This window comes from Acinetobacter sp. YH12058, assembly GCF_013419805.1.
Lineage (GTDB): Bacteria > Pseudomonadota > Gammaproteobacteria > Pseudomonadales > Moraxellaceae > Acinetobacter > Acinetobacter towneri.
In genome coordinates, this window is sequence record NZ_VOZL01000003.1 from 57,672 (window position 1) to 238,747 (window position 181,076).

The 181,076-nt window shown below is 41.7% G+C and carries 181 protein-coding genes, 4 tRNA genes and 2 pseudogenes (1 of these 187 only partly in view); 105 read left to right on the top strand and 82 right to left on the bottom strand.

The genetic code is table 11. The annotated features are described in order from the left end of the window. The 6 genes from FTU09_RS02885 to FTU09_RS02910 all read right to left on the bottom strand — a co-directional run. A protein-coding gene (locus tag FTU09_RS02885; protein ID WP_180079504.1) for a methyltransferase domain-containing protein crosses the window boundary here: on the bottom strand, nt 1-486 show its 5' portion. The gene continues 399 nt to the left of window position 1, outside the view; 486 of the gene's 885 nt are visible here — the first part of the coding sequence; it begins with the start codon at nt 484-486; the stop codon falls past the left edge of the window. A gap of 36 nt (nt 487-522) precedes the next feature. Continuing rightward, entirely contained in the window at nt 523-2,226 is a 1,704-nt protein-coding gene (locus FTU09_RS02890; RefSeq protein ID WP_180079505.1) for an ABC transporter ATP-binding protein, read from the bottom strand. A gap of 5 nt (nt 2,227-2,231) precedes the next feature. Next, the gene (locus tag FTU09_RS02895) at nt 2,232-3,083 is read right to left on the bottom strand and encodes a glycosyltransferase family 2 protein (protein ID WP_180079506.1); all 852 of its coding nucleotides are present in this window, start codon (nt 3,081-3,083) and stop codon (nt 2,232-2,234) included. Beyond that, nucleotides 3,073-5,034 carry a hypothetical protein gene (locus FTU09_RS02900; RefSeq protein WP_180079507.1) on the bottom strand — a complete coding sequence of 654 codons (1,962 nt, stop codon included), beginning with the start codon at nt 5,032-5,034 and terminating at the stop codon, nt 3,073-3,075. Before FTU09_RS02900 ends, FTU09_RS02895 begins: the two co-directional genes overlap by 11 nt. Nucleotides 5,035-5,095: 61 nt before the next feature. Continuing rightward, nucleotides 5,096-5,509 (bottom strand): pilin, encoded by a 414-nt coding sequence (locus tag FTU09_RS02905; protein ID WP_257226848.1) that lies wholly within the window; start codon nt 5,507-5,509, stop codon nt 5,096-5,098. A 387-nt stretch (nt 5,510-5,896) separates the two neighbouring features. Further along, nucleotides 5,897-7,798, bottom strand: a complete 1,902-nt coding sequence (locus FTU09_RS02910; RefSeq protein ID WP_180079511.1) for an acyltransferase family protein — start codon at nt 7,796-7,798, stop codon at nt 5,897-5,899. A gap of 143 nt (nt 7,799-7,941) precedes the next feature. Here FTU09_RS02910 and FTU09_RS02915 point away from each other — a divergent pair, with 143 nt between their 5' ends. The 3 genes from FTU09_RS02915 to FTU09_RS02925 all read left to right on the top strand — a co-directional run bounded on the left by FTU09_RS02915 (nt 7,942) and on the right by FTU09_RS02925 (nt 10,320). Then, nucleotides 7,942-9,573 (top strand): PglL family O-oligosaccharyltransferase, encoded by a 1,632-nt coding sequence (locus FTU09_RS02915; RefSeq protein WP_180079513.1) that lies wholly within the window; start codon nt 7,942-7,944, stop codon nt 9,571-9,573. A gap of 218 nt (nt 9,574-9,791) precedes the next feature. Continuing rightward, on the top strand, nt 9,792-10,034 hold the full coding sequence (locus FTU09_RS02920) for a type II toxin-antitoxin system ParD family antitoxin (protein ID WP_019836164.1): 243 nt from the start codon (nt 9,792-9,794) through the stop codon (nt 10,032-10,034). After that, nucleotides 10,027-10,320 carry a type II toxin-antitoxin system RelE/ParE family toxin gene (locus FTU09_RS02925; RefSeq protein ID WP_070153485.1) on the top strand — a complete coding sequence of 98 codons (294 nt, stop codon included), beginning with the start codon at nt 10,027-10,029 and terminating at the stop codon, nt 10,318-10,320. Before FTU09_RS02920 ends, FTU09_RS02925 begins: the two co-directional genes overlap by 8 nt. A 165-nt stretch (nt 10,321-10,485) precedes the next feature. Here FTU09_RS02925 and bfr read toward each other — a convergent pair whose 3' ends face one another. The 6 genes from bfr to gmk form a co-directional block, all read right to left on the bottom strand. Next, a complete protein-coding gene (gene bfr, locus FTU09_RS02930) occupies nt 10,486-10,950 on the bottom strand; it encodes a bacterioferritin (RefSeq protein ID WP_180079515.1) in 465 nt (154 codons plus the stop codon). A gap of 251 nt (nt 10,951-11,201) precedes the next feature. Further along, on the bottom strand, nt 11,202-11,396 hold the full coding sequence (locus tag FTU09_RS02935; protein WP_131260630.1) for a bacterioferritin-associated ferredoxin: 195 nt from the start codon (nt 11,394-11,396) through the stop codon (nt 11,202-11,204). Between the two features lie 171 nt (nt 11,397-11,567). Beyond that, complete coding sequence (locus FTU09_RS02940; protein ID WP_004809961.1) at nt 11,568-11,951, bottom strand: RidA family protein; 384 nt, start codon at nt 11,949-11,951, stop codon at nt 11,568-11,570. 122 nt (nt 11,952-12,073) lie between these two features. After that, nucleotides 12,074-14,176 carry a bifunctional (p)ppGpp synthetase/guanosine-3',5'-bis(diphosphate) 3'-pyrophosphohydrolase gene (locus FTU09_RS02945; protein ID WP_180051808.1) on the bottom strand — a complete coding sequence of 701 codons (2,103 nt, stop codon included), beginning with the start codon at nt 14,174-14,176 and terminating at the stop codon, nt 12,074-12,076. A gap of 502 nt (nt 14,177-14,678) precedes the next feature. After that, nucleotides 14,679-14,960, bottom strand: a complete 282-nt coding sequence (gene rpoZ, locus FTU09_RS02950) for a DNA-directed RNA polymerase subunit omega (protein WP_004809957.1) — start codon at nt 14,958-14,960, stop codon at nt 14,679-14,681. Nucleotides 14,961-15,036: 76 nt separating this feature from the next. Further along, on the bottom strand, nt 15,037-15,660 hold the full coding sequence (gmk, locus tag FTU09_RS02955) for a guanylate kinase (protein ID WP_004974513.1): 624 nt from the start codon (nt 15,658-15,660) through the stop codon (nt 15,037-15,039). A 134-nt stretch (nt 15,661-15,794) separates the two neighbouring features. On the opposite strand from gmk, the gene ispH reads away from it, so the two are divergent. The 12 genes from ispH to rplS all read left to right on the top strand — a co-directional run bounded on the left by ispH (nt 15,795) and on the right by rplS (nt 26,485). Further along, nucleotides 15,795-16,745 carry a 4-hydroxy-3-methylbut-2-enyl diphosphate reductase gene (gene ispH / locus FTU09_RS02960; RefSeq protein ID WP_004974515.1) on the top strand — a complete coding sequence of 317 codons (951 nt, stop codon included), beginning with the start codon at nt 15,795-15,797 and terminating at the stop codon, nt 16,743-16,745. A gap of 163 nt (nt 16,746-16,908) precedes the next feature. Next, complete coding sequence (locus FTU09_RS02965; protein WP_168526220.1) at nt 16,909-17,460, top strand: prepilin-type N-terminal cleavage/methylation domain-containing protein; 552 nt, start codon at nt 16,909-16,911, stop codon at nt 17,458-17,460. After that, a complete protein-coding gene (pilV, locus tag FTU09_RS02970; RefSeq protein WP_168526218.1) occupies nt 17,457-17,981 on the top strand; it encodes a type IV pilus modification protein PilV in 525 nt (174 codons plus the stop codon). The genes FTU09_RS02965 and pilV overlap by 4 nt, the downstream gene beginning before the upstream one ends. Beyond that, on the top strand, nt 17,978-18,892 hold the full coding sequence (locus FTU09_RS02975; RefSeq protein WP_168526216.1) for a PilW family protein: 915 nt from the start codon (nt 17,978-17,980) through the stop codon (nt 18,890-18,892). The genes pilV and FTU09_RS02975 overlap by 4 nt, the downstream gene beginning before the upstream one ends. Nucleotides 18,893-18,895: 3 nt before the next feature. Continuing rightward, entirely contained in the window at nt 18,896-19,636 is a 741-nt protein-coding gene (locus FTU09_RS02980) for a hypothetical protein (protein ID WP_168526214.1), read from the top strand. 15 nt (nt 19,637-19,651) lie between these two features. Further along, nucleotides 19,652-23,242 carry a hypothetical protein gene (locus FTU09_RS02985; RefSeq protein WP_168526212.1) on the top strand — a complete coding sequence of 1,197 codons (3,591 nt, stop codon included), beginning with the start codon at nt 19,652-19,654 and terminating at the stop codon, nt 23,240-23,242. Next, nucleotides 23,242-23,745, top strand: a complete 504-nt coding sequence (locus tag FTU09_RS02990) for a type IV pilin protein (protein ID WP_180079517.1) — start codon at nt 23,242-23,244, stop codon at nt 23,743-23,745. The genes FTU09_RS02985 and FTU09_RS02990 overlap by 1 nt, the downstream gene beginning before the upstream one ends. Next, nucleotides 23,739-24,176: a type IV pilin protein gene (locus tag FTU09_RS02995; RefSeq protein ID WP_168526208.1), complete on the top strand. Its 438-nt coding sequence runs from the start codon at nt 23,739-23,741 to the stop codon at nt 24,174-24,176. Before FTU09_RS02990 ends, FTU09_RS02995 begins: the two co-directional genes overlap by 7 nt. Before the next feature lie 138 nt (nt 24,177-24,314). Beyond that, nucleotides 24,315-24,572, top strand: a complete 258-nt coding sequence (rpsP, locus tag FTU09_RS03000; RefSeq protein ID WP_004974526.1) for a 30S ribosomal protein S16 — start codon at nt 24,315-24,317, stop codon at nt 24,570-24,572. Between the two features lie 28 nt (nt 24,573-24,600). After that, nucleotides 24,601-25,149, top strand: coding sequence for a ribosome maturation factor RimM (gene rimM / locus FTU09_RS03005; RefSeq protein WP_180079519.1), 549 nt, complete (start codon nt 24,601-24,603; stop codon nt 25,147-25,149). Nucleotides 25,150-25,191: 42 nt separating this feature from the next. Then, nucleotides 25,192-25,932, top strand: coding sequence for a tRNA (guanosine(37)-N1)-methyltransferase TrmD (gene trmD / locus FTU09_RS03010; protein WP_180079521.1), 741 nt, complete (start codon nt 25,192-25,194; stop codon nt 25,930-25,932). A 181-nt stretch (nt 25,933-26,113) separates the two neighbouring features. Continuing rightward, nucleotides 26,114-26,485, top strand: coding sequence for a 50S ribosomal protein L19 (gene rplS / locus FTU09_RS03015; RefSeq protein ID WP_004974529.1), 372 nt, complete (start codon nt 26,114-26,116; stop codon nt 26,483-26,485). A gap of 66 nt (nt 26,486-26,551) precedes the next feature. On the opposite strand, the gene FTU09_RS03020 is transcribed toward rplS, so the two are convergent. From FTU09_RS03020 to FTU09_RS03030, 3 genes are all read right to left on the bottom strand, one after another. Then, nucleotides 26,552-27,520 (bottom strand): triacylglycerol lipase, encoded by a 969-nt coding sequence (locus FTU09_RS03020; RefSeq protein ID WP_180079523.1) that lies wholly within the window; start codon nt 27,518-27,520, stop codon nt 26,552-26,554. Nucleotides 27,521-27,696: 176 nt separating this feature from the next. Next, complete coding sequence (locus FTU09_RS03025) at nt 27,697-28,614, bottom strand: triacylglycerol lipase (RefSeq protein ID WP_257226849.1); 918 nt, start codon at nt 28,612-28,614, stop codon at nt 27,697-27,699. Between the two features lie 414 nt (nt 28,615-29,028). Then, nucleotides 29,029-30,057 (bottom strand): lipase secretion chaperone, encoded by a 1,029-nt coding sequence (locus FTU09_RS03030; RefSeq protein WP_180079527.1) that lies wholly within the window; start codon nt 30,055-30,057, stop codon nt 29,029-29,031. 144 nt (nt 30,058-30,201) lie between these two features. On the opposite strand from FTU09_RS03030, the gene truB reads away from it, so the two are divergent. Then, a complete protein-coding gene (truB, locus tag FTU09_RS03035; RefSeq protein ID WP_131260614.1) occupies nt 30,202-31,107 on the top strand; it encodes a tRNA pseudouridine(55) synthase TruB in 906 nt (301 codons plus the stop codon). 208 nt (nt 31,108-31,315) lie between these two features. Continuing rightward, complete coding sequence (locus tag FTU09_RS03040) at nt 31,316-31,774, top strand: hemerythrin domain-containing protein (RefSeq protein ID WP_180079529.1); 459 nt, start codon at nt 31,316-31,318, stop codon at nt 31,772-31,774. On the opposite strand, the gene FTU09_RS03045 is transcribed toward FTU09_RS03040, so the two are convergent. Continuing rightward, a complete protein-coding gene (locus tag FTU09_RS03045; protein ID WP_180079531.1) occupies nt 31,771-32,649 on the bottom strand; it encodes a DMT family transporter in 879 nt (292 codons plus the stop codon). The two genes, FTU09_RS03040 and FTU09_RS03045, sit on opposite strands and share 4 nt — an antisense overlap. A 159-nt stretch (nt 32,650-32,808) precedes the next feature. Next, a complete protein-coding gene (gene serA / locus FTU09_RS03050; protein ID WP_104852617.1) occupies nt 32,809-34,041 on the bottom strand; it encodes a phosphoglycerate dehydrogenase in 1,233 nt (410 codons plus the stop codon). 347 nt (nt 34,042-34,388) lie between these two features. Here serA and FTU09_RS03055 point away from each other — a divergent pair, with 347 nt between their 5' ends. From FTU09_RS03055 to FTU09_RS03070, 4 genes and pseudogenes are all read left to right on the top strand, one after another. Then, nucleotides 34,389-35,798, top strand: coding sequence for an FAD-binding oxidoreductase (locus tag FTU09_RS03055; protein WP_004974544.1), 1,410 nt, complete (start codon nt 34,389-34,391; stop codon nt 35,796-35,798). 198 nt (nt 35,799-35,996) lie between these two features. Continuing rightward, nucleotides 35,997-36,368, top strand: a complete 372-nt coding sequence (locus FTU09_RS03060) for a hypothetical protein (protein ID WP_004974545.1) — start codon at nt 35,997-35,999, stop codon at nt 36,366-36,368. 138 nt (nt 36,369-36,506) lie between these two features. After that, nucleotides 36,507-36,617: pseudogene (locus FTU09_RS03065) on the top strand (pirin family protein); the annotation flags it as partial. A 181-nt stretch (nt 36,618-36,798) separates the two neighbouring features. After that, nucleotides 36,799-38,028, top strand: coding sequence for an MFS transporter (locus FTU09_RS03070; RefSeq protein ID WP_178319399.1), 1,230 nt, complete (start codon nt 36,799-36,801; stop codon nt 38,026-38,028). A 123-nt stretch (nt 38,029-38,151) separates the two neighbouring features. Here the strand turns inward: FTU09_RS03070 and FTU09_RS03075 are convergent, their stop codons facing one another. From FTU09_RS03075 to FTU09_RS03090, 4 genes are all read right to left on the bottom strand, one after another. After that, on the bottom strand, nt 38,152-38,448 hold the full coding sequence (locus FTU09_RS03075) for a DUF3817 domain-containing protein (RefSeq protein WP_004974548.1): 297 nt from the start codon (nt 38,446-38,448) through the stop codon (nt 38,152-38,154). 340 nt (nt 38,449-38,788) lie between these two features. Next, on the bottom strand, nt 38,789-39,277 hold the full coding sequence (gene sodC / locus FTU09_RS03080) for a superoxide dismutase [Cu-Zn] SodC (protein ID WP_253104903.1): 489 nt from the start codon (nt 39,275-39,277) through the stop codon (nt 38,789-38,791). 217 nt (nt 39,278-39,494) lie between these two features. Then, entirely contained in the window at nt 39,495-40,634 is a 1,140-nt protein-coding gene (locus tag FTU09_RS03085; RefSeq protein ID WP_131260611.1) for an AI-2E family transporter, read from the bottom strand. A gap of 108 nt (nt 40,635-40,742) precedes the next feature. Then, nucleotides 40,743-41,387 (bottom strand): ParA family protein, encoded by a 645-nt coding sequence (locus FTU09_RS03090; RefSeq protein WP_004974554.1) that lies wholly within the window; start codon nt 41,385-41,387, stop codon nt 40,743-40,745. Nucleotides 41,388-41,502: 115 nt separating this feature from the next. On the opposite strand from FTU09_RS03090, the gene FTU09_RS03095 reads away from it, so the two are divergent. Then, nucleotides 41,503-41,976 (top strand): Holliday junction resolvase-like protein, encoded by a 474-nt coding sequence (locus tag FTU09_RS03095; protein ID WP_004974557.1) that lies wholly within the window; start codon nt 41,503-41,505, stop codon nt 41,974-41,976. Here the strand turns inward: FTU09_RS03095 and FTU09_RS03100 are convergent. After that, a complete protein-coding gene (locus FTU09_RS03100) occupies nt 41,973-42,599 on the bottom strand; it encodes a class I SAM-dependent methyltransferase (RefSeq protein WP_179991507.1) in 627 nt (208 codons plus the stop codon). The genes FTU09_RS03095 and FTU09_RS03100 overlap by 4 nt on opposite strands. A gap of 171 nt (nt 42,600-42,770) precedes the next feature. On the opposite strand from FTU09_RS03100, the gene FTU09_RS03105 reads away from it, so the two are divergent. Further along, nucleotides 42,771-43,337: a hypothetical protein gene (locus FTU09_RS03105; RefSeq protein ID WP_179991508.1), complete on the top strand. Its 567-nt coding sequence runs from the start codon at nt 42,771-42,773 to the stop codon at nt 43,335-43,337. Between the two features lie 165 nt (nt 43,338-43,502). Here the strand turns inward: FTU09_RS03105 and FTU09_RS03110 are convergent, their stop codons facing one another. Next, nucleotides 43,503-43,835, bottom strand: a complete 333-nt coding sequence (locus FTU09_RS03110; protein WP_179989056.1) for a HopJ type III effector protein — start codon at nt 43,833-43,835, stop codon at nt 43,503-43,505. A 181-nt stretch (nt 43,836-44,016) separates the two neighbouring features. Between FTU09_RS03110 and crcB the strand changes: the two genes are divergently transcribed. After that, the gene (gene crcB / locus FTU09_RS03115) at nt 44,017-44,394 is read left to right on the top strand and encodes a fluoride efflux transporter CrcB (RefSeq protein WP_131260607.1); all 378 of its coding nucleotides are present in this window, start codon (nt 44,017-44,019) and stop codon (nt 44,392-44,394) included. Nucleotides 44,395-44,607: 213 nt separating this feature from the next. Here the strand turns inward: crcB and FTU09_RS03120 are convergent, their stop codons facing one another. Beyond that, complete coding sequence (locus FTU09_RS03120; RefSeq protein WP_004974599.1) at nt 44,608-44,856, bottom strand: type B 50S ribosomal protein L31; 249 nt, start codon at nt 44,854-44,856, stop codon at nt 44,608-44,610. Nucleotides 44,857-45,133: 277 nt separating this feature from the next. On the opposite strand from FTU09_RS03120, the gene FTU09_RS03125 reads away from it, so the two are divergent. Further along, entirely contained in the window at nt 45,134-45,415 is a 282-nt protein-coding gene (locus FTU09_RS03125; protein ID WP_136144463.1) for a type II toxin-antitoxin system RelB/DinJ family antitoxin, read from the top strand. Next, complete coding sequence (locus tag FTU09_RS03130; RefSeq protein WP_131260605.1) at nt 45,415-45,735, top strand: type II toxin-antitoxin system PemK/MazF family toxin; 321 nt, start codon at nt 45,415-45,417, stop codon at nt 45,733-45,735. The genes FTU09_RS03125 and FTU09_RS03130 overlap by 1 nt, the downstream gene beginning before the upstream one ends. 158 nt (nt 45,736-45,893) lie before the next feature. Here FTU09_RS03130 and FTU09_RS03135 read toward each other — a convergent pair whose 3' ends face one another. The 3 genes from FTU09_RS03135 to FTU09_RS03145 form a co-directional block, all read right to left on the bottom strand. Continuing rightward, nucleotides 45,894-47,192 (bottom strand): AarF/ABC1/UbiB kinase family protein, encoded by a 1,299-nt coding sequence (locus FTU09_RS03135; protein ID WP_004974602.1) that lies wholly within the window; start codon nt 47,190-47,192, stop codon nt 45,894-45,896. A gap of 145 nt (nt 47,193-47,337) precedes the next feature. Then, nucleotides 47,338-48,702, bottom strand: coding sequence for an MATE family efflux transporter (locus tag FTU09_RS03140; RefSeq protein ID WP_004974603.1), 1,365 nt, complete (start codon nt 48,700-48,702; stop codon nt 47,338-47,340). 38 nt (nt 48,703-48,740) lie between these two features. Then, nucleotides 48,741-49,202, bottom strand: a complete 462-nt coding sequence (locus tag FTU09_RS03145) for a DMT family transporter (RefSeq protein WP_131260603.1) — start codon at nt 49,200-49,202, stop codon at nt 48,741-48,743. A gap of 121 nt (nt 49,203-49,323) precedes the next feature. Here FTU09_RS03145 and hemW point away from each other — a divergent pair, with 121 nt between their 5' ends. The 4 genes from hemW (at nt 49,324) to FTU09_RS03165 (ending at nt 52,739) form a co-directional block, all read left to right on the top strand. Continuing rightward, the gene (gene hemW / locus FTU09_RS03150; RefSeq protein WP_131260602.1) at nt 49,324-50,478 is read left to right on the top strand and encodes a radical SAM family heme chaperone HemW; all 1,155 of its coding nucleotides are present in this window, start codon (nt 49,324-49,326) and stop codon (nt 50,476-50,478) included. Nucleotides 50,479-50,619: 141 nt separating this feature from the next. Next, nucleotides 50,620-51,729, top strand: a complete 1,110-nt coding sequence (locus FTU09_RS03155) for a DNA cytosine methyltransferase (protein ID WP_004974609.1) — start codon at nt 50,620-50,622, stop codon at nt 51,727-51,729. A gap of 11 nt (nt 51,730-51,740) precedes the next feature. Continuing rightward, nucleotides 51,741-52,139: an HpaII family restriction endonuclease gene (locus FTU09_RS03160; protein ID WP_368856239.1), complete on the top strand. Its 399-nt coding sequence runs from the start codon at nt 51,741-51,743 to the stop codon at nt 52,137-52,139. An 81-nt stretch (nt 52,140-52,220) separates the two neighbouring features. Then, on the top strand, nt 52,221-52,739 hold the full coding sequence (locus FTU09_RS03165) for a DinB family protein (RefSeq protein WP_179997389.1): 519 nt from the start codon (nt 52,221-52,223) through the stop codon (nt 52,737-52,739). Between the two features lie 194 nt (nt 52,740-52,933). Here the strand turns inward: FTU09_RS03165 and FTU09_RS03170 are convergent, their stop codons facing one another. Then, nucleotides 52,934-54,757: an acyl-CoA dehydrogenase C-terminal domain-containing protein gene (locus FTU09_RS03170; protein ID WP_154320290.1), complete on the bottom strand. Its 1,824-nt coding sequence runs from the start codon at nt 54,755-54,757 to the stop codon at nt 52,934-52,936. Nucleotides 54,758-54,982: 225 nt separating this feature from the next. Between FTU09_RS03170 and FTU09_RS03175 the strand changes: the two genes are divergently transcribed. Then, complete coding sequence (locus FTU09_RS03175) at nt 54,983-57,373, top strand: hypothetical protein (protein ID WP_180079533.1); 2,391 nt, start codon at nt 54,983-54,985, stop codon at nt 57,371-57,373. 101 nt (nt 57,374-57,474) lie between these two features. On the opposite strand, the gene aroE is transcribed toward FTU09_RS03175, so the two are convergent. The 3 genes from aroE to hemF form a co-directional block, all read right to left on the bottom strand. Beyond that, nucleotides 57,475-58,263, bottom strand: coding sequence for a shikimate dehydrogenase (gene aroE / locus FTU09_RS03180; protein WP_167846346.1), 789 nt, complete (start codon nt 58,261-58,263; stop codon nt 57,475-57,477). A 96-nt stretch (nt 58,264-58,359) separates the two neighbouring features. Then, nucleotides 58,360-58,566: a hypothetical protein gene (locus tag FTU09_RS03185; protein ID WP_004974627.1), complete on the bottom strand. Its 207-nt coding sequence runs from the start codon at nt 58,564-58,566 to the stop codon at nt 58,360-58,362. 317 nt (nt 58,567-58,883) lie between these two features. After that, nucleotides 58,884-59,828 (bottom strand): oxygen-dependent coproporphyrinogen oxidase, encoded by a 945-nt coding sequence (gene hemF, locus FTU09_RS03190; RefSeq protein ID WP_131260599.1) that lies wholly within the window; start codon nt 59,826-59,828, stop codon nt 58,884-58,886. A 231-nt stretch (nt 59,829-60,059) separates the two neighbouring features. On the opposite strand from hemF, the gene hemN reads away from it, so the two are divergent. Then, nucleotides 60,060-61,433 carry an oxygen-independent coproporphyrinogen III oxidase gene (hemN, locus tag FTU09_RS03195; protein WP_096901232.1) on the top strand — a complete coding sequence of 458 codons (1,374 nt, stop codon included), beginning with the start codon at nt 60,060-60,062 and terminating at the stop codon, nt 61,431-61,433. A gap of 44 nt (nt 61,434-61,477) precedes the next feature. Here the strand turns inward: hemN and ribA are convergent, their stop codons facing one another. After that, the gene (ribA, locus tag FTU09_RS03200) at nt 61,478-62,080 is read right to left on the bottom strand and encodes a GTP cyclohydrolase II (RefSeq protein WP_004974633.1); all 603 of its coding nucleotides are present in this window, start codon (nt 62,078-62,080) and stop codon (nt 61,478-61,480) included. 308 nt (nt 62,081-62,388) lie between these two features. On the opposite strand from ribA, the gene dxs reads away from it, so the two are divergent. The 8 genes from dxs (at nt 62,389) to FTU09_RS03240 (ending at nt 71,181) form a co-directional block, all read left to right on the top strand. Then, nucleotides 62,389-64,299 carry a 1-deoxy-D-xylulose-5-phosphate synthase gene (gene dxs / locus FTU09_RS03205; protein WP_180079535.1) on the top strand — a complete coding sequence of 637 codons (1,911 nt, stop codon included), beginning with the start codon at nt 62,389-62,391 and terminating at the stop codon, nt 64,297-64,299. 104 nt (nt 64,300-64,403) lie between these two features. Then, the gene (locus tag FTU09_RS03210) at nt 64,404-65,234 is read left to right on the top strand and encodes an inositol monophosphatase family protein (RefSeq protein WP_019836885.1); all 831 of its coding nucleotides are present in this window, start codon (nt 64,404-64,406) and stop codon (nt 65,232-65,234) included. A 484-nt stretch (nt 65,235-65,718) separates the two neighbouring features. Then, the gene (locus FTU09_RS03215; RefSeq protein WP_070153378.1) at nt 65,719-67,569 is read left to right on the top strand and encodes a DEAD/DEAH box helicase; all 1,851 of its coding nucleotides are present in this window, start codon (nt 65,719-65,721) and stop codon (nt 67,567-67,569) included. Nucleotides 67,570-67,958: 389 nt separating this feature from the next. Further along, nucleotides 67,959-68,777 (top strand): ABC transporter ATP-binding protein, encoded by an 819-nt coding sequence (locus FTU09_RS03220; protein WP_004974642.1) that lies wholly within the window; start codon nt 67,959-67,961, stop codon nt 68,775-68,777. Next, nucleotides 68,774-69,553, top strand: coding sequence for a lipid asymmetry maintenance ABC transporter permease subunit MlaE (gene mlaE, locus FTU09_RS03225; RefSeq protein WP_004974646.1), 780 nt, complete (start codon nt 68,774-68,776; stop codon nt 69,551-69,553). Before FTU09_RS03220 ends, mlaE begins: the two co-directional genes overlap by 4 nt. Continuing rightward, complete coding sequence (locus FTU09_RS03230) at nt 69,553-70,230, top strand: outer membrane lipid asymmetry maintenance protein MlaD (protein ID WP_004974648.1); 678 nt, start codon at nt 69,553-69,555, stop codon at nt 70,228-70,230. The genes mlaE and FTU09_RS03230 overlap by 1 nt, the downstream gene beginning before the upstream one ends. A 15-nt stretch (nt 70,231-70,245) precedes the next feature. Next, nucleotides 70,246-70,881: a phospholipid-binding protein MlaC gene (locus FTU09_RS03235; protein WP_004974651.1), complete on the top strand. Its 636-nt coding sequence runs from the start codon at nt 70,246-70,248 to the stop codon at nt 70,879-70,881. Between the two features lie 12 nt (nt 70,882-70,893). After that, nucleotides 70,894-71,181, top strand: a complete 288-nt coding sequence (locus FTU09_RS03240; protein ID WP_154320296.1) for a lipid asymmetry maintenance protein MlaB — start codon at nt 70,894-70,896, stop codon at nt 71,179-71,181. A 131-nt stretch (nt 71,182-71,312) separates the two neighbouring features. Here the strand turns inward: FTU09_RS03240 and FTU09_RS03245 are convergent, their stop codons facing one another. After that, nucleotides 71,313-72,326, bottom strand: coding sequence for a CorA family divalent cation transporter (locus FTU09_RS03245; RefSeq protein ID WP_096901036.1), 1,014 nt, complete (start codon nt 72,324-72,326; stop codon nt 71,313-71,315). Between the two features lie 154 nt (nt 72,327-72,480). On the opposite strand from FTU09_RS03245, the gene FTU09_RS03250 reads away from it, so the two are divergent. Beyond that, nucleotides 72,481-73,083, top strand: coding sequence for a TIGR00730 family Rossman fold protein (locus FTU09_RS03250; protein WP_096901050.1), 603 nt, complete (start codon nt 72,481-72,483; stop codon nt 73,081-73,083). A gap of 1 nt (nt 73,084) precedes the next feature. After that, nucleotides 73,085-73,498 (top strand): NUDIX domain-containing protein, encoded by a 414-nt coding sequence (locus FTU09_RS03255; RefSeq protein WP_179995921.1) that lies wholly within the window; start codon nt 73,085-73,087, stop codon nt 73,496-73,498. A 78-nt stretch (nt 73,499-73,576) separates the two neighbouring features. On the opposite strand, the gene FTU09_RS03260 is transcribed toward FTU09_RS03255, so the two are convergent. Further along, nucleotides 73,577-74,212 (bottom strand): ComF family protein, encoded by a 636-nt coding sequence (locus FTU09_RS03260; protein WP_180079537.1) that lies wholly within the window; start codon nt 74,210-74,212, stop codon nt 73,577-73,579. A gap of 18 nt (nt 74,213-74,230) precedes the next feature. Next, complete coding sequence (recG, locus tag FTU09_RS03265) at nt 74,231-76,276, bottom strand: ATP-dependent DNA helicase RecG (RefSeq protein ID WP_167846341.1); 2,046 nt, start codon at nt 76,274-76,276, stop codon at nt 74,231-74,233. 36 nt (nt 76,277-76,312) lie between these two features. Here recG and FTU09_RS03270 point away from each other — a divergent pair, with 36 nt between their 5' ends. Further along, a complete protein-coding gene (locus FTU09_RS03270; protein WP_180079539.1) occupies nt 76,313-77,146 on the top strand; it encodes an NAD-dependent epimerase/dehydratase family protein in 834 nt (277 codons plus the stop codon). A 127-nt stretch (nt 77,147-77,273) separates the two neighbouring features. Here the strand turns inward: FTU09_RS03270 and plsB are convergent, their stop codons facing one another. Then, nucleotides 77,274-79,838, bottom strand: a complete 2,565-nt coding sequence (gene plsB / locus FTU09_RS03275) for a glycerol-3-phosphate 1-O-acyltransferase PlsB (RefSeq protein ID WP_004974675.1) — start codon at nt 79,836-79,838, stop codon at nt 77,274-77,276. A 304-nt stretch (nt 79,839-80,142) separates the two neighbouring features. Here plsB and FTU09_RS03280 point away from each other — a divergent pair, with 304 nt between their 5' ends. Both FTU09_RS03280 and FTU09_RS03285 read left to right on the top strand, forming a co-directional pair. Further along, a complete protein-coding gene (locus FTU09_RS03280) occupies nt 80,143-81,015 on the top strand; it encodes an acyl-CoA thioesterase II (protein WP_180079541.1) in 873 nt (290 codons plus the stop codon). 165 nt (nt 81,016-81,180) lie between these two features. Next, entirely contained in the window at nt 81,181-82,422 is a 1,242-nt protein-coding gene (locus FTU09_RS03285) for a dicarboxylate/amino acid:cation symporter (protein WP_179989913.1), read from the top strand. 78 nt (nt 82,423-82,500) lie between these two features. Here the strand turns inward: FTU09_RS03285 and FTU09_RS03290 are convergent, their stop codons facing one another. From FTU09_RS03290 to FTU09_RS03315, 6 genes are all read right to left on the bottom strand, one after another. Further along, nucleotides 82,501-82,914 carry a VOC family protein gene (locus FTU09_RS03290; RefSeq protein ID WP_019836869.1) on the bottom strand — a complete coding sequence of 138 codons (414 nt, stop codon included), beginning with the start codon at nt 82,912-82,914 and terminating at the stop codon, nt 82,501-82,503. A 216-nt stretch (nt 82,915-83,130) separates the two neighbouring features. Further along, complete coding sequence (gene yihA, locus FTU09_RS03295) at nt 83,131-83,979, bottom strand: ribosome biogenesis GTP-binding protein YihA/YsxC (protein WP_180079543.1); 849 nt, start codon at nt 83,977-83,979, stop codon at nt 83,131-83,133. A gap of 130 nt (nt 83,980-84,109) precedes the next feature. Further along, nucleotides 84,110-84,553 carry an Rrf2 family transcriptional regulator gene (locus tag FTU09_RS03300; RefSeq protein ID WP_004974689.1) on the bottom strand — a complete coding sequence of 148 codons (444 nt, stop codon included), beginning with the start codon at nt 84,551-84,553 and terminating at the stop codon, nt 84,110-84,112. A gap of 92 nt (nt 84,554-84,645) precedes the next feature. After that, a complete protein-coding gene (gene hmpA, locus FTU09_RS03305) occupies nt 84,646-85,857 on the bottom strand; it encodes an NO-inducible flavohemoprotein (protein WP_004974691.1) in 1,212 nt (403 codons plus the stop codon). A 239-nt stretch (nt 85,858-86,096) separates the two neighbouring features. Beyond that, nucleotides 86,097-87,680, bottom strand: a complete 1,584-nt coding sequence (locus FTU09_RS03310) for a helicase HerA-like domain-containing protein (RefSeq protein WP_096901360.1) — start codon at nt 87,678-87,680, stop codon at nt 86,097-86,099. 51 nt (nt 87,681-87,731) lie between these two features. Beyond that, complete coding sequence (locus tag FTU09_RS03315; protein WP_180079545.1) at nt 87,732-88,922, bottom strand: PLP-dependent transferase; 1,191 nt, start codon at nt 88,920-88,922, stop codon at nt 87,732-87,734. 158 nt (nt 88,923-89,080) lie between these two features. Between FTU09_RS03315 and FTU09_RS03320 the strand changes: the two genes are divergently transcribed. From FTU09_RS03320 to FTU09_RS03465, 30 genes are all read left to right on the top strand, one after another. Further along, nucleotides 89,081-89,824 carry a type 1 glutamine amidotransferase gene (locus tag FTU09_RS03320; RefSeq protein ID WP_180051895.1) on the top strand — a complete coding sequence of 248 codons (744 nt, stop codon included), beginning with the start codon at nt 89,081-89,083 and terminating at the stop codon, nt 89,822-89,824. 426 nt (nt 89,825-90,250) lie between these two features. Further along, nucleotides 90,251-90,562 carry a 30S ribosomal protein S10 gene (gene rpsJ / locus FTU09_RS03325; protein WP_000070912.1) on the top strand — a complete coding sequence of 104 codons (312 nt, stop codon included), beginning with the start codon at nt 90,251-90,253 and terminating at the stop codon, nt 90,560-90,562. A 59-nt stretch (nt 90,563-90,621) separates the two neighbouring features. Continuing rightward, nucleotides 90,622-91,260, top strand: coding sequence for a 50S ribosomal protein L3 (gene rplC / locus FTU09_RS03330; protein WP_026438075.1), 639 nt, complete (start codon nt 90,622-90,624; stop codon nt 91,258-91,260). 11 nt (nt 91,261-91,271) lie between these two features. After that, complete coding sequence (gene rplD, locus FTU09_RS03335; protein ID WP_004974702.1) at nt 91,272-91,874, top strand: 50S ribosomal protein L4; 603 nt, start codon at nt 91,272-91,274, stop codon at nt 91,872-91,874. Continuing rightward, the gene (gene rplW / locus FTU09_RS03340; protein WP_004974703.1) at nt 91,871-92,191 is read left to right on the top strand and encodes a 50S ribosomal protein L23; all 321 of its coding nucleotides are present in this window, start codon (nt 91,871-91,873) and stop codon (nt 92,189-92,191) included. The genes rplD and rplW overlap by 4 nt, the downstream gene beginning before the upstream one ends. An 11-nt stretch (nt 92,192-92,202) precedes the next feature. After that, nucleotides 92,203-93,027 (top strand): 50S ribosomal protein L2, encoded by an 825-nt coding sequence (gene rplB, locus FTU09_RS03345; protein ID WP_004974706.1) that lies wholly within the window; start codon nt 92,203-92,205, stop codon nt 93,025-93,027. Nucleotides 93,028-93,046: 19 nt separating this feature from the next. Further along, nucleotides 93,047-93,322: a 30S ribosomal protein S19 gene (rpsS, locus tag FTU09_RS03350; RefSeq protein ID WP_004673001.1), complete on the top strand. Its 276-nt coding sequence runs from the start codon at nt 93,047-93,049 to the stop codon at nt 93,320-93,322. 11 nt (nt 93,323-93,333) lie between these two features. Then, entirely contained in the window at nt 93,334-93,663 is a 330-nt protein-coding gene (gene rplV / locus FTU09_RS03355; protein ID WP_001982638.1) for a 50S ribosomal protein L22, read from the top strand. Nucleotide 93,664: 1 nt separating this feature from the next. Next, a complete protein-coding gene (gene rpsC / locus FTU09_RS03360; protein ID WP_004974711.1) occupies nt 93,665-94,417 on the top strand; it encodes a 30S ribosomal protein S3 in 753 nt (250 codons plus the stop codon). Nucleotides 94,418-94,420: 3 nt separating this feature from the next. Then, nucleotides 94,421-94,834 (top strand): 50S ribosomal protein L16, encoded by a 414-nt coding sequence (gene rplP, locus FTU09_RS03365; protein ID WP_004691317.1) that lies wholly within the window; start codon nt 94,421-94,423, stop codon nt 94,832-94,834. After that, the gene (gene rpmC / locus FTU09_RS03370; protein ID WP_004650482.1) at nt 94,834-95,031 is read left to right on the top strand and encodes a 50S ribosomal protein L29; all 198 of its coding nucleotides are present in this window, start codon (nt 94,834-94,836) and stop codon (nt 95,029-95,031) included. Before rplP ends, rpmC begins: the two co-directional genes overlap by 1 nt. Continuing rightward, nucleotides 95,028-95,285 carry a 30S ribosomal protein S17 gene (gene rpsQ / locus FTU09_RS03375; protein WP_004974714.1) on the top strand — a complete coding sequence of 86 codons (258 nt, stop codon included), beginning with the start codon at nt 95,028-95,030 and terminating at the stop codon, nt 95,283-95,285. The genes rpmC and rpsQ overlap by 4 nt, the downstream gene beginning before the upstream one ends. A gap of 91 nt (nt 95,286-95,376) precedes the next feature. Continuing rightward, nucleotides 95,377-95,745, top strand: coding sequence for a 50S ribosomal protein L14 (rplN, locus tag FTU09_RS03380; RefSeq protein WP_001982634.1), 369 nt, complete (start codon nt 95,377-95,379; stop codon nt 95,743-95,745). Between the two features lie 9 nt (nt 95,746-95,754). After that, nucleotides 95,755-96,072: a 50S ribosomal protein L24 gene (gene rplX, locus FTU09_RS03385; protein ID WP_004974717.1), complete on the top strand. Its 318-nt coding sequence runs from the start codon at nt 95,755-95,757 to the stop codon at nt 96,070-96,072. Between the two features lie 16 nt (nt 96,073-96,088). Then, on the top strand, nt 96,089-96,625 hold the full coding sequence (gene rplE / locus FTU09_RS03390) for a 50S ribosomal protein L5 (RefSeq protein ID WP_004974719.1): 537 nt from the start codon (nt 96,089-96,091) through the stop codon (nt 96,623-96,625). Between the two features lie 9 nt (nt 96,626-96,634). Continuing rightward, nucleotides 96,635-96,940, top strand: a complete 306-nt coding sequence (gene rpsN / locus FTU09_RS03395) for a 30S ribosomal protein S14 (RefSeq protein WP_004825185.1) — start codon at nt 96,635-96,637, stop codon at nt 96,938-96,940. A 12-nt stretch (nt 96,941-96,952) separates the two neighbouring features. Next, nucleotides 96,953-97,348, top strand: a complete 396-nt coding sequence (gene rpsH, locus FTU09_RS03400; RefSeq protein ID WP_004974720.1) for a 30S ribosomal protein S8 — start codon at nt 96,953-96,955, stop codon at nt 97,346-97,348. A 16-nt stretch (nt 97,349-97,364) separates the two neighbouring features. Then, entirely contained in the window at nt 97,365-97,898 is a 534-nt protein-coding gene (gene rplF / locus FTU09_RS03405) for a 50S ribosomal protein L6 (RefSeq protein WP_004974722.1), read from the top strand. Between the two features lie 14 nt (nt 97,899-97,912). Then, nucleotides 97,913-98,263, top strand: coding sequence for a 50S ribosomal protein L18 (gene rplR, locus FTU09_RS03410; protein ID WP_004281497.1), 351 nt, complete (start codon nt 97,913-97,915; stop codon nt 98,261-98,263). Nucleotides 98,264-98,265: 2 nt separating this feature from the next. Continuing rightward, nucleotides 98,266-98,763 (top strand): 30S ribosomal protein S5, encoded by a 498-nt coding sequence (gene rpsE / locus FTU09_RS03415; protein WP_004974725.1) that lies wholly within the window; start codon nt 98,266-98,268, stop codon nt 98,761-98,763. A 6-nt stretch (nt 98,764-98,769) separates the two neighbouring features. Further along, a complete protein-coding gene (gene rpmD, locus FTU09_RS03420) occupies nt 98,770-98,946 on the top strand; it encodes a 50S ribosomal protein L30 (protein WP_004786899.1) in 177 nt (58 codons plus the stop codon). A 3-nt stretch (nt 98,947-98,949) separates the two neighbouring features. After that, nucleotides 98,950-99,390, top strand: coding sequence for a 50S ribosomal protein L15 (gene rplO / locus FTU09_RS03425; RefSeq protein ID WP_004974728.1), 441 nt, complete (start codon nt 98,950-98,952; stop codon nt 99,388-99,390). Nucleotides 99,391-99,435: 45 nt separating this feature from the next. Next, nucleotides 99,436-100,755, top strand: coding sequence for a preprotein translocase subunit SecY (gene secY / locus FTU09_RS03430; RefSeq protein ID WP_171257418.1), 1,320 nt, complete (start codon nt 99,436-99,438; stop codon nt 100,753-100,755). A gap of 20 nt (nt 100,756-100,775) precedes the next feature. Then, on the top strand, nt 100,776-100,892 hold the full coding sequence (gene rpmJ / locus FTU09_RS03435) for a 50S ribosomal protein L36 (protein ID WP_000867907.1): 117 nt from the start codon (nt 100,776-100,778) through the stop codon (nt 100,890-100,892). A gap of 107 nt (nt 100,893-100,999) precedes the next feature. Next, entirely contained in the window at nt 101,000-101,356 is a 357-nt protein-coding gene (rpsM, locus tag FTU09_RS03440) for a 30S ribosomal protein S13 (RefSeq protein WP_004974734.1), read from the top strand. Between the two features lie 19 nt (nt 101,357-101,375). After that, entirely contained in the window at nt 101,376-101,762 is a 387-nt protein-coding gene (gene rpsK / locus FTU09_RS03445; RefSeq protein WP_001040166.1) for a 30S ribosomal protein S11, read from the top strand. A 12-nt stretch (nt 101,763-101,774) separates the two neighbouring features. Then, nucleotides 101,775-102,401, top strand: a complete 627-nt coding sequence (gene rpsD, locus FTU09_RS03450; protein ID WP_004974744.1) for a 30S ribosomal protein S4 — start codon at nt 101,775-101,777, stop codon at nt 102,399-102,401. 17 nt (nt 102,402-102,418) lie between these two features. Continuing rightward, nucleotides 102,419-103,426: a DNA-directed RNA polymerase subunit alpha gene (locus tag FTU09_RS03455; protein ID WP_004974745.1), complete on the top strand. Its 1,008-nt coding sequence runs from the start codon at nt 102,419-102,421 to the stop codon at nt 103,424-103,426. Nucleotides 103,427-103,444: 18 nt separating this feature from the next. Beyond that, nucleotides 103,445-103,810, top strand: coding sequence for a 50S ribosomal protein L17 (rplQ, locus tag FTU09_RS03460; protein ID WP_004974746.1), 366 nt, complete (start codon nt 103,445-103,447; stop codon nt 103,808-103,810). Nucleotides 103,811-104,009: 199 nt separating this feature from the next. Further along, nucleotides 104,010-105,500, top strand: a complete 1,491-nt coding sequence (locus FTU09_RS03465) for an NAD(P)/FAD-dependent oxidoreductase (protein ID WP_180079547.1) — start codon at nt 104,010-104,012, stop codon at nt 105,498-105,500. A gap of 75 nt (nt 105,501-105,575) precedes the next feature. Here the strand turns inward: FTU09_RS03465 and FTU09_RS03470 are convergent, their stop codons facing one another. Beyond that, nucleotides 105,576-106,748, bottom strand: coding sequence for an acyl-CoA dehydrogenase family protein (locus tag FTU09_RS03470; RefSeq protein WP_180079549.1), 1,173 nt, complete (start codon nt 106,746-106,748; stop codon nt 105,576-105,578). A gap of 185 nt (nt 106,749-106,933) precedes the next feature. Between FTU09_RS03470 and FTU09_RS03475 the strand changes: the two genes are divergently transcribed. From FTU09_RS03475 to FTU09_RS13935, 5 genes are all read left to right on the top strand, one after another. Next, nucleotides 106,934-107,191, top strand: coding sequence for a succinate dehydrogenase assembly factor 2 (locus tag FTU09_RS03475; protein WP_004974752.1), 258 nt, complete (start codon nt 106,934-106,936; stop codon nt 107,189-107,191). Then, nucleotides 107,184-107,606, top strand: coding sequence for a protein YgfX (locus FTU09_RS03480; RefSeq protein ID WP_096901367.1), 423 nt, complete (start codon nt 107,184-107,186; stop codon nt 107,604-107,606). Before FTU09_RS03475 ends, FTU09_RS03480 begins: the two co-directional genes overlap by 8 nt. 445 nt (nt 107,607-108,051) lie before the next feature. Then, nucleotides 108,052-109,098 (top strand): hypothetical protein, encoded by a 1,047-nt coding sequence (locus FTU09_RS03485; protein ID WP_180079551.1) that lies wholly within the window; start codon nt 108,052-108,054, stop codon nt 109,096-109,098. Nucleotides 109,099-109,201: 103 nt separating this feature from the next. Next, entirely contained in the window at nt 109,202-109,783 is a 582-nt protein-coding gene (gene rrtA / locus FTU09_RS03490; protein WP_180062326.1) for a rhombosortase, read from the top strand. A 1,054-nt stretch (nt 109,784-110,837) separates the two neighbouring features. After that, complete coding sequence (locus FTU09_RS13935; protein WP_373682943.1) at nt 110,838-112,211, top strand: TRAP transporter large permease subunit; 1,374 nt, start codon at nt 110,838-110,840, stop codon at nt 112,209-112,211. Between the two features lie 105 nt (nt 112,212-112,316). On the opposite strand, the gene FTU09_RS03500 is transcribed toward FTU09_RS13935, so the two are convergent. The 6 genes from FTU09_RS03500 to rnr all read right to left on the bottom strand — a co-directional run bounded on the left by FTU09_RS03500 (nt 112,317) and on the right by rnr (nt 119,195). Beyond that, nucleotides 112,317-113,210 carry a DMT family transporter gene (locus FTU09_RS03500; RefSeq protein ID WP_004974770.1) on the bottom strand — a complete coding sequence of 298 codons (894 nt, stop codon included), beginning with the start codon at nt 113,208-113,210 and terminating at the stop codon, nt 112,317-112,319. A gap of 101 nt (nt 113,211-113,311) precedes the next feature. Then, on the bottom strand, nt 113,312-113,722 hold the full coding sequence (locus tag FTU09_RS03505; protein WP_180079555.1) for a hypothetical protein: 411 nt from the start codon (nt 113,720-113,722) through the stop codon (nt 113,312-113,314). A gap of 21 nt (nt 113,723-113,743) precedes the next feature. Next, nucleotides 113,744-113,953: a YheV family putative zinc ribbon protein gene (locus FTU09_RS03510; protein ID WP_171324836.1), complete on the bottom strand. Its 210-nt coding sequence runs from the start codon at nt 113,951-113,953 to the stop codon at nt 113,744-113,746. A 40-nt stretch (nt 113,954-113,993) separates the two neighbouring features. Continuing rightward, nucleotides 113,994-116,033 (bottom strand): M3 family metallopeptidase, encoded by a 2,040-nt coding sequence (locus tag FTU09_RS03515; protein WP_131260579.1) that lies wholly within the window; start codon nt 116,031-116,033, stop codon nt 113,994-113,996. A gap of 74 nt (nt 116,034-116,107) precedes the next feature. Next, on the bottom strand, nt 116,108-116,692 hold the full coding sequence (locus FTU09_RS03520) for a hypothetical protein (RefSeq protein WP_111885424.1): 585 nt from the start codon (nt 116,690-116,692) through the stop codon (nt 116,108-116,110). A gap of 79 nt (nt 116,693-116,771) precedes the next feature. Further along, nucleotides 116,772-119,195, bottom strand: a complete 2,424-nt coding sequence (rnr, locus tag FTU09_RS03525) for a ribonuclease R (protein WP_180079557.1) — start codon at nt 119,193-119,195, stop codon at nt 116,772-116,774. A 264-nt stretch (nt 119,196-119,459) separates the two neighbouring features. Here rnr and FTU09_RS03530 point away from each other — a divergent pair. The 6 genes from FTU09_RS03530 to FTU09_RS03555 all read left to right on the top strand — a co-directional run bounded on the left by FTU09_RS03530 (nt 119,460) and on the right by FTU09_RS03555 (nt 121,426). After that, nucleotides 119,460-119,549 (top strand) — tRNA-Ser (locus FTU09_RS03530). 15 nt (nt 119,550-119,564) lie between these two features. Continuing rightward, a tRNA-Arg gene (locus tag FTU09_RS03535) sits at nt 119,565-119,641 on the top strand. 49 nt (nt 119,642-119,690) lie between these two features. Continuing rightward, a tRNA-Arg gene (locus tag FTU09_RS03540) sits at nt 119,691-119,767 on the top strand. 212 nt (nt 119,768-119,979) lie between these two features. Then, a tRNA-Arg gene (locus tag FTU09_RS03545) sits at nt 119,980-120,056 on the top strand. Between the two features lie 193 nt (nt 120,057-120,249). Beyond that, nucleotides 120,250-120,747, top strand: a complete 498-nt coding sequence (locus FTU09_RS03550; protein WP_096901373.1) for a YcxB family protein — start codon at nt 120,250-120,252, stop codon at nt 120,745-120,747. A 40-nt stretch (nt 120,748-120,787) separates the two neighbouring features. Further along, nucleotides 120,788-121,426 (top strand): fumarylacetoacetate hydrolase family protein, encoded by a 639-nt coding sequence (locus tag FTU09_RS03555; RefSeq protein ID WP_096901374.1) that lies wholly within the window; start codon nt 120,788-120,790, stop codon nt 121,424-121,426. 71 nt (nt 121,427-121,497) lie between these two features. Here the strand turns inward: FTU09_RS03555 and msrA are convergent, their stop codons facing one another. The 7 genes from msrA to lgt all read right to left on the bottom strand — a co-directional run bounded on the left by msrA (nt 121,498) and on the right by lgt (nt 126,678). Beyond that, nucleotides 121,498-122,019 (bottom strand): peptide-methionine (S)-S-oxide reductase MsrA, encoded by a 522-nt coding sequence (gene msrA, locus FTU09_RS03560; protein ID WP_004974785.1) that lies wholly within the window; start codon nt 122,017-122,019, stop codon nt 121,498-121,500. Nucleotides 122,020-122,081: 62 nt separating this feature from the next. Next, nucleotides 122,082-122,549 (bottom strand): META domain-containing protein, encoded by a 468-nt coding sequence (locus FTU09_RS03565; protein WP_004974787.1) that lies wholly within the window; start codon nt 122,547-122,549, stop codon nt 122,082-122,084. A gap of 153 nt (nt 122,550-122,702) precedes the next feature. Beyond that, the gene (locus tag FTU09_RS03570; RefSeq protein WP_180044017.1) at nt 122,703-123,758 is read right to left on the bottom strand and encodes a DUF4105 domain-containing protein; all 1,056 of its coding nucleotides are present in this window, start codon (nt 123,756-123,758) and stop codon (nt 122,703-122,705) included. Nucleotides 123,759-123,828: 70 nt separating this feature from the next. Then, the gene (locus tag FTU09_RS03575) at nt 123,829-124,341 is read right to left on the bottom strand and encodes a dihydrofolate reductase (RefSeq protein WP_004974792.1); all 513 of its coding nucleotides are present in this window, start codon (nt 124,339-124,341) and stop codon (nt 123,829-123,831) included. Nucleotides 124,342-124,432: 91 nt separating this feature from the next. Continuing rightward, entirely contained in the window at nt 124,433-125,275 is an 843-nt protein-coding gene (gene thyA / locus FTU09_RS03580; RefSeq protein ID WP_004974795.1) for a thymidylate synthase, read from the bottom strand. A 98-nt stretch (nt 125,276-125,373) separates the two neighbouring features. Further along, on the bottom strand, nt 125,374-125,757 hold the full coding sequence (locus FTU09_RS03585; RefSeq protein WP_004974797.1) for an AzlD domain-containing protein: 384 nt from the start codon (nt 125,755-125,757) through the stop codon (nt 125,374-125,376). A gap of 111 nt (nt 125,758-125,868) precedes the next feature. Beyond that, on the bottom strand, nt 125,869-126,678 hold the full coding sequence (lgt, locus tag FTU09_RS03590; RefSeq protein ID WP_096901379.1) for a prolipoprotein diacylglyceryl transferase: 810 nt from the start codon (nt 126,676-126,678) through the stop codon (nt 125,869-125,871). A gap of 93 nt (nt 126,679-126,771) precedes the next feature. Here lgt and FTU09_RS03595 point away from each other — a divergent pair, with 93 nt between their 5' ends. Continuing rightward, nucleotides 126,772-127,554, top strand: a complete 783-nt coding sequence (locus FTU09_RS03595; protein WP_004974805.1) for an NRDE family protein — start codon at nt 126,772-126,774, stop codon at nt 127,552-127,554. 40 nt (nt 127,555-127,594) lie between these two features. Here FTU09_RS03595 and FTU09_RS03600 read toward each other — a convergent pair whose 3' ends face one another. From FTU09_RS03600 to rdgB, 5 genes are all read right to left on the bottom strand, one after another. After that, nucleotides 127,595-129,910, bottom strand: a complete 2,316-nt coding sequence (locus tag FTU09_RS03600; protein WP_131260576.1) for a PhoX family phosphatase — start codon at nt 129,908-129,910, stop codon at nt 127,595-127,597. Nucleotides 129,911-130,082: 172 nt separating this feature from the next. Beyond that, on the bottom strand, nt 130,083-130,868 hold the full coding sequence (gene tatC, locus FTU09_RS03605) for a twin-arginine translocase subunit TatC (protein WP_180064559.1): 786 nt from the start codon (nt 130,866-130,868) through the stop codon (nt 130,083-130,085). Then, nucleotides 130,865-131,335 (bottom strand): Sec-independent protein translocase protein TatB, encoded by a 471-nt coding sequence (gene tatB, locus FTU09_RS03610; RefSeq protein ID WP_019836836.1) that lies wholly within the window; start codon nt 131,333-131,335, stop codon nt 130,865-130,867. Before tatB ends, tatC begins: the two co-directional genes overlap by 4 nt. Before the next feature lie 18 nt (nt 131,336-131,353). Beyond that, nucleotides 131,354-131,578 (bottom strand): Sec-independent protein translocase subunit TatA, encoded by a 225-nt coding sequence (gene tatA, locus FTU09_RS03615; protein WP_004974820.1) that lies wholly within the window; start codon nt 131,576-131,578, stop codon nt 131,354-131,356. Nucleotides 131,579-131,747: 169 nt separating this feature from the next. Next, nucleotides 131,748-132,374 carry an RdgB/HAM1 family non-canonical purine NTP pyrophosphatase gene (gene rdgB, locus FTU09_RS03620; protein ID WP_154320316.1) on the bottom strand — a complete coding sequence of 209 codons (627 nt, stop codon included), beginning with the start codon at nt 132,372-132,374 and terminating at the stop codon, nt 131,748-131,750. 130 nt (nt 132,375-132,504) lie between these two features. Between rdgB and FTU09_RS03625 the strand changes: the two genes are divergently transcribed. After that, complete coding sequence (locus FTU09_RS03625; RefSeq protein ID WP_242769824.1) at nt 132,505-132,750, top strand: cytoplasmic protein; 246 nt, start codon at nt 132,505-132,507, stop codon at nt 132,748-132,750. Between the two features lie 50 nt (nt 132,751-132,800). Here the strand turns inward: FTU09_RS03625 and FTU09_RS03630 are convergent, their stop codons facing one another. From FTU09_RS03630 to FTU09_RS03665, 8 genes are all read right to left on the bottom strand, one after another. After that, nucleotides 132,801-133,391 carry a tetratricopeptide repeat protein gene (locus FTU09_RS03630; protein ID WP_070153255.1) on the bottom strand — a complete coding sequence of 197 codons (591 nt, stop codon included), beginning with the start codon at nt 133,389-133,391 and terminating at the stop codon, nt 132,801-132,803. Then, entirely contained in the window at nt 133,388-133,981 is a 594-nt protein-coding gene (metW, locus tag FTU09_RS03635) for a methionine biosynthesis protein MetW (RefSeq protein WP_004974832.1), read from the bottom strand. Before metW ends, FTU09_RS03630 begins: the two co-directional genes overlap by 4 nt. Beyond that, the gene (locus tag FTU09_RS03640) at nt 133,981-135,141 is read right to left on the bottom strand and encodes a homoserine O-acetyltransferase (RefSeq protein WP_004974835.1); all 1,161 of its coding nucleotides are present in this window, start codon (nt 135,139-135,141) and stop codon (nt 133,981-133,983) included. Before FTU09_RS03640 ends, metW begins: the two co-directional genes overlap by 1 nt. 93 nt (nt 135,142-135,234) lie before the next feature. After that, nucleotides 135,235-136,932: a 2-isopropylmalate synthase gene (gene leuA, locus FTU09_RS03645; RefSeq protein ID WP_131260575.1), complete on the bottom strand. Its 1,698-nt coding sequence runs from the start codon at nt 136,930-136,932 to the stop codon at nt 135,235-135,237. A gap of 227 nt (nt 136,933-137,159) precedes the next feature. Then, a complete protein-coding gene (locus FTU09_RS03650) occupies nt 137,160-138,266 on the bottom strand; it encodes an alpha-hydroxy acid oxidase (protein WP_180079559.1) in 1,107 nt (368 codons plus the stop codon). Then, nucleotides 138,263-138,946 carry a Fe2+-dependent dioxygenase gene (locus FTU09_RS03655; protein ID WP_180079561.1) on the bottom strand — a complete coding sequence of 228 codons (684 nt, stop codon included), beginning with the start codon at nt 138,944-138,946 and terminating at the stop codon, nt 138,263-138,265. Before FTU09_RS03655 ends, FTU09_RS03650 begins: the two co-directional genes overlap by 4 nt. Before the next feature lie 159 nt (nt 138,947-139,105). After that, entirely contained in the window at nt 139,106-141,340 is a 2,235-nt protein-coding gene (locus FTU09_RS03660; protein WP_180079563.1) for a catecholate siderophore receptor Fiu, read from the bottom strand. Between the two features lie 292 nt (nt 141,341-141,632). Next, nucleotides 141,633-143,801 carry a TonB-dependent receptor domain-containing protein gene (locus tag FTU09_RS03665; protein ID WP_180008664.1) on the bottom strand — a complete coding sequence of 723 codons (2,169 nt, stop codon included), beginning with the start codon at nt 143,799-143,801 and terminating at the stop codon, nt 141,633-141,635. Nucleotides 143,802-144,066: 265 nt separating this feature from the next. Here FTU09_RS03665 and tig point away from each other — a divergent pair, with 265 nt between their 5' ends. The 4 genes from tig (at nt 144,067) to FTU09_RS03685 (ending at nt 148,443) form a co-directional block, all read left to right on the top strand. Then, complete coding sequence (gene tig, locus FTU09_RS03670; RefSeq protein WP_179995942.1) at nt 144,067-145,398, top strand: trigger factor; 1,332 nt, start codon at nt 144,067-144,069, stop codon at nt 145,396-145,398. 190 nt (nt 145,399-145,588) lie between these two features. Further along, nucleotides 145,589-146,194 carry an ATP-dependent Clp endopeptidase proteolytic subunit ClpP gene (gene clpP, locus FTU09_RS03675; protein ID WP_004974855.1) on the top strand — a complete coding sequence of 202 codons (606 nt, stop codon included), beginning with the start codon at nt 145,589-145,591 and terminating at the stop codon, nt 146,192-146,194. Between the two features lie 29 nt (nt 146,195-146,223). After that, nucleotides 146,224-147,534: an ATP-dependent protease ATP-binding subunit ClpX gene (clpX, locus tag FTU09_RS03680; protein WP_004974856.1), complete on the top strand. Its 1,311-nt coding sequence runs from the start codon at nt 146,224-146,226 to the stop codon at nt 147,532-147,534. Nucleotides 147,535-147,726: 192 nt separating this feature from the next. After that, nucleotides 147,727-148,443, top strand: a complete 717-nt coding sequence (locus tag FTU09_RS03685) for a DUF2846 domain-containing protein (protein WP_070153234.1) — start codon at nt 147,727-147,729, stop codon at nt 148,441-148,443. 102 nt (nt 148,444-148,545) lie between these two features. On the opposite strand, the gene FTU09_RS03690 is transcribed toward FTU09_RS03685, so the two are convergent. The 8 genes from FTU09_RS03690 to FTU09_RS03725 form a co-directional block, all read right to left on the bottom strand. Then, on the bottom strand, nt 148,546-150,072 hold the full coding sequence (locus FTU09_RS03690; protein WP_004974861.1) for a fumarate hydratase: 1,527 nt from the start codon (nt 150,070-150,072) through the stop codon (nt 148,546-148,548). A gap of 489 nt (nt 150,073-150,561) precedes the next feature. Next, nucleotides 150,562-150,939: a surface-adhesin E family protein gene (locus FTU09_RS03695; protein ID WP_067763650.1), complete on the bottom strand. Its 378-nt coding sequence runs from the start codon at nt 150,937-150,939 to the stop codon at nt 150,562-150,564. 13 nt (nt 150,940-150,952) lie between these two features. Then, nucleotides 150,953-151,819 (bottom strand): hypothetical protein, encoded by an 867-nt coding sequence (locus FTU09_RS03700; protein ID WP_067763647.1) that lies wholly within the window; start codon nt 151,817-151,819, stop codon nt 150,953-150,955. Between the two features lie 5 nt (nt 151,820-151,824). Continuing rightward, nucleotides 151,825-152,298 (bottom strand): hypothetical protein, encoded by a 474-nt coding sequence (locus FTU09_RS03705; protein ID WP_067763644.1) that lies wholly within the window; start codon nt 152,296-152,298, stop codon nt 151,825-151,827. Nucleotides 152,299-152,495: 197 nt separating this feature from the next. Continuing rightward, complete coding sequence (pta, locus tag FTU09_RS03710) at nt 152,496-154,634, bottom strand: phosphate acetyltransferase (protein ID WP_180079565.1); 2,139 nt, start codon at nt 154,632-154,634, stop codon at nt 152,496-152,498. A 55-nt stretch (nt 154,635-154,689) separates the two neighbouring features. Next, nucleotides 154,690-155,907 (bottom strand): acetate/propionate family kinase, encoded by a 1,218-nt coding sequence (locus FTU09_RS03715; RefSeq protein ID WP_096901391.1) that lies wholly within the window; start codon nt 155,905-155,907, stop codon nt 154,690-154,692. A 340-nt stretch (nt 155,908-156,247) separates the two neighbouring features. Beyond that, entirely contained in the window at nt 156,248-156,658 is a 411-nt protein-coding gene (locus FTU09_RS03720; RefSeq protein ID WP_026438428.1) for a hypothetical protein, read from the bottom strand. Between the two features lie 186 nt (nt 156,659-156,844). Beyond that, nucleotides 156,845-158,110 (bottom strand): glutamate-5-semialdehyde dehydrogenase, encoded by a 1,266-nt coding sequence (locus FTU09_RS03725; protein WP_096901406.1) that lies wholly within the window; start codon nt 158,108-158,110, stop codon nt 156,845-156,847. A 341-nt stretch (nt 158,111-158,451) separates the two neighbouring features. Between FTU09_RS03725 and FTU09_RS03730 the strand changes: the two genes are divergently transcribed. Then, nucleotides 158,452-159,786, top strand: a complete 1,335-nt coding sequence (locus FTU09_RS03730) for an alpha/beta fold hydrolase (protein WP_004974874.1) — start codon at nt 158,452-158,454, stop codon at nt 159,784-159,786. A gap of 59 nt (nt 159,787-159,845) precedes the next feature. Here the strand turns inward: FTU09_RS03730 and FTU09_RS03735 are convergent, their stop codons facing one another. Both FTU09_RS03735 and nagZ read right to left on the bottom strand, forming a co-directional pair. Further along, entirely contained in the window at nt 159,846-160,736 is an 891-nt protein-coding gene (locus tag FTU09_RS03735) for a class I SAM-dependent methyltransferase (protein ID WP_004974878.1), read from the bottom strand. A gap of 543 nt (nt 160,737-161,279) precedes the next feature. After that, a complete protein-coding gene (gene nagZ / locus FTU09_RS03740) occupies nt 161,280-162,383 on the bottom strand; it encodes a beta-N-acetylhexosaminidase (RefSeq protein ID WP_180079567.1) in 1,104 nt (367 codons plus the stop codon). A gap of 194 nt (nt 162,384-162,577) precedes the next feature. Between nagZ and FTU09_RS03745 the strand changes: the two genes are divergently transcribed. The 8 genes and pseudogenes from FTU09_RS03745 (at nt 162,578) to FTU09_RS03780 (ending at nt 172,858) form a co-directional block, all read left to right on the top strand. Further along, nucleotides 162,578-164,782 carry a carboxy terminal-processing peptidase gene (locus tag FTU09_RS03745; protein WP_096901393.1) on the top strand — a complete coding sequence of 735 codons (2,205 nt, stop codon included), beginning with the start codon at nt 162,578-162,580 and terminating at the stop codon, nt 164,780-164,782. A 323-nt stretch (nt 164,783-165,105) separates the two neighbouring features. Beyond that, the gene (locus tag FTU09_RS03750) at nt 165,106-167,172 is read left to right on the top strand and encodes a bifunctional diguanylate cyclase/phosphodiesterase (RefSeq protein WP_180079569.1); all 2,067 of its coding nucleotides are present in this window, start codon (nt 165,106-165,108) and stop codon (nt 167,170-167,172) included. Between the two features lie 3 nt (nt 167,173-167,175). Next, nucleotides 167,176-167,412, top strand: a pseudogene (locus FTU09_RS03755) (Fic family protein); the annotation flags it as partial. Nucleotides 167,413-167,548: 136 nt separating this feature from the next. Beyond that, a complete protein-coding gene (locus FTU09_RS03760; RefSeq protein ID WP_004974887.1) occupies nt 167,549-169,141 on the top strand; it encodes a peptide chain release factor 3 in 1,593 nt (530 codons plus the stop codon). A gap of 167 nt (nt 169,142-169,308) precedes the next feature. After that, nucleotides 169,309-170,124 (top strand): hypothetical protein, encoded by an 816-nt coding sequence (locus FTU09_RS03765; RefSeq protein WP_004974888.1) that lies wholly within the window; start codon nt 169,309-169,311, stop codon nt 170,122-170,124. A 49-nt stretch (nt 170,125-170,173) separates the two neighbouring features. After that, nucleotides 170,174-171,190 (top strand): RsiV family protein, encoded by a 1,017-nt coding sequence (locus FTU09_RS03770; RefSeq protein ID WP_096901396.1) that lies wholly within the window; start codon nt 170,174-170,176, stop codon nt 171,188-171,190. 1 nt (nt 171,191) lies between these two features. Continuing rightward, entirely contained in the window at nt 171,192-172,016 is an 825-nt protein-coding gene (locus tag FTU09_RS03775) for a TatD family hydrolase (protein ID WP_096901397.1), read from the top strand. Between the two features lie 68 nt (nt 172,017-172,084). Then, nucleotides 172,085-172,858 (top strand): ThiF family adenylyltransferase, encoded by a 774-nt coding sequence (locus tag FTU09_RS03780; protein ID WP_096901398.1) that lies wholly within the window; start codon nt 172,085-172,087, stop codon nt 172,856-172,858. A gap of 63 nt (nt 172,859-172,921) precedes the next feature. On the opposite strand, the gene dusA is transcribed toward FTU09_RS03780, so the two are convergent. Further along, on the bottom strand, nt 172,922-173,944 hold the full coding sequence (gene dusA, locus FTU09_RS03785; protein WP_004974902.1) for a tRNA dihydrouridine(20/20a) synthase DusA: 1,023 nt from the start codon (nt 173,942-173,944) through the stop codon (nt 172,922-172,924). Between the two features lie 230 nt (nt 173,945-174,174). On the opposite strand from dusA, the gene FTU09_RS03790 reads away from it, so the two are divergent. Further along, complete coding sequence (locus FTU09_RS03790) at nt 174,175-174,819, top strand: hypothetical protein (protein WP_004974903.1); 645 nt, start codon at nt 174,175-174,177, stop codon at nt 174,817-174,819. A gap of 28 nt (nt 174,820-174,847) precedes the next feature. On the opposite strand, the gene FTU09_RS03795 is transcribed toward FTU09_RS03790, so the two are convergent. Together FTU09_RS03795 and FTU09_RS03800 are read right to left on the bottom strand one after the other, a co-directional pair. Beyond that, complete coding sequence (locus FTU09_RS03795; RefSeq protein ID WP_096901400.1) at nt 174,848-176,038, bottom strand: MFS transporter; 1,191 nt, start codon at nt 176,036-176,038, stop codon at nt 174,848-174,850. A 94-nt stretch (nt 176,039-176,132) separates the two neighbouring features. Beyond that, the gene (locus FTU09_RS03800; protein WP_096901401.1) at nt 176,133-177,056 is read right to left on the bottom strand and encodes a DMT family transporter; all 924 of its coding nucleotides are present in this window, start codon (nt 177,054-177,056) and stop codon (nt 176,133-176,135) included. 882 nt (nt 177,057-177,938) lie between these two features. Here FTU09_RS03800 and FTU09_RS03805 point away from each other — a divergent pair. The 3 genes from FTU09_RS03805 to FTU09_RS03815 are packed head-to-tail and all read left to right on the top strand — an operon-like array spanning nt 177,939 to nt 180,850. Beyond that, nucleotides 177,939-179,066, top strand: coding sequence for a Re/Si-specific NAD(P)(+) transhydrogenase subunit alpha (locus tag FTU09_RS03805; protein ID WP_180079571.1), 1,128 nt, complete (start codon nt 177,939-177,941; stop codon nt 179,064-179,066). 11 nt (nt 179,067-179,077) lie between these two features. Further along, nucleotides 179,078-179,401 carry a proton-translocating transhydrogenase family protein gene (locus tag FTU09_RS03810; protein ID WP_004974924.1) on the top strand — a complete coding sequence of 108 codons (324 nt, stop codon included), beginning with the start codon at nt 179,078-179,080 and terminating at the stop codon, nt 179,399-179,401. A 3-nt stretch (nt 179,402-179,404) separates the two neighbouring features. Next, nucleotides 179,405-180,850, top strand: coding sequence for an NAD(P)(+) transhydrogenase (Re/Si-specific) subunit beta (locus FTU09_RS03815; RefSeq protein ID WP_004974925.1), 1,446 nt, complete (start codon nt 179,405-179,407; stop codon nt 180,848-180,850). The last annotated feature ends 226 nt before the right edge of the window (nt 180,851-181,076 follow it).

Below are 181,076 nucleotides of genomic sequence, written 5' to 3' on the forward strand. Positions count from 1 at the left end.
TTTTGGGGTTAAAAAATGCTCGATAACTTCGCAGGCAATGACAACATCAAATTTTGATGCTGAGGTTATATCAATAAAGTTTTCATGTTGTTGAAAGTTCTTTAAGTCAGTGATTTTTACATCAATTTCACTATATTCTTTTTTAAGGTGTTTATGATCCATTGATTGACCAGCACCAAAAATAAGAATATTTTTGCAACTCATGCCAGCCTCAAACATTGCTTCTATCGCTAAGCACCCCATGTAATACTCTCGACCAGGAATTCTCTCATCACCGACCCTATTGATTTTACTATAAGAGACGCCAGATTCACTAAAATATTCTGTTGTAGCATAATCGTGAAAATTTTGTGGTATAGATGCATGCCCACATGATTCACAGAAATCATAGACTATCTTGTCATTTAAAAAATCACTCCATACACTACATTTTGCTTGTCGCGTAACTACGGGCATTTCACAAGATTTACATTTATTATCAATCATAAAATTTAATATCCTTAAATATGCTATATAAGCAAGTCACAGCTTGATTGTTTTATTACAATATTTTAACGATTGCTCTCGATGTGCTATTACGATAATAGTTTTCTGTCCTGATAATTGCTGTACAGACTCATTTAGTGCAGCTTCAGTTTCAGTATCAAGTGCACTAGTCGCTTCATCCATAAATAATACGGCAGGGTCATGATAAAGCGCGCGGGCAATGCCAATACGTTGTCTCTGACCACCAGAAAGGCGAATGCCACGTTCGCCAAGTATCGTTTGGTAGCCTTGCTCTAAGTTATTCTCGATAAAATGATGAATTTGTGCAGCTTTGGCAGCTTTTTCTAGGGCGACTTGGTTGATATGTTCTTTAGGGATACCAAAGGCAATATTTTCAGCTACAGTGGCATCTGCCAAGAAAATATGTTGAGGTACATAACCGATTAACTTTTGCCATGCTTGTACGTTGCTTTGATTTACTTCAACGTCATCTACATAGAGTTTTCCTTGTTGGCCTTGAAGTAGGCCAAGCAAAATATCCATTAAGGTGCTTTTACCTGTACCGCTAGTGCCTTTAATGCCAAGACTGGTATTTATTTTAATGGTTAAATTCAAGCCGTTAAACACTTTTTTATTGGGCGTACTTGGATAAGCATAATGAATGTTCTCTAAACGGATTTCATGTTTTAGCGGTAGCGGTTTTATCTCCTCTTTTGGGGTTTGACTAAGTAGAGATAAACCTTGGTAAAGAACATCTAAACTAGCAGAAGAGAATTTTAGTTGAGCCAAGCCACGGTACATAATTTGAGCAGATGGCAACAGTCGAAATGCAGCAAACCCATACAGGCCTAAAGCTGGTAAAACATGAGCAATATCATTACTAGTAATCATTAAAATCAAGGCAAGAATAATTAACCCTGTGTAGCCTACAGCTTCAACAATATATAATGGTGACTGAGACAAAGTTTCGGCGGTAGCCTGATGGCGAGCAAAATTTCGAGAAGAAGATGAAAATTTCTCTAAATACATATCACCAGTTTGAGTGATTTTTACATCCTTAATACCGCTGAGCACCTCATTGCAAGCCTGAAAACGTTTCCCGTTGCTAAACTGGCGTTCGTGTCCTATACGGTTTAATCGTTTTCGCACTAACAGATAAATTGCACCATATAAGGTACTCACTGAAAGAACAATAAATACTGCGATAACAGGGTTATAAATGAATAAAAGCACCAGCATTGCAATGACTACAGCACCTTGAGCAATAAGCTGGGAAATAGGTTTTATTAAACCATTTAATAACTCATCAATTTCAGACAACACATTTCGGCTAAGCAACGATGAATTATGTATTAAGAAAAACTCATAAGGTTGCTGCAAATATCGCTCTAACAGTCGTACACTCAAATGGTGGCGTAGGAAAAATACGAATCTGTTTACAATGTGCAGTGTTACGGTTTTAAAAAGTGAAGAACCAACAACCATAGCAATAGAAAGCACGCCTAATGCTTGCATGAAATCATTGCTACTCGTGAAATTAAATGTTGTGTAAGCCCAATTTAGCCACGAATTCTCAAATATAACATCCGTACGTGCCAATACGGCTAGAAAAGGCATAATAGAAATAACGCCACAAGTTTCCGCCATTGCCATTACTGTGATAAAGGCCAACATTATGATGGATTTACGTCGCTCCTGTGGAGTAAGAACTCCCCAAAGCTTTTGTAGATCTATTAACATTTATTTTAATCACTATCCTTATACATCAAAGCCGTTACTTGCTCTGAAATAAGCCCCATTAAGAAGATCATAATGCTACCTGTATAAAGTAGAGCACTCATATTGGTAAAACGACCTGCATCCCACAAAGTATAGCCATACCAGCCCGTTCCAATCATAAATAGGAGAATCGCGATTGGAAGAAACATCTTTAAAGGTGAAAATAACGTGGCAATTTTAAAGATAATTAAAAAGAAGCGTACTCCATCTTTCAGCGGCTGAATATGACTTTTGCCTATGCGTTTTGCTGCATGTATTGGAACATAAGTCACGGAGTAACCTGCACGGAAAAAAGCCATGGTGCTGGTGGTTGGGTATGAAAATCCATTTGGCAACAAATATAGGAATTCACGGAATTTGTCTGCTCTAACTGCACGAAAACCAGAGGTGAGGTCTTCTACTTTTTGCTCAGTCATATACGTTGCAAGGTTGTTATAGAGTGCATTGGCAATACCACGGCCAATACTTGCTTGTGAACCTTTTTGCCTAGCGCCAACGACTAAATCATAGCCTTGTTCAATTTTCTCAATCAAGCGAGGGATATCTTGCGGATCATGCTGCCCATCTGCATCCATAAATACAATGATGTCACCTGTTGCAGTACGTGCCCCTGTTTTAATCGCTGCACCATTACCTTTGGAGTAGGGATGAGTAACTACTTTAGCACCAGCGGTTTCTGCGACTTGTTTGGTTTGGTCTGTAGAACCATCATTCACCACAATAATTTCATGAGCAAGCTGTAATTGTTGAATCTGTGCAAGGGTTTGACCAATTGCAGCAGATTCATTTTTGGCGGGAAGGACGATACTAATTTTCATGGTTTGCTCTTTTTTTAGTAAGCATAGCATTATCTATATTACGCTGTTCAATCTCAATCTCTTTGATCCAAGCATTCTTAGTATCGAGTTGCTTTGCTCGTTGCAATTGTTGTTGAGCTTGGATCAACTTATCTTGTAGACGATATACTTGAGTGAAAATTAAATGCCCATTAACATCCTCATGTAACGTGATCGCATGTTGCATAAACTCTTCACCTTTTTCAAAATCAGAAATAACACCCACAAAATATTGTGTTAATAATTTATAAATTTCTGATTTTAATCGATTGTCTATTCCTTGATTATTTAGTCCAGCAGCAATAATCAATACAGCTTGCTCATGAGGTACTTTGCAAAAGTCATTAATTTGACAATTTGAAAAGGCACTCAAAAAACTGACATTACTATTTTGGAAGGGTTTATATTCCAAACGCCAGATTAATTCATTAATGGTTTGCTGTGAAATAGGGTTTCCGAGATAAGATGCTAAGTGTAACTCAGCAAACCAAGCACCATTCGCAGGTATATAGCTATTTTTCGCTTTATTTAAGGCGTGTTGAGCAAGCTGTGCATAATGCATTTTTTGTTGTGAATGGGGCTCGTTTTGCATTAGTTTCATATAAATACGAGCCAATTGATAATTAGCACGATCTGACTGTGGGTGCATCGCTGCTTCATATACTGCATGATCTACAAGATTTGACCAAATTTCGGAACGCTGCCATGTTGTCCATGCTAAATTTGCAATATAGATAGCACTTAATACATAAATAAAAGGTTGAATTTTTTTATTATTAATTTGAGCAATATAATAGACTGCTGCAACTATAAAACCAATGATGCCAAAGTAATTACGATGTTCATGGACTAATTCAAGACTAATAAAAGTTGATTCGAGTAATTGACTAATGACATACCAACCCCAAGCAAAAAGTAACATAGGGTGTTTTTTAAACAAGAATATACAGGCTAGGCTAATTCCAAGCAGTCCAGCTAAAGAGTATAGTGTTGTTATTGGCTGAGTGATTGATTTGGAAATGGTAAAATCATCATGATATAAACTGAGATCCGAAAGTAATGGATAAAAGGTCATTTTTAGATAATAAAAAATCACTCGTGATTCGGTAAGTAGTCGCTCATCTAAAGTAAAATCACGTCTTGCGAAATTTACAGGGTTAAGATAGGGTGGCAATAAATATAAAAATATTAATCCAGCAGCAATTACTCCACCCCAAAGCATATGAATTAATTTAATTTTTTTGATATAAATTGGTTGAAATTGTAGGTTTTTAGCTTGGAAAATAGTCAATTCAACCCAGTAAATTAAGGGAATAAATAAAATTCCAGATTCTTTACTTAGTATAGAGGCTAATAGGCTTAAAGCTACACCGCATAACGCAAATATAGTATTTAACCCCGTGATTGCTCGAGTACGCCAGAAACAATAAATAGCAAGTGCGAATAATCCAAATAATGTGGATAGGCTAGTCATGCGTTGTACAACGTACAATACGCTGGTTAGATTTAAAGGGTGAATGAGCCATATTAAACTGACTAAACAAGCAAGATATACGGCAGATTGAAGCGAAATTCTTTGGTATTGGTGGCTTAGCCATTGAAATAATTTTAGGCTAATAATAAAAACCAATAAACCATTGATTAAGTGAATAAATAGATTTGTAAATTTAAAATAAAAAGGCTCAAAACCTGTAAAATAATGATTGAGTGCAAAGGACAACATGCTGATGGGGCGACCTAGCGGACCTGCATCACCTGAATACCACGCAGTTTTTAAACTATTCAAGTCTAAAGATGTAATCGCGATTTTTTGATTGTCTAAAATATTTACAGGGTCGTCAAAAACGTAGTCACCAAATAAACCAGACCAATACAAATAAATGGTAAAAGCTAATATTACTATAATAAGGCTACAATTATATAATTTGCGCACAAAAAAACTATTCCTTTATAAAAAAGCACCCTATGTAGGGTGCTTTTTTAAACCTTAATTATTAACGGCAGTTAGCTGGACGATATTTAGAATCCAAGTTACCACCTGCGGTAGCAGTACAATCCCATTGTACTGCTCCATCCTTATCAGTACCTTTTAATACAAGAGTAGCACTAGGTGCAACTTTTGTATTATAAGTTACTGTGATTACACCAGAACCAGTTACAACCACACTGTTAACAGCATTACCCTTAATTGTAGTGGAAATACCTGCTTCTGCGTTAGAAGTAGGCCAAACACCTTTTGATGAGTAATATTCAGTTACAGCTGTTTTTGCACCACCAGCAAGACTTAAACCTTCAGATACGTGTGAACGCTTCGTGTAGTTTTGATAAGCAGGAATCGCGATTGCAGCCAAAATACCAATAATAGCAACCACAATCATAAGCTCGATGAGCGTGAAGCCCTTCTGCATTGTATTCATAACATTCTCCACAAATGTTGTTAATTTAATTATAAGCTATGTAAGCTATTTTAATGTTAGCACTAAACGTGCCAACTTTTATTATAGACAATTTATACAGAAAAACAGCATCTTATACATAAAAAAATTCACACTATAAATTTCACTGTATATTTTTGTTAAAAAGTGACAAATTTTGTCAGGTTGAATTTTGTGCTTTTGGACAAATATTGTCATTGTGTGATGTGTATCACGTTTTTAAGCTAAGCAGTGGAAGTATAACGAGACTCACTTAAGTTGCTTGTCCATTTGTATGCAGTAAACTTGTGTAATAATTCGCAACTATGCGGATCAACGTAATATGCTATTTGAAATAGTAGTTAAGTTTTGTCATCTTGGCTATTGAAAAGGATTTGTGTGCTGTTTTAAGTACTCGATACCAATTTGCTTAGAACCAGCGTAAGTTAGATGTTGATTATCTCTATATAAAGCAACATTATTAAGTGAAGAAAAACAAGAATTCTTATTACAAATTATATTGTTAAAATCTATAACCACAATATTTTTATGTTCTTTTTTAATTGTGTTTAATATTTCATGCCATTCCATAAAGTCTTCTTCATATTTTTTTCTTTCAAAACTGCAATCTGAAAAAGAAGATCTCACATGACAGTTGACATCCACGTCTGTAAGAATTGGATTGTCATTCATTAAAACAGGTATAGCACCTGAATTTTCAATCAGAGTTATAGAATTCTTCAATCCTTCTATAAAGAATGCTTTAGAGGAAGAGGTGGAAGGAGTTGTATTTGTAGAGTAAAGATTGCGCTTCCAGTTATGAGGGAAGTAACCACCCATAACGACATACTTGAATTTATTTGCATGTATGAGATCAGCAACTGTTGTGTTATGGGGGTAATAATCTGATATTAAATGAATCTCCTTGCTTTTTGGATTTTGTACAGATCTGTGCAGTCCGTATAAAAAGGCTGAGGAAGACTTTGTGAGTTCATAACCTTGTAAATTGGCATCTAATAAAAGGTGATTGATGAAGCCTGATTGTGCATTAGCATGACTATCTCCAATCAATAATACAGAAATTTTTTCAGCATTTTTATTACCCATTAAACAATCGTTAATGGGGTGTTGATTTTGGTCAATACATTTTATGATTGGTGTATCCAGTGTATTATTATTTTCTTCTTTTTGGTGAAATAGTGAGCTACTTGTACTGAGAAAAATAATAAATAAGGATGGAAGGATAAATAATTTTTTTATGGGCATAGTTGCTGTTTTTGAAGTTTTTTTAATTTTTTTCTCAATTTTTTCATAAGTTAAGACAGAAAATACAATCGTAAAAACTAAAATTAAAATTTTTCCAATTAAATTTAAACTAATAGAAAGTATTGTTAAATAAACGATAATAGGCCAATGCCACAAATACATAGGATATGAAATTTTTCCAATATACTCTATCCATTTGGTTGAAAGTCCAGTGGAGTACTTTCCAAAGTAGATAAAACCTGCAGCAGAAAGACAAGGGAGTAAGGCTGTAAAAGAAGGAAACAGAGATCGGCTATCAATAAAAGAACTTGATGCAACAATGATAAAAATAAAAAGAATGCTTAATAATATTGATGTATTTTTATCAAGATTTGAAGAAGGTAAAAATACTAAAGCAGCACCGATTGTAAATTCAAATATTCGAGAAGGAAGCAAATAGTAGGCAGCAATTGGATTACTTTGAATTAGTAGGTGAGAGGTAATCAATGAAAGTATAGTAATAAAAAATAATGAAAAAATTTTAAAATTTCTTGATAGTTGAATGATCCCTAAAAGTAATAACGGCCAAATTAAATAAAATTGCTCTTCTAGGCTTAAAGACCAAATATGTAAGAGAGGTGTTGATTTCCCTGAAATACTAAAATAATCGTTTAATAAAGTGGTGTAATAAATATTGGATGTGAGAGTGACAGTTGCTGCTGCTGTTTTTAAATACTGAAACCATTCTTCAGGGGTAAGAATGAAGTAAAAAGCAATAGAGCAAATTGATAATACAGTAAAAAAAGCTGGCGCTAGACGTAGCACTCTTCTTTGATAGAAGTGTTTGAAAGAAAATGATCCTGATCTATTTTTTTCCAACAGAATATTTTTTGTAATGAGATATCCTGAAATAACAAAAAATACATCTACGCCTATAAATCCACCTGAAAAAAAAGAAAAATCTAAATGATTCAGTATTACTAGTATTACTGCAAGTGCACGTAAAATATCGATATGTGATTGATATTCGGACTTCATAGGATGCTAAGTCTTTTTTTATAAATAAAAATTAAGGGAATGTAGCAGAAGAATTGCGATTTGAGAATGGGCGAATTCAACATGAGGTGCGACAGTTTCCTTTTTTTATTATCATAGCTCATCTTTTTTTCAACTGTTACAGCATGAAATTTTTCCTCTTGCTTCTGACCAGTATCTTTATCTCCCTTGCATGGCTATTGCCCATTCACTACCGTCCGTGGGTTACTTATACAGGCGAACTTTACGCATTTTTTGCCTTGTTTGCTCTCGCAGCCAGCCTTTTTAAAGCAAAATTACAGATACCTAAAATTAGCCTGCCTTTACTGGCACTGAGCAGTGTCCCACTCATTCAGTGGGGCTTTGGCTTAGTCTACTTTTTTGACAAAGCTTTGCTCAGCAGTGTGTATATCTTTAGTTTTTGGCTGGCAATCATTTTGGGCTATAACCTCACTCAAAATAGTATTGAACGTGAACGCATCTTCGCAGGCTTTAGTTATGTGCTACTCGGCGTGGGAAGTATTACCGCATTCATGGCAATTTGCCAGTGGCTGACACTCGATCAATACCTGCCAATGATGGTGGATATAAAAATCGGGCAACGTCCTTATGCCAATTTCGCCCAACCGAATAATATGGCGACTTTTTTGGTGATGTCACTCATGGCATGCCTATATTTATATGAAAAACAAAAACTTAAAACCGTATGGATTGTGATTGCAGCTGCCATGATTTTGGTCGGTGTGGTACTGAGTCAATCGCGAACGTCATGGTTGGCGTCGCTGTGTCTCTTGATCTATTTGAGCTATCAACAATACCGTGGCGTGATGCGGATTAAATGGCGCTATAGCTTACTGTGGTTTGCCGCATTTATCGGGCTGATTTTTATTGCACCTGCTTTCAGTCAATTACTCTCGCAAAGTGCTGAACTTTCGGTGCAATCTCGCGATGTGGTACAACGCGCCACAGGTGATATGTCACGTTTGGCGATTTGGCAACAAATGCTCGCTGCGATTGAACATCAACCCTGGTGGGGCTATGGTTGGCATCAAACCAGCGTGGCGTATGTCACGATTAGTGAATTTGTGCAAGGCCCTGTGTGGATTCGCAGCGCACACAATTTCATTTTGGACTTTTTACTTTGGAATGGTGTGATACTCGGCGTGCCATTTTTGGCGTATTTGGGTTATTGGGCTTACCAGCTGCATAAATATACCCAGTCGGTGGAATCGGTTGTGGGGATTTTAATGCTCGGTGCATTTAGCGTACATGCCATGCTGGAATTTCCACAAAACTATGCCTACTTCTTGCTGCCTGTAGGTTTTATTATCGGCATGGTTCAATCACAACGTGTGTTCAAAAGCTTCACTTTATCTCCAATTTATTTACGCACGACTTTTGTGATTGGTGCATTGTTATTGATGCTGATTTATCGTGATTATGAAGTGATGGTGCCTAAATTGAATCAGTCGGTACGCTACGAACACACACCTGAAAGAATCACCAATCAAGAGCGTATTTTTGTACTAGAAGAATTTAACCGCCGCATTGCGTGGATTCGTTTAAATCCGTATAGCCAGCAAACGCCTGAACAATTACAGGATATTCATGAAATTGTGTTGAATTATCCAACCCGCTACGATTTATTGAAATATGCACGCGTATTAGCATTTAACGGTTATGAAGCAGAAGCCAAAAAGCAATTATGGTTGTTAAGCACTTTGTGGCAGGTTAATGTGGATTATGCGACTTTATTGGATGAGGCAAAGCCGCGCTGATTTGTGTAGCGCAAGGAGGGGGATTTGAAAATAGTGAGCCAAATATGGTGAAAATTTTCAATGTTGAAAATCTCTCCCAACTTCTCTTTAAAAAGAGAGGGGGTATTCATTATAAAATTGATTTCATGTGCGAAAATTTAAAGAGATGCTGAAATTTTGTTCAGATAAAGGGAGTTGTGTTAGAATTGTATGATCTATTCACACAATAAGGCATGCTGATGGCGAGAACTACAAGTGTAACAATTGGCCCACAACTCGATGACTTCGTGAGCAAACTGATTGAATCTGGACGTTATGGTTCAACCAGTGAAGTGATGCGATCTGCACTAAGATTATTGGAGCAGCAAGAAAATCAAACTGCAGCTTTAAAGCAAGCGATTGAAGCAGGTGAGAACAGTGGAGAAAGTACACTTAGCCTAAAAGATATTGCGGCTCAAGTGAAGCAGAAGCATCGTGTATAAGCTATCAAATTTAGCTGTCGATGACTTCACTGCTATTTATGAATACACCTTACTTAATTTTGGTGTAGCTCAAGCTGACCAATACACACAACATTTGGAAAATACCTTTCATTTGTTAGTGAGTTCACCGCTGATTGGTTATGCATGTGTAGATATTGGCGAGGGAATACGCCGTCACGATCATCATCAACATGCTATTTTTTATAAAAAACAGGATTATGGAATTTTTATTATTCGGATATTGCATCAACAGATGCAACCCATGAAACATTTTTTTGCGTTATAAATACTTTTTTATAAATCCAAGAATTTAAAATGCGCATAAGTAAAATATATTGATATTGAGAGCTTCTTCATTAGAGATAGGCAAGATACTGAATTTTAGGTAAAGTGCCCCAAAAAACAAAAGACTGGAAAACCAGTCTTTTGAGTTATCTAAACCAGATGAATCTTAGAGTTGGCTTTGAATATAGTTTTCAATACCCACAGTTTCAACCAAATCAAGCTGTGTCGTTGCCCAATCTAAATATTCTTCTTCTTTCTCTAAAATTTCCTGAACCAAATCACGGGTTACATAGTCCAATTGTTGCTCTGCTAAAACTACCGCTTTTTGAATCGCTTCAATATTTTCTTGGACTTTACGAACATCGCAATTCAGCACTTCAACTGTATGCTGACCGATATACAATTTGCCCAAGTGTTGTAAGTTTGGTAGCCCTTCTAAAAATAAAATACGTTCAATAACTTTGTCAGCATGTTTCATTTGACGAATCGACTCTTTATATTCAGCCGAGCCGAGTTGTTCAATGCCCCAATCATTAAACATACGTGAATGTAAAAAATATTGATTAATTGCAGTCAGGTGATGATACAAAACTTGGTTGAGTTGATTAATCACATCACGATTGCCTTTCATTGCAGCACTCCATCAACAATTTCTGCCTTAAACCGCTTAAGGCAATCTATATTTCTATCTTAAACAAGACTGGGCAAAATGGCGAGTGATTTATAGAACGGCAAATGAAAATCGCAATCAAAAACAATTAGCTAGGTGGTGTGAAGAAATGTAAGACAAGAAAAACCCGCTGTAGTCGGAAGCGGGGGAGGAAAAACACGGTAAAAATTTAAATAACTAAATGTGGGGAAATGTATTAGAAAATATGAGATTTATGCAGCAATGGCGAGACGAGACGCAATTTGAGCAATTTCATCACTGATGATGGCACGAGTTTCAGGTGCACAGCGACCACAGCAAGTGCCTAAGTCAAACATATCGCGAATTTCACGATAGCTGTCTGCACCATTGGCAACGGCTTCTTTAATGTCTTGATCTGTAATACCACGGCATAAGCAAACGTACATGAATGCAACCACAATAATGAAATAAGATAAGAGTTATTATTGATAATTATTATCGTTTGTCAATAAAAATCATTTGAAAAGCCATTTAATGTAATTGGGTTTTTGAATTAAAAAATGCCACTTAATAGGTGGCATCGTTTATTTGTTTTTAAGTATTTGAATGATAATGACTTATGAGTTGATAATCACCACGCCATCCATTTCAACTAAAGCGCCTTTAGGTAAGCTGGCCACACCTAAGGCTGCACGCGCAGGGTAAGGTTGTGCAAAGTATTCACCCATAATTTGATTGACCAATTGGAAGTGTGATAAATCGGTCAGGAAAATATTGAGCTTGGCAATATCGGCCAAAGAGCCACCCGCCGCTTCGCAAACGGCCTTTAAGTTATCAAATACGCGGCGAATTTGCGCTTCAATGCCTTCTACCAATTCCATGCTGTACGGGTCTAAACCAATTTGACCTGATAAATAAACCGTATTGCCCACTAAAATGGCTTGAGAGTAAGTACCAATTGCTGCAGGTGCATTTTCAGTATGGATGACTTGGCGAGACATTGATTTCTCCTAAAATAATTTATAAACATCATAGACCATCAGACTGCATCACAGTAGTCTTATTGGTAACTAATGCGAAAAGTAGTGTCTGTACTGTGTAGGCAAATTGCCTTGCCAAGCCCTTAACAGGCTTTGGCTTCTTCGGCAATGCTAATTGGACGTGCTAAACGGCTAATCCGTGGGAAGCCATAATGCATACGCAAATCACGAATGATTTTTGCAATTTGCTTACGGTTATTCACCACAATATTCACATGAGTCTTGCCATCGTGGCTGCGTACCATTTCCACACCCGTTTTGGCCTTACGACATTGATAGATCAAATCGGAAATTTGTTCGTCATTCATATCCATATCAATGCTGAGGTAAGCGGTAAAACTCACGTCATCGACATCTTCAGAAGTCCATTGTAGTGGCATGATGTTTTCAGGATGTTGATGTTGCTCATGCAGTAAGTTATTGCAACGCGCACGATGCACAATCAAACCGCGACGTGACAAGTTGCCCTGAATCGGGTCGCCCAGCACCGGGTTGCAACAGTGCGCATATTTCACATCAATGCCTTCTGTGCCTTGAATCAGACGGTCAGAATGTTCGTTGCTGTCCTGATCGAGTGCGTAAATGTGATTTGCCACCAACTGCGGCAATAAATCACCCACTGCAATTTGCTCAAATAAACGGTCTTTGGAGTCGATATGACGCCATTGCAACACATTTAACCAATCGGCTTCGGTCAGGTCTTGAATCGAGTGATTAAATAATTTTAGTGCACGGTTCAGGGCTTGCTGACCCACCAAACGCTGTTCTTCAATATCCTGATCGCGCAGAATGTTTTGTAAGGCACGACGGGCTTTTTGGGTATTAATAAAACTCAGCCAGTCTGGGTTTGGTGTGGCTAAAACATCGGTGATGATTTCGACCACTTGCCCGCTGATGAGTGGCGTCGAAAGTGGTTTGCTTTCACCATTAATTTTTGTACCGACTGCGTGGTTACCTAAGAACAAACTGGCTGCATAGGCAAAATCAACAGCGGTGGCACCTTGCGGCAATTCATGTAAATGTCCGTGCGGGGTATAAACATGAATTTTCTCTTGGTGCAGATAATCCAGTAAATCGCTAAATGTAGTTTTGGCACATTCACCATCAATCAACACATTCAAGCTTTTCATAGAGGCTTGAATGGCAGAACGGCAGGCTTGCGGTGCGTTTTCACCCAAGACTACGCCAAAACGTGCGGCTTTACGCATCAATTCAGTTTGAATGGTGAGTGATAAGGTGGTTTGTTCACCTTTTAGACGCATCATGAGTGATTGGTTACCGCCTGGCAGAGGGCGACGGATATGATCTTCATAATGCAAGACCTGAAAGCTGTCACGTAAAATATCGGCCAAACGGTCACAGTCGGCAATGCTTTGTAAAATAATTTCAAAGGCGTGGCTGTGGGTCAGTTCTTGTAGATCAATATCGTTTTTAACAAAGTGGCGCAGTAATTCAATATTGTTATTTTTCTTTTTAATCCGACCGGTAATTTGATTGTCTTGCAGTAGGTCGGCAAGGTTTTGTTCCCATTTGGACTGGTATTCACAGCGTTTTGGCTTGGTGTGCAAAAGGGCGGCTTGCACATCGTTATACATATCTAAATCAAGATTTTGATAACACAGATGTTCGAGGTTATCTGCCATTTCATTCATACCCACGATACGTGCCATGGGTACAAATACATCAAAGGTTTCTTGGGCGATACGTGCGCGTTTGTCTGGTCGCAGCGCATCTAAAGTGGTCATGTTGTGATAGCGGTCTGCCAGTTTCACAATAATGACACGTGGATCCTGTAAGGTCGCTTGCAGAATTTTACGGAACGATGCGGCTTTGTTGTATTCCTTGTCGCTGGAATGGCTAAGTTTGGTCACACCATCGACCAGTTCGGCAACGGTGCGTCCAAATTTTTCTGTGATGTCATCTTTGCTGTAGTCAGTATCTTCAATGACGTCATGCAATAGGGCAGCAATGAGCGTGTCGGCATCCAAACGCATGTGCGCCAAAATACAACTGACCGCAATCGGGTGTAACACATACGGTTCACCACTTTTACGGGTAACGCCATCATGCGCATGCTCGGCATAATCGCAAGCCGTAAGCACCTGTTCGACTTCACTTACGCTAAGGTAAGGTTCGATCATGGCTTGAAGCTGTTGTTTGGCTTGGCTGACCATCGTGCCTGGCATATAACACCCTTTAAAATACAAGTGATAACGAATCTACAGTTAGACCTTATAATGAAAAGCATATTGCATGACTTGTCAATTTTTTTCATGCCAAAATAGTGATAAATTTGGCACTAAATTAGGGTCTGTTGACACTTCGTCTATGTTTGCGACGTGAGAGATATATCTCGCAAGGTTTTTTAGCTGATATAAGGCATGAGACAGGAAATTTAGTCATTCTAAATGACTGACTCATAACGCAATAGCAGCAAAAAATATGCTCGTTCCGAAGGACTGTGGCTAAAACTTTCTCAGATTGCGTTATGAAACTTGGCAATAGTCTCGCTATTCCCTTCGTTTCATGCCTGATCTGCTCAGTTTTAGCCTACAGCGCAAACCATTTATGAAATGTCAACAGACCCTGTGGTCTTAATCCTTATGTTATAACGGTTTTTAGCGCAAGATTAAAGTTCAGACAACAAAAAAGCCTAGTAAAAAACTAGGCTTTTTTAGAAAGTTGTTCTTATTGGAAAGAAAAACCATCTAAATTCAAATTATTTGCAGAAAGTGCAAGGTCAAGACTCGAAGTTTGATAGTCTTGATCACGTTGTTTCAAAATGTCTTTAGAAACGTGACCTTCTGCAATTTCACGTAAAGCAACAACGGTAGGTTTGTCGTTGTCCCACTCAACGGTAGGTTCTATGCCTTGACGTGCCAATTGACGCGCGCGCTTGCTTGCCACTAGTACAAGCTCAAAGCGGTTGTCTACATGGTCTAAACAATCTTCAACGGTAACGCGTGCCATAAGAATTCTCGTTCGAATAATAAATTTAAACAGACTGTGCAGTATAAGGTGCTTTGCTTATAGACTCAAGTTTTAATCACGCGCTTGGCGGGCTAATTAACTTTTGAATCAAGGCTTGATGACGATGTGCCTGCTGCGCCATCACCAAACGATTAGCCGTAATCACCGATTCTAAATCGTGCAGAGCCTTATTAAAGTCATCATTAATAATCACATAGTCAAAATTGACATATTGTTGCATGTCTTCAACTGCGCAGCCTAGACGATGTTCAATTACATCGACTGCATCGGTGCCACGGTTAGACAAACGCTCGCGTAAATCAAACTGACTTGGTGGAAGAATAAAAATTTGCTTCGATTCAGGAAAAAGATTGCGTACTTGCTGAGCGCCTTGCCAGTCAATTTCAAGTAACACATCGTGACCTTTGGCTAACTGCTCTTTAACCGTCGCTTGCGCGGTGCCGTAATAATTGCCAAACACCTCTGCATACTCAATAAAACCGCCTTGTTCTACCAAGTCGATAAAATCTTGTTTTTGCGTGAAGTGATAATGCACACCATCGAGTTCGCCGGGACGTTGACCACGTGTTGTGTGAGAAACTGAAACGTGTAAATTATTCACACGCTCAAGCAGGGCTTTAACGAGGGATGTTTTGCCTGTTCCTGAAGCGGCAGAAACGACAAACAATAGACCCGACATGATATTTTTCCTGATATGATAAAATATCTTCTCTATTTTAGAGTAGACGCCCCTTAAACAAAATAGCCAAGATGGCTTTTGTTGGCATAAATTTTAAAACATCCCACCTATTTAACTTCAACATAGAGGGTTCTATGGAAATTGTATTGGCGAATCCACGTGGTTTTTGTGCAGGTGTAGACCGAGCAATTGCGATTGTAAATCGTGCCCTTGAGTGTTTTAACCCACCTATTTATGTGCGTCACGAAGTGGTTCACAACAAATTTGTGGTAGATGACTTGCGTCAGCGCGGTGCGATTTTTGTCGATGAGCTGGATGAAGTACCAGATGACAATATCGTGATTTTTAGTGCACATGGCGTATCTAAAGCAGTGCAGCAAGAAGCGGAGCGTCGTGGCTTAAAAGTGTTTGATGCCACTTGTCCGTTGGTCACCAAAGTACATATTGAAGTCACCAAATATGCGCGTGAAGGCACAGAGGCGATTTTAATTGGTCACGAAGGACATCCCGAAGTTGAAGGGACGATGGGTCAGTACGATAAGAAAAATGGCGGCGAAATTTATTTGGTAGAAGATGAAGATGATGTGGCTGCACTTGTGGTTCAGCATCCAGATAAAGTGGCTTTTGTGACGCAAACTACTTTGTCGATTGATGATACTGCCAAAGTAATTGATGCCTTGCGCCAAAAATATCCGAATATTCAAGGACCACGTAAAGACGATATTTGTTATGCTACTCAAAACCGTCAGGACGCAGTGCGCGACTTAGCCAATCAATGTGATGTGGTGTTGGTGGTGGGTTCGCCAAATTCATCTAACTCTAACCGTTTACGTGAGTTGGCTGAACGTATGGGGAAACAAGCCTACTTGGTGGATAATGCCGATGAATTAAACCAAGCATGGTTTAAAGCAAATACAAAAATTGGTGTGACTGCGGGCGCATCTGCACCTGAAATTTTAATTAAACAGGTGATTCAACGCTTGCAGGATTGGGGCGCAACAGCACCTGAAGAGTTGGCTGGACGTGAAGAAAATATTACCTTTAGTTTGCCCAAAGAGTTACGTATTCCTGTAACACAGGCTTAAACTGCGAAGCATATAACACTTTAAAAAACTGATTAAAAATAGGCAGATAACCGTTGAATGACGGTTATCTGCTTTTTTATGCCTTTTATCCTGAAGTGTGAGGGTTTTGTAAAGTTGTTGGTTACTATTTTTAATAGGGCAAAGTCTGTGTCTTGGGGGGAGTATGCGAAAAAAAGAAAACGGGTTCACCTTAATTGAGTTGATGGTGACGATTGCGGTGATGGCAATTATCGTGATGATGGCGGCTCCGAGTCTTATGCCTTTAGTGTATAAAAAACAACTAGATACAAGTGCAAGAGAGTTAGCTCAAACGATGGCTAAAGTACGTGGAACGGCGATTGCTTTGCGAAAAGAAGTTTCACTTGAATTTAAAGATACAACAAACACAGACCATCAGTTTTACTGGTTGCCTGGTAATGATCAAATCCATGTTCTTGCAAAAGCAACTCCTGAAGGTATTACTTTTTCACCTGTAGGTTTAGCAAATAAAAGAACAACTTCACTTAAAAGATATGTAAGGAATCCTAATTACGATCCAAATTTGGATGAAGACCCATTAACTAATCCAAAGTTAATTATCGAATGGCAGGATACGGAAGATTTGGTGTTTGAATTATGTCATGAGAAGGTGAGAGAGATTAAGTCAATAAAAATATTCAAAAGTGGCTTGATTAGTAACATTGAAACAAAAGAAAAAGTGGGGAGTTGCACATGAATACTAAATATCAGCTAGGTGTTGGAATGATAGAGGTATTGGTGTCTTTGGTCTTACTTTCCATTGCTGTATTAGGTTTTTCTGCATTGCAGTTTAGGGCGCTAGATGCGATGCAGGAGGCGAGTGATAGAACTGTAGCAATGTCTTTGGCAAGAGATCTTGCTGAAAGAATAAGAGTAAATAGAACACAATTGGTTGAATATAAAACAAAAATTAATGGTTCTTCTTCTGGAGAGCCTAAGGCTTGTAAGGTAGCTGATTCCAGTGCGACAACAATTAGCACAACACCGATGTGTAATCGTGCTGAGATGGTGTCTTACGATGTGAGTCAGGTGCTTGGAGCTGCTAGACAAGCTGGGATGAAACTTGTAATAGATAGATGTCAGGGAGGGGATCGTGAGTGTGTGTATATCGCTTGGGGAAATACAATAATTAGTGCAACGAATGTATCTGCCTGTATGAGTGATGGGGTTTATGTAGCTGGAGCGACTTGTTTGGTGATGGAGGCATACGGAACATGAATACAGTACGTGGTTTTACATTACTTGAGCTTATGATTGCATTGACTTTAGGTTTGTTGATTAGTGCTGCAGCAATTCAGGTATTTGTTACAGCAAATCAGGGAATAAACTTTCAGCAAGGTGCGGCAAATATACAAAATAGTGGGATATTTGGTCTAGATTATATTGTTAAAGATATTCGTCGTTCTAATATCGATTCTAATCAGGCAGCCATGACTGTAGATACTCAGCATGGTGGTATCGTTCTAAAAGCTGAAAACCTTACATCTGTTGCATCCACTTTGTCCGATGATGTTAGAACTCAGTTAGAAAGTTTTTTGACAACTTCAGCAGTGGGGCCTAGTAATTTAAAAGATCTTAAGAGTGATCAGTTGGTCATTCAATATAAAAATACTATTGGTAGTCAATACAATTGTGAAGGAAAGCGGGTGCTTCCTAATCAATTTGTTGTGCAGCGCTATTTTGTAAAAGAGGAAAATGCATCTGGTGTTAAGTCATTTTCATTACGGTGTAAAGCTTATGAGTATTCAGGAGATAATGAAACTGTATTTAATTTGTCGGGTGATGGCGAAATGCTAATACCTAATGTTGAACACTTTAGAGTGCTATTTGGTATTGCTAAAGACACGGGAGTTTCTCCAGATGGGGTGATGGACCAGTTTGCATATGTTTCACCTTCCGAATATAAAAAACTTGCAGATAAGCCTCAGATTGTTTCTATACAAATGGGGATTTTATTGCGATCACCTGAAGCAGTTTCTAAGGGTACAGACAAAACAAGCTTTACTGTATTGGATTTGGTGAACAAAGAACTCATTTCCCACAATAGTAATTCTAAATATATAAGACAAGTTATTACTCAAACAATTGCTTTGCGTAATGGTTTTGGTGTGAAAAATCAAGCGGAGTAAGCCATGAGAACAAAACATACAGGCAATACCTTAATTGTGGTCTTGGTTTTATTGTTGCTGATAATGATTGTGGGGACTTGGGCAATTAGGGGGGCGATTACCTCATTGAATATTACTACTAATGCTCAAGCACAGTCTTTATTGGTACAGAACTCTGATGCTATTTTCTTTCAACTGGAAGCATATACCGATGATGCATTGAAGATTGCTGAATTACAGCTTGATAATGGCATGATTGGATTTGCGAATAAGAATGAAAACAAGGGTAAAGAACTTGTTTATTGTGTGCGTAAGAATGAGTCAACAGATAAATATAATTTAGGAAAAGCAAGTATCGTTTATTGGCAAGGTTCAACAATTAAAAAAAATGATTTAGGTCAGGATGGGTATTGTAAGAGCAATAAAAGTAATGACTATGTGTCTAATAGAAATGCAGTGATGACTCGAGTAGGGGTTCGGTCTGCTACAGAGAATCGTAAGGATTGGACGCACAAATATGAGGGTTCTGACTCTGATACTTATGGTGGTAAAGATATTGGTACAATAATGGTGAGCGCAATTTCATATTTACCAAATCTTTCAAGTGCAAAAAGAGAAGAAATTGACAAGTGTGTGATGAACTTTCCTAGTTTTAATGTTGTAGTTGCAGGAAATACATTGAATAGCGTTACAGATTGTTTAGCAGAGTTGAATGTTCCATATAGTAGTCAAGAAATGGAATATCAACTTAGACAAGTCAATTAAGGTAGGAGATATAAAATGAAATCAAGTAAAATTTTGAATCGTACTGCCTTACATAAGGCGAAATTCAGCGTGTTGGCAGCATCTATTACAACGCTTATGTGTAGTGGTGTGAATGCAAGTGATATTGAAATTTATAGAGCCCCTTCAGCTTCTGCTGGTGCGACCACCGTTCTATTGATGTTAGATAAATCTGGCAGTATGGATTTCATTGATTATGAGGGCATGACAATGGATCCAGAAGCCAGCTATTCTTCACCAGATTGTCCAGGAGGGTATACTAAAAGAAATGTGACTGAAGAGGTAGGTGTAATAGATAAGCAAATACTCTCATATTATCAATGTGAAAAAGCAGGGGTAGATCCTGTTATGCGCAGAATATACTCATTAAAAAAGGGTTTGTTGCAGACGTTGTTAGGTGATGCTGAAGATTCCGAATTGAAACCATTAGGTGATGAGCTGTATATAGGGCTAGCTACTTTTTCTGGAAGTAAGGGTGGTATTAATGCTGAAGCTAAGCGTTTAGATGAGGTATACACGATTAATTATGGAAATTGGCCTTTCTCTGATAGGGTAACTCAGAGCCATAGAAAACATCTTGCTAGGATGATTGTTGGTTTGAATGCAAGTGGGGGAACTCCAACACCTTATGCTTATGCTGAAGCAGCAGCTTATTTATTAGGAACTCAAACAGGGGGGGGGACGCACAGTAGCTCAAATTCAAATTATATTCCGCCCGTTTCTATTTCCTCTCAGACTGCAGAAAGTAAGCAGTGTAGTGCACAAGGTATCTATTTCTTAACTGACGGACGTCCAGAGCCAAGTGGGTCCACCAATACGGCGCGTAACCTGATGAGAAATGCTCTTGATAATACAAGTTTTGATTGCTCTGATAGTCCAATGGGAAATGATGGACCTTACCATGATGAACGTAATGGTTGGGCATGTATAGGTAAGCTTAATGAGCATTTATTGCTTAAAAATGAAAAAACAAATCCAAAAAATTTAAAAATTTTAACGGCTGTGGTTGGTTTTGGTAAAGATTTTAATGGCGATGGGGGATCAAATGATGTGTTGGAGGCTAAACGTTGGGGTGAACAGGGTGAGGGGGGGTGGTACTCTGGCCAACACGCAAGTGATATCGTAAAAAGTTTTACACAATTCTTGAAAACTGTTAAGACTGAGATTCCAGGGGTAAGCACTGGGACAGCAACTGTACCTGTAGATGCCTTAAATAGCTCTGCTATACAACCTTATGGTTATTTCCCACAATTTGTACCCAAGGTAGCCACATGGCAAAAACAGCAAACATGGTACGGTAATTTAAAAAAATATTTTGCGGTCAATGGTTCTTTATATGGCACGAAAAGTGGTGCCGAGCCTGTAATGCAAAAAGATGAAATTAAAAATGTTATCGGAGAGTGGAATAACTCACAATTTGATAATAGCTCGCCTGAAATTGCGTTTCGTTATGGTGCTTTAAGCCAGTTAATGCGAGGCTACAATGCTGACTTAAACCCTAAAGAACGCATAATTTTCACTGACTTTATATATAAAGATTCTCAAATTGGACAAAATCTACTGTTGAGCTCATTTGATCCAGACACAAATCAAATTGAACGTCAGGCAATTTCGACTTCATATAATTTAGATGCAACAGCACCATATCGTGAAGAATTAATGAACTTGTTAGGCTATGAAAATGCAACGGGTGGGCAAGACTTACAGAGTTTAGCAGCTACTAGTATTTCTGACCGTGTAGCACAAATAGGCGCTATTTTGCATTCAAATCCTATTTTAATCACCCAGTCTGGAAAGCCATTTGTTAATAAAGTAACTAAGGCGGTAGATACTACAAATCGTGAAGATTATGTTCTGTTCGGCTCAACACAAGGCTTGTTACATGTATTGGATGCAGAAACAGGCAAAGAAAAATTTACATTTTTACCTAAAGAAATAATAGAAAATCAAAGTGAAGCATTTAAATATGATAGTGGTAACACTTCAGGTGGGAAAGAAAAATTATATTATGGTATTGATGGGGAGTGGACTGCACATACAGTTTATGTAAGTAAAACTGATGGGACGTTAACTGTGAATGGTGGTTCTCGCACAATTATTAATGATTTTGGTAATGAGCAGAAAATTAACATAGAAGGGAAACAATGGGTATATGGTGGTATGCGTATGGGGGGGCGAAGCTATTATGCGTTAGATCTTACTAATATTGATAGACCTCAGGTTAAGTTTCATATCGACCCAAATAATCGAAAAATTCATTATTTACATGGTTCAACAACTAAGTATCATGACATTTCTGAACTACAATACATGGGACAAAGTTGGTCTAAACCCACACTTGCATATGTAAATTGGTTCGGCACTAGAAAGTTGGTGATGCTTGTTGGTGGTGGTTATGATGCTGGTGGTACAGACGGAGATGGTTTATACACAACTAAACTTGTTGGTGGGGTTTGGGTTAAAGATAAAAGAAATGGTTATGAAGGATATGAAAAGCCTAACTATGATCAAACAAATAAAATCGGTGCTGGTGTTTATATGTTTGATGCAGATAATGGTGATTTGCTATGGTCTGTAAGTGGTAATTATACGAACACAACAACTGGCAGCCGAAATATTAAATTAAAAGGTAGCGGTGTTGGTATGGATTATAGTGTTGTAAGTTCAATCAAAACCGTAGATCGTAATAATGATGGATTGGTGGATCATTTATATTTTGCTGACCTAAAAGGTCAAGCTTTCCGTGTAGACTTTAACCCAACAAGTGGCGAATTTAATTCCCAAGTGAATAAAATTTTAGATATATCTTCGACAAAGCAGCGTTTTTATACCGAACCTACATTTACAATTCATTCTCAAGGTGTGGCTGTTGTAAGTTTTGCATCAGGGAATAGAAGTAGCCCACTGTATGGAAAAAATATAAGTGTGACAACAGCGGATGATTACGATGGAGTATTTGTTGTATATGACTATGATAACTATTCGACTAAATATCCAACGGCGACTTTTGGTACTCGCACCTTAGGAAATACATCAAATGGTGGGGTGACTAAATTACGTCTATTAGACACACGAATTACTGATGATATATCGAGTGATAACAGTAAACGACCAGTAATTAATAAAGTAAACGGAGATGGTGGTTGGTATTATTTGTTTAACAAGGAGGAAAATCTGACAAATACGGTAACTAAAGGTAAGCAAATACTTAAGAGTTTTGCTTCATTGGTTGCTGTAGAAGGAGATCTTTATGTGCCTGTTTTTGATGCATCTAAGGATGGAACTACAGGGAGCTGTAGCGCAGGTGTTGCTGGTGAGACAAGTTTACAGCGCTTTTGTTTACCTTATGGTCATTGTAAAGATAATATTTTCATTACCTTAGGTGCAGGTATCGGAGAACCGATTATGGGTGGAGGTCGAGATGGAGATAATAATAAGCGTTCTCTCTTGATCTTAAATGAAGATAAAAAAAATGGAACTGGATCAACAGGAGGCACTACGACTGTAACTCAGATTAAAGACTATGGTAGTGGTTTAAAATTCATACCTAATCGTTGGTATGAGCAGTATGCTCAGGGTGGTGGTTAATGGGATCTAGAATTAAAGGGTTTACTTTAATAGAGCTTATGATTGTTGTGGTTATTGTAGCTATTTTAGCTGCAATAGCCTTACCAAGTTATCAAGAGTACATGCGTAAAAAAGATATGGCTTTAGCTCAACAGGAGTTGCTGAAATTAGCAGATCAATTGGAAAGACATAAATCGAAAAATTTTTCATATAAAAATTTTAATCCTCAATATTTATATGAAGGGGTAACTAGCCCATTAAGTGTTATTTATGTGCCAAATGTTACTTTAGATGCAGCAAGATCAAAATATAAAATTGAAATTAAAGACATAAGTTCAACCACGGTCACAAATTTACTTACTACAGATTTAGGTGCAGCATGGTCTATGAAAGCATCCCCTGTAAACAATGATGCTAGGTTGTATACTTTTTTAATCACAAGCCATGGTTTAAAGTGTAAAACACGTGAAAAAAGCAATGTATCTTTTACTGCTTGTACAGGGCAAGGAGTTGAAGAATGGTAGTAAACAAAGGACTTACTTTAATCGAGTTAATGATCGTGGTTGCAATAATCGCAATTTTAGCTGCTATTGCTTACCCTTCATATCAGGAATATGTGCAAAGAACGAAGAGGGTCGAGGCACAAGTTGAGCTAATGGAAATTGCGAACAAATTGGCTAGTTATAAATTAGCGAATGGTTCATTTTATGGAGCGAATTTAACAAAGGTGTATGGCAGTAGTAGTATTTCTAAATCTGGTTCTGCAACATACAGCTTAGAATTATCAAGTACAGAAATAGATCCCACCCATAACTGGGTATTGACTGCTAAACCTATTGGTTCCCAAGCTAAGACTGGCGCTATGACGATAGATTCTACAGGGCGCCAATGCTGGTTTAAAGGTAAGGATTCACCAGTAACAACAGATACTTGTTCCGCTTGGTCCGATAAATAAATTCTAACTGCTGATAACCTAAAATTTGATCTTTCATTCAGGGCGAAATTCACGTAAAATACTGCCCTCTATGAAAGGGGTTTGAAATGTATCGATGGTCGATGCAGGGATAATCCGTAAAAACTATAAGGTTGTATCATGGTAGTTATTCGTCTTACTCGTGGTGGTGCTAAAAAGCGTCCATTCTATCAAATCGTTGTAACTGACAGCCGCAATGCGCGTGACGGTCGTTTCATCGAACGTATCGGTTTCTTTAACCCAACAGCGCAAGGTAAAGCAGAAAAACTTCGTTTAGATGCTGACCGTTTTGCACACTGGGTTGCTCAAGGTGCTCAACCGTCTGAACGTGTTGCTTCTTTAGCTGCTCAAGCTAAAAAAGCTGCAGCTGCTGCATAATTTTTACAAATTAAGTAGTAGGTAGCCCATGACACCAACACAGAATGTGCCCGAAGATCGTATTCAGATTGGACAGCTACGTTCAGCTTATGGATTAAATGGGTGGCTCTGGGTTTATTCCAATACAGAACCCATGAGCAACATATTTGACTACCTGCCTTGGTACATTGAAACCAAAGCAGGTTGGCAAATGGTCGATGTAAAACGTTGGAAACCACATGGCAAAGGCTTGGTGGTCAGCTTAAAAGGTGTGAGTGATCGTACCGCAGCAGACAACTTGGTTGGCGCAAATATCTGGATTTCAAAAGCGCAACTGCCTCAAGCAGGTGTGGACGAGTATTATTGGTCTGATTTAAAAGGTCTAACAGTGTTAGGTCTGGACGATGACGAACAAGAAGTGAACCTCGGTCAAATCCATGAACTGTTTGAAACAGGTGCCAATGACGTGATGGTGGTTCGCGCAACTGCCGATAGCGTCGATGGCGAAGAGCGTATGATTCCATGGCATAAAGATGTGGTACAACGCGTTGATCTCGAAGCGGGTCGCATCTACGTGAATTGGGGCGTAGATTATTAATCCTTTCAGGATTCGCAGAGCAGGAAAATAGAGGAGTCTGCGGTGTTTTTTGCAGTCATTACGCTTTTTCCTGAAATGTTTGAAGCGATTACAGCTTACGGTATTAGCGGACGTGCAGCAAAACGTGAATTGATGCAAATTCATTGCATTAATCCACGTGATTATGCACAGGGCAACTACAAAAGGGTGGATGAACGTCCATTTGGTGGTGGTCCAGGTATGGTGATGATGGCAGAGCCTTTGGCGCAAGCAATCCAGCATGCCAAACAGCTTGCACAGCAAGCAGGAGCAGTTCATGTACCTGTGGTGTATATGTCGCCACAAGGTAAAACCTTAAACGAAACTGCAGTACAACAATTCGTTGAATATGATGGATTAATTGTATTGTGTGGTCGTTATGAAGGGGTCGATGAGCGTTTAATCCAAAACTATGTTGATCAGGAATGGTCAATTGGAGATTACGTTTTATCGGGTGGGGAGCTACCTGCAATGGTGTTGTTGGACAGTATTATTCGGAGACTTCCGGGTGCAATGTCTGATGAACAATCTCATGTGCAAGACTCATTTGTGGATGGTCTTTTAGATTGCCCACAATATACCAAGCCAGACCATTTTGAAGGTTTGGATGTCCCTGAAGTACTAAAGTCGGGACACCATGCCAATATTGAAAAATGGCGGTTTTTGCAGCGTTATCAACGGACTTTAGAGCGTCGACCTGAGTTGATTGAAAAAGTTGAGTTGAGCAAGCAGCAAAAAAAATGGCTAAAAGATTCGCAAGGGTAGACCAAATAATTGGTTTATCTAAGCACCATGGCTACAGGCAGTTGGTTTGTAGTCTTAAATAGGCTCTTTATGCATTGAAGCGGTCAGGCATAAAGGGAAAGTCAATCGGGCCTATGCGCTTTAGCCTCTAGACCTAGTGGAAATCAGACCTCTTCTGACCCACACATACTGGAGATACCCCATGAGTGGTAAGCATCCTTTAGTACAAGCTGTTGAAAATGCACAGCTTAAGCAAGACATCCCAGCTTTTGCACCAGGCGATACAGTTATCGTTCAAGTAAAAGTAAAAGAAGGTGATCGTGAGCGTCTTCAAGCATTTGAAGGTGTGGTAATTGCGAAGAAAAACCGTGGTTTGAACTCTGCGTTCACAGTACGTAAAATTTCTAGCGGTGTTGGTGTTGAGCGTGTTTTCCAAACTCACTCTCCAATCGTTGCTAAAATTGAAGTGAAACGTCGTGGTGACGTTCGTCGTGCTAAACTTTACTACCTACGTGAACTTTCTGGTAAAGCTGCACGTATTCGTGAAAAGTTGCCAGCGCGTAAACAAGGTTAATTTTAACTTTGCTTTACTGCAAAAAAATGCGCCCTTGAGGCGCATTTTTTTGTCTGATCGTTGAGTTTATAAACCTTGTAATTTTAAACGGTTGGCATGTTGACGATAGACATCGACAGGGTCTGGGGCAAAAATACTTTTTAAACCCAGCAGTTGGTTTACTTCATCTAAATGATTCCAATAGTAATTGTCACGAATGGTTTTACCAAATTTGGCACTACAGCGTGAAACCAGACCATCGTTATCACGACCCGCATCAATCAATAAACTGGTTGCCAGCATGGCTGAGTCTGGATCTAATAAGTTGGTGACTGCGGTATTGCCTGTAAATGAATAGAATTGAATGCCTTTTTCTTGATAAGCTCCCTCACCACAACTTGTCGTTGGCATACCCATCGGGAATTTGCGGTTAAATTGTGCAGAACCCGCCAAACTTAAACTATTTGCGCCTGCCAGTGAGTCATGCGGATAGCTATTGGGGTCTAAACCTTGCGCCCAAGTAATGGTTTTAGAAACCAAATTAACCATATCGATTAATGGTTTTTCTAAGGCCGAACCTTGGACTTTTAGAATAAAGTCGGCCACAGGTGAGCCTTTATTTGGTGAACCTACAGCAGTTAAAGAGGCGACTTGAGCAGGCATGACGCCTGCAACATAACGAATGGTTGGACCGCCGTGTGAGTGACCCACTAAGTTGACTTTGCTTGCGCCTGTAATGGCTAAAATTTCATCGACTTGTTGTGCCAATTGTTCGCCACGAATTTCCGATGAATTAAAAGGGGATACGCGGGTTGCCCAAGTGTTGGCGCCGTTACGTGCTAAGTCGGGTAAAATTTGATACCAATAATCGACACCGAGTTGATCGCCACCAATATTGATAAAACCTGCCATACCGTGAGTAAACACAATCGGATATTTGGTTTTGGCATAACTGGAGATCACGAAGTTAGATTTGACCTGTTCTGCATTGGATGCGTGCGCGGTACTGAAGGTACTAGCCGTAATTAAGCCTGCAATGAATAATCCATATTTCATATAACATCCTCTATTTTATTGTGCTTTCCTAGCATGACAATATCTATTGTCAAACATCATTATTCAGGAAATTTGCTAGATTGCAAGTTCTGAATGATTCATGGTTATTGAACTTCTTGCACTTGAGTTTCAAGCACAGGAAGATGGTTTTGCCAAGATTGAAATGAGCTTTACTATTACAAACCTTGTAATTTCAATCGGTTGGCATGTTGTCGATACAGTGCAACTGGGTCAGGTGCAAACAAGCCCGTTAAGCCAAACATCATGTTGGCAAGGTCGGTATGATTTAGTCGGTAGTTGTCACGAATGACGTGTCCAATGTGGGTACTACAACGTGCGACCATGCCATCGTTGTCTAAATTGCCATAAGACAGTGGGCCGAGTTGCATTAAAACAGTGTCAATATCCAGTAAATTGGTGGCTTGAGCGACACCTGTCCATGAATAGTAATGAATTCCGCGATCTACTTTGGCACCGCTGCTGCTGCAATTTGCGGCCAAGGCTGTGGTTGGAAAACGACGGTTAAAATCTGCAGACGCTGTTTCGGTTAAAGAAGCCATCGATGCATCAAAATCGACAGGCATGTCTGGCTGTTGCTGCGCCCAAGTAATGAGTGGAGCCACCATGTAGTCGCCTAAAATATTAAACGCGGTGCGTGATAAACGATTATTTTGAATATCATCGGCAACTTTGGAGCCACGGAATGTTCCTGCAACACCGGTAATTGATGCCACATATTCAGGTTTGGTGGCAGCCACATAACGTACTGTTGGACCACCATGCGAGTGACCAATTAAATTGACTTTGGATTTGCCCGTGATTGCTATGACTTCTTCGACTTGGGCAATTAGTTGCTCACCTCGAAATTCAGTACGATGTGCAGGGGAGAGTTGTGCGGCAAATACGGTTGCGCCATTACGTGCCATATCTGGCAAAATTTGATACCAATAATCCATATTAAAGGTTTCATTGCCAATGCGTGACCATCCGAGCCAGCCGTGTACCATGAGCAATGGATATTTGGTTTTGGCATAGTCAGATTTGGCCTGTTCCTGAATAGGCAACACGCTTGGAGCAGCTTGAGCGACACCCATTGAACCGAGCAAGCAGCCAGTGACAGCCAATGTAATTGCCCGTATGTTAGAGATGATGGTCATAAAACAATCCTGTGTTCTTTATTTTTATTACAAGTGAAGTGGTGGCTTCGCTTCCCTCCTGAAAGCTCAGATATGCAAATTGCCGTTGCTTACGGCACATTATTGTGAGTCATTCTCGACTATTTTTTGTACGCTCAGGTATTTTTTCATGCGTAATTTAGAAAAAACATATCATTTGGGGACAGTTATTGCGTATTGTCCCAGAGATTTGTAAATCTACATGCATCTTGATATCTATTTAATATTTATAGACATTTGTATATTAAATCGTTGTGGTGAGTTTGTACTAAAACAGCTTTTCAGGCATAAAAATAGGGCATGTTGAATGCCCCAGTTGTTCTATGCAATATGTTAGTCAGCAAAAGGTAATTTTCCACCTTGATCATGTACCTGTTCAAAGGTTTCTAAACGCAATTGCTCTTGTGGATTTTGAAAATGCTGTCCGCGTAATTGTTTCACGGCTTGTTGCTTGGCTTGATCATGCATTCCACTTTGCATGATTTGATCACGCGTACTTAAATAATCCTCTACTCGTGATTTCCACTGACTGCGTTGCCCATCTAATTGTTCTAAACGCTGAGTTGCTTCAGGACCAACCAGATTTAAACGCATTTGGCGGATTTCAGCAGCAGAACCACCACGTGCTTTAATTGCTGCGGTTAAACTGCGCAAATCCTGTAAAGTATTTAACTGTTCTAAATTCTCCTGCCAATCTTGCGGGAGTTGTTTAAATAATTCTTGTAATTTCTGCGCTTTTTCAGCTTCAGATAATTTTTTATCATCCATGACTGCCATGCGCTTTAGGGTATATTCGTGATAGGCATCTTCCGTACCAAATAAACCTTCAATTTCATAATCAGAAAAATATTGTTTACGCAGATTTTGCATGCTGCTAAAAATGCTGCGGTAATATTGCGGATCTTCCTGATTTAAATTCGGTGCTTGCAGTTGTCCAAGCGCATTGCGATAGTCCAAATAACGCTGCCATAAATCTAAAATTTGCGATAAGGCAGGCTCTTTATGTCCTTGTTGAATATACCTTTTAAAATCACCACGAATTTGTTCAATGCTTTTTTCGCCATATTGGGTAATAAAATATTCAAAACAGTTACGGGTTTGCTCATTCACAATCAGACGATTACTTGCATCCAGTTTAAGCTGACAATTGACTTCGGTGTCCTGCTGACTTGGGCTTAAAAAATTTGCAGCAGGGTTATTTTGCATGGCTTGCTGCAGGTTCAACGCTTGAGATGTTTCATCATTTGAGCTTTGCTGGGGTGATGTATCGGGGGAGTTTGATTGTGGCATCAGCCAATACACCAAAGCCGCAATCAGCAGTATCACTACGCCTAAAACAATCCATATTTTATGTTTCTGCATTTCAATGCACCTGTTTATCCATTTTATTTTTTTAATCCTAAGCGCTCAAATATGCCATAAAAGTAAGTCGCTGTTCTAGAAATGTTGTCATTTATCGCGGCAGATTGTTACCATGACGCAGTTTTGCTTTGACCTATGTGTGCTATGAAATCATCTGCGGCTAAAATCCAGCGTCGTGCCATTAGTGGTGTATTTTTATTGAATAAACCTTTGGGCATCAGTTCCAATGCAGCATTGCAAAAAGTGCGTTGGCTATATCGGGCGCAAAAAGCAGGGCATACAGGAGCATTAGATCCATTGGCTTCGGGTTTACTGCCGATTTGTTTGGGTGAAGCGACCAAGTTTTCGCACTACTTGCTCGATTCGGTGAAACGCTACCAAACTACCATTCAATTGGGACACAGCACCACCACAGGAGATGTCGAGGGTGAAGTGCTGTTGCAGCAGGCTGTACCTGCATTGAGCCAAGAGCGCATTGAACAGGTATTGGCACAATTTCAGGGCGATATTATGCAAGTTCCGCCCATGTATTCTGCCTTAAAAAAAGAAGGGCGTCCGTTATATGAATTAGCGCGACAAGGCATTGAAATTGAACGTGAAGCGCGTCCAGTCACAATTTATGCCATTGAGTTACTGTCTTTTACTGAACAGAGCATCACTTTGGATGTAACTTGTTCTAAAGGCACGTATATTCGTGTTTTAGGTGAAGACATTGCCAAAGCCTTGGGTACTTATGGACATTTGACCTATTTGCATCGGATTAAAACGGGACATTTTGACCTGATTCCAAGTTATAGCATTGAATATTTGGAAAGTTTAAGTGAAGCAGAACGTGAGGCTTTATTGCTGCCTGCGTATGCACCTGTGCAGCATTTTCTACACATTCAAGTCCCTGAAGGACGCGCTGAATATTTTAGTCGTGGCATGGAAAGTAATATTGACCATCCTGCAGCAGCGCAAGTGTTGGTCTTTGATGGTGAAAAGTGTTTAGGTTTGGCTGAAATTACAGATAAAAAGCGCTTGGTACCGAAACGGGTTTTAAATCTCTAAATTTTGCTCAGATACATAACTTGAATAAAGTGGGTAAGTGAATTAAAGCTTTCTATACAAATAGTTGCAGGAATTCGGATTGATCCTCTATACAGTACTTAGAGGATTAAAACGAAATTAAAAAACTGACTCCAAAACCGATGTGGATGTGCGAGTAGATTTTTATCAATCTGTTCGCCGCGCATTGGTAAAAAACAGAGGTCTGCACATGAATATTTTTGAAGCTTTACGCCAAAGTCACGACATTCAACGAAATTTAGCCCACCAACTGACGCAAACTTCAGGTGATAGCCCTGAACGTAGAGCGATATTTGAACAACTTAAAAATGAATTATTTGCGCATGCAGTGGCAGAAGATCGCTATTTTTATATTCCCTTAATGATGACTGACGCAGGTTTAAATATCACTCGCCATGCTTTGGCAGAGCATCATCAAATGGATGAATTACTCGAACAATTAACCGAAACTGAAATGAGCAACACAGGTTGGTTGGCCATTGCAAAGCAACTGTCAGATAAAGTGCATCATCATTTAAAAGAAGAAGAACATGGCTTTTTTCAGCAGGCAGGCAAAATTTTATCTGAATCGCAAAAACAAAGTTTGGCCAAACAATACTTGGCAGAGTATGAAAAATATAAACAAATGTCTAAAGACAGTTTGGTTTAAACATTCTGCGGCTGTTTGGATTTTTTTACTGCTCTAAAAGTAACGCCCACCGAAGCTAACATAATGCAGCATAACGCGAGCCATTGCAGTGAAGTAATTTTCTCACCCAACAATACCAAGCCTGTCAGTGCAGCCAAAGCAGGCGATAAACTGGAAAGTGTGCCATAACTCATTTTGCTGAGTTGTTTTAAGGCCTGTAAATCCAGCGCATAAGGAATGGCCGTGGCAAGCACTGCAATGGCAAGCGCCTTGCCCCAATACTGGGTTTCAAACAGTGCGGGGGCATTGTTATACAGTCCGAATGGAATCAAAGCCAAAGCCGAAATACTGATGGCGATGGTCAGCGCGTGCATGCCAATATTTTGTTGCACCACTTTTTGCCCAAAATAAATATAAAAAGCCCAGCACAATCCTGCACCTAGGGCACACGCTGCACCAAACAGACTAAAATGATCTCCCTGCGCTTGTCCCCAAGGCACCATAAGAATAATGCCTAAAATGGCCAAGAACACCCAGATATAATCTTTACGGTTTTGAATGGACAATAACGCTAAACCCAAAGGCCCGACAAATTCCAAACCCACTGCAATGCCTTGTGGTAATTTGCCCAAAGACAGATAAAACAAAATATTCATGCAGCCCAAGGCTGCGCTATAACACAATAAATCACGCCATTTTAAATACGACAGCCGCGAAAGAATTTGCCATGAGCGAAACATAATTGCCACAATCACGCTGGCAAAGCACAGCCGTAAAATTGTCACGCTAAGCGGGTCGAGTACCTGAAAGAGTTGTTTGGCAAATGAGGCACTGATTTGATAGGAGATCATGGACAGAACCATGAACAACACCGCAGTGAGTTGGGCGTTTGGCATGAGGCAGGAAAATACTCTAAAGCGTCAGAATAGGAATACGGGGGAGATTATAGCAAGTTTAAAATACTAGCGGGTTGCAGCACGATGCTGTGTAGATGCAGCAGACATAAAAAACCACAGTACGCAGACTGTGGTTTTTTGTAGCATGCGCTGGTGGTATTAGAACAATACACGTACGCGAATTGTGCCTTCAACTTCGTGTAAAGTATCTAGTGCTTCTTTAGATGCAGTCGCATCAACATCCATCACTAAATAACCGACATCACCTTTGGTCATAAGTGACTGACCAGAGATGTTGATGCCGTGTTCAGCAAACAAGTTGTTGATTTTAGACAATACACCTGGAATGTTTTGGTGAATATGCAATAAACGGTGCTTGCCTTCAGTCAATGGCAGTGCAATTTCAGGGAAGTTCACTGCAGACAAAGTCATACCTTTATCTGAATATGCAACAAATTTCTCTGCCACTTCTAAACCAATGTTCGCTTGCGCTTCCATGGTCGAACCACCCACGTGCGGTGTTAAAATCACGTTTGGTAGGTTACGTAGTGGGGAAACAAATTCTTCACCATTGGCTTTTGGTTCTTTCGGGAATACGTCAACTGCAGCACCTGCAATATGACCAGACTTGATGGCATCTGCCAAATCTTCAATCACCACACAAGTACCACGTGCCGCGTTAATGAAAATTGCGCCTTCTTTCATTTGTGCAAATTGTTCTTTTGCCATGAAATTGCGGGTAGAGGGTACATCTGGAACGTGTAAAGAAACCACGTCAGCATTTGCCAATAATTCGCCCATAGAGCCAACTTGACGTGCATTACCTAACGGTAACTTGGTTACAGCATCATAATAAATGACCTGCATACCCAAGCTTTCAGCCAATACTGAAAGTTGAGAACCGATTGAACCGTAACCCACGATACCTAAAGTTTTACCACGTGTTTCAAATGAACCGACTGCAGACTTGTTCCAGCCACCTGCATGTGTATCGGTTGATTTTTCAGGTACGCGACGTAGCAATAAAATTGCTTCAGCCAATACCAATTCTGCAACCGAACGGGTGTTTGAATAAGGGGCATTGAAAACTGGAATACCACGTTCCATTGCTGCAGTTAAGTTCACTTGGTTTGTACCAATACAGAAACAACCTACCGCAATTAGTTTGTTCGCAGCTTCAAAAACTTCTTCAGTTAGCTGTGTACGTGAACGAATTCCAATGAAATGCGCATCTTTAATCGCTTCTTTTAACGCATCGCCCTCAAGCGCCGTTTTACGATAATCGATGTTGGTATAACCCGCTGCATTTAACACGTCGATTGCGTTCTGGTGTACGCCTTCTAACAACAAGAAACGAATTTTATCTTTAGGTAGTGAAAGATGTTGGCTCATTACGGCTCCGCTACAAAGGCCAAATTTAGTGGCGGTATGATAACATAGGAGATGGGTCGATATACATTTCCTTTATGACCAAGAGTGCAGGTATTTTTTGTCAGATATAATCTCTTTCAGAAATATTGCCCAAAATTGCCCTGTTCTTACCACGTTATATTATCGGAATTGCCAATATTCACAGGTTTTTCAAAAAAATCGCTTATAATAAGCGGCGCACATGAAAGCCAACCCACGCTGTTGCTTTGATGCACATATTTAGTCTGCAGTATCTTCATCTTCAAATAGATCAAGATGTGCAGACAGTCGCTTTTCTTCCTGTTTAATTCTTGCTAGGTCTGCAAACGATGAATGCTCCAGTCGCTTTAACCCCTGAGTTATTGACCCAATTAACGGCAATAGTCGGTGAAAACCGTATTAAAACGGATGCTGATAGCCTCCAAAACTGGGGTCGTGACCATACAAAGCATTTTGATCCGAACCCATCGGTCATCGTTTTTCCATCAAGCACAGAGCAAGTACAAGCCATTGTAAAACTGGCGAATCAGTTTAATGTGGCCATTACTCCATCGGGCGGACGCACAGGTTTATCTGCAGGTGCAGTGGCAGCCAATGGTGAAATTGTCGTCAGCATGGACAAGATGAACCAAATCTTGGAATTTTTCCCTGCAGACCGTATGGTTCGCGTGCAAGCGGGTGTGGTGACTGAGCAACTACAAAACTATGCCGAAGAACAAGGCATGTATTATCCAGTCGATTTTGCATCTTCAGGTTCTTCACAAATTGGCGGTAATATTGGTACCAATGCGGGCGGTATTAAAGTCATTAAATACGGCATGACCCGTAACTGGGTGTTGGGTCTGACTGTGGTAACAGGCAAAGGAGATATCCTGCGTCTGAACAAAGGCATGATCAAAAACGCAACAGGTTATGCGCTGCAACATTTATTTATTGGCGGTGAAGGCACACTTGGCTTAGTGACCGAAGCTGAAATTAAGCTAGAACGCCAACCGCAAGATTTGCAAGTGATGGTGTTGGGCGTACCTGATTTTAATTCGGTGATGCCTGTATTACATGCTTTCCAAGCTAAAATTGATCTGACTGCATTTGAATTCTTTGGTGAATTGGCGATGCAAAAAGTCTTGGATCATGGTCATGTGCAACGTCCATTTGAAACCCAATGTCCATTCTACGTGTTACTTGAATTTGAAGCGCCATTTGAGCCAATTATGGACAAGGCGATGGAAATTTTTGAACACTGTATGGAACAAGGCTGGGTGATGGATGGCGTATTGAGCCAAAGCCTAGACCAAGTTGAAAGTTTATGGCGTTTGCGTGAAGACATTTCTGAGTCGATTGCACCGTTTATTCCATATAAAAACGATATTTCAGTATTGATTACTCATGTTCCTGCATTTATTCAGGAAATTGATGCAATTGTGGCAGAAAACTATCCTGACTTTGAAATTTGCTGGTTCGGCCATATTGGTGATGGTAACTTGCACCTGAACATTCTTAAACCTGCCGATTTAAGCAAAGACGAATTCTTTGCCAAATGTCAGGTGGTAAATAAGTATGTATTTGATACTGTGAAGAAATATGATGGTTCTATTTCTGCAGAACACGGTGTAGGCATGACCAAAAAACCATATTTGGAATATTCACGTTCGGCTGAAGAAATTGAATATATGAAAGCGCTGAAAAAAGTGTTTGATCCTCAAGGCATTATGAATCCAGGCAAATTATTTGATTTGTAATTCATTGCGCCTTTCATTTATTCGCGTGGTCAGATTTTCGTGAATGAGATGTAGCAAATTAATTGTAGTGAATTGAAAAACGCATCCTTGAGATGCGTTTTTTATGCTTTCGTTTTAATTTTACATTTCTATGCTAGCGTTTTTGCGCTAACAGGGCATCATAGAAGCATAAATAATAATCAACATTTTGGAGGAGTTATGTTGCGTTTAATCACGGTTTCCGCATTGGGTGTTGCGTTATTGTCAGGCTGTGCGACTACACAGAATATTATTTCACAAGTTACGCCTGCAGAAACACCTTTGGCGCAGGTACTCAAACAACGTCCAGATTTGCGTAAAGAATTGGCTACCGTTGAAATTCGTCAATACTTTAACCGTGTCGAAGCACCAACTGCGGCAGAAGTAAAAATTACCGAAACAGGCTTAATGGATGATTCGGTACGTTCAATTCGTAGTATTTATCACTTTAAAAATATTAATGGACAATGGCAGCAGGGTGATGTGCAAACCGCTTACTTATGCGCACGTGGTAAAAATACCAAGACTTTCCAAAGCAAAAAATGTCCTTAAATTGCTGTAGGGCTTAGGTAAATCTTGCATGATGTTCTAAAAATGCAACAAAGCGTCTGTGGATAATACTCGTGTTATCCACAGCTTTTATTTAGGATGACTTCATTCGATTCAAAAACGTGTGAGCGCAGCATGTCCATCAAAACTCTAGTATTTCTACACCGCAATGATAGCCGTTTTGCCGTGGGTGATTTTTATCCTGTGCTTTCGGTATTTTCACATTATGAATTGGGCAATACCGTATCGCCTTAACCCGCTGAAGGAGGTGATGCCTAACTTGGTCTGATGTCACATCAAGTGCCACAATTTATTTAACGGACTTAAAAAATGCGCCATAAATTTGCCATTCAACTCTGTTAAACTGCAGCTCAATTTTCTATTTTTATGGGCTAAACGCGGCTGAGTTGCATCGTTTTGTCCTTTATAACTCATGCCACAGCAGCAAAAAAATACCATTCAACGTGCCACACTCATGTTTCCCTTGGCTTTGGTCTTGTTTGAGTTCGCGGTTTATATTGGCAATGACTTAGTTCAACCCGCAATGTTGGCCATCACACAAGATTTTGGTGTCAGTAGTGCATGGGCAGCTTCGTCCATGTCATTTTATTTGCTTGGCGGTGCTTGTGTGGCGTGGTTATTGGGGCCACTCTCTGACCGTTTGGGACGCAAAAAAGTATTATTGGGCGGCGTGGCATTTTTTACCCTGACTTGCTTATTGATCTTATTGACTCAGAATATTGAAAGCTTCCTTGTCCTTCGTTTTTTTCAAGGGTTTGGTTTGTCAGTCATTAGTGCAGTCGGTTATGCGGCTATTCAGGAAAACTTTGCAGAACGTGATGCAATTAAAGTCATGGCGCTTATGGCAAACGTTTCTTTACTTGCTCCCTTGCTCGGCCCAGTCTTAGGTGCATTTATGATTGAGCATGTTTCTTGGCATTGGGGTTTTATCGGCATAGCACTGTTGGCATTTTTGAGTTGGTTTGGACTGAAAGCCAAAATGCCTGAAAATCAGCAGCGTATTCCCAAACCTCCATTTCGAGATGTATGGGATGATTTTAAACAAGTTTTTCAAAATACCAGATTCTTAGGTTTGACATTGGCGCTGCCCTTATTGAGCATGCCTTTAATGTTGTGGATTGCGTTATCTCCTGTGATGTTGGTGGAAGAGTTAGGCTTTAGTAGTCTGCAATACGGTTTGGCGCAGTTTCCTGTTTTGGGTGGTTTGATTTTAGGCAATCTGGTACTGATGAAAGTCATTGACCGTTTACCTTTAGGAAAAACAGTCTTGATTGGTTTACCTTTAATGTTGTTGGGTAGTGTGCTGATCGTATTGGGGGCAATTTGGCAAAGCTATTTTGTTTGGTGTTTGGTGATTGGTATGAGCTTGATTAGTTTTGGTGAGGGAATGAGCTTCTCAGTCTTATACCGTTTCGCCTTAATGTCATCGGAAGTGTCTAAAGGTACTGTTGCTGCTAGTGTTTCAATGATATTGATGCTGTGCTTTTTTATTGTGATTGAACTGGTGCGTGTTTTATATATGCGGTTTGATATTTGGGCGTATAGTTTGGCTTGTTTGGTGCTGATAACGCTCTGGTTTAGTTTGCCACGCATGATGCTTAAACAGGTGATGCAGGAGCGAGTTGCTGCAGGGCAGTTTTAAGGGGTTAAATTTTTCAGCTGCATCATAAAACAAGGTGATGTGGCATCACCTTGCAAACATTTGATTTATAAATTAAAGTTGAGAAAATGTGTAATATGATGAAAGCTGAAAAGGACTTGCAGATTAAGCTTGTACTGGTTGTTCCATCTTTTTCAATTTAGCATCAAAAACAAATGGGCCAAAAGGTAAAATTGAAGCAATTAAGCCCAAAATAAACATTTTAAGAGACCATTTTTGTTTTTCACAAACCACAAAAAGCACCACTAAAAATGCGATAAACAATACGCCGTGTCCCATACCTACATATTTCACTAAAATTGGGTTATCGAACATATATTTCATGGGCATAGCAATAAATAACAACAATAAGAATGAAATACCTTCTAGGAACCCAACCCAACGTAATGTTTTAATGTTCATGCCCAAATCTTTTTCATGTCGATAAAACAGCAGTGTAGCGCAAATAGTGACAATCGCAAAGACGAGCTGTTGGGAGCTCTGCACATTGATGAGCTAGATACGATGGCTGCAAAATTGAGCTAATTTTTTGCAAATTAGTAGCAAGTTATTCAAAAACGAGTAAGTGTGGTTATGAAAGACGACCGATATAAAGCAAGAAGACCTGCATTGAGCGTCGTTTGAGAATAATCCTCAAAAAGATAAATTTTACTTTTTGCGGATAAGTCGAAAGGCATGTGTATAACCCTTAACTTATCCACAATTGGTAATAAATGTTTTATTGAAAATGCATCATGCTAGCTTAAATAATCCCACAGGCAATTCGCTCACCGCCGCCGCCCAATGGTTTTGGATGGTCGGCATAGTTATCACCGCCTGCATGAATCATCAAGGCCAATCCTTCAACTTGTGCCAATGTTAAACGGGGTGCAATCACGGTCACTTTGGCTGTTCCGTCGTTTGCAACACTTAAAGCCGGTAAGTCCCCTAAATGTCCTGTCAGCGGTGTACCATGATTCGGGATATTTTGGGGATTAAAATGTCCGCCCGCTGCCAAAGCAGCAACCATTTTTCCATCTTTTTCTGCTGCTGCACATGAACCTTTTTCATGGATATGAAAACCTCGTTCCCCTGCAGGGAGTTGTTGGAGTTGGGTGTGAATGACTAAGCCTGCTGCACTGTCACGCAGTTCAACCGTACCTAATTCCTTGCCAATCCCTTGTGCTGAAACAGCATGCATTTTTAAGATTTTAGATTTTTGTTGTGTGGTCGCGGTGGTGCTGCAACCCATGAGTACTAGGCCACTAAAAGCAGCAAGACTGGCAAATTTGAGTATTGAGCGCATAAAAGACATCCTATTTGTTGTGCATAATATTTAGGGATGTCTTGATTGAAGCAAAGTTAGCTCCGTTACAATACAACGTTTGCGTAGTAGTATGTATGTACTGTGTTGAGCTGATTTATTCAGATCAACACAGCCATGTGAGCAATATGATCAGTAAAACAGCTTAATCAAGCTTTGAATTGGATGATGAATCGTCTTCAGGGAGATCATGCGCAAGCGTGGCTTTGGGCAACATTAAAGCTTCGGGCTGGTTGTTTTCATGCAACCATTCACGCCAAATGGCCAGTAACACGGCCAAAATCACAGGGCCAATAAATAGACCAATTAGACCAAAACTGGCAATTCCACCTAAAACTCCAAACATGATTAACAGGAATGGAATTTGAGTTGCACCTGAAATCACCAAAGGACGAATCACGTTATCGGCAGTGCTGACCACACATACGCCCCATGCCATCACGCCAATCGCTTCCATCGTATGCCCTTGGCTAAATAACCACAGCGAAACCGAACCATAAGCTAAAGGTGGGCCAAACGGAATTAAGGCAAATAAGAAAGTCACAATGGTTAGCACCATTGGGTTAGGTACCCCAGCGACAAAATAGCTCACGCCTGCGAGTAAAGCCTGCGCAATTGCAGTGAGTCCAACGCCATAAACCACAGCACGTGTGGTTTCAGAAATAGTATCTAAATAGTGATGAATACGTGGCCCAATCACCATTTCTAGCGCTTTGCTGACTTGATGCAAGATGGTGTGACCATCGCGGTAGAAAAAGAATAATGACAGCAGGGCAAAACCCAGTTTGATCAGGTTTTTGCTGACTTCATTAATCACCACTTTACCGTAATTCAAATGCCCTTGAATCCATAAGGAAATGGATTGCACAATGCTGTTCGGATCGTGATTAATTTCTTTAAGGGTGCGGGTGACTTCTTTACCAATAATAGGTAAATTGCGAATGAAATCAGGGACATTTAAGTGTCCGGAAAAGACCTGTTTTTGTAATTCGTAATATAAGTTGCGACCTTCATGTTGCAGGATAAAAATGGCAAAAGTGAGTGGAATGCCGACCACCAACGTGACCATCAGCATCATTAAGGCTGCGCTAAGCGTAGGACGATGACCGCATAAACGTAGCACCGACTGATATAGTGGCCAGCTCATATAGGCAATGATTGCTGCCCAAACAACAGGAACAATAAAATATTTGAGTATGTGAAAACCCAAAAAGATCAGGACAAAAAACAGTCCAAACAATAAAATTTTTTGTAATGTTGGCGCGTACTGTTGCACTGAATTCACTGAAACATTCCTAAGGTCATGTGCCATATTAACTGAAAAAAAAGCTCCCGAAAACGAGAGCTTGGTAAGTTCTGGTGAATAAGTTCTAAACGGTGGCGATTCTAGGCTTTAAAACCATTGAGCAGGGTCATCTACAATGGCATTCAGTACAGGCTGCCATTGATCTTGCATTTGCAGATAAGTTTTTTGGGTTTTATCAAAAATACTTAAACCTTGCATTGCCAATTGTCCATAGGCTGCACGTTCTGAAATCCATGCCACAGGCTGTTGCTCGATTTTCTGGAAAAAATCCTGAATATCTTTAGAGCTGGCAGAGTTGGGTTTGACCCGATTGGCCAACAGCAAAATTTGGACTTTGCCTTTACGAATCCGCTTAATGTCTTGTAAGTGTTTTAAGAAGCGACGGGTGGAGTCAATGTCAAAAAATGAAGGCTGTAGAGGTGTGATAATGGCATGTGCTTCGCTAATCAGCTGCTCGGCATGCTCACCCGATAACGCACCAGGTGCATCAATAATTAAATATTCAATGTTTTTGGGTGCATCGCCAATCGACTTTTCATGACGCCAATCTAAACTTTGAATTGGAGCGGCTGTTTCTGGTCGTTGTTTTAACCATTGCAGCGCAGATTTTTGATTGTCGGCATCCGCCAAAGCAACTTTATAGCCTTTTTGTGCAAGCGCAGATGCTAAACTAATAGCCGTAATGGTTTTTCCACAGCCACCTTTTTGGTTGGCAATTAATATAGTTTTCATGACCCTCGAATCGATTTTAATCTGCTCATCCCTAGCATATCATTGTTTTGTGCTCGGAATATGACAGTTGACAAAAGTCGTATCGAGTTCTGCAAAAAAGGTTTAGGAAGGTTTTATGTCAATCTGGATGGCGATGCTGATTGGTGCCTGTATAGGCGTGGTGCTGACCACCTTAATTTTAAGCAATAGCCGCAATGGACGGATTAAAGCCGAGTATGAACAATATATTGCAGAAATTGAACTGTCACATCAGCAGGCATTATTGCAGGCACAAAAGCGCAGTGTAAATACCAGTCGTGCGGTACTGAAAGGCAAAATGGCAGAGCAATTAGCACCGATTATGCCCGAATTTCAGTATTTACCGAGTGATGCCAAATTTTTAGGTGATCCTGTTGATTATATCGTGTTTGATGGCTATACCGATTATCGGGATGGCAATGGGCATGCCGAAGATATTGCAATCGTCCTAATTGATATTAAAAGTGGTGGCGCACGTTTGACCAAAGGTCAGCAAGCAATTGCGCAGGCCATTCAGCAGGGCAGACTGCGTTTTGAAACCATTCGGATTGATTTTGAGGATTGTGATTAAAGAGGTTTATGTACTCGCGCCAATAACATGCGCTGTGCAAGACTTGGAATGCCTGCAATATCAATATATTGGACTTCACCCAATTCAAAACCAGTTTCGAGTAGGGCAATTTCAATGTCACGGTTTAAGTGACAGCCATCTGCAACTTTCTTTTGAATTGGTGTGAGCAGATGTTGCAAACGCTGAATATTTAAGTTTTGTCGATTTAAAACGTGTTCTACGAGGTGCAAAGTGCCGCCCGGTTGTAAGACACGATAAATCTCTCGCAAGCTTTGTTCTAGGTCTGGAATACTGCACAACGTCCAAGTGGATACCACATGCTGTAATTGATTATTTGCAAAAGGCAGTTGTTCTGCACTTGCGGTGATCTGCTCAACCACGAACGGTGCTGCATCAATTCGTTCCTGCGCCAATTGGAAAATTGCTGCATTGGATTCTAAGGCATACACGGTATCTACACCTTGATAAAAAGGTAAATTTAAACCCGTACCAAAGCCAATTTCCAAAACCTCGCCCGATACGCCCAATAAAAGCTCACGTCGTAAATCCATTAAGGATGGAGTTTGCATGACCTGATTCAGCAAGTGCGGGAAAATATGTTTTTGATAAAATTTATAGAGCATGTGCAGATCTAATTATTGATTTTTATGCCGATAAGCTTAGCTGAAATTACAGGGTTTTTGCCATGTCAGAATGAGCCAATGACTGCATTTTGTTACCAATTTCAACTATTGTATTCATGATCTGTGATTAAGATAAATATAGATAGATGAATTTAATAGGCAGATTTTAAGATGAACACGCATATTTCGCTAAAACTCACGGCATTGTTACTGACTCTGGCTTTGCCATGTTCCGTCTATGCTGCGGTCGAGCGTAATATTGCCAAAGGCTTGCCTCCTGTCGTGAAAGGTCAGTCGATTGAAGTGTTGCAACCTTTTAAGGGTGATTTTCGAATTTTGGGTTCAAAAACCTATCAGGATGATGCCCAAGCCAAATTTTCTCCGATTGATTATGCGGTGAGTTGGGGTTTATTTGCTGAGCCTGAAATTGCCCGTCATATTACCGTCAATCAATATGACCGCTATTTAAACTGGAAAATAGACCGTTTACCTGTGCCTGCAGAACAAGCCATGCAAATGGTGTCTAATATGCATATCATTCCTGCCAACCCAAAAATTGCCAAAGACATTCAAAAAGTAAAACGTGGTGATTTGGTGCGTTTAAAAGGTGAGTTGGTTGAGGTGAAAGATCAGGACTTGGTTTGGACATCATCTCTCACACCAACCGATACGGGGGATGGTGCTTGTGAAGTATTTCGCGTTAGTTCGATTCAGTGGATTGAAAAAGTCAAAAGCTGAGTGTGATGTTTAGTTTAGAGTTTGAATTGTAGATACTTGCCGAAACTGTATCTCATACACGGTAAATAGCTTCAGTATTGCTCCACGTGAAACATATACATCCATAAGAAAAAACCGCATGATGGGTTTAACTTTCATGCGGTTTTTGCTTGGTTAAAGTTGTTTTTATTTGGCGCTGAGGGCTAGCGTTTCAAACTGAACGCCATCCCAACCGTGCTGCATAAACTGGCGGATATTTTGATGATCAGTTCCATCAGGTGTTGCAAGTACTGAAGCATAATGTTCTGCAAATAGGCTGAGGGTTTGCGCCTGATCTAAGCCATTGAGTTTCGCAAATGAAAATATTTTGGCACTGCCCTGATTTTCATTGGCGGCGTTGAGCTGTTGCCCATTTTTGAAAGCAGTTGGCGTGTAGGTGTAACGTGCTTCAATAAATGAGAGCACATCGGTAAATATTGCAGTGCCTGCTTCAAGTTGCGCCAATAATTCCTGAGCCATCCTGTCCTCCATTGCGCCTAAAAATAACATGCAGACTAGCGCAATTTTTATGGCAAAGTCTATGTGTTTTTTGAGTGTACATTCGCATTTAAAATCATGATTCTTGTATAGTGTGATCAGGTTTTAATTGTGCGGTGATGGTTCATTCATCTCACTTTTTTTCATTAGGATTCAAAACACAATGAATTGGCTTTTGGTAGCAATGGGCGGTGCAATTGGCGCAAGTTTACGTTATGCCGCAAGCCTGTATTTATTTAAATCGGCACAGCATTTTCCATGGGCAACGTGGTCGGTCAATCTGTTTGGCTGCTTTTTGGCAGGTGTATTTTTTGCATTGAGTCAGAAATATCCTGTGTTGCAGCAGGAAGCCCGCTTATTACTGATGGTAGGTATTTTAGGTGGCTTTACCACTTTTTCCAGTTTTAGTTTGGAAACTTGGCAACTCTTAAGACATGGACAGCAAGGTATGGCGTTTAGTTATGCGCTTTCCAGTGTGGTTTTGGGAGTGATGTTGCTGGGATTGGGTTTTTATGTGATTCAACAGTTTTTAAAACATTAGATTAGGGTCTGTACCAAATCAATCGTTGAGTAGAAAAATCCATTAGATAAAAATTATAAATAAAAAGAAGCCCAAGCTGGAGGAGAGTGCTTGGGCTTTGAAGATAGAGGATATCCCATCGTTTCGATGAGCAATCTTGCTATGTTTAAAATATAAAACAGAAAACTTAACTGAATATGAAGTGATTGTGAGATTTTGCAATAAAACTCAAGCTTAGCGTTTGAAACGTGCAAAGCGTTTGTTGAAGCTTGCCACACGTCCTTCATTGCTGGTTTGACGTTGTTCGCCTGTGTAGAACGGATGCGATGCGCTTGAAATATCCAAAGTCACATAAGGATATACTTTGCCTTCATATTCTTTACTTTGGCTGCTTTGTAAGGTGCTGCCAATCACAAAATAGGCATTGGCGTTGGTGTCGTGAAATAAAACTTCACGATATTCTGGGTGGATATTCGGACGCATGAGATTTCTCCAAACTAAGTGTATATTTAAGTAAATGTTATAACATAACATTTGATTTGGCAAATAAAACCCACATGCATTCTTTCTAGTGAGTTTTACATAAAAATTATCCAATCTTTTTCTAAACCCGTTGTATAAGGGCTTTCATTGAGGGAATAGTGTCTGCACAGATTAAATAATTTTTTCTATTTGAAGTGAAAAGGCATCGTAAGAACAAGTTTGACACGTGCCATTTTAAGGCATAAAATGGCATTTAGTGGTGTAAATGGAGCATATGATGACAACATTGGTAAAAAAACGGGTTCAATACACGGTTGATCAGGCAATTATGGAATCAGCAGAATACATTATGACAAAAGTTGGTCTGACGCCTGCCACTGTAATGAGCATGGTTTATGCTGAAATTGCACGAACTGGCAAAATACCTGTCACGACTCAGGTGAGTGACGAGGATTTGAATACAGCAAGATTAATCGCGATGAGCCATAATGTTCCTAGTGTAAAAGTGTCTAGCGCTGCGGATACTGCTGCTTTTTTAGAAGATGATGGCGGCTACTAATGACCCAACAACTCTATTGGGCTTATGTTGGCTTTACAGATATTGCCGAGGGTAAGACCAGACCTGTGTTGTATATTCGCCAAACGGACACCGACTATGTTGTATTTCGTTTAAGTAGTCAGTACGAAAATAAGTCTGCTTTTATTAAAAGCAAATATGTGGAAATTAAAAACTGGCAACAGGCTGGTTTAAAAAAGCCATCGTGGATTGATACAGTACAAACATATCAGCTGCCTATCCAAAAAACACAACTCACTTATATTGGACAACTGTCTGCCGATGATCTGGAATGCTTAATCAAACACCTTGAAATTCAATAATTTGAATTTCATCGTTTCAACTTGAATGAATCGGTTTAGATAACAAAAAATCCTCCTACATTTGGGAGGATTTTTTGTCTGGATTATAATTTTAGTTACGGAGCATAAAACAGATTGGGCTTTATTTTCAGCATCCTTTGCTGAGTCCAAAGTTGAGTCTAAGCTCGCGGTGGAACCAACTCCTCAAAAATATCATTTAAATTATCATGTACTTTTAAATGAATTAAATTCCAATAATGCCCTGAAACAGTTCGATTCACCATTAAGGTATCGGGAGAAGGCTTAAACACATCCCAATATTTCAATGAACTTTTGACCAACTCAACGCCATCATGATGGGCAGAATTTTCAGCAAAATCATAATGTGTGGTTAGCGGACGCATCAGCACTTCTAACCATTGCAAATATAAATCTTCAGGGAATTTACCCAATGCAGAAATTGCCTGCAGTGCATCTAGATGCTGTTCAATTTCGGCAATATCTTGCGCACGCGCAGCATGAATCAGTTGTCGAAAATGATGCACTACATCATTCGATAGAGTTTTGACGCCGCCGTAATCATAAATCACCACAGAACCATCTTGGCGGAACGCAAAGTTGCCCGGATGCGGGTCGCAATGAAAGCGTTTTAAATAAAAGATTTCTTGACCCATGGCACGCAATAAACGTCGTCCCAAAGTGTTGCGGGTACGCTGTGACCATGTGCTTGCCGTTTCTATATTTTCACCTTGTTCCAAACTTAAGGTGAGAATATGCCGCGAAGAATAGTCTTTAAACACTTGTGGGATAATAATTTTATCATCCAAAGCCGCGTGAAAGGTACGCGCTACTTCTAGGTTTTGTGCCTCAATCTGGTAGTTCAGCTCATTGTCTAAACTTTCCTGAATTTCCTGAAATAGACGGTCTTGTAATTTACGGTCTATTTTAAGTACACCCATTAAACGCAGTGCCAAACGGACTTGTTTCAGGTCACTTTCGCAGGCTTCATCGACCCCAGGATATTGCACTTTGACCACCACTTGCTCGCCATTGGGTAAAATGGCTTTATGCACTTGCCCAATAGATGCGGCTGCAAACGGAGTTTCATCAAAGTGTTTAAAAATTTTGTCGAGCGGTTTACCGAGTTCTTTTTCAACTTGTGCCTTAATTTCAGCAAAAGGCATGGCAGGTGCTTGGCGCTGTAATTTACTGATGGCTTTGGCAACTTCAGGCGGAAAAATATCTTTATATTGCGAGGCAATTTGCCCGACTTTCATCACCGCACCTTTCATTTCGCCTAAGGTATCAGCAATTTGGATACCAATATCCTGAAACAATTGGCTGCGTGCCGCATTTTTTTGTTCTTCATCTGCGGTGAGGTTTTTAATCGAGTTCGATACCGTTTTGGTTGCAATACTTGCTGTCATGCTCGCAAGTTTCATAAAGCGACGACCAGGTGTACGCGCCGTTTTTGCCATGCGATGTTCCTCAAGATCATCTTTACTATCTTTTGATCATAAGTGTTCGTGAGCAAAATGCCTACTTTTAATTGTTAAAGTATTTTTTGATCACAAGACCCACGTGCCAAAACGTATTTTGGCATGTAGGTGAGTAGGCTGAGGTTTATGCTGTAAATTGGCGTTCCAGTCGTTGATTGTTGAAATATAAACGGGTCAGAAGTAACACACAGGCAATGCTTAAACCGACAATCAGCCCGACCCAAACCCCTGCAGCGCCCATACTGCTGTAACGAGTTAAATACACGCCAATGGGGAAAGCCACAACCCAATAAGCAAGCATGGTAATCCACATTGGGCCCTGAGTGTCTTGCATGCCACGCAAACAACCTGCTGCGCTAATTTGCCATGCATCCATGAGTTGATAGGCAATCGCAAATAATAATAGAGACATCGTCACTTGCGCCACTTGCGGGTCGCGGGTGTAAATTGAAATGATTTCAGGACGGAAAAACCACATCAGCGTCATTGTAGAAAAGGCAAATACAGTTGCAGTTGCAAAGCCTAAGCCTTGTACTTTACGCATGGCGTGAATATTTTGTTCGCCATAATATGTGCCAATACGAATGGTCAGGGCAATTGCCAAAGACATGGGAATCATAAATAACTGAGATGTGACTGACATGGCAATTTGATGGGCTGCCAGTTTGGTTTCTCCCAAAGGACTGATCACAATGGCGGCAGTACTAAAAATACTCACCTCAAAGAAAATGGCTAAACCAATGGGCAGTCCTAATAGCAAAATGCGTTTAATCCAGACCGCATCAATCGCTTCCCATTGGCTAAATACCTGTGTGCTTTGATAGGCGCGACTTTTAAAAATATAAAATGCCAAAGTTATAAACATTAACCATTGCAAAATAGCAGTGGCAAAACCACAACCCGCACTGCCCAGTTCAGGCAGAGGCCCCCAACCATACATAAACATAAAGTTCAGTGGAACCAATAAAGCCAATGCCAACAGACTAATTACGGTCACAGGGCGTGGATAGCCCAGTGCTTCTGAATAACCGCGCAAAGCGGCATACATGGTCACGGCAGGCATCCCAAAACCGATGGCATGTAAAAATAAGCCTGCTTTGGGCTGTAAATTTTCAGGCACACCAAATAATGGCAATAGTGCAGGCATGAGCTGTAAAATCAGTCCTGCAATCACGCCTAAAATAAATGCAATCCATAAAGATTGACGGGCGATGGTGGCAATTTTTTCTGGGGTACGTGCGCCTTTGGCTTCGGCGACTAAGGGTGTGGTGGCAATCATAATGCCACTGAACAGCAGCATAATGGGCATCCATAAACCAACCCCAACGGCAATAGCAGCTAAGTCGGTGGCAGACATGTGACCTGCCATAATGGTATCAATCAGACCTAAACCTGCTTGCGCAAATTGTGTGACCAAAATTGGAATCATCAGTTGAAAAAGCTGTTTTAATTCAAAACGGGTCGTGGTCACAGAATGTATATTTGACACAAAAAATCTCAATGCCTGAGGTGCTTAGCGTTTGGGTATTAGCGTTGTAAAGTGAGAAGCACACCAATAAAAATCACCACGCTACCTAAAAGACGTTGCCAATTGATACTGACTTTTTCAGTGCCCAAGAACCCAAAATGATCAATCAGCATTGATGTGACCATTTGTCCAAAAATAATCACCCCAGATAAAGTGAGTAAACTTAGTTTTGGAGCACTATAAATACTCATGCTGATGGCATAAACCCCTAGACATCCGCCAATCCATAAATACCATGGGATGTTGAGCAAGGTGCTGAGGTTGGGTTTTTCGACTTGCTGAAAAAATACCAGTATGGCTAAAACTATTGTACCAACCAAAAAAGAGAAAAGGGCAGCTTGTAACGGAGAATATAAATATTCACGCAATTGGCTGTTGATTGCAGTTTGAAAGGCCATTGCAATCCCGATGCCCATCGCCAGTGGCAAAATTAAGAGTAATTGGCTGGATATCTTCATCATTTGCACATTTTTCTTATTTCATAGACTCTAGTCTAAAGCAAATTCTAGGGAATACATCAGTGTCCTGCTGTAGTCATGTTAAAATCTGTATCACTGTTTTGATTTTGCATTGAGTCTGTCTTTGAATCCACTTCAACCCATTGATATTCCTTTATCTTTATATATTCACATGCCGTGGTGCGTGCGTAAGTGTCCGTATTGTGATTTTAATTCACATGCTGTGCCTGACGGTAAGTTGAGTTTAGATTTAGAACAGGAATATCTACAGGCTTTGCTGGAAGATTTTAAAACTCAGACTCAGTTTGCGCAGGGTCGAAAAATCCACAGTGTTTTTATTGGCGGTGGCACACCTTCGCTAATTTCAGCACAGGGTTATCAATGGTTATTTACACAGCTGAAAGCCGTGCTTGCTTTTGAAGATGACTGCGAAATTACGCTGGAAGCCAATCCAGGTACAGTGGAGCATGATCCCTTTGCAGATTATTTGGCTGCAGGCATTAACCGTTTGTCGATTGGCGTGCAGAGTTTTAATACTGAGCATTTAAAAAAATTAGGGCGTATTCATTCTAATGATGATGCGATTGCCGCAATTGGCTTGGCGCGTGAAGCGGGCTTTCAGCGAATTAATGTCGATTTAATGCATGGCTTGCCTGAACAGACTTTGCAGCAAGCACTGCAGGATTTAAAACTGGCAGTGGAACATGGTGCAACGCATATTTCATGGTATCAATTGACTATTGAGCCTAATACTGTTTTTTTCCGCACTCAGCCAATTTTACCTGTAGATGATGTCTTGGAAGAAATTCAAGCGCAGGGTGAAGCCTATTTAACTGCGCAAGGTTTTGTGAATTATGAAGTGTCTGCATGGCGTAAAGAGTTGCCGTCTGCACATAATTTAAATTATTGGCAGTTTGGCGATTATTTGGCGATAGGTGCGGGGGCGCATGGCAAAGTGACTTTGCATGATGGTGTGTATCGCTTCCAAAAAACCCGTTTGCCGAAAGATTACTTAGCCAAAGTACCTGCGGAAAACTTGCAGTTTAAAGCAATTGCAGCCGATGAGTTGCCATTTGAATTTATGATGAATGCACTGCGCCTGAATGATGGGGTTGAGGCAAACTTGTATACTGCCCGCACAGGTTTAAACTTGGATGATTTGCAGGATATTTTAAATACATTGCGTCAGCGGCAATTGTTGCAGGATGATCCGAAGCGATTGGCATGTACTGCGCAAGGGCATGTGTTTTTAAATTCGGTGTTGGAAGCGTTTTTATGATTTGAGTTCAGCTCAGGCATCTGTCCTAACGCTTATCGAATATTGTGCTAGAGCGACAGCTTGTGTCTTGCACTGCATGCTATTTAAGGTAAATTTTGTTATTGTAATGGCTTTGTTATTGTATCGCCTTGAAGGTTTGAGATGAACTCTACTAGTCCAAAAGTTTTAAAGGCTCATGGTGAATTAGTGGTAAACAAAGAGGAAAACCTTTCCCTCTTTGAATCAATCCCTTTTTATCCAGAATACCCAAGTAAATTTAAATTTATTGACCTATTCGCAGGAATTGGTGGATTTCGGCTAGCGTTACAAAATCTTGGTGGCGAGTGCGTATTTTCATCAGAAATAGACCTATATGCCCAAAAAACATATTCCGTCAATTTTGGTGAAACGCCTTATGGTGATATCACTTTAGAGTCTACTAAAAATGCGATACCTGATCATTTCGATATTTTATGTGGAGGCTTCCCTTGTCAGGCTTTTTCAATTGCAGGTAAAAGATCTGGATTTGAAGATACACGCGGTACGCTATTTTTTGACGTTGCGGATATTATAAAACGGAAACAACCTAAAGCTTTCTTTTTAGAAAATGTTAAAGGCTTAATTAGTCATGATAAGGGAAATACACTTAAAACTATTTTAAAAACATTAAGAGATGATTTAGGTTACTACGTTGCTGAGCCTCAAATTATAAATGCTAAAGATTTTGGTGTTCCCCAAAATAGAGAGCGAATTTTTATTGTAGGCTTCCATAAAGATACTGGAATTCAAAATTTCTCTTATCCACAACCATTAAATAAAAAAACCTGTTTTGCCGATATAAAGGAAACTCAGGTTGTACCTACTAAATATTACTTATCTACACAGTATTTAGATACCTTGGAAAAGCATAAAGCTCGACATGAAAATAAAGGAAATGGTTTTGGTTACGCTATTATTCCAGATCACGCAATTGCCAATGCCATAGTTGTAGGTGGAATGGGGAGAGAGCGTAATTTAGTTATAGATCATAGAATTACAGACTTTACTCCAACTACTAGAATTAAAGGAGAGGTAAATCGGAAAGGTATTCGGAAAATGACGCCAAGAGAATGGGCACGGTTGCAGGGGTTTCCAGATCATTTCAAAATCGTGGTTTCAGATGCCTCAGCCTATAAACAATTTGGAAATTCTGTTGCTATTCCAGCGATACAGGCAACTGCAAAAGAAATATTAAAAGCATTGAAGATTGGTGAGTATGATTACAGCAAATAAGGGGGAATGGAGTGAACTCTATATTTAAATATTACACATCAACTCTTAATTCAGTTAAAGATATTTTTAATGAAATTTCTTATGAAAATCCAATGAAATATTCTTTTGAACATCAGCATCCTTTTTATCAGTTTAAAATTAAAAAATTATTGTGTGAAATAGCAATTGGAATGATGCCTGGTACAGTTTGGACAGGTAACGAAATTGATTCTACAGGTGGATATTTAGTAATTAAAGAAGATGGCGAGATCATTTGCTATCATCTGTATCATCGCCATGAATTTGAAGAGTATTTATACAATAATACAAAGTTTGAGATGGCAAGTAAAACCAAGCATGATTTTGGTCAATTATTTCTAAAGGACAATAAATTGTATCTGTCTTTAAATCTACAAATTCGCTTTAAATGATTAAAAATATATCTTTTATCTTAATATAGTTTGAACTTTTGATTCAATTTTCATAATAAAACTCAAATAGGATAATTTTAAATGGATTTAAAAACGTTTGAGTTACTTGCCCGCTATAATCTTTGGGCAACTCAAAAACTAAATCAGACTTTGCTATTGGTTTCAGATGATGATTTTTTTTTGGATCAGGGCTTATATTTTAAAAGTATTTTTGGCACTCTGAATCATTTGTTGGTTGGAGAGCATCATTTGTGGTTTCCACGTTTTGCTTTGCACCACTCACCAATTTTGCCATTAGATAGTACTGTGGAAACCAACAGAACACAGCTTGTTGAGCAACTTGAAAAGAAGGCTGAAAACTGGATTTATTTTTTAAATCAGGTGGATGAGAATGTTTTTCATCAAGAGCTGCACTATAAAACATCAACTGGCGTGGAGATGCACTTACCCTATGCTGCAACCCTAATGCATGTGTTCAATCATGCAACTCATCATCGTGGGCAAATTACCGCGGCTTTAACCGCAATGGGATATGTCTGTCCTGAGCTTGATTTAATTTATATGTTGCTAGAAGACAAGGCTAAGAAGCGAATTGAATGAAACGACTAGAAATTTTATGTCTAGTGATTTTAATTTTTCTGATTTTATATCTGATTCAGTGGGTATTTCATGGTTTTCCAACAGCACATTAAAAGTAATTTTAATTGATGTGTAGATTCGAGTACTGACTTTCTGAAGTAAACACCAAAAGAGCGCATTACGCGCTCTTTTGATTTACATCTGCTTAGAATATTTTAGTAGTCAAAACTAAAATGTTCTGGTGCTAATGCAGTCATGGTTTTAGATGGATTGACCATTGCTTCTGCATGACCTTGGGTACGTGGCAATAAACGCTCAAAGTAGAAATCTGCAACTTTGATTTTGGCTTTATAGAACTCAGGTGTTTCCTGACCATTGCCTTCAGCCAATTTGGTCGAAGCCACAGCCGCTTGTTGCGCCCAGAAATAAGCCATCATCACATAACCAGAGAACATCAAGAAGTCTACTGAAGCACTGGATACGATGTCACGGTCTTTACGTGCTGCCAACATAATGCGCACGGTTAATGCGTTCCATTGAGCACATAGCTTGGTTAAGTCCCATGCAAAACGACGCATGTATTTGTTACGTGCATGCTGACCACAGAATTTCAAAATTTCAGCGGTGTAGTCACGAATCACTTTACCTTTAGAGCTTAACAACACTTTACGACCAATCAAGTCGAGCGCCTGAACGCCAGTTGTACCTTCATATAAGGTAGAAATACGTGAATCACGTACAATTTGCTCCATGCCCCATTCTTTAATATAGCCGTGACCGCCGTACACTTGCATGCCGTGGTTGGCAGCTTCATAACCCATTTCAGTTAAGAAACCTTTTAAGATTGGCGTATAGAAACCTAAATGGTCATCATGCGCTTCAAAAGCAGCAGTATCACCACGCATTAAAGCGTCGTTCATTTTATCTGCCAATTGTGCAGCATGATAAATCATGGCACGACCACCTTCTGCTACGGCTTTTTGCGTTAAGAGCATACGACGTACATCGGCGTGGTGAATGATTGCATCAGCTACTTTTTCAGGGTCTTTTTTACCTGAAAGCGCACGCATTGACATACGTTCTTTGGCATACGGCAATGCACCTTGGAATGCCAATTCTGCATGGCAAATCCCCTGAATTGCTGTACCAATACGCGCAGTATTCATAAAGGTAAACATGGCATGTAAGCCTTTGTGTGGTTCACCAATCAAATAACCCACGGCATTGTCAAAGTTTAGGACTGCAGTTGCAGACGCGCGAATCCCCATTTTGTGTTCAATTGAGCCACAAGTGACAGGATTGCGTTCACCCACCGTACCTTCTGCTGTTGGCAAGAATTTCGGTACGATAAATAATGAAATACCTTTCGTGCCTGCAGGTGCATCTGGGAGGCGCGCTAACACAATATGAATGATGTTTTCAGTCAGGTCATGTTCGCCTGCAGAAATAAAGATTTTGGTGCCTGAAATTGCATAAGTACCATCAGCCTGCGGTTCTGCTTTAGTTTTTACCTGACCTAAGTCGGTACCGCATTGTGGTTCAGTTAAACACATGGTGCCTGACCAAGTACCTGCAACCAAGTGCGGTAAATAGGTATCTTTTTGCGCGTCTGTACCAAATTGCATAATGGTGTTGATACAACCCACGCTTAAACCTGGATACATTTGGAATGACCAGTTTGCTGTACCCATCATTTCAGATTTGATGAGGTTTAGCGACATTGGCAGGTTTTGACCGCCGTATTGTTCAGGGTAAGACAGACCTTGCCAGCCACCTTGCACAAATTGGTCATAGGCTTCTTTAAAGCCTTTCGGTGTGGTCACATTGCCATTTTCAAAATGACAGCCTTCTTCATCGCCTGATTGATTAAGAGGAGAAAGTACATTTTCACAGAAATCTGCTGCACCTTCCAAAATCATATCGACTGTATCTGCGTCCGCAAGTTCACCGTTAGAAAGATTTTTGTAGTGGGTCGGGTAATCAAGCACTTCGTTCATTAAGAAACGAATATCGTGTAATGGGGCTTTATATGCTGGCATAGTCTTAATCCTAATTTAGAAATAGTTTTGGATTATCTGTATCGATATGTTGATTATTCACACTCATGATCAAAAAACATTGATAAGAATAGCGAATAAAAATGTCAGAAATGCGAATAGTGAAAATTATTCACCTTACAAAAACGAATGAAGTGTTATGTTACAATGTATCATAATCTATATGTTTGAACAGACCAATCTATAATGAATATAAGGTGTTTAGCAATGAAGATACAATTAAAATATTTATCTTTATGTCTTTTTAGTTTAGCTGCTACAGGTTGTTCGCAGCATGTCATTAAGACCAATTCCAATCAGACGGCAAGTATAGAACAAAAGGCAATTACAGGGTTAAATGCCATCTTTGAAACGCCAAGTTATGACTTTCAGGGCAAATTACGGGTACAGAGCAATTTAGTTGAAGCAATACCAAAAGTAGCGGATGCTGCTCCTGCTACACTCGATCCTGTACTTAAAAAGCAATTAGATCAGTATTTAAAACAGCAAAAAGTCCGTTTAAGTACACAAGAAAAACAAAACTTATATACGGCAATGGCTAAGGAACAAAACTCTGCTTCCTATGCTGCAGGGGCAATCGAAAAATCGAGTCCTTTTAATTTTGTGTTGAATGTATTGAATGACACTCAGTTTAGCTACGATGGCTCGGTGCATTATCGGCAAAAAATTGCTGCTTTGAATGTGGCAGCACGTTATGAAAAACCGACACTTTTGGTGCAAATGAAAGTACCGATGGTGGTCGATTTTAATGAATATAAGTTCTATACCAATTATTTTTCTTTGTTGCCTTATTTGGTAAATAAAGATAGTCAAAATGACTTTGCCTATATCGACTTTTCTAAATACAAAGCCGATTTTGAGCGGATTAAAGTGGCACAATTTGCCGAATACTTAAAAGCCATGAATGCGGTGCCGTATGTATTGGCAGATTCTAAACATATTCAAAAGTTATCTTTAACTGCACAAGACCGTCAGCAAAAAATTAGTGAAAAAATTCGTTTGAACAGTAGTTTGGAAGATATGTTGCTGCAGCTTGCCATGTTTGATCAGGTCAATGCACCGTATTTGCAACAGACCGTATTGGGGCAGGCGACCACAACTGAAGATGCTACTGAGCAAGTTGAAACTACACAAGATACATCAGCCAAAGAAAGTGCTGAAGACTACTTAAAACACAATGAAACTGCTGAAGATTATGGTATGAGCCAAGAGGCTTTTGTGGCTTATCAAGCCACCCTTGCTTTGCGTGATTTGGTCAGTCAGAAGTTTTATGCAACTGAAACGACAGCGAATAACGCAGCAGATTATTCAGCAGATACTCGTGAAGATGCCACGCTTGCGGCTGAACAAGCCGTTCAGGCAGCGGCTGAGCAGGCTGAAGATTCAGCAACCACCGCAAGTATGCTAAGCGAACAAGACTGTCAGCGTTTGATCGAAACAGCAAAAACAGCCAAAGTCGGGGATTTAACCTACTGTGCTTATGCCTATGAATTAGAAGCATTTAGTCCAAATCGTGCTGAGCAGGCACAATCGGTATTGGATGAGCACTTTGCTTCACCGCAAGAAAAGCTAGCTAAAGTTTTTGAACCATATCGTTCGGAACAATTGGTCGATGCCGCTGCTTTCGCAGCTTTGTGGCAAAAACATCAGGCTGAAATTCAACAGATTATGAATGCTACACCTAAAGATAAAAAAACACCGATGCAAATTGATGTGGCTTTAGATGATCAGGGGCGTGCTGCAAAAATTGATTATGCACTGCAATTTAAACGCGAAAATTACGGCACAATTCATGTGTATAACGATGTCAGCATTGCGAATTATGGGCAAGCCAGCAAAATTGACCGTAGTGCGCTGCGTCAAGCCAAATCCATTCAAGAAGTTAGTAAAGACTCAATTTTAGAAAAATGGGTGACAAATTTAGGGCGTACCTTGGAGCAGGAAACTGCAGAAAATAAAGATAAGACCACTGCAAAACCCGCCTTAAGTTATGATGAAGAATTAGCGCAGTTGGCACAAAAAACCTATCAACAAACAGAATCTTTTAGTCAGACTTATCAGACTTTATTTTTAGTGCACATGGCAGCAGAGCAAAGTGCGTGGGTAAAAAATCTTAGTCCACAAACCTTGCAGGAAATGGCAGAAGTGTATGCCTATTGGTTTAGTGATGAGCGCTACTATGACCCGAAAGGTACGGCGCTAAAACGGATTGAAGCCTTACAAGCCAAGCATCATTTAGAAGAAGATGAGCAATTTAATAATGCAATTGGTCGTCGTATCAATAATTTGACTGAAGATGCAGTCGATGAAAATAAAGTCGCACTTGAATGGCGTAAGCTGAAACAGCAATACAAGCAACCACAACAGATATTTGCTCAGCAATATTTAAAAGCCTATGAAGCAGCTTATGATTGGGATGTGCCTGACTTGGAGAATTTAAAGAAAACGGCACACATTTTGGGGCAGACGTATGTTGATCGTCAGCAGGGCAAATTGAGCCAAAATTCAATTCGCACTTTAACTGAAGATCAGGCTGAACAGATTGATTATGAGTTATATATGGATGTGTATGAAGATATGCAGAAATTTGTAAAATAAACCGTGGGTGAAAATGGGCAATCAGCGTTCAACAAGATTGCCCAGTTTAAATAAAAAAATAGCCCTTTGCTGCTCAAGGGCTATTTTTATTTGGTGATGATTTAGAGGAAATCTTTTAATTCAGGTTTCACGCCATTCCAAATATAAAAAGATTCAATCGCCTGTCCGACCAGCATGCCAAAACCTTCCGATGTCGGTACGCCACGCGCTTTGGCTTGTTCTAAAAAGCTCGAAGGTTTGCCATAAGCCATTTCATAAGCAAAATTAAACTGCAAACACTCAGGCAAGGTGAGGGCATCTCCCGTTAAGCTGGCAGACGTCGCATTAATGGCTAAATCAAATTGACCTATTAAATCGGTAAGTGCCATGGCTTGTAATTCTGCTTGCGGTACGGCAGCTTGTAGGTCAGCAACCAGTTGTTCAGCACGGGCAAGGGTGCGGTTGGCAATCACAATTTTTTTTGCGCCTGCTTGTACCAACGGATAAATTACCCCGCGGGTTGCACCACCAGCGCCAATAATCAAAATATCACTGTGCTCTAAATTCCAGCCCAAAGCACGAATGGCATCAACCAAACCCTGACCATCGGTATTGTCGCCATGCAAAACACCATCTTGCATCCACAAGGTATTGACTGCTTTGGCAATTTTGGCACGTTCGGTTAATACGCCACATTGGGCAAATGCTTGCTCTTTAAAAGGCACGGTTACATTCATGCCTACACCGCCCTGATTAAAAAAGTCTGCAACACTGTCTCTAAAACCATCAAGAGGGGCAAGGCGTTTGCTGTATTGCAGGTCAATGCCTGTTTTTTCTGCAAAGGCATGATGCAGTTCAGGAGAACGTGATTGTTCAATTGGGTTGCCAATCACGGCAAATTGTTTGCGCATTTGCCAAAATCCATGTGCTGAAATGTGCATCAATATACGTCAAATTCAGCGCGGACTAAAGCCTATGGTGGTATAAAACGGTGGGAGTCTTTGGACTTAAGGATTACAAATCTCTAAAACGGTTTCTAATACCAAAATAGTGGCAATCACGAACATGGCAATGCCCGCTAAAATGCTGCTACTAATGGCTAAGCCATCTGAAAGATGACTTTCAAAAATAAAGGTCATGCAAATTGAGCCAAGTAACATGGCAAAGGTTGCCCAAAATAAAAAGATTTTGTGTTTGAACAGCGGGCTAAACATGCGGATCTCCTGACAGATGTGGCGCAGTGTAACATAAGGCTTTGACAGTTTGATGAATTCGCCTTTGACTCATGGTTTGATGTATGGATAGTTAAATCCTATTTGTGCATGGTCGAATAGGGTGCGCGGTCACATCATCTATTAAAATCCATCCGCACTATCATGACAGTTAATTCATGCTGTGCATATTTATTGATTTGAAAATAAGCAATAAAGTTTGTAAGTAAAAAAGCGATTCGTGGAAGAATCGCTTTTTTGAACCTTGAATGTGATCTTTTTTACACTGCGATGTAGCAAGGTTTCACCAGTCGCGAGCTTTAACTCGTCTTGAGATTTAACCAATCGCGTGGTTTTAAGTAATAGTCGGTGAGTTTTTTCTCTGCGGAATCTTCTGCCCATTCAGGACGGTACGACCATCCCGCCAAGTTCGGTAAGCTGACTAAAATGGACTCAATCCGTCCACCTGTCTGCAAGCCAAATAAAGTGCCACGGTCATAGACCAGATTGTATTCCACATAACGTCCACGACGGTAAAGCTGGAACTCACGTTGTGCTTCGGTATAGGCTTTGTCACGATTACGCTCAAAAATAGGCAGAATTGCAGCCAAATAACCGTTACCCACCGCCTGAATATAGTTGAAACAGGTGTCAAAGTCCCATTGATTCAGATCATCAAAAAATAAACCACCCACGCCACGCTGTTCATCACGGTGCTTTAAATAAAAATAGTCATCACACCATTGTTTATGTTCTGCATAGACTTGATCGCCAAAAGGCGCACATAAGTCATGTGCTGTTTGGTGCCATGCCAACACATCTTCATCATTTGGATAAAATGGTGTCAGGTCAAAACCACCACCAAACCACCAAATTGGCGGTTGTCCTTCAGGTTCAGCGACAAATAAACGCACATTGGCGTGCGAGGTGGGTACATGCGGGTTTTTCGGGTGAATTACCAATGATACACCCATCGCTTGCGCAGGTGCGCCTGCAATATTGGGATGACGCTCAGTTGCAGAAGCAGGCAGTTTGGAAATATTGATATGCGAAAACATCACCCCGCCTTTTTCAATGACTGTACCGTTTTGTAAGACACGGGAACGACCACCGCCACCTTCAGGACGTTGCCAGTCATCAATTTCAAACTGTGCGCTTCCGCCACCTGCCTGTTCTTGTTGTTCTAAAGCCGCACAAATTCGCGCCTGCAAATCGAGAAGAAATTCACGTACACGTTGAATATCCGCGTGAGTAGGATGCGACATGGCCACCTCAGCATAAAAATAAAATGGCTTACATCAAAACATAAAACTGTCTAAAAATTAAGGGGTTTATCCAGTTTGCTGCAAATCGCTCAGGCAATTGCGCAAGGTGCTTTGTATTTCAGCATGTATTCCGAGCAAAAGACTAGGTTGATTTCCATGCCTAAGCTCAGCACAATAGTTTTTACAATCTAAATTTTAGTCAGCAGCAATTAACTGAATGGGGCAGAGTGGATGACACAGCAGGCAAATTCTTTAATTCAAAAATACAATGTGCCTGGACCACGTTATACCAGTTATCCAACCGTACCTTATTGGGATGATGCTACTTTTTCAGCCGAGGCATGGCAGCAGACGCTGAAGCGTTCTTTTGATGAATCTAATGCCAGCGAAGGCATTAGTCTGTATATTCATTTGCCATTTTGCGAAAGTCTATGCACTTTTTGTGGCTGTCATAAACGTGTCACCAAACGCCATGAAGTTGAACAGCCATACATTCAGGCGTTATTAAAAGAGTGGGACTTATATTGCCAATTGCTCGAAAGCACTCCCATCATTAAAGAAATTCACTTGGGCGGTGGCACACCAACTTTCTTTTCTGTCGAACATTTGACGCAGCTCATTCAAGGCATTCTGGCAAAAGCCAAAGTGGCAGAACAGCACGAATTTAGTTTTGAAGGTCATCCCAATAACACCACCCGCGAACATTTACAGGCCTTATATGACTTGGGTTTTCGTCGGGTCAGTTATGGCGTGCAGGATTATAATGAAAAAGTGCAGCGCGCCATTCATCGGATGCAGCCTTTTGAGCATGTGCAACGTGTGACCGAGTGGGCGCGTGAAATTGGCTATGATTCTATTTCACATGATTTGGTTTTTGGTTTGCCCTTTCAAAATCTAGACGATGTACTGAATACCATTGAGCAGACCCAACGTTTAATGCCAGACCGTTTGGCATTTTACAGTTATGCGCATGTGCCATGGATTAAAGGCAATGGGCAGCGTGGTTTTAAAGATGAAGATGTACCTAAAGATGAATTAAAACGTCAGTGCTATGAAGAAGGCAAACAGCGTCTTTTGGCCTATGGTTATCATGAAATTGGGATGGATCACTTTGCCTTAGAACGTGATGGTATGTATCAGTCGTTTAAAAATGGTACCTTGCACCGTAATTTTATGGGCTATACCGCATCTAAAACGCAGCTTATGATTGGCTTGGGTGTTTCATCTATTAGCGACAGTTGGTATAGCTTTGCGCAAAATGAAAAAAGCATTGAAGATTATTATGCCCGTTTAGCCTGCAATGAAATTCCTGTGTTTAAAGGGCATGTGCTGGATCGGGAAGATTTGGTAATACGTCAGCATATTTTAAATTTAATGTGCAGCTTTGAAACGTCGTGGGCCAGTCCAGAATTGGCATTTCCTGAAATTGAGCAAGTGCTGCAACAGTTACAGGAAATGCAGGAAGATGAATTACTGCTCATTCAAGATCAGCACATTCAGATTTTGGAAAAAGGTAAACCTTTTGTGCGCAATATTTGTATGGCCTTTGATTTGCGTTTAAAACGCCGTATGCCGAATAATCGTATTTTTTCGATGACGATTTAAGTAAGTTGAGTAGAAATTATTTAATTCAAAAATTAAAAGGTGACTCAGAAGTCACCTTTATCATACATGTGCGCCATGCGTTCGTGTTTGGTTTGCAAATATTCTTCATTGAATGGATTTAGACCCACAGTTAAAGGCACACGGTCTACCACCGTAATCCCTTGTTCCTGTAATGCTTGAATTTTCAAAGGGTTGTTGGTGATTAAGCGCACAGCTTTAACCTGCAAATGATCTAGCATAATGCTGCACATATCATAGCGACGTGCATCGGCAGGTAAATTCAGCATTAAATTGGCATCCACCGTGTCATGTCCTTGATCTTGCAGGGCATAAGCACGAATTTTATTGGTCAAGCCAATCCCGCGACCTTCTTGGCGTAAATATAAAATCACACCTTGTCCTGCGTCATTAATCAGACGTTGAGTGGCTTGAAGCTGTGGGCCACAGTCGCATTTTAAAGACGCGAAAGCATCGCCAGTTAAACATTCTGAGTGAATCCGTACCAGAACGGGCTGGGTTGGCGCAGTGTCCAAACCTTTGGATAATGCCACGTGTTCTTCGCCAGTTTCAGGATCTTGAAATACCGTAATGTTGAATTCACCAAATGCGGTCGGTAATCGTGAGGTTGCGACAAACTTAATCGGCACTGTTTAACTCGTGAAATAGTCGATAAATTGTTTAAAGTATAGCGTAATGCTCAGACATTAGTAGAATAGCGAACACGAATTTATACAGAAGATTTTCTTTTTTGTATAAAGCGCACGATAATGGTTGATAAATAGTTAGATTATTCAGGATAATCTACCCACCCAACGTGTGCCCAACTGAAATCACTGCTCAAAACTACATCGCTAGAAATGTGGCTGATTGAAGGTAATACCATTCGGTTATATGATCGAGTAATTCCCATTGACCTCGCTTAGGATTTGCCAGGCTTTAGAAGGCTTTGCCACATATGCTGTATACAGAAATTCCAACTCAACGCCCTGTAACACCATTGCTCGATGAGATTGACCATCCGCAGCAATTACGTTTACTCGCGCAAAGCCAGCTTCCACAGGTGGCAGATGAGTTACGTCAATTCATTTTGTATGCCGCAGGTCAAAGTGGAGGACACTTTGGCGCAAACTTAGGCGTGATCGAACTGACCGTTGCGCTGCATTATTGCTTTAATACCCCACACGATCGCTTAATTTGGGATGTCGGTCATCAGGCTTATCCGCATAAAGCCCTAACAGGACGCCGCGAGCAACTCACCACCATTCGCGCCAAAGATGGTTTGGCTGCATTCCCTGCGCGTGAAGAATCTATTTTTGATACCTTTGGCGTTGGTCACTCCTCAACAGCAATTTCTGCAGGATTGGGGATGGCGTTGGCACGACGTTATCAACAAAACCCGTGTGAAGTTGTTGCCATTATTGGCGATGGTGCTATGACAGCAGGTATGGCTTTTGAAGCCATGAATGATGCAGTGGCTCACCAAGCCGATATGATGGTGGTGCTGAATGACAACGATATGTCAATTTCATGTAGCACAGGCGGCTTTGCTAAACATCTTGCTGCCATTTGGGAACGTGGTGAATCGGTTTATGTCAGTGAAACTGGCGAAGCTTACGTGCAGCCACATCCGAAATGGACGTATAACTCGCGTTTACACTGTGCTGCCACTGAAGCTGCAGACAATTTATTTAAAGCGATTGGGTTTGATTATTTCGGCCCTTTCGATGGACATGATGTTGAACAACTCACACACGTATTCAATGCGCTGAAAAAACGTAAAGGCCCACGTTTAATTCACGTTTATACCAAAAAAGGCAAAGGCTTTGCGCCTGCAGAAGCCGATCAAATTAAATATCACGCCATTGGTAAAATTCATGCCAAAGCTGCACCAGTTACCGCACCTAAATATTCTGATGTATTTGGGCAGTGGTTATGTGATCAGGCAGAACAAGATTCGCGTTTATTGGCAATTACGCCAGCCATGTGCGAAGGTTCGGGCATGGTGCAATTTGCCAAACAATTTCCTGAACGCTATTTTGACGTCGCGATTGCCGAACAGCACGCCGTGACTTTGGCTGCGGGCATGGCCTGCGAAGGTTTAAAGCCTGTGGTGGCGATTTACTCTACCTTCTTGCAGCGTGGTTATGACCAACTGATTCATGATGTCGCTTTGCAAAATCTGGATGTTACTTTTGGTATCGACCGTGCAGGTTTGGTGGGTGAAGATGGCCCGACCCATGCAGGTGCTTACGACTATGCCTATATGCGTACCGTACCGAATATCGTCATTATGGCACCAAAAGACGAAAATGAATGTCGTCAAATGCTGCACACGGCTTATTTATATAACGGCCCTGCAGCAGTGCGTTATCCACGCGGGCATGGTTTGGGTGTCGAAATTCAGCAGCAGATGACTGCAATTCCATTAGGACAAGCTGAAATTGTGGCGCAGTTCAATCCACAATATGATGACTATATTTCAGTGCTGGCTTTTGGTAGCCGTGTGCAAGCGGCAGTTGAAGCGGCTGAAGCGTTTGCTCAGCAGCACGATGTCGCAGTACGTGTGGTGAATATGCGTTTTGTGAAGCCATTGGATGAAAAACTGTTAGCTGAGATTGCAGACAGCACTGTATTATTCGTCACTGTAGAAGAGCATGCGATTATGGGTGGTGCAGGCAGTGCCGTGAGTGAATACTTGGCGAAGGCCCAGATTGTCAAACCGATTATTCATTTAGGTTTAGAAGATAGCTTTATGCAACAAGCGACACATGGTCAAATGCTGCAACAGGCAGGTTTAGATGCACAAGGCATTGAAAAATCAATGCAAAATGCTTGGCAAAAACTGCATCAATCTATATTGAATTAATTTTTAGCAACACTTCTTCCCCAAAAGCCTCAATATTTGCTAAAATATTGGGGCTTTCATGCATTATTCTTTATCAATCTCTTCAAATTTGTAGTGGGTGTTCAATGGAACCTATGGTGGTGATGGCTGCGCGTGCGGCTCAAACAGTTGGTCAAGAGCTTTTAAAAGCGCATCAGAATCGTCATAAACTCGATCTACAAGTCGAAGAAAAAGGCATTGATGGTCCTGTAACGCGCGTAGATCGTTACCTCGAGCAATTGACCATTGATACATTACGCAAAAGTTATAAAAATCACAGCTTCCTGGGCGAAGAATTTGGCATGCAGGAAGGCAAAGGTCACGATGCCGACTGGTGTTGGGTGATTGATCCTTTAGATGGCACGCTAAACTTTGTTCACGGTTTCCCTCATTTCTGTATTTCGATTGCAGTGCAACACAAAGGTGTGACACAGCACGGTGTTATTTACGATCCTGTAAAAGATGAGTTGTTCTCTGCGAGCCGTGGCCGTGGTGCGATGATGAATCAACGTCGTATTCGTGTAAATGTAAAAGACAGTTTAGACAACACCTTCTTGGCAGTGGGTCATGCTTATCGTGCTAAGCGCGATGGCGAAATTGTTTCTTATGCCAAAAACCATTTTGAAAGTTTATTGAATGTGACAGAAGCAGGCGCTCAATACCGCCGTGCAGGTTCTGCTGCATTAGACTTGGCTTATGTGGCTGCAGGTCGTTTAGATGGTTATTTTGAACTTGGCTTAAAACCGTGGGATATTGCTGCGGGTGAGTTAATTGTGAAAGAAGCGGGCGGTACTGTGGTCGATGCACGTGGTGGCAGCGACTCTATGGAAAATGGGCAAGTTTTGGCATGTTCAATGAAAATGTTAAAACCACTTATGAAAGCGGTTGTGCCTGCTTGGGGCGAAGCAGCGAAATAATCAGCTGATCATATTTATACTTAAATAAGACACTTAGCAAAGCTCTCATCCTGAGGGCTTTTCTTTTACCTAACGGTCTAAAACTGCTGGTTTTAAATCTGTTGTTATCGTCCATATACTAGCCATAAAAGCAGAATCTATCACTGTTTACACAAAAAACTGCAAAAGTCGATTAAATAAGGTGACTTTTAAAATAATCCTGCTATAATCCGCGCACGCACTTAATTTCTGTTCATTACCTGAACATTTCTCTTCTAATCATTGTGTATGCGCGTGCGGTCCAAAGAGAGGACGATATCTCGCGCCCCAATCGCTAAAGCGATTCCTTCAGGTTAAGCCGTAATCATGCGTGCGTTATATCACATCGTCGTTACTCGGATCGCCGCTGAATCTTAAATTGTCAGCGATAATTGCTGTACCGCTTTTTGCCGATGTCCATCTGACTTTATTTAATGGAGCACCCATTTTCAGGGTGAAAATCTCTATGAGCAAAACTTTTGCTGATTTTTCTTTACATGAATCTTTACAACAAGCTTTAGAAGGCTTGAACTTTACTACGCCGACTCCTGTTCAAGAACAATCGATCCCAGCGGCACTTGAAGGTAAAGACTTATTGGTATCTAGCCAAACAGGTTCTGGTAAAACTGCTGCATTTTTACTCCCAACTTTAAACGCGCTTGCTAATCAAGATACTTTCGTACCATTTAAAGAGCGTATGAAAGCAATTACTCAGCCGTCAATTTTAGTGCTTTGCCCAACACGTGAATTGGCTCAACAAGTTAGCCAAGACGCGATTGCATTTGTACGTCACATGAAAGGTGTACGTATTGCAGCAATCATGGGTGGTATGCCTTTTGGTAAGCAAATCCAACAATTAAAAGGTGCGCAAGTGGTTGTAGCGACTCCAGGTCGTTTACTTGACTTGGTGAACCGTCGTCAAATCAAACTTGATAAAGTTGATGCCTTAATTGTAGACGAAGCTGACCGTATGCTCGATTTAGGCTTCTCTGAAGACCTAGAAGCGATTAGCGATTTAGCTGCTAACCGTAAGCAAACCTTGATGTTCTCTGCAACTTTTGCAAGCCGTATTATCACACTTGCAGAACGTATGATGAATGAGCCTGTACGTATTGCGATTGAAACAGGTCACTCAACGAATATGGACATCACCCAGACTTTACACTGGACTGATGGTTTCGAGCACAAGAAAAAATTATTGTCACACTGGTTATCTGATGAAGGTGTAGATCAAGCGGTTGTATTCGCATCTACTCAAGAAGATACCGATATGCTGGCTGAAGAATTGGCTGAAGCGGGTCACTCGGTTGTTGCACTACACGGTGCAATGCCACAAACCGTTCGTAACCGTCGTTTACGCAGCATTCGCGAAGGCCGTGCAAAAATCTTGGTTGCAACAGACGTTGCAGCACGTGGTTTAGACGTACCAACTATTTCTCACGTGATTAACTTCGGTTTACCAATGAAAAATGAAGACTATGTACACCGTATTGGTCGTACAGGTCGTGCGGGTCGTACTGGTAACGCGATTACTTTGGCAACTTACCGTGAGCGCGGCAAAATCCGTGCGTTGGAAGATTTCTTAGATGCACGTTTAAGCGTTTCTGAAATTGAAGGCTTAGAGCCATCTCCACCTCCAGCACGTTCTGGTCGTGACGGTGGTCGTGGTCGTCGTGATGGCGGTCGCGGTGGTCGTGGCGGTTTTGGTGGCGGTCGTCGTTTTGAAGGCGAAAGCAACTTTAAACGTCGTGAAGGTGGTGATGATCGTCCACGTCGCAGCTTTGATGACAAACCACGTGGTGAACGTCCTGCATTTGGTGAAGATCGTCCGCGTCGCGAGTTCAACTCAGACCGTCCACGTCGTGAAGGTGGTTTCGGTGATCGTCCACAGCGTTCATTTGAAGACCGTCCACGTCGTGAATTTAATTCAGATCGTCCACGCCGCGAAGGTGGTTTTGGTGATCGTCCACAGCGTTCATTTGATGATCGTCCACGTCGTGAATTTAATTCAGATCGTCCGCGTCGCGAAGGTGGCTTCAACGATAAGCCGCGTTTTGATGCGAATGATGACAACCGTGGCAACCGCGTAGATTACAAACCACGTCGTGAAGGTAGCTTCGGTGATCGTCCAAAACGTGATTTTGGTGATCGTCCTGCACGTCGTGAAGGTGGTTTTGGTGACCGTCAACCACGTTCGTTTGATGATCGTCCTAAGCGTTCTTTTGGTGGCGAAGATCGTCCACGTCGCGAGTTCAATTCAGATCGTCCACGCCGTGAAGGTGGTTTTGATCGCCCACGTCGTAAATTTAACGACTAAAACCGCGATAGTCATTTGTATAAAGAAAAACCAGTGCTCAGCACTGGTTTTTTTATGTTAAATATTTTTGCTTTAGATAAATAAAATGTATAATAGGTCACGTTTTTAACTCTATTTGCTAATTATGAACATCAATAGCTTACGATTGCTCATGCAGACGAGAGAGGGAATGATGCCGTATATTGGTTTAGCACTCATCTTATGCAATTTAATGTATTATATTATTTCTTCTTACTTTTAAATTGTTGCTGTCCTAAAAGTGATTTAAATAACAATAATAAGACTGCTTGAACAATACGTGCACAGTTTTTAAAAATTTGCTAGATAACATTTTGCGCTTCAATCCTTTATAGTATGCGTGCTGAAAAAATGCAGGAAGACCCTCAGCTATGAATAATCCAATGCCTCAACATGAGCCGTCATTGATTGAAGTCAATGAACTGAGCTTTAAACGAGGGAAACGTGTCATTTTCGAAAATGTCAGTTTAAAGATTCGCCGTGGTCAAATTACTGCCATTATGGGACCTTCAGGTACTGGTAAAACCACGTTATTACGTTTGATTGGTGGTCAGTTGACTCCCGATCATGGTGATATTTTTCTGGATGGAAAAAATCTTGCGCAAATGTCGCGTCAGGAGTTATTTGCTGCGCGCGCACGTATGGGCATGTTATTCCAAAGCGGTGCGTTATTTACCGATATGAGCGTATATGAAAACGTCGCGTTTCCATTGCGTGCACATACCCAGTTGCCTGAACATTTAATTGCAGAATTGGTGGCTTTAAAACTTGAAGCAGTCGGTTTGCGTGGTACAGAACAACTTATGCCTGCAGAACTCTCAGGCGGGATGAACCGTCGTGTGGCATTGGCACGTGCGATTGCGTTAGACCCTGAATTGATCATGTACGATGAGCCGTTTGCAGGGCAAGACCCGATTGTAAAAGGTGTGTTGACCCGTTTAATCCGTTCCTTGCGTGAAGCGTTGGATTTAACCACCATCATCGTCTCGCATGATGTTGGCGAAACTTTATCAATTGCCGACTACATTTATATTATCGCGGAAGGCGTGATTCAGGGCGAAGGTACACCTGCAGAATTAAAACAGCATGAATCGGCATTTGTACGTCAGTTCTTAACAGGCGCTGCCGAAGGGCCAGTCGATTATCAATTTAGCCATCGGGCTTATTTAAGTGATGAGGTGCGTTCATGAATGCTATTGCCGCATTAGGTCAACGCGTCATTGAGCGTGTTCGTGGCATTGGTGTCGCCACCCAAATGTTGTTGCAAATTCTATTTTCCATGCCAACCCTGCTTGGGGTGAAGCTGTTCCTGTACCAAATGTACCGTGTTGGCGTGATGTCATTATTGATTATTGCGGTATCAGGTTTATTTATTGGTTTGGTATTGGGCTTACAAGGCTACTCCATTTTGGTCAATATTGGTTCAGAAGCCATGTTGGGCACGATGGTGTCTTTGACTTTATTACGTGAGTTGGCACCTGTGGTCGCTGCGCTGTTATTTGCAGGTCGTGCAGGTTCTGCCTTAACTGCAGAAATTGGTCTGATGAAAGCCACAGAGCAATTGGCCAGCATGGAAATGATTGGGGTAGACCCACTCAAGCGTATTGTGTCACCACGTTTATGGGCGGGAATAGTCAGCCTGCCAATGCTCTCCATTATTTTTGCTGCAATTGGCATTATGGGCGGCAAAATGGTTGGGGTCGATTTTCTAGGGGTCGATGAAGGTTCTTTCTGGGGCGGTATGCAAAGCAGCGTGCAGTTCTATAAAGATATTTTTAACGGCACAATTATTAAAAGTTTTGTTTTTGCATTAATTTGTACTTGGATTGCAGTATATCAAGGCTATGCCTGTGTCCCAACATCGGAAGGCATTGCGACGTCGACCACACGAACCGTGGTGTATTCTTCATTATGTGTTTTAGGTTTTGATTTTGTGTTGACTGCGGTCATGTTCGGAGGTGTTTAATGAAATCACGTACAAGTGAGCTGGCCGTAGGTGTATTTGTCATTTTGACAGGCATTGCATTATTTTTCTTGGCCATGAAAGTCAGTGGATTGGTGGGTACCAATTTGCGCGACAGTTACAATATGACAGCAACTTTTGACAACGTGAATGGTTTAAAACCACGTGCTAAAGTCACCATGAGCGGTGTCACCATTGGTCGTGTTAATGATATTACCCTAGACCCTGTATCGCGTTTGGCTACAGTTGAATTTGAACTGGATGGCAGGTTGACCAGTTTTAATCCTGAACAACTAAAAACAGTGCAAAATTATGCGCTTGAAGAATTACGTTACAGTGCAGAATACCAAGAGGCAAGCCCTCAGCAACAAAAAGAAATGGAACAACAACTGTTGGGTAACATGAAATCCATCACCAGTATTGATGAAGATGCTTACATAATGGTAGCAACCAATGGTCTATTGGGTGAGAAATATCTCAAAGTGGTTCCAGGTGGTGGTTTGAACTTTGTGAAGCGTGGCGAAAGTATTGCCAACACACAAGGCACCATGGATTTAGAAGATTTAATCAGTAAGTTTATTACTGGCGGTGCAGCGAAAACATCCAACGCAGCGTCAGATGCAGATAAAGATACAGCGACAGCTGAAACAACAGATGCAGAAGTGTCATTTGTTGAGTAATGAAGGAGATTGTCCGTGAAAACACTTTTAAAGCAAACTCTGGCGGTAAGTGTACTTTCAACCATGTTGGCAGGAACTGCATTTGCTGCACCTGCAGAAGCGCCACCAGCTTTTGTGAAAAAAGTTGCCGATAGCTTGATTGCACGTTTAAAAGCAGATCATGCTAAATTGCAGAACAATCCAGCATTGGTTAAAACGATTGTGCGTCAAAACCTTGATCCGTATGTAGATGCGCAGGCATTTACCCGTATTGTGATGGGTACTTATGCGACGAACCAATACAGTTCAGCAGCACAGCGCGCGCAGTTTGAGAAAAACTTCCGAGAAACCTTAATTGAGAACTATGGCACAGCGTTTGCGAAATTTAGCAACCAAAGCTACACCATGCGTCCTTATAAGGCGACCAACAGCAAGAACCCAGTAGTGACCATTGACTTCTTGCATAATGGTGAAAAAATTCCTGTGTCATTCCAGTTGGCAGACAAAGGTAGTCAATGGAAAATCCGTAACATTAACGTGTCGGGTATTGATTTAGGTTTGCAATTCCGTAACCAGTTTGCAGCGAACGTGAAGCGTAATGGTGGCAATATTGATAAAGCCATTGCAACCTTTAAGCCAGATGCAGAAGCTGCGGTTGAAAAGAAAAAATAGGTTAGGTGTGGCGTGATTGAATTATCAAATCAGGAATTATGCGTTTCTGGAAAAATAGATTTCAGTAATGCAGAGCAATATTACCAAAAAGGTCTGCAGTTGATTCGTCAGCAGCAGTTGCCTTTGGTGGTCAATTTGGCGCAGCTGGAACACGGAAGCACTTTAGCTTTGGCTGTTTTGGTGCAATGGTTGCGTCAGACGCCTGAAGCCAAAGGCTTACAGTTTAAAGCGGTTCCTGAAAAAATGATGAAGATCATTCAAGCCTGTCATTTGCAAGATGATTTACAGCTAATCGCCTAAAACTGAAAACCATAAAAAAGCACCTACTTGTAAGGTGCTTTTTTATTGCGTTTAGTTTTCCGCTTTATTCAAGTGAGGTGAGATTGCAAACCTCTCTAATCCGCTGCTAAAAGGAGAGGGAATAAAAGGCATCAAATCCATTTTTTCCATCTAAAGTAAATTAATGGGCCAATAAAGAAGCCAATTAAAATAATACTGACCACTATAAAACTGGTGGTACCTTTGGCAAAAGGTAACACGTCGGTGTTCATACCATAAACACTGGCAACCAACATCGGTGGTGCTAACATACTCGGTAAAATCGAGAATCGACGAATCGTATCGTTCTGTTCGGTGTTAATGAAGCCTGAAGTGGTATCGAGCAAGAAGCGCACTTTCTGGAATAAGAAGGCATCGTGTTCGACCAGTGAGCGTACATCTTCACTGAGTTCTCGAATGTCGGCATCGTAAATATGACTACCCAACGCACGCGGACGTGCCAAAAAGGTCAGGACACGACGTAAATCAATCAAACACAATTGCGCTTTTCCAAGCATGTCTTCTAATTGTGCCAGTCGGGTAATCATGTCATCGAGGTCTAAAATTTGCTCACGATGACGGTTATTCAGAACTTCTGTGGAATACTTTTCCAAGTCCTTGTGGATATCTTCTAAGATATCCGCAAGTTCGTCCAGTTTGGCTTCAAGCAAGCCTAAAAGCACCCAAGTCGGGTCTTTATAATCAATTTCGTAGTCGTTACGTCGTGCACGCGCCCGAAATGCCCGAAACGCCACTAATTTTTCACCACGTAGGGTAAACAAGTGTTCTTTATGTAAAATAAAGGCGACGGTTTGCACAGTGGCTAAAATACTGGAATTGTCTTCAGTTTCGCCATCGACTTGATAGTTTTTATTTTTAGTTAAAAAATAGGTACTAATGTGTAAAATACCGTCATCATCGCGGTAGAATCGCGCTGAAGATGAAATATCTTCCAAAGATTTTAAGGTCGGTAAATTTTGTGAGTATGCGTCTAGTACCCATTGCTGTTCTTCTTGTGAAGGGGCAATTAGGTCAATCCAGACCAGATCTGGATGCAAATCAAAACCACCGTTAATGGTGGCATCTTCCAGACTACCGCGCTCTGTGGCATAAAAGGCTTCAAGCATTCGTCTTTTCTCCTTGCGCAGTATGGGTTTTGTGGATGGGTGTATTTTAGACAAGGATCTTACTAAATACACTGCTCAGAATGCTATTTTATTTAAAAATCTCCCTGAAGTTTAATTTTATGGCATGACAGCCAGATAACATGGTGAAAAAATGATGTCGTCAATTGCTATTTTCTGTGGTTCTGCCCCAGGAAAAGATTCAGTTTTTGTTGAAAATGCACGAAAAGTGGGTGAAACACTGGCTGCACAAGGCAAAACTTTAATTTATGGCGGTGGGCGCTCAGGCTTAATGGGTGTGGTGGCAGATAGTACTTTGGCCGCAGGTGGTCGTGCAATTGGCGTTATGCCTGAAAGTTTGGCAGAGCATGAATTGGCGCATCCGCATTTGACAGAATTACACATCGTAGAAAACATGCATGCTCGCAAAATAAAAATGTCAGAATTAGCCGAGGGCTTTATTGCTTTGCCGGGTGGTTCGGGAACTTTAGAAGAAATTTTTGAGCAATGGACGTGGGCACAATTAGGAATTCACTCAAAACCCTGTGCTTTTTTAAATGTAGATGGCTTTTATGATGATTTGCTAAAGTTTTTAAGACAGACCTCTGAAAAAGGTTTTACTCAGCCACGTTTTTGTGAGGCATTGATAGTATCGAATTGTATTGACAATATTTTGCAGCAATTTGAACAATATCGTGTCCCTGAAATGAAATGGGAAGTACCTGAGCTAGAGTGGGTGCAGCAGGAACTGGCGAAATAAAATGGCTGAGATCAACAGCAACATCATTACTGTTGCAGCCGCAATTATTTTAAATGCTAAACAGCAGTTATTGGTGGTGCGTAAACAGCACACTGCGTGTTTTATGCAGGTCGGTGGCAAATTAGAACCCAATGAAGCACCTGAAACGACCATGTTGCGAGAAATTGCCGAAGAAATTGGCTGTCAGGCGCAAATTCAACAATTTATTGGACGCTATGAAACAGCAACGGCCAATGAGCCCGACTGCCGTTTGGTCAGTTATGTGTATTGGGTTCAGCTTGATCAGGCACCAAAAATTGCTGCTGAAATTGCCGAAATGAAGTGGGTAGATTTGGATGATCAAGATACTTTGTTGGCACCGCTGACCCATGAAGTGGTGATGCCATGGTTAAGACAATATTTACAACAAAATTAAGAGCAGTTGATCATTCTTCTATATTTTAAGTTCAACTTTTTAATGCGTTGAGCATATTCGCCTGAATAGTTTTGTTTTTTATTCAGCACTGGCGAGACAGACTGCTTCGACTTTTTGACAGCCGAGCTTGAGCAACTGCTGTTTGAGTGCATGAATTGAACTGCCCGTCGTGACCACATCATCCACAATTAAAACCCGACGAAAACGGATTTTAGGCGCATTCTGAATTTGAAATTGCTGTTGGATGTCTTCCAATCGTTCTAAGCGACTTAAGCCTTTTTGCGCGTGCTGTTGTAAGCGGGTCACAGGTTGCCAAATCGGGACATTTAAATGCCGCGCTAGTCCTTTTGCTAACAATAAAGATTGATTGTAGCCGCGTTCAGTCAAGCGGGCAGTGGAAATGGGCATCGGTACAATGGCTTGGATTTTAGGATAAGACAGTTGTTTTAGCGCGCCTACTAAAAGCAGTTGGTAATGTAACTGCTGTTCATATTTAAATTGTTGAATGATGCGATTAATTGGATAGTGATAATCAAAAGTGACTTGAATCTGCATTTCTTGTCGTTGTACCGCTTGGCTACGCCACGGCAATTGTTGCCAACAGGTTTGACAGACCGAATGTTGCCATTGCGTGTCGCTATGGCAAAGCTGACACGGCTGCAGTTGGCGCAGCCATTGTATGCCACGTTGTACTAGGCTAATCGGCTGAGTCATCTTAGGACTGCAATCCGTTTAAACATAGGCATAACGTGGTGCCTCAGGCAGCCAGCGTTTTAGCAAAGCTTCGGCATGTGTAGGATAATCGTTTAAAATTTGCTGTGCCACATGATGCGCCTGTGCCAGCAAATGATCATCCCGTTCTAATTTAGCCACCCGAAAGCCCATATCTCCCGTTTGTTTGGTTCCTAAAAGTTCCCCAGGGCCACGCAGTTCTAAATCTTTTTCTGCAATCACAAAACCATCGTTGGTTTCGCGCATAATCCGCAAGCGTTCTTGTCCATTTTGCGAAAGTGGATTTTTATACAACAGGGCACAAAAACTGGCTTTGGCACCCCGTCCGACTCGTCCACGTAGCTGATGTAGCTGTGAAAGTCCTAAACGCTCGGCATTTTCGATCACCATAATTGAAGCATTCGGTACATCGACCCCGACCTCAATTACTGTGGTGGCAATCAGCAACTGTAATTGATTGTCTTTAAATTGCTGCATGACGGCTTGTTTTTCATCGGCTTTCATTTTGCCGTGTACCAGCCCAATATTCAGTTCAGGAAAGCGTTCTTTAATTTCAGCAAAAGTCGCCTCGGCAGCTTGCGCATCTAAGGTTTCCGACTGTTCCACCAAGGTACAGACCCAATAGGCTTGTTTGCCTTCGGCACAATTGCTGGCAATGCGTTGTAAGACTTCTTCACGCCGATCTAGCGGAATAGTCACCGTTTGAATAGGTGTACGTCCTGGCGGTAGTTCATCAATCACCGAAGTGTCCAAATCGCCATAGGCGGACATGGCTAAAGTTCGCGGAATAGGCGTTGCAGTCATCACCAATTGATGCGGTGTAGTGTGATTGGCACCTTTATTGCGCAAAGCCAGACGTTGATCGACCCCAAAACGGTGTTGTTCATCAATAATCACCAAACCTAATTTGGCAAATTGCACATTGTCCTGAAATAACGCATGTGTCCCAACCACCAAATTGGCGCTACCATCTTGAATGCTCAGTTCAGCCGCTGCGCGTGCTTTGCCTTTTTGTTTGCCAGACAACCATGCCACTGTTAAGCCCAATGGTTCAAACCATTTTTGAAAGTTCAGATAATGTTGTTCTGCCAAAATTTCAGTGGGTGCCATCAGCGCGACTTGCCAACCTTCTTCTAGCGCATGACACGCTGCGACTGCAGCGACCAGCGTTTTACCTGCACCTACATCACCTTGTACCAAGCGCAGCATGGGTTTATTACGCTGCAAATCCTGCATGATTTCTTGCGAAACCCGTTGCTGTGCACCTGTCATTTGAAATGGCATGTTGCCGAGTAACGCAGGCGCTAGTTTTTGACTTGGGGAAAAGGCAGGTGAGGCAATTTGCTGAATATAAGCCCGTCGGGTCAGTAAACTGACTTGATGCGCCACCAATTCTTCAAAAATCAGGCGTTGCTGTGCAGGGTGAGAGCCTTGTGCCAATTGCAGCATATTGGCATTTAAAGGTGGATGATGAATATAATCCAACGCCTGTTTGAGTGCATAGCCATTGGTCATTTTTTCAGGCAGGAGTTCAGGCAAATCATCACTATGCTGTGTCAAGGCCTGTTTGACGTATTCACGTAATTTGGCTTGGGTCAGCCCATCGGTGCTTGGGTAAATGGCAGTCAGTTGGGTTTTAGGCAGTGGGGTATGTTCAGTAATCAGTTGTAATTCGGGGTGATACATTTCCAGACCACGCGCCCCAACCCGTACTTCGCCAAATACTCTTAAACGATTGCCGAGTTTGGCACGATCTGTAATACCTTTATAAATATGATAAAAACGTAAGGTGATTTTTCCAAATTCATCTTCTAAATTGACCGCCATCGACTTGCGTTTACCCGGTGGAAAATCGACCCCTTTAACCACACCTTCGAGTAAATAGCTGCGCCCCACGTTTAATTGGTTCATGGGAATGATCGTGCTACGATCTTCATAGTCACGCGGTAGATGAAACAGCAAGTCATCTGTGGTGAAAATATTTAGTTTTTCGAGTAATGCAGCAGAGGCAGAGCCTACCCCTTGCAACTGATGGACTGCAGCCATGTCCCCTCAACTTCAAATGCTATGATTAGGTGCTGAATGCATATTCTATTTATTGGTTATGGTAAAACATCGCAGCGTGTTGCAAAACAACTATTTACGCTCGGTCATCAAATTACCACAATTAGCCGCAGTCCGAAAACAGATCCTGATATGACGCATCTGCTTCAAGATATTCAACAGCTCGATTTATCACAGACTCAACCTGTTGATGCCGTTTATGTATTACTTGCACCATCTCGGAATACGGTTTTGAGTTCTGTAGAAGCGTATCAACAGACTTATGTAGATTCTGTGCAGCCGATTGTCGCTGCATTAAAAGATCATCCTGTAAAGCGAATTATTGTGGTGTCATCTACACGGGTTTATGGCGAAAACGCAGGTGAATGTATTGATGATGATACTGTGCCTAAGCCGAATGATGTACAAGGGCAGTTGTTGTTGCAGATGGAACACTTGTGGCAACAGGCTTATCCTGAACAATGTGTGATCGTACGTCCTTCGGGTATTTATGGCACTTCGACTGCACGCATGCTCAAACTTGCAGAAAGCACGCAAAGTTACCCGAATATACATTGGTCAAATCGAATTCATATTGATGATTTGGCGGGGTTTTTGGCACATTTACTTCACGTGGAACATCCTGAACCAGTTTATATTTGCAGCAATAACCAAGCTCAGCCTTTGCATGAAATGATTTTAAAGATTCAGCGTGAATTGAATTTACCTGAGTTGGTGTTGGAAGGTGAGCGTGAAACAGGGAAAAGGATTTTTGCTACGCGCATGGAGAAAACAGGATTTCAGCGCAAACATGAGGATTATTTTGATCATCTAAGAATTACGCAAAGTGATTCACCTGAAATCGGAGAATAAAAGTTCTCTTGCTAGGAAAGGGCTAGCGAGAGGTGATTTTTAAAATCTCAAATATTGAGCTTTTATTCACCCTCATCCCCAACTTTCTGCCTGAGCCATTTATGGCGTAAGAGAAGAAGCTTAAAAATTACTTCTTCTTACGTTTCAAGCGTTTTTTTGCTTGTTGTGCAGCAAGTGCTTCTAACGCCTCACGCAATTCTTCATCGCTAAAGGTGGTGATGTGTTGCAGCATCTGTAAAGTCACATCATCCAACACCAAATTGGCGTATTGTGCGACGTTTTTAAAGTTATCATCAAACACAATCGCATTGTCACTGTTGGTGCTGATATAACCTTGCTGAGTTAAGACTTTAATAAAGCTTTGGAACAAGGCTTTGTCAAAGAATTCAGGTGAGTTGAATTCATACAGCACCGACAAACGCTGACCGACCAAATGGCTGAGTTCTTCGACCTGACGTGCCGAAATATTGCCTGAGCCGCGTTGTGTAATCAGCGCCAGTGTCATGTAATAACGCTCTAAACTCTGCATTACAGGTGCAGCCAATACTACCAACTGGTTATGGTCTTCACTATTTGGTGCAGGTGAAATTAAGTTGCCTTCCGCATCTTCAGAAATCAATTTGGCCTGAATTAACGCTTCTACATAGGCACAAATCCGTTCTTTGAGTTCCTGATCTTGCCATTTCAAGAACAACTCAGCTTTCAGGAACGGATATAAAGTACGAATGACGTTGATTAAATCACCACGACGAATCGAACCATTATGTTTCACCAATGCTGCAATTAAAGATGGTAAGACAAAGGCATGCAAAATATTGTTGCGGAAGTAGGTGAGTAACACCGCCTGATGGTCTTCAATCGCGATAATATCGCCCAAAACGTGCTGCACTCGTTTAATCAGTTTGAGTTTTAAGCCGTAGGCAATAATTTCTTTACCTGATAATGGTGTGACTTGAGTGCGCTCATCATAAGGCAGGGCAGTGAGCAGATTACGGTAAGTGTCTAACTGCTTCACACAAATTTCTTCATCCAAGGTATGTTTTGGTGTTGCCAGTAAAATCAGCGATAACAAAGATACCGGGTTAATTACCGCAGCACGGTTAATGTTTTCCAAAATCGCATGTGCCGAAGTATTCACTGCATCTGACACTTGTGGTGGAATAGGATCATCATTTTTTTCAATGCTGATGTGTTCGGCATCGTGTTGTTTTAGAACATCATCTAAAAACACAGGTTCGCCAAAATTGACATGCACCTTGCCAAAAATCCGTTCAATCTTGCGCATGGTTTTTAAAATGCCCATTAGCGATTCAGATTCTTTTGGCTTGCCTTGCATTTCACCGACATAGGTTGAACCTTCCATCAGGCGTTCATAACCAATATAAGTTGGCACAAAAGCAATCGGTTTAGCACGACCACGCAAATGACTGTGAATGGTCATGGCGAGCATGCCTGTTTTTGGTGGCAACAAGCGGCCTGTACGTGAACGTCCACCTTCAATAAAGTATTCAAGCGGCGTGTTACGCGACAAAATACTGAATAAATATTCTTTAAAGACGGTTGTGTATAAGCCGTTGCCACGGAAAGTACGACGGATAAAAAACGCACCGCCACCACGAAGCAATTGACCTACAAATGGCATATTCAGGTTATCGCCCGCAGCAATGTACGGCACCATCATGCCGCGTTTGTAAATCACATAAGACAGCAATAAATAGTCGATATGACTGCGGTGACATGGGGTATAGATAATTTCATAGTCTTTGGCCAGTTCGCGCACGGTACTAAAATTATGCACTTCCACGCCATCGTACAATTGTGTCCATAAGCGGGTCAGTGCCATATCGGCAAAGCGTACCGCTGCATGAGAGTAGTCCGACACGATTTCATTTAAATAACCAATCGCACGACGCTCGGCTTCAATCACGCTAATTTTACTGCGTAAACTTTCACGACGAATGGCATCTTGCACATCGGGAGATTTAATCAGACTGAGCATGACATTGCGGCGGTCAGACAAGTCTGGGCCAAGTACGACTTCACGTTGTCCATCTAAGTAATTATTTAGAGTGTTAACAATAAAGGTCGCAGGCGACAGGTTCGGATGCTCAGTTTTGGCATGTTCAATTAAAGCGCGTAATGATTGTGGCTCGTGAAATTCCAAATAAGACTGACGACCATGCACCCCAATATTCATTAACTGCTTGACTGTGCCAGGCGTTGCCCACGTATCGGTAAACAGTAGTTTAAACCACGAATCCTCTTTGTCTGGAGAACGTCCCCACAACACGGTCACAGGTACCAATTCAATATCAAGTTCTGGGTGTTGTTCTAATTGTTCAATTAAACGTAACAAGCGTGGCGGAAAAGCATAAGGTGGTGGATTGAGTAGGTTGTTCTCATCGTGATGCTGTAAAAACAGAATCGAGGCTTTTTCTTTATGTGAACCCATCACCAATGGATCAAGCGCAGGCGTGAGTTTTAAGCGACGTGTTTCGCCATCGACCACCAAGGCATTGCTGCGTGAGTGATTTTGCAATACGTAGCAAGTTATCTTGGTGCGAGTGGCATTTGAGTCTACACTTTGCGCATCCTTGACAGGGACTTCACCCAAAACATGCGGTGTCACCACAAGGTCAAGCAGCTTACCAGAAAGCTGACGATACATTTGACCAAAACCACGCTTGGACATATTCACTCCTACTTCATCACCTAAGTCCCTAGCCAGTAGGGAATTTATTTTGCGTCATTGTATCTAATAATCGCGCTGCATTTTTAGATAATTTGCATGAATATTGTTAGATTTTATCGTTGAAAATCGTATTTTTAGCAAAATTGATCGGCTAAGTTGTGACACAGCGGTCAGTCTTTGATGGGTAAAAGATGCAGAATCTATGGCAAAATAGCAGGCTTAAAATAGTCAGTTTATTTTGACGATTTATTTTTTCATCGACTTCGATCCCGCATCCCCAATTTCCGCCATACATAGGTTAGTTATGAACGCACTCACACAAGAGCTGGTTGAACTTCTTTGTTTAGAAAAGTTAGAAGAAAATATCTACCGAGGTATCAGTCGTAACTTGGTGGGTAAACGTGTTTTTGGTGGACAGGTTTTGGGACAGGCTTTACGTGCTGCATCTTATACCACTGATCGTCCTGCGCACTCATTGCATGCCTATTTCTTGTTTGGTGGCGATGTCAACGCACCTATTATTTATGAAGTTGACCGTTTGCGTGATGGTAAAAGTTTTTCTAGCCGTCAAGTACGTGCCATTCAGCATGGGCGTACCATTTTTACTGCGATGGTGTCCTTTGCGCCGTTGGAAGACGGTCTGAATTATCAAATTTCAGAGCCAAACTATCCTGCAGCAGAAGCTTTAAAAAACGAAGCGGAACTCAAACAGCATATTGTCGAGTTTGTACCTGAAAATGTGCGTGCCAGTTTTATGCGTGATCGCTTGGTGGAGATTCGCCCGATTAATCCGAGCAATCCATTTTTACCGCAGCCTGAAGAACCTACTTATGCACACTACATTCGTACCCATGACAGCATTTCACCAGAGGTGGATGAAGTGTCTTTGCATCAGGCAATTGCGGCATTTTATTCAGACTTCACGTTAATGACCACAGCACTGCGTCCGCATGGTTTGAGCTATTTATCACCAAGTTTGCAGTGTGCCAGTATTGACCATGCCATGTATTTCCATAAACCGTTCCGTGTGGATGACTGGATGCTGTACGACATGGAAGCCACCATTAGCACTAGTTCGCGTGGTTTGAACTTTGGGCGCATGTGGCAAAATGGTGAATTGGTGTGTAGCACCAGTCAGGAAGGCTTGATTCGTTTACGTGAAATCGAAACGCAATAAAATATAGCCTTTAAAATCTACATTCATCAGCCGACATTCATGTCGGCTTTTTTACATCCTGAAGCACGATCTGAACCTAATCAAAGTGCGCTAGAAAAATAATACTCGATTCAATTTCAGCCACATGGCATAGTCCACACATCACATTAAAAAACTCAATTGCGTATGAGCCTCAATACACAAATTCTAATTGCCGCAATTTTGGGTGTGGTGTTTGGTTTTATTCTGAATCTATTTCCAGACAGCACATTTTTTAGCGCCAGTTTGTATGGCATTGGTTTAATGAGCAGTATTTTTATTGGTTTACTGAAAATGCTGCTGATCCCACTAATTTTTAGCTCAATTGTGGTCGGTGTGTCGAACTTACAGGCTGTAGGGCAATTGAGTCGAGTCTGGAAAATTACGTTGGCGTGTTGTGTCACCACCACGACTTTGGCTTTAATTTTAGGTTTGGCGTGTGCGCATTTATTTGCAGTGGGTAAAGGCGTAGATATTGTGATGTTTCAAGATGCTATGGCGCAGCATCAAAGCCCAGACACGCTTACGCCGTCTTCGTTTTTTACCAATTTCATTCAAAACACCTTAATCAATCCGTTTAAAGCTTTTGCCGAGGGTAATGTTTTGGCAGTGGTGATATTTGCCTTATTGGTGGGTGTGGCGCTGGTCAAAGGCGGGGAGCACTTTAAAACGGTACGTAAACTCAGTCAGCAATTTTTTGAAATTATGATGTTGATGATTGGCTGGGTAATGAAACTGGCATCTTTGGGGATTTTTGCTTTATTGGCTAAGTTGGTTGCAACCGAAGATATTTCAGTCCTGAGTCGTTTGGCAGAGTTTGCTGCAGTGGTCACGGGCACCACGATTTTTCATGGTGTGGTGGTCTTGCCTTTGCTGTTGTGGATATTTGGCAAAATGGATCCGATCACCTTTTTTAAAGGCACACGTGCTGCCTTAATTACGGCTTTTGCCACCAGTTCCAGTTCTGCCACTATGCCACTTTCGATGAAATGTGCGCAGGAAAATTTAGGTGTGCGTCCGCAAACTGCAGGCTTTGTGATCCCGTTAGGTACACAACTGAATATGGATGGAACGGCATTGTATGAAGCTGCAGCGGCTTTGTTTGTTGCCAATTTAATGGGGCTGGATTTAAGTTTAGGACAGCAATTAATTGTCTGTGCCACAGCCATGATCGCTTCTTTGGGCGCGCCTGGTATTCCAAGCGCAGGTATGGTGACGATGATTATGGTATTACAATCGGTGGGCTTGCCTGCAGAAGCGATTGCGATTTTATTGCCGATCGACCGTTTGTTGGATACTGTGCGTACTGTGGTCAATGTGCAGGGCGATATGATGATTAGTGTGGTGGTCGATCGGCATACTCGTGATGACCCTGCACTGCATTCCTGATAATGGGTTTAAAATCGAATCAAGTTTTCAGCATCATCCTGTTTTATTGTGCTATGCAAAGACATGAGCCAAAGCAGATTAATCCCAACATGGGCTGTAGGCCACTTCCCAAATATGACCATCTAAGTCCTGAAAATAACCTGCATAACCGCCGTAAAAGGTGCTCTGTGCAGGTTTTAAAATTTTCGCACCTGCATTTTTTGCTTGTTTCAATACCTGATCGACCTCGAGTGGGCTATGTACATTATGTCCTAAAGTGATTTGTGCAGCACTGCTGGCTGTACCTGTTAAGCCTGTATCTTGTTGTAAACTTTGTTTAGACCATAAAGCCAGTTTTAAGCCTGCTTGCAGTTCAAAAAAGACCACCGCACCTTGTTCAAATTCCTGTCCAATAATGCCTTCAGTTACAAGTCCTAAGCCGTCGCGGTAAAAATCGAGTGCACGTTGTAAATCTTCTACCGCTAAGGTAATCACTGAAATGTGTGCCTGCATGTTTGATCTCCTTATCTTATGTAATTGTTTAAGCGTTTAATTGTTATGATCTTGACAGTAGGGCATTTCTGGCTGCGTTGTAAAGTGCAACTTTGGTGGAGAGGGAGATTGTGATTACGGCGTAAAACTGAAAGTGGACATGCAAATAAAAAGTCCTATTCGAGATTGAGCGAATAGGACTTTATGTTATAGACCAATAGTCAGTAATTTAACGGACTATTTGGTTTCGGTATCAGATGCGGTTAAATAGTCAGTTTCTAAAAATTCAGGCTGATCAACATCAACATCAACATCAACATCATCGCCAGTCGCTTCTGGAATGCTGTCTAAATCAAATTGATGCGCTTGTTCTAAGGTAAAGTTCAAACGTCCGCCCATCACACTCGCAAGTTCTTCCAAACCTTGCTTATTGAGTGATGAAAACAATTGAATCGAGAAATCTAGTTTCATCTTTTTCAACTGCTGTTTGACTTCAAGCAATACTTTATTGGCAGGGCCGCGGTTGAGTTTGTCCGATTTGGTGAGCAATACATGCACGAACAATTTACGCGAATACGCCCATTCCAGCATCATCACATCAAAGTGCTGTAAGGGATGGCGAATATCCATCAGTAACACCAAGCCTTGTAAGCTTTTACGATGAATCAAATAATTTTCGAGTTCTTTTTGCCACACAATTTTCATGGCTTCAGGTACGGCTGCATAACCATAACCGGGTAAATCGACCAAGCGCTGCTCAGGGTTGCCCAAACTAAAGAAGTTGATCATTTGGGTGCGCCCCGGTTTTTTAGAAGCACGTGCCAATTGTTTTTGATTGGTTAAAGCATTAATTGCACTGGACTTACCTGCGTTGGAGCGTCCTGCAAAAGCCACTTCGTAGCCAGTATCTTCTACACATAAATTCAGTTTAGGCGCACTCATTAAAAACTCGGCTTTACGCAGCCAGTTTAAGGCGCGAACAGAGTATTCAGTAATGGCAGGGTCTACTTTTTTCTCGTAGCTAATTTTCTGCCGTGGCTGTGCTGCTGCCTTACTGTTTTTCGATTTTCCTCTGCTATGGTGCATAACTTAACTTCAATTCATGGTCTACAAACAGGCATTATAAAGCAAGTCATACAGGCAAGCGACCTTTGCGCTCTGAATGCCCGAAAAAAGCAACATCTAGGATGATATTGCTTTGACCGTTTAAGTTACTTTAAAGATGAATCAGCGGGATTGGAGATTGTGTACTGAACTGTAAATTGGGTACAGGCTGTAGCACTTCACCCAAGCTGTATTGATCTAAGCTTTGATAAAACTGTTCCATTGCCTGATTGAGAATGCCTTTTAGTCCACATTGCGCACGCAGCACGCAGGGCGGGGTATTACACTCTACAATTTGATTTTCACCTTGCAGGATTCTCACCACATGACCTAAACGCAAAGGCAATGCTTCAGGATGCAAGCGAATCCCGCCACCTTTACCACGAGTGGTAATTAGCCATCCTTGCTTACCCATAAAGTGAACGATTTTTACCAGATGGTTCTGGGAAACATGCAAATCCTGTGCAATTTCCGCAATGGTATAGGGTACATCTCGAGGACGCGAGATATACATTAAAATACGCAGCGCATAGTCGGTGAATTTATTTAATTGCATGATCGCACAGATGTTTTTTTTAAATACAAATAAATTAAGGCTAGTCTAGCATAACTAGACTAGCCTTACCTATTAGCTTTTAACGCTTTAGATTAGTGGCGAACACCACCTGTACCAAACGCTTCGCTATGGATTTGCTCATCTTTGATGCCACGCGCAAGTAAAGCTTTACGCTGTTCTGCCATGAATGGCATTGGACCACATAAGTAGTAATCTGCATCGGCTGGTAATAGCGCTGCATCTACAGTGCTGAGGTCTAAACGACCTGCAACATCGTAATCTTGACCCAGTACATCACCTTCGTTCGGGAACTCATACGCAGTCAACGTATGAATACGTGGACATTTTGCAGTTAAGTCTTGGAGATGCTGTTTCATGGCATGTACTTGTTTGCTACGACATGCGTGAATAAATGTCACAGGTTGTGGCACATCTAAAGTCACCAATTGATTCAACATTGCAATCATTGGTGTTAAGCCAACGCCGCCACTAATGAAGACATTGCGTTTGTTGCTGTCGATGAGGAAGAAGTTACCTGTTGGTGCAGATACTTCAACTTCAGAACCTTCTGGTAATTGGTGCAATACGTTCGATACCCAACCTGCAACTTTATCTGCACCATTGCCTGGCTCACGTTTTACAGAAATACGTAAGTAATCTTGTTGTGGGCTAGTCGATAGCGTGTATTGACGTGGTTGCTTCAAGCCAAGTTCAGGTACAAATACGCGTACTGAAATATATTGACCTGCTTCGTATTTTGGTAAATCGCCACCATCTACTGGCTCGAAGTAGATTGAAGTGATTTCGTCACTTTCTACAACTTTCTTGGCAATTTTGAAATTACGCCAGCCTAACCAGCTGCCTTTAGTTTGTTCGTGTTGTTCGTAGATTGCACGTTCAGCATTAATAAACACTTCTGCTAACTGACCATAAGCAGCTGCCCATGCATCAATTAGAGGATCTTCCATTGAAATATTTAATACTTCGCTAATAGAGTGAAGTAGGTTTTCGCCCACAATATTATAGTCAGGTGCTTGAATGTTTAAGCTCACGTGTTTGTGGGCAATCAATTCAATCACAGGCGCAAGCACAGAAGGATCTTCAATGTTTTCAGCATAAGCCAATACAGCACCTGCAAGCGCTTGAGCCTGCGCACCACTACGTTGGTGACCCATGTTAAAGGTTTCTTTTAGATCAGGATTATTCCCCAACATGCGGTTATAGAAATAACCAGTCAGTGCGACACCATTTTCACGGAGTACAGGAACAGTTGCTTTTACAAGGTCAATTTGCTGTGGAGTCATGTTCGATCTCTCATGGCTGTTATTTATAAGATGTATTCAAAATACATCTTATAAATAAGGATTGCAAACATTTTTTTGTGAAACCTTAAAAAAAATATGGATTATAAAAATATCCCATTATTTTTAAAGTTTTTATGGGGTTTGTAGATGTGACAGCGAGAGGTTTGTAAGTGTTCATTTAGGTTTTGGATGGTGCATCCATGAATGAAATCTATACAAACCTCATCGTTTATAACATGCTATTTCTTACCAAATAATGACCCTAACAAACCTCGTACAATTTTCTGCCCAGTAGAACCGCCTAAGCTGCGTGCTGCGCTTTTGGCAAAGGTACCCACAATATCTTGAGTCAGTTTTTCACGCTGTTTGGCAGCGCGTTCTGCTTCTTTTTGCTGTTCGCGGGCTAGACGTTCTTGCTCGCGCGCTTGTTGTTTGGCGAGTGCTTCGGCTTCTTTTGCCTCTTGCTTGGCGCGAGCTTCAGCTTCTTTGGCTTCAATTTTAGCTTGTTCTGCTGCTGCGGCTAGTTGCTGACGTTGTTCAACTTTTTGTTGCAGCATTTCATAAGCACTTTCACGATCTAATTGCTGCTCATACACACCTGCAATAACACTCTGGCTGATACAGGCTTGACGTTCTTCTGTGCTAATTGGGCTAAACGATGAGTAGGGCGGCATTACCCAAGCGCGTTCTACAATTTGCGGTGTGCCTTGTTCATCTAAGCAACTAATTAAGGCTTCACCTACCGCAAGTTCGGTAATGGCTTGTTCAACTTTAAAGTCTGGGTTGGCACGGAATGTATCTGCGGCAGTTTTTACTGCTTTTTGGTCTTTGGGTGTAAAAGCACGTAAGGCATGCTGAACACGGTTACCCAATTGTCCCAATACGCTTTCAGGCAAGTCCAGCGGGTTTTGGGTCACAAAATAAATCCCCACGCCTTTAGAGCGAATTAAGCGTACCACTTGTTCAATTTTTTCTTGTAGCGCGCTGCTGGCATTGTCAAATAACAAGTGTGCTTCATCAAAAAAGAACACCAGTTTTGGCTTGTCCATATCGCCCACTTCAGGCAATTGTTCAAACAGTTCTGATAACATCCATAATAAAAAGGTGGCGTACAGTTTTGGCGTGTTCATGAGTTTGTCTGCAGCCAAAACATTAATATTGCCGCGTCCCTGACTGTCAGTTTGAATAAAATCCAAAATATCCAAACTCGGCTCACCAAAGAATTTATCACCGCCCTGATCAGCTAAAGCCAGTAAATTGCGCTGAATCGCACCCAAACTGGCTGGAGAAAGATTGCCATACTCAGCTTTAAATTCACTGGCGTGTTCGCTGACATAGGTCAGCATGGCTTTTAAATCTTTAAAATCAATCAGTAATAAACCCTGATCATCGGCAATACGGAATACCGCAGACAACACGCCCTCTTGGGTGTCATTCAGGTTCAGCATTTGCGCCAATAATAACGGGCCAATTTCAGAAATGGTGGTACGAATCGGATGACCTTGTTCGGCAAATAAATCCCAAAACACCACAGGAGATGCTGCAAACGGAATGCTTTCGATACCTAAGCTCTTAATACGTGCATCAAACTTTGGGCTGCTGCTGCCTGCTTTGGCTAGACTGGAAACATCGCCTTTGGCATCGGCTAAAAATACGGGTACACCAATTCGTGAAAAGCTTTCTGCCAAGACTTTTAAGGTGACGGTTTTACCTGTACCTGTTGCACCTGCAATTAAACCGTGGCGGTTGGCAAACTGTGAATGTAAAACCACGTCTTGTTGAACGTCGGCAGTTTTTTTACCAATAACGATTGCTGTACTCATATTTTTATCCTGATTTATATAGCTATTGTTAAAATGATGATCTGTGCTGCATTAGTCGCTGAAGCGTTGTAAGGCATTTTGAATATCGTGAATTAAATCTGTAGGATGTTCTAGTCCAATACAAAAACGCACCAATAATCCTTCAGCCAAGTGAGAATGATCTAAGGTACGCATGGTCTTGAGATCGTAAAGCATCACTAAACTTACAGGGCCGCCCCAGCTAAAGCCGAGTTTAAATAAAGATAAAGCATCGCAGAATTGACGTACAGCGGCTAAATCATATTCAGGCTTAAAAATCACACTGACCAAACCTGCGCTGTGTCCATCGCGGCAAATTTCTTTCCAATACGCATGCCCCGCAGATGTGGCATCAGCAGGATGCAACACCTGAGCAAATTGTGGTTGTAGTTTCAGCCAGTTCAGTAACTGCAAACAGCTTTGCGCTTGGTGTTCATAGCGCAATTGCATTGAGGCTAAGCTACGTTGTACTTGCGCAACATCATCGCCCGATACACAAATGCCTTGGATGGCATGCATACGAAATAATTGATGATGTAAATGTTGATCACGGGTCACCACAGAACCCATTAATATATCGCCACCACCACTTGGGTACTTGGTTAGGGCATGGACACTTATATCGACACTTAAATGATCGTCACCAAAATCGAAAGCATTAAAAGCAAGCCCTGCACCCCAAGTGTTATCTAAGGCTGTGAGCATATGATGTGCTTTGGCTTTTTTGACTAAGGCGCTCAAATCGGGAAATTCCAACGTGACCGAGCCTGCGGCTTCCAGCCAAATCAGTTTGGCTTTTGCAGAGGGTTGAAAACTTGCAACATCAATTGGGTTATACACTTTTACCGCGATGCCATAACGCTGCGCTAAATTGCGTAAATGCTCCATATTGGGACCGTAAATATTGTCGGCCACCCAGACTTCATCGCCTTGACTTAAAAAGCAGGAATTCACCAAATTAATGGCAGACAGTCCGCTCGGTGCAAGTAAGGCGTATTGCCCACCTTCTAATTGCGCAATTTGGTCGGCAAGGGTAAAGGTGGTTGGGGTGCCGTGTGTGCCATAACTATAGTCATAAGCATCTGTCCAATGGCGATTAAACAGTGCATCGGTATTCTCAAAAATAATGGTCGATGCACGAAATAGGGGAGGTTGTACTGTCGAAATATATTGCGGGGCACGTCGTGGTGCATGAATTAACACAGTTTGAGCATTCTTTTTCACAATCTCACTCAGAAAATAAAACCATATTGGCTTTAGATTAAGAGAAACACAGGCTTAAAGCTATAAAAAGCTGAACGCTTTAAAAATACAAGATGAGTCTTGAAGTTGGCGTTATTTTTGCAGAAGCTCAAGTGTAGACATAACTCAGGATGATTAAGATGCAAGCGCCATTAAGAGTGCATTATTTTCAACATATTGCCGAAGAAGGTTTTGGGAGTTGCTATAGCTACCTGAAACAAATGCAGGCACACATCAGTGCCACCGAATTTTTTGCTTTGCCACCCGAACAAAATATTGAAATTGAAGCTTTGCCACGGGTCGAAGATGTCGATTTATTGATTGTGATGGGCGGCGCCATGAGTGTCAATGATGAGGCGAACTATCCCTGGCTAAAAATTGAAAAGCGCTGGATTCGACGTTATTTCGCTTCAGGCAAGCCTGCTATTGGCTTGTGTTTGGGTGGGCAGTTAATTGCCAATGCGTTGGGTGCAGCGGTCAGTCGTAATCCAGAACAAGAGCGTGGTTGGCATCCAGTCTATAAAGTCGAAAATACACCAGAAACCTGCTTTCAAATACCTGATCAAATCACAGTGATGCAGTGGCATGGTGAAACTTTTGAATTACCAAAGGGCGCGGTAAGACTTGCCAGTAATGCCGCCTGCGCTAATCAACTCTATCAAATTGGGAAAAATGTACTAGGATTCCAATTCCATCCAGAAATTACCCCACAAGCTTTGCAGCTGTTTTTAGACAATGCCGAAATGAAACCAGCATTTTCGGGCATGTATGTACAACCCGCGCATGAATTAAAACAGATGTCTGCGGCACAATTTCAGGCAGGCAACCAATTAATGAATCGTGCAATAGATTATGTTTTAGCACAAAGCAAACTTCGAGAATAAAGTCATGGATTGTGGCGCAAACACAGAAAAGAAAGTTAGGTCAGGGCGATGACGATTTCTGCTGTCAGGGATGGTTGGAATGGTCAAAATGCAGATTGTCTAAATTTACACTCAATAAATGGATAGGAATGCTGCCTAACTCATATATAAAGTGCTAATCGTATATTTTAAAAAGAGAAATCGGCAGAGCGTGAAAAATAAAGCAATAAAGCCAAAAAGAGATTTGCTTATGCATTAAACAATCGTTATAATGGGCGACCCTTTATGCAAGGGGGTTAACTGCGAAGAAAGTAGTTAACATCGTGACAGTCGTGGCATCGATCATGACCTTAGTGATAATTCACTGCCTTTGACACTTGCCTTAAATTAGTGGGGTGAGATGCGTCAAGGGTGATTCTTTATATATTTGGCTTGGAGTTAACTGGTATGTCTAACCAGAGAATTCGTATCCGTTTGAAGTCTTTTGATCATCGTCTGATTGATCAATCTGCTCAAGAAATCGTAGAAACCGCTAAGCGTACTGGCGCACAAGTTTGTGGTCCAATCCCGATGCCAACTCGCATCGAACGCTTCAACGTTTTAACATCACCACACGTAAACAAAGATGCACGCGACCAGTATGAAATCCGTACTTACAAGCGTTTGATCGACATTGTTCAACCTACAGATAAAACTGTTGATGCGTTGATGAAATTAGATCTAGCAGCTGGTGTTGATGTTCAGATTGCATTGGGTTAAGGCTTTCGGTTAATTAACACTCTAAGTTAATTAGGCCGCTTTTTTAGAGGTTTATGCACATGGCTATTGGTTTAGTCGGTCGCAAGTGCGGTATGACCCGTATCTTTACAGATGCTGGTGTTTCTGTACCTGTTACAGTGATTGAGGTTGATCCTAACCGTATCACTCAAATCAAAACGCTTGAAACAGATGGTTATCAAGCAATTCAGGTTACTACTGGTGAACGTCGCGAATCTCGCGTAACTAACGCTCAGAAAGGTCACTTCGCTAAAGCGGGTGTTGCTGCTGGTCGTTTGGTTCAAGAATTCCGTGCTACAGAAGCTGACCTTGAAGGTCGTGAAGTTGGCGGAACTATCGGTGTGGATTTGTTCACAGTAGGTCAGATCGTTGACGTAACTGGTCAGTCTAAAGGTAAGGGTTTCCAGGGTGGTGTTAAGCGTTGGAACTTCCGTACTCAAGACGCTACTCACGGTAACTCTGTTTCTCACCGTGTTCTAGGTTCTACGGGTCAAAACCAGACTCCTGGTCGCGTATTCAAAGGCAAAAAAATGGCTGGCCATTTAGGTGCTGAGCGCGTAACTGTACAGGGTCTTGAAATTGTATCTATCGACACAGAGCGTTCAGTTCTTGTTGTTAAGGGTGCGATTCCTGGTGCGACTGGTGGTGACGTAACTGTACGTCCTACGATCAAGGCTTGAGGGGAAATAACGTGAATTTAAATACTGTTTCCGGCTCTGCTGTTGAGTTATCTGAAGTTGCGTTCGGTCGTGAATTCAATGAAGCACTTGTACACCAAGTTGTTACAGCTTACTTAGCTGGTGGTCGTCAAGGCTCTAAAGCTCAGAAATCACGTGCAGACGTTGCTGGCGGTGGTAAAAAACCATTCCGTCAAAAAGGTACTGGCCGCGCTCGTGCTGGTTCTATTCGTAGCCCAATCTGGGTTGGTGGTGGTAAAACTTTTGCTGCTCGTCCACAAGATTGGTCTCAAAAAGTTAACCGCAAAATGTACCGCGGTGCAATGCAATGTATCTTAGCTGAACTTGTTCGCCAAGATCGTCTTGTATTGGTTGAAGAGTTTGCTGTTGAAGCTCCTAAAACTAAAGAGTTGCTTGCAAAACTTAACGACTTGAATGCAACTCGCGCATTGATCGTAACTGAAGCTGTAGATGAGAATCTATATCTTGCAGCGCGTAACCTTCCACACGTTGATGTGGTTGATGCTACTGCAATCGATCCTGTTAGCTTGATCGCGTTCGACAAAGTTGTAATGTCTGTTGCTGCTGCTAAGAAAATTGAGGTAGAACTCGGATGAACAACGAACGTTTATATCAAGTCCTACAAGGACCTGTATTTTCAGAAAAAGCACAAGTTTTAGGCGAAACTGCTGGTGTTCAAGTGTTCAAAGTTGCATTAAATGCAAACAAACTTGAAATCAAAAAAGCAGTTGAGCAATTATTTGGTGTGGAAGTTGTTAAAGTTAACACGACTATCACTAAAGGTAAGACTAAGCGCTTTGGTCGTACATTAGGACGCCGTTCTGATGTTAAAAAAGCATACGTCACCCTGAAAGCTGGCCAAGATGTTGAAATGGCTGACTTGGGCGATACCGCTGAAAGCGCAGCGGAATAAGGACGAAATTTATGCCGATTCAAAAATGTAAGCCAACGTCTCCAGGACGTCGCTTTGTAGAGAAAGTCGTTCACGACCATCTTCACAAAGGTGCGCCTTATGCGCCGTTGGTAGAAGCTAAAAAACGTACTGGTGGTCGTAACAACAACGGTCACATTACTACACGTCACGTTGGTGGTGGTCATAAGCAACACTACCGTATCGTAGACTTCAAACGTAACAAAGATGGCATTCCTGCTGTTGTAGAGCGTATTGAATACGATCCAAACCGTACTGCACACATCGCATTGTTGAAGTATGCTGACGGTGAACGTCGTTATATTATTGCGCCTAAAGGTTTACGTGCTGGTGATCAAGTTCAATCTGGTAACGATGCTCCAATTCGTCCAGGTAACTGCTTACCACTTCGTAATATGCCAATCGGTGCTACTCTTCACAACATCGAACTTAAAATCGGTAAAGGTGCTCAATTAGCGCGTTCTGCTGGTACTTCGGTTCAATTGTTGGGTCGTGACGGTTCATACGCTATCGTTCGTCTACGTTCAGGCGAAATGCGTAAAGTGCACGTTGAGTGTCGCGCTGTGTTAGGTGAAGTATCTAACTCAGAAAGCAACCTTCGTTCACTTGGTAAAGCAGGTGCTTCGCGCTGGCGTGGTGTTCGTCCTACTGTTCGTGGTATGGCAATGAACCCAGTTGATCACCCGCACGGTGGTGGTGAAGGGCGTACTAAAGGTATCCAACCTGTAAGCCCATGGGGTCAAAAAGCTAAAGGGTACAAGACACGTACCAACAAGCGTACGACTAAGATGATTATTCGCGACCGTCGCGTTAAGTAACAAGTAAAGGAATCTGACAATGCCTCGTTCTCTGAAAAAAGGCCCATTCGTCGATGCGCACTTGTTCGCTAAGGTTGAAGCGGCAATCGCGGCTAATAACCGTAAGCCGATCAAAACTTGGTCGCGTCGTTCGATGATCCTCCCAGATTTTGTTGGTTTAACAATTTCTGTTCACAATGGTCGTAACCATGTTCCAGTGATTATCTCTGAACACATGGTTGGTCATAAACTCGGTGAATTCGCGCCAACTCGTACCTATCGTGGTCACGGTGTTGACAAGAAGTCTAAACGTTAATAGGTGCTATGATGGAAGTAACTGCTAAATTACGCGGTGCCGCTATCTCGGCACAAAAAGCACGTTTGGTTGCAGATCTTATCCGCGGCAAATCTGTTGCGCATGCACTTAACATTTTAAACTTTAGCAACAAAAAAGCTGCTGTTTTAGTTAAGAAAGCATTGGAATCTGCAATTGCAAATGCTGAACACAATAACAGTTTAGATGTAGACGACCTTAAAGTATCTACGATTTACGTTGATGAAGGCATGAGCCTTAAACGTATTATGCCACGTGCGAAAGGCCGTGCAGATCGTATTACTAAGCGTACTTGTCACATCACCGTTAAGGTAGGGGTTTGATATGGGTCAGAAGGTTCATCCAATCGGTATCCGCCTAGGTGTTGTGAAACGTCATAACGCTAACTGGTATGCGAATCCGAAACAATACGCTGAATACTTGCTTAAAGACCTTCAAGTTCGTGAGTTTTTAACTAAAAAACTTAAGAACGCAATGGTAAGCAATATTCTTATCGAACGTCCAACGGGTGCTGCTAAAGTAACAATTAGCACTGCGCGTCCTGGTATCGTAATCGGTAAAAAAGGCGAAGACATTGAGAAATTACAACGCGAATTAACATCTATTATGGGTGTTCCTGCGCAAGTAAGCATCAACGAAATTGACCGTCCAGACTTAGATGCACGTTTAGTTGCTGAAGCAATCGCTTCTCAATTAGAAAAGCGTGTAATGTTCCGTCGTGCTATGAAGCGTGCGGTACAGAACTCTATGCGTGCTGGTGCTAAAGGTATCAAAGTTGAAGTTTCTGGTCGTTTAGGTGGTGCAGAGATTGCACGTACTGAATGGTATCGTGAAGGTCGTGTACCTTTGCATACACTTCGTGCGGACATCGACTATGCAACTATGCGTGCTGAAACTACTTACGGTACGATTGGTGTTAAAGTTTGGGTATTCCGTGGTGAAATCTTGGGTGGCATGAAGCAAGTCATGAACCCAGCACCTGCTGAAGAACGTCCAGCTAAACGCGGTCGCGGTCGTGGTGAAGGTCAAGAGCGTCGTGGTCGTCGCAATGATCGTTCTGCTGAAAAAGGAGAATAATCCATGTTGCAACCTAAACGTACTAAATTCCGTAAGGTGCAAAAAGGCCGTAACACTGGCTTAGCGCACCGTGGTAGCTCAGTATCTTTCGGTACTATCGCTCTTAAATCAGTTGAACGTGGTCAAATGACTGCGCGTCAAATTGAAGCGGCACGTCGTACAATCAGCCGTCGTATTAAGCGTGGTGGTAAGATCTTTATCCGTGTATTCCCAGACAAACCAATTACTTCTAAGCCTCTTGAAGTGCGTATGGGTAAAGGTAAAGGTTCTGTGGAATATTGGGTTTGTCAAATCAAACCAGGTAAAGTCTTGTACGAAATTGATGGTGTGAACGAAGAATTGGCGCGTGAAGCATTTACGCTTGCTGCTGCTAAACTTCCGTTTAAAACCACTATCGTGACTCGGACGGTAATGTAATGAAAACTAAAGATCTACGTGAAAAGTCGGTAGAAGAGTTGACAGCTTTGCTTGATGAGCAACAGCTTAACCAATTCCGTCTTCGTATGGCGAAAGCAACTGGTCAATTGGGTAAATCGCATGAAGTTGCGCTTACTCGTAAAACTATTGCACGCATCAAGACCCTCCTTACCGAAAAACAGGGGAACGGGCAATGAGTCAAAATACAGTCCGCACGTTAACTGGCAAAGTTGTAAGCGACAAAATGGAAAAATCTATTGTTGTCCTTATTGAACGCCAAGTTCAACACCCGTTGTATGGCAAATTGATTCGCCGTTCAACCAAATTACACGCTCATGATGAGAACAATACCGCCAAGATTGGTGATGTTGTAACCATCAAAGAAAGCCGCCCAATGTCTAAAACTAAGTCATGGACTTTAGTTGAAGTTGTTGAAGCTGCTGCTGAGTAATTAACGTTCTTGTTGCATCATCGGTCAATTTCGAGTACTCTTTGAGCCTTTCGAAATTGTGACCGGTGATGCTCGGTTTTGGAGTAGGGCAATGATTCAAACCGAAACGATGCTTGACGTAGCTGACAACAGTGGTGCTCGCCGCGTACAATGTATTAAAGTACTAGGTGGTTCACATCGTCGTTATGCTTCTGTTGGCGACATTATTAAAGTTACTGTAAAAGAAGCTATTCCACGCGCACGTGTTAAAAAAGGTGACGTGATGAATGCTGTTGTTGTACGTACAAAGTTCGGTATTCGTCGTCCAGACGGTTCTGTGATCCGTTTTGATGATAACGCTGCTGTTATTTTGAATAACAACAAAGCACCGATTGCAACTCGTATTTTCGGACCAGTGACTCGTGAACTTCGTACTGAACAGTTCATGAAAATCATTTCATTGGCTCCTGAAGTTCTATAAGAGGCAATCATGGCTAAGATTAAAAAAGGCGATCAAGTAATTGTGATCGCAGGTAAAGAAAAAGGCAAACAGGGTACTGTTCTGTCAGTTTCTAATGACCGTGTTAAGGTCGAAGGTCTTAACTTGGTTAAGAAGCACCAGAAGCCAAACCGTGCTACGGGCGCTGAAGGCGGTATCGTAACGCAGGAAGCTTCGCTTCATATCTCAAACGTGGCAATTTTTAATGCTACAACCCAAAAGGCTGACCGTGTTGGTTACCAAACGATTGATGGCGTGAAAACTCGCGTTTATAAATCGAATGGTGAATCAGTGGCGGTGGCGAAGTAATAGGTTGAAATAGGCAATGGCCAGACTTAAAACACGTTACAACGACGAACTTAAGGCTCAATTACAAGAACAATTGGGCGTTAAGAATGTGATGGAGATCCCTCGCATCACTAAAATTACCATCAACATGGGTGTTGGTGCTGCAGCTGCTGACAAGAAATTGTTAGATGGCGCTCTTTCTGATATGCAAGCTATTGCTGGTCAAAAACCAGTTTTAACATTAGCTCGTAAATCAATCGCTGGTTTTAAAATCCGTGATGGTTGGCCGATTGGTTGTAAAGTTACTTTACGCGGCGAACGTATGTACGAATTCTTAGACCGTTTGATCTCTATCGCGATCCCTCGTATCCGTGACTTCCGTGGTTTCTCTTCGAAATCATTCGATGGTCGTGGTAACTACTCTATGGGTCTCAAGGAACAAATCATGTTCCCTGAAATCGATTTCGATAAGATTGATCAAATTCGTGGTATGGACATCACCATCACTACGACTGCTCGCACCGATGACGAAGGCCGTGCGCTTATGCGTGCATTCGGCTTCCCGTTCAAATAAGAGGTCGATATGGCTAAGAAAGGTATGATTAATCGCGAATTGAAACGCGAAGCTACTGTTGCGAAATACGCTGCAAAACGTGCTGAATTAAAAGCAACGATTGCAAACGTAAATGCAAGCGACGAAGAGCGTTTCGAAGCGATGATGAAGTTACAAGCATTACCACGTAATGCGTCTCCAGTACGTCTTCGTAACCGTTGTGGTTTAACTGGTCGTCCTCATGGTTACTTCCGTAAGTTCGGTTTAAGCCGTAACAAATTACGTGACACAGTAATGCAAGGTGATGTACCGGGCGTTGTTAAGGCAAGCTGGTAAGGAGCACTATAAATGAGTATGCAAGATACCGTTGCCGACATGCTAACGCGTGTTCGTAACGCTCAAATGGCAAAGAAACAAACTGTTTCTATGCCTAATTCTAAGTTGAAGGTTGCTATTGCAAACGTACTTCAACAAGAAGGTTATATCGCAAATGTAGAAGTGGCTGACAACGAAGGCAAACCTACATTAACGATTACTTTAAAATACTATGAAGGCAAACCAGTTATCGAAACTGTGAAACGCGTAAGCCGTCCAGGTCTACGTCAGTATCGCGGTAAAGATGCACTTCCAAGCGTTAAGCAAGGTTTAGGTATTGCAATCGTTTCTACAAGCAAAGGCATCATGACTGATCGCGCTGCACGTGCTGCAGGTATCGGTGGTGAAGTTATTGCTTTTGTTTCTTAATAATAGGTGATTCCTCATGTCTCGTGTGGCTAAAGCCCCAGTAACTGTACCTAACGGTGTTACAGTTACTCAGAACGGCCGGCAGGTCGAAGTGAAAGGCAGCAAAGGTACATTGTCTTTCAACCTGCATGCGCTGGTCGAGCTAAAACAGGAAGACGGTATTTTAGCTATTGCTCCTAAAGCTGAGTCGAAAGACGCTTGGATGCAAGCTGGTACTGCTCGCGCTGTGCTTAACAATCTTGTAAAAGGTGTGAGCGAAGGCTTCGAACGTAAGTTACAATTGATTGGTGTTGGTTATAAAGCTGCGGTAAAAGGTAACGTTGTTAACCTTAACCTTGGTTTTTCACACCCAATCGATTACACCCTTCCTGAAGGTGTAACTGCAGAAACTCCAACTGCAACTGAAATTATCCTTAAATCTGCTGACAAAGCAGCTTTAGGTCAAGTTGCTGCGGATATCCGTGGATACCGTCCACCAGAGCCATATAAAGGTAAAGGTGTTCGTTATTCGGATGAAGTTGTTCTTCGTAAAGAAGCTAAGAAGAAATAAGGCGCGAGGTTCTTATGAACGAAAAGAAACAATCCCGTTTGCGTCGTGCGAAAAGCACACGCTTGCACATCCGTGCATTGGGTGCGACTCGTTTGTGTGTAAACCGCACGCCGCGTCACATCTATGCTCAAGTTATTTCAGCAGATGGTGGCAAAGTTTTAGCGCAAGCTTCAACTTTAGATGCTACTTTACGTGCTGGTACAACTGGTAACGTTGAAGCAGCTCAAAAAGTAGGTGCTTTAATTGCAGAACGCGCGAAAGCAGCTGGCGTAACTAAAGTTGCGTTTGACCGTTCTGGTTTTAAATATCATGGTCGTATCAAAGCCTTGGCTGATGCTGCTCGTGAAAACGGCTTGGAGTTCTAATCATGGCTAAAGTTGAACAAAACGAAGGTCTTGTTGAAAAGCTGGTTGCCGTTGATCGCGTAGCCAAAGTTGTTAAAGGTGGTCGTATCTTCTCTTTCACAGCATTAACTGTTGTGGGTGATGGTAATGGTCGCGTAGGTTTTGGTCGTGGTAAAGCACGTGAAGTTCCAGCTGCTATTTCTAAAGCACTTGAAGCTGCACGTCGTAACATGATCACTATCGAATTGGCAGATGGTACTTTACAACACCCGATTCATGCGCGTCATGGTGCAAGCCGTGTTTACATGCAACCAGCATCTGAAGGTACTGGTGTAATTGCGGGTGGTTCTATGCGTGCAGTTTTAGAAGCTGCAGGTGTACGTAACGTATTGACTAAATGCCGTGGTTCTACTAACGCTGCAAACGTAGTGAACGCAACTTTTAACGGTTTGCGTGACATGACAACTCCTGAAAAGGTTGCTGCGAAACGTGGTCTTTCAGTAGAACAAATTCAAGGGTAATCAATCATGAAAACGATTAAAGTTACCCAGACTAAATCTGCATCGCACCGCTTGAAAAATCACAAGCTTAGCCTTAAAGGTTTAGGTCTGCGTCGTATTGGTCATACTGTAGAAGTGCAAGATACGCCTTCTAACCGTGGTATGATCAACCAAGTCTACTATATGGTTAGTGTAGAGGAATAAGCCATGACTCTGCGTTTAAATGAACTTGCACCTGCAGAAGGTGCTAAGCGTGAAGCCCGTCGTCTAGGCCGTGGTATCGGTTCTGGCGTTGGTAAGACTGGTGGTCGTGGTATCAAAGGTCAAAACTCACGTAAGAGCGGTGGTACACGTCCTGGATTCGAAGGTGGTCAAACTGCGTTATATCGTCGTTTACCTAAATTCGGTTTCACTAGCCAAATCGCTTTGAAAACTGCTGAAGTACGTTTATCTGAGCTTGCTAAAGTGGAAGGCGACATCGTTAGCCTTGAAACTTTAAAAGCAGCGAACGTTGTACGTAAAGATATGGCTCGTGCTCGTATCGTACTTTCTGGTGAAATTACTCGCGCATTCACTATTCAAGGTGTTGCTGTGACTAAAGGCGCTAAAGCTGCTGTTGAAGCGGCTGGCGGTAAAGTCGAGGAGTAATCCCCAGTGTCTATGTCTCCTAGTTCTTCAGGTCATGTTCACATGATGAAAGGCCAACCATTTCACGTGAAATACCGTGAAATTATACGCCGAATGATGTTTCTCATTGGTGCGTTGTTGGTATTTCGACTAGGAGCGCATATTCCAGTACCAGGCATTAATAATGCCGCACTTGAACAATTGTTTAATGCAAACCAAGGTACAATCCTTGGTTTGTTTAACATGTTTTCGGGTGGTGCATTAGAGCGGATGTCGATTCTTGCTTTAGGGATCATGCCATACATTTCTGCTTCGATTATCGTACAGTTGATGTCTACCGTGGTTCCTTCGCTTGAAGCTTTGAAAAAAGAAGGCGAGCAAGGCAAACGCAAAATTAATCAATATACGCGCCAAGGCACATTGTTTCTTGCACTTGTGCAAGCGATTGGGATGTGTGCAGGTCTGATTGGTCAAGGTATTACCTTAACGTCAGGTCTGGCTTTTTACGTTCCAGCTGTGACCTCTTTGGTTGCAGGCACAATGTTCTTAATGTGGTTGGGTGAACAAATTACCGAACGCGGAGTGGGCAATGGTATTTCCATGATCATTTTCGCAGGTATTGTTGCAGGCTTGCCTAATTTAATTATGCAATCCTTCACATCTATTGACAGTGGCCAGTCAAGCCTGATTGGTTTGGCAATTTTTGGTTTATTGTCTTTGGGTGTACTTGCAGCAATTGTGTTTATTGAGAAGGCGCAGCGTCGTATTCCAGTAAACTATGCTCAAAAACAACAAGGTCGTCGTGTATTTACTGCTCAGCAAACGCATTTGCCATTAAAAATTAATATGGCAGGTGTGATTCCAGCAATTTTTGCCAGTTCATTGCTTTTGTTCCCAGCGAGCTTAGGTCAATGGGTCGGCAGTGCGGACCCTAATGCTGGATTAATCAAGCGTAGTCTACAAGACTTGGCATTGGTATTGTCGCCTGGACAACCGTTGTATTTGGTGCTCTTTGGTGCGTTAATTATCTTTTTCTGTTACTTCTACACTGCGCTGGTTTTCAGCCCTAAAGAAGTTTCGGAAAACTTGAAACGCAGCGGAGCTTATGTGCCTGGTATTCGCCCAGGTGAGCAAACTGCTCGTTACTTAGATCATATTCTCAGTCGTTTGACCTTTATTGGCGCGATTTACATCACTGTAGTCTGCTTAATGCCGATGATTCTACAAAGCTCATTTGGAATTCCATTTAGCTTAGGTGGTACATCATTATTAATCGTTGTAGTGGTTGTGATGGACTTTATGGCTCAGCTTCAAGCACATCTCACCTCGCACCAGTACGATAATCAAACGTTAATGAGAAAAACGACTGCTCATCCTAAGGGATAAGCGCACTTAGAGGTTTCATCATGAAAGTACAAGCTTCTGTAAAGAAAATTTGTGGTAGCTGCAAAGTTATCCGTCGTAATGGGGTTATTCGCGTAATTTGCAGCGCAGAACCTCGTCATAAGCAGCGTCAAGGTTAATTTGATTAAGACCTGTTGATTTCAGTAGGCTAATTAGGTTATTATCCGCCCCTCAAGATTTTTGTGGGGCGGTTGATTATCTTAACTGCCTTTTTGGAGAAAATTGAATGGCTCGTATTGCCGGTGTAAACATTCCGGATAACAAGCACGCTGTTATCTCTCTCACTTATATCTTTGGTATTGGTCGCCACACTGCTAAGACTATCTTAGCTGCTGCTGGTATCGCACCAACAACAAAGATCCGTGAATTAGATGACGCTCAGCTTGATGCGATTCGTGCAGAAGTTGCTAAGGTTCCGACCGAAGGTGACTTACGTCGCGAAATTTCCATGAACATTAAACGTTTAATGGATTTAGGCTGCTACCGCGGTCTTCGTCATCGTCGCAGCTTGCCTGTCCGTGGTCAACGCACCAAAACTAACGCACGTACCCGTAAAGGTCCGCGCAAACCGATTAAGAAATAAGATTTCTGGAAGCTAAAAGATGGCTAAAGATACTCGCACACGCAAGAAGGTCACTCGTACCGTCTCTGAAGGTGTTGCACACATTCACGCTTCTTTTAATAACACCATTGTGACCATTACCGATCGTCAAGGTAATGCACTGGCTTGGGCTACCTCAGGTGGACAAGGCTTCCGTGGATCACGTAAATCAACTCCGTTCGCTGCTCAGGTAGCTGCTGAAGTTGCTGGTAAAGCTGCTTTAGATTACGGTTTGAAAAACTTGGACGTCCTTGTTAAAGGTCCTGGTCCAGGTCGTGAGTCTGCGGTTCGTGCATTAGGTGCAGTGGGTTATAAAATTAACAGCATTACCGATGTGACTCCAATCCCTCACAACGGTTGCCGTCCACCTAAAAAACGTCGCGTGTAAGGAGAAACATTCATGGCTCGTTATATTGGTCCAAAATGCAAACTCTCTCGCCGCGAAGGGACAGACCTGCAACTAAAATCTGGCGTTAAACCATTTGACGTCAAAACTAAAAAACACGCTAAAGCTCCTGGCCAACATGGCGGGGCTCGTGGTGGTAAGCAATCTGAGTACTCACTACAATTACGTGAAAAACAAAAAGTACGTCGTATGTACGGTGTTTTAGAGCGTCAATTTAGTAACTACTATAAAGAAGCTGCTCGTGTGAAAGGCGCAACAGGTGAGAACTTGTTGAAATTGCTCGAAAGCCGTCTTGATAACGTTGTTTATCGCATGGGTTTTGGTTCTACACGTGCAGAAGCTCGTCAGCTTGTATCTCACCGTAGCATTACTTTAAATGGTCGTCGTGTTAACATTGCGTCTATTCAAGTTAAAGCTGGTGATGTAATTGCAGTTCACGAAGGTGCAAAACAACAATTACGTATTAAAAACGCAATTGAATTGGCTGCTCAACGTGGTATCCCTTCATGGATGGAAGTTGACCATTCTAAATTTGAAGGTACGTTTAAAGCTGCACCAGATCGTTCTGATTTACCTGCTGAAATCAACGAAAGCTTGATTGTAGAATTGTATTCTAAATAATCCTTGAGGTAGCAATAATGACGCGTACTGCAAATGAGTTTCTTACTCCGCAAGCGATCAAGGTCGAAGCGGCAAGCGGGACCTCGGCAAAAGTTATTCTAGAACCATTAGAGCGTGGCTTTGGTCATACTCTTGGTAATGCTTTACGTCGCATCCTTCTTTCTTCTTTACCTGGCGCAGCTGTGGTAGAAGTTGAAATTGAAGGTGTCGAGCACGAGTACAGTACTTTGGAAGGCTTGCAGCAGGACATCGTCGAGCTCTTGCTGAACCTGAAAGGATTGTCTATTAAGCTGTTCGATCAAAATGAAGCTTATTTGACATTGGAAAAACAAGGTCCAGGCGATGTAACTGCTGCAGACCTTCGTTTACCGCATAATGTTGAAGTGGTTAACCCTGAACACTTGATTGGCACTTTAAGTGCTACAGGCAATTTAAAAATGCGCCTGAAAGTTGCTCAAGGTCGTGGTTATGAAACATCTGATTCACGTTTCCCAGAAGGCGAAACTCGCCCTGTAGGTCGTTTGCAGTTAGATGCTTCTTATAGCCCTATCAAACGTGTGTCTTACATCGTAGAAAATGCGCGTGTAGAACAACGTACTGACCTTGACAAGTTGATCATTGATCTTGAAACCAATGGTACAGTTGATCCAGAAGAAGCAATCCGCAAAGCGGCAACAATCTTGCAACAACAAATTGCAATTTTTGTTGATCTTCAGAAAGATCAAGCTCCTGTTGCTCAAGAGCCTCGTGAAGAAGTTGACCCAATCTTGCTTCGTCCAGTAGATGATCTAGAGCTTACTGTTCGTTCTGCTAACTGTTTGAAAGCAGAAAATATTTACTACATTGGTGATCTTGTACAGCGTACTGAAGTTGAGCTACTTAAAACGCCTAACTTGGGTAAAAAATCGCTTACAGAGATCAAAGATGTTCTGGCTTCTAAAGGCTTACAGCTCGGCATGCGTTTAGAGAACTGGCCACCGGCTAGTCTCCGTATGGACGATCGTTTCGCCTATCGTAGCCGTTAATTAAGTAGGACTATCACCATGCGTCATCGTAATAGTGGTGTGAAATTAGGCCGTACAAGCAGCCATCGCAAAGCGATGTTCCAAAACTTGGCTAATTCTTTGTTCGAACACGAGTTAATCAAAACAACTGTTCCTAAAGCAAAAGAATTACGTCGTGTTGCTGAGCCTTTAATCACTTTAGCTAAAAACGATACAGTAGCAAACCGTCGTTTAGCGTTTGCTCGTACTCGTTCAGCAGCAACTGTTGGTAAATTATTTACCGTTCTTGGCCCTCGTTACAAAGAGCGTAACGGCGGTTATCTACGTGTTCTTAAAGCGGGCTTCCGTGCGGGTGATGCTGCACCGATGGCTTACGTTGAGCTTGTAGATCGCGAAGTTAAATAATTTCGCCAAGAATAACGCACGTTGTTCAGAAAAAGACCGGTTTTACCGGTCTTTTTTTATGAAAAAAATAAGTTGATCTCAAAAATGATCAAATTGTCCCGAATTGATATAAATTTTAGTAACTTTTGCTAAACTTGACATTGTGTATTGTCAAATTTATGCTTTAATAAAAAACATCATTCAAGCTGGACAATAAAACATGGATAAGCAGGTTGATATATTAATTATTGGGGCAGGGATTTCGGGCATTGGTGTAGCAGCACATTTAAGTCAAAACTGCCCACAGCGTTCTTTTGAAATTATTGAGCGTCGTCAAAGTTTTGGTGGCACTTGGGATTTATTCCAATATCCGGGCATTCGTTCAGATTCGGATATGTCGACTTTTGGTTATAATTTTAAGCCTTGGAAAAAAACCAATGTACTTGCCGATGGCGCATCTATCAAAGACTATCTAGAAGAAGTCATTCAAGAAAAAGCCTTACACTCAAAAATTCATTTTCAGCATCGTGTGTTATCTGCCAATTATGACTCTCAAACACGTAAGTGGACGTTACGTATAGAAAATGCAGAACAACAGATTGAAACTTGGGTGGCTAATTTCGTTTTAGGCTGTACAGGCTATTACAACTACGATCAAGGTTTTCAGCCAGATTTCCCCAATCAGCAGGCATTTAAAGGTACATTTATCCACCCACAGCATTGGCCTGAAAATTTAGATTATCGTGGTAAAAAGGTCTTAATTATTGGCAGTGGCGCAACTGCAATCACCTTAGTACCTGCTATGTCAAAAGGTGGTGCAGCGCATGTCACCATGCTACAACGCTCGCCGACTTATATTGCTTCAGTGCCTGCAATGGATTTTGTTTATCAGCAAATGCGTAAAGTTTTGCCTGAAGATGTTGCTTACAAAATCACGCGCGCACGTAATATTGGCATGCAACGCGCCATTTATGCTTTAGCACAAAAACAGCCGAAATTACTGCGGACTTTGTTGCTGAAATCTATCCAAATGCAGCTCAAGGGCAAGGTAGATATGAAGCATTTCACGCCACATTATAATCCGTGGGATCAGCGTTTATGTGTTGTGCCTGATGGTGATTTATTTAAGATTTTACGCGAAGGGCATGCCTCGATTGAAACCAATCAAATTGCAAGTTTTACTGAAACAGGTGTGCAATTAAAATCGGGTAAACATTTGGATGCCGATATTATTGTGTCTGCGACAGGTTTGAATATTCAGATTCTAGGCGGTATTCAAGCCACAATTGATGGTGTGCCTTTAGACACCTCGAAGCACATGCTATATCAAGGTGTGATGATCAGCGATGTGCCGAATATGGCGATGATTATTGGCTATATTAATGCCTCTTGGACGCTTAAAGTGGATGTGGCTGCGGATTATATTTGTCGTTTGCTCAATTATATGGATCGACAAGGTTATGACGAGGTAATTCCTCAAGGCGATCAAACTGAGTTATTGGAAGATACGGTGATGGGCAGTTTGAGTTCGGGCTATATCGCGCGTGCTGCTGATGTGATGCCAAAGCAAGGCAAACATGCGCCATGGCGAGTGACCAACAATTACTTAGAAGATCGCAAAACTTTAAAACAAGCAAGTTTTGAAGATGGTATTTTAAAATTCAAACAAGCTGTGCCTGCACAGCAGCGTAAACCTAAATTAGTGTCTTAAATCGTTGGGTGCAAAAATAATATGGCACAAGAAATTTAAAATTGCTTGCGCCATTTTTATGTTGAGGTGGAAATTTTATAAAGAACGTGAAATCAGCTCTTTCATAATTTCATTGGTGCCTGCATAAATACGATTGGCCCGATTGTCTAAGTAAGCACGTGCAATTGGATACTCAAGCATATAGCCATAACCACCATGCAGTTGTAGACATTCATCCACCACTTTGGAGTACATCTCTGAAATTTTATATTTGGCGGCCGCTGCAGCTTCAACACTGAGCTGATCTTGAAGTTGTAACTGCATACATTGATCTAAAAAAGCACGACAGAAATCAATTTCGGTGCGTAATTCTGCCAGTTTAAAGCGCGTATTTTGAAAGCTATAAATACTTTTGCCAAAGGCTTGACGTTGCTGAGTATATTGCAGTGTATGTGCAAAAGCAGCTTCTGCACCTGCTTGGCAAATAATCGCGACAATTAAGCGTTCCCAAGCCAGTTCTTTCATCAGCATGATAAAACCCATGCCTTCTGTACCCAATAAATTGCTGCGAGGCACGCGGACATTATCAAAAAATAATTCGCAAGTGTCCTGACCTTTCATACCAATTTTATTCAGTGGTTTGCCTTTGCTAAATCCCGCACGGTCTGCTTCTACCAATATTAAAGACAGATTGGCTGAACCTTTGTCTGTGTTCGCTGTTTTACATACCACAATCGCCATGTCGCACAAATAGCCGTTGGTAATAAAAATTTTAGAACCATTAATCACGTATTCATCGCCATCCAATACCGCAGAGGTACGCACAGCTTGTAAGTCTGAACCTGTACCGGGTTCGGTCATGGCAATCGCGGTTATCACTTCGCCTGTGGCCATGCGGGGTAACCAGTGTTGTTTTTGTTCAGTTGTGCCAAAGTTATTAATGTAATTGGCGACAATATCTGAATGCAGTGAAAAACCGGTAGCACTGTCACCTGCATAGGCTTGTTCTTCAATCAAAATCATGCTGTATAAGCGGTCTACCCCTGAACCTGCATATTCTTCAGGCATGGTGCTACACAGCAAACCCAAAGTACCTGCTTTACGCCATAGCTCACGGTCTACATGCTGCTGCGCTTCAAATTTTTCAGTATGGGGGATGACTTCCTGCAAATAGAATTTTCGTACCAAATCACGAAAACTGTCGTGTTCAGCACTGAATAAGGTGCGCGGTAACATATTGGCAATGGGGCGAATTGCGGCAGATTGCATGGTTTTATCTTCCTGATGTTGTTATTTTGAATTCACCTTAGAAGAATTTATAGGGGGCAACAAGGTGCAAAAGTTTCAATTGCAAATGAAAGATGATGCTTTTGGTCAATGCTGCATAAAAGTCATCGAAACTTTAAAAGGGGTCGGTTAAACTAGCCTGAGTTTAATTTTAATGGGGAAACCGCATGAGTGATGACATCAGCTTAGAAGAACGCAAAGTGATTTACCGTGCCCGTCGTGGTTTAAAGGAAATTGATGTCTATTTTGACCCGTATGTGAAAAATCATTATTTGACTGCCAGTGCGGAAGAAAAACAAATGTTTGCCGATTTGGTTGAGCAGGAAGACCCAGATTTATTGGATTGGTTTATGGAAGTGTCTGAGCCACCACGTCCTGAGTTGAAAGATTTTATCCGTAAACTAAAGCATTATGTGCATGGCTAAGCAGCAGTTTCAGCTGAAACCTAGTGTCATCGCAATAGTGTTTCAGCTGATGATCGCTCTACTCATCGTTTGGCTTTTACTACAAGTGTTAAAGCCATGGCTTAGCGTTGTATGTATTGTCATTATGGGCTGGACATATTTTAAATTTGTTCGTGCAAACCGAATTGTTGGTTTAGATCAATTAGATGACCGTGAATGGTCAATTTCCTATCTCGCGCCTCGTGTAGTATCACAACAGATTAAAAGCACAGCTCGCCAAATTGAAATTCAGCGTGTGCAACTGCGTCAAGTGATAGATCATCAAATTTATATCGTCATGGAATTTCAGCAAGCCTTTAAACCTCTGGTGATTTGGTGTGATCAGGTTTCCAAGGCGGAATGGAAGGCTCTAAAAGTATTGGCGAAAATGCTCTAATTTACAGACAGCTGTATATTTTTATAATAATAAAAAACTATAAGTATCATAAAGATAAAATTATCATCTATTTTTCGTGTCCTGATCAGTCATTTTATATTGGCATAAAAGATTACACATATCCCTATTTTCAGTTATATTCATTCCAGACAAGTGTAGATCAATACAAATCAGATTCCTGAAATGTGCAGATTTAAATTTAGTCGAAAGATTTTTTAAGATAAGCCCGAATTGGGCATCAGTTAATAAGTAGCATGTGCTGAACCGTCGCAATGCTACTTTTTTTTGCCTAAATTTTGTCGGATGACAGATTTCAGTCAATTTTAGTCACTTTAAAACATGGCAAAGTTATCCATCTGAAGCAGCAAGTAGACGCTTTTATTCAGATATTGCTTCTGCTATGTTTGTTGCAATGGACATAAACACAATTATAGAGGACAGGAAAATGTCGCAAGTCCAAAAAATAGGCCAGGGTGTGGCCGTATTTGCAATCACAAGTTTATTATTATCAGGTTGTTCACAAGTGATCAAAACAGGTGCCAATGTCGCACTTGGATTTACTGAAAAACATATTGTGCCGCCAATTTTAGCGATGGAAGATGCTGAAATGGTGTGTAATTCTGGTAATTCCTTAACCCCTGCCATTATGGCGACTAAAGATATGGGCGCAGACCCAACCCGTGTTGCGGTACTGATGTACTCGGCAGCGGGCATTTGTGCCGAAGAAAAAGCTTTGGATGCTGAATTGCGTTATTTACGTGCAGCAAAAGCAGGGCAAGTAGGCGAAGCGCAAGATGCGCGGATTCAACAAAAGCGTTGGGCGGCTTTGGCGGCACAGCGTCAATACACAGGCTATCAACTGTTTCAGCATCGTTGGGAAAAGAAATACCAGAAACCTTTGGGCGAAGGTTGTCCAAAAATGAACAGTGATATTGACCAAACCGTGTATATGTTGGGGATGTTGAGTGGCTTGCAAGCCATGACCAATGATATTAATTCAGGGGGGGCAGTACATGTGCCTAAAGACATTGCTGCGATTGTTGAACGTGGCATGACCTGTTTAAATAATGAAAAATTCTGGGGCGCACCAGAGGCCACACGTGCCGTAATTTGGACTTTGCTTCCAGGCGCGGGAGATGGCAAACCTGATCCGTATCAAACCTTAAAGCAGTCGATGCAAATCGGTGAAAATAAAGGCGTGCGTTTATCACACGCTTTATACGCGGTTGCTGCCCAAGCCAGTGGTGAAGATGCCAAAATCCGCGACGCACTCAAAGCCTTTTCTAATGCACGCAGTGACGAAAAACCTGTAAATCCACAATTTAAATTGATTGATGCCATGGCGGGAAGCATGGTACAAGGAATTTCAGACCGTTACTGGACTGAACATACAGGTGTGCGTACGGGTGATCAGCAGCGTTTCTGGGATGAGCAAGATAATTCTTCTGAATTAGATGATTTATTTAATGAGGATACGGCAGCTCAATTGTAAAAATATCAAGATTGCCCAATTCAATATAGACAAGAAGTCTTAGGATTGGGCAATCCGTTTGCCGAAGCACATAACAAGAATAATTTGGAGGATGCAAGCGCCTATGCAATATTCATCTCAATTTCTCAGTCGAAAAATTGTGTTTATTGCGGCATGTATGTCGGTTTCGGCATGTTTGCAGATTTTTGCAGAGCATTTTATTTATTGGTCTACACATTTATTGGATGAATTTTGGCGCTTATGGACAGGGCATTGGGTGCATGTGGGCTGGATTCATTATCTGCTCAATATGATCGCCTTTGCCTGTTTACCTTTTATTTTTCCGCATGCCAAAGTATGGCACTTTGTGGCGCTTTTGCTGCTACTACCGCCTGCCATTAGTCTGAGTTTCTATTATTTCCTTGCCGATATTGATGCCTATGCAGGACTTTCTGGGGTGCTGCATGGTGCTTATGTGGCGGTGGCATGTGTGCATTTGCTCTATAAAAAAGAACGTGGCTTTGCCACATTGGTCTTGCTGCTTATTTTATCTAAACTGATTTGGGAAAATACCGTGGGCAGTTTGGGTACAGCAGAATTAATCGGAAGTCCTGTGTTAGTTGAGGCACATTTATTGGGGGTGATTTGGGGTGTAATTTTTGCATTGGCTTATATTATTTGGGCCTATTGCATTGATCCGCACTAAAATTACATCAAAATGATGGCAAAAAGGGCTCACAAAAAATCTCACAATTGACCATTTTTACTTAAAAGAAAATCTATATTGTCATTTTAAAAATAACGACGCTCATGCACATTTAAACTGAATACAAAAATGCTCAATGGAAGATGGACATTCCGTTGAATAAGGATAGACAGAAATTCGAGAGTCTCGGTTTCTGCGCAGAATAAAAACAGGAAAATATATGCACAATAACGGACAACGCAGGTCTGGCTTGGCTTTGCTCAGACATATATGGACAGAATGGATTTCTACATTCGTTATTTTGATCTTGTTGTTACTGACCCTCATTATTGGTACAGGTGAAATGGTACATGGTCAGTTGTTGCGCATGGGTGAACGCCTATATGGTGACCCTGCAACAGGTATGCAATATTCATTTTTACGTGCCGAACCCACTGCACCTGACTGTGAACGCAACCCCGATGTCGATGCGCAAGTACATGCCCAAATGCAAGCCAATGCTGCTGATGAGTTTGCCGATATTTTTGGCACCGCCTCTGAGTCAGATGTCCGTGCTTCAATTTTGGCAGCCAAACAAATTTGTGAAGAAAAATTTCAATTTCATGATCAGGCGATTCAGCATATTCAAGCTCATCCAAGCTTGAAAATGTATCGAACCATTGAAACCTCTTTCTTTGGCATTTTTAAATTTGGTACTGAAAACCGTGCCATTTTATTGGTGTTGATGGTGGTCTTTGCCGCAATTAGTGCCACTTTAAAAACCCATCACATTGGTTTACGTGGCCCTGCAACCAAAATTGACTTCAAGGTGTACTCGACCTTAATGGTGGTGGCGAATGGTTTCTTAACCTCGTCAAGTATCAGTCAATATCGTTCAGTACTCAATTCAGGCGTACCGATGAGTGGTGAAACGCAAATCATTTACTGGATGTGGATGATTCTGTTTGCAACTCTGACTTTAATTAGTTTATTCCAGCTTATTAAGCCACCTGCACCGACCCGTGAAGGCGGTAGTTTAGGTCTTGCTTTCCTGAGCGTACCTTTGTATGCCTATATGGCAATTAGTACGGGTTTCTCTTTTACCTTCCTGATGGATTATCCAATGGGGCAAGGGATTTACCTAGGGCAACTGGTCGAATTCTCTAGTATTTTCTTGAACTTGGCTTTGTTTATTTGGGCGGGGATGTTGCTCAAACAAACCCGAATTGTGGATTTGTTCCTGAATATTCTGCGTCCGTGGAATTTGGCACCTGAAACCTTAACCTGGCTGATTCTGATTGCTGCTGCATTACCAACGGCTTATACCGGTGCATCGGGGATTTTTGTCATTGCTGCAGGTGCGATCATTTATAAAGAAGTTTGGAATGCGGGTGGACGACGTCAGTTTGCACTGGCGGCAACAGCTATGTCGGGCTCAATGGGGGTCGTGCTTCGTCCATGCCTATTGATTGTTGTGGTGGCATCGCTGAATAAAGAAGTCACAACGGACATGCTGTATCACTATGGTTTGTATGTGTTCCTACTGACTTCAACCCTGTTTTTAGTGATTTCGTTGTTCTTTGCTGAAAATAAATTCCGCATTGCTGCACCGAACATAGCTGCGCCATTGTCCTTACGTGCTTTTGGCCCTGTACTACCATATATCCTCATTTTTGTGTTGATTTGGTTGTTCTATAAATATGCTTTAGACACCAATATGAATGAATTTACTGCACCTGTAATGATGCCGGTTATTTTATTGATGATGGTGTTGTTTGATAAATTGCGCCATGAACCTGCGCCTATTCCAGCGATGGGGCAGTGGGATCAGACTTTAGATCACAAGCCTGTAGCACAACAGACAGCAGCTTCATCTGAGCGCTCATTATTGACTGCACCTGATTCACCATTGCGTCAGTATGGTTTCTTCAAAGCTCTGCATTTATCGACCAGTGAAACGGTGGGACATATTGGGGCATTGGTAATTTTGATGGCGCTTTCAGTCAGTGTAGGTGGCTATTTAGAACGCATTGAAATTATGGAAGCGTTCCCAACCGATATTAGCAGCATCTTTATTGTGATTAGCCTGATTGTTGCCTTGATGATTTTTGTGGGCATGATTATGGATCCATTCGGTGCGGTGATTCTAATTTCTGCAACGGTTGCGCCTGTAGCTTATCAATATGGGATACATCCTGCGCATTTCTGGATGATTACCCTAATTGGTTTTGAATTAGGCTATGTGACGCCACCTGTAGCGCTGAATCACTTATTGGCAAGGCAGTCGATTGGAGATGAAGAAGTCGCTGCAGCCGATGCAGAAGTTCGTCATAAATCGTTCTATTATCGTTATGAGCGTTGGATTTTGCCTATGATTGTGATGCTTCCTGCGATGTTGATTATTGCCTATGCACCGTATGCGTTCAAGCTATTCGGCTGGTATGAATAAGCACATGGATACTTAATCACTGTCATCTTATTATTTAAAAACACCCTGTGGTTCACTACGGGGTGTTTTTTTAATAGGTTGATATGCAGGGAATACAAAGCAGCATTATGAATGCGGGGAGTGATGATTCAGGTGTTTTTGTAACAGTGGACTGCACAAAATAATGGCAAGCAAAATTAGGGCAAAGCCAATTAAACTAAATAAGTCTGGCGTTTCATGCCAAAAGCTAAAGCCCCAAATCCCTGCAAAAATAATCGCAATGTAATTGACAGGGCCAATTTGCCCAGCAGGGGCAAGACGGTAGGCATTGGACATAAAGATCTGACTGATATTGGCCAGCAATCCTGCACCAATTAAAAAACTCAATTCTTTTAAGTTGTAAGGACGCCATGACCAGAACATCGGTACAACAGAAATGAGTGTCCCAATCATGCAAAAATAAAACACAATGCGTTCAGGCGGTTCGGTTTGAGTCAGGGCGCGTACCGTGACAAAAGCCATCGCTGCTAAAAAACTGGCACTGAGTCCAATTGCGGACATGCTATTAAACATACCTGCATCGGGTTTGGCGACAAATAACACGCCAAATAAACCAATGAACGCAGCCCATAGCATTGGTTTGGTGATTTTTTCTTTAAGGAATAGCCAGGCAATTAAGGGAATAAAAATAGGCGATGAATAGGTGAAGACCATCGCATTGGACAGTTTTAGATTGGCAATCGCGTAGAAAAAACCATACATGGCGGTTAATCCGACTACCGAACGCCAAGTGTGCATCCATAACTTTTCAGTTTTAAAAAAGCCCAAGCCTTTATTGAAAATGAGCGGGATAAAAATAAACAAACCAATGAAATTACGGAAAAATACCACTGTGGCATTATCTACCGTTTCTGATGCGTAACGAACGCACACTCCCATGAGTGAAAACAGAAAGGCAGAGCAGGTCAACAGCATAATTGCTTTGAGCAAATTTTGTTGGGCAGAACCAGAAGATGTCATACAAATAAAGCCAGAATAACCTCTGGCTATTCTAGCTTAAATTGGCTACAACACTGACCCTTTATCGTATTTTAAAATGACTGATGTGAAGCAGAGGAGGCTTACTGTGCCAGTTGGGCTTCCAGTATTTTGATTTGTTCTTCTTTCAGTTTAATCAATTCATCGGCATCGTTATGTTGCTGTTTTAATAAGGCACGTTGATCATTCAGCTGATTTTGAATGTCATCTAATTTAGCCACTTCTTCTTTGGCAAGCGCTGCATTCTCAGATATAGGTGCTTTGAGTAAATCTTCTGTGACCAACTGTTTTGGTGCTGCTTCATCTTCTTGCAATGGCGTTGCTTCAGCAGGTGCAGCTTTCGCTACAGGCGCCGTAGTTGGGGCAGTTTCTATAGGCGCAGTATTGTTGCTATCGCCCATCCATTGAAAGATAAATACGGCAATAATGACAATAATTAACCCGCCCGTAATGGCCCATAAGAGCTTAGGGTTATGTCGTTGATCTTCAGTCATGCGTTGTTGAACCTTATTGTTTTACTTTGACTGACGCGGCTTAAACTGGATCACCCCAATTTCATCTGAAACCTCTGGGATTTCAGGTTCATCAATATGTGTTGGACGGTTTTCCGTATAATCACACTCGATACATTCGATCCATTCAGCTTCGTCAGCGGTGAGCATGACAACCCGATCCATCGCCTGACATTTCGGACATTTTGCGCCTGCAATGAAACGACGTTTAATGGTCATCACGACTCCCCTAACTTCATCTAAAGTTCTTAGTTTAAGCGTTTTTGACTATGTTCGTCCAACCTTGATGACGTAATAGTGCGTCTATTTTTGGCTCGCGTCCGCGGAAATTGATAAATGCGTCAAGCGCTGAATCTTTTCCGCCAACTGCTAGAATAAACTGTCTAAACTGCTTGCCAGTTTCGGTGTTAAATAGCCCTTCATTTTCAAAGCGATCAAAGGCATCGCTGGCCAAAACCTCTGCCCATTTGTATGAATAATATCCTGCAGCATAGCCGCCTGCGAAAATATGGCTGAAGCTGTGCTGGAAGCGGTTGTAAGCTGTAGTTGGCGCAACGGCATAGTTTTGACGAATATCATCTAGCATGGCTTGAATCTGTTCCGCATTTAAAGCAGGGTTGCTGCGATGAATACTTAAATCGAACAGGGCAAATTCAATTTGGCGCAGGCTCTGCATTCCCGACTGGAAGAAACGTGCATCTAACAGTGCTTTAAGCAGGTGTTCTGGCAGGGTGTCTTGGGTTTCAATATGCGCACTCAGCATATCTAAACTATCTTGATCCCAAGTCCAAAATTCCATGAATTGGCTTGGTAATTCCACCGCATCCCAAGCGACACCATGTGTACCTGCCACAGCAATATTATCTACTTCAGTTAGCATGTGATGTAAGCCATGTCCAAATTCATGGAATAGGGTGATGACTTCATCATGCGTTAAAAGCGCGGGTTGGTCTGCAACAGGTGGGGTAAAGTTACACACCATATAGCAAATTGGTTTTTGTAAACCTTGTGCCAATTGCATGCGTGAACGGAAACCACTCATCCATGCGCCGCCGCGTTTGCCTGTACGGGCATATAGATCAAAGTAAAAACCACCAATCACTTGACCTTGATCTTCAAGTTCAAAATAACGTGCATCAGGATGCCAAACAGGGGCAGCGCGCTCAATAATATCGACATCGTATAAACGCTTGACGATGCTAAATAGACCTTCAACCACTTTCGGTGCAGGGAAATATGGTTTTAACATTTCTTGTGAAAGGTTAAATTGCTGTAATTTTAATTTTTCAGAATAGTAGCCTGTATCCCACGGTTGTAAGGTATCAATCCCATCTTGGGCGGCAATGGCTTTGAGTTCGGCAATTTCTTGTTCTGCAGGTGCACGAGCATGTTCTGCCAGTTCACGCAGGAATTGATCGACTGCTTCGACACTTGGTGCCATTTTGCTGGCAAGGGATAATTCTGCATAGTTGTTAAAACCGAGCAATTGCGCCATTTCTTGACGTAAACGCAAGATTTCTTCCATGATCGGGGTGTTGTCAAATTCAGACTGGGCTGATTGATCGGACGCGCGAGTAGTGTATGCCTGATACAAGGTTTCGCGCAAAGCACGATCATCGGCATAGGTCATAATGGCTAAATAGGCAGGAATATCCAGTGTTGCCACAGCTTGTTCCAATTCGCGTTGCTGACCATATTGTTTCAGCAATTCAACGCTGCTTGGCGGTAAACCTTTGAGCTGATCTTCGGACAATACTTTGTAATAGGCTTGGGTGGCATCCAATACATGATTGGAAAAGTCTGATGACAGTTGCGATAAACGCGCTGAAATTTCAGCATAGCGTTTTTTAGCTTCACCTTCTAAGGCCACACCTGACAGTTTAAAGTCGCGCAATGCCAGTTGAATTGCGCTTTGTTGTGCAGCAGGCAAATCTTTAAAGGTGTTGGCGTCGTGAATATGTTGATAGCTTTGATACAACACCGTGTGCTGACCCAATTGAGTGTAGTAGTCGCTTAAACTTGGTAACAGCGCTTGATACACTTCGCGGGTTTCAGGATTATTCATGACCGCATTTAAATGTGACAGCACGCCCCATGCTTCGCTCATGTTATTTTCGAGCTGATCAATCTGTTCTAAAACATTTAATTGCGCCGTCGTATTTTCAGGTACTGCAGTCAGATTATTTAAAAAGTTTTGTCCCTGCTGAATGGCATGCTCAATTTTTTGTTTTAAATCTGCCAGGGTAATTTGATCAAATTGTGGAACAGGCAAAGTTGCCTTTTCTAATGTCATGTCGGTCTGCCGATTTATTTCCTGTGTTATTTGTAGAAGTAAGGCTTCTAGAAGGATAAATCAAGCCTTGGGTGCTATTTATTCGCTCTTGTTTCACCGTGGATAGATTGAATATCTTGGATGTAGGTGCCAAAGCGCCCCTCAATGACCGATAATTTTATGAATAGATTTTGATTTTTGTAGTGTTCATATTCATCTACATTGATTCGAAACATACCAGTAGAGTCATACGGTGTTTCAATAGAATAGTAGACACTTCCTTTTTTACCATGTTTTTTAACAGCGCTTGCTTCCAATGTCACCACAGTAGGTGTACCCAAAACTAGGGTATGAAGCAGAGGAGGATAGACAACTAGATTTAAGTAAAGAAACAGAATTACAAAAATAGGGAAGAGGAGTAAAAAATAGAATTTTGGCTTTTTTTGTACATTTGTCCATGTACGTGGAATGATCCATTGTCCGTATCTATGCAGAACATAAAAGTAGATCAAAACAGCCAAATAAATCAACGTTGCAACAATGAAGGCTGTGATTTTGACTTGATTTGTTGGGGTGAAGTCTATAAAAAAGAGAGCAATCAGTGCTGAAATACTAAGTACAAAGACTAAGCATATTACATATTCATGGTAATAGTATTTAGTAATTTTCTGTGATGTCATGATTTTTAAGTGGTTTATTTTTATAGAGATATATTAAATGAAAAAGAGCACCGTAGCACTCTTTTTTATTTAGTAAAATTTACTCACCCTTTGCTTTGGCATTGGATTTTTTCTTTTTCACCTTGGTCTTTTTTTTGGCTTTGTCTTTCGGTTTGATTTCCGACTTCGCTGAGGTTTTTTTACCGTAAGAACTCGGTTTGCTTTTTGGTTTTTTCTTCGGCACAGGTTGCTCACCGTTTTCACTTAAAGTCGCCTTGCTTGGACGCTCAGAAAAAACTTCTTCGGTGGCTTCACGGCTGAACGGTTTTGCCACGCGCGGTGCGCGCATACGAATAGCACGACCTGCATGGGTGAGTTGCTGCATGAGCTCAAAATCAATTTTGCGATCTTCTAAATTGACAGCCGCGACTTTAATTTTAACTTCATCGCCCAAGCTAAAGCTTTGACCACGTACTTGTCCAATTAGACTTTGGCTGGCTTGGTCAAATACAAAGAAGTCATCGCCCAACTGGCTGACATGAATCATGCCATCGACATAAAGGTCTTTGAGAGTAACAAATAAACCAAATTCGGCTACTGCAGAAATTACGCCCACAAATTCTCCACCCAAATGCTGCTGCATATAGTGGCATTTTAGCCATGTGGTGACAGAGCGTGAGGCTTCATCGGCACGACGTTCAGTTGCAGAATAATGTTCGCCTGCATCATCTAAAGCTGCGCCCGAAAGTGGTGATGGTTTTTGTTTTAAATGCGCTTTAATGGCACGATGCAACAATAGGTCAGGGTAGCGACGGATTGGTGAAGTGAAATGCGTGTAGGCATCATAAGCTAAACCAAAGTGTCCTGCATTGTTGGCACCATAATAGGCTTGCATCATTGAGCGTAATAACACCGCGTGAATACTTGGTGCATCAATACGATCTTTAGTGGCTTCAATCACCGCTTGATAGTCGGCCTGAGTGGGTTGTTCTGGAAAATGTAGCCCAAGTAATTTGACAAAATCACGGACTTTTTGAATACGTGAAAACTCTGGCGGTTCATGCACACGGTACAGCATCGGCACATCATGTTTGAGTGCATATTCTGCTGCTGCGACGTTGGCGAGTAACATACATTCTTCAATCAGTTTATGCGCATCGTTACGGCTGCGCGGCAAAATTTCTTTAATTCCACCTAACTCATCAAAGGTCATGTAGGTTTCAACGGTTTCAAACTCCATGGCATGACGTTCAGCACGTAAACCTTTCAGCACTTGATACAGTTGGAACAGAGTATTTAATGATTTGCACACCTCCCGATCTTCTGGAATTGCCGCACTATCACCCTCAAAATATTGTGCCACTTGAGTATAGGTTAAACGTGCTTTGGAATGCATGACCGATGGATAAAATTCAAAACCTGTGACCCGACCTGCGCGTGACAGTTTTAAATCGCAGACCATACACAAACGGTCAACCTGCGGATTCAGCGAACATAAGCCATTCGATAAAGCTTCAGGCAACATCGGCAATACAAAATGCGGGAAATAGACTGAAGTCCCACGTTCCTGAGCTTCATCATCCAACGGTTTGCCTGTGCGGACGTAATGGCTGACATCGGCAATTGCGACTACGACACGGTAACCACCGCCTGGACGTTTTTCGGCGTATACCGCATCGTCAAAGTCGCGGGCATCTTCACCATCAATAGTCACTAAGGCTAAATCGCGTAAATCAACACGTCCTTCACGGTCTTGGGCTGTCGGTTCTTGAAAGCTTTCGGCTTCTTGAATGACATCTTCAGGAAATTCATACGGCAGACCAAATTCTAAAATGGTTTGCGGAATAATAATTTCAGTTTCGGCTTTGTCTGCCATCGACTGAATAATATGTCCTGTGGCAAATTCTTCGCGGGTTGGATAGTCGTCAATCGCAATGCGCACAGAATCGCCCAATTTAACTTGGGCATGTTCAATTAATTCTTTTTCAAGGGTAATGGGTTGATGGCTATTTGGCTGGGCAGGCTGAATAAAATATTCACCATCGTATTCTGACAATTTACCAATGATTTGTTTGACACGACGCTGGGTGACTTCGGTAATAAACCCCCATGCCTTGCCTTTACGATCTACCGATGTCTGGCGGACTTTGACTTGATCGCCATTAAACACCAAACGTAGTTCGCGTTCAGGCAATAAAATATCTTCATGACCTGCAATATTGGCTGTGCCTAAACCTTTACTGTTGATGTAAACCGTGGCGTCATGAGTCGGTTGTTCTGCAGCCAGCTGGAACTTGAATCCATCTTTCATGAGCTGACCATCACGTACCATGGCAATTAAACGATGGCTCAGGGCATCAATACTTTTTTGATCGGCAATCGCAAAATGCTCTACCAAGTCTGCATGTGACTGTGCCGCTTGCAAGGTTTCAATGGTTTCTAAGATTAAGGTACGGCTTGGAATAGGATTTTCGTAGCGTTCGGCTTCAGCTTTCGCTTCAGGATCGACCCAATTTTTCATCATGGAATAAACTTCATGTCAGAAGATAGGTTTAGCATAAGTCATGTACGGAAAGACTGCACGTAAATGATTGCAATAATGTGTTTTCTGTCGTTATTTTACGATGTTTCTAGTTTTTGTGCAGCGATTGCCAAAAGTTCAGGCGTAATTCTGGTGATGAATCCTGAAAATTGTTTAAAAAATATTTAATTGAGCAAAAATATGCAAAAATTGTGGTATCGAAGCTTGCAGTGCTAGCACTTAATTTGTATTATGGCGGCACGTTACGGTGAGATGGGTGAGTGGCTGAAACCACGTCCCTGCTAAGGACGCATACGGGTAACTGTATCGAGGGTTCGAATCCCTCTCTCACCGCCACGCTTTACTTATGTCGCGCTCATAGCTCAGCTGGATAGAGCACTTGGCTACGAACTAAGGGGTCGGGAGTTCGAATCTCTCTGAGCGCACCAATAAGTAAACCGAACAGTAACGTATCGCCTAAATTGGCACACAAGTAATGCGCTCATAGCTCAGCTGGATAGAGCACTTGGCTACGAACTAAGGGGTCGGGAGTTCGAATCTCTCTGAGCGCACCAACTTAAACAATCAACCGCTTAAATGCGGCTTTTTTGTGCCTGAAATTTAGTAAACTCAAACAATAATCAGTTTATTAAAAAGAATAGCGTACTCATGGTTTTACGTTAAAATTCTTTTGAATCGTCCAATATCTGTGCATTTGATTGCAAAATGATGAATTAATACTTAACAGCCAGAAAAAAACACGTATAATGCACCCCATCAAGTCGTCGCGCTCATAGCTCAGCTGGATAGAGCACTTGGCTACGAACTAAGGGGTCGGGAGTTCGAATCTCTCTGAGCGCACCAACTTGAAATAAAAAACCGCACTTTTGATGCGGTTTTTTTGCATCTACACTATCTAAAAATGATGAAATTTTTGTGTCAAAAGCATGACCATTGTTTTACGTCTGGCTTTGAGCGAATAAACACGAAAAAAATAAGGAAAGTGCTCAATCTAGTGTAAGATTTAGCTCAATTTGAATGACTTGATGATGAGCTTATGTCTGACACGCAGCCAGCATTGTCTTTGCGCTATTTTTTAAATTTAGAAGAATCTCAAGACGGCTTTGCCCTTGCGACTTTTGGTAAAAAACAATTTACCCGTTTTATTACACCGTTGATTAGTGTGGCGATTATTGCTTGGGGCTTTTATTTGGGCTTCGATGGGGTAGGTCGCTATTATGTTGCACTCGGTGCTTTCTTTTTAATCTTGCAAACTTTAATGCGTTATTGGTTTTTGCCAATGATGTTTAAACGCCAGTTTGTAAAATACCAATTTGGAAAAAGCGAGCAAGGCATTGATTTATTTCAGGACTATGCCGAGCTGTATGCCAATGGTCGTAAACAGGTATTTCATTATAACGAGGTGCAAAATTTCGCTGTGGGTAAACTCACCTATATGCTGGAATTAAAAAATCGTACAGTGGTGATTGTACCGAAACGTGCATTTAATCTGCCTGCAGAACAAACGGTTTTTGAAAATACTTTTAAAAAGTAAGTTCTAATTTTCCCAATTTACGAGTTATTTGAGGATGATCATGAGTACACGTCCATCTAAAATTGTCTGTGTCGGTCGCAGTTATGCAGACCATGCCAAAGAATTAGGTAATGCTGTACCTGATCATCCTGTGTTATTTATTAAACCGCCAAGCAGTTTACGCAGTTTAAGTGATGGGATTACGTGGAATAAGGTCTGGGGCAATTGTCACTATGAATGTGAATTGAGTTTACGCATTGACCAGCCTTTAAATGCAGACACAGATCCTGCCAAAGTATTGGATGCTGTAGGTGCAGTGACTTTGGGCTTGGATTTAACTTTGCGTGAATTGCAGGATGAACTTAAGAAAAAAGGACAGCCGTGGGAACGAGCCAAAGCGTTTGACGGTTCTTGTGTGTTGGCAGATTGGGTGGATGTATCGGAAATTCAGGACTGGAAAAACGTGCAATATCGTTTGGACATTAATGATGAATTACGTCAGCAAGGCGATACCAGTTTATTGATTTTTGATATTGCGGCATTGTTGGCAGATATTAGCCAAGTATTTAGTTTAGAACCTGGTGATGTGGTAATGACTGGTACACCTGCAGGGGTGGCAGCATTACAGTCGGGCGATCAGTTGAAGATGACCTTACAAGGACGTACTCAGGCATTTGTCTGGACGACTTTTGTAAAATAAATAGTGGTGTAAACGGTGATGTTATCAAAAGATGAGTATCACCGTTTTGTACTTGCTTTTAAATCCAATGGTTATACTTTCAGTAAATGCTGAAATTTACTGCGTAATTTATTCAGTTTCGGTGGAATGGAAAAATTGCAGTAGCCCTGATTTGGATTTTTGGCAAAGAAATTCTGATGATAGTCTTCTGCAGGGTAAAATTCAGGTGCTGCACTGAGTTCAGTCACAACATTCACACCTTCAGCTTGTAAGGCTGCAATCATCTCGGCGGCAGCTTGTTGCTGTGTAGCATCTAAATAATAAATCACAGAGCGGTATTGTGTGCCGACATCATTGCCCTGACGGTTTAATGTGGTTGGGTCGTGTGTGGCAAAAAACACCTCAAGTAATTGTGAATAGCTGATCTGCTGCTCATCAAAATCAATCAAAATGACTTCTGCATGTCCGCTGTCGCCACGGCAAATATCTTCATAGCTTGGGTTTAAGGTATGTCCACCTGCATAACCGCTGGTGACTTTTTCTACGCCTTGCAGTTGTAAAAATACGGCTTCGACACACCAGAAACATCCGCCACCAAACAATGCTTGTTGCATGATTTTGTCCTTATATTTTATGAATAAACCATTTTAAGCCTGTCTATTATTAGGCTTAGCCGTTAACGTGCAGCCGTTGGTGTTTCAAATTGAATCAGTAAATTTCCATGGCGATCTAGCAATTTCAGGGTTTTACCATAGACCTGATAATGCGTCACTTTATTTAGGGCTTCATGAAATTTCTGATCTAAGTTGTTGTTATTTAAGCAAGCCATTCGCGTGGTTGCCAATTGCCCCAATTGTAGGGTGTCACGTCCTGCGACATAACTACCGCTGAGTCGGTTACAACTATCTGAACCTGTGACTGTTTGTGTGGCGGCATCAAAGTTTAAATATGGCAAGTTTTGGCGGTTTGCTTCTGTTTTTAACATGCTGTTGCCCAATTGCGTAGCAGTCCATGTACGTTGTACTAAGTTGGCTTGATTGATTGCGCTAATTTGGCTTGCACTCGTTTGAGTTGGCATAGTTTCACATCCTGATAAAGCAATCATTGCACCCAATAAGGTGATCCCGAAGTATTTTTTTAGCATGGAATGATCTCTAATTTTTTGAAATTGTTGCTATCTAAACAAATTATGCGCCGTGGCTCTAGTTAAACTTGTATGTTTGCTGCAACTTTTTCCAAGATATGGTGTGGTTTTTTCTCTGAATTGATTGTATCTGCGCAAAATGACCAAAATAGGTCAGGGCAGCACTTTGTTCTGATAAGTCGGATGCGAATAAGGCGTGCTGATGTTTGCTGAAGAATCGAGCTGCACGCCTTGTCGAATGAGCGCGGAAAAGTCTTGGCTGTGGATATCTTTTAAGTTTTCCACACGTGGGTTAATGTGGGCACGTTGATACCAAGTTTGCATATCCCAACGATGATCCAGCGCATGCAAATCATATAAATAATTGGGTAAATAACCCGAAGCAAACAGACGATAGTCGGCAGGGAAACGTTTTTGAGATACTGCCTGAATCATGTCAAACAGCAGCGTGGTGCAATTACTGGTCAACGTATTATACCAATGCGCTTTGGCGGCTAAAGCATCGGCTTTATGCAGATATTCCTGAAACAGTGCTTGTGCTTCTTGTGGATTGAGCTGGATCGGGAAAAAATAAACTTGCTCACCCCGAATATTGCTGCGGGTGTAGATGATATCTTTTTCATCGGCAGCGACAAGGCTGAGTTCATATTGCCGAAAGAAGCCACCAATCGCAGAAAACTCTTCGTGTTTTTCTTTGCGAATTTCAATGGAAAAGGTGAGTGGCGCTTGATCGGCAAAGTCAAAACTGACTAAGGTATGCGCAATTTTTGGCCCCATCCAGTAAGAGGTGATGATATTCACCCCCGTAATCTGTTTCAGGTTAAATTGGCGGGTTTCCCAACGTTCGGTATAGCGACCATCGGCATGCCAGTCAAAATTGCGGACATTGTGCAGCGTGACCTGATCTTGTACTTGTTCATAATGCAGCATACGGGCTACTTCAGGGTTCCAGTCACGGTCTTGCTTGGCATCCATCCCAAAATACCAAAACAGCCCCAAGGTAAAACCCAAAAGATAAACCAAAATATCCTGATTGCGACTGAGCAAATGCTGAGTGATATAAATGCCCAAAATGCTGAGGGTGAAGGCTAGCCAAGTCCCAATCAGCACACGGCTCATTAACCAACCCAAAGGCTGATGAATCCACAAGGCCATACTGAGCCAAATAGAAGAAAGAACGACACCTAAACTGAAGATGAAATGCAGCATCCGCCATTCCTGAGGCAAAGTTAAATTCCGTTTAAGTCATCATAATCAAAGATTGCCAAGGCTGTCAGCATTATTTTTGATAGCGGGCAAACTCAAAGGCAATCCCTGATTTTTCATCGACATGCTGTTCTGAGGCCACTTTTTTAAACTCGGCAGGAATGGCAGGATAATGCGCATCTCCCTGAACATCTAGTTCAATATGTGTCAGTTCCAAACGGTCAGCAATCGGCATAGTTTGGCTAAAAATTTCACCACCACCAATAATAAATAAAGTGTTTGGTTTTTCTGAGGCTTGAACATCGGCAACGGCTTGTTGCAAGGCATCTTCAATGCTATGCGCCACTTTTGTGCCTTCAAATGCCCAGTTTGGGTCGCGGGTAATCACCCAATTGACACGTTTAGGCAGGGTGCGTCCCATCGACTCCAAGGTTTTGCGTCCCATAATCACCACGCCACCTTGGGTGATTTCTTTGAAGTGTTTTAAGTCTGCCGAAATATGCCACGGCAATTGGTTACCCTGACCAATGCAGCGTTGTTGATCCATAGCGACTACGTGTACAACTTCTAAATTTTGAAATGACATAATTAGGCTCGTATTTTCTTAGTCTGCCAAGCATCTTTTGGGGACGTTGGGGCAATTTAAATGTTGAGATGCTAAATCTAGCAACAGGCAATTAAACAGCGACAGGTGCTTTAATTGCAGGATGTGACTCATAGCCTACAATTTCAATATCTTCAAATTTAAAATCGAAAATATCTTTGATTTCAGGATTGAGTTTTAACTGACATAACGCCAGTGGTTCACGGCTTAGCTGTAACTGTGCCTGTTCAAAGTGGTTGGCATATAAATGCGTATCGCCACCTGTCCAGACAAAATCTCCGACTTCTAAATCACAGACTTGCGCGATCATGTGGGTTAGTAAAGCATAGCTGGCAATATTAAAAGGCACGCCTAAAAACACATCGGCACTGCGTTGATATAGCTGGCATGAGAGTTTGCCGTTGTGCACAAAAAACTGGAATAAAGTATGGCAAGGCGGTAAAGCAACTTGACCTGCTTCTTTCGGGTTCCAGCCTGACACGATTAAACGCCGTGAATTTGGATTGGTTTTAATTTCATTGATTAACCATGCAATTTGGTCAAAACCATCTTGCTCATACAGACCATCGGCTTTTTGTGTTGCACCAAAATTACGCCATTGATGTCCGTACACTGGGCCAAGTTCACCTTCAGGACGACCAAAGCGCGCGGTTTGTTCTGCGGTAGACCATTCATCCCAAATACTGACTTTATGTTCTTGTAGATATTTGACGTTGGTATCGCCTTTTAAAAACCATAACAGCTCAATTACGATAGAACGGAAATGTACTTTTTTGGTAGTCAGCAGTGGAAAACCTTGTGCAAGGTTAAAACGCATTTGGTGCCCAAACACTGAACGTGTGCCTGTTCCGGTACGGTCACCTTTGTCGCCACCATGGTCAAGAATATGTTGGAGTAGGTCTAAATACTGGCGCATAGCGTTCTCTGGTCAAGCAAAAGAAATATTTTTTGTTTGGGCAATTCGATGCCCAGTAAATCAGAAAGAATAATAGCAGAGTTTTTAAAGTTGTGACTTTATTGTGTGTCGGAAGCGTGATGTTGATGCAGTAAAGCCAACGGCGAAAACAGGCAAATAGCCAAAGCGGTAAAGCCAATGCCTTGAGCGCCCGACAGTAAAATTTCACCGTGTTGAATCTGCATGAAAATTATTGCGAGTAACAACGCCAGTGGAATCCAAGTCAATAGTCGTGCCAACCAACCTGTGGGATGTTGTGCAGTAAAATGAATTTTGCAGTAACGACAAATTAAAAAAACAATACCTGTGGCCAGAAACATTAAAATCGCATCGAGCTTTAAGGGTTCTAAGAAGTATACCGCTGCAGTGACCAGCGCGATCACCATCAGCAGGGCAATTTTCTTTGTGACCGCAACCTGTGGGTTAAACCAAAATTCAAGCATGTGAGATATTGATGTCTGAAAAGTGTAAGTAATAGATAGCACTGTAGCATAAAAAAGGCGAAGATTGACTTCGCCTGAATGGATGAAACCTGCATTTAAATGGGTAGTAGCTTAGCTGTTTTTTTGCGGCCCCCAATCATAAATTTTCTTTTGATAGGCATACCACATCATCCAGAAACCGACCAAAATCATTGGTAAGCTCAGGAATTGTCCCTTACTCATCCATGCAATAAAGAGCTGACCATGATCGGGTTCGCGGAAAAATTCGACAACAAAGCGCGCCAAACCATAACCAATCAGGAATAGGGCAGACACTGCCATGCGTGGACGTGGCTTTGAACTAAACCACCACAGTACAATAAACAGGATTAGACCTTCACATAAGGCTTGATACAATTGCGATGGATGACGTACCAATTGTAAAGGATCGGTCGGGAAAATCATCCCCAAAGCAAAATTCGGATCGGTCACAGGGCGACCATATAATTCACCACCAATAAAGTTACCAATACGACCAAACATTAGACCTGTAGGTACACATGGGGCAATAAAATCCAAAGTTTGAAACCACGTCATTTTGTATTTTTTACACCAGAACAGCATGGCTAAAATCACGCCCAGAAAGCCGCCATGGAAACTCATGCCGCCTGTCCAGACTTGGAATAACCACAGTGGATTTTCCAAAAATTGTTCAAAGCCGTAGAAAAACACATAACCGACACGTCCACCAATCACCACGCCCAAAGCGCCGTAAAAAATCAGGTCGGAAACCATGTCTGGTGTCCAGCCACGTTGTTTGGCACGGTAAGTTGCCAAACCCCATGCAAATAAAAATGCCAGTAAATACATCAAGCCATACCAATGGACTTGTAAAGGCCCGAGCGAAATAGCAACGGGGTCAATATTTGGATAGGTGAGCATTCCTGTTCCTTGTGATTCTGTTTTGCACAGATTTTAGCTGAATGTGATGAAAAATGTTGTACATTCAATGTGTAAAGATCAAGAGTTTAAATTATGTGTATTGTGGCATTGGCTTGGCAGGTCTTGACAGACACACCACTGTGTTTGATTTCAAATCGAGATGAGTTCTATCGGCGTCCGACAGCAGCACTGGCAGCATGGTCTGATAGTCCAATTGTTGCAGGGCAAGATTTAGAATCGGGCGGTACGTGGATGGGCATTACCCCATCGGGACGCTGGGCTGTGATTACCAATTATCGTGATGCGAATGATGTTCGTGAATATCCAACTTCACGTGGGCATATTATTCAGGCTTTTTTAGAATCTGAGCAAACGCCTATCCGTTTTGCGCAAGCCTTAGAAAAACAGCAATGTGAATATGCAGGTTTTAATTTATTTGTGGGTGACACCACTCAAGCGGTGTACATGAGTAACCGTGGAGAAGCGCCGCAGGTTTTAGCTAAAGGCGTTTATGTGGTGTCGAATGGATTGATGAGTGACCCTTGGGAGAAAACTGCACGCTTACGCAAACGCTTTACGCAGGAGTTTTTACCGATGCTGCAATTGCCTGATCTTGCAACGGCAGAGCTAAATGCTGCGGCGTGGGATATTTTGCAAGATGAACGCAAAGTTGCATCTGAATTGTTACCGCAAACAGGGATTTCATTGGAGATGGAAGCGTTGTTGTCATCGACTTTTATTCAAAGTCCACTTTACGGTACACGTTGTTCCAATTTTTTACGTATGCAGGCGCAGCAATTTACATGGCTGGAAAAAACACAATATGGTGAGCAAAAGGGAGATATTGTGCAGCAACAGTTGAACATTGAGGCATAAAAAATGCCGACGTGATGTCGGCATTTTTAATTTATGGATGTTATCCAGCAATTGCTTTGCCGTCTTTACGGGTGATGACAACCGTTGCTGAACGAGGACGTGCAGTTTTATTGTTCATGTCAGTTTGTGTTGCAGGCCAATGGCTGCTTGGCGCATCAAAACTCTTTGAATCTTCACCTGGGTGCTGAACGTTAATAAAGATTGCTTTGTAGTCAGGTGTCATGGTTACACCTGTAATTTCACATTCTTTTGGCCCAACAAGGAAGCGACGTAAGTTTTTATCGGTGACTTGAGCACCAGCAATTGTACTTTGATCACCAACAGTTTTTACAACACCGCCATCACCAACTTGACCAGGTAGTGCTGCTAACATCATACAGTTTGTAACATCTGTATATGCGCCATCATCTGTTTGAATCCAAAGAACACCACGTGGGTCAAACCACATACCATCTGGACTTGAGAAGTCGTTTGCATCGCTTAAATTAGAAAGGTTAATTGTCGGATCCATACTTGCTTCAGCACCAAATAGATAGATATCCCATTCAAATGATGTTGCTGCAGTATTCTCTTCTTTAAAGCGGATAATATGACCATTGACGTTACCTTTACCACCTTCAGGATCGGTGTAGTTACGTGGGTTTGCAGGATCTGTTGCATAGCTTGAACCACGGTTCGAGTTATTGGTTAAAGTCACGTACACTTCACCATTTTCAGGGTTTACAGCAACCCATTCTGGACGATCCATTTTTGTAGCTCCTACAGCATCTGCTGCAAGACGAGCAAAAGTAAGGACATCCGCTTGTGAGCTAAATGGGTAAATAGCGTTTGTTTCGGTTAAGCCATTTTTACCATAAGCCAGTTCAATCCACTCTCCTGTGCCTGATGCATTAAATTTAGCGACATAGAATTTCCCTGAATTCATATATTTGTCGCCAGCTCGATAGCCACCATTCACATCTTTAGGATCCCATGTTGCATCTGATACAAATTTGTAGATGTACTCACCGCGCGAGTCATCGCCCATATAGAATGCAAATTTTTGCCCTTCAATTGCGCGGCTGGCGCGACAGTCTTCGTGAGCAAAACGACCTAATGCAGTACGTTTTACTGGGTTTGAGCGGCTATCGAATGGATCAATTTCTACAATCCAGCCAAATGTATTTGGCGCATTACGATAGTCTTGAGTTGCAGACTCTTTGGTTACGTTAGCAGCCCAACGATCATACATGTCTTGAGATTCAAAACCAGCTTCTGCTGTTTCCCAACCATAGCGTGAAGATTTATTCAAATACACGATGCGATCTTGCTCATCGCGTTCTGGAATTTTTTTACCATCAGCATCTAAAATATAAATGATGTTGTTTTTCGCATCACGTTTAACACTACCGTCTGCATTTTTTTCAGTTTGATAAGAGATCTCTAAGCCTAAGCCATAGCGTTTAAGTGCTATTTTTTCAGCTTCACTACGGGCTGAGTATTGGTCTGTACCTGAGCGTTGGAAATAACCAATAAAATTTTCTTCAGCAGTTAAATAAGTGCCCCATGGTGTATAACCATTACCACAGTTATTTTGTGTGCCTCGAGTTTGACGACCAGCGGGAGAGAATGCTGTGTGCAGTAATGGAGAACCAGCTACAGGCCCTGCAAAATCCATGACAGTCGAAGCTGTAATACGACGGTTAAATGGTGATGACTTCACAATCTCTACAGCTTGAGTTTCAGCATTTTTCTTAATATGAACGACTGAAACACCGTGTGCATTTACTTCACGAATCACTTCATCTTCTGGGCGACGTCCATCCTTTTTAGTTGCGCCTTTTGGATGTAAGAAGGTTTGGTTGATATATTCGTGGTTCAAAACCAATAAGCCATGATCTGATGCATTTTCATCATAACGACCAGTTTTAGTACTTAAGCCAAAATAGCTCATGCCATCGTGACAGTCACCAGAGCGGAATTGGAAACTTGGGCCAGATGGAACATCTGCATCTGCATTCCAATTGCTATAAGAAGGATTGATTGAGTCACCTAAAGCATATAATACAGTTGCTTGGTAACCTTCAGGAACAGTAACAATATCATTTAAATTTTTATCTACAGCTTTAAATGTTAATGTTTCAGGCTTGGTATTGGGTTCTTCTTTACTTGTTGGTGGTGTTACATTTGTATCTTCATCATCATCACTACATGCAGATAAAGAAGAAGCTAAAGCTAAAGCTGCTGCACCGCTTGCAGTTTTTTTAATTAAACTGCGACGGCTCATGCGTTGTTCTAGAATGTCACGAAAGTGCGTATTGTCTGAAGTGTTATTATCTAACTCTTGATCTTCATTGTAAGGCATAAAATCAGTCATTTTTTTTCCTAGCAAATTGCTTAGTCGTTTGAAAGTTATATGTAAATTAGTGGCTAAACATGACATGCGGGTTAAGCTTATGTGTCAAACTGATTAAATCCGTTCAGTTGTGATCTACACGCACAAAAAAAGAAGCAACCATGTGCTTCTTTTTAAAATTCAATATTTTAGATTAGCTGTGACTGACTCGGCGCTTCTCAATTAATTTGCCAAAAAACAAACCAATTTCAAACAGCATCCACATCGGAATGGCAAGCATGATCATCGATAAAGCGTCTGGCGGTGTGACAAACATGGCCACAAAAAAACAGCCAACAATAATAAAGCGACGTTTTTCAACCAAAGTTTGCGTAGACACGACACCAATCATAATCAGCAAAAGTGTGACAATTGGAATCTCAAAGGTAAAACCAAAAACCAAAAACAGCTTCAAACAAAACGTAAGATAGCTATTAATGTCGGTCATCGGGGCGACTGTTTCAGGGGAAACGCTAATGAAAAAGTGCAGAATGGATGGCAAGGCGACAAAGTAAGCAAAGCTAATTCCGATATAGAACAAGCAAATACTGCCGATCAGCAAAGGCAGCGCCAAACTTTTTTCTTTTTCATATAACGCTGGTTTTACGAATGCCCAAATCTGATACAAAATAAATGGCATCGCAATGAACAGCGCGACAAAAAAGTTTAGTTTAAACGGCGCCATAAAGGTTGCGGTAACATCAGTCGCAATCATGGTTGATGTATGTGGCAACTGTGCACGTAATGGTTCCGACAATACTTGATAAGTTTTATTGGCAAAGGGCAATAAACAGAAGAATAAGGCAAGAATAAGCCCTACAATTTTAAAAAGATGATTACGCAGCACCATCAAGTGCTTGATAATTGGCATTTCTTCTAATGCGACTTGCTCTGCCTTCACAGGCAAATGTGAAAGCTCAGAAGCGTTTGATTGGCTCATACTGCAACCTTCATTTCAGTATAGGGCGCTGTAGTATGTTGTAGCGCAGATAAATTTGAATGTGATGTCATTTTAGTTTTAGGGAGTAACACCGCAGAGGTTTTTTCAGTATTTAAAACCAAGGTGTAATGATGCTGTTGTAAGGTATTTTTTGATACGGCATGCGGGGAATGTGTGCTTTTTGCAGTTGTATCTTCAAATATTTTTTCTTGCTGCATTTCATGCATTTGTGCTTGCATCTTTGCTTCAAGTTCCTGAATACGCGCCATTTCTTGCTGCATTTGCTCGCGTAATTCAGATAAACGCAATTCGCGGTCAATGTCATTTTGAACATTACTGACCATACGTTTAATTTTAGCGTACCACTTGCCGACAAAACGCGCTGCTTCAGGGAGTTTTTCAGGACCCAGCACCAATAATGCAATGATGCCGAAAATCAGCAGTTCCGTCATTCCAATATTGAGCATAATCTCAAACCCTCAGCCTTAATGCTTTACAGTCGAATTTACATCACTGCTATTGGCTTGATGTTCAATCGTACGAGGTTCTTTCAGTTGCGCCGCTTCTGCCTCATCATCTTTTATTGATTTTTTAAAATCTTTGACCGCGCCACCTACATCTTTACCTAAGTTTTTAAGCTTAGATGTACCAAATAATAAAATGACCACAATTGCAAAAATCAGCACGTGCCAAATAGATAATCCTGCCATGATTTAGACCTCTCAATAGTTGAGCCTATCTCAACAGGTCTGTATGACAATGCGGTGACGAATGTGTTGCGATTTGACGACAAGGGATGTTTGACCTGATTTGTAAAGCTTGAAAATAAAACAGCCCGTGTTTGAAAACGGGCTGTAAGATCAATCACATCTGTTAAATCTAAGCTTGTAAACTTGCTTTAAACAGTTGCATCGCCTGACCACGGTGACTGATTTTATTCTTTTCTGCTTTCGACATTTCTGCGCTCGACACTCCCAATTCAGGCAACCAAAAGAGCGGGTCATAGCCAAAACCATTTTCACCACGAGCTTCTGCTAAAATCTCGCCTTTCCAAATACCTTGGAAAATTTGTGGTAATGGATCATCGGCATGTTCAACCAAAGCCAAAACACAAACAAACATACCTTCAATTGCTGCGCCGTCTTGACGTAGTGGTTTGAGTTTATTCAAAAGTTTTTCATTGTTGGCTGCATCATTGCCATGTTCGCCTGCAAAACGTGCAGAATAAATCCCCGGTGCGCCGCCTAAAATAGGCACACATAAACCAGAGTCATCTGCAATGGCAGGCTTTCCTGAAATTTTTGCGGCATGGCGTGCTTTTAAAATGGCATTTTCAACAAAGCTCAAACCATCTTCAACAGCATCTTCAATATTTAGTTGACCTTGCGGAATCACTTGCACAGGCAAGTCTAATTGCGCAAACAGGGTTTCAAATTCTGCAATTTTTCCCTTGTTATTGCTTGCTAAAACCAAAGTACCTTGAGCGCGCCAATCAGTTACAGCCATAATTCAGATCTTAATTCAAAATAATATTGGATATTTTAACGGATTTTGCAGACTTAAAAGTTTAATCTTGCACAGATTTGTTTTCATACATGCTAATAATATTTAGGTTTCAAAAAGTAGGGGAATCATGATGAGCAAAATATCAGAGATTTACCGTTATTCGAGTCAGCACCGCGCATTACTGCAGCAAAGTGAGCGTTGTGGCTGTTTTTACTGTCTGGAAACTTTTGCTTATAGCGAAATTGAAGATTGGTGTGATGATGAGCAAACCGCAATTTGTCCGCATTGTGGTATAGATGCGGTATTAGGTTCTGCTGCAGTAGAAGAATTCAGCCCTGAACTGCTACAGGCCATGCAGGCAGTTTATTTCGGATAAAACAAAAAGCACCCGAAGGTGCTTTGAGATCACTTCAAACGTAGTTAAATTTATTGCGCTTGAATCCATTGGTCAGCACGGTCACGTGCTTGACGAATTTGTTCTTGAGTTAAGTTAGCTGCCAAAGCGGTTTTCTTACCTTCAGACAAAGAAATTACTTTATTGTCGAGCATGCCATCACGGGTAGATAACTCATACCACTGATACGCGCCCATATAGTTTTTCTTTTGTTCTTCCATCATGGCAAGGTTAAAGCTGGCACGGTTATCACCACGGCTAGCCGCCTTTTCAAAATATTGACGTGCTAAGACTTCGTCTTTTTTCGTGCCAATACCATCCGCCAACATACGGCCTACATTTAATTGCGCAGCCGATAAACCTTGATCTGCCGCAGCTTTGTACCAAGCAAACGCTTGACGGCTGTCTTGTTGAACGTCTTTACCTTGTTGATATTTCGTCGCTAAGTAAAATTGTGCGCCTGCCTGACCTGCTTTGGCTGCTTTAATCAAGCCATTAATATCCATAGTTGAATATTGAGCCGCTTGGCTCGCTACAGAAGATGACGGTGAAACATAATCTGCATGGGCTTGAATGCTCAACAGTCCAACCAATAGCGTGGTGCTTAATAATAGTTTTTTCATAGAGCGCTCACTCGATAAATTGCGACTTCACCAAACAAATTAGGCAGATGCTTACTGAGTAAACTATCTTGTTGATTCCCATTCACGGCAAGTCGGTTAATGATGCGAATATTATTTTCGGCACAAAGTGCCTCAAAATCACGAAACGTACATAAATGAATATTTGGGGTGTTGTACCACATATAAGGTAATGCATCTGAAACAGGCATTTTTCCTTTTAAGGCAAGAAAAGAGCGAGTCTTCCAATGCGCAAAGTTTGGAAAGGTAATAATTGCCTGTTTACCCACACGTACCATATCTCTTAATAATACGTCAGGTGCATCTACTGCTTGCAAGGCTTGTGCCATGACCACATAGTCAAAAGACTGGTCTGCAAAACGGCTAAGCCCCAAATTCAAGTCTTGTTGGATGATATTTAACCCGCGACTGATCGCAATTGCAATCTTTTCTTGATCAATTTCTAATCCGTATGCACGAATATTATGCTGTTTGCTCATGTGTGCCAACAGTTCACCATCGCCACAACCCAAATCGAGTACTTTAGAATTGGGTTTAATCCACTTTTCGGCAAGTTGCTGATCAAGACGCATTACACGGCCTCCTGTGGGGTTGCTTGAAGATGTTCTGTTCCGCCCAAGAATGCACGCATGGCTTTCACGTACAGTGGAATTGGGAACAAGAACGAGTCGTGTCCTTGTTCGGCATCAATATCTAAATAGCTGACAGGTTTATGATTGCTAATTAGCGCATCCACAATTTCCTGCGAACGCTCAGGGCTAAAGCGCCAGTCGGTGGTAAATGACACCACTAAAAACTTGCATTTTGTATTCGCCATGGCTTTTTGTAAGGATTGCTCGTATTCACGTGCAGGATCAAAATAATCCAGTGCCTTGGTCATAATTAAATAGGTATTGGCATCAAAATTACGGCTAAATTGTTCGCCCTGATAGCGCAAATAGCTTTCGACCTGAAATTCGACATCAAAACCATACATAAACTTGCCAGATTTTAAGTCACGACCAAATTTCTGTTTCATGGCTTCTTCAGACAAATAGGTGATGTGTCCGACCATGCGTGCCAAAATCAATCCACGTTTTGGATAGCTGTCATGTTCCAAATAACGCCCATGATGAAAATCTGGGTCAGATAAAATGGACTGACGTGCGACTTCGTTAAAGGCAATATTTTGTGCAGACAGTTTTGGTGCACTGGCAATAATCACGCATTTTTTCAGACGGTCAGGATAATCTACCGACCACTGCAAGGCCTGCATACCACCCAAAGAGCCGCCAATAATCGAATACCAGACCTCAATGCCTAAACGATCAGACAGCATGGCTTGGGTTTTTACCCAATCTCGCACCGTCACTAAAGGGAAGTCTGGGCCATAAGGACGGTTGTCATTTTCAGGGTTAGGCGATGTGGGGCCAGTAGAACCGTTACAGCCGCCAATATTGTTTAGCGCCACCACAAAGAAACGACTGGTATCAATGGCTTTTCCAGGGCCAATACAGGCATCCCACCAACCTGCTTTTTTATCATCGGCATGATGATAACCCGCAGCATGATGATGCCCTGACAACGCATGACAGATCAGAATCGCATTGGATTTGTCGGCATTGAGCGTGCCATAAGTTTCGACCATGAGTTCAAAGCGGGGCAGAACACGACCGCATTCGAGTTCTAAAGGTTCTTCAAATTGGAATTTTTCTGGAACAACAATACCTACTGAGTCAGCTGGAAAAGACACGGGAATAATTCGCCTTAAATCCTGAGGATGAATAAATAAAAGGATACCACTTGGGGTATCCTTTTCAAAATGCTTTTACATGTTAGCACAAGATTATACTGCTGCTGCAACTACTTGATCTGTGCTTAATACGCCTTGTTCAATCAAGCGGTTGGTGCAGGCAATAATTGCATCAATAGATGAGGTCACGATGTTGTCATGTACCCCTGCACCAAAGGCAGATTTACCTGTGCCTTTGACTTGCAACTCAATCAATGCCAACGCTTTTGCATGTGCGCCAGAGCTAATGCTGCGTTCTTCATAATTCAAGACATCAATTGGTAATTGAAGTGCATTCAAAATTGCTGAAATTGGGCCATTGCCTTCACCGCGTAAGCGTTGCGTTTCGCCGTTCACGACCACATCTAACTCAATGACTTGATTGCCATTTTCATCAGATAGTTTGTAGTTTTTGGTCGCATAGTGCGCATCTTTTACTGCAACGTAAGTGTCTTTAAACAAGTTCCAGATTTCGCTTGCGCTAATTTCAGTGCCTTGCTCATCGGTACGTTGTTGCACAATTTGTGAGAATTCGATTTGTAAACGACGTGGTAAAGTCACGTTGTAGTTCGATTCTAACAAGTAAGCTATCCCGCCTTTACCCGATTGTGAGTTGACACGAATCACCGCATCATAGTCACGACCTAAGTCTTTCGGGTCGATTGGCAAGTAAGGCATATCCCAAATTTCTTCGTTTTTCTGGAATTCAAAACCTTTCTTAATCGCATCTTGGTGTGAACCAGAGAATGCAGTAAACACCAAATCACCTGCATACGGATGACGTGGATGCACTGGCAAACCTGTGCATTCTTCAACTGTGGCAATAATTTCGTTGATGTTCGAGAAATCCAATTCTGGTGCAACACCTTGGGTGTACATGTTCAAGGCAATTGCAGCAACGTCTACGTTACCGGTACGTTCACCATTACCAAATACACAGCCTTCTACACGGTCTGCACCTGCCATGATTGCCAATTCAGATGCGGCAATACCACAACCACGGTCATTGTGACAGTGTACTGAAATGATCACGCCATCACGACGCGCAATGTTGCGGTGCATCCATTCCACTTGGTCGGCATACACGTTTGGTGTAGACACTTCTACCGTTGCAGGCAAGTTTAAAATTACTTTATTGGTTGGCGATGCTTCCCAAATTTCAGTCACGGCATCACAAACATCTTTAGCCACTTCCAACTCAGTTGCAGTAAAACATTCTGGGCTGTACTGGAATACCCATTCTGTTTCAGGTTGCTTCGCTGCGTATTCTTTTACTTTGCTTGCTGCATTGATTGCCAATTGTTTGGCACCTTCAACATCAACATTCAAGACTTTGTTACGGAAGGTTGGTGAGTTGGCATTATAAATATGCACAATCGCACGTTTAGCACCTTGTAAAGATTCAAAAGTACGTTGAATTAAGTGGTCACGCGCCTGTACCAAGACTTCAATATACACGTCATCTGGAATATGACCTTCTTCAATCAATTTACGGGTGAAATCGAAGTCAACTTGAGATGCCGATGGGAAACCAATTTCGATGTGTTTAAAACCAATTTTCACAAGCATTTGGAACATTTTGAACTTTTGTTCGATGTTCATTGGCTCAAAGATCGCTTGGTTACCGTCACGTAGGTCGGTACTCATCCAAATTGGCGCTTTGGTAATTTCGTTATTCGGCCATTGGCGGTCTGGTAAATCGACACGCTGGTACATACGACGGTATTTTTTGCTTGGATCTGCCAACATCATGTGAAAACTCCTTGAATAGTAGCGGTTGCATCGCGTGGATAACGGCAACTTACTATAAATATAGATTGTGTCTATTCTATCAATTTACAAGCTGTTTTCAGGAGGCTATCGCTAAAAGTAGAATCATGGCACTTGTAAACCAATATCTGTATGTTAATCGATCTGCAAGGGTAATAATTCCCTGTTTTTTACATATATGGCATATGCTGTGAAATATTTTTCTGCTATTAGCTGTTTTGGTGATAAATATAACTGCTGTTGATTTGTTCGATGCAGTTTGTTCCCATAAGTGCCATTGTGACTTCAAATTCTTCCTTTAACAGTTTAATGCTATGCGCTGCCCCTAGCGCGCCTGCAACTGCCAAGCCATAAATATATGGACGACCGATCAAAACCGCACTTGCTCCCAAGGCCAGTGCTTTAAAAATATCTGTGCCACGACGAATCCCACTGTCTAATAAAATTGGGAAATCGTGCGATAAAATTTTTCGCATCGTGCCTAAAATTTGAATTGGGCTGACCGCGGTATCTAAAATTCGGCCACCATGATTAGACACAATAATACCGTGTGCTCCGTACTGATATGCCTGCTGCGCATCGGCAGGATGTAAAATACCTTTGAGTAAAATAGGCAGTGGACTGTGTTGTAGCAACCAAGCAATATCTTCCCATGTGGCAGCCTGCTGCATCAATCCATCAAAAAGAGGGTGCTGATTTTCCTTAAGCGGAGTGGTATTTACAGATGATTGATATACCGCCCGAATATGTGCAGGCAATTGAAAAGCAGCGCGACGTTCCCGATCTCGAATGCCCATGTGCGGTGCATCAACCGTGAGTACAATGGCTTGATAGGCATAGTGTTGCGCTTGAAAAATCAAATCCAAAGCAGCTTTACGACTGCCTTGCCAATACAGTTGAAACCATTTTGCCGTGCCCGAAACCTGATTCAGTGTGCTCATTGAAGTGGTACTTAAATGACTGAGAATCATGGGGGCTTGTAGGGCGGCTGCCGCTTGCGCTGTAGCAATTTCCCCCTGTGGATGAAACAGTTGTTGGTAAGCCACGGGTGCTAAAAAAATTGGGTGTGGATACTGTTCGCCCAAGAGCTGAATTTGCGTATTTGCCCCTGCAAAAGTATTTAAATGACGGGGCAATAATTGAATATCGGCAAACGCACGTAAATTGTTGTTCAGACTATATTCATCGCCTGCAGCGCCTTCTAAATTGGCCCAAGTGGCTGCATCTAAATGTAATTGCGCCTGTTTTTGATAGTCGGCAATGGTGTGTAAATGTGGCGGGATGTGATTCAAAGCTGCCAATGGCGTGGTATTCATAACTGACTCCATTGACGAATCAGATTGTGATAATGTGCGGTTAGTGCCAATACTTCTGCTGTATCTCCAAGTTGTTGACGCAATTGCAAAATAGTCATATCTAAATTGAACAGCATACTGCGTTGCCAGTCATCTTTGACCATACTTTGACACCATGTAAACGCTGCAATTCGTTGACCTGCTGTAACAGGTTCGACCCGATGTAAACTGGTAGCAGGGTACACGATGGCATCACCTGCACTGAGTTTGACTTCATGACTACCGTAATTGTCTTCAATAATCAGTTCACCGCCCTGATATTCTTCAGGCTCACTTAAAAACAGAGTCATGGACACATCTGTGCGAATCGGGCGTCGTACTTGTGCACAATATTGCACGGCATTATCGACATGATTGCCATAAGTTCCTGTGTTTTGATAACAATTGAACATGGGTTGCAGAATGTGCAGCGGCAAGGCAAAGGACTGCAATAAAGCCTGTTGTTTTAGTGCACTGAGGATGTCTTGTGACAGAGTTACATAGCTCGGATGCTGCAGGTCAAATTGTAAATTCTGTTTAATTTTCTGTGCTTGTGCGCCTGCACTGAATTGACCATTTTGCCATGCAGCTGCAGTGTCCAATTCAGCGCGAATCTGTTGGACTTGCACTTTGCTAAGAACTTCTGGAATGTGAAGCATCATATCGATTCTTCCTGAAAAAGTTTGAATTCAAACTGCTGAACATTCTACAGCGTTGTTCGGCATGCAAAGTTCGAGCAATAGATGGTATGAAAAATAATCTATCGCTCGAATCTAAATCTGTAGCCTGTTTTAAGCGGGCTACTACAGATTTGCTATAACTTAGAACTTGTAGTTTAAGCTGATTGCTGCCGAGCGTGGCTGCCCAAGCACGACGCGACCACCACCATTGTTTAGCGTGCTGATGTATTCTTTATCGGCAAGGTTATAAAGGTTTAAATTTAACGAGGCATTTTTGTTGAAGTTGTAGCCTGCCAATGCATCAAACACGACATAGCCTGGAATATTTGGCATGTTGGCTGGTGCGTTGCTGTCAGTCACAACACGTTTTTGTTCATCGACATAACGCGCGCCCAAACCTAATTTAAAGCCCGCCCAGTCGTAGATTGACCATAAACTTGCAGTCCATTCAGGCGACCAACGTTCCGATAAGGTTGTGGCACTCGTTGAACGTTGATTGAGTTGTTTCACTTTCATGTGCGCAACGCCTGCAGACAAATTCCAGTTTTCGGTCATTTGACCAACGGCACTCAACTCAATGCCATCGACCCGTTTTTTACCCTCTTGTACAGCAAGCTGAGAAATTGGATCTATAGTCGATTGATTTTCATTTTCTGTACGATACGCTGCAGCAGCCAAAGCCAGCTTGCCTTGTAGTAACTCCCATTTGCTGCCTACTTCATAATGATGGGTTTCTTGAGGCTTGGCATTGATTGCGTCATTGCCCGATTCAGACAGGCTAAAGTTGGCGCTGCCAGGCGGAGTCAGCGATTTTGCATACGCAGCGTAAATGCTGCTATTTAACGTAGGCTTATACACAGCGCCAAGTTTCCAACTGAACAGCGTATCGTGGGTGCTGAGATCTGTGGCCACCAAAGCATTTCCCCCACGTGGCAGAGTAAGCCCTTGATAATCTGTTTCATAATAATCGACCCGTACGCCACCATTCAGTTGAAAACGCTCCCCAAATTTTAGAGTATCAAATAAATATGCGGCTGCCGTTTGGGTTTCACCATCGGTATAACCGCCATTATAAATAAGCGCTGGCATGGCTTGATTGCGGTCTGGGTGATAAAGATTGGCCCACGGTGTATCGGCAGTGGCTTCGCCAGGCATCTGGGTTGCCATGAGTTTGCTAGATTGCTGTTCTTTTAAAAACTCCATGCCTGCAACAACATCATGCTGTACTGCCCCCGTTTTGACACTCCAGTTTAAAGTGCTTTGATTGGCCAGAATTTTATTTTCTTGATCGACGCCTTGGCGGGAGCGGTTCACTTCCCATTCGGCAGGGTTTGATGAACCATTGGTTCGAAGACCATTTGCACCTGTATTGATGCCTGTTAAAACCCGATTCATATGGGTTTTGCCTACACGGGTGATGTTGGTCAGTTTGAGTCGATCTGTTAAATCACTTTCAATTTTTGCCGTAAACATATCTGCATCGACATCTTCATAGTCATTGACATGACCATAAAAGTTTTCCCGATTAACTTTAGGCGCAGTGGCTAACAGTGAATCGGTATTGTAAAAGCCTTGCATGCCCACAGTTGGAATGCCACCATCTGGAATATTGCGTTGTCTGATGTGTTGAGAATATAAATAAAGGCGTGTGGCAGTGTTTAATCCAAAGGCAATAGAAGGGGCGATGGCATAACTATTGTTTTCAATATAGTCACGTCCTTCTATGCCGCCTTCTTGCCCCATTACATTTAGACGAAATGCGGTATTTGGATTGATGGCCTGGTTAATATCTGCAGAAAGTCTTGTATGTTGTGCTGTGTTGTAAGTTGCAGAAATTTCCTGACTGCTTTCACTTTGCGGTAATTTGCTGACTAAATTGATATAACCCGATGCTGCACCACGACCCGCTTCTGAACCCGATGGGCCTTTGACAACTTCAATTTGATCAATGTTAAATACATCACGGCTGATTGCGCCTAAATCTCGGACACCATCAACATAGGTCGAGGTTTGGGTGGAAAAACCACGCATTTGAAAGGCATCGCCAGCACTAGTATTGCCATTTTCTCCCAATTGTAGAGTAATGCCTGGTGTATTGCGTAAGGCTTCAACTAAGGACGTTGCGCCTTGTTCTTGTAGCATTTCTTTTTTAATCACAGAAATTGTTTGTGGGGTATCCAACAACGGCTGTGTATATTTTGCAGAACTTAAACGGTCTGCCTTGTATTTGCTTTCGGCTTCTGATTTAACCGTAATGGTGGGTAAGTGGGTGACGTCATCTTCAGGGCTTGCGGCATGTGCAAGTAGTGGAAGAGAGGCGGCTAAAGCCATCAGTTGCGCAGAGCGATTGTGTTTGCGGCTTTTGATCTGTGCCATTTATGGTATTTCCCTAAATGTAAACCAACAGGAGGCCACGCTTTATTCAGCGTTTTTAGTTCAAAATGAATAAAGTGTGAAGTTGTTGTTATGACGTCTATAACAATTGTTGCTAATTGTATTGAGAATCATTATCAACAACAATGTGTGGGATGACACTTTCTTTTGATTCTTATTTGAAAATAATAATCATTATCAATATTTTTATTTAATAAAACGATGTAAACGTGAAAGGCTTGGGAATAAAGACAGAAAACCCTGCCGAAGCAGGGTTTAAAAAGAAATTTAAGGCTTAGAAGTCATAAGAAACAGAGAGCCAGTAGTTGCGACCTGCTAAATATGTGCCCGAAACAGATGAACCAATGTCTAAGTATTTATAGGCAGTTGCAGTTTGAGTTTTACCTTTGTTGACATAGGTATAGCTCTGATTATCTTTGGTGAAGTCCTTATCTAATAGGTTATTCACTGCCATATTGAAACGAAGATTATCTGTTACTGTATAGCTTGCACCTAAGTTAAATACGTTATAGCCACCAAATTTATCGCCCATGATTTTGTATTCTTCAAAATCGCTAGTTTGTGGTGTTGTTGGTAATTGTTTGAAGCGCAAACGGGCTGACTTGTATTCGTGTTGTAACCACACATCAACGTTCGGATTAATGTGCCAAGTCGAGGTCAGGTTAAAGGCATTGCGAGGATTGTTGTTATAGTACAGTCCTTCATCCTTACCATCTGTAATTTCACTTTTGGTGTAAGTATAGGCCGCTTTAATATCCCATTCAGGAATAATGCTGTACTGTAAAGACGTCTCAGCACCATAGATTTTGGCTTCGTTGGCATTTACACTTCTAGAGCAATCATCTACAGGGCAAATCGCTAAATTAGAGATGTCTTGGGAAACAATCGCATCTTCAATTTGGCTGTAAAAGCCTGTGGCGGTAAAATTCAGCTGATCATTAGGCTGTAAATTAAAACCAAGTTCGTAATTGGTCGATGTTTCTGGTTTTAAAGCAGCGTTACCAAATACATAGGTCGAACCCTGACCACTCATATTGATTAAACCATCGTAGAGTGCCTTAGGCGAAGGTGCTTTATAACCTGTGCTGACACCACCCTTAATGGTTAAAATATCATTGGTATTCCAGACTAAATAAGCACGTGGACTAAACTCGCCACCAAAACCAGAGTGGTCTTCATAGCGTGTACCAAACGTGAAGGTCAAATTGTCGAGTAAGCTCCACTCATCTTCGGCATAGATTGCCCAAGAGTCTTTCTCAAATTCATCTTTGCCGCTTTTATGTTGAGCAATATTGTCACGAATGGTGAGCTTTTTATATTCTGCACCGACTGTAACTTTGTGCGCACCAAAGGTGGAAATTAGATGGCTATCTGCAACCAGATCGGTATTTTCTAAAGTACGGTCACTGCCAATGAGTGGATTGTTCTGCTGCGCAGTTTTGTCAAAAGCATCGGTTGGTAGAGTACGACCTTTAGTTTCAGTGTCTGAATGGCTAACATAGCTTTTCCAAATCCCAAAATCGTAATTACCTTCATGTCCCAAAGAAATTTGAGTACGGTTGAATTCTAATTCATCTTTATAACCTGATGCTTTGGTTGCGGTATCTAAAGTCCCTAAACGGTTATCTTCATTTTTATATTGCTGGCTAGAATGAAAACCATCTATCCAAAATGAATTTTGATCATCCAGTTTAAAGTCGAGTTTAGCACCAACATCGTAATTGTCTGCTGTACTTGGGCGTGGGTCACGACCTGTTGAGCCCTGAATGCGTTCTGAACGCTGACGGTCTAAATAGCTACCACGTAGTTGTAAGCCTAAACGTTCATTGATCAGTGGGCCATTGACAACAAAATTGGTTTTCCATGAATCGGCTTCGGCATTGTTTTCCATTACATTACCGCTGATAGTGACATTACCATTCCATTCATCTGACACTTTTTTGGTAATGATATTGATCACACCGCCCATTGCCTCTGAGCCATAGCGCGTTGCCATAGGGCCACGAATTACTTCAATGCGTTCAATTGAAGCAAGTGGTGGCAAAAATCCATTTGATGTTTCACCAAAACCATTCGGGGTGACATCTGAAGATGTGGTTTGACGACGTCCATCAATCAGAATCAGCGTGTACTCTTGCCCCATACCACGCAAACCGATATTTAAGTTTGAGGTTTTACCTACGCCGTTACGAATATCGACTCCAGGGACATCAGCCAGTAAGTCAGCAATGCTGGTGGCATTTTTTTTCTCAATATCTTCTTTACTGACTATACTTATAGATGCGGGTGCATTTTTTAGCTCTTGTTCAAAACCTGCCGCTGAAACCACAATTGTGGAAAGTTGGTGGGTTGAAGTCGCATCGGTAGAGGTATTTGCGAAAACAGCAGTAGAGGTTGCCCCAAGTAAAGCAAAACACAGCGGGTGTAGGTTGAACTTAGCCATAAAATGAAATCTCTGATTATGAATTGATGATGCCAATTGAACCTATATGGTAATTAGAATCATTCATGAAGGAGTTGGCTAATAATAATGATAAGGATTCTTATTTACAACAAGAAATATACACAAAGTTGAAAATTTACAGAAAATAGCGCTCCGATTAAAAAAATTCAGTCGAGATCAGAACGTATTTTGTATATCCTTTAATGTTGTCATATAATGTGGCACTTTTTTATAAACTGTTATTACTAACTATATCGAGGAAGCCATGCAAGTAACTTCTGAAGCGGTTTCGGGCGTTGCCCGTCGTTTAAATGTATCTGTACCGACGAGCCGTATTAACGAGCAGTTTGAAGCTCGCTTGAAACGCACTGCCAAAACTGTGAAGATCAACGGCTTCCGTCCAGGTAAAGTGCCTCTAAACGTTGTTCGTCGTGAATACGGTGCGGGTATTTATCAAGAAGTGGTCAACGACATTATTCGTGACACCGTGTTTGAAGCAATCCAACAAGAAAAAATCAATGCTGTGGGTATGCCAAACATCGAAAAAACTGAAATGAAAGACGACGCTTTAGTATATGAAGCGACTGTTGAAGTTTATCCAGAAGTTGAAGTGAAATTTGACGGTTTGGAAGTTGAACGCAAGTCTTCTGAAGTAAATGATAGCGATGTTGAACAAATGCTTGAAAACCTTCAAAAGCAACGTGCTTCTTGGGTTGAAACCAAAGGCATGGCGAAAAAAGACATGCAAGTGACTTTTGACTTTGAAGGCACTGTAGATGGCGAGAAGTTTGAAGGCGGTGAAGCTGAAGACTTTAAACTGGTACTTGGTTCTGGTCGCATGATTCCTGGTTTTGAAGATGGTATCGTGGGCATGAAAAAAGGCGAAGAGAAAGTGATTGATGTAACTTTCCCTGAAGACTACCAAGCAGCGAACCTTGCAGGTAAAGCAGCTCAATTCAAAATCACTGTGAAACTTGTTGAAAAGCAAAAACTTCCAGAAATTGATGCTGAATTCCTACAAATCTTCGGTATTTCTGAAGAAGATGGCGTAGACAAATTAAAAGCTGACGTTCGTAAAAACATGGAACGTGAAGTGAAAAATGGTTTACGTAACCAAGTGAAAGGCGCAACTTTTGATGCACTCGTTGCGGCAAACGAAGTTGAACTTCCAGCAGCGATGGTTGCTCAAGAAGTTGACCGTCAACGTCAGCAAATGATTCAGCAATTCACTCAGCAGTTTGGTGCGCAAGGTGCAAAAGCATTTGACTCAAGCATGCTTCCAGATGAATTGTTCAAAGAACAAGCTGAAAAATCTGTAAAACTAGGCGTATTGGTCAGCAAAGTATTGGCAGATGCTAAACTTGAAGTTGACCAAGCACGTGTAGATGCTTACATCGAAGATATGGCTTCTTCTTATGAAGATCCAAACGAAGTGATTGAATACTTCAAAAATGACAAACAACAGCGTTCACAAATCGAAGCAGTTGTTTTAGAAGATCAGGTTGTAGATCACATCTTGGCTTCTGCAAAAGTGACTGATACATCTGTAAGCTATGAAGACTTATTGAAAGAGCAACAAGCTCGTCAACAAGGCTAATAGGCTTTAGGTAAAAAAGGCGCTTTGTGCGCCTTTTTTATTGCATCGCAGTTTTTGGGTTTTTCACAGATCGACAACATTTAACTCAAAATATCTACGATTTAAGCTGTGAATATTTTGCAATTTAGACAATTATCCCTCATATTGTGAACATGAGTCGTGTCACAAGAATTTAGGAATAAATAACCATATGTATGTTCCAACAATTGAAAATGCTTTAGTGCCCATGGTGGTTGAACAATCCTCTCGTGGTGAGCGTTCTTTTGATATTTATTCACGTCTTTTACGTGAACGTGTCATTTTTTTGACGGGTGAAGTCGAAGATAATATGGCCAACTTAATTGTGGCGCAGATGTTGTTTTTAGAAGCAGAAAACCCGGATAAAGATATTCACCTATACATTAACTCACCAGGCGGTTCTGTGACTGCAGGTATGGCAATTTACGATACCATGCAATTTATTAAGCCTGACGTTGTGACTTACTGTATGGGACAAGCGGCATCTATGGGTGCTTTTCTGCTCAACGCAGGTGCAAAAGGTAAGCGTTATTGTCTTGAAAATGCACGTGTCATGATTCACCAGCCACTCGGTGGTTTCCGTGGTCAGGCATCTGATATTGAAATTCATGCACGTGAAATTCTATTCATTAAAGAGCGTTTAAACCGTTTAATGGCAGAACATAGTGGTCAGGACTATGAAACTGTCGCAAGAGATACCGACCGTGATAACTTTATGACTGCACAGGCAGCGAAGGAATACGGTCTTGTGGATGAAGTTTTAACAAAACGTCCATAAGTTTTAAAGATTGAGATATTGGAGTGACTATGTCCGAACATCCTCAGGGACAAAAACATTGTTCATTTTGCGGTAAAACGCAGTCTGAAGTCGGGAAGCTGATTGCAGGCGAGGACGCATACATCTGTAATGAATGTGTGGACGTATGCTTAGACTTGGTTCAGACCAGTCAACAAGTTGAGTCGGGTGATTGGGCAACACGTCCATTGCCAAAACCACATGAAATTCGTGCTGCGCTTGATCAGTATGTAATTGGTCAAGATACTGCGAAAAAAACCTTATCGGTTGCAGTATATAACCATTACAAACGCCTAAAAGTGAGCAATCAGGCGCATAAAGCAGGCGATGCTGTCGAAATCTCAAAAAGTAACATCATGTTGGTAGGTCCAACGGGTTCGGGTAAAACCTTACTTGCACAGACCTTAGCACGTCTATTAGATGTGCCTTTTGCAATGGCAGATGCCACGACTTTAACCGAAGCGGGTTATGTGGGTGAAGATGTCGAAAACATCGTGCAAAAGCTGTTGCAAAAAGCCGATTACGATGTAGAAAAAGCACAAAAAGGCATTATCTACATTGATGAAATTGACAAGATCACGCGTAAGTCTGAAAACCCATCAATTACTCGTGATGTGTCTGGTGAAGGTGTTCAGCAAGCCTTGCTCAAAATGATTGAAGGCACGGTGGCTTCTATTCCGCCTCAAGGTGGACGTAAGCATCCGCAGCAAGAATTCATTCAAATTGATACTTCAAATATCTTGTTTATTTGCGGTGGCGCATTCTCTGGTTTAGAGAAAATTGTGCAGCAACGCCAAGAAAAAGGCGGCATTGGTTTTACGGCAGACGTGAAGAAAAAAGATGAAGGCAAGAAATTGTCTGATTTATTTCGTCAGGTAGAAGCAACCGATTTGGTGAAATTTGGCTTAATTCCAGAGTTCATTGGTCGTTTGCCTGTAATTGCAACGCTAGACGAGCTAGATGAAGATGCATTGATGCAAATTCTGACCGAGCCGAAAAATGCCTTAACCCGTCAATATCAATACTTATTCGAGATGGAAAATGTCGATTTAGTCTTTGAAGATGCAGCATTACGTGCAGTGGCGAAAAAAGCCCTTGAACGTAATACAGGTGCGCGTGGTTTGCGTTCAATTCTGGAAAATGCCTTGCTCGAAACCATGTACGACTTGCCAAGCCGTACCGATGTTGGCACAGTGGTAGTGACTGAAGCGGTGATTGAAGAAGGTGCTAAACCTGAATTTCAGACCGAACGTCAGCCTCAAACAGAAGAACCTGCAGCAGAAAAAATTGACTTAAAAGTATTAGACAGCAAAACTGCTTAATACGCTATTCGTCTGAAACGTGCCGAAACGCTAGGTTTCGGCACGTTTTTTATTGTCAAAAAAATCAAGGCAGTGTTAATCTTAGACCTAGGCGTGGATGCCCATTATTCAAAACAACAATTGCAAAATGAATTTGCAGCGTGATTTCAAAAACGTGATTTACAAAAATAAGAAACGCAGTGAGGGATAGACATGCGTGGTGTCGCAATCTTGGTCGTGACCAGTTTAATGTTGCTGGGATGTCATGGCAAAAAAAACGTGGTGCAACAAACGCAACCACCTAGTACCTTAAAAGTTTTAGATTTAGAACAAAAACCTGGTTTTGTAGAACAACACCGTTTGGGCATGATGACCATTGGTGGTTGGGTCAATCAAAAACTAGGGCAAAATTTTAAACCTGTTCAGGCACAACATGCCGATGCTGCCATCGTGTATTTATATCGTCCAGATTCTAAATGGAATAGACAGGAAATTGTCGCGGCTAGTATGTTTATCAACAAACATCGGATTCCAAGTTTATTGCACAATCATTATTACTGGGTTGAACTGGCACCGGGCGCGTATCGTCTGAGTGTGAGTCGTCCTTTGGGTGCATTACATTTCCAAAAACCAAAGTATTTGGATTTTCAGGTACAGGCAGGGCAGTCGTATTTTATTAAATATGATGAAGAAAACTTGAGTACCCGCAAAGAGGTTTCAGGGCCTTTAATTCTTATGCCTTCAAGTACGGCACAACAGGAAATAGCGTTTACTCAATTGAAAACCGAAAGCTATAACTTTGTCGCGGAAGATCAAACCACAGGTAAGTTGCGTAAAAAGCCACAAAAAATCAAGCATGAGAAATATGACCCTGCGGAAGATGTGCACTTAACCCAACCCTTTAAATTGTGGGATCCGAGAACGTGGTAAGGTTTTGCATCTTTATCTCATGCATTGCTTTTATTTATTTCCAGTAAGCATAAAAAAGCACCCAATGTTGGGTGCTTTTTCGCTTATTACTAAATTGGAATATTATTCTGCTGCAGCATCTACAACGGGAATCTTGCCAATTTTAGCTTGCCAGATTTTTGGTGCAATCGCGTGGATAGATGTACCATTGACATCTACCGCAACAGATACAGGCATATCTTCAACTTTGAATTTGTAGATTGCTTCCATACCTAAGTCTTCAAAAGCAACCACTTCTGCTTCACGTACTGCTTTAGATACGAGGTAAGCCGCACCACCTACAGCCATGAGGTAAGTCGCTTTGTGATCTTTGATGGCTTCAATTGCTGCAGGACCACGATCTGCCTTACCAATCATACCGAACAAACCAGTGTGTTCTAAGACTTGGCGGGTGAATTTGTCCATACGGGTTGCCGTTGTTGGACCTGCAGGGCCAACGACCTCATCACCAACAGGATCGACAGGGCCAACGTAGTAAATGAATTTGCCTTTTAAGTCGACTGGTAATTCTTCACCATTGTTGATCATGTCGACCATGCGCTTATGTGCAGCATCACGACCTGTGTAAATCGTACCGTTTAATAACAACGTGTCGCCCGGCTGCCAAGAGTTCATTTCTTCTTGGGTAATGTTGTCTAAATCTACACGTTTAGATTTAGATGAATCCCAAGTTACTTCTGGGTAGTCCTCAAGTTTAGGCGCTTGAATATGCGCTACACCTGAACCATCTAACTGGAAGTGTGCGTGACGAGTTGCCGCACAGTTTGGAATCATACCCACTGGTTTGCCTGCAGCGTGGCAAGGGTAGTCTTTGATTTTAATATCAAGAACTGTGGTTAAACCACCTAAACCTTGTGCACCAATACCAAGTGCGTTCACTTTCTCGAAGATCTCGATACGGAGTTCTTCCATTTTGTTTTGTGGGCCACGACGTAATAATTCGTCCATGTTGATTTCTTCCATGAGTGCTTCTTTTGCAAGCATCATGGCTTTTTCGGCAGTACCACCAATACCAATACCAAGCATACCCGGTGGACACCAGCCTGCACCCATAGTTGGAACAGTTTTAAGTACCCAATCTACAATTGAGTCAGATGGGTTCAACATCGCCAATTTAGATTTGTTTTCTGAACCGCCACCTTTGGCAGCAACTGTAATATCTACTTTGTTACCCGGAACGAGTTTGTAGTGAATTACTGCAGGGGTGTTGTCTTTGGTGTTTTTACGACCAAATGCAGGATCAGCCAATACCGATGCACGAAGTACGTTTGAGTTTTCTAGGTAACCTTGACGTACACCTTCGTTAATTGCATCATCTAAGCTCATGGTTAAATCAAATTTAACGTCTAAGCCCACTTCAAGGAATACGTTTACGATACCAGTATCTTGACAGATTGGACGATGGCCTTCTGCACACATACGTGAGTTAATTAAGATCTGTGCAATCGCATCTTTCGCAGCTTTGTTTTCTTCACGATCATAAGCACGGCTCATCGCTTGGATGAAGTCTTGTGGATGATAGTAGGAAATAAACTGAAGCGCGTCTTTGATCGAAGTGATCAAGTCATCTTGCTTGATAATAGTTGTCATATCAAAAATCTCTTGAGCGGGCGGATAGCTAGCGGACTAAATTATAAGATAAAAACAGAAAGTTGTGGGCGTTTATACAGCGTTTTGGGTCTAAAGTTTAATAGGCCATCTATGTGTCATATTTATGTTAAAAACTGTCATATATGACAAGAAAAGCGTCATCTTCGCTGTCATATTTCATTTATTACAGGTTGATTTTTCATTTAAATTATCATTAAGTTATTGAAAATTATATTTATATTAAATATTACAATGAATTTTATATTGTCATATAACTGTCATAAAACTTTCGCATAATGCACTCATCGAAACTTGAGTATGTTTTTATGATTACAGTCGTTGCATCAGTTATTGGTTTTTCTATGTTTATCGCAGCTACTTGGTTCTACGGTCAACAAGAAGATCAAGCCTAAGCTTCATCTTCTTTTTTATGTCTTTAGTATTGATCATAAAAATAATCGAATATTTAAAATCACAAAAAATTAATTTTTAAGATTTAATTTCATTTTCACAAATATATTCAATCATTCCTGAGTCATTTTTCTCCAATTTAAAGCTTTCTGGATTGGCCATTTCCCAGACCATGGTGCCATTTTGGTAACGGCTTAAGCGTGAAATGTATTCACGGTTTGAAGCGCAGTCCAAAATGAAATCTGAGCGTAATTCATTATATTTGAGAGCGCCTTCTGTTTTGGTGTTATTAAATTTTTGCGCCACAACGACATGGTGATATTGCCCTTGTTTCTTAATGCTATCTAAATCAATCTGGAAAGTAATTCCATTATTTCTCAGCATGGTTTTAAAGTTTTCAGCATATACACTTTGGATCGCGATGATACTCATTAGTATAAGAAGTAGTTTTTTCATTTTTATTTTCATCCTAATTTAAAAAGACTTTTTTGATAAAATTTTCTGTTTGTATTTTATTTTGACGGTAGTCTGAAATCCCTTTGGCAGAAAAAATTGCATAATCACATCTGATTATCGGTGCAACATTTGGCTTTGTAGGGTTGGTTTTGCAGTTAATCGGTGAGACAGCTTGATCGACTCTATATTCATGGTCAAAATTGACTTGAAGATATATTTCACCATTATCTTTATAGATTTGGACTGAACCAAATTGATGCCCAAGTTTTTGTGCTAATTGTTCAGTTTTGAGTTTCGACTTAAATTCAATACGATCATAATATCCGAAGGTGGATTTCAAAAGGTTTTGATCTAGCACGCCAACGGAGCTATAGACATTGGGAACCTCAATTTTTGAGAGTGCAAAACTTTGCTGATGCTGGTCGACGTTAATACCCTCAAAATTAATCTGATAGGCTGAACCAATGTCTTTGACATGGGTTTTTAAAGTGACTTCACTGCATGAGTTAGAGACAGAAGAAGGCTGTCTTCGATCTTCAGCAAAAGTACTGTTACAAATACGAAGCTTTGTCGTGGTATCAGAGAGTGATCTTAAAGTTGAATAATAACGTTTCCAAATATGATCAAAATATTGACTACGCGCTAAACTAGAGAAGTAGTTTTGGTTTGACACCAATCCCTTAAAACGTGTGGTTTCATTGACACTACTTTTTGGCACAATAATACTAAAACGATTTTGTGCGCCATTTAAGGGTTCGCTTTTGGTAGATTGACCTGAATAGCTTAAAACTTTTTGATAAAGATTATTTTGTTCGCCTGTCACTTGGCAGCCTGTGAGTAACAACAGACTTGATGTGAAGATTAAAATTTTCTTATTCATGATAATTACTCAAATACATAACTGACGTCGACAGACAAGATTGGCGTTAGGCTTTGAATAATGCGTTGATTTTGATGATCAAAATAGACTTTCCAAGGGTTGGCAATATTTTGACATTCAAATAAACCATAATATTTTTGTAAGTTTGGTGTATCTAAAATTTCTGCCCCACGATATGGATATAAAGATTTAGGATGTTGTTCAATTTGAACCAGTTGTCCTAAGTCTTTTTCACAATATTGTTGAGCGCGTTCATACATCACCACACCAGCCTTGTATGAAACATTATTCAATGCAATTTGACGTGGACTTTTAAATTTATCGTGAAAATACTCTTGAACTGTTGGATATTGAACGAAAATATTTTCATTTAGGTCGCTTGACGAGTTCCATTTGTCTATGGCTTTGGTGAGCCAGCCAGCTTGAGTAAAGGTGCTAGTCAAGGTGAAACAGCCAAGTAGCATGAGTTGACGAATCATGTTTTATTCCCTCTAAAAAATAAGTTAGAAATTATTTTATTTTTAAAGTTTTAGTTAAAAATTACTTTATATATCAATGAGTCGTATACATAAAATAACGAATCTAAAAGATACAGTAAACATAGTTCAGATACAAATAGACCATTCAATTTTTACATCATTGAATGGTCTGATTTGAATATCAGGCAGATATTTGATTAGCTCGACTGTTGTTCTGCCTGAATTGCGGTCAATGCAATAGTAAAGACAATATCATCAACCAATGCACCACGAGATAAGTCATTCACAGGTTTATTCAAACCTTGCAGCATCGGACCAACACTTACGACATTCGCTGCACGTTGTACGGCTTTATAGGTCGTATTACCAGTGTTCAAATCAGGGAAAATAAACACATTGGCGCGTCCTGCAACTTCAGAGTTAGGTGCTTTAGAGCGACCAACACTTTCAACAGATGCTGCATCGTACTGTAATGGGCCATCAATCAGTAAATCAGGACGACGCTGTTTTGCAATTTCAGTCGCTTTCGCTACTTTTTCGACGTCAGCACCTGCACCTGAAGTACCCGTTGAGTAAGAAATCATGGCAATACGTGGGTCAATACCAAATGCTTTTGCAGAGTCTGCAGACTGTATCGCAATTTCAGCCAATTGTTCTGCATCTGGGTCTGGGTTAATCGCACAGTCACCGTACACATATACTTCATCTGGTAACAGCATAAAGAATACTGAAGATACCAATGAATAATCAGGTGCAGTTTTAATGAGCTGGAATGCGGGACGAACTGTATTGGCTGTAGTATGCACAGCACCAGACACCAAACCATCAACCTGATCAAGTGCTAACATCATCGTACCTAATACGACAGTGTCTTGCAGCTGTTCACGTGCTTGATCGTCAGTAAGTTTGCCTTTACGCATCGCAACCATTTTTTCGACATAGTTTTCACGAATCAAGTCAGGATCAATGATTTCTAAGTCGTGTGGAAGCTCAATACCGCGTGCTTTGGCAACATCGACTACCGCTTCTGGTTTTGCCAATAATACGCAGTGGGCAATACCACGTGATTGACAAATCGCTGCAGCTTGAACGGTACGTGGCTCATCACCCTCTGGAAGCACGATACGTTTTTTCGCTGCAATAGATTTTTGCACCAATTCATGGCGGAACGCAGAAGGCGATAAACGTGGTTTATGCGTATCGCTGATTAATTGGGTTAACCATTCTGCATTGATGTGACTGGCCACAAAGCGGGTAACTTGTTCTGCACGCTCAGTATCATCTACAGGAATTTCGTTGCTCAGGTTTAATAACTGATGTGCAGTTTCAAAGGTGCTCAATTTAGTATGTAAAATTGGCAAGCCATTTTTCATTGCTGCTTGGCAGAACTCTAAAGCTTGTGCGCTTGGTGCTTGATGTTCAGTTAACACCAAACCTGCAAGTGGAATACCATTGCTGCTGGCTAAGCTACTGGCAAGCAATACATCGACACGGTCAGAACCACTGATAATCAGCTCGCCTGCAACGAATTTATGCATTTCGTGTTCAATATTCGATGCAATTAAGCTGCTGTGTAATACACGGCGCTGCGCTGCTTCACCTTGGTTAATCCATTCTGCAGAAATGTGTGCAGCCAAGTCCGACATGCGTGGCACACTTAAAGTATTGCTGAATGGCACCAAGCCAATCACTGGCATGCAATCTTTACCAATCATTGGATGTGTAGTTTGAATTTTGCTGACAAACTGGTTGGTGTCGCTAATTAAACGTAAGTTTGGATCAAGCGTAACAGGAATTTGTGCAGAATCTTCTGGTAAACCTTTGGTACGCATAAACAATACGCCCGCAGTACGCTCACAAGTTGCACCACCAAAGAAACGTAATTGATTGTCTACTTTTGACGCTGTTTTAACAGCATTGTTGATGTCGGCATTGCTGACAATAATGACTTTTGCATCAAGTGCTTTAGCCAAATTTGCATTCAATTCAGTTGCAAATGGATCACGTCCGTTTGGCAACACGCCTTCTACAATAATGATATCGTGATGTTTAGAAATTTCACGATGTAAACGAACTGCATCTTCAAGCAATTCGTCATTTTCATCATTTTTTAAACGCTCAGTCAGCGCAGTATAAGAAATCGGCTCAACTGTTTCATGCTTGAACAGGTGACGATACAACGCAGTTGTGCGGTCTGCTTCAGGTTGTAATTCTTGTGAAAAAGGCTTTAAGAAACCTGCTTTTACGCCTTGGCATTCCAAAGCGTAAATTAAACCTAAACATGCTGATGTTAAACCAACACCAATTTCTGTAGGAACCAAAAGTATTGTTTTCATAATTTTTTCTAAATCGTAAAGGGACTGATTGAAAGTGGCTGAGCACTACGATTGCTTAAGCAATCGCAGCGTCACATTCAGACTTTTTTGCAGCTGACTTTAGCTCCTCTGCAACTTGCGCAGTTTCTTTCGCAATACGGCCTTCTTCGTCAGTTGGTACAACCCAAATTTGTGGACCGCCTGTACCTGCATCAATACGACCTTCAGTACCGCGTTTTAAGCTGTCATTGCGTTCTTTGCTGAAGTTAAAGCCAAAGTGTGGCAAGTAAGATACAGTTTTTTCACGGATGTACGCAGAGTTTTCGCCAATACCACCTGTGAAGAATAAGCCATCTAAGCGTGGTAAACCACAGCTAAGTGCAGCTAAAGATTTAGCTAAACGGTAGCAGAATACTTCAATTGCAAGCGTTGCATCTTCGTTGCCTTGTTCAGATGCTTCAATCAGGGTACGCATGTCGTTCGATAAGCCTGACAAACCAAGTAAACCACTTTGGCTGTTTAGCATTTTGTCAATTTTGTAGATATCCCAACCTAAGTTGCTTGCAAGGAAGCTGTGTAAGCTTGGGTCTACATCACCACTACGAGTACCCATCACCAAACCTTCAAGTGGGGTTAGGCCCATCGATGTGTCTACACTTTGACCATTCCAGATTGCACAAGTCGAGCTACCGTTACCCAAGTGAGCAGTTAACCAGCCACCTTGTTTGAAGCTGCCAGCCAACTCTGAACCGCGCTCTGAAACGTATGCGTGACTTGTACCGTGGAAGCCATAACGACGTACGTTGTGGTCGGTATATAAGAATTTAGGCACTGCATAACGGTAAGCGTGAGCAGGCATCGTTTGGTGGAATGCAGTATCAAATACAGCCACTTGCGGAAGTTCTGGGAACAAACGCATTGTTGCTTCAATACCCACCAAGTGTGCAGGGTTGTGTAAAGGTGCAAGCGGAGTTGCTTCACGAATACGTTGCACGATTTCTTCAGTTAATAATTCTGCTTTGGTTAAAGTACCGCCGTGTACAACGCGGTGACCAATGGCTTGTGGCTTATATTGAGATAAGCGACCAAGAATAGTTTCCAATGCTTTTTCATGGTCAGCATGTGGAATAGAAAGTTCGAGCGGCTCACCACCTGCGGTAATGCCTTTAATGCGCGCATCAGCAGAACCTAGATTTTCTGCCAAACCAAAGATACGATCTCCAACGCTTTCAGATACAAGCGCATATTTGATAGAAGAAGATCCGCAGTTAATCACTAATACTGATGTAGTCACTTTTATGTACCCGAATTCTAATTGAAGTTATCCCTAGTCAATCAAGCTGCATTGCAAGATATGGCAAACGGCAATCTATTGTGTTGCAATCTTGATCATTACGTATGTTTTATCATGGGTTTTTTATTGCTCCTAGATAGACTTTAGGAGATTAGACTTAAGCATTATCGACCATGAAATCAGAAATAATTAAAATTTATCAGCCCGAAACTTTCATTTTTTCATGAAATGATGGTCTAAAATTTCTGCTTAATTCCTGTTGTATTCTCTTAACATAGCACACTTCATTCTGCAGGCGAGTGGCAAACTGTTTTAAATTATTTCCTCAATCTTTGTCGGTTTATTTTGATTTGGCAGCGTATTTAATTTCCGACCAACGGACAATCACATAAGCAATCAGTGCCACCATAAAAAACACCAACATCATCCACGCCAAGCCTTGTAAGGTTTCAATAATGGTGCGGTAAATTTCCAATACCCAGCGTTCTTGCGTCAGTTCAATCACAATTCTTTTGTCATTTTCGGCATAGGTGAGTGGGGTAATGTATTTTTCCATATCGTAAATACGAATGCCTGAAGATGTGCCGACCACCATGCCTGCAAATTTGGTGTACTTTGCCCATGCTTCATGAATTGGGTCGTGGATGATACGCGCCAAAATTGCATTGATGGAGCTGGAAAACAGACGCATGACAATGAACGACACCAACAGTGCTAAAGCAAAGGTACTAATAATCAAATAATAAAACATAAGCATCGCCACTCTTTTTGATGATTTTTCTAATCTTGATGGTGTTTTTATTTTAAGTGAGCGTGAGGCAGAAATGTGTAGTGGAACTGTGTCTTAAAACAATGTCTAAAAAATAGAAGGGAATAATGTTCAGCTTCCTGTGAAACTGAACATTATATTTGGATATTGCAAAATTACAGATGGATTTTATTGGCGGATTTGACCATCGCCAAACACGATCCATTTTTGTGAGGTTAAACCTTCCAAACCGACAGGGCCACGGGTATGAATTTTATCGGTAGAGATTCCAATTTCAGCACCTAAACCATATTCAAAACCATCAGCAAAGCGTGTAGAAGCGTTAATCATGACTGAACTAGAATCTACCGCAGCCAAGAATTGACGCGCCAAACTAAAGTTTTCAGTAATAATGGCATCAGTATGATGTGAACCATATTTATTGATATGTTCAATTGCCTCATCAATTCCTGAAACCACTTTAACTGCCAAAATTGGGCCTAAATATTCGGTGTACCAATCTTCTTCGGTTGCTGTTTTAACACTTGTACCCAAAATCTTTTGGGTTGCAGGACAGCCGCGTAATTCGACTTGTTTTTCTGCATATAGCTCGGCAATACGTGGCAAGAATTGTGCGGCAACAGCCTCATCGACCAACAATGTTTCCATGGCATTACAGACGCCATAACGGTGAGTTTTTGCATTCAGGGCAATAGGCAGGGCTTTTTGTAAATCGGCCTGTGCTTCTACAAATACGTGACAGTTACCATCCAAATGTTTAATCACTGGAATACGCGCTTCATTGCTGATGCGTTCAATCAGACTTTTACCGCCACGTGGCACAATTACATCTACATATTCAGACATGGTAATTAATTGCCCAACGGCAGCACGGTCTGAGGTGTTAATCACTTGCACCGATGTTTCTGGCAAGCCTGATGCTTTTAAGCCGTGTTGAATCGCGGCAGCAATCGCTTGGTTAGATTCCAGTGCTTCAGAACCACCACGTAAAATAATCGCATTGCCTGATTTTAATGCCAAAGACGCAGCTTCAAGGGTTACGTTTGGACGTGATTCGTAAATCATGCCCACCACACCTAGCGGTACACGCATTTTGCCCAATTGAATACCAGATGGACGGTAAGCCATATCGGTAATTTCACCAATTGGATCCATGAGACCAATCACATCTTTCAGACCTTGTAACATGCCTTTAAAGCGTGCGGGGTTAAGTTCTAAGCGATCAAGCAGTGCGCTATCCAAGTTGTTGTTACGACCTTTGGTCATATCAATTTGGTTGGCAGCTAAAATAGCGGACTCGCTATTTTCCAATGCCGTATAAATAGCCGATAACGCATTGTTTTTAGATTGGGTAGAAGCGCTTGCTAAGACACGAGAGGCTTGGCGTGCTTGTTGTCCTACCGTTTGCATATATTGTTCAATAGACTCTTGCATAGCGGTTTGATCACTTAGAAATTTCAACTCGATATTAACAGTCTGTGCCTGCACAATGAAGCGTCTCAGCGGAAAATCGACTAAATTGTTCAATCTTTTCATATTTTTCAATGCTTTCATCACAAAAATTAATATTTTGAAATGCTTTATGATTTAAAAGTAGATGAGCGGTCATAGAAAATGTTGCGTATAAAATCAGCACCTGTATAGAATGATGCGATAACGACATTGATGTCATTCACAACAATAAGCAGGATGCCACTTTAATTCAGATAAGTGGGTAATCGTTCAATGACGAACACTTGCACAATAAAAATAAAATGCGCATGGAGGTAAGGAATATGAATTCCATGATCCAGATGGACACGGATGTACAGGACGCAAGTTCGCATGTCTGTTTTTTTGATATTTACGATAAACACAGCTTTAAACAACCCGCTCGTACCACTTGGATCAACGGCTGGAAAGTGGAATACATGGCAATTGCTCAGCCAGAAACCGCACATTTAACTCCAATTGTGATTATTGGTGGTGCATTCCAAAACTTTAATTCATATAAATATTGTGTCGAGCAGCTTTTTCGTGCAGGGCCAATCATTTTAATTGATATGCCATCTATGGGCGCCAATCAGCAAATGACCAATGTGGAAACAGGTGAGTCGGCAGGAACGCTAGAACTGCATGATTTAGGTCAGATGTTGGGTGATTGGCTGGATATTGTCGGCTTAGATAAAGTATCCGTCATGGGCATGTCATTGGGTTCGGTGGTGGCATCGTGTCTAGCAGATCAGCGTCCTGAATTGATTGATCGCATGATTTTAATGGGGGTTATGCAAAAGACCCGTAAAAGTTGGCGCATGTTGCTTGAAGAATCACTGCATTTAATGAAAGAGCAGCGCATGGATGAATTTGGTCAGGCGGTGATTTTATACTTGGTCAATCATGCCAAAATGGAACAAACTCGCATGTCACCGACTGCAAAGCGTTTGTTTTACCGACAAATGGCCGACTTTACCGCTACAGAGCAAGATCGCTACGATGTGAACTGCAACCGTTTATTGCGGTTAACCAATGTGCCTATTCCGCAATGTAAGGTTTTGGTGGCGTGTGGGCAATATGACAGTTTTACCTTGCCGCATGAAAATGCCAATTTTGCCTTACAGTGCCCGAACATGGAATTTGCCATGATTGCCAATGCAGATCATGTGCCGCAATTACAGCGCCGTAAAGAAACCATGAATTTATTTGCGACCTTTTTAAGCGATGAATCTATTCAGGACTTAGATGGCATTATTCCAATGACACGTGCGCAACTATTGACGATGGAACGCCGTGGAGAAGCGCGTATTCGGGTGCAAAATCCGCAAAGTCATTTGCAGTATCGTCATTCTGATTTGAAAATTGCTACGCACATTGTCGATTTAAACTTCTTTGGTGTATTGCTTGATTTTGAAAATGCTGCGTTGGCGGCACAAGCAGCACAGTTTGAACGAGATATGGCCTTAGAATTACAGGATGAGGAAGGCAGTTTTAGCATTGAATGTTTAATTTTTGAAAGCCAAGGGCAGCAACTACGCGCATTATTTAAGCATGGTAGTTTTGAGGTGGCAGAGCGTTTGTTGCGTTATGTGGAACGTCAAAAAGCGGCTGCACAAAATTTGGAATATGCCCGTTAGTAGATAAAATCAGTGCTTGGTTTAAAATTATCCAAAGAAAATAGAATCAAAATAGCGTGTTAAACCACGCTATTTTTTTTGTAGGCATGAACCATCCAGACTAAATCGCCTAAATGTTCTGCGGTTGTTTTTTCTAAAGAGCTGTTGGAAAAATACAGTTGTGGTTGTTGTAGCTGCACTTGCTCAAAACCTGCATTTTGAAAAAACTGAGTTAATTCCTGCGGAGATTGAAAGTGAAAGGTGAAAGCACTGCGTGACATAAATTTCAATAATCGGCTGCAGTTCCAAATAAAATTGGCGAGCTTGTTTTTGACGGGTTCAGGGTAAATATCGGTTAAATAATGCAGTTCTGGAAAGTCTTGGGTGTAGTTACACATGCCATTTAACAGCTGTTGTAGCATGTCTTTGCTGAAGTAGTTAATTAAACCTTCACTAATAATTACTAAGGGCTGCGAGTGATCAAAATATTCAAAGGCCTGTTGAAAGGATTCACTAAAAATATCGGCGGTGAGAACTTCAGGTGCGTCGTGGTCAATTTGTCGTAACGCTTGAGTTTTAATTTGCGCCATATCAGGCAAATCCAGTTCACGGTAATTCAGTTCAGGATATTTTTGTCGAAAGTTCCAGCTGCGTGGTGACAGCCCAGATGCAATTTCGAGCACTTGTAATTGCGGATGTTGCTGAATCAGTGCGGTTAAGTGTGCATCAATCATTTGGTGACGTTGTTTGAGGGTGCTGCGCATACTGCCGCCCACATGACGTTCTGCCCAGTTTTCTAAAGGATGTACCAATTTGGCTAAAAACTTGCCTTTTCGGGTCGCAAATACAGGATGTGAAATCCCCCTTTGATACCAGATATATCCCGTATAATGTGCGGTAAAAGAAATATGCCGATGTTTGGACAATGCAGTCGTGTCTGAGCGAGTTGGCTTGGCATCCGAGTTGTGCATTTCAGTCCTTTTTTCTGTCGTGATTTTGCTGTTCAGCAATGTTTTTGTCATTTTCGTATAGACCTTAATTGTTTGTATGGTGGTCGTTGTCTTTTTAGGCATGCTTTGACACTCAAGCTGCGGTGTCAGGCATATACTCAAAATAGAATAAGTTTATCATAATCAAAAAGGAATAAGCTGTCGTGTTCCTTTGTCGTATAAATGCTGTGAAAAAGTGAAGGCGTATAGGGTCTGTTGACATTTCATAAATGGCTTGCGCTGTAGGCTAAAACTGAGCAGATCAGGCATAAAACGCAGGGAATAGTGGACCTATTTTCAAGTTCCATAACGCAATCTGAGAAAGTTTTAGCCACATGAGCAAGAACAAAGCGTTGCTTTGTTTGCTGCGCAAGGGGGCGAGCATATTTTTTGCTGCTATTGCGTTATGTGCCAGTCATTTAGAATGACTAAATTTCCTGTCCCATGCCTTATATCAGCTAAAAAATATGTGTCGTCGCAAACATAGACGAATTGTCAACAGACCCTAGTTAGTTTGTGGTGATCTCAAGTCGCAGCGTTTTTAGTGGTACTTGAATAATTGGTCGGGTCGTGACTAGTTTGTGCTGCCAGTAGCGTGGCACTTTGTTCTTTAAATACCAAGATACGATCACGGACGCTTCGCCATTCATCACCCAAGTCTAAAACTTCAGCAATGCTAAACTCTGCACTAAGCTCAGGGATTTTACCGCGCATGCGTTCTAAACGTGCCTGATTCGGCAAGGGTAAATCGGCAATCGCATTTAAAGCCAATCGTTGTGCAGCACGGTTGTTGCAGACCAATCCCATGTCACAGCCTGCAAGCAAAGCGGCATGAATACGTGCATCGGCATCGCCTGCTACACAAGCCGCCTGCATGCTTAAATCATCCGAAAAGAGTACACCATCATAGCCCAAGTCTTTGCGAAGCACTTGCTGTAACCAAAACTCAGAAAAACCTGCAGGGTTCGGATCGACCTGATCATAAATGACATGCGCAGGCATGAGCGCATCCAGTTGATTTTGCAGTTGGATAAAGGTTTGCATATCCTGTTGTTGAATTTCGGCAAAAGAACGTGAATCTATCGCGGCAGCAACGTGAGAGTCTGCTTTAACCGATCCATGTCCAGGAAAGTGTTTGCCTGTGGTTGCCATTCCTGCACGATGCATTCCACGTAAAAAAGCATCTGCCAAAGCAATAATATCGACAGGACGCGCAGCAAAAGCACGATCTCCAATGACATCACTGATGTCATTTAAATCTAAAACGGGTGCAAAACTAAAATCAATGCCTACGGCTAATACTTCGGTGGCCATCAACCAGCCACATTCTTCGGCTAAATCTAAGGCACGTTCAGGTTCGTTTTGGTATAACTCGCCAAATCTACCCATAGCAGGCAATAGGGTAAAACCTTGTTTTAAGCGTTGTACGCGTCCGCCTTCCTGATCGACTGCAATTAAAATATCAGGGCGTACCTGACGCATGTGGTCGGTCAAGGCGCGTACTTGCGCAGGAGATTGGATATTTCGGGCAAATAAAATGACTCCACCGACTTGCGGAGCGCTTAATAGTTCAATATCTTCTTGAGTAAGTTCTGTGCCAACGATGTCGAGCATCAATGCGCCAATCATATTGGGTGTCCGTATTCGATTTTTATCAATAAAAAAACAATACCTGAATTCTGCAATGATTTGCTACATTTTGATAGCACAGATTATGATAAAACTACACGATAGACCCAAATTAAGTTGTATAAGATTTTGAATCTGCTCAATTCATTGTGAAAAGCAGAGATTGGTCAAAAACCAAGGACGTAAATATTTTTATGAAACTTCAAACCATCGCTTGTGCGGTTGCAATAGCAACTGGCGGTTTTTTCTTTTCTCACGCCATTAACGAGGCAATTGCAGCCAATAATACCGCTGTCGTTGCTAACAGTATTGTGCCGACGCAGGAACAAGCTTTGGTTTCGCGTCAATTGGCGACCTTGGTCGATCGTCAGCATTATTTAAATCAGCGTTTAGATGCTGCGACGTCGCAGCGCATTTTTGATTTTTATATCGACAGTTTAGACCCTGACCACACTTTGTTTTTGGCTAAAGAAGTTGAGCAATACCGCAAACAATATGCAGCAACATTTGGCGCTTCATTAAAAGCAGGCAATTTGGCTGGACCGTATCAAATTCATGCACAGTATCGTGAACGCTTAAAACAGTTTTATCATTTCATGTTGGCAGAGCTGAAAAAACCACAAAATTTAAAACAGCCAAATGTCACGATTGAAACAGATCGGGAAAAAGCACCGTTCTTTAATACTGAAGCAGAAATGCGTAAGCATTGGCAAAAAATGCTGGTGTCGCAGCTCATTAACCTGACCATTAGCAAAGAAGAAGAATTGGCAAAACAAAAAGCCATTAAAGATAACCCTGAATTGACCAATGGTCAGGATTTGGCAAGTCCAGAAGATTTGACTCCAGTGCAGACTTTAACTAAGCGTTATACTCGTCAGTTAGAGCGCATGGATCGTTTAAAGAGCGATGATGTGCTGGATAAAACTTTGAATGCGATGATGCTGACTTATGATCCGCACAGCAATTATTTCCCACCTGTTGATGCGATGGAGCTGAATCGTCAAACGACTTTGCAGCTTGAAGGGATTGGGGTGTCGATTCGTCCTGAACGAGGCAATGAAGACTACACTAAAATTGAAACCATTGTTGAAGGTGGCCCTGCCAGTAAAACAGGGCAGGTGAAATCGGGTGACCGCATTATTGGTGTGGCGCAAGATGGCGAAAAAATGGTGGATGTTGTGGGTTGGCCGAGCAATGAAATTGTGGGGCTGATTCGCGGTAAACGTGGCACCAAAGTCACTGTGCGTTTGTTGGGTGCGGGTGCGGCGATGAATCAGGCGCGTAATGTGACCATTGTGCGTGATGTGATTCAGGAAGAAGATGCGGGAGTTCGCTCACGAACGATTGACATCAAACGTGATGGTCAAACTTATACCTATGGTGTGATTGAAATTCCATCGTTTTATTTGAATTACCGTGCGCGTCGTGCAGGTAATGAATATCGCTCGGTGTCGGAAGATACCAACAATGCCCTGAAAAGTTTGGCGGCCAAAAATGTCGCAGGGATTATTGTCGATTTGCGTAACAACCCTGGCGGTTCATTGGAAGAAGTGGCACGTATGCTTGGGCAAGTAATCAAATCAGGCCCTGTGGTGCAAATTCGTGATGGCAATGGCAACGTGAGCGTATTTGAAGATGACGATGGTGGTGCACAGACTTATGCAGGCCCATTGGCAGTGATGATTAACCTTGCTTCTGCTTCGGCCAGTGAAATTTACTCTGCTGCAATTCAGGACTATCAGCGCGGGATTGTGATTGGTAGCACCACCACAGGTAAAGGTACAGCGCAGGTACAACTCGACACCTTAGCTTATGGGCAGGCGACCTTAACTCAACGTAAGTTCTACCGTATTACAGGTGGAAGTACCCAAAACAAAGGTGTGATTCCAGATATTAAACTGGTGGATATTTACAATGAGGAGTTTGGTGAGCGTAAAGCTAAAAATGCCTTGAAGTGGGATACCATTCCAACTGCGCCATTTAAGCGTGAAGGTTCAGTACAGCCGTACATCACCAAGTTGGGTCAATTGTCACAGCAACGTGTCACGCTTGATCCACAATTTCAATATTTGGAACAACGTAAGCAAATTGCCAAACAAACTGAAGATCGCAAAAGCATTGTGTTAGATATTGAACAACGCAGAGCAGAGTTGTTAGCTTTGGAGCAACAAACGCTGACTGCGGAAAACAAACGCCGTCAGGAAACAGGTTTGAAACCATTTGCTAATTGGGAAAGCTATCAGGCATCTATTGATGCTTTGGCAGAAGCGCGTGCCAAAATGAAAGCGGCACAACGCCCTGCTTTACCTGAGGAAGAAGCTTTTGTGATTGAAGCAGCGCAGGTGTTGCAAGACTATGCCATGTTACAAAAAGGTGTTTCTGAGCCGAATCAACCTTAAAACAATGTTAGAATCTTAATCAAATAGAACCAGCAGCGAAAAGTTGCTGGTTTTTTTCATCCTAAAGCGAAAAGTAAAGTGACAAGATGCATATAGCTTTGAGTCAGACAGCTATTTTTAGCAGTTTTGAATTGCCATTATTTCATGATGACATATTATATATTTGACTATTGACCAAAGCGGAATAGTATTAGACTCTTAAGTCAATGCAGTCTTTGCTAGATCAATCCGTCGTTCAGGTTGCTTTTTAGTTATTATTTATAAGAGAGTGTGAGATTGAGTAGCCGAAAAACAATAAAATATGACAGAGATGGATACATCTAATGATGCATGTACATTATGATCTGAGCTTGGTAATTGGCTCGGTAGCAATCTCAGTATTGGCCTGCTATTTTGCAGTGTCTGTTGGGCAAATGCTTTTTCAAAATGTACAACAACAACTAAAAAAAATTGCATTAATCATGAGTGGTTTGCTGCTGGGTGCGGCAGTGTGGAGTATGCATTTTGTGGGCATGTTGGCCTGCCAGTTACCTGCACCGTATCAATTTGATCTTAGCTTTACGACCCTATCTTTTGTTATTGCATTTATCGCCTCTACGTTTGCGGTTTGGCTGACCACGCAATCGACCTTGCCTGTGGCGCGTTTGATCCTGAGCGGCATTTTAATGGGGTTGGGTATTTCAGGCATGCACTATACGGGCATGATGGGAATTCAGGTAGAAGGCTACCGTAGTTATTATGATCCTACCATTGTTTTGCTGTCTGTATTAGTGGCCATTGGCGGAGCAATACTTACCTTTTGGTTTATGTTTCATTCCAAGTGCAGAATGGGGCGTCAGGCACAATATAAAATTTTCATTGCGGTGCTCATGAGTCTGAGCATTGTTGCCATGCACTATATAGGCATGGAAGCACTGCATTTTTACTCTACAGCAGATTTGCCTCAATCAGGGCACTTCCAGATCGGGCAAGGGCCAGCTCTGTTGGTGGTTATTTTAGTGACCAGTCTGATTTTTGCTGCTGCGGTGGGCGTATCTCTGCTGGAGCTGCGCTTAGAAGAAAAAAGCAGACAATTGTCTTTAGCCAACCGTGAATTGGCCAATCAGGCAGTCAAAGATAACCTGACCAAATTGCCCAACCGTTTATATTTAGCTGAATATGCACAATTGCTTTTTTCTGAGCATCGGCAAAAAAACACTAAAATTGCATTTTTGTATATCGACTTAGACCGCTTTAAAGCGGTGAATGACGTATTTGGGCATCATGTTGGCGATCAATTGCTGATTCAGTTGTCTAAACGTGTGCAATCCCACTTGGGCGAAAATACCCAGTTATTAAGAATTGGTGGCGATGAATTTCTTTTGGTGATTGAACATACCAATATCGCAGAAGCCACGCTCATTTCTGAAAAAATATTAGAACTGATTCAGCAAAGTTTCTTAATTGCAGGCAAGGTCATTAATATTTCAGGCAGTATTGGCATTGCGATGTATCCAGAGCATGGCACCAATTTGCAAGATATTTTAATGAATGCTGATGCGGCGATGCTGACCTCTAAATATCAGGGGCGTAACACCAGTTCGGTATTTAATTATGATCTGGAGTTACTTGAGGCCAAAAGCCAAAGTAAGTTGATTAATGATTTATATAAAGCGGTTGAACAACAACAATTTGCGTTGTTCTATCAGCCAAAGTTTAAAGCCGCTGACCATAAAATTTGTGGCGTAGAAGCTTTAATTCGTTGGTATCACCCCGTACATGGTTTACTTACCCCAAATATGTTTATTAAAGGGGCTGAAAAGACGGGGTTGATTATTCAAATTGGCTATTGGACGCTAGAAGAAGCCTTTAAACAAATTCAAATTTGGGAAAGATCGGGTGCACCGTTATTTCCTGTGGCTGTGAATTTATCGGCAGTGCAGTTTGAACATAAACACTTATTTTCGACGTTAGAAAACTTGTTTAAACGCTATGAGATTCAACCCCATCACCTGATGATTGAAGTGACTGAAAGTACAGCAATGCATCATATTGAATCGAGTATTCGTAGTTTTGAGCGTTTGCGTCAAATGGGGATTCAATTGGCGATTGATGATTTTGGTACAGGACATTCGAGTTTCTTGTATTTGAAAAAATTGCCAGTCGATGAGTTGAAAATTGACCGTGCTTTTATTTTAGATTTGTGTTTGGACAGCAAAGAAGAATTAATTTTAGAAAGTATTATTCAGTTAGCCATTAAACTGGGTTTAACTGTGACCGCTGAAGGGGTGGAAACGCCATTGCAAGCTGAGATTTTAACCCGTTTAGGCTGTCAGCAATTACAGGGCTACTTATTAGGCTTACCAATGGATGTTGAGCGTTTAGAAGAGCTGTTTAAACATTCGGCTTAAGCTAGCGATCATGCTACCGCTCAAGATAGCGTACAAGTGAGCGACCAAGTCCAGCGTTTAATTTCAGTGATGAAACAAGATGAATATAGTTTGGCTGAGTTGATGCAGTTGTTAGGTTTAACTCATAGCGCAACATTCCAAAAGAACGATATGAATCCTGCCATAGAAGTAGGTTTGATTGAACGTACGATTCCAGAAAAACCGAAAAGCCAAAAGCAAAAGTATAGATTGAAAAAATAACTATATTCTCAGTTGTGGATAAATTAGAACATATCAACAATCAATAAAATTTGATTCAAATCTGCTACAATTACGCCAATTTTTCATATTGATCATTTTGATCTTATACACTGCGGTTCTGCAGTAGGTGTCTTGCATGAGTTTTAAAGATGAGTTAGCGGCGCAGGTCGCACAGCGACGTACTTTCGCGATTATTTCCCACCCCGATGCTGGTAAAACCACCATGACAGAAAAACTGCTGTTATGGGGACAAGCCATTCAAGTTGCAGGGATGGTAAAAAGCCGTAAGTCAGATCGTGGCGCAACATCTGACTGGATGGAAATGGAAAAAGAACGTGGTATTTCCATTACAACTTCGGTGATGCAATTCCCGTATAAAGACAAAATGATTAACCTGCTCGATACCCCAGGGCACGAAGATTTCTCTGAAGATACTTACCGCACTCTAACTGCGGTGGACTCTGCACTGATGGTGATTGATGGTGCGAAAGGTGTCGAAGACCGTACCATTAAATTAATGGATGTGTGTCGTATGCGTGACACACCCATCATTTCATTCGTCAACAAAATGGACCGCGAAATTCGTGAACCATTAGAGTTGTTGGATGAAATTGAAAATGTCCTCAAAATTAAGTGTGTGCCAATCACTTGGCCAATGGGTACAGGGCGTGATTTCGCAGGGGTGTTTAACCTCATCGAAGAAAAGTTTTATGTGTACAAATCAGGTTTTGGTTCAACCATTCCTGAAATTGAAGTACGTGATGGCTATAACCATGCAGACCTACGTGAAAAAGTAGGTGAATTGGCATGGGCGGCATTTGAAGAATCACTTGAGTTGGTACAAATGGCGAATGAGCCTTTAGACCGTGAAGAGTTTTTAGCGGGTCGTCAAACACCAGTGCTATTTGGTACTGCTTTGGGTAACTTCGGTGTAGATCATGTATTGAATGCATTCAGTGAATATGCGCCGCCGCCAAAAGCACATCCAACGCAAGACCGTATTGTAGAAGCCAATGAAGAAGGCTTTAGTGGTTTTGTTTTTAAAATTCAGGCCAATATGGATCCGAAGCACCGTGACCGTATTGCTTTCATGCGAATCTGTTCAGGCAAGTATGAGAAAGGCTTGAAAATGAAGCATGTGCGTATTGATAAAGATGTACGTATCAGCGATGCCTTAACCTTCTTGGCAGGTGATCGTCAGCACCTCGAAGAAGCGTGGCCGGGCGACATTATTGGTCTACATAACCACGGGACGATTCAAATTGGCGATACCTTCACTTCGGGTGAAAAGTTGCAATTTACAGGGATTCCGCACTTCGCACCTGAAATGTTCCGTCGTGTACGCTTGAAAGACCCATTGAAGTCCAAACAGCTGCAAAAAGGCCTTAAAGAGCTTTCAGAAGAAGGTGCAACGCAAGTCTTTATGCCACAAAACAGCAATGATTTAATCGTAGGTGCTGTTGGTGTGCTACAGTTTGAAGTCGTCGCCTATCGCCTGAAAGAAGAATACAAAGTCGATTGTATTTACGAGCCTGTCAGCATCAACACGGTACGCTGGGTGTCTTGTGCCGATGAGAAAAAGTTTAACGAATTTAAGAAAAAAGCCCACGATCAGTTGTCTGTCGATGGTGGTGGTCACTTAACTTATCTCGCGCCAAGCCGTGTGAATTTACAGTTAATGCAAGAGCGTTACCCTGACATTGAGTTTAGAAATACACGCGAGCACTAAGCCTCAGGTTGATGATGCTTAATCTGGCAGATGCAATCAGCGTAGCGCAGATGAATGTTCGGCATGCCTAAAAGTTTCAAAATTAAAACAGCTTCTTTAGGAAGCTGTTTTATTATGGGGGCGGTAAAAGATTAAAGATTATTTTTGATAAATGAATTGGGGAAATCATGCAGCAAAAATCGGTTTATCTGGGTGCAATTTTGAGCGGGATGGTTTTGCTTAGCGCCTGTGACTCATCTAAACAAGATCAAAACTCAGATGAGCAAACGTCTATTTTTCAGAAAGATCAAGCGGATGTTTTACCGTATTTGAATATCAAGCAACAGGCGGCAGAAATTGCCTTGCCATTTTGTGAAAATAAAAACTGCATTGAATTAGAAGTACAAACTTTAAATACCCAAGATACATGGCTCAACAGTTGGATTGCAAAAAATCAGGCCATGGTGATTCAAGACCAAATTGGCTTAAAACAAAACATGAATTTGCAGCAAGCCGTAGATGCCTATGTGAAAAAATCCGATGCTTGGCAGGCACAATTAGATCAAAATAAAGCTTATGAATTGGCGATGTACACCCGTATGGCATATCAACGCAATCAATATGTTTTGTTGCAAGTCGGGGTAGATAGCAAACAGGAAGGCACGCAGGTCAAAGAACGCTATTATTTCTTTGTGGCAGATCGGAAGCAGCAAAAAGCCTTGTCTGTTTTAGATGTGATTGATGCCAAACAACAAACCCGTATGAATACTTTTGTACAGCAGGCCTATCAGGATTGGCTCAAAACACAAAGCAGTGACGTGCAAAAAGCAGCACCTGCCAAATTATACTGGGGGCAGGCAGATTGGTTTTTTGATGATCAGGGCTTAGGATTGCATTATCGCACCCATGAAATTGTCAAAGATGGCACGCAGTTAGATATTTACCTAAGCAAAGCACAAACACAACAAGTTTTAAAAGCAGACATCTATCCATCTATGTTTTAGTAGGTGAGTACGGTGACAAGCAAAAATAGATGAAATCAAGGTTGGATCCATGTTGAAAAATAAAAGTATTTTGGCGATCAGTATTTTAATTACAACGCTAGGGATTACTGCATGTCAGCCAAAGAAAACCGAACCAGAAACAGTCGAGCCAGAGCAGACGCAGGCGGAACAACAAAGCTTAAAACTGGTCGGGGATACTGAAAAACTGAATTTGTCGTTGCCTAAATGTGAAGGGAATAACTGCCCTGAAATTTCAATTGAGCGTTTGAATAGTAATCAGGCCTTTATCGACCATTTTATTGATCAGAAAATTATTCAAGAATTGGCACAAATTTTAGAAATTGCACCACAGCAGGCGGCTTCTGAGGCTATAGCAGTTGAGAATGCAGCCAGTGAAAATACAGCAGCCAGTGCTGCAGATGCACCTGCCAGCAACCCCACTGCAGCAGCCATTGCACAAGTGGAAACTTTGGCGCAAAAATTAGAAAAACAAACTGTGCCTTATGTGCAAAGCTTTTTGGTACTTGATCAGGAACTGAAAGCTTTAAGCTCAAATCATAAAATCAGTTTGATGATTAAGCCTAAAATTTTGAATGCAGATCAGCCTTTGGCAACCGTGGTACTGAATAGCAGTAGTTATTTGGGAGGAGCGCATGGTGCATCGGCACAGCAATACTATAATTTTGATTTAGAACAGAAAAAATTAGTATTGTTAAATGACATTCTGTTAGAGAAGCAGCGTCCACAATTGGAGCGCAAAGCCTACGAAGCGTTTAAACAATGGGTCATCGCATCTGAACTTTCCACCAATGTGCAAGAATATGAACAAGCGTGGAAATTTAAGCTGTCGGAAAATTACTATTTAGGTCAACAGGGTTTAATTCTGCAATACGCAGAATATGAAATAGGCCCTTATGTCGTTGGTTTACCGCGTTTAACCATTCCGTATGCAGAACTGCAGGGGATTTTAAAAGCTGCGTATTTGCCTGTAACAGAAGCAGCCTCTGAAGCAACCGCAAAATCTGCCGAAGCCAGTGCAGTAAACACAACCAAAGCGAAATCTTAATATGAGCATTGCGCTGTTTGATACGCATACCCATTTTGATGTACCTGATTTTGACTCAGATCGGGAGCAATTGGCGTATGCGGCCAAGGCAGCAGGCGTAGAACATTTGGTACTGATTGGCTTTGTACAATCACGTTTTCAAGATTTAATCTCTACACAACAGTTTTTAAACCAACTTGAGCATGTGCCACAAAGTCATCTTGCACCAGGCTTGCATCCTTTTTATATCGAACAACATCAAGACCAACATTTACAAGATTTAGAACAGTTTTTGCAACAACAGCATTGTGTCGCGGTGGGTGAAATTGGCTTAGACACTTTTTTGGTTGAACATAAACAGCCTGAAGCGTTTCAAAAGCAGCAAGATTTTTTTGCCGCGCAATTGGAAATCGCACGCCATCGACAAAAACCTGTACTGCTACATATTCGTAAGGCTCATGCCGAAACCTTAAAAATACTCAAACAGCAACAATTTCAGTTTGGTGGCATTGCACATGCTTTTAGCGGTGGGGTAGAAGAAGCCAAAGCACTGATCAAATTGGGCTTTAAAATTGGTGTGACAGGGCAGATTACCAATCCCAATGCAAAAAAACTGCGCCGTGTTGTGCAGGAAATTGGTGCTGAACATTTGGTTTTGGAAACCGACTGCCCCGATATGACGCCTTTATGTTGTCAGACAGATACTCAATCACGAACCCGAAATACCCCTGCGAACCTGATTTATGTGCTTGAAGGTTTAGCGGATTGTTTAGATATTGCACCGCAAACTTTAGCCGCACAGCTTTGGCAGAATAGTGTTCAAGTATTAGACCTGCCTAAACTTTAGATGAAACAACACGAAGTCTGCGAAACGCAGTAAAATGCCCACACTTTGAAATTAAATTTGATTGCAGCATGACAGATCTTCTTCAAGATGATGAATATGAACGCCGTTTTGCAGGTGTGGCCAAAATTTATGGCGACAGTGCTTTTCAGCATTATGCCCAAAGTCATGTCATGGTGATAGGAATTGGCGGTGTCGGCTCTTGGGCGGTTGAGGCGTTGGCACGTACGGGTATCGGCGAGCTGACATTGGTGGATATGGATGTGGTCGCAGCATCTAACATTAACCGTCAATTGCCTGCCATGAGCTCAACCTTGGGGCATGAAAAAATTAATGTCATGGCAGAGCGTTGCCGTTCTATTAATCCACGTATCAAAATTAATTTGGTCGATGATTACCTCAGTCCAGATAACGTCAAAGCGTTATTGGCGACTGCACCTGATTTGATTTTAGATTGCATTGATGACGTAAAAGCTAAACTAGCGTTGATGCTGCATTGTCGTTTTAACAAGATTCCACTGATTGTTTCGGGTGGTGCAGGTGGCAAACTTGATCCGTTGAAAATTCGAGTGGCAGATTTATCTAAAACCGAACAAGACCCAATGTTGGCCAAATTGCGCGCCCAATTACGCAGCAAAGGTATTTGTAAAAAGCCAAAAGAAAAGTTTGGGATTACCTGTGTGTATTCCATCGACAATCCATTTTCTAGTGCCGATGTATGCCCAAGCGCAGGCTTGCGCTGTGGCGGCTATGGTTCGGCGGTGGTGGTCACGTCCAGTTTTGCGATGGTAGCTGTGGCAGAAGTGTTGAAAAAGTTAGATGCCTTACAGGCTAAAAATACATAAATCAAAGCCATGCGAGGCATGGCTTATAAAAAAGTTCTTTGATTTTGCACATCGCCAATGACTTTATTCAGTAGGTCGTTGTAGCTGCTGCTCTTTTAAATAGTCTTCCGTACGCTGCATTGCTGCTTGAATATTGACCAATGCTTGCTCTACATCTGCAAATGTTTTGGCATTGCCGCCACTTAGTGCCTGACGCCATTTACGTGCACCTGGCAGGTTTTGGAATAAACCTAAAATATGGCGGGTAATGACAGAAAGTGGTGCACCTTGTTGTAGACGTTGTTCAATATACGGCAACATGCGCTGCATAATTTCAAAACGGTCAGGTAATTCTAGCCCCCATAATTGCCCAAGCTCTGCCAGTAAATAAGGGTTGTGATAGGCTTCACGACCAATCATCACCCCATCGACATGCTTGAGGTGTTGTTGGGTTTCGGCAAACGTTTTAATTCCACCATTAATTTCAATTAACAATTCGGGGCGGTCTTGTTTTAGGCGATACACATCCTCATAACGCAGAGGCGGAACTTCGCGGTTTTCTTTAGGCGATAAACCTTGTAATAAGGCAATTCGGGCATGCACGATAAAGTTATTGCAACCTGTTTGAGCCACAGTATCCACAAAATGCAGCATCTCTGCATAAGAGTGCATGTCATCAATCCCGATGCGATGTTTTACGGTCACAGGAATATCAACCGATTGACGCATGGCGGCAATACACTCTGCAACCAAGTCTGGTTCTGCCATTAAACACGCACCAATTTTATTGTTTTGTACTCGATCACTTGGGCAGCCAACATTCAGGTTGATTTCATCATAACCCCAGTCTTGTGCCATTTTACTGCAGGTCGCAAGGTCTTTCGGATTTGAACCGCCCAACTGCAAGACAATAGGATGTTCTTCTTTGCTGTAATCTAAATGGCGCTTGGCATCACCAAATAAAATTGCGCCAGTGGTTACCATTTCAGTATACAGAATGATATTGGGGTTAAATAAACGTGCAAAAAAACGGTAATCGCGGGTAGTCCAATCCATCATAGGGGCAACCGAAATGCGAGGTTGTAAAGTTTGGATGGCACGTGTCATAACCCACCTGAATTGAAAAACAAAAGCACAAGACCGCGCATTATACGGGGTTTAAGTGAAAATCGACAGTATCCCCAACCCACATCCATTGGCATTAACTTTGCTTTGTTCGCTATGAACAAAGCAGCGCAACCGTAGATGCTAAAGCGGAACTGCTCAGTATTTGTATGCGTAGCCGTTTTTTAGTATGTTGAAAAGATAGGATAACGCAGCATAAGAGGGAAAATAAAATGTTGGTATTAGAAGAAATTTATCGAACTAAGAAAAATGAATTTTCAACGGCATTTAATTTACGCATGCAGCGCAGTTTAAGTTGGTGGAAAAAAGCCATTGAGTTTCATGATGATGTCGATATGCAATTTATGACAGCATGGGTGGCGTTGAGTGCCTTGTATGCGCAAGGTCAAACGGCAGAGCATACACAACAGACCTTGCAGCAATTTGTGCAGCGTATGTATCAAAAAGATGTCGATCAGCGCATGGCGAGAATTATTTGGGAAAAATATCCACAAAGTTTAGAGGTGTTGCTGACCAACCCTTATTTGTATCAAAGTTTTTGGGATTGGCGTAATCAAAAAATGACTGAAGCTGAATGGCGTGCAGATTATGAAGCAGAGAAACAGCAGATTATGCAGGCATTGCACATCCATGATTCAGCTACAATTTTGGCATGTTTGTTTAAGCGCTTATTGACGTTACAGCAGCAACTTTTACAAGGTGGTGCAACTTATAACAGTGCAATCAACCGCAAACAACTCAGCCATGCCAATACTTTACTGTGTGCGTTGATGCCGTGTTTTATCCAAATCTTATTGGAAAATTTAGAAAATGTGGAATTGAGTCAGCCATTTTACCCTGTGATGCAAATGTCTTAAGCGACTTGCTTGATTGTAATCGCAGCGTTTAAGGCATGGCGGTGTGTTGACGTTGATGCTGCCAGTCGAGTAGGGCAAAGCTCATTGCGGCGGTAACAAAACACAAACCAACTAGGCAACTCCATAACCATCCACCGTGTTGCCATGCATAGATTCCCAAGGCAGAACCACAAGCACCGCCAGTAAAATAACTGGTCATATAAATTGAGTTAATCCGCGATTTGGCATCGGGGCGTAAGCGAAAAATTACATTTTGGTTGCTGCTGTGTACGGTGGCAAGCCCAAGGTTAATTAAGCCAAAACCAAGAATATAGCTCCATAAGCTAAATTGTCCGTTGTATAGAAAGACCCAACTGATTGCCAATAGCGCCAAACCACCCCACGTCAGCGCTGTAACATAGCCACGATCTGCAATTTTCCCCACGTGTTTGGTCGAAAGAGCACCGAATACACCCACCATTGCCACAATGCCCACCATAAAGTCAGCTAAGCCAAAACTGGATTTGAGTAATACTGCAATGGTGGAAAACAACACGCTCATCGCTGCAAAAGCAAACGCACCGAGCAAGGCACGATAGACCAAACGACGTTCTTCTAAAATGAGTTTGCCCATAGACTGAAACACGGCCAAATAGCTGAGTTTGCTGGTTGAGATAAAGGGTAAGCGTGCTTTGAGTACCGCGGCAATGCAAAGCATCAGCACACCGCTAATCAGGTAAATCACTTTCCAATGGAATAAGTTGGACAGCAAACCTGCCAAACTGGTCGAAAGTAAAATACCGACCAATAAACCACTCATCAATAAACCGACCACTTCACCCATTTTTTCAGGTTTTACGGTCATGGTGGCAAAGGGAATTAAGACTTGTGCTGCAACTGAAAACAGCCCTGTGATAATCGTGCCAATCCATAGCATGCTTAAATTGCTGGAAAAGGCACATAAAAATAAGCCAATCGAGGCCAAAAACATCAATAAGGGAATGAATTTGGTTTTATTGACAATATCGCCCATGGGCACAATGAATAATAAACCCAGAGCATAAGACACTTGTGCAAAAGTCACTGTCAATGCCACTTGGGATTGCGGAATTTGGAAAGATTGATGAATCGAGTAAATCAGCGGTTGGCAATAATAATTCGCCCCCGCGCATAGACCACAGGCGATCGCCATCAACCAGAGCAGGGTTTTATCTTGGCTGATGTCGGGTGCAGTGTTCATAATTATCCTAAGGTCAATGGTAAAACGGGGTTGCAGTAGCTCAAAGATTGAATCCAATATTCAACTTCATTAGTGGCAGGATGTCGCCTTTAACTTAATGAGAGAACTTGTTTTTGGACAAGGTGATCATCATCACGCCTACAATATTGAGCATGCAGCCGAACCATTGTATGCCATTTAGATGTTCACCTAAAAATGCTGTGGCCAATAGAATCGTCAAGATGGGGCCAATTGAAGCAATCATGGCCGATTGTGCCGCACCTAAACGGGCGATACTGTGCGCCATGAGTAAGGTGGGCAAGACTGTGACAAATATCCCTAAAGCTATGCCATAGCCCAGCACTTCTACAGGCAGTTGTTGCACCAGTCCCAGTGGATTCGGTGTGACCAAACTGTAATGCGTAAGCGTACCGATGCAGGCAGTACTTAAAGCCAGACCTGTAAAATTCCATGAACCAAAATGCTGAATCAGGCTTTTGGTCAGCAATAAATAGCCTGCAAAACACACTGCACTGGCGAACACCAAACTACTGCCTAACCAAAAATACGTGTCATGTGGGGTATTGCTCTGTTCCTGTAACATCACAATCACTGTTCCGCCATAACTCAGAGCAATTGCAAACAGACTCAGCCAGCTCAGTTTCTGCCGATACATTACGCTCGAAGCCAGAACGGTGAGCGTTGGATATAAAAACAGAATAATGCGTTCTAATGAAGCGCTAATGAACATCAGCCCTAAAAAATCCAGCCAGCTAGAAAAATAATAGCCCATCAGACCTGCAAATATTATTAGCAGCCAATTGCGTGTAGAGATGTTGCGACTGTGATGGCGATTGAGCCAACAAATCAGCAAGAAGAAAGGCAGGGCACTTGCCATGCGCAAAGCCATGAGTACGGTTGCATCGACCAACGGTGAAAGTGCATAAGCCTGTTTAATAAAAATGGCTTTGGTACTAAACAAAAAGGCTGCAAATAAGGCAAAGATGGAGCCCCATTGTGTGGCGTTAAGTCTGATCATGAAAAATGCTGTCGAGCAAGGTGGATGCAAGAGAAGTGACACATGCCGCGCACACAAATGCAAGTTGCATGATAGATAAAGGCAGATGCGACTGCATGGATCAAGCTGTGTGTGCTGTATTTGAGCAAGCATAGCCGATTTTATGCAGATGGTCTGCTTGAGATGGCATAAATTTTGTGAAAAGTAGAGTAAATGGGATTTGCACGATAATGGTGCAAATTAGTTGAAAATATTGCAAAACAGAGAAAATCCATCATCAGACAAAATGACGCACAAAAAAAATGAAAAAAATAGCAGCACTTAACTTAGACCTGAGTTGAATAAATTCAAGCTTCTTTTAAAAGTTTTACTGTTTCAAATATTCGGTTTTACTCATAAGGCAAAGGTAGGTTTTTCTAAGGTTTTCAGATGCGCAAAACACTTCTAAATTGAACCATGTTGTGCGGTGTAAAAATTGTCAAAAAAGTCAATTTGGTGTTTAAGTTTTTGCTTTTAGCGCTTAAATGTATAGATATGCAATCTTTTAGCGCTAAGTCGGATTTTCCCAATTAAGTGAAATGCGTGTCAGAATGATCAATGCTTAATTCATTTAAATGTGGTCAACTGCAAGCTCAAAGCATCGCTTTTTTTCTTTTAGACACTTCAAATCGAAGTTTTGCTGAATAATTAGACTTATATTCAATAAGCAAAACTTATCAATTATATCTCGCAACAATATTTTTATGAATCATCAGTTCAAAATATGGGTATTTATTAAATAAATATTGGGTGGTAATTTAAAAATGTTGCATTAGAATCCAAAAATTCAACAAAACTTATCCTGAGGGGAAAGCATCGTTATCCACGATGTTGACTTAAGAAAAACTAGCTTGAGGAACGCTCATGCAGATCGGAATTCCAACCGAAACTGTTGTCGGTGAAAATCGTGTCGCTGCGACGCCAGAAACAGTAAAGAAGTTGATTAGCGCGGGTCATAGCGTAGTCATTGAACGTGGTGCAGGCGTAAAAGCCGCTTATATCGACAGCGCTTATGAACAAGTAGGCGCGACCATGACAGATGATGCTTATCACGGTAGCCAAATGATTTTGAAAGTTCGTGCCCCAAAGGGTGAAGAAATTCAAAAACTTGCACCGAACAGCACTGTGGTGGCGATGTTTGATCCTTACCGCAATACTGAATTAGACCAATTTGCTGCGGCTCAGGTGTCTGCATTTGCTTTAGAGCTTTTGCCACGTACCTTGTCGCGTGCGCAAAATATGGACGTGTTGTCATCACAAGCCAACTTGGCAGGTTATAAATCTGTGTTGTTGGCTGCAGCAGAATATCAACGCATGTTCCCAATGTTAATGACGGCAGCGGGTACTGTAAAACCTGCGCGTGTTGTGATCATGGGTGTGGGTGTTGCTGGTTTGCAAGCCATTGCAACAGCGAAGCGTTTAGGTGCTGTAGTCGAAGCAACTGACTTGCGTCCAACGGCAAAAGATCAGGTGGAATCTTTGGGTGGTAAGTGGTTAGACGTACCAATGTCTGAAGAAGAACAACAAAAAGCTGCCGATGCTGCCAAAAATGGTTATGGCTGGATGCCTGGTGAACAATACATTAAAGACCAAGCAGTGATTGTCGATAAAGCCGTTTCTAATGCGGATATCGTGATTACCACTGCGTTATTGCCGGGTCGTGATGCACCGCGTTTAATCAAAGCGGAAACTGTGGCAAAAATGAAGCCGGGTTCTGTGATTTTAGATATGGCAGTCGAAACGGGCGGTAACGTCGAAGGTTCACAATGCGGTGAAACTGTAGTGACTGCCAATGGTGTGAAAATTTTGGGTATTCCAAACATTCCATCGACTGTATCGACAGAAGCATCTGCACTATATGCGCGTAATGTGTTGAATTTTGTTGAAACATTATTTGATAACGACAAGAACTTCGCATTGAATCCTGAAGAAGAAATTCAGAAAGCGTTGCTGGTCACTCATAACGGTCAAGTGCTGTTAAAGCGTGGTTAAGGAGAATTCTCATGGTTGAAACAATTACGATTTTTGTCCTTGCCATCTTCGTAGGTTACTACGTGGTGTGGGGGGTAACACCTGCGTTACATACGCCATTAATGGCAGTAACCAATGCACTTTCTTCAATCATTATTGTCGGTGCGATGATTCAAACTGTTGGTCTACCAATCATGGGTGTAGAAGGCAGTGTCGATTTCCAAACCATTAATGTGGTGAGTGTACTGGGTGCGATTGCTGTGTTCTTGGCAAGCATCAATATTTTCGGTGGTTTTGCAGTGACTGCACGTATGCTGGAAATGTTCAAACCAAAAGCAAAGAAAAAAGAGGGCTAATGCATGGAATTTATTCGTGAATATGCAGACTGGTTCTATTTAATCGGGGCTGTGCTCTTTATCTTAACTTTACGTGGTTTGTCTGGGCCTAAAACTGCGATTGCGGGCAACCGTTACGGCATGATCGCAATGGCGATTGCAGTCTTGACTACATTCTTTGTGGCAGACAATCCAGTTGTGTGGATGATTCTGGCAGCTATGGCAGCAGGTGCGGTGGTGGGTATTGCCCGCGCACGTACGGTGCCAATGACTCAAATGCCTGAAACTGTAGCGTTAATGCACTCTTTAGTCGGTTTGGCTGCAGTTTTAATTGCGATTGCTGCGATTATTCATAACAACAAGTTAATCGAACTTGGTCCAGACTTGTTGGCTGCAAATGGCATTACTTTCCATGAAATGAGCAAAGTTCATTTATTTGAATTGTTTGTGGGCTGTTTCGTGGGGGCGATTACCTTTACTGCATCTGTTTTTGCATACGGTAAATTGGCGGCGAAGAAATGGGCAAAAACTATTTCGGGTGCATGGGTAAAACCTGTTCAGGCGTTAATTTTCCTTGCTATGCTCGGTTTTGGGATTCACTTCTTCCTGAGCGGCAACATGACTTCATTCTGGGCAATGACAGGTTTAGCATTGGCATTCGGTTGGGTATGGATTGCACCAGTGGGTGGTGGTGACATGCCAGTTGTGGTGTCATTGTTGAACTCGTTCTCAGGTTGGGCGGCAGCAGGTATTGGTTTCACACTTGAAAACAACATGCTGATTGTTGCAGGCTCATTGGTCGGTTCTTCAGGTGCGATTCTGTCTTACATCATGTGTAAAGCCATGAACCGTTCAATCATCAACGTATTGTTTGGTGGTGCGATGGGCGGTGCAGCAGCACCAACGGCAGCAGCGGGTGCGCAAGTGCAACGTAACTACCGTTCAGGTTCTGCTGATGATGCTGGCTTCTTGATGTCAAATGCAGACAGCGTAGTAATTGTACCGGGCTATGGTATGGCGCAAGGTCGTGCACAGAATGCGGTCAAAGAATTGGCCAACTTGTTAAAAGAGCAAGGTGTAACTGTTCGTTTTGCGATTCACCCAGTGGCAGGTCGTATGCCGGGTCACATGAACGTATTGCTTGCAGAAGCTGACGTACCGTATGAAGACATCTTAGAAATGGACGAAATCAACTCAGATTTCCCTGCAACAGATGTGGTGTTGGTGATTGGTGCAAATGACGTAGTTAACCCTGCGGCAAAAGACGATCCAAACTCGCCAATTTACGGCATGCCAATTCTTGAAGCGCATAAAGCACGTACCATTATGGTCATCAAGCGCTCAATGGCAACAGGTTATGCGGGTCTAGACAACGACTTGTTCTATAACGACAAGACCATGATGATTTTTGGTGATGCCAAGAAAGTTGTGGAAGATATGACTAAATCAATCAACGGTACAGGTCACTAAGACACTGTTCCTAGAGATGAAACCGCCTTCGGGCGGTTTTTTATCAAATGGAGCGTAAAACTCAGTCCTTCAGGTCAGAGATATAAGCGACACGACATGAAGTGTCGTTTGATTTAACTAAGGACTATTTTCCTTGAGTTTTGATTGTTAATATAAGTACATGAAAACCCTTAAATTACGTATAAAAGACAAACATTGCAAGGTGTTAGACCAACTAGCATCAGAA

Coding starts and splice junctions, on each gene's coding strand:
- FTU09_RS02920 (WP_019836164.1), top strand. CDS start 9,792: ATGGCGAGAACTACAAGTGTAACAATTGGCCCACAACTCGATGACTTC.
- rplR (WP_004281497.1), top strand. CDS start 97,913: ATGAACGAAAAGAAACAATCCCGTTTGCGTCGTGCGAAAAGCACACGC.
- leuA (WP_131260575.1), bottom strand. CDS start 136,932: ATGATGTTGGCAGATCCAAGCAAAAAATACCGTCGTATGTACCAGCGT.
- FTU09_RS03775 (WP_096901397.1), top strand. CDS start 171,192: ATGAGCATTGCGCTGTTTGATACGCATACCCATTTTGATGTACCTGAT.
- secY (WP_171257418.1), top strand. CDS start 99,436: ATGAAAGGCCAACCATTTCACGTGAAATACCGTGAAATTATACGCCGA.
- FTU09_RS02990 (WP_180079517.1), top strand. CDS start 23,242: ATGGGATCTAGAATTAAAGGGTTTACTTTAATAGAGCTTATGATTGTT.
- FTU09_RS03805 (WP_180079571.1), top strand. CDS start 177,939: ATGCAGATCGGAATTCCAACCGAAACTGTTGTCGGTGAAAATCGTGTC.
- rplQ (WP_004974746.1), top strand. CDS start 103,445: ATGCGTCATCGTAATAGTGGTGTGAAATTAGGCCGTACAAGCAGCCAT.
- FTU09_RS03095 (WP_004974557.1), top strand. CDS start 41,503: ATGTCAATCTGGATGGCGATGCTGATTGGTGCCTGTATAGGCGTGGTG.
- FTU09_RS02890 (WP_180079505.1), bottom strand. CDS start 2,226: ATGTTAATAGATCTACAAAAGCTTTGGGGAGTTCTTACTCCACAGGAG.
- FTU09_RS03055 (WP_004974544.1), top strand. CDS start 34,389: ATGAATGCTCCAGTCGCTTTAACCCCTGAGTTATTGACCCAATTAACG.
- FTU09_RS03520 (WP_111885424.1), bottom strand. CDS start 116,692: ATGACATCACAGAAAATTACTAAATACTATTACCATGAATATGTAATA.
- rpsD (WP_004974744.1), top strand. CDS start 101,775: ATGGCTCGTTATATTGGTCCAAAATGCAAACTCTCTCGCCGCGAAGGG.
- FTU09_RS03795 (WP_096901400.1), bottom strand. CDS start 176,038: ATGAACACTGCACCCGACATCAGCCAAGATAAAACCCTGCTCTGGTTG.
- FTU09_RS03765 (WP_004974888.1), top strand. CDS start 169,309: ATGCAGCAAAAATCGGTTTATCTGGGTGCAATTTTGAGCGGGATGGTT.
- FTU09_RS02980 (WP_168526214.1), top strand. CDS start 18,896: ATGAGAACAAAACATACAGGCAATACCTTAATTGTGGTCTTGGTTTTA.
- rpsH (WP_004974720.1), top strand. CDS start 96,953: ATGAGTATGCAAGATACCGTTGCCGACATGCTAACGCGTGTTCGTAAC.
- plsB (WP_004974675.1), bottom strand. CDS start 79,838: ATGTCCAAGCGTGGTTTTGGTCAAATGTATCGTCAGCTTTCTGGTAAG.
- FTU09_RS03790 (WP_004974903.1), top strand. CDS start 174,175: ATGTTGGTATTAGAAGAAATTTATCGAACTAAGAAAAATGAATTTTCA.
- FTU09_RS03040 (WP_180079529.1), top strand. CDS start 31,316: ATGAATATTTTTGAAGCTTTACGCCAAAGTCACGACATTCAACGAAAT.
- FTU09_RS02910 (WP_180079511.1), bottom strand. CDS start 7,798: ATGAAGTCCGAATATCAATCACATATCGATATTTTACGTGCACTTGCA.
- bfr (WP_180079515.1), bottom strand. CDS start 10,950: ATGAAAGGCAATCGTGATGTGATTAATCAACTCAACCAAGTTTTGTAT.
- FTU09_RS03110 (WP_179989056.1), bottom strand. CDS start 43,835: ATGGCTCAGGAATTATTGGCGCAACTTGAAGCAGGCACTGCAATATTT.
- FTU09_RS03625 (WP_242769824.1), top strand. CDS start 132,505: ATGAGCAAAATATCAGAGATTTACCGTTATTCGAGTCAGCACCGCGCA.
- rpsS (WP_004673001.1), top strand. CDS start 93,047: ATGCCTCGTTCTCTGAAAAAAGGCCCATTCGTCGATGCGCACTTGTTC.
- FTU09_RS03185 (WP_004974627.1), bottom strand. CDS start 58,566: ATGTTTAGCCCGCTGTTCAAACACAAAATCTTTTTATTTTGGGCAACC.
- FTU09_RS02975 (WP_168526216.1), top strand. CDS start 17,978: ATGAATACAGTACGTGGTTTTACATTACTTGAGCTTATGATTGCATTG.
- FTU09_RS03685 (WP_070153234.1), top strand. CDS start 147,727: ATGCGTGGTGTCGCAATCTTGGTCGTGACCAGTTTAATGTTGCTGGGA.
- FTU09_RS03660 (WP_180079563.1), bottom strand. CDS start 141,340: ATGGCACAGATCAAAAGCCGCAAACACAATCGCTCTGCGCAACTGATG.
- clpX (WP_004974856.1), top strand. CDS start 146,224: ATGTCCGAACATCCTCAGGGACAAAAACATTGTTCATTTTGCGGTAAA.
- FTU09_RS03725 (WP_096901406.1), bottom strand. CDS start 158,110: ATGCAAGAGTCTATTGAACAATATATGCAAACGGTAGGACAACAAGCA.
- gmk (WP_004974513.1), bottom strand. CDS start 15,660: ATGTCGGGTCTATTGTTTGTCGTTTCTGCCGCTTCAGGAACAGGCAAA.
- rimM (WP_180079519.1), top strand. CDS start 24,601: ATGACACCAACACAGAATGTGCCCGAAGATCGTATTCAGATTGGACAG.
- FTU09_RS03135 (WP_004974602.1), bottom strand. CDS start 47,192: ATGGCAAAAACGGCGCGTACACCTGGTCGTCGCTTTATGAAACTTGCG.
- rpsN (WP_004825185.1), top strand. CDS start 96,635: ATGGCTAAGAAAGGTATGATTAATCGCGAATTGAAACGCGAAGCTACT.
- FTU09_RS03800 (WP_096901401.1), bottom strand. CDS start 177,056: ATGATCAGACTTAACGCCACACAATGGGGCTCCATCTTTGCCTTATTT.
- FTU09_RS03655 (WP_180079561.1), bottom strand. CDS start 138,946: ATGATGCTTCACATTCCAGAAGTTCTTAGCAAAGTGCAAGTCCAACAG.
- FTU09_RS03250 (WP_096901050.1), top strand. CDS start 72,481: ATGTCGTCAATTGCTATTTTCTGTGGTTCTGCCCCAGGAAAAGATTCA.
- FTU09_RS03695 (WP_067763650.1), bottom strand. CDS start 150,939: ATGAAAAAACTACTTCTTATACTAATGAGTATCATCGCGATCCAAAGT.
- FTU09_RS03105 (WP_179991508.1), top strand. CDS start 42,771: ATGAACACGCATATTTCGCTAAAACTCACGGCATTGTTACTGACTCTG.
- FTU09_RS03745 (WP_096901393.1), top strand. CDS start 162,578: ATGAAACTTCAAACCATCGCTTGTGCGGTTGCAATAGCAACTGGCGGT.
- FTU09_RS03090 (WP_004974554.1), bottom strand. CDS start 41,387: ATGAAAACTATATTAATTGCCAACCAAAAAGGTGGCTGTGGAAAAACC.
- sodC (WP_253104903.1), bottom strand. CDS start 39,277: ATGGGTTGCAGCACCACCGCGACCACACAACAAAAATCTAAAATCTTA.
- tatB (WP_019836836.1), bottom strand. CDS start 131,335: ATGCTCAATATTGGAATGACGGAACTGCTGATTTTCGGCATCATTGCA.
- FTU09_RS03465 (WP_180079547.1), top strand. CDS start 104,010: ATGGATAAGCAGGTTGATATATTAATTATTGGGGCAGGGATTTCGGGC.
- recG (WP_167846341.1), bottom strand. CDS start 76,276: ATGGCTGCAGTCCATCAGTTGCAAGGGGTAGGCTCTGCCTCTGCTGCA.
- FTU09_RS03760 (WP_004974887.1), top strand. CDS start 167,549: ATGAGTTTTAAAGATGAGTTAGCGGCGCAGGTCGCACAGCGACGTACT.
- FTU09_RS03650 (WP_180079559.1), bottom strand. CDS start 138,266: ATGAATACCACGCCATTGGCAGCTTTGAATCACATCCCGCCACATTTA.
- dusA (WP_004974902.1), bottom strand. CDS start 173,944: ATGACACGTGCCATCCAAACTTTACAACCTCGCATTTCGGTTGCCCCT.
- FTU09_RS03515 (WP_131260579.1), bottom strand. CDS start 116,033: ATGACATTAGAAAAGGCAACTTTGCCTGTTCCACAATTTGATCAAATT.
- FTU09_RS03030 (WP_180079527.1), bottom strand. CDS start 30,057: ATGCAGAAACATAAAATATGGATTGTTTTAGGCGTAGTGATACTGCTG.
- crcB (WP_131260607.1), top strand. CDS start 44,017: ATGAATTGGCTTTTGGTAGCAATGGGCGGTGCAATTGGCGCAAGTTTA.
- FTU09_RS03780 (WP_096901398.1), top strand. CDS start 172,085: ATGACAGATCTTCTTCAAGATGATGAATATGAACGCCGTTTTGCAGGT.
- dxs (WP_180079535.1), top strand. CDS start 62,389: ATGCTGTATACAGAAATTCCAACTCAACGCCCTGTAACACCATTGCTC.
- rpsK (WP_001040166.1), top strand. CDS start 101,376: ATGGCTAAAGATACTCGCACACGCAAGAAGGTCACTCGTACCGTCTCT.
- FTU09_RS03070 (WP_178319399.1), top strand. CDS start 36,799: ATGCCACAGCAGCAAAAAAATACCATTCAACGTGCCACACTCATGTTT.
- FTU09_RS03815 (WP_004974925.1), top strand. CDS start 179,405: ATGGAATTTATTCGTGAATATGCAGACTGGTTCTATTTAATCGGGGCT.
- FTU09_RS03220 (WP_004974642.1), top strand. CDS start 67,959: ATGAATAATCCAATGCCTCAACATGAGCCGTCATTGATTGAAGTCAAT.
- hmpA (WP_004974691.1), bottom strand. CDS start 85,857: ATGACTCCACAGCAAATTGACCTTGTAAAAGCAACTGTTCCTGTACTC.
- FTU09_RS03255 (WP_179995921.1), top strand. CDS start 73,085: ATGGCTGAGATCAACAGCAACATCATTACTGTTGCAGCCGCAATTATT.
- aroE (WP_167846346.1), bottom strand. CDS start 58,263: ATGCGCAAACAATTTGCCGTGATTGGCAACCCAATTGAACAATCACGT.
- FTU09_RS03700 (WP_067763647.1), bottom strand. CDS start 151,819: ATGAATAAGAAAATTTTAATCTTCACATCAAGTCTGTTGTTACTCACA.
- FTU09_RS03155 (WP_004974609.1), top strand. CDS start 50,620: ATGAACTCTACTAGTCCAAAAGTTTTAAAGGCTCATGGTGAATTAGTG.
- rplS (WP_004974529.1), top strand. CDS start 26,114: ATGAGTGGTAAGCATCCTTTAGTACAAGCTGTTGAAAATGCACAGCTT.
- tatC (WP_180064559.1), bottom strand. CDS start 130,868: ATGAGCCAATCAAACGCTTCTGAGCTTTCACATTTGCCTGTGAAGGCA.
- FTU09_RS02945 (WP_180051808.1), bottom strand. CDS start 14,176: ATGCCAGGCACGATGGTCAGCCAAGCCAAACAACAGCTTCAAGCCATG.
- rplX (WP_004974717.1), top strand. CDS start 95,755: ATGGCTAAGATTAAAAAAGGCGATCAAGTAATTGTGATCGCAGGTAAA.
- truB (WP_131260614.1), top strand. CDS start 30,202: ATGAAATCATCTGCGGCTAAAATCCAGCGTCGTGCCATTAGTGGTGTA.
- metW (WP_004974832.1), bottom strand. CDS start 133,981: ATGCGTCTTGATCAGCAACTTGCCGAAAAGTGGATTAAACCCAATTCT.
- FTU09_RS03125 (WP_136144463.1), top strand. CDS start 45,134: ATGACAACATTGGTAAAAAAACGGGTTCAATACACGGTTGATCAGGCA.
- FTU09_RS03170 (WP_154320290.1), bottom strand. CDS start 54,757: ATGCCAGCATATAAAGCCCCATTACACGATATTCGTTTCTTAATGAAC.
- FTU09_RS03300 (WP_004974689.1), bottom strand. CDS start 84,553: ATGCAATTAAATAAATTCACCGACTATGCGCTGCGTATTTTAATGTAT.
- rpsJ (WP_000070912.1), top strand. CDS start 90,251: ATGTCTAACCAGAGAATTCGTATCCGTTTGAAGTCTTTTGATCATCGT.
- FTU09_RS03595 (WP_004974805.1), top strand. CDS start 126,772: ATGTGTATTGTGGCATTGGCTTGGCAGGTCTTGACAGACACACCACTG.
- FTU09_RS03555 (WP_096901374.1), top strand. CDS start 120,788: ATGAGTACACGTCCATCTAAAATTGTCTGTGTCGGTCGCAGTTATGCA.
- rpoZ (WP_004809957.1), bottom strand. CDS start 14,960: ATGGCACGCGTTACCGTTGAAGATTGTTTAGACCATGTAGACAACCGC.
- ispH (WP_004974515.1), top strand. CDS start 15,795: ATGGAAATTGTATTGGCGAATCCACGTGGTTTTTGTGCAGGTGTAGAC.
- FTU09_RS03475 (WP_004974752.1), top strand. CDS start 106,934: ATGAGTGATGACATCAGCTTAGAAGAACGCAAAGTGATTTACCGTGCC.
- FTU09_RS03500 (WP_004974770.1), bottom strand. CDS start 113,210: ATGACATCTTCTGGTTCTGCCCAACAAAATTTGCTCAAAGCAATTATG.
- FTU09_RS03075 (WP_004974548.1), bottom strand. CDS start 38,448: ATGAACATTAAAACATTACGTTGGGTTGGGTTCCTAGAAGGTATTTCA.
- FTU09_RS03320 (WP_180051895.1), top strand. CDS start 89,081: ATGCAAGCGCCATTAAGAGTGCATTATTTTCAACATATTGCCGAAGAA.
- serA (WP_104852617.1), bottom strand. CDS start 34,041: ATGAGCCAACATCTTTCACTACCTAAAGATAAAATTCGTTTCTTGTTG.
- hemN (WP_096901232.1), top strand. CDS start 60,060: ATGACACAGCAGGCAAATTCTTTAATTCAAAAATACAATGTGCCTGGA.
- FTU09_RS03100 (WP_179991507.1), bottom strand. CDS start 42,599: ATGCTCTATAAATTTTATCAAAAACATATTTTCCCGCACTTGCTGAAT.
- FTU09_RS03270 (WP_180079539.1), top strand. CDS start 76,313: ATGCATATTCTATTTATTGGTTATGGTAAAACATCGCAGCGTGTTGCA.
- rpmC (WP_004650482.1), top strand. CDS start 94,834: ATGAAAACTAAAGATCTACGTGAAAAGTCGGTAGAAGAGTTGACAGCT.
- rpsQ (WP_004974714.1), top strand. CDS start 95,028: ATGAGTCAAAATACAGTCCGCACGTTAACTGGCAAAGTTGTAAGCGAC.
- FTU09_RS03485 (WP_180079551.1), top strand. CDS start 108,052: ATGTCGCAAGTCCAAAAAATAGGCCAGGGTGTGGCCGTATTTGCAATC.
- tatA (WP_004974820.1), bottom strand. CDS start 131,578: ATGGCAGGATTATCTATTTGGCACGTGCTGATTTTTGCAATTGTGGTC.
- FTU09_RS03285 (WP_179989913.1), top strand. CDS start 81,181: ATGAGCCTCAATACACAAATTCTAATTGCCGCAATTTTGGGTGTGGTG.
- FTU09_RS02895 (WP_180079506.1), bottom strand. CDS start 3,083: ATGAAAATTAGTATCGTCCTTCCCGCCAAAAATGAATCTGCTGCAATT.
- FTU09_RS03690 (WP_004974861.1), bottom strand. CDS start 150,072: ATGACAACTATTATCAAGCAAGATGACTTGATCACTTCGATCAAAGAC.
- lgt (WP_096901379.1), bottom strand. CDS start 126,678: ATGCTCACCTATCCAAATATTGACCCCGTTGCTATTTCGCTCGGGCCT.
- rpmD (WP_004786899.1), top strand. CDS start 98,770: ATGAAAACGATTAAAGTTACCCAGACTAAATCTGCATCGCACCGCTTG.
- FTU09_RS03060 (WP_004974545.1), top strand. CDS start 35,997: ATGTTGCGTTTAATCACGGTTTCCGCATTGGGTGTTGCGTTATTGTCA.
- FTU09_RS02995 (WP_168526208.1), top strand. CDS start 23,739: ATGGTAGTAAACAAAGGACTTACTTTAATCGAGTTAATGATCGTGGTT.
- FTU09_RS03290 (WP_019836869.1), bottom strand. CDS start 82,914: ATGCAGGCACACATTTCAGTGATTACCTTAGCGGTAGAAGATTTACAA.
- rpsC (WP_004974711.1), top strand. CDS start 93,665: ATGGGTCAGAAGGTTCATCCAATCGGTATCCGCCTAGGTGTTGTGAAA.
- rpsE (WP_004974725.1), top strand. CDS start 98,266: ATGGCTAAAGTTGAACAAAACGAAGGTCTTGTTGAAAAGCTGGTTGCC.
- FTU09_RS03020 (WP_180079523.1), bottom strand. CDS start 27,520: ATGAAATATGGATTATTCATTGCAGGCTTAATTACGGCTAGTACCTTC.
- FTU09_RS03585 (WP_004974797.1), bottom strand. CDS start 125,757: ATGCTTGAATTTTGGTTTAACCCACAGGTTGCGGTCACAAAGAAAATT.
- FTU09_RS03480 (WP_096901367.1), top strand. CDS start 107,184: ATGGCTAAGCAGCAGTTTCAGCTGAAACCTAGTGTCATCGCAATAGTG.
- nagZ (WP_180079567.1), bottom strand. CDS start 162,383: ATGATTGGCGCATTGATGCTCGACATCGTTGGCACAGAACTTACTCAA.
- FTU09_RS02965 (WP_168526220.1), top strand. CDS start 16,909: ATGCGAAAAAAAGAAAACGGGTTCACCTTAATTGAGTTGATGGTGACG.
- FTU09_RS03280 (WP_180079541.1), top strand. CDS start 80,143: ATGAACGCACTCACACAAGAGCTGGTTGAACTTCTTTGTTTAGAAAAG.
- FTU09_RS03705 (WP_067763644.1), bottom strand. CDS start 152,298: ATGATTCGTCAACTCATGCTACTTGGCTGTTTCACCTTGACTAGCACC.
- FTU09_RS03120 (WP_004974599.1), bottom strand. CDS start 44,856: ATGCGTCCGAATATCCACCCAGAATATCGTGAAGTTTTATTTCACGAC.
- FTU09_RS02935 (WP_131260630.1), bottom strand. CDS start 11,396: ATGTACGTTTGCTTATGCCGTGGTATTACAGATCAAGACATTAAAGAA.
- rplO (WP_004974728.1), top strand. CDS start 98,950: ATGACTCTGCGTTTAAATGAACTTGCACCTGCAGAAGGTGCTAAGCGT.
- FTU09_RS03165 (WP_179997389.1), top strand. CDS start 52,221: ATGGATTTAAAAACGTTTGAGTTACTTGCCCGCTATAATCTTTGGGCA.
- rpsP (WP_004974526.1), top strand. CDS start 24,315: ATGGTAGTTATTCGTCTTACTCGTGGTGGTGCTAAAAAGCGTCCATTC.
- FTU09_RS03630 (WP_070153255.1), bottom strand. CDS start 133,391: ATGAAAAAACTATTATTAAGCACCACGCTATTGGTTGGACTGTTGAGC.
- FTU09_RS02940 (WP_004809961.1), bottom strand. CDS start 11,951: ATGTCTCGCCAAGTCATCCATACTGAAAATGCACCTGCAGCAATTGGT.
- FTU09_RS03310 (WP_096901360.1), bottom strand. CDS start 87,680: ATGAGTACAGCAATCGTTATTGGTAAAAAAACTGCCGACGTTCAACAA.
- FTU09_RS03470 (WP_180079549.1), bottom strand. CDS start 106,748: ATGCAATCTGCCGCAATTCGCCCCATTGCCAATATGTTACCGCGCACC.
- rplC (WP_026438075.1), top strand. CDS start 90,622: ATGGCTATTGGTTTAGTCGGTCGCAAGTGCGGTATGACCCGTATCTTT.
- rrtA (WP_180062326.1), top strand. CDS start 109,202: ATGCAATATTCATCTCAATTTCTCAGTCGAAAAATTGTGTTTATTGCG.
- FTU09_RS13935 (WP_373682943.1), top strand. CDS start 110,838: ATGGCAATTAGTACGGGTTTCTCTTTTACCTTCCTGATGGATTATCCA.
- rplF (WP_004974722.1), top strand. CDS start 97,365: ATGTCTCGTGTGGCTAAAGCCCCAGTAACTGTACCTAACGGTGTTACA.
- clpP (WP_004974855.1), top strand. CDS start 145,589: ATGTATGTTCCAACAATTGAAAATGCTTTAGTGCCCATGGTGGTTGAA.
- rplV (WP_001982638.1), top strand. CDS start 93,334: ATGGAAGTAACTGCTAAATTACGCGGTGCCGCTATCTCGGCACAAAAA.
- FTU09_RS02905 (WP_257226848.1), bottom strand. CDS start 5,509: ATGCAGAAGGGCTTCACGCTCATCGAGCTTATGATTGTGGTTGCTATT.
- FTU09_RS03565 (WP_004974787.1), bottom strand. CDS start 122,549: ATGCTAAAAAAATACTTCGGGATCACCTTATTGGGTGCAATGATTGCT.
- FTU09_RS03570 (WP_180044017.1), bottom strand. CDS start 123,758: ATGCTGCATTTCATCTTCAGTTTAGGTGTCGTTCTTTCTTCTATTTGG.
- hemF (WP_131260599.1), bottom strand. CDS start 59,828: ATGTCGCATCCTACTCACGCGGATATTCAACGTGTACGTGAATTTCTT.
- FTU09_RS03130 (WP_131260605.1), top strand. CDS start 45,415: ATGACCCAACAACTCTATTGGGCTTATGTTGGCTTTACAGATATTGCC.
- FTU09_RS03730 (WP_004974874.1), top strand. CDS start 158,452: ATGAATTCCATGATCCAGATGGACACGGATGTACAGGACGCAAGTTCG.
- rpmJ (WP_000867907.1), top strand. CDS start 100,776: ATGAAAGTACAAGCTTCTGTAAAGAAAATTTGTGGTAGCTGCAAAGTT.
- pta (WP_180079565.1), bottom strand. CDS start 154,634: ATGAAAACAATACTTTTGGTTCCTACAGAAATTGGTGTTGGTTTAACA.
- FTU09_RS03550 (WP_096901373.1), top strand. CDS start 120,250: ATGTCTGACACGCAGCCAGCATTGTCTTTGCGCTATTTTTTAAATTTA.
- FTU09_RS03455 (WP_004974745.1), top strand. CDS start 102,419: ATGACGCGTACTGCAAATGAGTTTCTTACTCCGCAAGCGATCAAGGTC.
- rdgB (WP_154320316.1), bottom strand. CDS start 132,374: ATGGCTGTAACTGATTGGCGCGCTCAAGGTACTTTGGTTTTAGCAAGC.
- mlaE (WP_004974646.1), top strand. CDS start 68,774: ATGAATGCTATTGCCGCATTAGGTCAACGCGTCATTGAGCGTGTTCGT.
- FTU09_RS03260 (WP_180079537.1), bottom strand. CDS start 74,212: ATGACTCAGCCGATTAGCCTAGTACAACGTGGCATACAATGGCTGCGC.
- msrA (WP_004974785.1), bottom strand. CDS start 122,019: ATGCAACAAGCATTGTTTGGTGGCGGATGTTTCTGGTGTGTCGAAGCC.
- rplB (WP_004974706.1), top strand. CDS start 92,203: ATGCCGATTCAAAAATGTAAGCCAACGTCTCCAGGACGTCGCTTTGTA.
- FTU09_RS03735 (WP_004974878.1), bottom strand. CDS start 160,736: ATGCACAACTCGGATGCCAAGCCAACTCGCTCAGACACGACTGCATTG.
- rplN (WP_001982634.1), top strand. CDS start 95,377: ATGATTCAAACCGAAACGATGCTTGACGTAGCTGACAACAGTGGTGCT.
- FTU09_RS03230 (WP_004974648.1), top strand. CDS start 69,553: ATGAAATCACGTACAAGTGAGCTGGCCGTAGGTGTATTTGTCATTTTG.
- FTU09_RS03210 (WP_019836885.1), top strand. CDS start 64,404: ATGGAACCTATGGTGGTGATGGCTGCGCGTGCGGCTCAAACAGTTGGT.
- FTU09_RS03720 (WP_026438428.1), bottom strand. CDS start 156,658: ATGTTTTATTATTTGATTATTAGTACCTTTGCTTTAGCACTGTTGGTG.
- pilV (WP_168526218.1), top strand. CDS start 17,457: ATGAATACTAAATATCAGCTAGGTGTTGGAATGATAGAGGTATTGGTG.
- FTU09_RS03045 (WP_180079531.1), bottom strand. CDS start 32,649: ATGCCAAACGCCCAACTCACTGCGGTGTTGTTCATGGTTCTGTCCATG.
- FTU09_RS02985 (WP_168526212.1), top strand. CDS start 19,652: ATGAAATCAAGTAAAATTTTGAATCGTACTGCCTTACATAAGGCGAAA.
- FTU09_RS03575 (WP_004974792.1), bottom strand. CDS start 124,341: ATGTCATTTCAAAATTTAGAAGTTGTACACGTAGTCGCTATGGATCAA.
- yihA (WP_180079543.1), bottom strand. CDS start 83,979: ATGCACCATAGCAGAGGAAAATCGAAAAACAGTAAGGCAGCAGCACAG.
- FTU09_RS03810 (WP_004974924.1), top strand. CDS start 179,078: ATGGTTGAAACAATTACGATTTTTGTCCTTGCCATCTTCGTAGGTTAC.
- FTU09_RS02915 (WP_180079513.1), top strand. CDS start 7,942: ATGAAATTTTTCCTCTTGCTTCTGACCAGTATCTTTATCTCCCTTGCA.
- rpsM (WP_004974734.1), top strand. CDS start 101,000: ATGGCTCGTATTGCCGGTGTAAACATTCCGGATAACAAGCACGCTGTT.
- thyA (WP_004974795.1), bottom strand. CDS start 125,275: ATGCGCCAGTATTTAGACCTACTCCAACATATTCTTGACCATGGTGGC.
- FTU09_RS03770 (WP_096901396.1), top strand. CDS start 170,174: ATGTTGAAAAATAAAAGTATTTTGGCGATCAGTATTTTAATTACAACG.
- FTU09_RS03245 (WP_096901036.1), bottom strand. CDS start 72,326: ATGCTTGAAGCCTTTTATGCCACAGAGCGCGGTAGTCTGGAAGATGCC.
- rplE (WP_004974719.1), top strand. CDS start 96,089: ATGGCCAGACTTAAAACACGTTACAACGACGAACTTAAGGCTCAATTA.
- FTU09_RS03145 (WP_131260603.1), bottom strand. CDS start 49,202: ATGATGAAGATATCCAGCCAATTACTCTTAATTTTGCCACTGGCGATG.
- rplW (WP_004974703.1), top strand. CDS start 91,871: ATGAACAACGAACGTTTATATCAAGTCCTACAAGGACCTGTATTTTCA.
- rplP (WP_004691317.1), top strand. CDS start 94,421: ATGTTGCAACCTAAACGTACTAAATTCCGTAAGGTGCAAAAAGGCCGT.
- rnr (WP_180079557.1), bottom strand. CDS start 119,195: ATGATGAAAAATTGGGTCGATCCTGAAGCGAAAGCTGAAGCCGAACGC.
- FTU09_RS03025 (WP_257226849.1), bottom strand. CDS start 28,614: ATGGGTGTCGCTCAAGCTGCTCCAAGCGTGTTGCCTATTCAGGAACAG.
- FTU09_RS03750 (WP_180079569.1), top strand. CDS start 165,106: ATGATGCATGTACATTATGATCTGAGCTTGGTAATTGGCTCGGTAGCA.
- tig (WP_179995942.1), top strand. CDS start 144,067: ATGCAAGTAACTTCTGAAGCGGTTTCGGGCGTTGCCCGTCGTTTAAAT.
- FTU09_RS03665 (WP_180008664.1), bottom strand. CDS start 143,801: ATGGCTAAGTTCAACCTACACCCGCTGTGTTTTGCTTTACTTGGGGCA.
- FTU09_RS03175 (WP_180079533.1), top strand. CDS start 54,983: ATGAAGATACAATTAAAATATTTATCTTTATGTCTTTTTAGTTTAGCT.
- FTU09_RS03215 (WP_070153378.1), top strand. CDS start 65,719: ATGAGCAAAACTTTTGCTGATTTTTCTTTACATGAATCTTTACAACAA.
- FTU09_RS03600 (WP_131260576.1), bottom strand. CDS start 129,910: ATGACTGATTTTATGCCTTACAATGAAGATCAAGAGTTAGATAATAAC.
- FTU09_RS03505 (WP_180079555.1), bottom strand. CDS start 113,722: ATGACTGAAGATCAACGACATAACCCTAAGCTCTTATGGGCCATTACG.